The 230,686-nt window shown below is 51.7% G+C and carries 197 protein-coding genes and 1 tRNA gene; 111 read left to right on the top strand and 87 right to left on the bottom strand.

Features of this window, described 5'->3' with window-relative positions; genetic code table 11:
• Positions 1 to 38: 38 nt before the first annotated feature.
• The 5 genes from LX66_RS18050 to LX66_RS18030 all read right to left on the bottom strand — a co-directional run bounded on the left by LX66_RS18050 (position 39) and on the right by LX66_RS18030 (position 6,391).
• On the bottom strand, positions 39 to 797 hold the full coding sequence (locus LX66_RS18050) for a LytR/AlgR family response regulator transcription factor (protein WP_145716157.1): 759 nt from the start codon (positions 795 to 797) through the stop codon (positions 39 to 41).
• Positions 798 to 804: 7 nt separating this feature from the next.
• On the bottom strand, positions 805 to 2,586 hold the full coding sequence (locus LX66_RS18045; RefSeq protein WP_145716155.1) for a histidine kinase: 1,782 nt from the start codon (positions 2,584 to 2,586) through the stop codon (positions 805 to 807).
• A gap of 39 nt (positions 2,587 to 2,625) precedes the next feature.
• On the bottom strand, positions 2,626 to 4,077 hold the full coding sequence (locus tag LX66_RS18040; RefSeq protein ID WP_145716153.1) for a flavin-containing monooxygenase: 1,452 nt from the start codon (positions 4,075 to 4,077) through the stop codon (positions 2,626 to 2,628).
• 32 nt (positions 4,078 to 4,109) lie between these two features.
• Positions 4,110 to 5,264 carry a serine hydrolase domain-containing protein gene (locus LX66_RS18035; RefSeq protein WP_145716152.1) on the bottom strand — a complete coding sequence of 385 codons (1,155 nt, stop codon included), beginning with the start codon at positions 5,262 to 5,264 and terminating at the stop codon, positions 4,110 to 4,112.
• Between the two features lie 179 nt (positions 5,265 to 5,443).
• Positions 5,444 to 6,391: a hypothetical protein gene (locus tag LX66_RS18030; protein WP_145716151.1), complete on the bottom strand. Its 948-nt coding sequence runs from the start codon at positions 6,389 to 6,391 to the stop codon at positions 5,444 to 5,446.
• Between the two features lie 147 nt (positions 6,392 to 6,538).
• Between LX66_RS18030 and LX66_RS18025 the strand changes: the two genes are divergently transcribed.
• Both LX66_RS18025 and ahr read left to right on the top strand, forming a co-directional pair.
• Complete coding sequence (locus LX66_RS18025; RefSeq protein WP_145716150.1) at positions 6,539 to 7,426, top strand: helix-turn-helix domain-containing protein; 888 nt, start codon at positions 6,539 to 6,541, stop codon at positions 7,424 to 7,426.
• Between the two features lie 78 nt (positions 7,427 to 7,504).
• Positions 7,505 to 8,533 carry an NADPH-dependent aldehyde reductase Ahr gene (ahr, locus tag LX66_RS18020; RefSeq protein ID WP_145716149.1) on the top strand — a complete coding sequence of 343 codons (1,029 nt, stop codon included), beginning with the start codon at positions 7,505 to 7,507 and terminating at the stop codon, positions 8,531 to 8,533.
• A 34-nt stretch (positions 8,534 to 8,567) separates the two neighbouring features.
• Here the strand turns inward: ahr and LX66_RS18015 are convergent, their stop codons facing one another.
• From LX66_RS18015 to LX66_RS17975, 9 genes are all read right to left on the bottom strand, one after another.
• Positions 8,568 to 9,560, bottom strand: coding sequence for a type I glyceraldehyde-3-phosphate dehydrogenase (locus tag LX66_RS18015; protein ID WP_145716148.1), 993 nt, complete (start codon positions 9,558 to 9,560; stop codon positions 8,568 to 8,570).
• A gap of 36 nt (positions 9,561 to 9,596) precedes the next feature.
• On the bottom strand, positions 9,597 to 10,529 hold the full coding sequence (locus LX66_RS18010) for an alpha/beta fold hydrolase (protein WP_145716147.1): 933 nt from the start codon (positions 10,527 to 10,529) through the stop codon (positions 9,597 to 9,599).
• A 190-nt stretch (positions 10,530 to 10,719) separates the two neighbouring features.
• The gene (locus LX66_RS18005; protein ID WP_211366364.1) at positions 10,720 to 12,219 is read right to left on the bottom strand and encodes an FAD-binding protein; all 1,500 of its coding nucleotides are present in this window, start codon (positions 12,217 to 12,219) and stop codon (positions 10,720 to 10,722) included.
• Positions 12,216 to 12,539: a Bor/Iss family lipoprotein gene (locus LX66_RS18000; RefSeq protein WP_211366362.1), complete on the bottom strand. Its 324-nt coding sequence runs from the start codon at positions 12,537 to 12,539 to the stop codon at positions 12,216 to 12,218. Before LX66_RS18000 ends, LX66_RS18005 begins: the two co-directional genes overlap by 4 nt.
• A 131-nt stretch (positions 12,540 to 12,670) precedes the next feature.
• Positions 12,671 to 17,509 carry a DNA repair ATPase gene (locus LX66_RS17995; protein ID WP_145716146.1) on the bottom strand — a complete coding sequence of 1,613 codons (4,839 nt, stop codon included), beginning with the start codon at positions 17,507 to 17,509 and terminating at the stop codon, positions 12,671 to 12,673.
• An 8-nt stretch (positions 17,510 to 17,517) separates the two neighbouring features.
• Positions 17,518 to 19,548: a flotillin family protein gene (locus LX66_RS17990; protein ID WP_145716145.1), complete on the bottom strand. Its 2,031-nt coding sequence runs from the start codon at positions 19,546 to 19,548 to the stop codon at positions 17,518 to 17,520.
• A gap of 63 nt (positions 19,549 to 19,611) precedes the next feature.
• Positions 19,612 to 20,298: an OB-fold-containig protein gene (locus LX66_RS17985; protein WP_145716144.1), complete on the bottom strand. Its 687-nt coding sequence runs from the start codon at positions 20,296 to 20,298 to the stop codon at positions 19,612 to 19,614.
• A gap of 6 nt (positions 20,299 to 20,304) precedes the next feature.
• Complete coding sequence (locus tag LX66_RS17980; RefSeq protein ID WP_145716143.1) at positions 20,305 to 21,015, bottom strand: PspA/IM30 family protein; 711 nt, start codon at positions 21,013 to 21,015, stop codon at positions 20,305 to 20,307.
• Positions 21,016 to 21,025: 10 nt separating this feature from the next.
• Positions 21,026 to 21,418 (bottom strand): type III secretion system chaperone family protein, encoded by a 393-nt coding sequence (locus LX66_RS17975; protein WP_145716142.1) that lies wholly within the window; start codon positions 21,416 to 21,418, stop codon positions 21,026 to 21,028.
• A gap of 102 nt (positions 21,419 to 21,520) precedes the next feature.
• Here LX66_RS17975 and LX66_RS17970 point away from each other — a divergent pair, with 102 nt between their 5' ends.
• Entirely contained in the window at positions 21,521 to 22,198 is a 678-nt protein-coding gene (locus tag LX66_RS17970) for a helix-turn-helix domain-containing protein (RefSeq protein WP_145716140.1), read from the top strand.
• On the opposite strand, the gene LX66_RS17965 is transcribed toward LX66_RS17970, so the two are convergent.
• The 11 genes from LX66_RS17965 to LX66_RS17915 form a co-directional block, all read right to left on the bottom strand.
• Positions 22,199 to 22,897, bottom strand: coding sequence for a hypothetical protein (locus tag LX66_RS17965; protein WP_145716138.1), 699 nt, complete (start codon positions 22,895 to 22,897; stop codon positions 22,199 to 22,201). It lies immediately after the preceding gene.
• A 44-nt stretch (positions 22,898 to 22,941) separates the two neighbouring features.
• Positions 22,942 to 23,679 (bottom strand): phytanoyl-CoA dioxygenase family protein, encoded by a 738-nt coding sequence (locus LX66_RS17960; protein WP_145716136.1) that lies wholly within the window; start codon positions 23,677 to 23,679, stop codon positions 22,942 to 22,944.
• Between the two features lie 76 nt (positions 23,680 to 23,755).
• Entirely contained in the window at positions 23,756 to 24,283 is a 528-nt protein-coding gene (locus LX66_RS17955; protein ID WP_145716134.1) for a hypothetical protein, read from the bottom strand.
• Positions 24,284 to 24,319: 36 nt separating this feature from the next.
• On the bottom strand, positions 24,320 to 26,881 hold the full coding sequence (locus tag LX66_RS17950; RefSeq protein ID WP_145716132.1) for an eCIS core domain-containing protein: 2,562 nt from the start codon (positions 26,879 to 26,881) through the stop codon (positions 24,320 to 24,322).
• Between the two features lie 224 nt (positions 26,882 to 27,105).
• Positions 27,106 to 27,567 (bottom strand): DUF6223 family protein, encoded by a 462-nt coding sequence (locus LX66_RS17945; RefSeq protein ID WP_145716130.1) that lies wholly within the window; start codon positions 27,565 to 27,567, stop codon positions 27,106 to 27,108.
• Between the two features lie 75 nt (positions 27,568 to 27,642).
• Positions 27,643 to 28,467: a helix-turn-helix transcriptional regulator gene (locus LX66_RS17940; protein ID WP_145716128.1), complete on the bottom strand. Its 825-nt coding sequence runs from the start codon at positions 28,465 to 28,467 to the stop codon at positions 27,643 to 27,645.
• A 153-nt stretch (positions 28,468 to 28,620) separates the two neighbouring features.
• A complete protein-coding gene (locus tag LX66_RS17935; protein WP_145716126.1) occupies positions 28,621 to 31,233 on the bottom strand; it encodes a TonB-dependent receptor in 2,613 nt (870 codons plus the stop codon).
• Positions 31,234 to 31,266: 33 nt separating this feature from the next.
• The gene (locus tag LX66_RS17930; RefSeq protein WP_407643606.1) at positions 31,267 to 32,823 is read right to left on the bottom strand and encodes a polysaccharide lyase; all 1,557 of its coding nucleotides are present in this window, start codon (positions 32,821 to 32,823) and stop codon (positions 31,267 to 31,269) included.
• Between the two features lie 256 nt (positions 32,824 to 33,079).
• On the bottom strand, positions 33,080 to 33,847 hold the full coding sequence (locus LX66_RS17925; protein WP_145716124.1) for a LytR/AlgR family response regulator transcription factor: 768 nt from the start codon (positions 33,845 to 33,847) through the stop codon (positions 33,080 to 33,082).
• Positions 33,848 to 33,859: 12 nt separating this feature from the next.
• Positions 33,860 to 34,795 (bottom strand): sensor histidine kinase, encoded by a 936-nt coding sequence (locus LX66_RS17920; RefSeq protein ID WP_211366359.1) that lies wholly within the window; start codon positions 34,793 to 34,795, stop codon positions 33,860 to 33,862.
• Positions 34,796 to 34,798: 3 nt separating this feature from the next.
• Positions 34,799 to 35,995 carry a hypothetical protein gene (locus tag LX66_RS17915; RefSeq protein ID WP_145716121.1) on the bottom strand — a complete coding sequence of 399 codons (1,197 nt, stop codon included), beginning with the start codon at positions 35,993 to 35,995 and terminating at the stop codon, positions 34,799 to 34,801.
• 289 nt (positions 35,996 to 36,284) lie between these two features.
• Between LX66_RS17915 and LX66_RS17910 the strand changes: the two genes are divergently transcribed.
• A complete protein-coding gene (locus tag LX66_RS17910; protein WP_145716119.1) occupies positions 36,285 to 37,355 on the top strand; it encodes an AI-2E family transporter in 1,071 nt (356 codons plus the stop codon).
• 88 nt (positions 37,356 to 37,443) lie between these two features.
• Here LX66_RS17910 and LX66_RS17905 read toward each other — a convergent pair whose 3' ends face one another.
• The 3 genes from LX66_RS17905 to LX66_RS17895 form a co-directional block, all read right to left on the bottom strand.
• Positions 37,444 to 38,406 (bottom strand): DUF1259 domain-containing protein, encoded by a 963-nt coding sequence (locus LX66_RS17905; protein WP_145716111.1) that lies wholly within the window; start codon positions 38,404 to 38,406, stop codon positions 37,444 to 37,446.
• 14 nt (positions 38,407 to 38,420) lie between these two features.
• Entirely contained in the window at positions 38,421 to 38,894 is a 474-nt protein-coding gene (locus LX66_RS17900; RefSeq protein WP_145716109.1) for a chromate resistance protein ChrB domain-containing protein, read from the bottom strand.
• Positions 38,895 to 38,982: 88 nt separating this feature from the next.
• Positions 38,983 to 39,822: a chromate resistance protein ChrB domain-containing protein gene (locus LX66_RS17895; protein ID WP_145716107.1), complete on the bottom strand. Its 840-nt coding sequence runs from the start codon at positions 39,820 to 39,822 to the stop codon at positions 38,983 to 38,985.
• A gap of 502 nt (positions 39,823 to 40,324) precedes the next feature.
• Between LX66_RS17895 and LX66_RS28650 the strand changes: the two genes are divergently transcribed.
• The gene (locus tag LX66_RS28650; protein ID WP_407643605.1) at positions 40,325 to 40,417 is read left to right on the top strand and encodes a hypothetical protein; all 93 of its coding nucleotides are present in this window, start codon (positions 40,325 to 40,327) and stop codon (positions 40,415 to 40,417) included.
• A 262-nt stretch (positions 40,418 to 40,679) separates the two neighbouring features.
• Here LX66_RS28650 and LX66_RS17885 read toward each other — a convergent pair whose 3' ends face one another.
• The 3 genes from LX66_RS17885 to LX66_RS17875 are packed head-to-tail and all read right to left on the bottom strand — an operon-like array spanning position 40,680 to position 46,506.
• On the bottom strand, positions 40,680 to 42,095 hold the full coding sequence (locus LX66_RS17885; RefSeq protein WP_145716105.1) for an efflux transporter outer membrane subunit: 1,416 nt from the start codon (positions 42,093 to 42,095) through the stop codon (positions 40,680 to 40,682).
• Between the two features lie 11 nt (positions 42,096 to 42,106).
• Positions 42,107 to 45,316: an efflux RND transporter permease subunit gene (locus LX66_RS17880; protein WP_145716102.1), complete on the bottom strand. Its 3,210-nt coding sequence runs from the start codon at positions 45,314 to 45,316 to the stop codon at positions 42,107 to 42,109.
• Positions 45,317 to 45,321: 5 nt separating this feature from the next.
• Positions 45,322 to 46,506 (bottom strand): efflux RND transporter periplasmic adaptor subunit, encoded by a 1,185-nt coding sequence (locus LX66_RS17875; protein WP_211366357.1) that lies wholly within the window; start codon positions 46,504 to 46,506, stop codon positions 45,322 to 45,324.
• 268 nt (positions 46,507 to 46,774) lie between these two features.
• On the opposite strand from LX66_RS17875, the gene LX66_RS17870 reads away from it, so the two are divergent.
• The 8 genes from LX66_RS17870 (at position 46,775) to LX66_RS17840 (ending at position 51,901) form a co-directional block, all read left to right on the top strand.
• Entirely contained in the window at positions 46,775 to 47,830 is a 1,056-nt protein-coding gene (locus LX66_RS17870; RefSeq protein WP_145716100.1) for a sensor histidine kinase, read from the top strand.
• The gene (locus tag LX66_RS17865) at positions 47,827 to 48,558 is read left to right on the top strand and encodes a LytR/AlgR family response regulator transcription factor (RefSeq protein WP_145716098.1); all 732 of its coding nucleotides are present in this window, start codon (positions 47,827 to 47,829) and stop codon (positions 48,556 to 48,558) included. Before LX66_RS17870 ends, LX66_RS17865 begins: the two co-directional genes overlap by 4 nt.
• Positions 48,559 to 48,693: 135 nt before the next feature.
• Positions 48,694 to 49,134 carry an ATP-binding cassette domain-containing protein gene (locus LX66_RS17860; RefSeq protein WP_317130585.1) on the top strand — a complete coding sequence of 147 codons (441 nt, stop codon included), beginning with the start codon at positions 48,694 to 48,696 and terminating at the stop codon, positions 49,132 to 49,134.
• Positions 49,100 to 49,177 carry a hypothetical protein gene (locus LX66_RS28645; protein ID WP_407643604.1) on the top strand — a complete coding sequence of 26 codons (78 nt, stop codon included), beginning with the start codon at positions 49,100 to 49,102 and terminating at the stop codon, positions 49,175 to 49,177. The genes LX66_RS17860 and LX66_RS28645 overlap by 35 nt, the downstream gene beginning before the upstream one ends.
• A gap of 241 nt (positions 49,178 to 49,418) precedes the next feature.
• Positions 49,419 to 49,811: a hypothetical protein gene (locus tag LX66_RS17855; RefSeq protein ID WP_145716096.1), complete on the top strand. Its 393-nt coding sequence runs from the start codon at positions 49,419 to 49,421 to the stop codon at positions 49,809 to 49,811.
• Positions 49,812 to 49,966: 155 nt separating this feature from the next.
• Positions 49,967 to 51,316, top strand: a complete 1,350-nt coding sequence (locus LX66_RS17850; RefSeq protein ID WP_145716094.1) for an RHS repeat-associated core domain-containing protein — start codon at positions 49,967 to 49,969, stop codon at positions 51,314 to 51,316.
• Positions 51,316 to 51,612 carry a YrhB domain-containing protein gene (locus LX66_RS17845; protein ID WP_145716093.1) on the top strand — a complete coding sequence of 99 codons (297 nt, stop codon included), beginning with the start codon at positions 51,316 to 51,318 and terminating at the stop codon, positions 51,610 to 51,612. Before LX66_RS17850 ends, LX66_RS17845 begins: the two co-directional genes overlap by 1 nt.
• A 1-nt stretch (position 51,613) precedes the next feature.
• The gene (locus LX66_RS17840) at positions 51,614 to 51,901 is read left to right on the top strand and encodes a hypothetical protein (protein WP_145716091.1); all 288 of its coding nucleotides are present in this window, start codon (positions 51,614 to 51,616) and stop codon (positions 51,899 to 51,901) included.
• 579 nt (positions 51,902 to 52,480) lie between these two features.
• Here the strand turns inward: LX66_RS17840 and LX66_RS17835 are convergent.
• From LX66_RS17835 to LX66_RS17825, 3 genes are all read right to left on the bottom strand, one after another.
• The gene (locus LX66_RS17835) at positions 52,481 to 52,879 is read right to left on the bottom strand and encodes a hypothetical protein (protein ID WP_145716089.1); all 399 of its coding nucleotides are present in this window, start codon (positions 52,877 to 52,879) and stop codon (positions 52,481 to 52,483) included.
• A gap of 15 nt (positions 52,880 to 52,894) precedes the next feature.
• The gene (locus LX66_RS17830; protein WP_145716087.1) at positions 52,895 to 53,254 is read right to left on the bottom strand and encodes a hypothetical protein; all 360 of its coding nucleotides are present in this window, start codon (positions 53,252 to 53,254) and stop codon (positions 52,895 to 52,897) included.
• A gap of 329 nt (positions 53,255 to 53,583) precedes the next feature.
• The gene (locus tag LX66_RS17825) at positions 53,584 to 53,940 is read right to left on the bottom strand and encodes a helix-turn-helix domain-containing protein (protein ID WP_145716085.1); all 357 of its coding nucleotides are present in this window, start codon (positions 53,938 to 53,940) and stop codon (positions 53,584 to 53,586) included.
• Between the two features lie 115 nt (positions 53,941 to 54,055).
• On the opposite strand from LX66_RS17825, the gene LX66_RS17820 reads away from it, so the two are divergent.
• The 57 genes from LX66_RS17820 to LX66_RS17545 all read left to right on the top strand — a co-directional run bounded on the left by LX66_RS17820 (position 54,056) and on the right by LX66_RS17545 (position 98,198).
• The gene (locus LX66_RS17820) at positions 54,056 to 54,298 is read left to right on the top strand and encodes a hypothetical protein (protein WP_145716083.1); all 243 of its coding nucleotides are present in this window, start codon (positions 54,056 to 54,058) and stop codon (positions 54,296 to 54,298) included.
• A gap of 5 nt (positions 54,299 to 54,303) precedes the next feature.
• On the top strand, positions 54,304 to 54,510 hold the full coding sequence (locus LX66_RS17815) for a hypothetical protein (protein ID WP_145716081.1): 207 nt from the start codon (positions 54,304 to 54,306) through the stop codon (positions 54,508 to 54,510).
• Between the two features lie 11 nt (positions 54,511 to 54,521).
• Positions 54,522 to 54,875, top strand: a complete 354-nt coding sequence (locus LX66_RS17810) for a hypothetical protein (protein ID WP_145716079.1) — start codon at positions 54,522 to 54,524, stop codon at positions 54,873 to 54,875.
• Positions 54,872 to 55,075 carry a hypothetical protein gene (locus LX66_RS17805; RefSeq protein WP_145716077.1) on the top strand — a complete coding sequence of 68 codons (204 nt, stop codon included), beginning with the start codon at positions 54,872 to 54,874 and terminating at the stop codon, positions 55,073 to 55,075. Before LX66_RS17810 ends, LX66_RS17805 begins: the two co-directional genes overlap by 4 nt.
• Before the next feature lie 10 nt (positions 55,076 to 55,085).
• On the top strand, positions 55,086 to 55,289 hold the full coding sequence (locus LX66_RS17800; protein ID WP_145716075.1) for a hypothetical protein: 204 nt from the start codon (positions 55,086 to 55,088) through the stop codon (positions 55,287 to 55,289).
• Positions 55,290 to 55,299: 10 nt separating this feature from the next.
• Positions 55,300 to 55,449 (top strand): hypothetical protein, encoded by a 150-nt coding sequence (locus LX66_RS28190; protein ID WP_158642670.1) that lies wholly within the window; start codon positions 55,300 to 55,302, stop codon positions 55,447 to 55,449.
• Positions 55,442 to 55,666 (top strand): hypothetical protein, encoded by a 225-nt coding sequence (locus tag LX66_RS17795; protein ID WP_145716073.1) that lies wholly within the window; start codon positions 55,442 to 55,444, stop codon positions 55,664 to 55,666. Before LX66_RS28190 ends, LX66_RS17795 begins: the two co-directional genes overlap by 8 nt.
• A gap of 115 nt (positions 55,667 to 55,781) precedes the next feature.
• Complete coding sequence (locus LX66_RS17790) at positions 55,782 to 55,961, top strand: hypothetical protein (RefSeq protein WP_145716071.1); 180 nt, start codon at positions 55,782 to 55,784, stop codon at positions 55,959 to 55,961.
• Positions 55,962 to 56,042: 81 nt separating this feature from the next.
• Positions 56,043 to 56,894, top strand: a complete 852-nt coding sequence (locus LX66_RS17785; protein ID WP_145716068.1) for a phosphoadenosine phosphosulfate reductase domain-containing protein — start codon at positions 56,043 to 56,045, stop codon at positions 56,892 to 56,894.
• Positions 56,895 to 57,698: 804 nt separating this feature from the next.
• The gene (locus LX66_RS28185) at positions 57,699 to 57,869 is read left to right on the top strand and encodes a hypothetical protein (protein WP_158642669.1); all 171 of its coding nucleotides are present in this window, start codon (positions 57,699 to 57,701) and stop codon (positions 57,867 to 57,869) included.
• 209 nt (positions 57,870 to 58,078) lie between these two features.
• Entirely contained in the window at positions 58,079 to 58,546 is a 468-nt protein-coding gene (locus LX66_RS17780) for a hypothetical protein (protein ID WP_145716066.1), read from the top strand.
• A 41-nt stretch (positions 58,547 to 58,587) separates the two neighbouring features.
• A complete protein-coding gene (locus LX66_RS17775; RefSeq protein ID WP_145716064.1) occupies positions 58,588 to 58,935 on the top strand; it encodes a hypothetical protein in 348 nt (115 codons plus the stop codon).
• A 26-nt stretch (positions 58,936 to 58,961) separates the two neighbouring features.
• Entirely contained in the window at positions 58,962 to 59,573 is a 612-nt protein-coding gene (locus LX66_RS17770; protein WP_145716062.1) for a hypothetical protein, read from the top strand.
• Between the two features lie 38 nt (positions 59,574 to 59,611).
• On the top strand, positions 59,612 to 60,349 hold the full coding sequence (locus tag LX66_RS17765; protein WP_145716061.1) for a hypothetical protein: 738 nt from the start codon (positions 59,612 to 59,614) through the stop codon (positions 60,347 to 60,349).
• A gap of 4 nt (positions 60,350 to 60,353) precedes the next feature.
• Positions 60,354 to 60,776: a hypothetical protein gene (locus LX66_RS17760; RefSeq protein WP_145716058.1), complete on the top strand. Its 423-nt coding sequence runs from the start codon at positions 60,354 to 60,356 to the stop codon at positions 60,774 to 60,776.
• Between the two features lie 2 nt (positions 60,777 to 60,778).
• Positions 60,779 to 62,089 carry an SNF2-related protein gene (locus LX66_RS17755; RefSeq protein ID WP_145716057.1) on the top strand — a complete coding sequence of 437 codons (1,311 nt, stop codon included), beginning with the start codon at positions 60,779 to 60,781 and terminating at the stop codon, positions 62,087 to 62,089.
• Between the two features lie 177 nt (positions 62,090 to 62,266).
• Positions 62,267 to 62,488 carry a hypothetical protein gene (locus LX66_RS17745; RefSeq protein WP_145716053.1) on the top strand — a complete coding sequence of 74 codons (222 nt, stop codon included), beginning with the start codon at positions 62,267 to 62,269 and terminating at the stop codon, positions 62,486 to 62,488.
• A complete protein-coding gene (locus LX66_RS17740; protein WP_145716051.1) occupies positions 62,485 to 64,992 on the top strand; it encodes a bifunctional DNA primase/polymerase in 2,508 nt (835 codons plus the stop codon). Before LX66_RS17745 ends, LX66_RS17740 begins: the two co-directional genes overlap by 4 nt.
• Positions 64,993 to 65,437: 445 nt before the next feature.
• Complete coding sequence (locus LX66_RS17735) at positions 65,438 to 65,671, top strand: DNA cytosine methyltransferase (RefSeq protein ID WP_145716049.1); 234 nt, start codon at positions 65,438 to 65,440, stop codon at positions 65,669 to 65,671.
• Positions 65,671 to 66,807: a DNA-methyltransferase gene (locus tag LX66_RS17730; protein WP_145716047.1), complete on the top strand. Its 1,137-nt coding sequence runs from the start codon at positions 65,671 to 65,673 to the stop codon at positions 66,805 to 66,807. Before LX66_RS17735 ends, LX66_RS17730 begins: the two co-directional genes overlap by 1 nt.
• Positions 66,804 to 67,151 (top strand): hypothetical protein, encoded by a 348-nt coding sequence (locus LX66_RS17725; RefSeq protein ID WP_145716045.1) that lies wholly within the window; start codon positions 66,804 to 66,806, stop codon positions 67,149 to 67,151. The genes LX66_RS17730 and LX66_RS17725 overlap by 4 nt, the downstream gene beginning before the upstream one ends.
• A gap of 2 nt (positions 67,152 to 67,153) precedes the next feature.
• Positions 67,154 to 68,041, top strand: a complete 888-nt coding sequence (locus LX66_RS17720; RefSeq protein ID WP_145716043.1) for a DUF551 domain-containing protein — start codon at positions 67,154 to 67,156, stop codon at positions 68,039 to 68,041.
• Between the two features lie 165 nt (positions 68,042 to 68,206).
• Positions 68,207 to 68,887, top strand: a complete 681-nt coding sequence (locus tag LX66_RS17715; protein WP_145716041.1) for an ASCH domain-containing protein — start codon at positions 68,207 to 68,209, stop codon at positions 68,885 to 68,887.
• The gene (locus LX66_RS17710; protein ID WP_145716039.1) at positions 68,887 to 69,117 is read left to right on the top strand and encodes a hypothetical protein; all 231 of its coding nucleotides are present in this window, start codon (positions 68,887 to 68,889) and stop codon (positions 69,115 to 69,117) included. The genes LX66_RS17715 and LX66_RS17710 overlap by 1 nt, the downstream gene beginning before the upstream one ends.
• Before the next feature lie 86 nt (positions 69,118 to 69,203).
• A complete protein-coding gene (locus LX66_RS17705) occupies positions 69,204 to 69,518 on the top strand; it encodes a hypothetical protein (protein ID WP_145716037.1) in 315 nt (104 codons plus the stop codon).
• A gap of 256 nt (positions 69,519 to 69,774) precedes the next feature.
• Positions 69,775 to 70,242, top strand: a complete 468-nt coding sequence (locus LX66_RS17700; protein WP_145716035.1) for a hypothetical protein — start codon at positions 69,775 to 69,777, stop codon at positions 70,240 to 70,242.
• Positions 70,243 to 70,249: 7 nt separating this feature from the next.
• Positions 70,250 to 70,540, top strand: a complete 291-nt coding sequence (locus LX66_RS17695) for a hypothetical protein (protein ID WP_145716033.1) — start codon at positions 70,250 to 70,252, stop codon at positions 70,538 to 70,540.
• Between the two features lie 48 nt (positions 70,541 to 70,588).
• Positions 70,589 to 71,380 carry a terminase small subunit gene (locus tag LX66_RS17690; protein WP_145716031.1) on the top strand — a complete coding sequence of 264 codons (792 nt, stop codon included), beginning with the start codon at positions 70,589 to 70,591 and terminating at the stop codon, positions 71,378 to 71,380.
• Complete coding sequence (locus tag LX66_RS17685) at positions 71,364 to 72,938, top strand: hypothetical protein (protein ID WP_211366351.1); 1,575 nt, start codon at positions 71,364 to 71,366, stop codon at positions 72,936 to 72,938. Before LX66_RS17690 ends, LX66_RS17685 begins: the two co-directional genes overlap by 17 nt.
• 10 nt (positions 72,939 to 72,948) lie before the next feature.
• The gene (locus LX66_RS28180) at positions 72,949 to 73,551 is read left to right on the top strand and encodes a hypothetical protein (RefSeq protein ID WP_158642668.1); all 603 of its coding nucleotides are present in this window, start codon (positions 72,949 to 72,951) and stop codon (positions 73,549 to 73,551) included.
• On the top strand, positions 73,548 to 74,168 hold the full coding sequence (locus LX66_RS17675; RefSeq protein WP_145716025.1) for an O-methyltransferase: 621 nt from the start codon (positions 73,548 to 73,550) through the stop codon (positions 74,166 to 74,168). The genes LX66_RS28180 and LX66_RS17675 overlap by 4 nt, the downstream gene beginning before the upstream one ends.
• Before the next feature lie 2 nt (positions 74,169 to 74,170).
• Complete coding sequence (locus LX66_RS17670; RefSeq protein WP_145716023.1) at positions 74,171 to 74,836, top strand: hypothetical protein; 666 nt, start codon at positions 74,171 to 74,173, stop codon at positions 74,834 to 74,836.
• Entirely contained in the window at positions 74,833 to 75,864 is a 1,032-nt protein-coding gene (locus LX66_RS17665; RefSeq protein ID WP_145716021.1) for a glycosyltransferase family protein, read from the top strand. The genes LX66_RS17670 and LX66_RS17665 overlap by 4 nt, the downstream gene beginning before the upstream one ends.
• 17 nt (positions 75,865 to 75,881) lie before the next feature.
• Positions 75,882 to 77,294, top strand: a complete 1,413-nt coding sequence (locus tag LX66_RS17660; RefSeq protein ID WP_145716019.1) for a phage portal protein — start codon at positions 75,882 to 75,884, stop codon at positions 77,292 to 77,294.
• A gap of 195 nt (positions 77,295 to 77,489) precedes the next feature.
• Positions 77,490 to 78,536 carry a hypothetical protein gene (locus LX66_RS17655; protein ID WP_145716017.1) on the top strand — a complete coding sequence of 349 codons (1,047 nt, stop codon included), beginning with the start codon at positions 77,490 to 77,492 and terminating at the stop codon, positions 78,534 to 78,536.
• Positions 78,537 to 78,962: 426 nt separating this feature from the next.
• A complete protein-coding gene (locus tag LX66_RS17650) occupies positions 78,963 to 79,658 on the top strand; it encodes a hypothetical protein (protein WP_145716015.1) in 696 nt (231 codons plus the stop codon).
• Between the two features lie 123 nt (positions 79,659 to 79,781).
• Positions 79,782 to 80,246, top strand: coding sequence for a hypothetical protein (locus tag LX66_RS17645; protein ID WP_145716013.1), 465 nt, complete (start codon positions 79,782 to 79,784; stop codon positions 80,244 to 80,246).
• Between the two features lie 70 nt (positions 80,247 to 80,316).
• Positions 80,317 to 81,366, top strand: a complete 1,050-nt coding sequence (locus LX66_RS17640) for a major capsid protein (RefSeq protein ID WP_158642667.1) — start codon at positions 80,317 to 80,319, stop codon at positions 81,364 to 81,366.
• Between the two features lie 12 nt (positions 81,367 to 81,378).
• Positions 81,379 to 81,699: a DUF6706 family protein gene (locus tag LX66_RS17635; protein WP_145716009.1), complete on the top strand. Its 321-nt coding sequence runs from the start codon at positions 81,379 to 81,381 to the stop codon at positions 81,697 to 81,699.
• A gap of 68 nt (positions 81,700 to 81,767) precedes the next feature.
• Positions 81,768 to 82,004, top strand: a complete 237-nt coding sequence (locus LX66_RS17630; RefSeq protein ID WP_145716007.1) for a hypothetical protein — start codon at positions 81,768 to 81,770, stop codon at positions 82,002 to 82,004.
• The gene (locus tag LX66_RS17625; RefSeq protein WP_145716005.1) at positions 81,995 to 82,453 is read left to right on the top strand and encodes a hypothetical protein; all 459 of its coding nucleotides are present in this window, start codon (positions 81,995 to 81,997) and stop codon (positions 82,451 to 82,453) included. The genes LX66_RS17630 and LX66_RS17625 overlap by 10 nt, the downstream gene beginning before the upstream one ends.
• Positions 82,450 to 82,866: a hypothetical protein gene (locus tag LX66_RS17620; protein ID WP_145716003.1), complete on the top strand. Its 417-nt coding sequence runs from the start codon at positions 82,450 to 82,452 to the stop codon at positions 82,864 to 82,866. Before LX66_RS17625 ends, LX66_RS17620 begins: the two co-directional genes overlap by 4 nt.
• Positions 82,867 to 82,897: 31 nt before the next feature.
• A complete protein-coding gene (locus LX66_RS17615) occupies positions 82,898 to 83,407 on the top strand; it encodes a hypothetical protein (protein WP_145716001.1) in 510 nt (169 codons plus the stop codon).
• A 3-nt stretch (positions 83,408 to 83,410) separates the two neighbouring features.
• Positions 83,411 to 83,908 carry a hypothetical protein gene (locus LX66_RS17610; RefSeq protein ID WP_145715999.1) on the top strand — a complete coding sequence of 166 codons (498 nt, stop codon included), beginning with the start codon at positions 83,411 to 83,413 and terminating at the stop codon, positions 83,906 to 83,908.
• On the top strand, positions 83,905 to 84,108 hold the full coding sequence (locus LX66_RS17605; protein WP_145715997.1) for a hypothetical protein: 204 nt from the start codon (positions 83,905 to 83,907) through the stop codon (positions 84,106 to 84,108). The genes LX66_RS17610 and LX66_RS17605 overlap by 4 nt, the downstream gene beginning before the upstream one ends.
• Before the next feature lie 2 nt (positions 84,109 to 84,110).
• Entirely contained in the window at positions 84,111 to 88,124 is a 4,014-nt protein-coding gene (locus tag LX66_RS17600) for a tape measure protein (RefSeq protein ID WP_145715995.1), read from the top strand.
• Positions 88,124 to 88,615 (top strand): hypothetical protein, encoded by a 492-nt coding sequence (locus LX66_RS17595; RefSeq protein ID WP_145715993.1) that lies wholly within the window; start codon positions 88,124 to 88,126, stop codon positions 88,613 to 88,615. Before LX66_RS17600 ends, LX66_RS17595 begins: the two co-directional genes overlap by 1 nt.
• 80 nt (positions 88,616 to 88,695) lie before the next feature.
• Entirely contained in the window at positions 88,696 to 90,150 is a 1,455-nt protein-coding gene (locus LX66_RS17590; RefSeq protein ID WP_145715991.1) for a phage tail protein, read from the top strand.
• 26 nt (positions 90,151 to 90,176) lie between these two features.
• Positions 90,177 to 91,502 (top strand): hypothetical protein, encoded by a 1,326-nt coding sequence (locus tag LX66_RS17585; RefSeq protein WP_145715989.1) that lies wholly within the window; start codon positions 90,177 to 90,179, stop codon positions 91,500 to 91,502.
• A gap of 27 nt (positions 91,503 to 91,529) precedes the next feature.
• Positions 91,530 to 93,695 (top strand): MDR/zinc-dependent alcohol dehydrogenase-like family protein, encoded by a 2,166-nt coding sequence (locus LX66_RS17580; protein WP_145715987.1) that lies wholly within the window; start codon positions 91,530 to 91,532, stop codon positions 93,693 to 93,695.
• A 13-nt stretch (positions 93,696 to 93,708) separates the two neighbouring features.
• Positions 93,709 to 94,167: a phage holin family protein gene (locus LX66_RS17575; RefSeq protein WP_145715985.1), complete on the top strand. Its 459-nt coding sequence runs from the start codon at positions 93,709 to 93,711 to the stop codon at positions 94,165 to 94,167.
• 5 nt (positions 94,168 to 94,172) lie between these two features.
• A complete protein-coding gene (locus LX66_RS17570) occupies positions 94,173 to 94,550 on the top strand; it encodes a hypothetical protein (protein ID WP_145715983.1) in 378 nt (125 codons plus the stop codon).
• Entirely contained in the window at positions 94,550 to 94,987 is a 438-nt protein-coding gene (locus tag LX66_RS17565; RefSeq protein ID WP_145715981.1) for a hypothetical protein, read from the top strand. The genes LX66_RS17570 and LX66_RS17565 overlap by 1 nt, the downstream gene beginning before the upstream one ends.
• A 1-nt stretch (position 94,988) precedes the next feature.
• Complete coding sequence (locus tag LX66_RS17560; protein ID WP_145715979.1) at positions 94,989 to 96,824, top strand: SGNH/GDSL hydrolase family protein; 1,836 nt, start codon at positions 94,989 to 94,991, stop codon at positions 96,822 to 96,824.
• Positions 96,821 to 97,324: a hypothetical protein gene (locus LX66_RS17555; RefSeq protein ID WP_145715977.1), complete on the top strand. Its 504-nt coding sequence runs from the start codon at positions 96,821 to 96,823 to the stop codon at positions 97,322 to 97,324. The genes LX66_RS17560 and LX66_RS17555 overlap by 4 nt, the downstream gene beginning before the upstream one ends.
• Positions 97,321 to 97,770, top strand: coding sequence for an XF1762 family protein (locus tag LX66_RS28640; RefSeq protein ID WP_145715975.1), 450 nt, complete (start codon positions 97,321 to 97,323; stop codon positions 97,768 to 97,770). Before LX66_RS17555 ends, LX66_RS28640 begins: the two co-directional genes overlap by 4 nt.
• Entirely contained in the window at positions 97,758 to 98,198 is a 441-nt protein-coding gene (locus LX66_RS17545; protein WP_145715973.1) for an N-acetylmuramoyl-L-alanine amidase, read from the top strand. The genes LX66_RS28640 and LX66_RS17545 overlap by 13 nt, the downstream gene beginning before the upstream one ends.
• 111 nt (positions 98,199 to 98,309) lie before the next feature.
• On the opposite strand, the gene LX66_RS17540 is transcribed toward LX66_RS17545, so the two are convergent.
• On the bottom strand, positions 98,310 to 98,717 hold the full coding sequence (locus LX66_RS17540; RefSeq protein WP_145715971.1) for a hypothetical protein: 408 nt from the start codon (positions 98,715 to 98,717) through the stop codon (positions 98,310 to 98,312).
• A gap of 656 nt (positions 98,718 to 99,373) precedes the next feature.
• On the opposite strand from LX66_RS17540, the gene LX66_RS17535 reads away from it, so the two are divergent.
• From LX66_RS17535 to LX66_RS17525, 3 genes are read left to right on the top strand one after another with little or no spacing between them, the layout of a single operon-like run.
• On the top strand, positions 99,374 to 99,844 hold the full coding sequence (locus tag LX66_RS17535) for a hypothetical protein (RefSeq protein ID WP_145715969.1): 471 nt from the start codon (positions 99,374 to 99,376) through the stop codon (positions 99,842 to 99,844).
• A 38-nt stretch (positions 99,845 to 99,882) separates the two neighbouring features.
• Entirely contained in the window at positions 99,883 to 100,401 is a 519-nt protein-coding gene (locus LX66_RS17530) for a hypothetical protein (RefSeq protein WP_145715967.1), read from the top strand.
• Complete coding sequence (locus LX66_RS17525) at positions 100,398 to 100,592, top strand: hypothetical protein (protein WP_145715965.1); 195 nt, start codon at positions 100,398 to 100,400, stop codon at positions 100,590 to 100,592. The genes LX66_RS17530 and LX66_RS17525 overlap by 4 nt, the downstream gene beginning before the upstream one ends.
• Positions 100,593 to 100,649: 57 nt before the next feature.
• On the opposite strand, the gene LX66_RS17520 is transcribed toward LX66_RS17525, so the two are convergent.
• Positions 100,650 to 101,393 carry a sensor histidine kinase gene (locus tag LX66_RS17520; RefSeq protein ID WP_145715963.1) on the bottom strand — a complete coding sequence of 248 codons (744 nt, stop codon included), beginning with the start codon at positions 101,391 to 101,393 and terminating at the stop codon, positions 100,650 to 100,652.
• 425 nt (positions 101,394 to 101,818) lie between these two features.
• On the opposite strand from LX66_RS17520, the gene LX66_RS17515 reads away from it, so the two are divergent.
• A complete protein-coding gene (locus tag LX66_RS17515) occupies positions 101,819 to 102,040 on the top strand; it encodes a helix-turn-helix domain-containing protein (RefSeq protein ID WP_145715961.1) in 222 nt (73 codons plus the stop codon).
• Here the strand turns inward: LX66_RS17515 and LX66_RS17510 are convergent.
• Together LX66_RS17510 and LX66_RS17505 are read right to left on the bottom strand one after the other, a co-directional pair.
• Positions 102,037 to 103,395 (bottom strand): site-specific integrase, encoded by a 1,359-nt coding sequence (locus tag LX66_RS17510; RefSeq protein WP_145715959.1) that lies wholly within the window; start codon positions 103,393 to 103,395, stop codon positions 102,037 to 102,039. The two genes, LX66_RS17515 and LX66_RS17510, sit on opposite strands and share 4 nt — an antisense overlap.
• A 107-nt stretch (positions 103,396 to 103,502) precedes the next feature.
• Positions 103,503 to 103,576 (bottom strand) — tRNA-Arg (locus LX66_RS17505).
• A 193-nt stretch (positions 103,577 to 103,769) separates the two neighbouring features.
• Here LX66_RS17505 and LX66_RS17500 point away from each other — a divergent pair.
• Positions 103,770 to 104,243, top strand: coding sequence for a 23S rRNA (pseudouridine(1915)-N(3))-methyltransferase RlmH (locus tag LX66_RS17500; protein WP_145715956.1), 474 nt, complete (start codon positions 103,770 to 103,772; stop codon positions 104,241 to 104,243).
• Between the two features lie 35 nt (positions 104,244 to 104,278).
• Positions 104,279 to 104,890: a rhomboid family intramembrane serine protease gene (locus LX66_RS17495; protein WP_145715954.1), complete on the top strand. Its 612-nt coding sequence runs from the start codon at positions 104,279 to 104,281 to the stop codon at positions 104,888 to 104,890.
• 8 nt (positions 104,891 to 104,898) lie between these two features.
• Here the strand turns inward: LX66_RS17495 and tilS are convergent, their stop codons facing one another.
• Both tilS and LX66_RS17485 read right to left on the bottom strand, forming a co-directional pair.
• Positions 104,899 to 106,245, bottom strand: coding sequence for a tRNA lysidine(34) synthetase TilS (gene tilS / locus LX66_RS17490; protein ID WP_145715952.1), 1,347 nt, complete (start codon positions 106,243 to 106,245; stop codon positions 104,899 to 104,901).
• A gap of 16 nt (positions 106,246 to 106,261) precedes the next feature.
• Entirely contained in the window at positions 106,262 to 106,573 is a 312-nt protein-coding gene (locus tag LX66_RS17485) for a tetratricopeptide repeat protein (protein WP_145715950.1), read from the bottom strand.
• Between the two features lie 74 nt (positions 106,574 to 106,647).
• On the opposite strand from LX66_RS17485, the gene LX66_RS17480 reads away from it, so the two are divergent.
• The 4 genes from LX66_RS17480 to ispE all read left to right on the top strand — a co-directional run bounded on the left by LX66_RS17480 (position 106,648) and on the right by ispE (position 110,149).
• Positions 106,648 to 107,388 (top strand): electron transfer flavoprotein subunit beta/FixA family protein, encoded by a 741-nt coding sequence (locus tag LX66_RS17480; protein ID WP_145715948.1) that lies wholly within the window; start codon positions 106,648 to 106,650, stop codon positions 107,386 to 107,388.
• Between the two features lie 59 nt (positions 107,389 to 107,447).
• The gene (locus LX66_RS17475) at positions 107,448 to 108,413 is read left to right on the top strand and encodes an electron transfer flavoprotein subunit alpha/FixB family protein (protein ID WP_145715946.1); all 966 of its coding nucleotides are present in this window, start codon (positions 107,448 to 107,450) and stop codon (positions 108,411 to 108,413) included.
• A 144-nt stretch (positions 108,414 to 108,557) separates the two neighbouring features.
• On the top strand, positions 108,558 to 109,160 hold the full coding sequence (locus LX66_RS17470) for a bifunctional nuclease family protein (RefSeq protein ID WP_145715944.1): 603 nt from the start codon (positions 108,558 to 108,560) through the stop codon (positions 109,158 to 109,160).
• Between the two features lie 179 nt (positions 109,161 to 109,339).
• Positions 109,340 to 110,149, top strand: coding sequence for a 4-(cytidine 5'-diphospho)-2-C-methyl-D-erythritol kinase (gene ispE / locus LX66_RS17465; protein WP_145715942.1), 810 nt, complete (start codon positions 109,340 to 109,342; stop codon positions 110,147 to 110,149).
• Between the two features lie 3 nt (positions 110,150 to 110,152).
• Here ispE and rplT read toward each other — a convergent pair whose 3' ends face one another.
• Positions 110,153 to 110,497, bottom strand: coding sequence for a 50S ribosomal protein L20 (gene rplT, locus LX66_RS17460; RefSeq protein ID WP_145715940.1), 345 nt, complete (start codon positions 110,495 to 110,497; stop codon positions 110,153 to 110,155).
• An 87-nt stretch (positions 110,498 to 110,584) separates the two neighbouring features.
• Entirely contained in the window at positions 110,585 to 110,782 is a 198-nt protein-coding gene (gene rpmI, locus LX66_RS17455; RefSeq protein ID WP_145715937.1) for a 50S ribosomal protein L35, read from the bottom strand.
• Between the two features lie 464 nt (positions 110,783 to 111,246).
• Between rpmI and LX66_RS17450 the strand changes: the two genes are divergently transcribed.
• The 4 genes from LX66_RS17450 (at position 111,247) to LX66_RS17435 (ending at position 125,262) form a co-directional block, all read left to right on the top strand.
• Positions 111,247 to 119,859 carry a gliding motility-associated C-terminal domain-containing protein gene (locus LX66_RS17450; RefSeq protein ID WP_145715935.1) on the top strand — a complete coding sequence of 2,871 codons (8,613 nt, stop codon included), beginning with the start codon at positions 111,247 to 111,249 and terminating at the stop codon, positions 119,857 to 119,859.
• A gap of 242 nt (positions 119,860 to 120,101) precedes the next feature.
• On the top strand, positions 120,102 to 124,487 hold the full coding sequence (locus tag LX66_RS17445; RefSeq protein ID WP_145715933.1) for a gliding motility-associated C-terminal domain-containing protein: 4,386 nt from the start codon (positions 120,102 to 120,104) through the stop codon (positions 124,485 to 124,487).
• A 165-nt stretch (positions 124,488 to 124,652) separates the two neighbouring features.
• Entirely contained in the window at positions 124,653 to 124,895 is a 243-nt protein-coding gene (locus tag LX66_RS17440; RefSeq protein ID WP_145715931.1) for a hypothetical protein, read from the top strand.
• A 64-nt stretch (positions 124,896 to 124,959) separates the two neighbouring features.
• A complete protein-coding gene (locus LX66_RS17435; RefSeq protein WP_145715929.1) occupies positions 124,960 to 125,262 on the top strand; it encodes a hypothetical protein in 303 nt (100 codons plus the stop codon).
• Between the two features lie 74 nt (positions 125,263 to 125,336).
• Here the strand turns inward: LX66_RS17435 and serA are convergent, their stop codons facing one another.
• Positions 125,337 to 126,572 carry a phosphoglycerate dehydrogenase gene (serA, locus tag LX66_RS17430; RefSeq protein ID WP_145715928.1) on the bottom strand — a complete coding sequence of 412 codons (1,236 nt, stop codon included), beginning with the start codon at positions 126,570 to 126,572 and terminating at the stop codon, positions 125,337 to 125,339.
• Positions 126,573 to 126,785: 213 nt separating this feature from the next.
• On the opposite strand from serA, the gene LX66_RS17425 reads away from it, so the two are divergent.
• On the top strand, positions 126,786 to 128,000 hold the full coding sequence (locus LX66_RS17425) for a serine hydrolase domain-containing protein (protein ID WP_145715926.1): 1,215 nt from the start codon (positions 126,786 to 126,788) through the stop codon (positions 127,998 to 128,000).
• A gap of 15 nt (positions 128,001 to 128,015) precedes the next feature.
• On the opposite strand, the gene LX66_RS17420 is transcribed toward LX66_RS17425, so the two are convergent.
• Together LX66_RS17420 and LX66_RS28535 are read right to left on the bottom strand one after the other, a co-directional pair.
• Positions 128,016 to 128,993: a cation diffusion facilitator family transporter gene (locus LX66_RS17420; RefSeq protein ID WP_145715924.1), complete on the bottom strand. Its 978-nt coding sequence runs from the start codon at positions 128,991 to 128,993 to the stop codon at positions 128,016 to 128,018.
• Positions 128,994 to 129,039: 46 nt separating this feature from the next.
• Positions 129,040 to 129,165: a hypothetical protein gene (locus LX66_RS28535; protein ID WP_262713214.1), complete on the bottom strand. Its 126-nt coding sequence runs from the start codon at positions 129,163 to 129,165 to the stop codon at positions 129,040 to 129,042.
• Positions 129,166 to 129,187: 22 nt separating this feature from the next.
• Between LX66_RS28535 and LX66_RS17415 the strand changes: the two genes are divergently transcribed.
• Together LX66_RS17415 and LX66_RS17410 are read left to right on the top strand one after the other, a co-directional pair.
• Positions 129,188 to 130,108, top strand: coding sequence for a S1C family serine protease (locus LX66_RS17415; RefSeq protein WP_145715922.1), 921 nt, complete (start codon positions 129,188 to 129,190; stop codon positions 130,106 to 130,108).
• A 32-nt stretch (positions 130,109 to 130,140) separates the two neighbouring features.
• Positions 130,141 to 130,341 carry a hypothetical protein gene (locus LX66_RS17410; RefSeq protein ID WP_145715920.1) on the top strand — a complete coding sequence of 67 codons (201 nt, stop codon included), beginning with the start codon at positions 130,141 to 130,143 and terminating at the stop codon, positions 130,339 to 130,341.
• Between the two features lie 8 nt (positions 130,342 to 130,349).
• On the opposite strand, the gene LX66_RS17405 is transcribed toward LX66_RS17410, so the two are convergent.
• From LX66_RS17405 to LX66_RS17345, 13 genes are all read right to left on the bottom strand, one after another.
• Positions 130,350 to 131,387: a fatty acid desaturase gene (locus tag LX66_RS17405; protein ID WP_145715918.1), complete on the bottom strand. Its 1,038-nt coding sequence runs from the start codon at positions 131,385 to 131,387 to the stop codon at positions 130,350 to 130,352.
• A gap of 83 nt (positions 131,388 to 131,470) precedes the next feature.
• Positions 131,471 to 133,135 (bottom strand): hypothetical protein, encoded by a 1,665-nt coding sequence (locus LX66_RS28380; RefSeq protein ID WP_211366348.1) that lies wholly within the window; start codon positions 133,133 to 133,135, stop codon positions 131,471 to 131,473.
• A gap of 96 nt (positions 133,136 to 133,231) precedes the next feature.
• The gene (locus LX66_RS17395; protein ID WP_145715916.1) at positions 133,232 to 133,690 is read right to left on the bottom strand and encodes a hypothetical protein; all 459 of its coding nucleotides are present in this window, start codon (positions 133,688 to 133,690) and stop codon (positions 133,232 to 133,234) included.
• 3 nt (positions 133,691 to 133,693) lie between these two features.
• Positions 133,694 to 142,450: an RHS repeat-associated core domain-containing protein gene (locus tag LX66_RS17390; protein WP_145715914.1), complete on the bottom strand. Its 8,757-nt coding sequence runs from the start codon at positions 142,448 to 142,450 to the stop codon at positions 133,694 to 133,696.
• Positions 142,451 to 142,470: 20 nt separating this feature from the next.
• Positions 142,471 to 143,163, bottom strand: a complete 693-nt coding sequence (locus LX66_RS17385) for a hypothetical protein (protein WP_145715912.1) — start codon at positions 143,161 to 143,163, stop codon at positions 142,471 to 142,473.
• Between the two features lie 2 nt (positions 143,164 to 143,165).
• Positions 143,166 to 149,642, bottom strand: a complete 6,477-nt coding sequence (locus tag LX66_RS17380; RefSeq protein ID WP_145715910.1) for a hypothetical protein — start codon at positions 149,640 to 149,642, stop codon at positions 143,166 to 143,168.
• Between the two features lie 12 nt (positions 149,643 to 149,654).
• On the bottom strand, positions 149,655 to 150,224 hold the full coding sequence (locus tag LX66_RS17375; protein ID WP_145715908.1) for a hypothetical protein: 570 nt from the start codon (positions 150,222 to 150,224) through the stop codon (positions 149,655 to 149,657).
• Between the two features lie 6 nt (positions 150,225 to 150,230).
• The gene (locus LX66_RS17370; RefSeq protein ID WP_145715906.1) at positions 150,231 to 151,325 is read right to left on the bottom strand and encodes a hypothetical protein; all 1,095 of its coding nucleotides are present in this window, start codon (positions 151,323 to 151,325) and stop codon (positions 150,231 to 150,233) included.
• Between the two features lie 3 nt (positions 151,326 to 151,328).
• Positions 151,329 to 153,530: a TonB-dependent receptor gene (locus tag LX66_RS17365; protein ID WP_145715904.1), complete on the bottom strand. Its 2,202-nt coding sequence runs from the start codon at positions 153,528 to 153,530 to the stop codon at positions 151,329 to 151,331.
• A 205-nt stretch (positions 153,531 to 153,735) separates the two neighbouring features.
• Positions 153,736 to 154,185, bottom strand: coding sequence for a hypothetical protein (locus LX66_RS17360; protein ID WP_145715902.1), 450 nt, complete (start codon positions 154,183 to 154,185; stop codon positions 153,736 to 153,738).
• A 342-nt stretch (positions 154,186 to 154,527) separates the two neighbouring features.
• Positions 154,528 to 155,220 carry a translation initiation factor IF-3 gene (gene infC, locus LX66_RS17355; RefSeq protein WP_145715900.1) on the bottom strand — a complete coding sequence of 231 codons (693 nt, stop codon included), beginning with the start codon at positions 155,218 to 155,220 and terminating at the stop codon, positions 154,528 to 154,530.
• A gap of 102 nt (positions 155,221 to 155,322) precedes the next feature.
• Complete coding sequence (gene thrS / locus LX66_RS17350) at positions 155,323 to 157,263, bottom strand: threonine--tRNA ligase (protein ID WP_145715898.1); 1,941 nt, start codon at positions 157,261 to 157,263, stop codon at positions 155,323 to 155,325.
• Positions 157,264 to 157,388: 125 nt separating this feature from the next.
• Positions 157,389 to 159,767, bottom strand: coding sequence for a TonB-dependent receptor (locus tag LX66_RS17345; RefSeq protein WP_244620442.1), 2,379 nt, complete (start codon positions 159,765 to 159,767; stop codon positions 157,389 to 157,391).
• Positions 159,768 to 160,054: 287 nt separating this feature from the next.
• On the opposite strand from LX66_RS17345, the gene LX66_RS17340 reads away from it, so the two are divergent.
• From LX66_RS17340 to LX66_RS17305, 8 genes are all read left to right on the top strand, one after another.
• Positions 160,055 to 162,019 carry an ABC-F family ATP-binding cassette domain-containing protein gene (locus LX66_RS17340; RefSeq protein ID WP_145715896.1) on the top strand — a complete coding sequence of 655 codons (1,965 nt, stop codon included), beginning with the start codon at positions 160,055 to 160,057 and terminating at the stop codon, positions 162,017 to 162,019.
• A 20-nt stretch (positions 162,020 to 162,039) separates the two neighbouring features.
• Positions 162,040 to 162,726, top strand: coding sequence for a response regulator transcription factor (locus LX66_RS17335; RefSeq protein WP_145715895.1), 687 nt, complete (start codon positions 162,040 to 162,042; stop codon positions 162,724 to 162,726).
• A 24-nt stretch (positions 162,727 to 162,750) separates the two neighbouring features.
• Complete coding sequence (locus LX66_RS17330; protein ID WP_145715893.1) at positions 162,751 to 164,115, top strand: HAMP domain-containing sensor histidine kinase; 1,365 nt, start codon at positions 162,751 to 162,753, stop codon at positions 164,113 to 164,115.
• A 121-nt stretch (positions 164,116 to 164,236) separates the two neighbouring features.
• A complete protein-coding gene (locus tag LX66_RS17325; protein ID WP_145715891.1) occupies positions 164,237 to 165,499 on the top strand; it encodes a TolC family protein in 1,263 nt (420 codons plus the stop codon).
• A 47-nt stretch (positions 165,500 to 165,546) separates the two neighbouring features.
• Positions 165,547 to 166,635 carry an efflux RND transporter periplasmic adaptor subunit gene (locus LX66_RS17320; protein WP_145715889.1) on the top strand — a complete coding sequence of 363 codons (1,089 nt, stop codon included), beginning with the start codon at positions 165,547 to 165,549 and terminating at the stop codon, positions 166,633 to 166,635.
• A gap of 112 nt (positions 166,636 to 166,747) precedes the next feature.
• On the top strand, positions 166,748 to 169,843 hold the full coding sequence (locus LX66_RS17315; protein WP_145715887.1) for an efflux RND transporter permease subunit: 3,096 nt from the start codon (positions 166,748 to 166,750) through the stop codon (positions 169,841 to 169,843).
• 274 nt (positions 169,844 to 170,117) lie between these two features.
• Complete coding sequence (locus LX66_RS17310) at positions 170,118 to 171,155, top strand: sensor histidine kinase (RefSeq protein WP_145715885.1); 1,038 nt, start codon at positions 170,118 to 170,120, stop codon at positions 171,153 to 171,155.
• On the top strand, positions 171,152 to 171,865 hold the full coding sequence (locus tag LX66_RS17305; protein WP_145715884.1) for a LytR/AlgR family response regulator transcription factor: 714 nt from the start codon (positions 171,152 to 171,154) through the stop codon (positions 171,863 to 171,865). Before LX66_RS17310 ends, LX66_RS17305 begins: the two co-directional genes overlap by 4 nt.
• 2 nt (positions 171,866 to 171,867) lie before the next feature.
• Here the strand turns inward: LX66_RS17305 and trhO are convergent, their stop codons facing one another.
• From trhO to LX66_RS17270, 7 genes are all read right to left on the bottom strand, one after another.
• Positions 171,868 to 172,899, bottom strand: a complete 1,032-nt coding sequence (trhO, locus tag LX66_RS17300) for an oxygen-dependent tRNA uridine(34) hydroxylase TrhO (protein ID WP_145715882.1) — start codon at positions 172,897 to 172,899, stop codon at positions 171,868 to 171,870.
• 72 nt (positions 172,900 to 172,971) lie between these two features.
• Positions 172,972 to 173,202 carry a hypothetical protein gene (locus LX66_RS17295; protein WP_145715880.1) on the bottom strand — a complete coding sequence of 77 codons (231 nt, stop codon included), beginning with the start codon at positions 173,200 to 173,202 and terminating at the stop codon, positions 172,972 to 172,974.
• Between the two features lie 409 nt (positions 173,203 to 173,611).
• Complete coding sequence (locus LX66_RS17290; protein WP_145715878.1) at positions 173,612 to 176,164, bottom strand: DUF5686 and carboxypeptidase regulatory-like domain-containing protein; 2,553 nt, start codon at positions 176,162 to 176,164, stop codon at positions 173,612 to 173,614.
• Between the two features lie 16 nt (positions 176,165 to 176,180).
• A complete protein-coding gene (locus LX66_RS17285) occupies positions 176,181 to 176,552 on the bottom strand; it encodes a hypothetical protein (RefSeq protein WP_145715876.1) in 372 nt (123 codons plus the stop codon).
• A gap of 38 nt (positions 176,553 to 176,590) precedes the next feature.
• Positions 176,591 to 177,217 carry a hypothetical protein gene (locus LX66_RS17280; RefSeq protein ID WP_145715874.1) on the bottom strand — a complete coding sequence of 209 codons (627 nt, stop codon included), beginning with the start codon at positions 177,215 to 177,217 and terminating at the stop codon, positions 176,591 to 176,593.
• Between the two features lie 27 nt (positions 177,218 to 177,244).
• Positions 177,245 to 178,429: a trans-sulfuration enzyme family protein gene (locus tag LX66_RS17275; RefSeq protein ID WP_145715872.1), complete on the bottom strand. Its 1,185-nt coding sequence runs from the start codon at positions 178,427 to 178,429 to the stop codon at positions 177,245 to 177,247.
• Positions 178,430 to 178,540: 111 nt separating this feature from the next.
• A complete protein-coding gene (locus LX66_RS17270) occupies positions 178,541 to 178,960 on the bottom strand; it encodes an OsmC family protein (protein ID WP_145715870.1) in 420 nt (139 codons plus the stop codon).
• Between the two features lie 162 nt (positions 178,961 to 179,122).
• On the opposite strand from LX66_RS17270, the gene metX reads away from it, so the two are divergent.
• Positions 179,123 to 180,148: a homoserine O-acetyltransferase MetX gene (metX, locus tag LX66_RS17265; RefSeq protein WP_244620441.1), complete on the top strand. Its 1,026-nt coding sequence runs from the start codon at positions 179,123 to 179,125 to the stop codon at positions 180,146 to 180,148.
• Positions 180,149 to 180,212: 64 nt separating this feature from the next.
• Positions 180,213 to 181,049, top strand: coding sequence for an amidohydrolase family protein (locus tag LX66_RS17260; protein WP_145715867.1), 837 nt, complete (start codon positions 180,213 to 180,215; stop codon positions 181,047 to 181,049).
• A gap of 51 nt (positions 181,050 to 181,100) precedes the next feature.
• On the opposite strand, the gene LX66_RS17255 is transcribed toward LX66_RS17260, so the two are convergent.
• Both LX66_RS17255 and LX66_RS17250 read right to left on the bottom strand, forming a co-directional pair.
• Positions 181,101 to 182,114, bottom strand: a complete 1,014-nt coding sequence (locus LX66_RS17255; RefSeq protein WP_145715865.1) for a hypothetical protein — start codon at positions 182,112 to 182,114, stop codon at positions 181,101 to 181,103.
• A complete protein-coding gene (locus LX66_RS17250) occupies positions 182,081 to 182,617 on the bottom strand; it encodes a hypothetical protein (RefSeq protein ID WP_145715863.1) in 537 nt (178 codons plus the stop codon). Before LX66_RS17250 ends, LX66_RS17255 begins: the two co-directional genes overlap by 34 nt.
• A gap of 187 nt (positions 182,618 to 182,804) precedes the next feature.
• Between LX66_RS17250 and LX66_RS17245 the strand changes: the two genes are divergently transcribed.
• Entirely contained in the window at positions 182,805 to 185,564 is a 2,760-nt protein-coding gene (locus tag LX66_RS17245; RefSeq protein ID WP_145715861.1) for a TonB-dependent receptor, read from the top strand.
• 109 nt (positions 185,565 to 185,673) lie between these two features.
• Here LX66_RS17245 and ychF read toward each other — a convergent pair whose 3' ends face one another.
• On the bottom strand, positions 185,674 to 186,777 hold the full coding sequence (ychF, locus tag LX66_RS17240; RefSeq protein WP_145715859.1) for a redox-regulated ATPase YchF: 1,104 nt from the start codon (positions 186,775 to 186,777) through the stop codon (positions 185,674 to 185,676).
• A 209-nt stretch (positions 186,778 to 186,986) separates the two neighbouring features.
• Here ychF and LX66_RS17235 point away from each other — a divergent pair, with 209 nt between their 5' ends.
• On the top strand, positions 186,987 to 188,219 hold the full coding sequence (locus tag LX66_RS17235) for a nucleoside recognition domain-containing protein (protein WP_145715857.1): 1,233 nt from the start codon (positions 186,987 to 186,989) through the stop codon (positions 188,217 to 188,219).
• Here the strand turns inward: LX66_RS17235 and LX66_RS17230 are convergent.
• The gene (locus tag LX66_RS17230) at positions 188,213 to 189,157 is read right to left on the bottom strand and encodes a polysaccharide deacetylase family protein (protein ID WP_145715855.1); all 945 of its coding nucleotides are present in this window, start codon (positions 189,155 to 189,157) and stop codon (positions 188,213 to 188,215) included. The two genes, LX66_RS17235 and LX66_RS17230, sit on opposite strands and share 7 nt — an antisense overlap.
• Before the next feature lie 67 nt (positions 189,158 to 189,224).
• On the opposite strand from LX66_RS17230, the gene LX66_RS17225 reads away from it, so the two are divergent.
• Positions 189,225 to 190,475, top strand: a complete 1,251-nt coding sequence (locus LX66_RS17225) for a YeiH family protein (RefSeq protein WP_145715853.1) — start codon at positions 189,225 to 189,227, stop codon at positions 190,473 to 190,475.
• Positions 190,476 to 190,533: 58 nt separating this feature from the next.
• Here the strand turns inward: LX66_RS17225 and LX66_RS17220 are convergent, their stop codons facing one another.
• From LX66_RS17220 to LX66_RS17210, 3 genes are all read right to left on the bottom strand, one after another.
• Positions 190,534 to 191,940 carry a SusD/RagB family nutrient-binding outer membrane lipoprotein gene (locus LX66_RS17220; RefSeq protein ID WP_145715851.1) on the bottom strand — a complete coding sequence of 469 codons (1,407 nt, stop codon included), beginning with the start codon at positions 191,938 to 191,940 and terminating at the stop codon, positions 190,534 to 190,536.
• A gap of 11 nt (positions 191,941 to 191,951) precedes the next feature.
• Positions 191,952 to 195,053, bottom strand: coding sequence for a SusC/RagA family TonB-linked outer membrane protein (locus tag LX66_RS17215; RefSeq protein ID WP_211366345.1), 3,102 nt, complete (start codon positions 195,051 to 195,053; stop codon positions 191,952 to 191,954).
• 266 nt (positions 195,054 to 195,319) lie between these two features.
• Positions 195,320 to 195,727: a hypothetical protein gene (locus tag LX66_RS17210; protein WP_145715847.1), complete on the bottom strand. Its 408-nt coding sequence runs from the start codon at positions 195,725 to 195,727 to the stop codon at positions 195,320 to 195,322.
• A 176-nt stretch (positions 195,728 to 195,903) separates the two neighbouring features.
• Here LX66_RS17210 and LX66_RS17205 point away from each other — a divergent pair, with 176 nt between their 5' ends.
• Positions 195,904 to 197,931 carry a tetratricopeptide repeat-containing sensor histidine kinase gene (locus tag LX66_RS17205; protein ID WP_145715845.1) on the top strand — a complete coding sequence of 676 codons (2,028 nt, stop codon included), beginning with the start codon at positions 195,904 to 195,906 and terminating at the stop codon, positions 197,929 to 197,931.
• Positions 197,897 to 198,526: a response regulator gene (locus LX66_RS17200; protein WP_145715843.1), complete on the top strand. Its 630-nt coding sequence runs from the start codon at positions 197,897 to 197,899 to the stop codon at positions 198,524 to 198,526. Before LX66_RS17205 ends, LX66_RS17200 begins: the two co-directional genes overlap by 35 nt.
• Before the next feature lie 4 nt (positions 198,527 to 198,530).
• Here LX66_RS17200 and LX66_RS17195 read toward each other — a convergent pair whose 3' ends face one another.
• The 3 genes from LX66_RS17195 to LX66_RS17185 form a co-directional block, all read right to left on the bottom strand.
• Positions 198,531 to 198,830, bottom strand: a complete 300-nt coding sequence (locus LX66_RS17195) for a thiamine-binding protein (RefSeq protein ID WP_145715841.1) — start codon at positions 198,828 to 198,830, stop codon at positions 198,531 to 198,533.
• A gap of 79 nt (positions 198,831 to 198,909) precedes the next feature.
• On the bottom strand, positions 198,910 to 200,442 hold the full coding sequence (locus LX66_RS17190; RefSeq protein ID WP_145715839.1) for a bifunctional GNAT family N-acetyltransferase/carbon-nitrogen hydrolase family protein: 1,533 nt from the start codon (positions 200,440 to 200,442) through the stop codon (positions 198,910 to 198,912).
• 53 nt (positions 200,443 to 200,495) lie between these two features.
• On the bottom strand, positions 200,496 to 201,509 hold the full coding sequence (locus LX66_RS17185; protein ID WP_145715837.1) for a YncE family protein: 1,014 nt from the start codon (positions 201,507 to 201,509) through the stop codon (positions 200,496 to 200,498).
• Between the two features lie 141 nt (positions 201,510 to 201,650).
• Here LX66_RS17185 and LX66_RS17180 point away from each other — a divergent pair, with 141 nt between their 5' ends.
• The gene (locus tag LX66_RS17180) at positions 201,651 to 202,847 is read left to right on the top strand and encodes a glycosyltransferase (RefSeq protein ID WP_145715835.1); all 1,197 of its coding nucleotides are present in this window, start codon (positions 201,651 to 201,653) and stop codon (positions 202,845 to 202,847) included.
• A gap of 17 nt (positions 202,848 to 202,864) precedes the next feature.
• Here LX66_RS17180 and LX66_RS17175 read toward each other — a convergent pair whose 3' ends face one another.
• The 3 genes from LX66_RS17175 to LX66_RS17170 all read right to left on the bottom strand — a co-directional run bounded on the left by LX66_RS17175 (position 202,865) and on the right by LX66_RS17170 (position 209,016).
• Complete coding sequence (locus LX66_RS17175) at positions 202,865 to 203,992, bottom strand: multinuclear nonheme iron-dependent oxidase (RefSeq protein ID WP_244620440.1); 1,128 nt, start codon at positions 203,990 to 203,992, stop codon at positions 202,865 to 202,867.
• Positions 203,993 to 204,027: 35 nt separating this feature from the next.
• Positions 204,028 to 204,204, bottom strand: a complete 177-nt coding sequence (locus LX66_RS28175) for a chryseobasin-related MNIO class RiPP peptide (RefSeq protein WP_158642666.1) — start codon at positions 204,202 to 204,204, stop codon at positions 204,028 to 204,030.
• 183 nt (positions 204,205 to 204,387) lie between these two features.
• The gene (locus LX66_RS17170; RefSeq protein WP_158642665.1) at positions 204,388 to 209,016 is read right to left on the bottom strand and encodes a PKD domain-containing protein; all 4,629 of its coding nucleotides are present in this window, start codon (positions 209,014 to 209,016) and stop codon (positions 204,388 to 204,390) included.
• 577 nt (positions 209,017 to 209,593) lie between these two features.
• Here LX66_RS17170 and LX66_RS17165 point away from each other — a divergent pair.
• Together LX66_RS17165 and LX66_RS17160 are read left to right on the top strand one after the other, a co-directional pair.
• Positions 209,594 to 210,937: a lipopolysaccharide biosynthesis protein gene (locus tag LX66_RS17165; protein ID WP_145715831.1), complete on the top strand. Its 1,344-nt coding sequence runs from the start codon at positions 209,594 to 209,596 to the stop codon at positions 210,935 to 210,937.
• Between the two features lie 201 nt (positions 210,938 to 211,138).
• Positions 211,139 to 211,930 (top strand): FkbM family methyltransferase, encoded by a 792-nt coding sequence (locus LX66_RS17160; protein WP_145715829.1) that lies wholly within the window; start codon positions 211,139 to 211,141, stop codon positions 211,928 to 211,930.
• A gap of 102 nt (positions 211,931 to 212,032) precedes the next feature.
• Here LX66_RS17160 and LX66_RS17155 read toward each other — a convergent pair whose 3' ends face one another.
• The 8 genes from LX66_RS17155 to LX66_RS17120 form a co-directional block, all read right to left on the bottom strand.
• Positions 212,033 to 212,893: a beta-1,6-N-acetylglucosaminyltransferase gene (locus LX66_RS17155; protein ID WP_145715827.1), complete on the bottom strand. Its 861-nt coding sequence runs from the start codon at positions 212,891 to 212,893 to the stop codon at positions 212,033 to 212,035.
• Positions 212,894 to 212,979: 86 nt separating this feature from the next.
• Positions 212,980 to 213,747, bottom strand: coding sequence for a class I SAM-dependent methyltransferase (locus tag LX66_RS17150; protein ID WP_145715825.1), 768 nt, complete (start codon positions 213,745 to 213,747; stop codon positions 212,980 to 212,982).
• On the bottom strand, positions 213,744 to 214,877 hold the full coding sequence (locus LX66_RS17145) for a glycosyltransferase family 4 protein (protein ID WP_145715823.1): 1,134 nt from the start codon (positions 214,875 to 214,877) through the stop codon (positions 213,744 to 213,746). Before LX66_RS17145 ends, LX66_RS17150 begins: the two co-directional genes overlap by 4 nt.
• Before the next feature lie 105 nt (positions 214,878 to 214,982).
• Entirely contained in the window at positions 214,983 to 216,881 is a 1,899-nt protein-coding gene (asnB, locus tag LX66_RS17140) for an asparagine synthase (glutamine-hydrolyzing) (RefSeq protein WP_145715820.1), read from the bottom strand.
• A 101-nt stretch (positions 216,882 to 216,982) separates the two neighbouring features.
• A complete protein-coding gene (locus LX66_RS17135) occupies positions 216,983 to 217,909 on the bottom strand; it encodes a glycosyltransferase family 2 protein (RefSeq protein WP_145715818.1) in 927 nt (308 codons plus the stop codon).
• A complete protein-coding gene (locus tag LX66_RS17130) occupies positions 217,893 to 219,101 on the bottom strand; it encodes a glycosyltransferase (protein WP_211366341.1) in 1,209 nt (402 codons plus the stop codon). Before LX66_RS17130 ends, LX66_RS17135 begins: the two co-directional genes overlap by 17 nt.
• Positions 219,101 to 220,273 (bottom strand): sugar transferase, encoded by a 1,173-nt coding sequence (locus tag LX66_RS28490; protein ID WP_244620439.1) that lies wholly within the window; start codon positions 220,271 to 220,273, stop codon positions 219,101 to 219,103. The genes LX66_RS17130 and LX66_RS28490 overlap by 1 nt, the downstream gene beginning before the upstream one ends.
• Before the next feature lie 41 nt (positions 220,274 to 220,314).
• Positions 220,315 to 220,710 (bottom strand): response regulator, encoded by a 396-nt coding sequence (locus LX66_RS17120; protein ID WP_145715816.1) that lies wholly within the window; start codon positions 220,708 to 220,710, stop codon positions 220,315 to 220,317.
• 631 nt (positions 220,711 to 221,341) lie between these two features.
• Between LX66_RS17120 and LX66_RS17115 the strand changes: the two genes are divergently transcribed.
• From LX66_RS17115 to LX66_RS17090, 6 genes are all read left to right on the top strand, one after another.
• Positions 221,342 to 222,604: a glycosyltransferase family 39 protein gene (locus LX66_RS17115; protein ID WP_145715814.1), complete on the top strand. Its 1,263-nt coding sequence runs from the start codon at positions 221,342 to 221,344 to the stop codon at positions 222,602 to 222,604.
• 522 nt (positions 222,605 to 223,126) lie between these two features.
• The gene (locus tag LX66_RS17110; protein WP_145715812.1) at positions 223,127 to 225,322 is read left to right on the top strand and encodes an exopolysaccharide transport family protein; all 2,196 of its coding nucleotides are present in this window, start codon (positions 223,127 to 223,129) and stop codon (positions 225,320 to 225,322) included.
• Between the two features lie 29 nt (positions 225,323 to 225,351).
• Positions 225,352 to 226,422 carry an acyltransferase family protein gene (locus LX66_RS17105; RefSeq protein ID WP_145715810.1) on the top strand — a complete coding sequence of 357 codons (1,071 nt, stop codon included), beginning with the start codon at positions 225,352 to 225,354 and terminating at the stop codon, positions 226,420 to 226,422.
• A 170-nt stretch (positions 226,423 to 226,592) separates the two neighbouring features.
• Complete coding sequence (locus tag LX66_RS17100) at positions 226,593 to 228,020, top strand: O-antigen ligase family protein (RefSeq protein ID WP_145715808.1); 1,428 nt, start codon at positions 226,593 to 226,595, stop codon at positions 228,018 to 228,020.
• A gap of 102 nt (positions 228,021 to 228,122) precedes the next feature.
• Positions 228,123 to 228,842 carry a TolC family protein gene (locus tag LX66_RS17095; protein WP_158642664.1) on the top strand — a complete coding sequence of 240 codons (720 nt, stop codon included), beginning with the start codon at positions 228,123 to 228,125 and terminating at the stop codon, positions 228,840 to 228,842.
• Positions 228,843 to 228,868: 26 nt separating this feature from the next.
• A complete protein-coding gene (locus LX66_RS17090; protein WP_145715803.1) occupies positions 228,869 to 229,639 on the top strand; it encodes a hypothetical protein in 771 nt (256 codons plus the stop codon).
• A 22-nt stretch (positions 229,640 to 229,661) separates the two neighbouring features.
• Here LX66_RS17090 and LX66_RS17085 read toward each other — a convergent pair whose 3' ends face one another.
• Complete coding sequence (locus LX66_RS17085) at positions 229,662 to 230,567, bottom strand: IS982 family transposase (protein ID WP_145715802.1); 906 nt, start codon at positions 230,565 to 230,567, stop codon at positions 229,662 to 229,664.
• Positions 230,568 to 230,686 lie beyond the last annotated feature (119 nt).

Raw genomic sequence — 230,686 nt, 5'->3', positions numbered from 1 at the left:
AAGGGCGCTTTTGCAAGCTGGTAGTGAGGAGTGGCAAATTACAGGTGCCGGTTACTCATAACACGTACAAACTCATCCTTCTTTTTGGGCGAAATGATCACCGGGAAATCATCGCTCATAACAGCGTAGCCTCCGTCTGTCTTCAGCATTCGCTTTATCTTGTTGAGATTGATGATATGTGAATTGTGCACGCGCATAAAGCTGTGGCCGGCCAGCAGCAGCTCGTATTCCTTGAGGTTTTTGCTCACCATGATATTACGACCGTCCACCAGGCAGAATTTTGAATAGGCGCCTGCCGCCTCGATCCTGATAATTTCCTGCAAGGGGACAAATTCAAGCTCGTTGGCAAGCGATAAGGTAAGCGTGGGGTTATGCTGGTTGTTTTGCAGTTGCTTCAGGTTCTCCATCAATGAAGCCATCAGGTGTTGCTGGGTGGCCTTCTCCCTGCTCACCACTTTTGTCACCGCTTCTTTCAATTCCGTCACATCAATGGGCTTGAGCAAATAATCGGCTGCGCTGAACTTGATGGCCCGGATGGCGTAATGGTCATACGCGGTGGTGAATATGACGGCGGGGCTCAGGTCTTCCACTTGCCGGAGCACATCAAACCCTGTCCCGGTTTGCAGCTCTATATCCAGGAACAGGAGGTCGGGCTGGTGCGCATTGATCTCCATGACTGCATCTTCAACATTCCCGGCCTGGGCCACAATCTCGATATCCGGGCAATGGGCCTGAACAAGGCTGCACAGCAGTTCCCTGCTGCGGGGCTCGTCTTCTACAATAATTGCTTTATGCATAGCGGTTTTAATAGTCCAGTACAACAGGGTTTTGTTTGCGGGAGCTGACCAGTATACGTATCGTAACACGGGTGCCGGCCCGTTTTCCATCAGGCGTTACCAGGTCTTCTACATGCACGGCTATCCTGTCCGATACTTCATCGTTCAGCATATCTATACGCTCCTGCAGCAGCTTGCTGTAAGGAGTGGTATCGTTCTGGCCGCGTTTGTCATACAAGGCTTTGGTTTTTTCCCGGCCGCACCCGTTGTCTGTAATCGTGCAGACCAGGTAAGGACTTTGATATTGAAAAAATATCCTGATCTCCCCCTTGCCCTCACTGTTCAGAATGCCGTGGTACAGCGCATTTTCTACATAGTGGTATAAAATAAGCGGCGGCAGACCGGACAAGCCGGCTGGGAGGTCCGGGGCTGTTTCCAGAACGTAATCAAACCTTCCTGTAAATCTTATTTTCTCCAGCTCCAGGTAAAGCTTCATGAATTGCTCCTCCTGCGCCAGGGTTATTTCCGGGTCGTTGGCCTGCGACAGCAGCTCGCGTATGAAACGGGAAAAACGGGATACGTAGGCGAGCGAAGCCTCCTTATCACCTTTGTTAATGAAGTATTGCAGGTCATTCAGCGAATTGAACACAAAATGCGGGTTCACCTGCGCCTGCAGCACCCGCATGTGCAATTTCCGGTTGATCCGCTCAATATCCCTGTTTTGCTTCCTGATCAGCGTATTCTTTTGTATCAGCAGGTCGCTTAGCCTGGTTTTTATCCGGTAACGGTTATAGACCAGGACAGTAATGACCACCACAACGATAACGGCCAGTATGCTGATATTGCGCAGCATTTTGTCGTGCTCGGCTGCCAGCAGGGTATCCACCAGCCGCTGGGATATGATCTCGCGTTCCTTGGCAAGCAGCTCCAGTTCTGCCGAGCGCTGCTCATCCGGGCTGGTGCCAACGCCTTCCATGATAATTTCACCGGTCTCCGAACCCAGGTATTTTGACAGCAGCTTCGCCACAACGCGCTTGCACTCAAAGCTTTGAAAGTACTGGTTCACCACCGGCTGCCAGTCGCTGTTCTTAGGAAATATGCCCGCCAGGCCTTCCCGCTCCGTAGCAAACAGGTGCTGCCTTTTTACCTTAATGCCCTTTTGCAGGCTCACCACGTATACGGTAAGCGGCACATACCCGAAACCGTTTGGGTTCTCCGAGATCTTTCTCAATATCTCATAATCATCATATTCCCTTGATACCGGCACCTGCCGGCCGCGTATGAGGGCATCGATGTCGGCTTCCATGGCAGTATGCCGCATCGTATAGCCCTGTAAAGAGGAAAGCGTGTCTGCAAAGGCGTCCTTGTTATTATACAATGGCAATGCGTCGTTGGTGACCAGCACGTTCATATCCGGCATATACGGGGGCGTAAAACGTACTTCCGCCTGCCGTTCAGGGGTGATAGAGAAAAACGACCACCCGAACAACCCGCTTGCTTTGGCCTGTTTTACCTGTTCGTATATGTTTTCAAAGCTGCTTGCATTCTTCCAGCTTATGGCCACCTCATACCCGTATTTTTCCTTCAGCCAGCGGGTAAAGGCGTGCATTAATTCATATTCCACTCCCTGCAGCGCCCCGTTCTTATCCTTGAAAATGAAAGGGTCTATATCGTACCAGAGCGCAGTAACTGTTCCCCGTTTATTTTGCTGCACCTGTTCCCAGCTATCTGCCTGCTGTGCTGCAACTTCCAGGGCGCCAATGCTTAAAAGAAGGGTAAAAAGAAAAAAGTATTGCTTGAAACGGACCATCTGGGATTTATCTGCTGACTAAGGTAGTAAAAAAGGTATTTAAAATATTGCCGGCTTCCCGGAAAGCATCTTTTTGTAATCGGCTGGATTGATGGGTTTAAAGAACTCATATATAATATTCCAGGACGCCCTGGTGCGAAGACCCATATCTTTCATGAGCTCATCCAGGTGCTGGAAATTAAAGGGGGCCACGCAAAGCCCGCTGAACTCCGAGGCGATGGGCCGCTCATGGCAACGCCACCGCTCCATGCTTTGTATCTCCCGGTACATTTCTTCCGCCGGCGGGAGGATCAGGTCACCGGTAACGGTGGCCGCCAGCCAGTTTGCCGCTATTTCCGAGGTAAGGGTGGTGAACAGGCTTGAATTAAACCCCACAAAGCCCATTTGCGGCAGGTCAGGATGCAGGATGTTCCTGTAAAGCCGGTAAATGCCTTTCGCATTGGTGAGCAGCTCCTGGTACTGCAGGCTGAGAAAGGGCAGGCGCTGCCGGAAACCCGTTCCAAACACCACCAGGTCGGGACTGATGGTCTGGCCGTTTTTCAACCGGACCTGCTTCCCTTCAAAACACTCGATCTCGGTACAAACGGCCCTGATCTCTTTAGCTGCTACTTTTTTATAGAAGCCCACCGGCTCCACGCCCAGGCTGCAACTGATCTGGTCCTCGATCCGGTGGGAAGGCACCATGCCGCATTCCCGGAGCCGGAATTGTTTTTTCAGCAGCAGCTCCAGCGCCCGCCATTGCATCCATACCAGGGGTTTGCCGACGGTATGTAACAGGAGCTGGAAAACGGTTTTCCTGCGGGCATTAAAAAATGCTTCGGAAAAGCGGGAGAACAGGAGGTATTTCATGTTCACCTTGTTGCCAAAATAGCGCGGTACTTTCCAGTGCGCCTGCCGGTAGATCAATGTGCAGCTTTTACCTACTCCCGCAGCCAGGGTGGCAATATCCGTGGCTGATTTGGCAAAGCCTACCACGGCCACGTCCCTGCCGGCCAGTTGATTGGCATCGGTAACCGCAGAGGAATGCAGCACGATGCCGCCAGCCTCCCTGTACGAGCCCATCCCCGGTATTTCCGGGATATGGGGCTCGTGGAAGGTGCCGGTACAAACAACTACATAGGAAAAGGAAAGGGTCTCGCGGCCATTAAGCTTTACCAGCCAGGCATAACCGTCGAAGTACAGGTTTTCAACATTCACATTAAAACGGATGTGAGGCATGATCCCAAAATGTTGGGCGTAGTTTTCCAGGTATTCCTGTACCTGTGCGCCCGTAGGCCAAAGCGGGTAGCTGGCCGGCATCGGAAAATCAGAGAACGCATATTCATCCCGGGTGGTCTGCGTGGTAACGCCCGCGTAGGAACGCTTTCTGTCCCATACCCCGCCTACCTGGTCCGATTTCTCCAGCACCGTTACCCGGTAGCCTTTCTGTAAAAATGTTTTTGCTGTAACGAGGCCGCTTATCCCGGCCCCTATTATGCCTATATGTTTCATAGTTACGTTGTTTAAAAGCAGGGGTGTTTATATTACTCGGTTACCCAGGCGTTATTGTAAGCTGTCTGGACAATTGTATTGATCGGTCTCGGCACGCCTTTGGGCATGGAATTGATGGAAAGCGCCAGCTCCACTTTATTCGGCAATTTCACGATCATGGTTTGCAGGCTGACGTCCATGCCATTTGCGGGCCTGGTAAGACCGCCACCGTGGGCCAGCGCCGTACCGCCGGTAACCGCGAATATCCTGTTCCAGCCTATGCGGTATTTGCCGGGCCGCTGGGTATCCATGATCGCCCTGGTCGCATCATCGATCACCGCGTCGGAGTGCACCAGGTAGGCCATCATCCTGGCCATTTGCACCGTAGACATAAAGAAGCCGCCGCCACCGCTAAACGGTGTCCAGTCGCCTTCCGTGTACCCGGCCAGCGATTCGGGCGCTTCATTCATGAGCATATTGGTCGTTTTCTTCGGGTCAGGCACACACACCGCGCTGGTGCCTGCAGGATTAAATACCAGGGAGTTCATTCGCTTTACATACTCATCCTGCATCCACTGGTCAAAGGCATCTGCAGAAAGCTCATTTTCCTTTATGCTGAACGTATTTTTGTCCGCCAGTTTGGGGATCATAGCCCGGAACAGGGCCAGGTTGGCATTGGCATAAGTGTCGATTTTCGGGCCGTCCAGCGGACCTCCCACTACGTTTTTCAGGCTGCTCCAACTGGTTCCCCCTTCATAAATACCTGAACTATGCGTCAGCAATTCCCGGAATTTGAGGGTAGTGATGGCGCTGTTCTTGGACCATTTTTCCGGCAGCCAGTCCGCGATCTGGTCCTCGATGGTCAGCCCGTTCTGTGCCAGTAATTTAAGCGCGGCCACGGCCGTAAAGGTTTTGGTGACACTGGCGATGTTTACCTCCGACTCCACCATAGCCGGGAAGGTATTACCGGCCCTGTCAAAGCCGCCGATGCCGTAAACGGCGCTGTCCACCCATCTGCCATCCTGGTTGATAATAAACTGGTACCCCCTGGCCCCGGCCAGTTGTTCCTGGAGACCCTGCTTAAACAGCGCAACCTTAAAAACCTTGTCGTTTGACTTGATAGGCAGATCCTTTTTGCAGGAGCTGATACCTAAGCCGGCGGCTATTACAAGCCCGGCGCACAGCATTGATTTTGTAGGTGTTTTCATGTTTTCAAATCTTTTAGTTGTTAATGATTGGCCAAAAGTAGGTGGCGGAACAGCGTTGTTTTGCCACCACTTTACGGGAGTGGCCTGCCACTTAACGGTTACCGGTTTTGAATTGATCCGGGGTAAATAAAAAAAGGCCGGGATGCTGGTCCCGGCCTATTACATGGTATACATGCTGATCATACATCTGCGGTCAGCCGCGTGGGCCGGACATGCTGCGCAGTAATGAAGGATGCCATTTTGGGGATCAGGTGGCCCAGGCCAACACCGATATTAAAGGCGGCCGTAAAATTCTGCGCTTCTGTTTTCACGTTGCCTTTGGCATCCTGCCCGTCCACATCCTCGTCAAAATGCCCTACCCGGTCGGTAATGCCGGAGATAAAGAGGAAGGGGGCATCGCATAGCAGGCGCACCACGCCATGCGTGGTTTCCACGGAGCCTACCGGCAGCTTGTTACCAGTGCCGGCCAACGCCTGCAGCCCTGCCTGGTCGGAGGTCTGGTAATCGGCGTAATTGGTGATGTTCACCACGCTGACGCCGATATAATCTTTACCGGACATCATTTCAATGTTGGCGGAGGGGTTCAGGTAGGGTTTCAGCAAGCGGGCTTCTATTAATTTAACCGTAGCAGGGTCCACCAGGTTAAAGAAGTCCGCCGGGATGCCGGAGGAAAGCACTTTTTCAAAATGGGCCGGATCATCCCACTGGCTTTCCGGGTTTTCCCCGTTGGGATGGAAATTGTGGATGAAGATGTTGCTGCCCATGACGATGCAGCCGTTGTTGTTGCCGCCGTTCAGCCCCAGCGCGGCGGTGCCGAGCGCTACCACCAGGTCCGGTGCTTCCGGCCGGTAGCGGAGTATCTTGGGCAGGCATTCATGTTTGCCCTGGGAGCTGGAAGCATTCCATTTGCTGTCCATGATGTCCTGTATGCACCAGAGCTCTATGGTCACCTGCTGGAAGGAATCCCATACGGCACGGGGCTGCGCCGTACCGGGCGCAAAGGTCCAGGGATAGTTCAAAAGGGCGGGGTCCGGAAGCGCGGCGGGACGGATCCTGCTGTTCAGCAGGGCGTTTAAAATGGGCTCTACTTCCCAGGATTTGTTGCCGATTAATACGATCCTTTTCATAATGTGAGATTTGAGGGGTGAATGAATAGGAATAAAAAAATGTAAACGGTTTTTGAGGTGGTGTAATAGCCATAGATCAGCGGCAAGATAAATAACAGCCGGGCGGGATGAAAGGTTTAGCCCCGTTGATTTTCTTAGCTTTGGGACATGAAAAGGCCAGAGACGGTTGAAACGTTCTACGACAGGAAGGGGCTGACCCATGAAGAGAGCAGCCTGTTCAACATATTTGCCAATGACGGCCAATGCACGGAGCCGCACATCTACAACCGGCGCGACTTCTACAAGGTATCCCTGCTGGAAGGCAGCAGCCGGCTGAGCTGGCACCACCAGGAAATAGTGATCAACCGGCCTGCGCTGGTGTTCTTCACACCGCTCACCCCTTTTGCCTGGGAGCCGGTCTCGGCGGAGCAGCCCGGTTTTTTCTGCCTGTTTAAAAAGGTGTTCCTGCACAGCGCGGACCGGGATGAAAGCCTGCAAAACTCCCCGCTCTTCAAAACCGGCAGCAACCCGGTATACTTCCTGGATAATGCGCAATTACCCTATATCCGGGACATTTTCAGTAAAATGCTGGCCACAATAGGGTCAGACTATTTGTATAAATATGATCTTTTACGGAACTACCTGCACCTGCTGATCCATGAGGCACTGAAGATGGAGCCGGGCCCCGGCGCCGTGAAGCAGGGTAATGCCGCGGAACGCATCGCCTCGCTTTTCCTGGAGCTGCTCGAAAGACAATTCCCGATCGATACGCCCGACCGCTCCTTAAAGCTGAGAACCGCCGGGGACTATGCCCGGGCGCTCTCCGTTCATGTGAATCACCTGAACCATGCCGTGCGGGAAGTGACCGGGCAGCCGACCTCCGCGCACATCTCCGGCCGGGTACTGGCAGAGGCAAAGGCGCTGCTGAAGCATACGGACTGGCCGGTGGCCACTATTGCCCACAGCCTGGGCTTTGCGTACCCCAATTACTTCTACAACTTCTTTAAAAAGGGAACGGGCCATCCGCCCAGGCGCTTCCGGGGCAGGCCGCTTTGATCTTTATACTTTTTACTTTGATTGTATTACCCCCGGCGATGGCCGGCCGGGTAATTTTGTGTGCTCAACACATTCAAAATGGAAGCGATCAAAACAGGTATTACGGTAAGCGCCCTGGCTGCAAAAGCGCCCAAAGGCAAACTGGAAAAATTCAGCTATACATTGCCGGCCATCGGCAAGGAGGAAGTGGATATTAAGGTAGCCTATTGCGGGGTTTGCCACTCTGACCTGAGCATGCTGCATAACGACTGGGGTATGACGCAATACCCCTTTGTGCCCGGCCATGAAATAGTGGGCGAAGTGATCCGCTGCGGCAGCGACGTAAAGGGCATACAGGTTGGAGACAAGGTAGGCGTAGGCTGGTTCACCGGGTCGTGTATGCACTGCCGCCACTGCATGGAAGGCAACCATCATTTCTGTCCCGATGCGGAGCAAACGATCGTGGGCCGCCATGGGGGCTTTGCGGATGTGGTGCGCAGCCACTGGTCCTGGGCCATCCCCCTGCCCGGCGGTATTGACATGGCCAAAGCCGGTCCGCTGCTCTGCGCCGGCATTACCGTTTTTACGCCCCTGGTCTCCGCGGGTGTCAGGCCCACTGACAAAGTGGGGGTGATCGGCATCGGCGGGCTGGGGCACCTGGCGATTAAATTCTTAAAGCACTGGGGCTGCGAGGTGGTGGCTTTCAGCTCCAACCCTTCGAAGTACGACGAGATCATGCAGATGGGCGCCACCAGGGTCGTGGACTCCACCGATGCAGGGGCCCTGCAGCAACTGCAGGGGACGCTGCATTTCATTTTAAGCACCGTGAATGTATCACTGGACTGGAATACTTACCTGCACTGCCTTGCGCCGAAAGGAGAGCTTCACACGGTGGGCGTAGTGCCGGAGCCGATGAGCATCCCCTCCTTCAGCCTGATCAATGGTGAAAGATCCATTGGGGGCAGTCCCTCCGCAGGCCCTGCACTTACCAGGACCATGCTGGATTTTTGCGTGCGGCATCACATCTATCCCACCGTGGAAGTATTCCCGGTGGAGCAGGCCAACGAGGCGCTGCAACGGCTGGAGGAAGGGAAGGCCCGATACCGGGTCGTACTGCAGCACGTCTGAGCAGGTTCCGGTCGCCGGCCTCCCTCCTGCCCGGTCACATGGCCAGCACCTGGCGGATCATCTGGTTGGTGAAACCCCATTCATTGTCATACCATGCCATCACCTTCACCAGGTTGCCGTCCACCACGCGGGTCATTTCCAGGTCCACCACCGCTGCAAAGGAGCTTTGTATGATGTCTGAAGAAACCACCGGTTCATCAGTAACGGAAAGCACCTCCCGGTACCGCTCCATTGCCGATTCTTCTGCAAGTATGCTGTTGACTTCTTCGGGACTGGTATTCCGGCTGGCCAGGAAGGTAACATCAGAGATGGACCCTACTACCACGGGCGTACGTATAGCCACGCCGTCAAAACGGCCCTCATATTCGGGCAGTGCTTTGGTAGTGGCCCTGGCCGCGCCGGTGGAGGCAGGCGCCAGGTTCATGGCCGCCGCGCGGCCCATTCTTGGCTCCCTTTTGGAAGGCGCATCCACCAGCGTTTGCGATGCCGTATAGGCGTGCACGGTATTCAGGATGGCCTTCTCAATGCCGATCCTCCTGCCCAGTATCTCGATCAGCGGGCTGATGTTGTTGGTGGTGCAGCTTGCGCAGGAAAATATGTTGGTGCGGCCATCTTCCGTGTTCACACCATGCACTACCGTAGGAACATCCTTGCTTTTGCTGGGGCCGGAAATGATCACGGAACGCGCACCGGCCAGGATATGCTTTTCCGCATCCTCCCGGTTCGTGAAAGTCCCGGTGCTCTCGATCACCACATCCACCGCCAGCTCCTTCCAGGGAAGCTGCTCCGGCGATTTCAGGGAGTAATAAGGGACCGGCTTGCCATCGATCACCAATTGGTCCTTTTCCGCTTTCACGGACTTATTATACCGGCCGTATACGGAATCGTATTTTAGAAGATAAGCCGCATTGTCTATTGTCAGCAGATCGTTGACGCCTGCCAGCTCAAGGCCGGGCGTATCCAGGATGACCTTCAGGCTGGCCCTGCCGATCCTGCCGAAACCGTTGATCGCAATTCTTTTTGCCATTGGATAAAAACTTTATGTGTGAAAAAAGGGAGGATGCTACCCGATCCTGTGCTTTGATAAAAAGCGGTCTATCAGTCCCGCAATCAGCGTACCATCTTCTTCCAGCGCAAAATGCCCGGTATCGAGGATATGCAGCTCCGAGTCCTTCAGGTCCCGCTGGTAAGGATAAGCGCCGGATACCGGGAAGATCTCGTCACCTTTTCCCCAGGTGATCAGCGCCGGCGGCTGCCAGGTACGGAAGTACTCCTGCCACTGCGGGTACAGCGGCAGGTTGGTGCGGTATGAATAGAAGAGGTCCAACTGCACCTTGTCATTTCCCGGGCGGTCAAGACCAGCCTGGTCAATGATCCAGTTGTCAGGGGAGATTGCCGCGGCGTTCCTTACACCGGTCAGGTATTGCCATTTGGTGGCTTCGGGCGTCAGCAGGTTCCTCATATTGGCCAGGTTGGCTGCATTGCGCGGGTCTTGCCAGTAGGCCTTTATCGGGTCCCAGAAAGCGGCCAGGCCTTCCTCATAAGCATTGCCGTTCTGTATAGGCAGGGCCTGCACACGGGACGGCTGGCGGGTGGCGATGCGGTAACCGACAGGGGCGCCGTAATCCATTACATAAAGGCTGAATTGCTCCAGCTTCTTTACCTGGATGAACTGCTCTACTATTTCCGCGAGGTGATCAAAGCTGTATTCAAAACTTTCTGCCGGCGGCATGGAGCTGTTCCCGAAACCGGGATAGTCCGGTGCGATCAGGCGATACTTGTGCCCCAAAGCGATCATCAGGTTCCGGAACATATGGGAGGAGGTAGGAAAGCCATGCAGCAGCAGGATCACCGGGGCATCTGCCGGCCCGGCTTCCCGGTAGAACAGGTCCAGGTCACCTATCTTCACCGTCTGGTGGCTAACGCCGTTAATACCGGGGACCGGGTTCTCGACCAATACTGCAGCTCCTTCCGGGGAGGTCATCGTGTTTTTCATACTTGTATTTTTTAAAATGATGAATGATCATGTTAACAGGCTTTTACTATTCTGTACCATTAAGTACAATAATGGTTAAAAAAAAGTCCCCACACAGGGAAGTCTCTTCTTTTGAGTGATGAAACCCGTACAAAGATATATATTGTACTTATTAGTACAAAATAATTTTTTGGACCAGCTTATCCGGGGCTTACAAGCCCCACTGCTGTATGACGGGGTTCGTGAAAACGGCCAGCGCCTGCGGGTCCATCAATTGGCTCCGGGATGCTTTCCACTGCACCACACTGTCGCCGTACATCTTTTTCAAACGGGCCGGCGTAAGCTCATTTACCTTGCCCCAGTGAAACGTGTAAGGAATATTATTCCGGTCCAGCTCTTTCCATACTTCGCTGTAAAATGCATAGGTAGTAGCGGAAAAAGCGGCGTCCAGTTCTATAACGCAGGTGTAGGGAAAGCGGGTAAAGGCCAGCAGGGCGCGGGACTGCTTTACATAGCGGAAAGCAAAGAGCCCGGCAAAAGGCCCTTTTGTCTGGTTAACGGCGAACAGCAGGTCGATGACCGCATTCACCTGCTCTACCGGTACGCCGATAGCGGCGCTTAAAAGTTTACCGTGCAGGGTGGTATTGCTGAATAGCTCTCCCAGGATACCAAACTGTTTTTCGTACGGGGAAAGCGACCCTGCCACCAGCTTATTGACCAGCGTGGGCACCAGGCCGGGCACGGCATCCGTGAGCCGGCCTATAAAACAGGGCGCATCATCGCCGGGGCCAATCCCCTTTGAATTGCGTACTGGGGCTTTATAATTATCCCGGTAAGGCCTTTTATACATGGTGGTCACATAGGCCGGCTTCTTTTTATCGTAGGGATTGATCAGCACCTGGAAATGGTAGGGCAGTTCATTACCGCAGGGAAGCGTTGCCTGCGAGAAGTCCAGCGATCCCATGATCGCGCGCAGTTGCTGATCCAGCGGCCGTTGCTGCATATAGGCTTCCAGCAGGTAAAGCGGCTCTGTTTCGATCATGACGCCGTGTATGATACCAAAGCTGCCAAAGCTTACCAGCGCGGCATTGAACAGGGTGTCGTCCCGTACCAGCTCCGCCTGGATCAGCCCTGTGAAATGTTCCGACACTACGGGGTAGGATGCACGCTCCAGCCATACGTGGCGGTTGCCACCCACAATGAGGTGCAGGCCGGTTACATAATCCTGTACGGCCCCTACATCAAATGCGGAGCCATGTGCGCCGGTGGAGATAGCGCCGGCAATGGTTTGCCCGTTGCTGGCCCCGGAGGTTTTCAGGGAGAGGCCGCGCGACTTTAAAAAGGCCGACAGCTCCCAGATGCCCGTTCCGCACTGGGCCAGGAAAAGCTGTGACTGTACACCGGTATAGGCCGGGCTTACACTGGCAGGAGTAATGGTAAAGACCGTGTTCAGCGCTTTTGTTTCCAGGATAATGCCGGGCGTGGCGGCAATGGGCGTCCATGACCACCCCGCTCCCAGCCCGCGTAAATGGCCGTTCCCGGTCACCGCCTCCCTGATCAGTTCCCGGAAGCCCCGGGTGGCGGCATTATAGCTGTCCACCGCGTTGCCATCGCCATTTCCCAGCTCATAACGGTTCCCGATGTTGTATGTGAATGTTTCGTGCTGGTTCTCCCAGGTGGTGTCATTCGTTTTGAAGATCTTCATGCTCATAGCTCACTGGTTTTAGGACAGGGTTTGCCGCATTTGTATTCCAGTTGTACCGGGCTGTAGATGCCCAGGGTAACGATCGTGATCAGCGCATAGCCGATGTTGTTCCTGACCCGCACTTCGGACATGCCATAGATGCCCAGGGTATCGCAGTTGGGGGTGGGAATATCCTTCTGTTGCGCCAGGCCCCAGAAATAGCTGTGGGCGGTCACTTTTTTAACACCTGTGCCCGACTGGGCATGAGTGGCCACCCGGTAGGTATAGCAACTGCTGAATGCCACCATAAAAGCGGCAAAGACCAGGGCCCGGAATACATGTCTCATAAAGGGAGATTTGGGGATGAAACACAAACATTTCACCGTAAAATACGATATATCTTCCCTAACGGCCTTTCGTCACTGTGTAAGTGGCCGGCTATAGTTCATAAATGGCGGGAACGGGCGGGTGGCCGGCATCAGGCATTCCTGCGGACCATCGCTTTTGCAATCGCTTCCAGGTGCTCATTAAATGAGCTGAGCTGCAGCAGCATTTGCCCGGACGTATCGTTGGCTTCCAGTCCGCCGAATTTGTTATTCTTCCGGAAGATCTCCCTGATCTGTTCCCAGCGCCGCGCCTCTTCTGCCGTCAGGAGGCCGGCGATCTCTTTCAGCTTCAGCAAATTCGCTTCCGCGTCGGAGGTCAGGGTCTGGGACTCTCCTTCGTAGTGCGAGCGGATCAGCGTGCTGACCTCCTCCGCATTCATGAGGGGCACCACCTTCCCGGCCATTTTGTTCATGTTACGGTAAGAGCCCTGCAATTTGAACGGGGGCTCCGTGCGATAGGCGTCTTTCATGGCGGCGCTGGCAATGTATTGCTGGTTCACGCGCATCACGATGTCGCGTATAAGCAGTACATTCTTCAATACCGCTATGGCGTCCTCTATCTCCTGCTGGTTGTAATTGCCTTCCAGCTCGGGTAGCAGGTCTGCGCCCACCTCTATATAATTGACCAGCTTGTAAAGGTCTTCAAAGCTACGGCTGGCGATCCGCTGGAGATAGCTGTTCTCCGCCACGGAGTTTTCGATCATGCTTAGCTTAAAGAGCTGGTCCGACGCGCCCACTACATCCCCCAGGTTGTATACATCCGCGCGGTTGGCCAGCATGTCGGGTATCTTGAACTGCTCGCCGCTTTCAGTATAGGGATTGCCCGCCATCACCACGCAGAACCGCTTTCCGCGCAGGTCATAGGTTTTGCTTTCTCCCTCGAAGATGCCATCCATTTTACGCTGGCCGTCGGCCAGGGAAATGAATTTCTGCAGGAACTCCGGGCTGCAGTGCTGGATATCGTCAATATACAACATCACGTTATCGGCCATTTCAAACGAGAGGTTGATCTTCTTCAGCTCCTCTCGCGCCCCGGAAGTGGTGGCTTCCAGCGGATCGATGGACGTGATGTTGTGGCCAATAGTGGGACCGTTGATCTTTACAAAATGCAGCCCCATCGTTTTGGCCAGGTATTCCATCAGGGTTGTTTTGCCGTAGCCCGGGGGCGACACCAGCAATAGCATACCCATGCGGGCAGTACGCTTATCGTCTCCCGCCGCCCCGATCTGCTTGGCGAGATTGGCGCCGATCAGGGGAAAATATACTTCACTGATAAGCCGGTTGCGCACGAATGAGCTCAACACCCTGGGCTCGAATTCCTTTATTTTCAACTGCTGCCGGTAGGCTGCCACCAGTTGCCCCTTCTCCTGGCTGAAAGCCGCAAATGCCGGCACGATGGCCTGGAAATATACCTGCATCTTCTGCATGAAGCCATGATAACTGAGCGTATACCTCCCTCCTTCCGGTATCACCGCATGGGTGCCTTTCAGGCCCTCCAGTTGGAGGGTGTCCGATGCGGCCCTTTCCCGGTAATGGTGACCGCTGAACAGGAGCAGGCAAACCGCTTCGTCGAGGTACTGATCCTCCCTGCCCGCTTGCTGTGATTGCAGGAAGGCCTTCAGCCAGCTCCGGATGATAAAAAAACGCTCCATAGTGCTGAAGGCGACGTTATTTGCTTCCTGCATAAAAAGCTCGGCCCGTTTCTGCGCCTGCAGGTATTCCCGGAAATCCTTCTTAAGGTGAAGCGCCTGTTCGCTACAGGTAAAATGCCGCGCCCGTGAAAGCTCCAGGTACAGGTAATGCGCTACCTCTTCCGCGCTGACGGCCTCCCAGGCTGCCGCCACCTCCTGGTAACGCGCTACTATTTCCTTCTCCACGAAGGTAGCACGGTCGCTTCCCGGGAAGCTCTGCTGGATAGCGTAGGCCGCCGTAATGAGCTGCTGCAGCCTGGTTTGCGCCGCTTCATCCAGTGTAAACCAGTATAGCTGGGCCGCTACACGTACCGCCGGGGCAAACTGAAGGATGCCGAGCTCCTCCTGCAGTTTCCGCAGTCCCTGGAAAATGAGGATGGCATCGGTATTATGCACGCCTTTCAGGTAGGCGCCTGCGTAGTCGCGCTCCGTACGGTCGTTGATGAATGCCGCATGATCCCAGTGGGCATCATGCAACTGGCTTTCCTTAAACGCCTGGTAGGCCAGGTATTCCGCGCGATAAACGGCGTTATTCTCGGAGATCAGCTCCTGTTCCCAGATGGCGCGGTGCCGGTACAGCGATTCTGCGCTTACCTCCTTGTAAAAGCTGGTGCCGATCAGGTGATAGAACAGCCGGTCGTTGCGGCGAACGATGGTGAGGTCAAGCACCTGCTTGTTGACCACGAATTTATAAGCGCCGAGGGAAATGACATTCTGCCCGTCCGCAAACAGGTCCGCTTTGTCCTTAAGGCTGCGCAACGCTGTTTCCCGGGACACTTTCAGGAGGTTATCAAGGTTCTCGGCCTTGGCTACATCTCCCATCCCCTTCAGCTCCTCTACCAGGTCGCGCACCTTGTCGATCATCAGGTCGGCGGAAAAGAAGGCGTAAATACTTTCCTTATCGGTGAAGGACTGCGCCTTGTTCTCGATATTCTTCAGTACCCGGAGACCGATCTGCTCCAGTGCGGAGGTACGTTTATTGATCTGCGCGATCAGCAGTTCCTTTTTGCCATTGAAAGCCTTGATCACCTCATCCCGCTTGTCTGCTATTTTAAGCACGAATTCTTCAAAATCCGCAAACCTGCTTTCCAACTCTTCGACCTGGACGCTGATCTTCGTAAAATAGTCCTCGCACTTTTCAGGCGAGGTGGAAAGGTCCAGGAAGTTAACAATGCTCTGGTCAAGCAAGGTAAGCTGCGCATAGAACTCCCCGGTAGATTCCTTGGAGCGCAGCGCCGTGGTGGTACGCACCAGGTCTGCCTTTACCTCGTTCAGGGCGGCAAAGATCAGGGATATCTTCTCTACGATCCGGGTGGTTTGGGTCGTATCATCGATCTTGAGGCTGTTGAGAATATCGATCAGCATTTCCAGCCCCCCGGCGATGCCTTTCACCGCTTCCTCCACGGGCTGCGCCTCGATGACTTTCGTCACCCCGGCTACGGCCTGCCGCTGTTCCGCCACCATGGCCTCATAAGGCGCCAGCGCTTCTTCTTTGAGCAGGAATTGGACCGTGTCCCGGGACAGCGAGGTGTTATAGTGCTGCAGGGTTTCCTTCAGCGCGTTCACGGCCCGGGTATCCATATACCGCACATTCAGCAGATCGATCACACCGCCCTGCATGCTACGGGTAGCGGCCAGCAGGGTTACCAACTGATCCAGCGAGGTGATGGAGGCATTCTTTACGTCCACCACCAACTGGTTTACCTGTTTCTCCATTGCTTTTAAGGCGTCCGAGGCGTGCTTGCGCTGCGCCTGCACTTTGGCAAACTCGTCGACGGCGGTATTGGCGGTTTCCCGGATCTGCGACAAAGGCGCGGCGACGTTGAATGTATCCTCCTGCCTGATCCAGAAATAGGCGTCGAGGATATCATTGGTCCTTTTATAAATATCCTCGTAGAGGTTCTCGTAGCTGTCTTCCTTCTGCAAGAGTTGGATCACCTCCCGGCATTCACTCATGGCGCTCACAATATCCTTATTGCCGATCTTGTAGAGCACATTGTTGCTCATGGCAGGATTTTCCTGCAGCATGGCGGTGTAGGGCGTTTGCCAGATCTGCACCTGGTGATGCCTGACCGCTTCCGCCTCCGAGCGGAAATATATCAGCGTCCCATCGTCAAACAGGGCAAAGCCGTTACAGATAATGGGCGTTTCCACCTGCTGAACGATCATGTTGTAGGACATCAGCAGGTAAGTATTGGTTGTTTTCTGGTAGAAAACGTACAGGAAATCCTCCCCGTTGGGCGAAGCAACACCGCGAACAAATTCCAGCTTCGTGATATCCGATTCAAACAGCTTGTGCTCGCCGTTCTGCAGGTAGTAGCCGTTGGGAAATATCAGGCCCTGGTTGTCCGGCAGCAGCACAGCCGCATCCAGCAAAGTAGGAATGGCGATTACCTGCCTGGTACGCACATTGAAAATAAAGGCCCTGAAATCTTCCTGGTACGGCTTGATCCTGATCACGATCAGGTTACCCAGGTCGGCATAGTAATACTCCGCATCGTCCAACTGCTGGTCTTTATTCATTACCGGCTCGGAATAAATGCCTTTGCCAACGTCCGTGTTATTCTCGATCTTGAAAGTAACGTCACCGTTCATCGCTTCGATAAAGACCTTGTCCAGTATCGAAACATGCGGGAACAAACCGAGGCGGCGGTGACTGAGATCAGTCCTGATCCATTCAAAATCATGCTGCGGCGCTTTCCTCACTTCGTGCACACTGCGATCGTCCATGTACACCAACTGGTCCCCCTTTATCAACCATTTAAAGGCCTTCCTGTCGTCCGGGCTTTTCCCGGTCTGGAAGATCATGTAGAGGTAGTTCTCCGTTTTGGTGAAACGCGCAAAAATGGACTCGCGGTAATACTTGTAAAGGTTGGTGAAGTCCGTCACAAAATTCTCGTCCTCAATCAACGTCAATGGTTGCGGTTCAAAATGATCGCCGCTGAATTTATAGATGCTGAAAACATCGCTCAGCCGGATCTCCTCCCTTAGCCCGAAATGAACATTGTAGGCAAAGATGGCCAGATCTCCCAGGGCCATGATCCCGCGGGCCACGCCGCTGTTTTCCGTAGTGATACGCTGGTTGGCAATGAGCTGAAAACCGGAGGAATTGAAGATGTCTTTCCGGGCAGCGTTCAGCCTGGCCAGGCGCTGCTCCAGGTCAAGCCGTTGTTCGTTCAAACGGTTGCGGATGATCTCATAGGTGCCGGAGTCCAGTATATGTTTGTCGGGAGTGTTCATTTCAATGCTTACAGTTTTTTGTTGGCGATGCCCAGGCTGCTGGCCAGCTCGGCCAGGTTCAGCAGGGAGGAGCGGTCGCCCTCGGTGCTATCCTGCTGCATCTTCAGGAGCAGGGATGAGATCGAGAGATTTTTTATGTCGTTGGATGAAATATTATATTTCTCCGCGAAGGCCCGTATACGTTCCATGAGGTCTCCGCCATTGCCGTTGCCGTCGCCGATCAGCGCGGTTTTGATATGCGAGGCGTGCTCGCTTTCATTGATCAGCCGGTCAAAGCCACGCGCGTTGGATACCTGGTTTACGATATGCTGGAAGAACATGGTTTCTCCGCCCACAATATCGATCCTCGCGTTCTTCAGCGCGTCTCCCAGCACCACTGCCTGCGCATCTGCAATATCTCTCTGGATATTGATCTGCGCCAGGGCAATCTCCTTATCCTTGTTCAGCATGAGCTTGAACTCCTCGTGCTCTTTACCTACCGCATCCAGCTTCTTCATGGCTTCCGCTTTTTCCTGGATGCCGGCAGCTTCCGCCAGGGCTTTTTCCTTGGTTACCTCGGCCTCGGTGAGCCCTTCCTTGCGTTTTGCTTCCGCCACTTTCTCTATTACGGTAGCGTCCACGATACCCTGTCTTTCCGCAGCATCCGCTTTCGCTATCATTACTTCCGCTTCTGACAGGCCCAGTGTAGCTTCTTCCCTGGCCTGCGCTTCCGCCAGTATCTTGCGGGCTTCCGCCTGTTTCACCGCCGCTTCTTTTTTGGCCTCCGCGTCAATGATCAGTTGCCGGGCTTTTTCTTCCGCGGCCTTTTTTTCTGCTTCCGCCGCCTTTACGGTGTAGATCAGTTTTTCCTCCGCCTGCTGGCTGGCCTTTGTGATGCCTACGGTTTTCTCCCGCTCTACAGCGCGGAAGGCTTCCAGGTCTTTTACACCCTGTTGCTCTTCCACCACCCCTTTCTCGAGGCGCACGCGATCGCGGATCACATCCTGGATATTCTTGCGCTCCAGCTCCAGGGTTTTCTCCTTCTCAATCTGGGCCAGTGTCACGATCTTTTCACGTTCGGTAACTTCCAGGGCACGGTCCTTCTCTACCCTTTCCGTTTCCACCGCGTCGGTACGCAGTTTATTCTTTTCCGCGATAATGATCTGGCGGAGCTTGTTTTCTTCCTGTATGGCCAGGGATTCGTCTGTTCTGATACGCACCGTCTCTGCTTTCAGGCGCTCTTCCTCCCGGACTTTGACGATCTCGGCGTTTTCGCGGGCCCTGATGTTATCTATTTCCCTTCTCTGTTTTTCCTCTTTCTCGGCCATCTGGCGTTCCAGTTCAAGAATGGCTTCACGTGCTTCCACGTTCTGTTTCTTGATCACTTTCTCCTCTTCCCTTTTGATGAGATTGGCCTTGATATTCTGTTCAGCCGTGAGCTCGGTGATCTTCTTGATGCCCTGGGAATCGAGGATGTTTTGTGCGCTCAGGAATTGCATTTCCGTTTGTTCAAGATAGTCGATCGCGCAGTCATCAAGGATATAACCGTTCAGGTCAGTACCAATAATGTTCAGTATCTCCGTACGGAATTCCCGGCGGGCTTCATACAACTCAATAAAATCAAATTTCTTGCCTACGGTTTTCAGGGCTTCCGAGAACTTGGCTTCAAAGAGGTTTCGCAGGGTATCTACGTCGGAAGCCCTTTCCGTGCCGATTATCTGCGCTACGTTCAGCACATCATCCACATTCTTGTTCACGCGAACGAAGAAGGCCACTTTAATATCTGCCCGGATATTATCCTTACAGATCAATCCCTCATTTTCCAGGCGCTCTATCTGCAGTTTTTTCACGGAGATGTCCATGATCTCCATTTTATGCAGGATGGGGATCACATACATGCCCCTGTTAAATGCTACTTTACCGCCGCCCACACCGGTGCGCACGATAGCTTTGCCCTGCGGTATCTTCTTGTAGAAACTGGCAAAGGCAAACATGATAATAAACAGCAGAAAGGCAATGCCCCCGATCAACAGCAGGCTGATTCCTCCTAAAGTTCCCATGATATTGAATTTGATTTTAAGGTTAAGCTGAATAATTGTTTCATACAGGTATAGCGATGTATATTATACTACGTTGGCGAGATTGATCTCAGGCACTACGATGTAGTATTTTTTATCGGGCGACTCATCCGCGATCATGACTTCCGCGTTGTACGCGATGGCTTCCCCCGTTTTGCTTTGCACGTTGATGCGGATCACATCTCCCTGGATCTTCAATTCGGCGGCGCCGATCGTATCCCCGGAAATAGTGGAGCGCATGCGGGCAACACGGCCCAGCAGGTCATATGCTTCTTCTCCATTGTAGCCCATGGCATTATATACTTTAACTAGGGGTTGGGTAGCGTAACGGGTAATAACAAAGGCCAGCAGGATCACCGGTATAAGGATGAAGACCGACTTCCAGCCCCAACTGGCCAGGCCCAATACTACAGACGAGGTAAGGGTGACGATCCAGGCAATGAGCTTGAAGACAGAATAGACCACCATGAAGGGCACTTTCCCGATGTTCACAAACTCCATGGCTTTCTGCAGGAAGGACCCGTCCGCCGCCCCATCGTTCGCCTCCGCATTGCCGTCCATGTCCGTATCAATGCCATGTATATCCGCATCCAGGTCGGTATCTGCACCGGCATCGCCGAACAGGCCGCCGCCAATAAAGGAAAATATCCAGTATACCGCGGTAATGCCCGTGGCTACGGTCATGATCGCGTTACTGAGCGGGTGAAGGAGCAGGTTAGCTATATTAGCCATAGGTTGTTAAGGATTGTCAGTGATACCCAGTTTTTCTTTAATTGCCTGGAGGTCTTTTTCTATAGAAAATGAATCGTCTTTTAACAGGTCATTTAACTCATCCTTCAGGGAGTTTTTGCCGCGGGCAATGTCCCCGTAGGCCTGCGCCAGCGCTTCCTGGTCCTCCACTTTGGCTTTCATGCGTTCCAGCATGGCTACGGTGCCGTTATTGTCCAGTTGCGACAATTGCTTGTTCACCTGTTCGGTGGCCTTGCTCACTTTGGCGCGTGCTTTCAGGGTCCGGAGCTCTTTTTCCCACTTTTCCATGTTCTCCTTCAGTATCTCCGTGTTCCGGAGCATCTCGCGAGACGATTGCTGCAGGTTCAGGACCTGGGCGCCGAGTTCCTCGGATTCCGTATAGAACTTGCGCCGCAGCGAAAGGGCTTCGCGGGCCAGCTCCTCGGCTTTCACAAGATCTACCTGCCCGGCCTGCGCCTTTTGCATGATCAAGATAGCCTTTTCTGCATAATTCATGGATTCTTTTTGGCATTGCGCCTGCTCATTTTCTGTCCGTATCGCCAGGGCCTTCACCTTAGCATAAGCTTCCGTGGCGGCAGCCAGGTCCTTCTGCAGCTCGCGCAGCCCCTGTTCCGTCATCTTGATCGGGTCTTCCATCTTTTCCACTGCAGCGTGGATCTCCGCCTGCCCTATTCTTAAAAGTCGTTTGAAAATGTTCATGACTTAGTATTTATAATTTTGAAAAATCGATGATCTGCTGTGCGTACTCACTCAGCAGCAGGCCCAGTGAGTTAATGGCGCCTTCAAACTCGATGAAGTCAATATTTCCCAATTGCATCGTATACCGGAACAGCACCTTATTACCGTCTTCACTGATCACGAAAGCGCCGTGAATGGTATCCCTGTTCTTCTGCAGGAGTTTTTTGAACATCTCCGCGTTGTCCGACCGGAATGAGAACAGGTACTGCTCCATGATCAGAATAGGCGGGGCGATACCAATGATAAGATTATTAATGCCATCCGGCTGGTTATCGATCTTGAGGATCCCATTTTGCTCATTCTTATACACAATCCTGCAATTCAGCCGGGCGGCAAAACTTTCTATTGTATCGATGTAGTTCATTGGCGTTAGTTTGGTCATTCTTTAACAAATCTACAGTAAGCAATTGATATTGCAAAATATTTTTGCATTGTTGTTAAAATAATTAACCTTAACTTTGCCGGGATGACAAAAATCGGAGCAAATATTAAGAAAATACGTACAACAAAAGGATTGAGCCAGCAGGCCTTTGCTGACCTGTTCGATCTTACGAGGGGGAATATCTCCTCCTACGAGGACAACCGGGCCGAACCACGGATAGAGACCCTTGTCCGGATTGCCAATTATTTTTGCATCCCCCTGGATAATTTCATCAAGGAGCACCTCACCATTAACGAAATCTTACAATTCAACGGGGATAAATTGCTCAGCGAAGAAAACCGCAATGTCCAGTTTCGCCTCCGGGAGGTCCCTTTCCTGAACGACCAGATGTACATGAAATGCCATTACCAGGAGCTGGCGTTCAATGACTGGAGCGCCTTCCCCAAGCTGGTTTTACCCGATACCAGCAACAATAACCTGGTGGCGCTGACCTTCAACCGGAACATCCCGCACCATGCGGCTACCCCCACTTACCAGATGAACGACGTGCTGGTGTTCGGGGAAGTAACGGAGGAAAACATCCACTTATGCCAGCATAAGACGGGGCTTTACGTAGCGGAAAAAGAGATTATGATCGGCCGGTATGAAATATCAGACAACGGGATCGACCTGGTGCTGAATGCATTTAAAAAGCAGCGGTTTGATTTCAAGCATAATATGATGTTCTGGAAACTGTTTGCGGTGTATGAACATGCTGTTTAGCTACTGTAATTTTTTGTCTCTTAGCTGCCTGTTTTTCTTTCGTTTGTATTTCCGGTACTCTTTTGTATTAACGATCACTTTTAAAACAATCAATGAGCCATTATAAGTCCAGCCATAAAAAGGAATTTCCCGTTGAAACTCCTTCCACTTTGAAGAATAATCGACGATTTCTTCAATAGTACTGGTAAACGCCAAAATTCTCCTGGATTCATCAAATTCATATTGCGCAGAAGGTGTCCAGTAGTTTTTGAAAGCGTATAACTTATGACTTTTTTCCTCAATGATGTAGGTTATGCCATCGAAGCCCTGTTGCCAACTTTTAATAAATTTATCACTTGGAATCTTTTGAACATCCAGCTTTTTGTACAGTTGCTTGATGTCGCTTACCTGTTGGGCTGTCAGGTCGTAAGATTTTATAAAAGACTCGCCGGTTTGAACGCCTTTCCAAAGCTCATTAGCATAAAAAACCATTCTATTAGCTATTGGAGATATCTCCAGGAAATATCTTGAAGAACTAACTCTTAAAAAATCTGTATCTGAATCAGGTTTAATCAGATTTATTTTTTCTATGTTTTTGAGATGATACCCATACCAAAAAGTAGTATCGCTATCTTTAGTTAATTCAATAGCGGACGAAAATTTCTGTCCAAAAAGATTCGATGCGATCAAGAGACAGAATAATTGAATAACAATCTTCATTTTAGTCCTGATATAACATACCCTGCAGTTCCCGGCCGGGCAGATTAATTAAGGTTTACTCGTTCTGCCCATTGAATTTCCGGCGGCAGTTCCCTGTCTGAAAATTCAATATGTATCACCCGTCTTCTCCTTTTATTTTCAGTCCTGCCTGAACTATGCAAGATCAATGGCTTCATTAACATAATCCCGCCTTGTCCCACGCAGCAAGTCGTTTCAGTCTCCTCTGCCCAGTTGATCGTTTCCGGTCTGTAAATTTTCTTTACATGCGATTTCGGAACAACCCTTAGTGCTCCATTGTTTTCGTCTGTGTCGTCAAGATGAATCCTGATTGTCGTAATATTCTCTAAAATGTCGATCGGTGGCTGAACTGCAAATTGATTTTGCTTTGTTGTCCAAGGTCCGAAATTTTCAAGTTCAACTTTTTTGTCAACCGATATCGTCAGGTCCTGATGATATGACACATACCAATTTGAAGTTTCGGGTTTATCGAAATAAATGCTCTTTACCACGAAGAAGCGATCGCCCATAATCTGCCGGATAACAGATCTTAGCTTGTCCGTAAAAATGAGATCAAAAGTCCCCGGCACCTCTTTTAAAAACTGCCGGATTGCAAATACATCATTCGATTTCCTGAAGGTCTCCTTTGTGGTGTCCGCACGATTTATAGCTGTCAAAATATTTTGGACTTCGTTTGTTGAATAGATACTTTCAACAATTGAAAAGCCATTATCAGAAAGTTCGTAGGCCGTCTCACGATATCCCGGGATATAAGGCTGTGCCATAAAGCTTGCATGTAACGCTCAAATATATACAATTATCCTATGAATGTAAGCATTGTCCAACCAGCCCAAACGAATCTTAAAGCGTTACATTAAATAGTAACCGGTGGCCTGTTCGGGACACGGTAAACTCATGGTCCTCAATTACCGGGTCAGTTACAACGATATAATACGGATTACACTCATTGCCCGATTTTTCTTTCTTATTGGTATAAGACAGTGTAGCGCTGGCTACATCGGGGATGTTTATTGTATATTTGAATGCCCCCTCTTTCGTATCGGCCACGCGAAACACAAGTGATCCGTACATGGGTGCGCCCGGCTCTTTTACGATCGCTCCACGCTCTGCAGGAATGTCTGTTGCCTCCGGGATGATGGTTATAGTTGAAGTATCAATGTTTCTTGATAAAAGAATATTCTCCCCGGTTTGTCCGTCTACCAATACCAGCCCTACCAGGGTGGGCGTTCCCTCACTAACTATGCCTTCGCAGGGATTAGACGGCTTTGATTTCTGACATCCTGTTCCAAAACTTACGGCGCCCAGCAGTATCAGTGGCAGGTAATAAAACTTCCTTGTAAGGGAATCAGCTAATTGTCTCGTTTTCATAAGGATTTTTATTAAACTTTCTCTCCTGGCTTTTGACTAAATTACAAGTTCCTTTGTTTCACCCACTTTTTTCTCACATGCATTATAAACGGCCTCCGCTTCCGCAAGTTTTTTTATAAAAATATCAGTGACCCTTTGTATAAACTCAAAGTTCTTCAGGCGTTCCCCGATGGAAATGTTAACAGGCATTTCCAGCATTACCGCCTTCTTTTTTTGATAAAGTTGCCGGGCGCTTTCAACCTGGTCCAATATTTTCCTCAGTTTTTCCTGGTCCGTTTTCTCTTTAAGATCACTGGCCTTGATGTTTTTCTTCCTGAACTCCACCAGCGGCCCGCCAAATCTTATATCTGCGTTATTCTTGAAGAACCTTTCCGCTGCTCCCTTCTGTGTCAGATTCCCATCATTGCTTTTATCTTTGTTTACCTCCTTGTTGTATACATCCTGCAACATGGCCATTGCTTCCCCCACTTCATTATTTACCACTGCCAGGGCGGCTTGTTGCCCTTCCTGGGGGACATCTTTAAGTATTGTCTCAATCTTTGCAGCCCATGCACCTGTTGCTATCGGATCGGGAATCAGGTTCAAAGCAATTAACTCGCCGCTCAGCTTTTGTATCCTGGCAATCTTCTCCCTGATCAATACGGCAAGAGCATCAATCTGTCCCTTCATGCCTAAGGGTGTATTGACAGAGAGGGCCGCATGCTTTCTCTTGTCTTCGGCTTCCGGGAGGTGGGACAATTGTAAGTCGGTAGCAAAGGCAAAACGGCCGGCAATCTTGGATTCCATGTTTTCTGCCGTTAGCTTTTCATCAAATTGTTGTTTAAAGTAGCGGTCTTCCAGTGGTATTGCCTGCTGGCCTGTTACTGCTTTCACGTCGGGATGGGGCTCGTCCAGCCCAAGGGGGCGGCCTGTGATGGCGTACATTTCCATTTCGTTATCGTCCAGCAGTTTGGTAATCTCATCCTGTGCACCATTGGGAAACACCATTCCACTGTCCAGCTCATCATCAAGCGGCTGCGCGTAAGTTCCGGACCAATAATCCCTTTTATAGGGTTGAGCGCTCTTCTGCAATTCAGTGGCACATTTCTCCCAGGTATCCTTGTTGGCGGCCGGCAATACCGCAGCCGGCAATGCCTTTATCGCTTCGTGCAGCTTCGTTTTAGACATAAAGGGAACCAGGTTTTTCGCAACAGATGAAGCCCCGGAAAAGATTTTCAGGAATGACAGCTCATCGGCTAGTACGTAGGACGACAGCAGGGTAAGAAAGCCGGTGATCGCTTTTTGATGCGCGATCCATTCCGGAGGTTTGGGCAGTGTGCGGTCAAATGCTTCCTGTGCAATCTCAATACTACGAAACATCATTCCTGCCATGATTTGCGCAAGCGGGCCGGGAGTCGTTGTCGATTGTATTTTTTTTGTTGCTTCTTCATACACGAGCGGAACATCTTCCGGTAGTACCCCGCTGGTTTCCTGTATATATACGTCATTGGATATGGCGGCGGAGAAAGCGTCCAGTTCACCAGCGAGTAAATGCTCCGGTATGCCGTGAACCCCTAACCACTTATTAAGCGCTGTAACCGGTATTCCTGACATGATATTATGACCGGGCGGGGGCACCGGGGATACGCCATCGCTATGTGCAATACCGAGCGTAGTGTTAAGATGCGCTTTCACGGCAGCGATATCCGCTGCATGTTCATGCTGGCTGGCGGGAGCCAGTTCATTCCTGGGCGGGGTAATATATTCTATGTTCGCCATGCCCCGGCGCTGCCAGTTTTCGCTCACCAATCCCAGCAGGATCAGCTTGTCCACTATACGAAGATGCAGGCTGCTCAGATCATTATGATCGGCAGATATATGGAACCTTCCTTCCGGATCATTTCCATAATCAAGCCCGTACTTCAGGCCCCCGATCAGGAACTGGCCGATTTCGGCGGTGAACCCATTTTCACCATCCGGCGTAAGCATGCCAGGGGCTACTTCATTATGAGGGCCATACACGGGTATCTGTGTTTCTATTTCATAACCGGTGAGGCGTTGGATCACCCCTTGACCAGCCGGCAGCCGTTGGGCGACCGTAGCCCTGGCAGTCATCCCCGGCTGAAAAGCGGCCGCCCGCGCGCCCATATTATCCGCTTCCCGCTCCAGCCCCGGATCATTGTTGGCAGCATTGCCTTTGTACTGGATAGCAGGAGCAACTCTCTGCTGCTTTTGCTGCACCACATGCCATGCTTCATGGGGCAAATGCCGCTCCTGTCCCGGACCAACGTAGATATCCGTTCCCCTGGCATAGGCCAATGCCTTCATTTGGGCCGGGCGGCTATCATTATAATGCACTTTTACATCATCCATTGCCAGGCCGGATAGCTGTTCTACTCCCGTTTTCAAATGATCAGGCAGACCGGTATCGTTGCGTTTGAACTGGAAAGGAGTTGGCAAGTGCCCTCTCTGCGCCGGTTCTCCGGTGTTATCCGGCGACGGGTCCTGCAATTGCAGCGAAGTAATGGCCGGCAAAGCAGTACTGGCGGTATTCTGCGATGCTGCAGCGACAGAAGATGGAGCATTGGAAGCGCCGGTCCTGGATTGATCTGATTGCATGGGCAAAAATGGGCTCTTTGAGGGAACAAAGGTATGTACACTTTAAAGGTAACACTATTTACAGCAATAATCCTGCTATCATAACCGCAAAACGACTGGCTGCAATCAGACCGGGAATCGAAGCCGGTACAACTACCGATTGGGCAGTTCTCTTTAAAGCAGTGCTGATCTTTTGGCCAGGCAATGGTGGCGGGGCCGGAAAGAAGTATTATTCCGCTTCCTTTTTACGCTTTTCCCGCGCGGAGCGCCAGTCCACTTAAAGCCGTGCCGGCCAAGGCCAGTACAAGCGTAACAATGGCCCCCGCTTTTCCACTGCCTGAACCAAAAACAGCCCCGGCAGATACGCTGAGATGCACCACGCTGAGCAAAATGGCGATGCCTCCCAGTAACAAGGCAATGATGGCTTGCCCCTGCTTCCTGCCGCCATGCTCCGCACCGGCAATCGGGGCTGAATTTGCGCGCGCTTTAGCCCGCCATCCCATCCCCAGGCTGATGATCGCTATTATTCCCCCAACGATGGACCACGCACGCCCGGTAGTAATGCCGGTAACAGCCGGTGATGTACCGTCAGGCGCCGCTTGCGAAAACACGCGCCCGGCTGCAAAAAGAAGAGACCCGATAATTAAGCAAGCCGCAAAAATAAATGGAAGATACTTTTTAACGAAGGTCCTGCCCTGTAAGCTCATAAAACTTTTTTTGACAAAGCTACATGCGGCGCATCGGGCAAAATTGGAAAATCGCGACATGTTACCGCCGCCGGATCAGGGATTGAACTCTTCAAAGGCCCGGTAATCAACCGCTTCCTTTTGGTGCCGAAAAAAAGCTTTGGGGTTATATCCTGAAAACAGGCGAAAGTCATGAATAAAGTGAGACTGATCGTAATAACCGCAGTGGTAGGCCATTTCCGTCAGCGACCCGGGCCATTTCGCCAGTCCCTTGATAACCGCGTTGAACCGGGCGATTCGCTGGAACTGTTTGGGGCTATACCCGGCATAGTGTATGAATTTCCTTTCAAACTGCCTGCGCGACAAATAACAGGCATCTGCCAGCGCCGGGATCGACAATGCCGTCGCGGAAAAAAGCACCTGTTTTATCGAGGCAAAAACCGGGTGCTCCGTTTCCCGGCTCTTTGCCAGCCGCTGCAGGATAAAACATGAAATGATCATGGCGCGCTGCCGGTGATCCGTGGCTGCAAACATCTTTTCCTCCAGCTCCGGCCCTTCCCTGCCCAGCAGCATGCCGATGTCCACTGTCTGATCGCTCAGCGCATGGGCTGGCAAGCCAAAAATGGCAGGAATGGCGTAGGGAAAAAGATAGATGCCGAACAGGCAGAAATCACTTGCAGTAGACAGCTTTTTGAAGCCCTGCATCTGCCCGGCTAAACAGGAAAGGGAAGTTGTTTGCCGGTCGGTCCCGGTTCCATATGCTTCAAATTGTCCTTTGCAATAAAATATCCATTCCGGCGCGCTCTCCGCCAGCACGCGGTGGCAGAACGGCGCTTCGGCGCCAGCCGAACCTTCCAGCACCCAAAAGAACTGGATATATTCTGCAAGCCGGGCGGGAGGTGCTATGGTATAGTAGTGCATGATTTCCCGGTATATTTGAAAAAAGTATGGTATCAGCCACTGGTTTATTCCGATACTTCCCAGGCAAAATACAAATATTTCCACAAACGAGCCATTGTCTAAATCCCCCTGCTCAAAGTCTATCCGCCTCCTCGCCCTTGCAGGTAATAAGTCTCACCCACCCCCAAAATCCTGCAGCCTGTAGTTAAATGAAAGCATGAAATACCTGGCCAGCCGGTTGTGCTGCCGGTCTACGATCCTGTTATCAAAAACATCCCGGGAAATGCCGGTGTTTTCATTGAAAAGGTCAAAGCCTGCCAGTCGCAGTGTGCCCTTGTTGCCTTTCAGGAAGCGCCGTTCAACATATACGTTCAACAAGGTTGGATTGGCGTTGCCGGTATTGTACCCGTTATTGATAGTGTGGGAAAGATCATATCCCAGGGTCCAGTTACTGAAAAAATAGTTCCTGCCTCCCAACCGGATAAAAATGCGATGGACCTGCCTGCCTTCAAATGCAGCGGATGAGTAGCTGGTGCGGTTAAACGAGTACGCCGTGTTGAGCTCGGCGTCCACCACATCCTCCAGGTCCAGGCGAAACTTCAGCCCCTGCCGGATATCCAGGTCTTTGCCCACGTTCCTTTCTTCATTGGTAAAAGCAATGTTGTTACTGAAGGCGGCGTTGCCGAAGTAAGTAAGGGTATAGCGGCGATCTGCAAACGGCCTGGAAATGGTATAGAAGCCTTTCACATGATAAAACCCGTCCGTATTCACATAGCTGGTCCTTTCCTTCAGGCTGTCGGCAATGATCACCCTCGTAGTTACAATTTTATTCCGGGTCTGGTTCAGGGCCAGTTTGGCCAACATGGTATAACCGGACGACCAGTCCGACTGTTTGTATTCCAGGTAAAGATCATTGGAAAACTCGGGTTTCAGATCCGGGTTGCCGGTTACCGTATTCTGGAGATCGGAATTATCGGTAAGGGGCTGCAGTTGGGTAAAGCCCGGCGCCCGGCTCCTGCCGTAATACCTGGCCGAGAAAGTTTTCTTCCTGGAAAAACGGTACACCAGCCGTGCAACGGGGATCAGGTTGAACAGATGCCTGGAAGTAACATTATCCCGGCTGAGGTCCTGTCCTTTCAGCAATGAGGGCTGGGCAGACATCCCGATCATGTATTTCAGCTTTTCCTGCTTGAACTGGTAGCTAAGCCCGATACGATGGGTAACGAACTGGTAATTATAATGATTGCTTTGCTGGAGGTTGGGCTTTTGTTCACCGCTGATGGGGTCCACATCGCTGGTGTTGCGGATATTTTCCGTACCGGACCTGTCCCATTCGTATTCCAGCACGGCATAGGAAGCCGCTGACAGCGGCTCTATATACGATGCTTCTATCTCCGTCCGGACCACTTTGTTGCTGGTGGCAGCCAGTTGCAACTGGTCTTCGTTCGTGATATTGCCGGACGAATCGGTGATCGTGTACCGGTTCTTTACATCGCTGTAGGCATCCCCGCCGGAAACGCTGATCTCCGCCTCCAGGCTCAGGTTACGGCCGCGCTTCCGGAACTTATGATTATAGAACAGCTCCGTGCCTATGTCCGATGCGCTAGCGTTGCTGAAAGACTGGTTATGCTTAACAGAGGAGCCGCCCGGCAGGAACGTTTTTGTAAGACCTGTATTATGCGAGGAATTGGCGTTGTAGGCAATATCCGGCTCTATTTTAAGATAATTACTGGAATCCACCTGGTATTCCAGGTTCCAGGAAAACCGGTGCTGATCCTGCCCGGAATGGCTGTTCCTGTTCTCATCCTCTATTTTGGTATAATCCTGGAAGATGCTCTGGCTGTACGTAGACGCTATGATGTCATGCTGCCGGTTGTTATAACGGTAGCTCCCGTACGATTCCAGCGCTGCGCCCCAGTTGTCGCGGTAATTGACCTTTACCGATCTCCTTTCGGAGATGCCGTCCCCGCTTTCCGTATTATTAACGGCGCCATCAAACGCAATTTGCCGCTTCCCCTGCAATATATTGGACCGGAGGCGGCCCAGGTAGCGGCCCGCTGTGCCCAACCCGCCGGTGGCCTTGCCATAATAGCCATGCTCCTTATCCGGCTCCAAATTGATGTTCAGTATTTTTTCGGGAGTGGTGCCCTTAACGCCTGTTACCGCCGCCTTGTCGCCGTAGTCGTCAATAACCTGCAGGTTCTTCACAATATCGGCGGGAAGGTTTTGAATGGCAGCGGCAGCATCATCGCCGAAAAAGTCTTTGCCGTTCAGCTTTACCCTGGTAATGGGCTCCCCCTGTACGGTCATGTTGCCATTCTTGTCCACCTCCATGCCGGGCAGCTTTTTCACGATCTCCTCCACCGCATCGCCTTCCCTTACCTTGAAGGCTTTCGCATCGTATTCAATGGTATCCTCCTTCACTTTTACCGGCACGGTAGCCCTGACCACGATCTCTCCCAGGCGGGTCTGCGCATCTGCCAGGATAATTGTATCCAGCAGTATGCTGGCGGCGCTTTCCGCTACCTGATACTGCCGGATAAAAGTTTTGTACCCGATGAAGCTTGCCTGCAGCCTGAAGCGGGGCGATCTGACCTTGCTGAAAACAAACCCGCCGGCGGTATCCACTGCCAGCGCCAGGCTGTCCGCGTCAGACACCAGCATCACCACCGCGCCAGGCAAGGGATTGCCGGCGCTGTCCCGGATATGTCCTTTCACACTCCTGGTATGTTGGGCATAACCGGCAATGGACAGGAGTAAAAGAAATATTATCCAGGTGATCCGCATAGGTTGCTGTCTTGCGCCGGGCAGCGGTTCCCCCTACTTCCCGGCCGCTATCCCGTTCAGGAATTGCTCAATGTTCGTATAGCCGTCCCCATCCTTATCCAGGCTGGCATCTCCTGCGTCATTCGGGTTCAGGCCATGCTGTTTCTCCCAGGCATCCGGCAGGCCATCGTTGTCGGCGTCTTTATAGGGCGCGCCTTTGTATTCCGGGTACCCGCCCACCTGGCTTACATCTGTAATGATACCCATCTTATAGGAATCAATAGGCAGGCGGCGGTGCTCAAACTGTGTTGCGGGTAATTTTACATCCTTCGGATAGCTGATCTTGCCGGTCCTTACCTGCTCAATAACACGGGCATCCACGGGGTCCCTTTCAGGAAGCGTAGCGCCTGCGTGCTTCAGCACATAGTCAAATGCCTCTTTTGCGGACATAATGGTTACCGGCGCCATTGGGAAAGGCTTTGTCCAGCGCATATAAGCCATGTATTTCGCGGAAACCGGACCCTCGTGGTCATTTTCATCCTCTACCTGAACGCCTCCGGCCCAGTTATCCCTGGTTATTTCGGGGTATCCTTCCATGATATTGCCATGCACATAAGCGCGACCGAATACTTTATACTTCAGCTTACTGCGGCCGGATTCAGGCTTCAATATGCGGTGGCCTACCGGCGAGCTTTTCGAAGTAGCCGGACCGGGCTTGAAATAATTGTTGATCATGTTGTACGTGGCGGTATAATCGCCGCCATCCACGGAACGATGCACCCAGTTGAATACCACGTTGTTTACAAAATTGAAAATGCCGTTCCAGCCGATGGAGGGATTACGGCCGGTATTATCCGCCCAGAGGTTCCGCATGAAGGTAGCGTTCTCGCCGCCCAGCGTGCTGCCAAAGGCGTGGTTCCAGGTATCCAGCCCTTCAGAGAAAATGGAATGCTGGATGGTGAGGTTCACCGTGGGCAGCTTTTCCTCCTTCTTGCCGGTGCTGTCGTTATACATATGCCGATAAAAGCTCATATTCTCGTCCAGTCCCCAGCTCGTGGAAACATGGTCTATGATGATGTTGCCCACAGGATTGCCGCCGATGGCGTCGTCGCGGCGGCCTACAAAGGTTTCGCCACGGCGGAAGCGCATGTACCGTATGATCACATCATGCGTATTGATCCATACGGATTCCCCGGCTATGCACACGCCATTGCCCGGAGCTGATTGTCCCGCAATGGTAATATAGGGAGCGCGTATGATCAGCGGGCTTTTCAGGCGAATGATGCCGGCCACATTGAACACCACCGTACGGGCGCCGCCCTGTTCGCAGGCCCAGCGGAAACTGCCCGGGCCATCATCATCCAGGTTGGTCACCACCAGCACTTTACCCCCGCGGCCGCCAAAGCTGTATTTGCCGCCGCCTTCCGCGCCCGGGAAAGCCGGGATGTCCGCCTGCGGCAGGTCTGTAGGCCGGTGCGCCCAGGGAATATAAGGTTTGCCTTTCCTGGCTTCCGCCTGGATGATCGGCCATGCCTGCTGCCAGGCGGAATCAGAATGGCGTTCTGCCGCTTCCATTAATGCGCGGCTGGCGTGCGCCACCTCTTGTGGCATTTTTGGATATTGCGCGGATGCAGGTTGTAGTCCGCATGCTGTTACCAGCGCAAGTGCCAGGCCGTAGCGCCGGAATGTTGATTTTTTCAGATACGTGAAATTCATCAGCAACTCGTTCTTTTATGATTTGTTTTTACAATAAACCTCTTAGCTGCTTTCAAAAGAAACAGATTTCCGCACAGGAAAAAAACCATTTCCGATGTAAATGGATATTATACGGATGAGGCGGGATTACAGCATACTGAATTAAGCAGGGTCAATGGTCCAGCCAGGCTTTAAAAAGCGGTGTCTTCTGGCTGCTGATCACGATCTCCTCTTCCTGTTCCGGCGACAAGAGCAGTTTGAGCCGGCCCTTAAAATAAGGGTGCACTTCCTTCACGGAATCGATGTGTATGACCAGGTTACGGTTTACATGAAAGAACATCACCGGGTCCAGCATGGTCATCAGCTCGTCCAGCGTATAGTCCAGGGGAAAACGCTGCCCGTCCCTGGTCACCAGCAGGGTGACTTTATTGCGAGAATTGAAATAGGCAATATCGCTGCTTTTAACGGCTTTGATCCGGTTGCCTGTTTTTACCATGAAGCGGGATTTATAGCTATGCCGGCCTGTCCTGATGATCTGAATGATCTCGTTAAAATGAGGGTCGTTGCCAGGAGGCCGCATCTGGGAACGGATGGCCTCCATTTTCCGGAGGCTTTTCTCCAGTTTCTGGTATTGTACCGGTTTTAGCAGGTAATCTATGCTGTGCACCTGGAAGGCGTCCAGCACATACTGATCGTACGCCGTGCAGAAAATGATCGGGCACCGGACGGCTACCTGTTTAAAGATATCAAAGCACAAGCCGTCTGACAAATGAATATCCAGCAATACCAGGTCCGGCTGCCGGTGATCCCCAAACCATTTTACCACCTCCTCCACAGAGGACAGGATCGCCAGGGGCCGGATACGTGCGTCATATTGCCTTAAGAGCCCGACCAGCCTTTCCGCAGCAGGTTCTTCATCTTCAATGATCAATACTTCCATTGGCAGTAAGTTTTATTCATCTATCTCCAATAGCGGTAAATCTACTTTAAAAAAATGGCGGTCGCAACTGACATTGACCTGCAGGGCAGACAAATGCTGGTAACGCTTCCGGATGTTCTCCAGGCCGCTTTCCGACCTTACCACGGCCCCCTTTTGTAAGGGCTGGTAAGCGTTTTCCACAGTGATCCATTGCTTCCCCTGCAGGTAAACCCGGATGCGCAATGGCTGGTCCCTGGAAATGGTGTTGTGCTTCACGGCATTCTCCATCAGCATTTGCAGGGATAATGGCGGGATACAGCAGGCACGCGCCGTATCGGGAACACCGGGAATATCGATCACCAACCCCTCTCCAAAACGCTTCTTCAACAGGTGGCAGTACGCTTTTATGAACTCCAGCTCCGTATGCAGCGGCACCAGCTCCTCTTTTTTGTGTTGCAGCACATAGCGGTACACATCGGCAAACTTGTCCAGGAAGTTCTGCGCTTCGTCCCGGTCTTTGTCGATCAGGCTGGCCAGCACATTAAGGTTGTTGAACAGGAAGTGCGGGTCCAACTGCATCCGCAGTGAGCTGAGCTGCGCCTGCAGGCTGTCCTCCTTCAATTGATTGGCCTGTACCTGCGCTTTTTTCCATTGCATCATGAAATAGATGCCAAAGTTGACAGATAACAGGGGGATGGTAAAAAGCAGGCCATATACGTTCAGCACCATCACCTGTGTAAGGTCCGGCGGCGTACTGTTGGTGGTGATCTTAAAAAGATAATAGGTAAGGTTGATACAGCACAGGGAGTACAGGGCGCTTACCACCAACTGGATAAAAAATCGCCTGGTGGTATGCTTCATCCATGGAATACTCCTGTCCAGCAGGAAATAAATATACTTGTTCCCAAACCACAACAACAGGATCACCGTAATGATCCAGGCCATTGCCACTATATAAAAGCTATTCATGATCTATCTGAAGGAAATTTCCTTTACCTGGTTCCATGGAATATACTGGTACTTCTTATTGGGTAACCATATGATCACCCCCCAGTTCTTGTCGCTTACATCGTTGGCCCAGCCCAACAGCAAAGTGCTATTGTTCCTTAGCCTGACTTTGGAATAACGCTGCCTGTAGGGCGCAATGCTGCTAATATAGTAAAAGGGGATCTGATAAAATAGCCCGTCTTTATTTCCATCCAGCATTTCCACGTTCCACTCCTCATCCAGGTCAAACATGCAGGTGCCTTTGTAGGTCCGGCTATCCGTGGTATGCACGGTTGCATATAAGCGGGACGGCTCCGGATAGCTATCATAATCCAGCCCTGTTGAAGGCTGCGCCTGCAGCGTGAGGGAACGGAACGCTTTCCATTCTACCAGCACTCTCCCGTACAGGGGATGCATGACGATGATGCCCTTGTTTGCGCTGCTGACATCATCCGATGCGCCCAGCAGCATACTTTCACCGGAACGAAGCTGCACCAGGGACTGGTCGCCCTGTCTTTCTATACGGGCAATATGCGCAAAGGCATAGCTTACGGGTGCATTGTCCGGGGTTTTCCCGCTCAATTTGTGTGCGTTCAGGTACTTATACCGGTTCCACTGTATAAACCCGGTGATGGGGCCATTGGAGGTATGCACGGTGCCGTAAAGCGGCGCCCATCGCCCTAACCGGGAGTTTTTGGGCGTATTCCTGAAGTTCACCCTGCTGATCTCGTCCCATTTAATGGTCTTTGAATCACCTCCCACGTAAACAACAATACTTTTTCCCAGCTCGGCCGCTTCATCTTTGTAGGGTACTGCCCTGACCTTACTCCCGTTCTTGAAATAGATCTGCGCTTTATCTGACCCGGTGACATGAATAAAATCAATATCCCCGAACCGGCACAGGATCTCCTTCTTCCGCCGCGGGTACCTGTCCTCCCACAAGCTCATGAATTTCCAGTCAATTTCCCGCCCGCCCTCTTCGTTACTCAGTCTTTTGATCTGGGACCCATCCAGGTACTTAAATACGTTCTTATTGGTGCTTTTCGCAACTGACAGCACGTCGCTCCAGAGCCGCTGTCCCCCGCTCCATTTTATAGGCCCGGTATACGTCTGCTTATTTTTCAGCACCACCTCCCCGTAAACATATCCCTGGTACTGGGCCTTTGCCGGCTTCAATACCATACCCAAAAAGGAACCAAGGATAAATATCAAGCGAGCATAAACTCCCATCATAAAAATTATCGAATAGATAAATATGCTGATAAAATACAATAATTCACTTCGCGCACCAAGCTTAGCCTGCTGAACCGGGATTTAAGCAGGCTGAAGCCAGCAATCGTGTTGCCGGAGTGATAAAACTTTCCCGGCACGCCTATCCTGTACCAAATACATTTTATTATATTTGTTTTTTAAATACCTGCCGATAAGCTTTCAACCCTGTGATTGTTTACCTTAGACAATAATACGCCTTATGCGATACGCTGATTCCCCTTCATCGCGCAGTATCCTGGAAACTGCCCTTGTATTGCTGTTGTTGCTGGCATTATTACTGGCATTGTATGATGTGCTGAAGATCTTCTTTGGCGTATTCACCTTTGCGCTGATCTTCTATGTATCTATGGAGCAACCTTATAAATGGCTGGCCCGCCTGCTGAAACGGAAGCGGAAACTGGCCGCTACGATCTATGCCGTGATACTGATCCTGATAGTGGCGCTGCCGTTCATTTACGCCATTGCGGCCCTGGGCAGGCATGTAAAGGATATATTGCACCTGGTAGACGACGTAAGGGTACATGGCCTGCCAGACCTGCCGGACACCGTTACAGGCATGCCTTATGTTGGAGATACTGCCTTCAGCTTCTGGCAACACCTGCAGGAAAACCCCAGGGAAACACTGATTGGCTATGAGCACCAGGTAAAAACAATCCTGTATCATATCCTCACCGGTGGAGCAGGCATCGCAGGCGCTGCTGTGCAGATAATACTTGGTATCATTACATCAGCATTCCTGCTGGCGGGCGGCGACAAGATATTACAGATGTTCAGGTCCACGTTGCAGCACTTATTGGGAAAAAGAGATGGTTTGAGCCTGCTATATGCCACCGCCCATGCCATCAAAGGGGTTTCCATCGGGGTAATGGGAACGGCGTTCATAGCCACTCTCATCTCCTGGATAGGCTTTGCTATTGCCGGACTGCATTTTAAAGTATTATTGGCAGCCCTGGTGTTCTTCCTGGTACTGATACAGGTAGGTCCGCTTATCGTATGGGCGCCACTGGTAATATGGGCAGCCGTGCAGGGACACACGGGCACTGCCATATTCCTGGGCATTTATGGTGCGGCAGTGCTGGCAGTTGATGCAGTATTAAAACCCATACTGATAGCAAAGAGTGGCGGCAGGCTGCCATTCCTGGTATTGTTCATAGGCGTGGTAGGTGGAATGGCCGCCTGGGGATTTACCGGCATGTTCAAGGGAGCGATCATTATGGCTGTTTTTTATACCGTATTCACTTCCTGGCTGGAAAGAAAGCACCTGTCGTAATGGGGCAGATGGTAGCGAAAGCCGCATGGAATTTGCTCCTTAAGCTATAAGGTGGAGCTATATGTTTTAACATGGCTTTTTTCAATGTTTATTGTACCGCGCTGCGGCCGGTCTGGTTCAGCGCTGCTTTTAACCCTGCCGCCAACTGTTCAACAGGTCCGGTGCCCCAATAGTGCAGGAAAAAGACACGAGGCTGTTCATGTACCATATGATTATGGACCGCCACAACCTCTATCCCGTTTTCCACCAACGCCCGGATGACCGGCGCCACCTCATTTTCCAGCATCGTAAAGTCCCCCGCTACTGCTGCTTTTTCTGCAGTTCCCTGCCAGGCCGCCCAGGTATTGAAACCGGCAAAGCTGCTTACAGGAATACCATGTTCCTGCAACGGTACATCCGGCCGGCCAATGGTATACTTATACACCCCTTTGCTCAACTCTCCCTTGTGCCCTAAAAGGGAATCCAGCAGGGGAATTGGCAGGGTATTGATAACGCTGTCCGCCTTGCTTTCCTTTGGATTATGCCCGCGTACTTCCTTCACCTTTCCGAAAATCGCCTTCACATTGCCCGCCAACTGTTCAACCGAGCCCTTACCATCGATATGCATATACATAATATTAGGGTGGTTACGCACAAAATGATTATGGATAGCCGTAATGGTAAAGCCTTGGCGGATCACTTCCTGCTGCACCGGGGCGAGATCCGTTTCTGTAAGAACAATATCACCCATTACCATCGCACTGTCCCTGCAGGGTGTGAAACAAACCCAACTTCCAAGGCCCATTGCCGGAATGATCTTAAATCCGTCAACGATCACATGCAGGTCGTTTTGGGGGACGGTGATCTTGTATTCACCGTTCTTCTCAATGCCTTTCATCCCGGTTACCCGCTCAATAGCGGCAATGTCCAGCTTACTGCTGCCCGGCGGACAAACAATCGTGTTGGAATCATTCTTTGCTCCCGTCCGGGAATCTGTGGCCGGCCCGGTGGAAGGCTGGCAGCCATGCAGGATAACGCCTGCGAATACGGATAAAATGGTGGTGGTCTTCATTACGTTAATATAGTTTACTTAGGTTTTCTATACGTCAGCAGATCGGGGTCCCAGCTATGCCGCTCATCCCGGGCAAACCTCGCCCAGCTATACAGGGCATCGTATATTTTCATCCCGATCTCCAGTTGGGCGTGATCGTCCGGATAATTATGGGAAAGCCCGGCTGAAATGGCCCATAGCCCCGCCGCCTGTGGCGCCAGGTCAAAGCGGCCGGTATCCGCGCCCCGTACGATAATGGCAATTATTTGTAGCGCGGGGTCCGACAGTTCGTGCTTACGAATCACGTAGTCAAAGGTACATGCTTCGCCGTAATGGGAATATTCAGCCCCCGGAATATCATAAGGGATGGCCTCCTGCACGCGTGCCTGTTCAAATACCTCCTCTTTAGGCACGTACAGGAACACGGCTTCCGCGTCCACGAACCGTTTTATCAGCCAGGGGCAGGCAATGCGGTCAATTTTAGGTCGTTCTCTTGTAATCCATTTCATAATAACAGGAGATTGATCAACCAGGTGCAATGCTACCTATTAATGAGCGCCTGGAATAGAACAGGAATTACCCTTTTTTGTACAGGACTTACTTTTTCAACAGGTTTTTGCGGTATGTTGATGGATTTTGACCTGTGTACTTTCTGAAAATCCGCGTAAAATGGCTTTGATCGGAAAACCCGGTAAGGTAGCTGATCTCGGTTAAGGAGTAGGCAGGGTCTTCCATTAACTGGATAGCCCGGTCAATACGTTGTTTCCGGATATATTCCCCAAAAGAAAGATTATTGAAGTGTTTTGAAAACTCCCGGGAAAGGTAGGACGGATTAATATCGAGATCTTTAGACAATTCTTTCAGGCTAAGACTGGAATCAATATGGTCCTGTATCATTTCCTTCAATTCCTGCGCCCAGGCGGGCATATGGCTTCCTTCACGTTGCTTTGGTTTGAAAAACCGGTTGAACATTTCCAGCAGCAAATGCTCATAGGGTTGCTGGGTATGCTTCTCATGCTGCAGGTGCCGGGCCCAACTATAAAGAGCGTCATAGATCAGCATTCCCTTGTCAAGCAGCTCGTGATCGTCATTATAGTTGTAGGCCAAACCCGCCGATATTGCCCATAAGCCGGATGCCTGCGGCGCCATGTCATGGCGATCCGTATCCGCCCCCCGTACAATCGGGGCCATGGCCAATACGGCAGGGTCCGTGATACGGTATTTTTTCACCAGGTAGTCAAACGTACATTCATCTGCGTAGTGAGTGTGCTCCACTCCCGGAATGTCAAATGGAATAGCATCCAGGGAGGCTGCCTGGGACAGCACATCGCTGAAAGGTACGTAGATGATCTCCGCATCGGGATCAATAAAACGTTTTATCAGCCAGGGAGAGGCAATACGGTCAATCTTTGGGTGCTCCCGGGTTATCCATTTCATAAGGAAACAATATAGCACAAAATACTCTTTTTTCCCGGGTTTCCTGTGCTTGCAGCGAGCATCGTTGTTCAATCTAAGGACTTTCTGAATAACCTTTTCAGAAGGGCCTGACATTTTCAACGATAATCCACTTAACAATACGCTTTGGGGAGGAAAATGATCTTCTGTGAATTCCCGATTTTCAAAGGAGCAATCTTCAATTCATGATTATACAAAGAGGGGCGCCGTAAGTTTCTATACGCTTACTTCTTATGTTCTCATTCATGTTTATCTTCCAAGGCTATTGTGTAGCGAGTACTTTTCAGTTCACGAATTGCCTCCTGCAAATGATGAATTTGACTACCCCCCATTTTACAAGAAATTCCCTATTCTAAAAGAAACCGCTTTGGAGCCGGATACTATTGGTTTTACCTATCTGGCCTATATAAAGCGTTTATTAAAGGAGCATTGAGCATAGACAAAAAGCTAACCACCTATATAGCGCCATACCTTCTCTACAGTACTGAAGCGGTCGGGAGCCAGTACGGAATTTATTCAGGAGGCTTTAGGGCATACCGATGTTAAAACTACCTGGACAGCTTTGAAAAGGAAGTAAAGGGTAGTGTTTAGATAACTGTGTAAAGGTTAGGATGATAGGATTGGTAGCTCAGCAGTAAATGTTAGCTGAGCTACCATCCGATAGATCTTAACTTTAAATAATCAGTTATCTTATGGACAAGCTACAGCAGGCCATTCAAGAGGAACTGGCCAATCGTCTAAAGAGCGGTAGAATCAAATCCGGTAAAGATCTCTCCAATCTGTTCACAGAAATGTACCGGATGGAAGTCCTGAGCGTAGTCGAAGGGCACATTTGCTCATTACTTCCATCCTCCGCCCAATGCTTTATACAACGATACCACCGCCTTTAACTGCTGTAACTTATCGCTCACACTGTTCAGTTCGGCACTCAACAGGTTCTGCTCGGCCGTTAACACGTCGGTATAGTTGGTGCTGCTGCTGTATTTCAGCAACTCTTTGGTAAAATCGGTAGCCTTTTGCAGTGATGCGATCTGCGCGCCACGCATTTCCTGTTTTTCCTTCGCCATATCATACGCATACAAGGCATTGCTCACCTCCTGCCCTGCCGTTAACAGCGTATTCTGAAAACTATAATACGCTTCCTGTTGCGTAGCCTGTGCTTTCGTTAACCGTTGTTTGTTCAGCCCCTGATTAAAGATGGGTTGCGTTAAACCACCTATCAGGCTACCATAAAACGTGCCATCAAAAAAGCCTTTCAACGTATTGGCCGTAGCCCAGCCTGCAGAACCTGAAATGGAAAGCGTAGGATAAAAATACGTGCGCGCTACATTGGTTAATTCAAAGGCGTTGCGGAACGCATACTCCGCTTCCTGTACATCCGGCCGATTGGCCAGTAACTGCGCCGGCAAACCGGTTTGTAAAGAGCTGTCGATCTGTTGCTGATCGAACGTAGTACGCGCAATGCTATCTGCCGGTAAGGCCAGCAAGGCGCTGAGGGTATTTTCCAACTCGCGACGCGACTGCTTCAGATCCGGCAATTGCAATTCGGCCGAATGCAACGTCGCTTCGCTGTTCACCACATCGGCGCCGGTAACCACCGCACTTGCCTTCAGTGTTTTTACAATATCCACATCTTTACGGCGGTTGGCAATAGTAGCTTCTACTATCTGTATCTGTTTATCATAGGCCAGCAACTGGTAATAATCGGTAGCGATGCTGGCGATCAGTTGTGTTTGTACTGCCCGGCGATAAGCTTCGCTTTTCATAAAAGCAGCTACATAGGCCCGTTTGTTGCTGCGCAGTTTACCCCATACATCGATTTCCCAACTGGTGCTGCCGGTAAGGGCGTAAATATTATTGGTGGGGATACTGGTAACATTTACACCGTTCGATTTTACCTGCGCAGCCGACGGCTTGCTATGCGTTACCTCGGCAGTGGCCGATAAGGTAGGCAAAAAAGCCAGCTTGCTCTGCTGCACATCCGCCGCTGCACTCTGCATACGGGCTACGGCTGTTTTGAGATCGTAGTTATTGCTTAACCCCGTTTCTATCAGGCGTTGCAGCGCCGGATCGGTAAACAACTGCCGCCAGGGTATGTCGGCAATAGTAGCGGTATCGGTGCTATTGGTCCCACGGTATAACTTATTATTGGCTTGGACATCGGCAGGCCGCTCATATTTGCGGGTAATGCCGCACGAATACACCAACAGTAACAGCGACCCTGCCAGCAAACTATTCTTTATAGATAATAACATAATTTCTTTGTTTATGATTGTTGTTGCTCCTTGTTATTGTTCTCTTCCTCTTCTTCTTCATCGTCTTTATCGTGGTCTTTTGGCGGACCGCTCACCTTTTCCTGCAAACCCTGGAAGATCATAAACAGCACCGGTATCACAAACACACCCAGCAAGGTACCTACCAGCATACCGCCTATAGAGCCTACGCCGATCGACTTATTACCATTAGCGCCTGCCCCGGTGGAGAATATCAGCGGCAACAACCCGAACACAAAGGCAAAGGAGGTCATTAAGATAGGTCGTAACCGCGCTTCGGCCCCTTCCAGTGCCGCCTGGTAGATCGATAATCCATGCCGGCGGCGTTGCAACGCAAACTCTACGATCAGGATCGCATTCTTGGCCAGCAAACCGATCAGCATCACCAGCGTGATCTGTACATAGATGTTGTTATCCAATCCAAACAAATTCACGAACATAAACACCCCACTCAAACCTACAGGTAATGATAGTATCACCGCCAATGGCAATATGTAACTTTCGTACTGCGCACTCAATAAAAAGTATACAAACACCAAACACAGTAAGAAAATGTAGGCCGACTGCGAACCACTGTTCTCTTCTTCGCGGCTGATGCCCGAAAATTCGTAACCATAACCAGCCGGCAATGTTTTAGCCGCTACGTCTTTAATAGCCTGCAATGCCTCGCCGGTACTGTGCCCTGCATCGGGTGCGCCGCTCACCGAAATAGAACTGAACAGGTTAAACCGCGAGATACTTTCCGGGCCATACACACGCTTCATACTAATGAACTCGGTAACAGGCGCCATGTTCTTGCCATCGCTGGTGCGTACATATATTTTATTCAATCCTTCTACATTGGCACGATAACTGGTATCTGCCTGCACCAATACGCGGTATTGTTTACCATACTGGTTAAAGTTGCTGGCGTAGGAAGCGCCATAATAGATCTGCATAGTGCTTAACAGCGAACTAACGCTGATACCCGCCTCCTTACACTTGGCAATGTTTATGTCCATCTGGTATTGCGGAAAGTTGGGATTGAATGCCGTTGCTGCATATTGTATTTCGGAACGTTTATTCAGCTCGGCCAAAAAGCTCTGCGCCACCTTGTAAAACTCAGCAGTAGTATGTCCGCCTTTGTCCTGCAACTGAAACTCAAAACCACCACTAGCGCCAAAACCGGTAATGGTGGGCAGCGACATATATATAATGTTGGCGTCTTTAATACCAGCCATTTTCTGACGCATTGTTTTGATCACATCTTCATTGCTAACGCCTTTGCGATCGCTCCAGTTCTTCAACTCAAGGATCTCCATGGCGTAGGCGCTACCACTGCCGGCCAGGAAGTTTTGCCCCGCCATACGCAGCGCATTGTTCACTTGGGGTATGGTACGCACAATGCTGTCTACTTTATCAGCAACAGCAGTAGTACGTTCCAGCGAAGAAGCGGGCGGCAGGCTGATGTTTACGAAAATGGTGCCCATGTCTTCGTTGGGCACAAAACTCGAAGGCGTTTTCTTGAGCATGTAATAAAAGGTTCCGCCAAATAGGGCTATGGCAATTATTACAATCCACCTTTTGCCTCCCAGGAAGTGGATCGACTTTTTATATTTACCCAACAGGTTATCATAACTCGCATTGAATGCTACTCCAAAACGATAACGGAAGCCTTTCTTTTTATGCTCGGGTAGATCGGAGGTGTGATGAGGTGGTTTTAAGAACAAGGCAGCGAGGGCAGGACACAACGTTAACGCATTCACCGCCGAGATCATAATAGCGATGGCCAGTGTTATACCAAACTGTTGATAGAACACACCAGTTGAACCACTGATAAAAGTTACCGGTACAAACACCGCCGCCATTACCAGCGTAATAGATACGATGGCGGTAGAGATCTCCGACATCGCATCGATGGCCGCCTTTCGCGGCGAGGTATATCCTTCCTCCAGCTTGGCGTGCACGGCTTCCACCACCACAATGGCATCATCCACCACTATACCGATCGCCAGTACCAACGCAAACAGCGTAAGCAAGTTGATACTGTATCCAAATAAATACAGGAAGAAGAAGGTACCCGAAATAGCCACCGGCACAGACACCCCATGAATAATGGTGCTGCGGAAGTCCTGCAAAAAGATAAAGATCACCAGGAACACCAGCAGGAAACATTCTATCAGCGTATGGATCACTTTTTCAATAGAAGCATCCAGGAATTTATTTATGTTAACCAGGTTGGTATTGTGCAAACCTGAAGGATACGTGGTGGCCGCATCGTTCAGCACTTTTATCGCTTCCTCGATCACTTTTTGTGCATTGGCGCCTGCTACCTGGCTTACCGAAATATTTACCGTGGGTTTACCATTTACCACTGATACTGAGCTATAGTTTTGCGCCCCCAGTTCAATACGGGCCACATCTTTCAGCCGCAGCAACTGCCCCTTACCGGCAGATTTGATAATGATGTTTCCAAACTGTTCAGCCGATTGTAAACGGCCTGCGTACTTAATTACATATTGAAAGCTCTGATCGCCGTTCTCACCAAATTTACCCGGTGCGGCATCAACGTTCTGTTCGCTCAGCGCATCGGTAATATCCTGCGGTATCAGTCCGTATATCGCCATCACATCGGGCTTCAGCCATATACGCATGGAATATTGACGCGAGCCGAAAGCGGAAGCATCGCCCACCCCGTTGATACGTTTTAAACGGGGTAATATGTTTATCTCGGCATAGTTCTGTAAAAAGTTCTGATCGTAGGCTGGGTTATCGCTATAAATGGCAGTGATCAGCAGGTTACTGCTTTGTCGTTTCTTTACGGTTACACCCGCCTGCGTTACCTCCTGCGGTAACAAACTACTGGCGGTAGATACGCGGTTCTGTACGTTCACCGCCGCCATATCGGGATCGGTACCCACTTTAAAATATACACTAATAGTACCAGTACCTTCATTGGTAGCGCTGGAGGTCATATAGGTCATGCCTTCCACACCATTGATCTGTTCTTCCAACGGAACGATCACGCTTTTTAATACCACATCGGCATTGGCGCCGGTATACGAGGCCGACACCTGTACGGTGGGCGGCGTAATATCGGGATACTGCGCCACCGGCAGGGATATCATACCCAAAATACCCAGCAACACAATGATCACCGAAATAACGGTGCTGAGCACGGGCCGGTCGATAAATACTTTAAAGAACGTTGACTTTTTTTTCATCACAATTACTTTACAAGGGCGGAGTAAATAGTTTGAGGGTTCGCCATAGCAGGCTTAATGGCCATACTGTCTTTCAAACTGGTCAATCCATCCAGCACGATCTTATCACCATTGGCCAGTCCATCGGTTACGATAAAGAACTTTCCATCGTCGGTAGGCGTGGTAATAATAGCTTTACTCAACACCTTGTTATCGTTACCTACGGTATACACCAGGCGTTTGTCCTGCAGCTCGTAAGTAGCACTTTGGGGGATCAGTAAGGCGTCATTAATACTTCGGGGAATGCGAACGATGGCGCTTCCACCGCTTTTCAACAACGCATCGGGGTTGGGGAATGTAGCCCTAAAGTTAGAAGAACCTGTTTCAGTGGTCAGTAACCCGCTGGCGGTTTCTACCTTACCAGTTTGGTTATACAGCGTACCGTCTGCCAGCACCAACTGTACAGCAGGCAGGTTGCGCAGTTTATCCTGAACGGTAGCGCCTTTGAACGTGCGGTTAAACTCCAGCAACTGTTTTTCGTTGAACGCAAAGTAGGCATAGATGCCTTTGTCTGCCGACAAGGTAGTGAGCGGGTCGGTAGAGGTACTGCTTACCAGGCTCCCTTTTTTATAAGGTATGGTGCCAATGATACCGTTGGAAGGGCTGGTAATAATGGTATACCCCAGGTTTGCCCGGGCATTGGCCAGGGTGGCCTGCGCCTGCGCTAATGCTGCTTTTTTCGATTGCAGCGTATACTCAGCCGCGTCGAGCTCATATTTACTGATAATCTCTTTTTCAACCAGTGGCTTTGTTTTGTTCACGGTCAGCTCGGCCGACTTTATATCAGCTTGCGCCGTATTCACACCGGCTTCTGCACTGCGCAATTCCTGCTCATATTGCGGATTGCTGATGCGAAACAGTTTTTGTCCGCGCTTTACCCGGGCGCCTTCATCCACATATTGTTCTTCCAGGTAGCCTTCGATCTTGGGTCTTATTTCCACCACTTCCTCGCCCTGCAGGGTGGCGGGATAATCGGTATGCACGCTTACCGGCTGTGCAGTTATCTGTAACACGCTGTATTGCTGTGGTTCTTTACTGCCAGCCATGCCCATCGGCGGCTGTTGTCCTGCTTGTTTATTCTTACAGTTGCTGCCGGCAATGACGATCGCTAAAGCCATGCAGGTAAAAATCGATGCGCTATGTTCGTTCATAATGAAATCTTTAAATTGTCTTTACTTTACAGATGTAAAGAAAACTACATTCCAGGGGGTATTATATGTTGATCGACCGGCACCGCGGCTGAATCGATAAACCTGCCTACATCCCTTATTTATATAGTAGCTACTTACAGTAAACAGATGCCCTGCGATTAATCGACTAAAAGACCGCTTTAAGGGACTGACAGCCAGTTTTGAAGGAGTGGCGCCCCAGGCACATCCAAATAAACCGTAACTTGCTTTCATAAATTACACGTATAAAATGCTCTCAGCAGGCTTTTTTAAACCATACCTCACCATAGGGTTGCATACGCTCAGTTGGATCTTGCTGGGCTCGCTGCTGTTGTATTATGTCCCCTATAGCTGGCATGTACCCATCCCTACCTTTTTTTGGGTATGGCAATCGGTGGTACTGTTCATGATGATATGCATATTCTACATCAATGCTTTAATAATAGTTCCCCGCACCATTATTAAATCAAAAGCAGGTTCGTTTGTGGTCTGGAGCCTGGTGATCATGCTCATCACCCAGGTAGTGTCATACATCTACAACACAGACACCAATATGCATGAAAGAATGTCGGCCCTGTTTGGCGACAAAAGGGATCATGACAAATACTTCGACTTCTTTGTTTTTATGATGACGCTGCTCGTAATGGGCATCAGCATCAGTTGGGCCATGCTGCGGTACTGGCAACAGGCCGCTCAACACAAACAACAGTTGGAGCAGGACAAAGCCGTGGCAGAGCTGGCTATGTTGAAAATACAGATCAACCCACACTTCTTTTTCAATTCGCTCAACAGCATTTACTCACTTACCTATATTGATGTAGAAGATTCGCGCAAAGCCTTGCACACGCTCAGCCGCATGATGCGCTACCTGCTGTACGGCAATGGCGATGAAAATACCACCCTGCTGGAAGAAGTAGACTTTTTAAAGAACTATATATCTTTGATGCGGCTACGGTCTACCGACAAAGTAACCATCGTTACCGACATCTCCGATAAACTGATCGATTATCCTATAGCACCGATGTTGTTATTGCCCTTTATCGAAAACGCTTTTAAACATGGCGTGGATGCGACGGTCAAAAGCGAGATCATCATCAGGCTACACCAAAAGGGTACTCAATTACAACTACAGGTCACCAACAGCGTATTTGAAAAGAAAACCAATGAACCGGGTGAGGGTGGCATAGGATTGACCAATACCGAACGCCGGTTACAATTATTATATCCTCAGCGGCATCAATTACAAGCAGGACTTAACAGTGACGGGAGATACGAAGTTAACCTCAAAATTGACCTGGCGCCATGACAATACTTAAATGTATAGTAGTAGACGACGAGCCGCTGGCCTTAAAGCTGGTGGAGACACTGATAAAACAAACGCCCTTTTTGCAACTCGAAGGCAGTTGCGGCAGTGCGGTAGAGGCCATGCAATTGATCAGGAAAAAACCGGCCGACCTGCTTTTTCTCGACATCAACATGCCCAACTTCAGCGGTCTGGAACTGGCCCGCTGGATGCAGCAACAGCCACAACCATTGCCTAAGGTCATTTTTACTACAGCCTACAATCACTACGCCATTGAAGGATACAAAGTAAACGCGGTCGACTATTTACTAAAGCCATTTAATTACGAAGAGTTTTTGCGCGCAGCTACCAAAGCATTGCACCTGGTAGAATCGGCAACGCCGGCAACTACCACTGCTGCTGCCGAAGAAGATGCCATTTTTATAAAGGTAGAATACCAATGGGTGCGGGTAAATTACAAAGACATTTTGTATATAGAAGGCGTAAAGGATTATGTACGCTTGCACCTGGGGCCGCCCCACCAACCTGTGCTGTCACTCACCTCTTTAAAAACACTCGAAGAAAGACTACCGGCGACTAAATTCATGCGGGTTCACCGCTCGTTCATTGTATCGCTCGACAAGATCAGCGCAGTCGGTAAGAACTCCCTGTTCATCGACAAAATGGAGATCACCATTGGAGAACAGTACCGGAATACCTTTAAGGCGTTTATTGATAAGTGGATTAGTTAAAATACAACCTGTCGGGTTGCGCTTTCGACGCAAACGAACCCGACAGGTTGTATGAAATAGAGAATGGAGAATGGACAACGGGAAACAAGATAATGGTAATAAAAAGGCCCGCCAGGTTATGCACCCAACAGGCCTATCTTAAAACAAGCTATAGACCACATCAGTTTTTCAGTGGAGGAAAATGATATTTTCGCTTTCCTGGGTCCCAATGGTGCAGGAAAATCTACATGCATTAAAATAATGACAACGATAACAAGTCCGTCAGGCGGCCAGGTGAAGATTAATGGTTTTGATGTGACCAAAGAGAAAAAGCAGGTACGTGAATCGATAGGGATCATTTTTCAGGACTCTACCTTAGATGAGGACCTTACGGCTTACGAAAACCTTTACTATCACGCTGTATTGTATAAGGTTCCGCCTGCCGAAAGGAAGCAGAAGATCGAAAAACTGCTGGATTCTATAGGACTTCTTAGCCGCAAAAATGAATTTGTGCGGAACTTTTCAGGGGGAGATGCGCAGAAGAGTAGAAATAGCACGGGGTATTCTACACGACCCAAAGGTTTTGTTTTTAGATGAGCCTACCCTTGGGCTTGATGTACAGACGCGCGGTACTGGATGACATTACCCGGCAATTGAAGTAGTTCACCTGTCATGGTGCAGCTTTTGATGCTATACAGCTTAGGGAGGATGGATATAACCAGTTTGCTGCTGGTACACTTGCCCCGTTTTCTTTTTACCGGAATTACTGTTATGAAAGCCTTTACTATATAGAACAGGCGGAACTCCTGTACCGGCTGCATGGTAAAGCAGCCCTGGAAGACACCGCCCATAACAACCGCGTTATATTTAGCGCCCCGGCGGTGAAATCAGCAGAAACCACCCTGCAAAAGCTGATGGCTATCGAAGGGCTCATGAAAGGGATATGCCTGCGGTTGCGGGTATTTGACAGCAGATCGCCCCGGCGCTTGTGGAAATACCGCAATGACAGCAGCCGTACCCGGCGGGAGCTAGCCAGGGCCATGATCAGGAAGGCAGACAGTACGGAATACTATAATACTGACCCGATGGCGGGAGCCTACAGGATAGTGTTACGGCGGCAGTCTCCCGACAGGTTGTTTGTTTATGACCAGGAGGGAGCATTGATGGACAGCGTGCCCTTGAAGCCGGGTAAATATGCCACTTTATTACAGGAAAAGGAGGATGTGTTCTTATTGTACCGGGCTGGCTGGAGCTACAATGGCAGCAGGCTGTAGATAACCGACAGCAATATATAAGCTGGCTGCACAAGCTGGATTCCAGTTTATATAGGCCGGCATCCTGGGCGGCGAGCCAGCGGCAAATACGGAATGACCTGGTAAACTTACAGGAGCAGCAAAATGCCGTCAGCGATAAGATCAGCAGCCTGATAGTGCCCGCGGAAAAACATACAGAGCAGTTAATAGCTAATGCCTATGGGGAGGAAACCTCGGAAATATCTTATTTGCCGGGACTGGGTTTTGCCTACAGCGTTTCCTTTATGCGCGGGAAGAAAGTGTATGAGCTCACCGACCATCGGGGCAATGTGATGGCGGTGGTAAGTGACAAGAAGAAAAGCGTAGATGAAAATACGGATGGTGTTGTAGATTATTATAATGCAGATGTGGTCAGTGCAAACGACTACTATCCGTTCGGGATGTTACAGCCGGGCCGGCATTATAGTGCTGGCGATAAGTATAGATATGGTTATAATGGGAAGGAGAATGATAATGAGATAAAGGGGGAAGGAAATCAGCAGGATTATGGGATGAGGATTTATGATCCAAGATTGGGTAGATTCTTGTCTGTAGACCCTTTGAGTGCTGAATACCCCTGGAATAGTACCTATGCAGAAAATGATGTTATTAGAAGCATCGATGTAGAGGGAGCTGAAAAGCATGTTAGGACGTTCTCCTATACAGTATCGAATGGGGAAACTGTAGCGAAAGTCATATCGGATGATTACAAACAAGCAAAAGGCACTTCGAATACTCTGTCATTTTTTGGCATAAAGCCTGAAACAACAAAGGAAAGTATAGCGAAGTTAATGGTTGCAGCCCACAAATTGCCCACAGGCGGAACATTTTCATTTTTCGAGTTTGACCCAGAAGTGGGAAAAGGGGACTATGCGAGATATGATTATTCAGACATCGGTGGCAAACAACAATCGCAATATTTCTCGGCTGGGGAGATATCATATAGATATAATGAACTTGGGGTAGCTCAGGAAAAATTCAACAGGGGACTTAAGGTTGCTGGTGCAACAGCGAACCTAGTTGGCTCTGGATTACTTCTAAAGGTTGAGCTAAAAGGGCTATCAGCGGAAGTGAAAGTAGGTGGATCTAGAGATATTAATCCCTTAAGAGGTGCCGATAATTGTGCTGGATGTACAATTGCGGGAGATGCATCGCTAAAAGGGAATCCTGCTTCAGCATTGAATCATGGAGTCACTTCTGTACGAGGCTTCTTTAATTGGTTTGGTGGTACAGAAGGAATAACAGCCCATACCTCCACAAAATCAATTATGAATGTGATGAGCAAATTGGAGGATGGGGCAACAGGAGTTATATTTGGTGATAGAGGACCAGGCAAAATAGGTCACTTTTTTAATGTCACGAAGCAAAACGGCGTAGTGCAGTTTGTTGATTTTCGGAAAGGGATAGGTGAGAGAATATTAAATCCCGAAACTTTGATGAAAGATGAGAGTTTTAAACAGTTATTATTTAAAAACACAGCACAGTAATGAGTATGATTACGTTAGATGATGCAATAAATATCGCAAGGGAATATTTACATTCTGTTAGGGTAACACCCCCATTGGAATTAGAACTGTTGTTAGACGATGTAATCGAATTTGAATACGGATGGGTCTTTTTTTATCAATCTAAAGAATATTTGAAGACCGGTGATATTTTGGACGCCCTCGGGGGGAATGCACCTATTATTGTTAATAAATTTGATGGTAGTTTACATATAACAGGCACTGCCCACCCTGTAGAAAAGTATATTTCTGATTATGTGAAAGATTTGAAGAAGTAAGATGAGAGGCTTAGACGGCAATACCCAGCAAACCTATATTAAAATCTTCAAGGCTTTTTGTCAAGATCAGGATAGTAGCAAAAACAAGGAGAATATAGAAAATGCCATCATGGAGATGAAAAAAGCCGGGGCTTCCCCTATAGATTGTACATCAGCAATTGTTATGGGGCTAAAGCTACCGTTATCCGAAGCTGACGCTTTGGTTATAAATTCGCCTGCTTGGCGGAAAGAGAGAGAGGGAATTAATAAATTCAGGGACGAAATGGACAGTTTTTTTGATAATAAATAGGCATAACTTAGTAAGGTAGAGTTAATCATGGCAGAAATGTGGATAACAGTTATTGGAAAAGGCTGGACCACCCTCTCCCAGGTTCGTGATTTTTGCATAGGTATTCAAATAGCCTCTCTTTAGTTTGTCAAAGGGCCTATTTATTTATTACATCTTAATTTTTCTTAACTTCCGTTATTAACCCAATACTCCTGAAAAATACTATCTTCATAAGAGATCAATCAGTAAGCCTAAAGATAAAAAAGATTGATCGTTTTTGCTGGAAAAGAACTACTATAAATAATTGAAAATAAACAATTTATAACCTTTTTAAATCGGATCATCCCCCACTCTCCACAAATAAAAAAGCCTCAACTTTCGTTGAAGCTCTTTTTGTGACTCCGTCAGGATTCAAACCTGAAACCTTCTGATCCGTAGAATGCTACCCCTACCCTGCCGGTTATAATCTAAATTGCTTGTAAGAACCTTATAAATATTTTTTTCTTTCATTTTAACTTTTGCCCACTGTTTTGTTCCGGGCGCTGTTCCGGGGAACAAAACAGCGGAAAATAAAAGTGATAAAGCATTTCACTGATCATATCATTTGCTTGAAGAGTATACATCACTCTCAGTGATCTTAGTCAGCTCTCTTTCTAAATATTTCTTGCAGATCTTTCTCAATGCGTCGGCAGTAGGGTTATCAAAGCCATTGGTAATCCTGGCACTCCCCCACATTTCTTTTGTGGATGCAACTACGCTACCTGTTTTTGAATTAATAATCAGGATATTCCCTTTTGCCCTGCCCATTGATTTACCTACAATATTTGGTCTAATAATGTAATCAGCACTGTCAGCTCTAAATGTGACTTTAAAATTCCTTTCCAGTAGTTTATTGATTACAACTTGCTCAGCACCGTTGTTAGACTTTTCAACATAGAACTTCTGAGCAAACGCAGCTCCAGGGAGTAGTATAAGGGCAAGTAATATAATTTTTTTCATAAGTGAATTTATTACCTAAAGTGATGAAATGATCTTCAGTAAGTTCTTGTTTGCAATTTTCTTAATCACTGCACTTCCAGGAGAGGTATTCCACGAGGAACCCAATGAGCCATATTCTTTAGACTTTGCCACAATTTGCCCGGACTTGTCGGTGATAACTATATAGCCTTTTGCGGATGAAAGAGCTTGGTAGGTAATCATTGACCGAATTATATAGTCTGCACTATCTTCCTTAAATACTATTTGGTGCTTTGTTTCCAGCAGCCTGTCTATCAATGGTTGCTCAATACGGTCTTCACTCAGCGGCACGTAATATTTCTGAGCCCAACAGGATGCCGGCAGCGCAAGCAGGATAAATAGGAGTACTTTTTTCATAAAGCTTATTTGGGTGGTTAATATTTACATCCAGTTAACTTTTGCTAACACTTTTGTTCCATTTTAGCACTGATACCATATACAATGCGTAGTAATTTTTTAATATTGCTATCCCCTGTTTATGGGGGAATATTTATTCACCCTCTAATCTGACCATGATGAAAACGTAATTATCAACCTGAAACCGAACACCTAAATCCCTTAGCCCCACCAGCGCCATCATTGTGCTCTCCAGCAACTTTTTTAACCTAAATCACTCATTGTCATGTCCAATAAAAAGAGTACGAAAACCCGCACCGGAAAGCGGTCCAAAAAAAATAATGTTAACCCTATCGTTCCAGATCAGACCAAGCTATCATGGTATCGCGCTCCATTTCCTCCATCGCCTTATCAACAGGAATACCCAAGCGCTCCGCCTCCTGCTTCGCCATCCGCTGCCAAAGAACTTTAAGCATAGCCCTCTCCCTGTTTGATGGATCGCCAGGACGAGAGGGCTTTTCTATTTTATTCAGCTCGCTATAAAATTCCTTTTCCAGTATATCATACAAACTGTCAGTGCTATTTTTCTTCGCCTGAGATAGGTACTCCCTACTATAATTAATCCTCTTCGCAATTCCTGCTTGCGTCAAGCCTGTAGCTTCTTTTATTCTTTTGATTAATAAATCAATGTCTTTTTTAGATTCCATTTAATGCGTAGGGTTTTTGTTGCATGTGATCTAAATTTTAAGATTTCTCACTTTTATTTTTGTTATTGTAAGAAATCTCACATAATATTGCAGTAACAAACCAGTTAACGCAATCATGAATGTAAATATAAAGAAACCTTACAAAAAACGAACCATTAAGGCTCCATTAACAATTGAGGAGCAGGAAAAGCTTTCACAAGTAATAGTAGGGTGGGGAAAACTGGCCGCTGCAGTGGATTCGATAGGAAAAACCGAGAATACTATTAAACGGGCTGCGAAAGGTTTTGACGTCACCCCTGACACTGCAGAACGTATCCGCTCCTTTCTCGCCACCCTTTCCCAACCTGCTGAAAAGTAATTGCCATGGACCAGGCGCTATCCATAGAACGCATTGAAGTGATAGAGCAGACACTGCTACTGGCACTGAAGGACCTACAAACAATAAAGATCGATATGCAGTCGGAGCGTGTCCACGCTGAACCGGCTCCTGATGCGAAGGTGGCAGCAGTGCGGGCGCAGGTGCGGCTGGACTACAATCTGAAATACGGGCCGAAAAGCGATCACCAGTAAACCTTACCACTGTGAAATATACAGAACACGATATTGAAACGGAGATCACCCACTACAACGATGCAGGGTTGATGATCATGTACGGAGACGTGCCTGCTGACATTGGCCACGTCCTCTTCCTGAACCGGGATGAGCTGGTAAGAGCCCTGTATGACCTCGGCTATGCTACTGACTATGATGTGGAGCTGATCCGTATCCCGATGCCCGCCCTCTCTGATGATGAAGGGATTTACAACTGGGTTACCCTGGACGATTTCATCCACAATAACAGCGATTCACACGGCACCCTGGACTGGCGTATAGCTACTGACCTGGTGCTCAACTATAAAAACAATACCTCTCAAACACAAACCTCTTTAATATGAAAACAAATACTTCAGAATGGGCCGCGAGAGATTACGTAGATCATCTTCGTAAAGCCATAGAAAGCGGTGAAAAGCTTCAGATTATTAGCGCATTTGATCTTATACAAGCATCTGATGTTGATTTTGGACAGACAGAATCTTCTATTGCTGAAGACTACGATGACCTGGTTGAGAAAGGCAATTCAATAATCTATAGATAATTCATTTGATATGAGAAAACAATGGGGAGTTAAGGTGATAAACGCTCTTGAATGGGGAATTCAAGAATGGACGGATGACTGCCAGCTAGATGGACCTTATGATACATATTCAAGTGCAAAGAAGGCCCTTATTGCTACATTACGCAGCAACAGGGATGAATATAATGACGCAATAAAAAAGGCCTCAAAAATGAAAAAATCTGATTCACAATAAACCACATACCATGGATACGCAAATCATTCACACGATCATTACCGCCGGCACTACCTACATGATAGCCGGCACGGCGCTGGCCCTGTTCGGCCTGTATAAAATGGGCTTCCACAAGATGGTAACTGATTTCTTCACAGGTAAATCAGCGAACAATGGCTAAAAAGAAACTACAAGCCCTCCTGACCGAAAAGGCGGAGAAGTACTATAACAAGCTGGCCTACGACCTGGAACCCAAGCGTAACAGCGGTCACGGGGCTTCACAATCAGATGTAGTGAATTATGTGCTGGAAACGCTGGCAGATATAGAAGCAGTTGTTGGTGATCCTGTCATCTGGTTGCAAGAACAAAAGGAATCAAAATCAAACGATCAGCCATGACCTACGCATCCTGGCTCTTCACTTCGCAAGGTCTGCCGGAAGGCACCAAGCAATTCATTGCGGCCCTGCTCCTCGGTGCGGTAGCTACAATGGTCACCCCTAAAAAAACTGAATCATGGTACTCTTCTTTATCCTTTATGGCTGCATTGGCATATGCTTCCTGGCTATTCTGCTCATATTCCATAAGGCCTTTATTGCAGAAGATCCGCTTGAAAATGAAAAGTACGAGCAGTACAGGCGCCAGCTTGAAGAGGAAATAAAGGAAGAGCAAGAGTACTACAGGAACGGAATCTAGGCTACAGTTGGTTTTCATAGGATATGGTTAAAGTTCAAACCCCGGCGCTGATCTCAATGCTGGGATTAAAAAAACAAAACAATGAGCATAGAATTAATCAACATAGCAATCAACAAGGGCGCAAAGATATACGCCAGTGTGTCCGGAGGTAAAGACGGACAGGCAATGGTGAGGTCTTTGGTGAATTGGGGGTATGATATAGCTGGATTGATTCACGCTGATCTTGGCCGGGTTGAATGGCCGCATAGTATTGGCATGTGTGAGCGGTTGGCGCAGGAGTTCGGTATACCGCTGCATGTAGTGCGCCGGCATGATGGGCTGGATATGCTCGCCTATTGGCAGCGCAGGATGCACCAGCTTAAGGGGACCGGCAAACCTTTCTGGAGCAGTTCTTCAAACCGGTACTGTACATCTGATTTAAAGCGTGCCTCTATTAACAAGTTCTTTACGGGATGTGGTGACTTCATTATATCTGCTGAGGGGATACGCGCTGGGGAAAGTACCGCCAGGTCAGAAAAGGCCCCGCTGTCCCTACGCACAGGGAAGCATAGCACCTATTACGACGGAATGACTGTTGAAGAGGCGATACACGCTTTTAAACCTGGTAAGAAGCTGGCCCTTAATTGGTATCCTGTTTTCAATTTTCAATTGGATGATGTATGGGCCACCTATGGTGTGGATGACATCTGGTTAGAGATAGCGCGGGATGAGTATGAGGAAACAGGTAATATACCTGATTGGTGGCCCTTCCACCCCGCATATGCCTTGGGTAATGATCGCGTGAGCTGTATGTTATGCGTGTTGGGGTGCATTGGTGATCTGCGTAACGGCGCGCGGCACAACCCGGCTCTGTTGCAGGAAATGATAGCGATGGAAGAGGAAGGGCGAGCCACTTTTAAAAATAAGTGGTCACTTAAGGAATTAGTTCTTTGAATCAAAATATTGTGCCGGCAGGAGATAAAATATAGCCGAGATGCAGAGTAGGCAACTGTTGGCACACCTCATTAGAAGCACCTCCCGGAGATCGCGGCTCGGATCAAAGTTCTTTCAGACAGAGTTAAGGAGTTGAGGTGCTTTTTAAAGATTGGGGTTTTCATATAGGATAGATTTAAGTAACGCCGGCGACTTCGCGTCGCTGGCTTCCCAAAGTCTGGGTTGTTTTAAAAAGCTGATTGAAGATATACGTGAAAGATTGTTTTGGTGTATGGTTTCCCGGTTCGGTAAGCGTAGGGCCTCAAAGGCCCACCGGGAACGGATAGAACTACCAGGGAGAAGGGCCCTACATCTTCTTGGGTGGTACGCAGGAGAAGTCAAGCGACAGCGTACTGAAAAAGCACACTACCAGAAGCTGACAGGAAGCCGGTAGCCAGTGAGGCATGCAGTAGCGGCTCATAACCCAACCGCTGCACCGGAGCGATCCGGGACCGGCTCAACGTTTTGGTGATTAAGTAAAAACGGTAAAGCCCATAAGATGAAGCCTTGCAAGGGTGGGCAATCTGAATTTACGCTGCCGGTGGCGTCACCGGCACATGGGAGCAGCAATTGAGGTTTTTTCTAAATTTTTTCCTCAATGGGCTTACGGGGTTCAAATCCCCAGCTTCCACCACGCCTGCCCTGGGCATCACAATGGGGGCTATTGCCGGAAAGAAACCGGAAGAATAAGGATAGAATTTTGACAGCGGGTAACGCCTCTCCCCGTGATGCAGAGGTGATCATTAACTAACAATTATTCAGAACATGGACGAAAAAATGATCGATCACAAAGTGACTGCTGAGGACCTGAAGAACAATCCCGAGCTGGCCGAACAGGGCGTTGAAGAGGGGGAGGTAATTGGTATACCAGCGGAAAACACTGAAGCGCCTGCAGATGGCGCCGCCCTGACGGGAGAAGCAGAACAGGCAGATTAATCAATCTCAACGGACAGACAGGACCGGGCCTGTCGTTTACCTGGTGTACAGGCCCGGTTATTTTACACAGTATGAAAAAATATCAACATAAAACACATAACGGCATAGGCTTCTTGATTAGAACAATTGTGCTTGCTGGACTGGCCTATGGGTTATGGATCGTAGCGAATTATTTAATCACCACATAATTAACATCAAAACACATTAATATGTCTAATGAATCATTAATCGGTAGATCAAACTATGACCTGCGGTACATCCTGCGGTTCTGCTCTGATGCAGACCTGCGCAACCGTGCCGGGGAGCAGCTGAAGGGCCAGGAGCCCAGCAACGAGGACCTATGCGAAATAATAGAGAAGACCGATCTGGTGGATGAAGCCGCCGAGATGCTGCGGGAGCGACTGGGCGCGAAAATGGTGGATGAAGGCGCCCTCGTAAAAGATGTGGCAAAAGCTGTTCTTGCTCGGCCTTCTGATTTTGACATGGGTCATTGGCACTGCGGAACAACCCATTGCTGGGCCGGGTGGGGTTGCCTTATCTCTCCTATAGCGAAAGAAATTGAGAAAGAGCATGGCACCCGGGTTGCTGGCTGTGCCACTATGCCCCACTATGCCAAAAACTTCTACCTATCAAACGACGAAGCATTGGGTATCCTGCGCGAAATCGCTGCCCAATAAAAAAGCCCGCGGAGAACCGCAGGCAGGTAAAAACAAATACCATGATTACTGAAATATTCAAATCTCTTGCAGATCATTTTAAACTACCGTCAGTAGTAAAGGAAGGCGCCATCCGATGCGCAGATTGGCGGTATCATGATATGACATGGTTTGAGTTTGATCTATACCTGGAGGGACAACACGATGATTACTGTTATTCCAAGCAATTCTATGGGCCGGAATTTGAAGCACACTGCAGGGAAACCAATGATATACCTAGACATTCATTTTACGAATGGTGGAATAATCTGGGGTGGTTAGATAAACAGGTGGAAATAGAAACATTTTGTGAAAAGCGCATGTTGGGCCCTGAGATAGAAGAACATTATCAATCATGGCTTAAAAAATAATTGTTCATAATTAAATACAAACAACAATGGGATTAACAAAAAATGAGCGCAAAACATTCTTGTCTATTAATGGCAGCGGGAAGATTGCTCAATCACTGAAAGAATCTACGCCAGGATGCGTAACACGCACATTAGAGAACGGGAGGACCGTTCACCAAATGGAGTATGATCATTTGGAGGGTAAGATAACCAATATGTATATCCACGAACATCAGGAATACGGCAAGTACCTGAACGTAGTAGTAGATGACGAATATGTTTTGCAGTTGAAGTTCAGCACCCGGTATTTCTATTCCTTCTTTTTCGCTCTGCCGAACATAGACTTATCAAAAGCTGTAAAACTTACTCCATGGAGAAAAGAGGTAGAAGGTAAAGTGAAAGCGGCATTATACCTGAAGCAGGGAGGCGATAAGTCCATAGAATGGTACTTCACTAGAGATAACCCGCACGGTATGCCGGACATGGAGAAACTGAAGGTAAAAGGGAAAGAAATATGGGATGATACCAAAAGGCTGGAATTCATTGAAAAGTACTTGACCGAACAAGTATTCCCAAAAATGGAAACATCCGTAACCGTGGGCGCAGAAGACGCCGAAGGTGCTGACGGATCAGATGATGGCGAAGATCTTCCATTTTAATCACTGGGGCACGCGTGGCCTGCCCCAAATTTAAATCCATGGCAAATACAGTAATACACAGAGAAGATATACGGCAGGTCATGCTTATGGACAGCCGGTTTTATACGCTTGACGGCAAAAAGTTCTATCCATCCGTTACCACTATTATATCAGATGGCTGTCCTAAGCCGGCACAGCTTGTTTCCTGGTGGAAGCAACTAGGATTGTATGCCGATCGAGTAGCCCAAGAAGCTGCCAATAAAGGGAAAATCATTCATAACGCAATAAGCGACCTCATTATTGGCAAGGAGCTTAAGGCCAATACTTTCAGGTTTGATGAGTGGGAGCACATATGCCGGTTTGCTGAATTTTGCCATAGTCATAACCCGCGCTTTATTCATACGGAACTTCAGCAGATAAACCCCGAGCTGGGCATTGCCGGCACACTGGATATGCTCTGCTATATTAACGATGAACTTTGGCTGATTGATGTAAAAACCGGATCGGGTGTATATGAAACCCACTACGTCCAGTTGGGGGCCTACAAAAAAATGTGGGATAGTGACCATCCTGAACGACCAGTTGACCGTATCGGTGTCCTACACACAGATGCTACCACGCGCGGAGCAGATAAGAAAGGGAAATCAATGCAGGGTAAAAAATGGAAGGTCTGTGAGCCGGAAATGAGCGCAGAAAATCTGTGGGATTATTTCTGCGATATAAAGCGGCTGTGGGACCGCCTTAACCCTGAATATGAGGCCCGTATTATCTCTCTCCCTGACACACTTAAACTATAACATAATGAAATCAGTTGAATCAATCTTGCCAAAAGTAGAAAAGCGCTACTTGCGTTACGACTTTTCCGCAGTCGAAGTTCATGATATGTCTCTGGAATTGGCTGCAAAAAATCAAGAGTTTGTGAATGTAGAAAATGAGAAGAAAGCAGCCACAAGCCAATATTCTTCTCGCCTGTCCTCAATTAAAACCAGCATTGGTAGTTTATCCGACAAAGTAGCAAACGGGTACGAGATCAGAGAAGTTACATGCGATGTAGTTTATCACAGGCCGAAACAGGGCATGAAAACACTCACACGAAAAGATACTGGCGCACAGATCGAAGAAAAGATGACTGATCAGGACTGGAATCTTTGGAACCAATATGATGAAAAGGAAAGCAAAATAGAAGAAGTGCCAGCTGAAGATGAAGAAGAAAAACCATTCTGACAATGCTGAGAGACTATCAATTAAAAATAGCGGAGCAAGCGCGGGGCATATTAAATAAATATGGCCTGGTTTACTTGAGCATGGAGGTGCGGACTGGGAAGTCTCTCACTTCCATGCACGCAGCATATCTTATGCAGGTTAAAAATGTGCTCTTTGTCACTAAAAAGAAGGCAATAAGCAGCGTGGTAAGTGATTATGATAAGTTAGCGCCATCATTCATGATTGACATTATCAACTTTGAATCTCTACACCACATCCGCAAACAATATGACCTCATTATTATTGACGAGGCGCACACCTGTGGTGGCTTCCCAACAATGCCGGAACGAACTAAACAGCTAAAGGATATCTGCGAAGGAAAGCCGGTTATTTTCCTTTCCGGCACTCCCACGCCTGAATCATATAGCCAGCTATATCATCAGTTATCCATCAGTTCGCACTCTCCGTGGGTGGAGTACAAATCTTTCTATTCTTGGGTAAAAGGTGGTTATGTGATGCCACAGACCAAATACATGTATAACCGGGAATTTAAAGACTACAGCAATGCAGACGAAGCCCGGATCAAAAGCGAAACGGCCCATTTATTTATCAGCTTTTCTCAACAGGATGCCGGCTTTGAACAACTTGTTCAGGAAGAGGTGATCATTGTAAAAATGCAACCTAGTACTTACTGGCTGGCAAACAAGATCATAAAGAACAAGGTATATATTGGAAAAAATGGAGAACAGGTGATTGCGGATACCGCCGTTAAGGTGCAGCAGAAATGCCACCAAATTTACAGCGGTACGGTTATCTGCGAAGATAAGACAGCAATCTGTTTTGATGATACTAAAGCCAGGGTAATAAAAGAACGCTTTGCAGGACAAAAGATCGCCATTTTCTACAAGTTCAATGCAGAGGGTACCATGCTAAAGGTGGCATTTGCCAGCAGGTGGACTGAAGACCCGGAAGAATTCAACCGCAGGGGTGATCTGACCTTTATTTCTCAGATCGTATCGGGCCGGGAAGGAGTGAATCTCTCGACAGCAGATGCCCTGGTGATGTTTAATATCGATTTTAGCGCCCTTTCCTATTGGCAGTCACGGGCCAGGCTGCAAACCAAAGACAGGGTAAAGGAGGCGCCTGTATACTGGCTATTTTCAGAGGGCGGTATTGAAGAAAAAATTTACCAGGTGGTACAGCAGAAAAAGGATTACACCCTATCATATTTCAAAAAAGACTTTGGCTATGCGGGAATCAAAAGTTCAGACAAAGATAATATCATGGCTGAAAAAGAACGGTTGGTTTGTTCTGAAGATAATCCAGCTAAGTGACAACGGCTACCCGGATGTATATGCCTACAAGGAGGGACGTACAGTCTGGTTCGAATGCAAAAAGACAGGGGTACAAAAAGGCGAGGCTCTGCAGGAAGTAAGGATTGATTACCTGCGAAAAATAGGGATGGAGGCCTACGTGGTTGACAGCTTGGAGGATGTGAAAAAATACATAGCATGCAAATAGAAAAGTTTTACAAGGCACAAGCAATTAGAAAGGACATAACGGAGCTAGAAACCGTTGCCTCCGGGCTTGATGGCGACAACACTGATCTAAAGGCGCTGGACAAGTTACCGGCAACAGTACGGCAGATGTTGAATAAAAAGGCCGCTGAAGTTGTTAAACGGGAGCTTAATAAGATAATTCGAGAAAAGGAAAAGGAATTTAACGATCTATGAGCAAGCTACTAAAATCAGCCAAGGAATATATTAAACTGGGTATTAGCGTTATTGCCACTGATGCCAACAAGCGGAGTGTACAACCATGGAAGCCGTATCAACAACGCATAGCACCTGAAGAAGAACTATCTCACATGCTGTGTAGCCATAAGACGAAAGGAATGGCTATCGTTTGTGGCGCCGTAAGTGGCAACCTGGAAGTTATTGATGTAGACAGCAAATACGATGTTACGGGCTCACTGTTTGAAGATTTCATGCAGGTCATAATTGATAATGATCAAAAACTAGCTGAATCCCTGGTAATCGTAAAAACGAAATCCGGCGGATATCATCTGATGTATAGATGCCCAACCATTACCGGTAACAAAAAATTGGCCCAGCGGCATGCAACCGAAGAAGAGAAAAAGGCCAATCCGCATGAAAAATATCTTGTGCTGATTGAAACACGGGGGGAGGGCGGATATGTAATTGCTGCTCCTACAGATGGATACACTTATATACAGAATAAACCTTATAATATTCCGACCATCACTGAACGGCAGCGGGAGATACTCATGGAATGCGCCCGCTCTTTTAACCAGGTCGTTGAAGAGGTAAGCCATCACCGGCACTATGTAGAACAAAAAACGTTCAATAAAAGCCCATTCCAGGACTTTAATGAGCGTGGTGATATCATTGGCCTATTGGAACGTCATGGGTGGCGTATAGTGGGCGAAAAGGGGCCAAAAACAATATTTCTGCGCCCAGGTAATACCACAAGTAAAAGTAGTGGAGATTATAACCGGGATATGGGACTCTTTATGGTCTTTACCACGTCCAGCGAGTTTGAGTCCATGAAGGGTTACCGGCCGGCCGCTGTATATGCCATGTTGGAATGTGGAGGGGACTATAAGGAAGCAGCACGGCGATTACTCGCGGATGGTTTTGGAGAACCATATAAGCGTATCGGCCGGGAAATAAAAAAGTACCTGCGTAAAAAAAAAGATGAAGGGGTATCGGGTGAAAAACTAGTTAGCAAACTTGCAGGTGATTTTGATATGAGCGCGGACGATGCTAAGTCGGTTATCGAGCAACATGAACAGGAAGAACTACATCAGGATATGGAATTCTGGAGCTGGGATAGTGAAAAAGAAAAGCTGGGCATTGTCTATACCCGGTTCGCCCGGTTCCTGGAGGAGAACGGATTTGGCCTATACTTCTATGACCGATGCGGTCCAATATTCAAACTCGTCCATAACGACAACAACAGGCTGGAAGAAGTAAGCAGTGAAAAGGTGAAGAAGTTCACCCAGGACTATATCATGAACTATGACCTGGAGGGAACAGAATTTACCAAGGAACAGCTGTTGGAGATCATATATAGAAATAATAACATTTTTTCAGATGGTCTATTTGAGTTCCTCCACCCGGTGGAGATTGACTTTCTTCGTGACACAAAAGACACGGCCTATTTTCCCTTTAAAAACGGATTGGTGGAGATCAAAGCTGATACTATCAGGTTACGGAGTTATGGAGAGATCAGAAAGGTTATCTGGAAAGAGGATATTATCGACTTCCGTGTGGATGTAGACCTGTCGGATGACTACGAATGCGAGTTCAGTGATTTTGTCGGCAAAATATGCGCGGGTAATAAAGACCGGATATTATACATGTGCTCCATTATTGGGTATATGCTGCACAAGTTCAAACACCCGGCAAGGCCCTATATGCCAATTTTTGGGGAAGAAACGGACGATGACAGCAAAGGTGGAGGTACGGGCAAAGGTATCTTTACCAAGGCATTCAACTATATGCTATCAGTAGAAACTATTGATGGTAAGACATTCAAAGCCGACAAGAGCTTTGCCATGCAACGCATCAAGCTCTCCACCAAGCTTATCATCTTTCAGGACCTGCAGAAAGGATTTGATATAGAAAAGCTTTACAGTATGATCACAGAAGGGATCACGGTAGAGAAGAAGAACAAAGATGAACTATATATTCGTTACGATGATAGCCCGAAGATGGCAGCGACCACCAACTATACGGTTGATGACAGTGCGCAACACGCCCGCCGGCGAATCAAGGTGGTAGAATTTGCTCCCCATTTTTCGACGCAGCATACCCCCTTGGACGAGTACGGACACCTGTTATTCGACGATTGGGATCAAGACGAATGGAACCGGTTCTACAACTTCATGTTCTGGTGCGTTCGTTACTACTTGTATAACGGAGTGAATGAACAACAGCAAGGTGACCAGTACCGGCAGAAGAAAATAAAGGTACAGTTCGGCGAGGAATTTCTCTCCTGGTTCCAAGATTATGCCGCCAATGGGTGTGCTGAATGGAAAGAAGGGGGCACTCTTTATACTGACTTCCTGGGAGTTAATGATATGGAGCGCCGGGATTACAGCCAAAAACGATTCAAAAAGGCATTGGCAATCGCATCTGACAACTTCGGGAAAAGCTTGGAAGTTAGAAAAAACAGCCAAAATAATGGGAAAGTGGAATACCGACTGGTTTGACCATACCGGAATACCGCTTTTTTCGGCTTTTCTATTAACCACCCCCTCTAATTTTTTTTCATTTTACTATGGGGGGGTACAATTTCAATGTAAAAACCTGGTATATACGGTACAACGCAATACAGTATTGAAAAGAACCCGGTATACAAACCCGGTACAACCCGGTACAACCCGGTACAAAAACAAATGAGAGATGAAAAAGTGTAATAAGTGTTTAAAAGAAAAAAAACTAGAAAGATTTCCTAAGGACAGAAGAACACCGGACGGTCACGGGTACACCTGTAGTGTTTGTGTGAATAATGCTGCTAAGGAACGTGCCAGAGAAAGGGCTAAAGAACGCAATATGTGGGGGCCAATATAAGGAACATGCATTGGGATGGCGGGTGATACGGTTCACCTGCAGGAATTATAATACAGTAATCAGAGAATTGGAAAAGCTTATAGGATGAGGAAGATATATTTCATAGACCTTTTCTGTGGCGCTGGCGGTGTTACCTCTGGCATACACCGCGCCCGGTACAATGGTCAGCAATTCGTCCAGGTGATCGCCTGCGTCAATCACGATCCACTGGCCATCGCCAGCCACGAAGAGAACCATCCGGAAGTACTCCAGGCACGCATGCTGATAGAGGCCAGTTATGGGGCAATATTTGAACAAAAAGAATCAGAGATTGCATAATGGAACTGAACATCATACATAACGAAGACTGCCGTACCGGCTTGCAGCGCTACCCTGATAGCTTCTTTAACTGCTGTGTGACCAGTCCACCTTATTGGGGTTTGCGGGATTACGGAGTGGATGGCCAGCTGGGATTGGAGGGAACGCCGGAGGAATATGTTGCCGGTATGGTGGGCGTCTTCCGGGAGGTAAAGCGAGTGTTGCGGGATGATGGAACCCTGTGGGTGAATATCGGGGACAGCTATGCACACAATGGGGCTGCGTACCATAGTGAGAAAAGTACTCTTATTGGGCGGAAGCAGGGTGAAGAGATGGGTAAGGCAAAGAGGTTTGTCAAATCCGGAACCGGCCTGAAGCCAAAAGACCTGGTAGGCATTCCCTGGATGCTTGCCTTTGCCCTCCGGGCCGATGGGTGGTACCTGCGGGACTGCATCATATGGCATAAGCCGAACCCTATGCCGGAATCCGTGACTGACCGCACTACAAAAAGCCACGAGTATGTTTTCCTGTTTGCTAAATCTGGGAAAAAAACTATTTGGACCGCTCGGGATACAGGGGAATGGTCCAATACACCGGATCTTTCTCAGTTTATTGACACAAATGACGGTGAAAGAACTCCCAGGTGGAGGGGATTCCACTATTACTACAACGCAGCTGCGATCCGGGAGCCGCCGGCGGCATCTACACTGCAGCGTTGGTCCCAGGATATCGATAAGCAGGAAGGATCAGCGCGGGTACCGGGCAAAACCAATGGTGCCATGAAGGCTGTGGGTGGTCCCAGGAAAGATAAGCAGCGTGGTCACTCTCGCCGGCATGCCGGATTCAATGAGCGGTGGGATTTGATGACAACAGCCGAGCAGCAGGCCTATGGTGCGAACAAGCGTTCCGTCTGGACGATATCTACAAAACCATTCCATGAGGCTCACTTTGCCACCTTCCCGGAAGAACTGCCACGTATCTGCATATTAGCAGGATGCCCGGAGGGGGGGGCGGTTCTGGACCCTTTCATGGGCGCAGGCACCACCGGTATGGTTGCCAGGAAGCTGCAGCGTAGCTATGTGGGATTTGAATTGAACCCGGAATATGTCGCCATTGCAGAGCGGCGGCTGCGGAAAAATTTAGGAATGTTTTTATGACACCATACATGCAATATCGCCAGCAGTTGAAGAACGGTCAGATAAAGCCTGAGAAGAAGCCGCCGAGAAAGATTCGGACGGTAAGTGTCAAACGGGCTGCCATCAACCGGGAATATGCCAAAGAATCACGGCCTTTCTGGAAAGGGAAGGCCTGCCAGATCAGGTCACCTGTATGCACCGGAACATCTCAGGGTGTGCACCACCGTAAAGGTAAATCCACGAAGGAAGACCTGATGGATAAGCGCTATTGGATGGCTGCTTGTAATCACTGCAATTCATATGTTGAGGTGAATGACGCATGGGCCCGGAAAATGGGGTATAAAATTTCAAGGTTAAAAAAATAATTATGTTATCACTACAAGATCAATGTTGCACCAAAGAACAAGCCTTACGCCTGGTCGCCCTGGGCGTAAAGCCGGTTGCCACCTTCTACCACATGTCGGCGAAGGATGGGCCACACGGAGAGTATGTACAATATGGCTGGCATAGTGATGCCCTGGCGCCAGCGTACAACGTGGCGGAGCTGGGGGATATGCTGCCGGAATTTGTTGGAGAGCACAGGCTGCTTACATGGAGAGCAATTAATAAAACGTGTAACGGTATAGAGGTGGAAGCTTATGCAATCCAATACCGACTCATTACGGGTGATTCAATGGGCGCTTTCCATCAGGCTATTTTTGCCCGCACTGAAGCTCAAGCCCGCGCCGCCATGCTTATCTACCTGCTGGAGAACGACCTGATGGAGCTCCCCGCCCACTGGCGTCAGGACCCGAATGATCCCTGCGCGGATGGCCGTTGCCAACGGGGCTACTCCCCCGGCCTGCAGGAGATCAAGCCGCTGCCGGAGCCTACCCGGGAGGAATGCGCAACGCCTGCATTCGAGGCCGCTTGGCAGGTTATGAAGGACTGGACCATCCAGGCCCCCGGGTATTACAAGGGTAGCATGGAGGCCCATGGCGGTCATGTGAAGTTGATAGTGGATGCGATTGCGAAACAAAAATGGATCTCGGTAACAGAGCGATGGCCCGAGCCGTTACAGCGTGTCAATTTCGTGGTGAACCTGCCAGGCATATATGAACATGGGAAGGTCTATGGCGGCACATATGTTGGGGATTCAGGCCATGAAAAGCCATATAAACATAATGGCTTTGCTGTCCCGGGTACAGTATACCCAGCTTCACATTGGTTGCCATCTCCTGAACCACCGCAAGTCCCTACAGGCGATAATGAATGAAGGAATAGGCGATGAAGATAACACTCTACCTGGAGCGGTCCGGTAAGATAATTAGGAAAGAAGAGTGCGATTACGCGGTCAAACACCAGGTAGCAGCCGCGTGGTGCCGGATGTACGCCGGTAAAAAGGTGACGGTATTTTATAAACTCGAATCAAAACTCAACTATGAAACAACGACCGATGTTAATGGGGACCCCCATGGTAATCTCAACCAAGAAGGATATAAAGACGCAGACGCGCCGGCTAAGAGGGTTGGAATATGTCAACCAACTCCCTGATGTATGGCAACCCTACAGTGACCCTGGCATCATGGGTAATGGTAAATACGGGCAGCTATTTCAACATAAAGGAAGCGGTAATATTGTTATGTGCGCTTGCCCCTACGGTCATCCAGGGGATGTTCTTTGGGTGCGGGAGAGTTGGAGTACATGTTATAATGCTGCCACAATCGAATTTGATTATAAATATAAAGCTGATCACGGTCTGTACATCGATGATGTTAGGCCGGTTAAATGGAAGCCGTCTATCCATATGCCTCGTAAAGCAGCCCGCATCTTCCTTCGGATAACAGATATACGGGTGGAGCGACTGCAAGATATCACGGACAAGGACGCACGGGCGGAAGGTGTAGAATTTCAAGGTTTCGACCAGACGATTGGGAGCAAGAACTATTTGGACGGTTCCTGGTTCGTATCATGGGGCACCCTGCCGGAGTTTATTCCAATTAATCAGCTTGCTAGGCGGTCATTCGAAACGTTATGGCAATCCATCAACGGGACGGATAGCTGGGCTGCTAATCCATGGGTGTGGGTGATTTCATTTAAAAGGATTGAATCACCGGATTGATGCGTTGCCACTTCCATACAGATGAACATGGAGTAAAGCATCTCATCCCTGGCTGCTGGGGAGTTGTTACGCACTATCATCTGCCGGATAAAGAGGCCCTGGAATGGTGCGAGTGCCCAAAGCCCCAACGCAAGAGTGATAAGGAAGTGATCCGGGAGCTGCGGGAAGAGAACAAAAGATTGAAGGAACGATTAAATGAACTGGGCAGGGCAGCAACTAAAACCGAATAAAGAGGAATGATACAGGAAAAATCCCCTGCAAAAACCGGAAAAAACCGAATCACATATTATTCAACTTTGATTCAAAACATTGAAATATGACCTACGAAGAAAATGTAAGGCTAAAAGCCGAAGAGTTGGTAAAGATCAGGTATCCGCAGACATACGAGTTTGCAAAGAAGTGGTCCAATCCGCCCGAAGGAGATTTCTGGGCTCGCAAGTACTACAAAAAGCAGCTTGAATATATGACGGAGCAAATGTTGCCGTTGGCAGCCAAAGCTCTGGAATGGGCCGCGGAAATAGCCCATGCGGTGAACGGGCCGCAGTTCAGTAAAGACGTTATTGACAGCATGCTGGTGGTGCTGGGGGTGATCCCTGATCCGGGGCCCTCAAAAACGCAAAGCGAAGAATGAAAAAGTGGACAACATACATATACGCAGTGTCCCCGCTCACAGGCCTGCTGACCAAATACTGCGGGCCGAAGATTACCGCACCTACCCGCGAGCTTGCGCAAGAGTGGTGTGAGCTAAACGGAATGGGGTACTGCACGGTCGTTCAGGATGAAGTGGCATATGAAGTCAGCCATGAAGTAGACAACAATTAAACCCGCCGCCCGGCGGCTCCCCCGGGCATATCTCAATTATGAAACCACAGCTATTGATTATAAGCATGCTGCTTGCGAATGCCACCATGGCACAGCAGCCAATACCTGCCTTCTCCCTGACAGCCGGCACCGACTTTAACGGGGTGATGACGGCCCTGGGCTTGGAAGGAGGTATCTACACTGCCAACCGCCGCCACTCTTTCATGTTGACTTTCGGCTTTGATCGCCTGACCAACAACGACCTGATAAAGTACGGGCGCTCTGAGTTTGTTCATCCGGAAGTAAGCATGAGTGAAGATTCTTACCCGGTGGGCTTAAAATATGCGGTGAAGGTAGCCGACGGGGGGCCTGTCTCCCTGAGCGCAGTGGTGCATCCGTGGTATTCTATCAACATTGACCGGGTATCCGGGTTCTACGGTGCCAGGGTAGTATTCTGGAAGCGCGACATTGTAGCGGCGGAAGTTCTACACGACCCATTCGCCGGCAGGATGATGCTGCGGTTTGTTTTTACCACAACTTTCAAAAAAGGATAGAAGATAAATGAAAAGGAAAAGAAAGAATTACGTCGGCTTCCAGGTAGTAAAGCGTAGTCCAAACGGTAGACCGGTGCACACCTACAACAGCATCAACGAAGCAAGGATAGCGGAAAATATACGATACTATAGATTGCTTGCAGCTATTGACAATCGAAAGATAATAAACGGCCATCTGTTTACTTTTAAAAGCAAAAGCCGTCCCGAACGTCAGAAGCCCAAGAAGCGTGAAGATTGGGAGGGTGAAGATGGCTTGTTCAATATAAAAGGATGGGCAGCTCTGGCAATACCGGTATGACCACGGAACAACATAGCTGGCTAATTTTGTTGAAAAGTTAACCCGAAAATGGCGTTGAAGGCAGAACATATAGTATTCATTCAACATTACAAGGAAACACAGGACCATATTGCATCATACATAAAAGCGGTGCCCGGAACGGACAGGAAAAAAGCGGCTACTTGTGGGAAAAGGTGGTTGAATAAATCGGATATAGCTGCTGAATTGAATAAAGTTGCGACAGTTTCCACAGCAAAACCTGTTGAAGCGGATGATCTTTCCACGCAGCTAGAGAAAGCCGCTGCCGCACTTCCCATCAAACAACGCACCTTCTGCGAGGAATACCTGATCGACCTTAACGGCACCCAAGCCGCGATACGTTCAAGATATAGTAAAAAATCAGCAAGTGAAACAGCTAGCGAACTTCTTGTAAAATCTAAGATAAAGGCTTACATCGATCTCCTTATGAAAGTCCGGGCACAACGGACAGAAATCACACCTGACAGGGTACTGCAAGAGCTGGCGGCCATCGCCTTTGCCAATATCAACGACTTTGTGAAGGTTGTGGAAAAAGAAGAGGTGGGCGGTTCCAAGACAGATCTGGGCGATCAGGAGGAAGAAAAGCGCACCCACCGAGTGGTGGAGGTGTTCCCTACCGATACGATAGATAAGGCAAAAATACCAGCCCTTTCCAGCATTAAACAGGGCCGGAGTGGCATTGAAGTGAAGATGTTCGACAAAGAGAAAGCCCTGGAGCTATTAGGGCGGCACTTAGGCATGTGGAACGACAAGCTGCAGCTTGGGGCAGATGACGAGTTGAAAGCACTTTATAAAACGGTTATGAATGGCGGCGGTAAGTGAGGAATTGAAACAGCGGGTGGCGGAAGTGCTTCGCCAGGGCCGGGCCGACTGGTGCTACTTCGCCCGGGTGGTGTTGGGGGTTTCCCTGGACCCGGAGCAAGAAGCCATATTGCGTTCCGTGCAGTTCAATAAGATGACCTCTGTGGCTTCCGGCACGGCCCGCGGGAAGGATTATATTATGGCTGTGGCGGCACTGTGCTTCCTATATAACACACCGGTATTCATCAATGGAGACCTGGTGGAGAATACCAAAGTGGCCCTGACGGCTCCCACGGATCGACAGATCAAGAACATCATGATGCCAGAGATCTCCCGGCTTTACCGGCGGATGGTGGCCAATGGTTTCGGCTTCATGGCCGGCCGGCTGTCGGCATATGATATCAAGACTGATCATGAAGAGTGGTTTTTGACCGGATTTAAGGCCGATGAGCACAACCACGAGGCTTGGTCGGGCTTCCATGCCGTTCATACTTTTTTCGGCGTCACAGAGGCATCTGGGATACATGAGAACATATACAGCGCCATCGAGGGGAACCTACAGGGGGACAGCCGCATAGTGCTTGTTTTTAACCGTAATACCAACACTGGTTATGCAGCCCGGTCTCAGAAGTCAGCCAGGTGGGCCAAGTTCCGCCTGAATAGCCTCAATGCGCCTAATGTCCTGCAGAAGCAGATAGTGATCCCGGGGCAGGTGGATTACGGATGGGTGGCGGATAAAGTGGAAACCTGGTGTCAACGGATAGATGAACGTGACTTCAACGAGGGCGAAGGGGACTTTCGGTGGGAAGGGGAATGTTTCCGGCCAAATGATCTGTTCCGTATTAAAGTACTTGCCCTGGCACCTAAAGAGACATCAGATACCCTTATCCCATCTCAGTGGGTGGATCTGGCGATGGAGAGATGGAAGCAGCACCGGACGGAAGGTTTCCCAATATCCAATGTACTGCGCTTGGGAGTGGACGTTGCCGGTATGGGCCGGGATAGTTCCTGTTTTTGCCCCAGGTACGGGGATTACGTGGGCGAAATGCAGATGGTACACTCTGCCGGTAAGGCCAACCATATGGAGGTAGCCGGAATGACGGTGAACCGCATAAACCAACATAACGACCTGTTCTCCGGCAAAAAGGCCAAAGCTTACATAGATACCATTGGAGAGGGTGCCGGGGTGTATTCCCGACTGGTAGAGCTGGGAATACCTGGTGTGTTTTCTTGCAAGTACTCTGAAGCCGCTGAAGACTCCGCCGGCAATGCACTCACTGACCTGACAGGCCAATATACCTTCGCCAATATGCGGGCTTACCTGGCTTGGGCTGTCCGGGACTGGTTGGACCCATCCAAAAAATCAAAAGCCATGCTGCCGCCTGATGACGGCTTGAAAGAAGAACTGGAGGGCGTTAAATGGAAGTTCCAAAGCAACGGCAGAATAATAATTGAGCCAAAAGAAGATATGAAAGAACGGCTTAAGCGGTCTCCTGATAAGCTGGACGCACTGGCCAATACTTTTTACCCGGATGCGCAAGAAGAGGTCACACAGGACCTTACCGGCGTGTTCTTTTAAAACATCTTAAATGAAGCTAAACATCGTAACGCCGGTAACCCGGCCGCAAAATCTTTCCGCAATCAGGGAAAGCATCAGGCAGCAGCTTGGTAAGGGCATTGACATCGAATGGTGGCTAATCTTTGATGCGTCATGCCCTATGCCTCCCATATCAGGGATGTTGCCGCATATCGAAAACCATGCTCAAGCTACTATTTCTGGCATGGCTGGTCACTGTCACCGTAACACTTTCCTCATGCAACAGGAGCTGCGGGCAAGGCTGGAAAGACTGTCCGTGCTGAATGAGTGGATTTACTGTATCGATGATGACAACATCCTACACCCCGACCTGGTGCCCTGGTTAATGGCTAACCAGCAGGTTGTAGAGGACGCATCGATGCTGATTTTTGACCAGCAGCTGAAGGACGGCACCCATCGCCTTTCTGCGGATAGGCCCAGGGTCAATAATATCGATACGGCACAGTTCATGTGGCGCGGCACCATATCAACCGGCATCCGGTTCCGTGAAGATGCCTACAATGCGGACGGGTTTTTCGCTGAAGAAATAAACAAGCGCACCCTGTGTACCACTATTGTTAACCTGCCTTTGTGCTATTATAACTACCTCAGATGAGAAACATACTTGAACAATGCCCGGTGCCCATCCTCCAAGAGCCTTGGGAATTCGCAAAACTGCTGGACATATACAAGGCCCACGCGCCCCGGAAAGTGCTTGAAATCGGCTCATTTTACGGCGGAACGATATGGTTTTGGTTAGAATATCAGGCGGCAACAACTGTCGATGGGCGCAACTTTTATGAACTGCCTACAGTGCATGGTAGCCTTCGTTGCTTAACCAGCATAGATTATCCTATAGGGCCATCAGACGGACGTTATGAAGAAATGATCCGCTGCCGTGCATTGTGGGCAGAATGGACAAAGGATATTGAGTTCCATGATATCCAAGGTGACTCACACAATCCGGTGACAATACAGCGTGCCCGCTCCGTATACCCACACAATGACGTGGATTTCCTCTTCATAGATGGTGATCACTCCTACGCTGGTGTAAAGGCGGACTACGAGAACTACACACCGCTGGTACGGACTGGTGGCCTGATCGTCCTGCATGATGTGTACGGACTGCCCGAAGTAAAACAGTTCTGGAAGGAGCTGAAAAAGACCGAACGAACCCAGACGATCATAGGCCAGCCTGGAGGTTGGGGTATTGGCATTGTCTACAAACAATAGATATGAGTAAGTACTTTATAGGAACATACACCAACTGGTGCAAGGAATATTGTGATCATCAGTTCTTTGAACGCCTGGGGCAGCTGCGGGATGATTCCCCTGTTGTCGTAGTGGACAACACCGATCCCAGTAAGCACAATTATGCATCATATCTTTCTGAATTAATGTTCAAGTTATGCCCTAATCAGGTTGTTCACCGTGTTCACTGGTACCAAGCAAAAGAAGATCACCAATTCCATTACAACGTTGAGGCAAGCGCTTCATTGATACGGGAGCGGTTCTTGTCATCTGATCTCCCTTACCTACTGTTGGTTGAATCTGACGTTATCCCACCTGTTGACCTACTAACCCAACTGGATACCACTATCGCAAAATTGCCATCAGACTGGGGTATTTTGGGCTGCCTATATTACGATGGTTTTCATGACTATTCCAAAACGGGCATCCATGAAACAAATCATGCCCTTTCTGGATGTACTGTATATAGGCGAGAAGTGATTGAGCGTTACCCCTTCCGCGTGAGCGCCGAAAACTGGGCAGCTTTCCCTGATGCCTGGATATGCCATGATGTAAATTCTGACGCTATATACCGGATATTCAATGACCACGACATAAGATGTGAACATCTGCATTATCAGGGGGTTTCACGACAATCAAAACCATTATGATCAAAGCACAAGCGCTGTATAAAGAGATATCCGGCTGTGATTACCACCGCATCTGCCTGCCGTTTGAATATGAACACGGATATGTTGACGATGCAGCAATGGAAGCGGCAGGCCCCACTGTTCACGACCGGCTAAAGGTGGCGGAACTGGTTGTATGGAACCGGGACTTCCCGGCCGGGATCGCTGAGGGGGATCGATTAAAACGGCAACACGGTTTCAAAGTGGTTGTAGATCTGGATGATTACTGGGAACTGTACCCGCATCACTTCCTGAGCGCCTATTACCGGCAACATGATGTGCCTGGAGTGATCATTCACAACCTGCGGCTGGCTGATGCTGTTACGGTGACCACGGCCCGGCTGGCAGACAAGGTGAAGCAGTACAACCGCAATGTGCATGTGATCCCTAATGCGCTGCCTTTCGGGCAGGGCCAATTCCAGGGTGCCATGGCGGGAACGGACATCTTCCGATTCATATATGCCGGCCAGAAGTCCCACCTGCATGACCTAGGCCTACTTAGGGGTCCTCTGCGGCGCCTGGCAGGGGAACGGCATGCCGGTATGGGGGTAACCCTGGCCGGTTACTCTACAAAAGATACTGCCGGCATATGGACATCAATGGAGCAAATTATGTCAGCAGGGGGCACAATGTCCAATTACCAGCGTATTGAGCAGCGGCCGTTGCATTCCTACATGGACGTGTACAATGAGGCCAGCGCCGTGCTAATCCCGTTAGAGGCCAATATATTCAACGCCTGTAAGTCTAATCTGAAACTGTTGGAAGCTGCCTGTAAGAAGCTACCGGCAATCTGCCAGCGGGTACCGCCTTATTCCGACTGTAGGGACGCCCCGGTGTTATGGGTGGATAAACAGTCAGATTGGTATAAGCACATGCGCTACCTGGCAGCCAACCGCGGGGCAGCGGAAGAAATGGGACAGGCCCTGCATGAATGGGCCATAAAAAACTACTCAATATGGCCGTGGAATAAGATAAGATTCGATCTTTACACTCATATTGTAAATAGTTAACCCATCATTGTTAGCCCATGGAAGTAGTCGAACTGGAAGCGCTGGTCGGAAATTATGCCCAGCTCGTTGATACAGTAAAAAAACAGAAACCTGCCGGGGCCGTTGCCCAGGAGGACATTAAAAAGCAATTGGACCCAAAGCAGCATGCTGTTACTGACCAGACAAAGCGGCTCAACAAAACCAAGCAGACAAAAGATGCCGCCGGCAACCCGGTTACAGGAACGGTGGAAGTATCCCGCATCCCCATTCCCCTGCAAAAGAAGATCGTAAAGCTGGCTGCTGCCTTCCTGACCGCCAATCCCATTAAGTTGAGCTCGCAGCCTGTGGATCAGACACAGATAGACCTCATGAAGGTGCTGGATAAGACCTGGGATGCGAATAAATTATTCTACAAGACCATGACCTTGGCACAGCTCATGATGGGGGAAACCGAATGCGCGGAGTTGTGGTATACACAGCAACTACAGCCCAACGAAAACTATTGGATGGGGACCGCCAATGAAGGCAAGGCCAGTTTCAAGCTCCGCATGCGGATACTGGCCAACTCCCTGGGCGATACGCTTTATCCTGTTTTTGATGCCGCCGGCGATATGATCGCATTCGGCCGCGGATACTTTGTAACAGTTGGTGACAAGCAGGTGGAGCACTTCGACCTGTATACCCCCACACAGATATATAAGGGTGAAAAAGCCGGCGATGCATGGGTAACAACGCCAGAGCCGAACGTTGTTGGCAAAATACCTATTATCTATTACAAACAGCCGCTGCCGGAATGGTATGACGTGCAGGAGATGATAGAACGCCTGGAAACAGTGATATCCAATAACGCGGATACGAACGATTACTTCGGCAGCCCCATTGTTTTTGTGGAGGGTGAGGTGGCAGGCTTTGCAGACAAAGGTGAATCCGGAAAAGTTCTGGTAGGTAAATCCGGGGGTAAGGCCTACTACCTCACCTGGGATAACGCCCCAGAGGCAATCAAGCTGGAGATCGATACTTTGAAGTACTTCATCCACTCCATGACGGACACGCCGGACATATCCTTTGAGACCATGAAGGGGCTGGGTACCTATTCCGGCATCGCCCTGAAGATGCTCTTCCTGGGCGCGCACCTAAAGGCCGCTGAAAAAGAGGGCATATTCGGGGAGGGCATACAGCGGCGTATCAACTACCTGCTGGCGGCCTTGGGAAAGATCAATATAACATTTGATCCGGTAGCCAATATGACCGTTACCCCAATATTCGAGTACTACCTGCCGAAGAACGAACAGGAGATAATAGATCTGCTGATAGATGCAGCAGGGCCAGGGACATCCATTATGAGCCAAAAGACGGCCATCAGACAGAACCCCCTTGTGGAAGACCCTGAAGCAGAAATGACCCTGATGGAGGAAGAAGGGAAGCTAGGTAGCGATATTCAAACCGCATGATGGTAGTTGACAATAAATATGAGATTGGTGACCGGGTATATCTGGTAAGTGACCCAGACCAGCAACTGCGCATTATTACCTCGTTCGCAGTGTACAAGGGTGGTGAAATATTGTATACAGTGGCGTGCGGTGAAAAGGAATCTCGGCATTATGACTTTGAGATGTCCAAGGATAAGGACCTTAACATAACCACGAATGGATGAACAGCAGCAATACAATCGCAAACTGATCAGCCTTCTTAACAAGAAGGAAAGGCAGGTACGGCAGCTATACTATGATGCCATCGTGGAACTGGCAGGTCTGGCAGCCACACTCCCGTACAAACAGACGATATTCAACCTATCACTTTACCCGCTGCTGCGGCGCCGGGTAGATTATCTTTTGCGGGACATGGCGAAGAAAATGGAAGTGGTTATCGTGAATGGAATAGACCAGGCGTGGCAGCTATCAGATGACAAAAACCGCGTATTCCTGGATAAGCGCCTGAAGGGTTACAAGCTATCCAACAAGGCCCGGAAAACCTACTATGATACCAATGCGCAGGCTAAAACAACGTTCAAATCCAGGCAGGAAAACGGGCTTAACCTTTCAGAGCGTGTATGGAATGCTGTAGAGCCGTTCAAGCGAGAACTGGAGCTGGGCCTGTCAGCCGGCATCGCCCGGGGGGAGAGCGCTGCCACCATGGCCACTCGCATGAAGCGCAACCTCAAAGAGCCGGACCGGATATTCCGCTCGGTGGTGGATAAGGATGGCCGGATCAGGCTGTCCAAGGCGGCCCGAAACTACCACCCAGGGCAGGGCGTGTACCGGTCCAGCTACAAGAACGCGCTACGCCTTACCAGGACAGAAAACAACATGGCCTACCGCACGGCGGATTATGAACGCTGGGATAGCCAGCCATTTGTTGTGGGCATAGAAATACGCCTGTCAAACGCACACCCGAAATATGATATCTGTGATCCCCTGGCCGGCAAGTATCCCAAGGGCTTCAAATGGACCGGATGGCACCCACAGTGCATCTGCTATCAGACCCCCATATTGATCACCCGGGAGGAAATGGATAAACACCAAGATGAAATATTGGGCCTGGCAAAATGGGACGGTAAAAGCGTAAACCAGGTGAACGATGCGCCGGCTGCGTTCTACAAGTACCTGGATAATAACGATGAGAAAATCAACCGCTTGTCCAATGCCCCGTATTGGGTAAAAGACAATCCTTCCTTCACAACGGCGCTGAAATAACATAGGCCACTATATTTGCAACCAAATGAACCAACGGCATAAAACAATCCAAGAATGCTTTGACGAGGTGAATAAAGCTGCATACGAGTTCAGAATGCAGGTACTGCAATCTTACCCCTTTCTAAAGCCACTTCCATCACCATGGGACAGGAATGGTTCTATACGATTTTGGTGGGCATTGGGATATCTGATATTGTTTAATGCGCTAATCGAAGGCACGGCGCTGCTGATAGGTTTTATAAGATAGCCGGGCATGCCCCGATTTTATTCCATAAATTTTCCCCAAAAAAAGTTGTGGAATAACATAGAAACATAATTTTGTAATCATAATAGCCCAAAACCATTGTTTGTTAACCCACTTTTTTGCTCACTCAATGGGGTTTGGCTATCATAACAATGCATTGTTAACCCAAACCATTCTTTCGCATGAAGGAAAAGATTCTGGCACAACTGCGGGTAAAGTTCCCAGGGGTGCCCAAAGAGTTGCTGGGACGTATAGCCGACAAAATGGCCACAAAAGTAACAGCAGAAGACCAAATACAGGGCGCCATCGGCGAACTGGACAATCTCCCGCTTTCAATTACAGATTACGCTGCATTCCTTCAACAGGAAGGCGATCGGCGCGTCACAGATGCGAAAAAGACATGGGAACAATCCCAGTCTAAACAGGATGAAGACGACGATGAGGGCGATGATCCTGCATCTGCAAAGCCCGACCCAAAGCCGGGTAAGAAGGAGAAAAAGGGTGGCAATGATGATATTGCCAAACTGACCGCAGCCGTACAGGCTCTTACCGAGAAGGTTAATTCCAACGAACAGAAGCACACGCAGAAAACGCTTACAGAGCAACTGCATGCCAAGCTGGGCGAAAAGAAGATACCTGTAGTGTTCGCAAAGGGCCGCAGTGTAGAGAAAGCAGAGGACCTGGAAACAGTACTCGCGGAGATCGAATCAGACCACAATACATACAAGCAGGAACTGGTTAACCAGGGCTTTGCTGTAGGCACCGCGCCTGCCGGTGGTAATGGCGGAAATGTGGACAAAACAAAGGTAGAGGCGGATATCGGCGCATGGGCGACGAAACATAGCCCCACCTCATCTTCTAACGAGAAAAAACCTTAAAAAATGGGTTTGCAGATAAAAAAAGAGGTTGTCAGCTCCGGCGTACCGGTGTTCCAGACCGTGATTGAAACCGCTCAAGGTGGCTTCACTCTGGATAACACGGGCATCACTTCTGGCGCTACAATGCCTGCGGGCACTCCGATGGATTATGACGAGAGCACCCGCAAGGCCAAACCGCTGAAGACCGCTGAGGTGTATGAGAACGCCGGCGGTTCAGCAACACAGTACAAGGTAAAGAAGGGTTCCCTGTTGGCAGTTGGCGACTATGTAGCCAGTGCTGAAGGGGGCGCCGCCTATGCCATTACCGCTATTGACGCTACCGGTGCGGACTACGATGTCCTGACTGTGGGAACTACCATTGGCGCCGCGACCGCTGGCGCCGCATTGTTCCAGTCTAGCGCAACCGGAGCATCTGCTGCGGCCCTGGCCGTAACCCCAAAGGGGCTGCTGTACCAGGATACGATGGTGGAAACCGGCGCAGATGTTGGCATCGTCCTGCGTGGCACCTTGTACGCACGGCGGGCACCAGCCGCCCCGGCAGAAGCCAAAACGGCCATGCCGCTGATCATCTATTCACAATCATTCTAAACCAGGGAGGGAATAAGAAATGGCAAAGTTAAAATCAATATTCGGTACATATGCTGACAACATGCAGCTTATGATCGACCGTAGCCAGGATCGTTTCGCTCAGACCTGGTTTCAAAGGTATTTCGCCTGGGCTCCCCCCCAGATGAGCCTTACCTACACTTCAGTTATCGGCGCTTCCCGTATTGAGGCCGCAGCTTCTGTAGTGAATAGGGATTCACAGACCCCGTTGCGGGCCCGTGGTCAACTGTCCAAGCTCTCCGGCCAGATACCTGCCATCAAAGAGATGTTCAAGATGACGGAAGAGGATTACCGGGACTACCTGGTAATGCAGCAGATGCCGGTATCTGACACTGTGCGCAGGGATCAGATGCTGGACTTCATCTTCAATGATGTGCTGAAAGTAGGCAACGCCGCCATGAAGCGCCTGGACTACCTGACGCTAGAAGGGCTGTCAACGGGTAAGATTACCCTGACTACTCTGAACAACCCGGATGGTCTTGTGCTGGATACCGCGCTGGATCTGTTGATGCCGTCAACGAACCAGAAACAGGCTGCTGTAAGCTGGGATAGCCCGTCTACCGCTACGCCGATCACCGACTTCCAGACGGTGAAAAAGGCTGCAACGGATCTGGGCCGGTCTGTAGTGAAAGTTCTCATGTCAAACGCCCTGTTCTTGAAGTTTATCAAGACACAGGAAGTGATTGATACCATGAAGGGTTATTACTATGGCCCCAAGCCTGGCGGTAGCTTCAGTCCGGTTGCTATCACTACATTGGATAGCATCAACACATTCCTGCAAGCGGCTGGCCTGCCGATCATTGAGATCGTTGATGAGGTAGTTGGCATCGAGAAAGATGGCATCATCACTCCTACCCGGCCCTTCAACGAGAATAACGCGGTGTTCGTTCCTGCCGGCCAGTTGGGCACCATCAAGAACGCACTTGCGATTGAGGAAGCCAAGCCGGTGGCCGGCGTAAGCTATGCCACCTACCAGCGGGCACTGATCTCCAAATGGAGCCAAAACGAGCCGTTCGGGGAATGGACCAAGTCCGAGCTGAATGCCTTCCCAAGCTTCGATTCAATGGACGGTATCTTCCTACTGGAAGCAGTGTACGCTTAATGCTCTTTGAACATGACGAATCAGGAATACCTCACCGCCATTCTGGGGAAGTTCGGAGTAACCGATCAAGAGATCGTAATCATTATGTTAGAACAGAACATTGATCCCAACGGTACTGTAACCGGCAGCAGTGATATACGATCTCTGAAAGTAGCTGTTTACAACCAGTTGCCACAAATGCTGGCTGGCATGCAGGACGTTTCAGAGGGAGGCTACTCAATAAAATGGAACCTCGATGGCATAAAGATGTGGTATTCCTGGTTGGCGGATGAACTCGGGTTGCCTGATAAACTGAACACGCAACCGACTGTAACAGGTGCCAAGCCATGGTAGTTCAATATCCGCATACAATCACCGCAAAAATCGTTACTGACTCAGTTCAGGACGAAAACGGTAATTGGGTGCCGGGATCGGTAGAGGACAGAGTGATACAGGGCCGGGCGGAGGTTGGCGGCAGGATGGTGCAACTAACAGACGGTAACCAGTTCGTGTATAGCTGGGTGGTGTACATGCCAAAAGGGACAGCACCGGTGGCGCCTGGAACAGCGATAACTGTAACATGGAACGGGGAGACGATAGCGACGGGTAACGTCCTGTTGTTCTCCCAGGGCCAATTAAACAGCAGGATATGGTTATAAAGGTCAAGCCCAAGTATACCGCTGAGCAAATCCGGCAAGTGCTGGCGGACAGAGTAGCCAAACTGGATAAGGCCATCATTTCCAACTTCCGGTACATCGGTGAAAAGTTCGTTAAGAATGCCCGTGAGAACGGAAATTACACAGACAGGACCGGCAACCTGCGCAGTTCCATAGGGTATGTCATTCTGAAGAATGGAGCCCAGGTCAAAGAGAACTTCCGTTCGGTATCTGGCGGTAAGGATGGATTGAACCAAGCCAAGCAGTCTGCCAAAGATGCAGCAAAGGCATTCCCTAAAGGATATGTACTGATCGTTGTAGCTGGTATGGACTATGCCGCGGCTGTGGAATCAAGGGGATATGATGTTATATCCTCTTCCAGCACTCAGGCGAAGGAAGACCTAAGAGTGGCTATTGAGGGCCTGAAAAAACGAATAGACAACGTAAGATGATCACAACGTTTCACGAGGAAGATATTGTATACCAGCGGCTGAACACCAGCGCTCTTAAGACTGCCATAACCGGCATCATTAAGAAGGGAAAGCGGCCGTTGAACAGTACCAAGGAAGATGTGGTGATCAATACGCTACCTATCAGCGCCCTGCAGCTACAGGAAGGGATTGTGAATGTAAACATATACGTACCAAATCTGGTAATCACTGTAGGCGGAGTGCAGGACTTCACACAGCCGGACAGCGCCAGACTGAAAGAGCTGACCACCACGGCCATTGACCTGTTGACAGACCAATGGCCGGAGTCTGGGGACATAAATTACACTGTTCAGCAGCAGACATTGTTCGAAGACGAAGAAAGCAAAAGTCATTATGTGAATATCCGGTTGCAATTCTATGCAATCAACGTATAAAACTTTTTGTTAACCTTTTAATTGTTAACCCATGGCAGCAAAAGCCGAAATAGGCCTGAAACAATTCCTGATGGGAGATATCGCCGGTGATGGCGGTATGGGCACCAGCCTTACAGAACTGGGCCCCACCGTAACGGATACGGCCATCTTATCAGACGAGGCTCCGACGACCACCGACTTCAATGTCGAAGAATACGACTACCCCTTTTACAGCGAAATAACGCCAGGTAAAAGCACTGTTGCGCTCAGCGTGTACGACGTAGAGCCTGCTTCCCTTGTGCGTGTACTTGGTGGCACCGCATCCATCGATGCAAGCGGTAATAATGTGTGGGAAGCTCCCCGCACGGCGCCCATCATCGAGCAATCTGTACGCCTGATCACAAAAAAAGGCGGCACCGTAGATATCCCGCATGCCCGGATCAGCGCTATCAAGCAGTTCAACTTCCGTAAGACGGCATTGTTCCAGGTGGAGCTCACAATAACTATCCTGTTGCCGGACAAAGACGGCGTCGCGCCGATCAAATACACGAAACCGGCGTAAGGTATGACAGATGAAAAGAACATATTGTCGGCCGCGGCCGATACTATCCTGGAAAAATCGGTAAGTGTTGAGATTGATGTGTTGCATCCAAAGTGGTGGGAGAAGATCGGAATGAAAGTAGGGCTGTTGCCTGCCAAACGTTCATTTCAGATCAGACCCGCCACTTTGGGCAATATGATCCGCATATCAAAGTTGCTCTTGCAGATTGACGGGGATGTGTATAAGAAAGATGCTTCCGCACTGGAGAGCAACTACCGGGCATACGAGCAATACGGTGATGTCCTGGCTGAAGTAGTGGCCGCGGCGATTACAAATAGCCCTTCCGGCCCCGGGCGCAACCTTGTCCGGTTCATACGGGATAACCTCACAGCTTCCGAACTGCTTACCATTTCCGGGGTAGTGATCCGGCAGCTTGACCTGCTAAATTTTATGAGTACTATCATCTCAATAAGAGGGGTGAGCCTACTGAATCCAGGGGGGACAATAGCCTCTGGGGATTGATCGGCGGGATAGTGAAGTATTTCCGGTTTTCCTGGAACGAGGTCTTGTGGGGTATGAGCTGGAGCAACGTCCTCATGTTGTCCGCCACTACACCTTCATTTGATAATGACAAGGAAAATGGGAAGGAAAAAGGCGGCACCTGGCCCATAAAGATAGATGAGGAAAAAGTAGAAGAATTTTTCAATTTTAAACCAAGATAGTAATGGCTTTGAACGTAAACGGCGGCCCTCTTGAATTTGACGCCATCATAGACGGCAGCCAGTTCCAGGCCATGATACTATCCATGGAGAAAAACCTGCGGCGCCTTACCCAATCTGCCAACCAAGAATCTGAAGCCATTGAAAGGGTCGCAAGAAAGGCAGCAACCGCCATAAGCGGATACCTCAGCTTGTCCGCAGCAAAGAATTTCATCCAGCAAATAGTGAGAGTGAGAGGCGAGTTCCAGCAGTTGGAAGTCGCTTTCTCCACAATGCTGCGCAGCAAGGACCGGGCAGATAAACTACTGGCCCAGGTTGCAGAACTGGCCGCAAAGACCCCGTTCGGCCTGCAAGATGCCGCACAGGGCACCAAGCAACTGCTGGCCTATGGTTTCCAGGCGGAGGAAATAATAGGCACCTTACGGACGCTGGGTAATATCGCCGCTGGTGTGAGTGCCCCGCTGAATGACATTGTTTACTTATATGGCACGCTACGGACCCAGGGGCGCGCCTACAACATAGATATCCGGCAATTCACCAGCCGCGGTATCCCGATTATTCAGGAACTAGCTAAGCAGTTCGGCGTAACTGCCGATAAGGTGAACGACCTGGTTGCTGCCGGCAAGGTAGGTTTCCCTGAAATACAGAAAGCATTTCAATCCATGACCGGAGAAGGGGGCATGTTCTTCAACCTGATGGAAGAACAGTCAAAAACCCTCACCGGGCAGATCAGCAACCTGGAAGATGCCTTCACTCTAATGCTGAATGACTTTGGCAAGAGTACCCAGGGTATTGCCAGCACCACAATAGAAACGCTCACCACCATTGTTGAGCACTACCAGGATGTGATCAACATCATCGAGATATTGATCACTGCTTACGGCGCCTACAAGGCTGCTATTATCATTGTAAACACCCTGGAGCGTATTCGGGCTGTGCAGTTGGCCCTCCAGACTGCCGGTGTAAGTTCCCTGACGGTTGCCGAGTACCTGCACTACCAGGCCCTGGTGATCACGGAGAAGGCACAAAAGCTGCTGAACGCCACCATGCTGTCCAACCCTTATGTGGCGATTGCTACGGTATTGGCCGGCCTGACAGCGGCTCTGATCATATACGGCCGCACCGGCGTTGATGTCGCATCCAAAGAGCAGTTACTGGCGGATGCCAATAAAAAGGTAACGGATTCCATTGACGACCAGCGGGCGAAAATGCGGCCCTACCTGGACATATTGAAAGATGCCAACACTACTGAGGGGGAACGGCTGGCAGCCTATAAGAAGCTGGCTGAAATTGACCCTAAAATAGTTTCCGGTATAGACGCAAAGGCAGTATCACAAGAACGGCTCACAGAGAACGTAAACGCTTACATCGAAGCTCTGCGCACTAAAATGAAACTGGAAGCCAGTGAGGCTGCTGTAACGGCTTCACTGAAGAGGGAACAGGAACTGCGTGACAGAATAGCTGAAATCCGGAAGCAAATACGGGAGGAAGAGAAAAACCTATCTGATTCGGGGTTGTTCTCCCGCAGCGACCGCGCTAGGTCCGCTATAAAATCTTATCAGTTCCTGATAGACGAAAACACAAAGAAGCTGCGGGAGCAGGAGAAAATAACCAATGAGCTCGGCGCCGCTCAGGTAAAGGCAGAAACCACCACTGCTGATGCAGTGAAGCTGACCAACGCTCAATTGATCGCGCAGGCAAAAAGCCTGGACGAGCTGAAATCTATCAGGGAGGACATTGAAGAGGCCTATAAGGGGTCAGAGGTGGACAAGGAGCGCGCACAGCTCGCAAAAGACCTCCTGGCGGCCGATAAGCGGGCAAAAGAGCTGGACCCATACGGAAACTATAAGAAATCAGCGAAAGAGGCCCAAAAGGAAACCAACAAACTGAAAACGCTGTTGGACCAAGTACTGGCATTGGAGGCGAAGGCCACGGGTGTAACCGAAGGAAAAGAAGATGGATCTGTTGCCAAGATTCAGAATGACATAGATAAGCTGATCAAACAGGCCCGGGCATTGAATGCTGGTGAAGGATTGATATTACGGATTCAGCGGGCCGGTCAGATCATCTTGGATGATGCCACCGCTAAGGCCGCCGCTAAGGATATAGAGAATAAACTGAACTCTGAGCTGTCAAAGGTTAATATAAAACTCACCACTGTACAGCCGGATTCCCAAGCAGAACTGGAGCTACGCAAACAGGCCATTGCCCAACAACTGGAACTTGATATCAACGCCACAAAACAGCAGTACGCGAACGATGTTTCCAGCCAGCAGGCCCTGCAGGACAAAATAGCAGAAATAAAAGCCAAAGCACGGAAGGAAGCACTGGACCTGGATAAGGAATATGCCCGCAGGTCGGTAGATGAACAACTGAACTTTATAAAGTCTCAAACAGACACTAAGAATATCCAGGATCAACGTATTGTTGATGACCCGCTGGCCACCACCAACCAGCGATATGAGGCGCAGGAGCGTATCTTAAAGCGTAATAAGAAGGCGTTGCAAGATATGCTGAATGTACTGGAAAAGTTCGCTGCAACCGGGTTGGGAGACACCAAAGAACTGAATGAACAAATAGACCAGTTGCGGAAAGAGATTGCTGGAGTGAATGGAGAGTTGAATAGAACTGAAGATGCTCATCTTGTGCAGCTATTGCAAGAATTACCCAAAACATTATATGAAGCAAGTAATGCATTTAGGAGTCTTGCATCTGACCTAGCCGGAGTAAATGATAGCTTGGCTGACACACTGGAAACAATGGCTGACCTGTTAACGCAGGTAGGTCAACTGGCCCAGGTTGGAAGTATTGTAGGGAAAGTGTCTACGGGAAAATTTGATGCAGGTCAAGGCGGCAATGCGGCTTCTTCTATCGGAGGATTGGCTGGCGCGGGTGCTGCAATTGGTGCGGTATTTGGCGGCGTAGGAGCTGTCGTAGGCGCGGCCGTGGGTGCCGTAGTAGGAGCTGTAGCCGCGGTCCTGAAGGGTGGCAAGAAAGTCCGGGAATCCCTGCAGAAAACATACGAAGCTATATACGCCTTCCAGGTAGCCCAGGAGCTGGGGGAATACCGGATAAACGAGTTACTGCGCGAACGTAACCTGATCAAAGCCCAGGAAGTAGAACTAACCTTGCAGGCGCTGAAAGCCCAGCAGGAAGCCCTTGCAGTAAACCAGCAGCAGAACCAGGCAGATCAGGAGCGCGTGTTGGCTGCCTTGCAGGGCGAGAGCTTCATTACTGGCCAAACCGTGGAGAAGTACGGGGGCTTCCTGGGCCTCTGGAAAAAGAGCCACGCCGTTAATCAATACCAGTCCTTGCTGGGTATGACCTTCGAGCAGATTGAAGCTCTGTATTCAAAGGGCCAACTGGACGGCCGGGCCAAAGCGCTGTTTGAAGAACTGCAAAAGCTACAGGAGGAAGGACAGAATATACAGGCCCAACTGGATTCCCTGGAGCAGCAGGCCCGGGAAATATTCACTGGTACTACCGCCGAAAGCATTACCGATTCAATTGTGCAGGGTTTCACCAACGGAGAACTGGCCGCTCAAGACTTCGCCGACAACTTCGAGGACCTCATGCGGAATGCGGCCCTGAATGCACTTAAATACCAGTACCTGGAAGCCCCCCTGCAGGAATTTTACAAGCAATTCGCCGATGCAGCGCAATCGGACAATCAACTGACATCAGGCGAGATCGCGGACCTGCAGGACAGGTACAACCAGATCATAGAACAGGCGGCCCAACAGTTTGAACAGCTACAGGATATTACTGATCTGAACCTGTCAGCAGGCAGTAACGAACAAAACACGCTGCAGGGGGCAATCAAGGGCATTACCGAGCAGCAGGCGGACCTATTGGCGGGGCAGTTCGGCGGCCTGCGTATGACAGCTATACAGCAGCTACAGATAGCCACGCAGAACCTCAGCGTATTGAACCAGATAAAACTGGATACGGCCAACCTGTCCAGCATAGACGCCCGGCTGCGGAAAATTGAAACTGTAGGAATAAAAATTATCAAATAATGGCATACCCTACCGGACAATATTACATGGATGGCGCTGATCTCTGGCTGGTGTACGGGATTACCATCAGTGCTGGCAGTGATGACCTCCTGAAGCCACCGGCCAGGAAGGACAGCATCAGCCATGATTGGGAGGATGAAAACGGTATTGACATAGACCTGTCCCGGGTGTACCTGCAATCCCGGGAGGTCACCCTGCAATGTAACCTGCTGGCTGATTCGGAAGTGGACTTTTGGAATAAGTACAATTCCTTCTTTGCTATGCTGATAAAGCCGGACCTGCGCCGGCTGGAGGTGTCAGAGCTGTCAAAGTCGTTCTATGTATACTACAAAGAGTTCCCAAGCTTCACCAGGTACACCAGGATCAAGAAAGGGCCTAATGCGGGGAAGATAGCAGCGCAGTTCCAGGTAACACTGGTGGAAGCGGAACCACAGATAGATTCCAGCAATGTATATGTAATTGACGAAATGAACCGGTTTATTATCACATGATCAGCATTGACATAAAACGCGGTAGTGATGTGCTCATTAGCATCAAGCCTGATAGCAGCAGCAATCAGACAAAAGGTATTATGGGTGATAACATAATAACCCTGCAGTTTGACCTGAGCAAGCTGGTCCCCTTCCAGATTGGGGACTGGTGTACAGTGTATGGAGAAAACTACTTTATCAATAAGCTGCCAGTTGTTAAAAAGAATTCCAGCCGTTTTTATGAGTACACTTTGACCATGCAGTCGGAATATTTCGACCTGGCCAAAGTGCAGTTTATGTTCTACGACGCCAACAACGAGCTGGCCGAAGGGGTGTTTTCCCTAATGGGCAATCCGGATACCTTCATAGATCTGCTGATAAAGAACGCCAACCGGGTGGGTGCAGGCTGGACCAAGGGCGCCGTTATCGGTGGCCCCTACCAGAACATGACGTTCAATTCAGAAAGCTGCCTTTCGGTGCTGGGCAGGATTGCCGAGCAGTTTGGCACAGAATATTTCATCCAAGGGAAGAAAATACACCTGGACAAGCGGCAGGTGGACAGAGGTATTACCCTGCAGGTGGGTAAAAGGAAGGGCCTGTACCAGATTGACCGGCAGACCTTCAGCGACAGCGCAGTGATAACGCGGCTGTATGCATTCGGCTCTGATAAGAACCTGCCGCCGGATTACCGGGGGTATGCTACCCGCTTGCGGATGACTGACGGCCTGTTGTATCTGGAGAAGAACACTGTCCAGTATGGGATCATTGAGCAAACCCAGATATTCGATGACATCTATCCGCATCGGACTGGTAAGGTTACATCAGTGAACGCGGGAGATCCGTTCATCTTTACCGACACCAGCATGGACTTTGATGTGAATGGGCAGCTGCTGCCCGGAGTGAGTGCAAAGGTAACATTCAACACTGGGCAGCTCTCCGGGTACACATTCGACATCGCCAGCTATAACAACTCAACAAAGACCTTCAGGATAAACAAAAACAAGGATGAAAAATCGCTCGATGTACCATCAACCCTACTCCGGCCAGCAATCGGTGACGAATATGTGCTGGTGGATATCATTATGCCGGAAACGTATATTACGAAAGCAGAGGCGGACCTGAAGACGGCGGCCCAGAACCTGCTGAATGTAGTGAGTGAGCCCCAGGAAGAGCTGTCCGTGACCGTGGACCCGGCATACTTCCGTAAAAAGGGGTACACTATTGATATCGGGGACCTGATCTGGATAACGGACGGCAGCTTGGGGATCAATAAGCGGATTCGGGTAACCAATACCGTCCGGTCGTTTGAAGACGAGTATAACTACCAGCTGACATTGGCGGATGCGGTGGCCAGCAGTCCCCCCCAGGACTGGTATAACGGCATCGGGAGCAATTCAAGGGATATTGCAGCGATAAACGAGCGAATGAATAACAGGAGCAGCGAAAACAACTTTGTTGGCAATGTGATCATGGCGGACATTCCCGGGGTAAACGACACTGCGGGTATGTTCCCGCTATATGTAGACGGGAGCGGCAAGGTTTATAAGAAAATATAATTTGTTAACCCACTTTTTGTTAACCCATGGCAATAGTACAAGGAACGATAGTAGATACAGGGCAGTCAGTGGATATTGAATTGCCTACGGCCAGAGTACCAGAGTTACCGGCATTTACAGACATAGCGGATGATGACGAGATCGCCGGCTGGGATCAGTCTGACAATAAGACCAAGCACATGACGGTCAGCCAGCTCAGGGCGAAGATCAACGGAGATGCCATTCCGGAGACACCGGTTCTTTCCGGAGCTGACATGGAAATCCACATCCCTCCTGAATTGGTAGGTCAAAACAGGATTGATATCCCCGCTCTGGCAGGATACACATACTCCCTTACCCGGAGGGGCCCCGGCCGGCTGGCTACAGATGAATTCAATGTACTATCTACAGGCGGTTTTGAGCTGGCAAAAGAAGGGGATCAGTTCTATGAAGGGGACCTGTTTTTTGCTCATATCTACGAATTGGAAGGCGGGAACCAAGAGTTCCCTAATCCTGGTTCCGGAGTATCACTGATCACCGGCATCAAGACGGTAACGCTGAACACTACCCTGGTGGCAGATGACCTCAATAAGTTGATCAACATCGCCGGTGCGACTACCAAGATCACGCTTACCCTTCCGGACGTAACGGCTATCCCGGAGAATACGATCATCCCTATTGAAACGATGGTCAATAACAGCTATCAGTCAACTATTACCACCCAGGGCGGCCAGAACATCTATTTCCGTAACAGTGGGCAGACAAAGGTATATATGGGACGAGGTGAGGTGCTTTGGGTAATGAGCAGTACCGACGGATGGTATGTAATCAATGCCTATGGCAACTTCCTGGATGTCGGGCATGTTGTGATGGGCTACTCGAACACTTTGAATACCATAATAGCGCAGGGACAGCTCGTCAATAAAGATTCATTCCCACGGCTGTGGGAATACGCCCAAACTACGGGTGCCAGCCTAATTTCAGACGATCAGTGGAATAGCGACCCTATGGCATATAAGGGCTGCTTTTCCACCGGAGAAAGCAACGGGCTGACTTTCCGCTTGCCTGATCTTAGGGGTGTTCACCCCCGCTTCAATGATGCTGGGCGTGGTCTTGATCTGGATGGGCGAACCTTCAACAATAACGGTGGATATCAGGCAGATGCCATGAAAAAGCACAAGCATATTGAAGGCACCCATGCTGAACCGGGAACAAACTTTCAAACATATGGGCAGTTTGGGACGGCAAAGAACGGATGGAGAGTTGATTCCAGCAATGCCCAATGGGTTCAAAACTACACCAGTGAGGAAGGTGATTCAGACAATGAAACCCGTGTGAAGAATATAATTTTCACGGCTTTATTAAAAACATAGAATAACAAAGGAACTTAATTTTATAAGATGAAAAAATTGTTTGTTACCCTGTCGCTAATATGCGCTTTCCTGCCTACATGGGCACAATTCACTTACCACAATGCGGTGCCGCAATGGTATGACCTTTTAAGAGTGGATAAGCTACTCTGGATTAACACCTCAGATACTACCGGCTACCCCGCTGTTATGTACAAAGGTGCGGTAGTATTCCGGCAGCAGCCTGGTGACACAGCCCATTACTTCAGCAACGGCTTGCGATGGCTAAAGATCGGCAGCGGCGCTACTGACCTTTCCGGGTACTACACCAAAACAGAAAGCGACGCCCGCTACCCCCTCCTTTCCGGGTCATATAGCAACCCGTCCTGGATCACAGGCCTGGCATGGAGCAAGATCACGGGACGGCCCACGACATTGGCAGGGTATGGTATCACGGATGCGGTGCCGCTTTCGCAGAAGGGCACCGCTAACGGAGTTGCCACACTGGATGCGTCCAGCAAGGTCCCGTTATCCCAGATACCTGAAAGCCTGCTGGGTGCTGTGAACTACCAGGGAACATATAACGCTTCAACCAACACCCCAGCACTCCCGACAGCGGCCAGTGGCAACAAAGGCTGGTATTATGTTGTCAGTGTGGGCGGCACGCAGCAGAGCCTTAATCTGCAACCTGGGGATTGGGTAATAAGCAACGGATCATCCTGGGGGAAAGTGGATAACAATAATGCTGTTACCAGCGTGTTCGGCCGCACCGGGGCAGTGACAGCGCAGAGCGGGGACTATACTACATCGCAGGTAACGGAGGGGAGCAATCTATATTTTACGAATGCGCGGGCGCGGGGGGCGCTTAGCGCTGGTACAGGTATATCGTATAACAACACTACTGGCGTAATCACCAACAGCGCACCGGACCAGGTAGTGGGATTAACGGCCGGAACTGGGATCAGTGTAACCGGTACATATCCGAATTTCACCGTTACTAATACAGGAGTAACTAACACCCCAAACCTTCAGCAAGTAACAGACATAGGAGCCATCACAACCAATACCATAAGGGCTGCTGCATTCCAATCTACTATAGACCCTGGTAGTGCCGGGTATTCCTTAATGAATGCGGGAGCCACACTTAGGTGGATAGTGAGGGGGATCAATGCCGAAGGCGGAAGTAATTCAGGCTATGATATCTCTTTCAATCGGCGCAATGACGCTGGGGCATCAATAGGTGATGCTCTTACTCTCATTAGAAGCAACGGTAATGCTATCTTTGGGGCTGGCGTTTCTATCGGTTCAACAAGCCCTGACCTATCCAATTCAAGATTTTACTTGAATGCTGACGCGGGACAGATAATCAGGAACCCTGGTGGCCCCTCATTATCTGGGGGCGGTCGTTTACGCCTGATGCAATCCGGATTACCGGATCAGGCAGACTATCCATTAGGTCGCATATTATTCGATGGGGACGGTAATACTAGTGGTGTTGGGTTCATAAACCCAAAACCCGGTGCGCAGATTGCAGCGCAAGCAGATGCCGCTTGGACAGATTTAAGCTCATATCCAACCCGGCTTAGCTTCTATACAAACACAGGAACAACAACCACAAGCGAAACAATGCGGCTATCGTCAATTGGCTGGCTGGCAGTGGGGAGTGAAATCTCATCCAACTATGGCATTGCTGCACCTTTTGTCGTCTCATATGATGATGCGCAATTCGATGTATCCCCGACAAGCAGTTTCGTTACATTCAACACCAGGAATAGCACCAGTGGGAATACGGTGCCAATGATACTGAATGCAAGCGTATTCAGACTGAATGCTGGCAATGGCACAGGAGGCGTCGGGATCAATAAAGATGCCGGCGCAAACATCGCCCTTGACGTGAGCGGTCGCACTAATTCCGGGGGTGTATCATTGGGGGTTCGTACAATTACGGCCAGCACAACAACTACCGTTAATGACTACACCATCATCAGCCAGGCCACCACGGGAAACCCTACCATCACCCTTACAGGCGGGAGCGGCACCATCTATGTGCTCGTAGAAGAGGCGGCCAATCCAACGAGCAACGGCATGAACTGGACCCCGGCAATCACTTATAAGGGAGCAACATACAGTAACGCCAACAATGCGGCATTAAGCGCGTATAGCCGGTTCATGGTGCAGAATGTTGGAGGCACCTGGTATTTAATTGGAGCAGATTAAAACGCAAATAGTCATGAAAGAACGACTCACAACAGAATTGCTCGCCGCCGCAGGAGGCTTGGCATTCTTCAAAGTAATATTCCTGCCGGACGCCAACCTCCTGGCGTGGGTGTTTATCTCCATGCTCCTGGACCTGATTACCGGCGTAGTCAAGGCCGTGGTGCTGAAGCAGGCCCGCACCAGCTCCGGGTATAGGAAAACAGTGATCAAATTCACGCAGTATGCCGGCGCCATTGCGGTGGGGATCATCCTGGCCAACACGATGCAGAAGGACAGTGCCATCGTAGGCTACGTCAACAGTGCGTTGCTGATATTGCTGATCTACATCGAGGCAACGAGCATATTTGAGAACCTGTACGCCATCGACAATAGTAGCCCGTTTTCCAGGTACTTTATTGCGCCCATCCTGAAGCTGCTGACACTGGCGATTAAAAAATCACCGCTGAACCAGGCAGCCGGCAAAGAAAAATAACGACCATGGCAACACTGAGCAACGTAATAGCAGCGGATTTGACCATCAAAGTACAGCGGATGGCCAGCTATCCACCTTTCGGTTTCGAGTTCTACGAAACTGAAACAACGGCCATCGACCTCACCACCCTGGTAGATGTCAGGATGGACATTGTAAACGGCGTGGGGGTAAAGGTCAAGCAGATGAGCATAGGCGCCGGCTTTGAAATAGCCAACAATCCAACTACCGGCGCCCCTACTGTGCTGAAGATGGATAAAGCATATGCTGCTGATAACCTGGCCGCGGGCGCGTACCGGTATGACATGCTGGTAGTGGCCAGTGAAACGGAAGCCGGTATACCGGTGAGGGGCTCTTTTATCGTAGAACCAAACATAACAGAGTAATGGAAATCGTAAAGATCATAGTAGGAACGTTCGGAGGTGGTGGCAGTGTTCAGGTCATTGATAACCTGACATCTTCCAGCACCACGGCCGCATTGTCGGCCAATCAGGGACGCGTGCTGAATGAAACGAAGGTGGATGCAGCCGGTGCTGCCGCGGCCGCGCCTGTTCAATCAGTGAATGGCCGTGGTGGCCTCGTAACATTGACAAAAGCAGATGTAGGGCTGGGCGCCGTGGACAATACCAGTGACGCGGATAAGCCGATCAGTACCGCTACTGCGGCAGCTCTAGCGGAAAAGGCAAACACGGCTGATCTGGCTCCCGTGGCAACATCGGGCCAATATGCTGATCTGCAGGGTACCCCGCAGATCGTGGTTGCGGAAACAATGCCCTCGGATATTTCAGGATACCCTGATGGGACAATCTTCATAATTGGGTAAGATGGCAAAGAGGTTACACATAAAGCACGGGGCTACCGTCTATGATGCTATGTTGCATGAGCTGTACCTAAAGGAGACAGGCGCCTACCTTTTTCGTGAGGGCGATATTGTTAAAGCGAACGGAGCAACATATCCTATCCTACGGGATACAGGGCCGCTATTGTTTGGGCGAAGCACCGGCAGCAGTATGCAGTTAACGTGGGGGTATAATGACACCCTGAAGAATAACCCGGTTATAGTGATAATCGGCAGCAGCCATGCGGTCAGCCTAAACCTGTCCCCACCTGACACCATGCAGTATAAGCTGCAGCAGTTGATTAATGATAACTGGGGTGGCGCTACTATTCACAACCTGGGCGTTCCCGGGGAATACACAGATCACTGGCTGCCTACGGAGCTTGGGGGGCTGCCTGATCGTAACATTGATGCCGCCAACTCCTACAACCCGGACATTATAATCCTGGTGGGGCCTACCAATGACGCGCAATATAATACCCCGGAGCAGGCCACGGCCAACCTGCAGACAATAGCTGCTGCTGCCAAAGGGAAATTCTTCGTTCATTCTCCGATCCGGCGCGGGGATTATGATGCCAACCTACTGGCCCGGTTAGCGGCAGAGAATGTCCTATGGACTGCGGCATTCCCTTATGTTCTGTTTCGGTTATGGGACATACTGGAAGATCCGTTCGGTCCCGATTTCCAGAGTGACCACATTCACCTGAGCCCGCAGGGTACGACAAAGCAGGCAGACGCCATGTTTGCGGTCCTGGACCGGGAACTACGCGCAAATACAGCCTATCTACGGTTTGACCTTGACCGGTCGGATGATGGCGCCGGGGGGTGGGGGCTGTTTGATCAGGTAGTTGATCAGCAGGTAATCCGTAAAACATTCGCCAAACAACCAGGATATTACCGAATGCGGGCGGCACTGAAGGATGGTAGCTATACAGCTTACAGCAACATTGTGCAGATAATGAACGCAGTCCCTACTGCGAATGCCGGGCCAGATCAAAACCTGCCGGCAGGCAACACGTCCGTGGTGCTCAACGGCTCCGGCAGCGATACTGACGGCACAATTGTCAGCTACCTGTGGACCGTTATTTCAGGCGCCGGCCTCACTCTGCAGGACGCCAATACACCTACGGTGACGGTTAACGGCTTGGCGGACGGCCAATCCTATACATTACGGCTAACGGTTACGGACAACTGGGGGGCATCCGGTAGCGATGATGTGAACATAACGGTGGGGGCCGTTTCCGCCGCTGTTTCTCAATTCAATTTTTGTGCTTCGCCGGCAGATATACCTGGTTGGGAAACGATAGCCGGCCAGCCCCACTTGGCCGTTTTGTCGGGCAGCCACAACGGCATTACGGTTGACACGGTTGCTACCAACCTGTGGGGTAACCTGGGAGGAACAACCGCCAGTGACGTAAACGGGGAAGATACCCCTAACCCGGTGTTTGCTTTCAATGCTGAGGTCACCCGGTCATTCTTCTTTACCTACAGCAATACCTACACGCCGGGGAATGAAAACGTCCGTATCAGTGGGTTTAATCCCGGTGAGGTGGTCCCGCTGATTGAGATATTGGGCAGCCGGGATGCTGCCGGCGTTTCCTTCGCCACGCGGCTATGCGACTATACCCTGGTTGACGCAAACGGTTCGTACCTGGTACATGACTTCGATGTAAAAGGGAACACCGCCAACCTGGTAACCTACCAGGACATGCAGGCAGATGCCAACGGGGTGCTACTCCTGGCGGTATATCGGCGCCTGCCCATAGATGGGAATCATGAAGTGGGATATTTAAATGCAATGAGAATAACACGAAATATATGAAACAGATAGTAGCTTTTTTATTACTGGCGGCCTTGTCCGGCTGCATGACGGCGGGCCGCGTTACTGGATGGCTGAATGATCACCCGGCGGCCAGCGCACGGTATTGTGCGGACGAATATCCCGTGAAGACCATCACTACCGTGACGGAGCGAGTAGAACATGACACCATCACGGTGCCCGGTGGGCAGGTGGTAATCCATGATACTATTCCGTGCCCGGATGGCACCAGCGTGCCGGTACAATATGAGCAGCCGTGCCCACCAGTGAAGGTAGTAACGCAGACCGTGTACCGGGATAGTGTGGTGAAGGTGGAGAACACCGCCCATGTGCGTGCCCTGCAAGCCGATAGCGCATACTTTGTCCGGAAGGCGAACGAAGCCACGGTCAGGGGCGATAAGTGGCAGAAATGGGCTTATTACGCGCTTGCAGGGGTGGTGCTTCTGGCTGGCTGGACGTTCCGCAATCCAATTTTAGGATTGGTTAAAAAGTTGATAGCATGAGCGGACTGAAGATAGTGCCTGTCACTTTTCGTGAGGCATGCGCCTACATCGTTCAGCATCACCGTCACCATTCGGTGCCACAGGGCCATAAATTCTCAATAGCTGCAAAAAAAGGCGATTCCATTGCAGGGGTTGCAGTGGTTGGGCGTCCTGTTAGTAGATACCTTGATGATGGCCTAACGGCTGAAGTGACGAGGCTGTGTAGTGATGGGACCAAGAATGTATGTAGCATGCTGTACGCTGCATGTTGGCGGGCAGCACGAGCGATGGGATATACGAAACTTATCACATATACGCTGGATACAGAGCCGGGAACCTCTCTTTCGGCTGCTGGCTGGAAGTGTGCCGGGCCTGCGGGCGGCGGTTCTTGGAACGTCCCCAGCAGGCCACGACAAGATAAGGCCCCGATACAGAGCAAGATAAAATATTACATATGCGAACCATAAAATATATCGTAATACACTGCACAGCCACGCAGCCCAATGCCACCGTGGAAGCCATTCAACGGTATTGGCGAACGCCCAAGCCCAACGGGATGAACTGGAAGAATCCAGGCTATCATTACATCATCCGGGCCAACGGAGATATTGAAGTATTGGCCGATGAAAGCCAGGCTACCAATGGCGTGGCCGGTCATAACCAGAATAGCATACACGTAAGCTACATCGGCGGCGTGGACAAGCAGGGTTATCCCCTGGACACGCGCACGCCGGAGCAGCGGGTAGTAATGAAAGCTATGGTGAAGATCCTGAAGGCCAGGTACCCGGGCGCCATCGTCCAGGGACACCGGGACTTTTTAACACCAGGTACGGCAGGCTGGAAGGACTGCCCCAGCTTTGATGTACGTACTTGGTTAAAGCAAGAAGGGATATAGCGCCAACATTTACATCCTATTAACCCGGCAGCAGGGTATAAGGCATTATTTTTGCCATGCTCACATAAAACTTGGTTGGTTTTAGCCGCCCTTCACAGGGCGGTTTTTTATTTATCTGACATCATGTTTAGCAACCATGTTTGCAATGATTTTATCCAGTTCTCCCTCATAAAGGTTGCTCTTTACGCTTTTGTCGTATACAGACATGAGGTAAACAACCCCATCTATTACCTTTACCTTAACGATCACTCGCGCCCCGTCGCGTTCGCCGGAGTTCTTATCGCTGATCCTCATCCTGATTTTATAACAATCCTTGCCGAGCGGATCATTGCCGGAAAAAGGGTCTGATTTCAGCTTTGCTAAAAGGGTGTGGAAATCGTCGCCAATGTGTGGGTATTTCTTCTTTAATTCACAGGCTTCAGAGATAAATTGTTCGGTGGTGAAAACCTTAAAAGTCCTTAAGGAAGTCTTCGAGTGATTTTGCTGTTTTCCTCCCGGCGTGGATTTCTTCGATTTCATGAAGAGTGCGCATTATTTTTTTTGCGTGTTTCTTAGCTCTAAATCTAACAATGCACCGCTCAATCCAGCCGCCACGACGTGTAGGGGGAGGGGTATTTGCCTCTGCCCTGCGTGTATAGGAGGGTTTTAGTGTAATTGCGTGTGCCATATCAAGGTTGTTTAATCGGGTGCTTAATAGCGTAAATGTATGTATAGCAATTGGTTATCAGGGATTTAATCTTTAGTTCATCATTGAAGCTTCATAATATATAGCAAATATATAACCATATATAGGAAATAGGGACGCATTCAGTCATAGATTTTATCTATATCTGATATAACTATTTGATTTTCATTTCATATTACATTATTTCGTTATGGGAAAAATCCGAATTATTGCGTAAATACCCTGCGCAGCAGCTTTCCACCTTTGCAATGCCTGGCGGCAGCCAGCACGTATAAAGGTGCTGGTTAAGAACCACCCTGCAGAGGTGGTTTTTTATTGAATAAACTTTCCCTGGTTTCCTGTTTGGGAAATTCGGGAAACTTTCACAACTTTCTGAAAGATTGATTTATTTTGTTGTTTTGATTAAAATAATTTGTTTTAATCAAAAATGTTTGTATCTTTACACCATCAAAGCAGGAGCGCCACCTGGGTAATCACTGGCAAAAACATCATGACTAAGCAATCCGCACTCCAACAACTTGAAGCCGCCAAAACCAAAGGTTACACTAACCTCTATTACACTGATGTTGAAGGCTGGGGAACAGCCATTGCGCGCGGCAATTACGCCACATCTTCAGATCAGGCAATGTTGCTGCTTGCCGCAGATAACAATTATGCGCAAGACTGTAATGATGATGATGAGATAATAGCCCGGGTTAGCGCGGCTCCTTGGGCTTTCTGGACCCCGATTGATGAAGCGATAGGATATGTGAAGGAAAGTGAGTTGCCAGAAGATAAGACCTATGTTGTAGAGACTATAGGCGGCTGTTATCTTGATAATGAATTCAATGAAACAGCTACATTGAAATGGGCGGCAGCCTTCGATACCTACGATGATGCTGAAGAATTCCTCGCCTTATACCAGATGGATGCAAAGGGTAAGGTGCTGGGCAAGGTAATTGAGGTAGGGCAAATCTATTAATTCAGCCGCCGCCCCGTAAGGCGGCATACTTTTTTAGCATGAAGCATATTGCACATAGCGCCCACTGGCATTACCTGACCGGAGAACAGATCGTTGCAGCTTTCGACGAGGCGTTTCCCAATGTTACCATCCAGCCTAACCTTGACATTGTGATGCAGTTGAAGGACATGGAGGTGGGCACGCTGGAACTATTGGAGAACCGAACGGGAAGCAGCGTTTACCGCATCCGGGAAACCGGGGTAGTATACCAGCTATTCCAGCCGAATGGCGACCTGTTCGAGTATGACGACTACGACAGCTACCTGGAGGAAGACCCGGTAGACGAGCTGATCGAGGCATATGCCAGCCGGGAGCCGGCGCATGTGCTGGAAAGAAAGGGTAAGGACATCTGGGTGGAGCGGAAGAAGCCGCCCCGATTCCGGGCAAGGTATACACCAGATAACCCACTGAACCACCTATCCGACCTGGAATGGCTGGACGGTGAACCAGACTTCATGCAGCAGGCACGATTGCTGCGAAAAGCAGCCGCTTTTTTAGTGAAAAAGTTAAAGAAATGAAAACGAAAGATAAAAGAGGGGGCGCCGGCCGCGGCCAGGGGAATAAACCCGGAGTAAAACGGGTGGCGGAGCGCCGCATCCAACAGCCGCTTACCATCCTGCCCAGCGTACTAGAACCGTTTAAAGCGAAATACGGCCGGGGGTGGAGCCGGCGAGTGGAGGAACTGATCAGGCAGGACCTCCAGGAATAAAAAGGGCCACCCAAAAGTGAGCGGCCCGTTACATCCCATTGTTTGTTTATCATAAAGTTAAGTAACCTTTAGGCTGGGTGCATTGAAGGTAAAGGTAGATCCCTTGCCCTCTATGCTGTGAACCTTCAGGACGCCCCCCAATCCCTTCATGTTCATGGTGACAATTGCCAGCCCTAGCCCGCAACCAGGCATCTTTTTGTTAAGCCGCACAAAGGGGGCGAAGATGTCCTCCATCTTGCCGTCCGGGATGCCTGGTCCGGTATCTGCCACATCAATATGCAGTAGTCCGCTTTCCAGGTAGCCCTTAATTGTTACCCTTCCTTCCTGGGTGAACTTGATCGCATTCGTAATTAGGTTAGAAAGGATTCGTGTTAATCTGAGCCGGTCAGTGGTAACAGTGACAGGCGCCCGGGAGCTGATTACCACCTCATACTGCAGGCCCTTCCCTTCCGCCAGTGGCTTATAAAGACCGGCAGTATTCATCAGCCACTTTTCAACGTCGATGACTTCCAGTTTCAGTTCATCGGTACCGCCCCGGGCAATATCCCATATATTGTTGTAGAGGCCGTTCAAGGCCAGAATACCGTTCTTCACGGTATCCAGGGCGTCCAGCAGATCCTCAGTGTCACGAAGGCCTTTAAGACCTTCCAGCACCACAGACATGCTGCTGAGCGGCATGTTCATGTCGTGGGCCCAACACTGAATGAATGTTTCTTTCTGGGCCAGGTCTGCTTTTAATGTGTCAATTTCAGCTTCCAGTTGGCGGAGCCGGGGGCGCGAGGTAAGGAGATTCTGTAGCATTGTCCAGGGTTTTGATTTTGGGTTTAATTTTTAACCTGGCCCAAAAAAGAGGCGCAGGTCTCAACTTGCCGCGCCGGGGAGCCCGTTGGAAGGCTTGGGACACGAGCAAAGAAGAGCCCACGCCATGAGGTCGTGAGCTTTCTTCTCCTCTTCGTGGTCCCATGAAATTTCCAACTTTCCCGGACACGAATCGAAAGAAGCAGCGCCAATAAGATTGGGGGCTGCAAAGATATAAATATCCACCGTTCTATAAAAACCCCGGCCCGAAACGACCGGGGTGAAAAAAATCCCTTAGCACCAACCAGGCAGTACCATAATCGGTATGAATGAAGGTAGGAAAATTTACCCTATATAACAACTTCTTTAAAAGTACTTCCTTATAATATTTCTTATAAAAGTTATTGTTTATACGTTTGCTCTTTCAGATGAAGCAAGAGGAACGTATATTAAAAGATTTTGGCAAGCGACTTAAAGCGATGCGGGAAGCCAAGGGCTGGACACAGCTCGACCTGGCTTTTCCGCTGAAGAGTAGTGTCAGCCACGTAAGCAAGCTGGAGAATGGGCATTCGGAACCAGGGTTATTGATGCTGCACCGACTGGCTGCCATATTGGAATGCACTGTCCCAGACCTGGTAAAAGATGCCTAAGCAATCTTCCCGCTCTTAGTTCGAAGCACCACCGCCTTCCTCTTCCTGTGCGTCTTCATCTTCAACTGGCGGATGATAGCGGACCGCCGATCCCGGTTAACATCGTATACCTTTTCCACCATTGCCGTGCTGGTATGGCTGTTTTTCTTAGCAGCCTGGCGCTGGGCTTTAGCGATGGCAGCATCTACGGCCTTATCAATATAAGAGGTAGTGCGCCGGTGTTTCAAGCTATACAGATCTGCCGTGATCCCCAGCCGCTCTTTTATATGATTTTTCCAGCGCCGTGTGACCTGGGCCGGCAGAATTGGCTTATCGCGCAGCATAGGCTTCATTGCCTCACAGAATAAGAATAATGATTGTTTATAGTTTCCTGTTTCTTTCCTGATCTCCTGCACCTCCTCTATGATTTCTTCCCATAGTGGCATCACCTCCAGGTCGATATCTTTCCATACCTCTTTGTAAGTCCGATCTTTTTTCACCAGCGCTTTAAACCGATGGTTCTTCAAGTCTACATGCGTATCCTGCACACCCAATATTTCCGGGCGTCGGCAGCCGCTCTCCTGGAAAATCTGAATAAATCGCCAGTAATAGTAATCGTAGGCTTTTAATGCTGCGTTTACCCGTGCGAATTGGTCATCATTAAGTACCTCCCGGATCTTCCTGGTAACCTTCTTTTTCTTTATGCCATGCAAGGGATGTACTTTATATGCATCATACTCTTCTATTGCCGTGAACAAAGAGCTCAGGTAACGCCTGTGGTGATTGAAGTTACTGGCAGTCCACGTATCCCCTTTCTTTCGGCCGATCTCATCAAGTATCAACCGCATATCAGCTTTCTCAATCTGTCCGAGAGGTTTCTGATCAAGGCCTATTCTCGCCGCAGCACCCCAGGTATAAGTGAGTACGGACTTAAAATCATCCAATGTGTCGGGATCTACCTGCAAGCTTTCGTATGCAAAATCCAACGCATCAATCAACGGAGTATCTGGTGTAATGGGGCGCTCACCTTTCTTTTTATTAACCGCTGCAGGCGGCTGCATGTATTTCCCGCTGATCGGGTTGAAATGCTTCAGGTCTACCTTTTCTTTCTCCAGGGCCAGCAGTTCCTCAGTGGCCCCCTGCCGGGAGATCAAGTCCATGTACTTATTCATCCTGCGGCGCTTGATTAGCTTTCCGTTTGGGTGCTGGTCCCTGTGGGCAGGATCAAAGAACCGGTACCATACATACCACTCTACGTTCTTTCCTTTCTTTGTAATAGGTGCTTTTTGGGTATTCCAATTGGGGGGATAGACGGCAATTTCAGTGCGGTGGCAGCCATTAAGCAGCTGCGTGTAGGACTTTTCTTTCCTTTTCATACTGCAGGATTTTGTTCCGGTTTTTGTTCCGGGTTGATAAAAATCCTACAAACAATTAGATCGATATGACCGCTGGAAACCCTTATTAGATCGGGTTTCCAGCTTTGTGACTCCGTCAGGATTCAAACCTGAAACCTTCTGATCCGTAGTCAGATGCTCTATTCAGTTGAGCTACGGAGCCATTCCCTTTTTCACTTCCCGGTGTGTACCGTTTGTTTGAATTGGGATTGCAAAAGTAGGCGTTTTTTTGAAACAAACAAACAGTTGGCAGGAAATTTCTGCAATTTTCTGATTTACATTTACTTTACACCCGCTACTGCAAACTTACTTTCGGGCGGCAACCGCTACCGGGAAAGAAAATAACGAACCGAAGCATGAAGATACAACTCTGGAGCATAGGCAAAGAGAACGATCCCTACATCCGGGAAGGCATCGCTGTTTTTCAGAAACGCCTGCAACATTACGTGGATTTTGAGCTGCGGCTTATCCCTACCCTGAAACAAGCGGCCAGCCTTTCCATTCCCGAGCTGAAAAAACAGGAAGCCCGCATGTTGCTGGAGCTGCTGCAGCCACAGGATTACCTGGTAGCCCTGGATGAGCACGGCAAAATGATGACCACGCTGGAATTCGCCGGCTTCCTGCAGCAGCGGACCAATGCCGGCACGCGGCAGCTCATACTCCTGATCGGCGGGGCATTTGGCCTCGATGCCAGCATCCTGCAACGGGCCCAGTACAAGCTCTCCCTTTCCCCCCTCACCTTTCCGCACCAGTTGGTCAGGCTGATCATGACGGAACAGCTATACCGGGCATATTCTGTGCTGCATAACGAGAAATATCATCATCAATAGTTACATTTACACTTTTAACCGGACAGAACGTTTTTATGCTGACATTGAGCCTGGTGATCATTATTATCACGTGTATTATTTCCATTACGGCCTTCAGAAGGCCCGGAGAAATTGATAAGCTGAGCATGTGGCCTTACATGGTGAAGGAACACAAGCAATACTACCGCTTTATTACGGCCGGACTGGTGCATGCGGACTACATGCACCTGGGTTTTAATATGCTGACCATGTTCTTCTTTGGTAAGTATATTGAAATGATCTTCCAGCAACTGTTTGGCGGCAAGATCTACTTCCTGCTGTTCTATGTGCTGGCCCTGATCGTATCGGATATTCCCTCCTACATCCGGCACCGCAACAACTATGGCTACCGTTCCATTGGCGCATCCGGTGCAGTGTCTGCCGTGGTGTTTGCCTTTATACTCTTCCAGCCCTGGGCCAAGATCGTGGTGTTTGTAATACCCATGCCGGCCATCTTGTATGGCGTGCTGTTCCTGGGATATTCCGTGTACATGTCGCGGCGTGGCGGGGATGGCATCAACCATGATGCGCATTTCTGGGGCGCTGTTTTCGGCGTGGTGTTCCCCTTGATCATCCGGCCGGAGCTGGCCCGGTATTTTGTGGAGCAGATTACTACTTTGGGCAGGTAACCAGGTAATTAATAATTAGCTGTCCATTCCAGACACAGCACCTCCTGCGTCCCTTCCGTGATCTTGAAGCGGTCGTCTATCCGCATACCCACAACCCAAACGACCCGTTTGGCGGATTCCAGTACCCATACATTGTCCTTTTGTGGCAGGGAAAGCTTCTGGTCAATGAAAAAACGGCTCAGCTTCTTCTTTTTGGCCATGCCCAGCGGATAGAAATAATCGCCCTGTTTCCACCGGCGCAGCAGCAACGGGTAGCGGATATGTTTGCTGTCCAGGCAGGCCACATTCACCGCAGCGGGAATGCTGCCTAGCGCGGCCCTGTCCTGTATGCGCAGCTTTAAATGCCCACCGGCGGCATGCACATGGGATTGCTCCTTTTCAATAACGATCACCGCGGCCTCCTGCTGCGCCAGTGGCGTGATCAGCAGCCATTGCCGGTTACGGATAATACGGTGCGTGGCCGTGGCTACATACCGGCCGCTCTCGCTTTGCAGCAGCTCCAGCACCTGGCTTACCTGCGCGGGGGAACAGCCAAATTCGCGGAACAGTTCGTAGGCGATAGTATGCAGCGGGGCAGTTTGCTGCAGCTTCAGCACGGGCACCATAAAAGTATTGCCCTGCTGCACCAGCAGCTTTTTCTTATGCCGCGTCACTGCTTCCTGGTACAACAGCTCGGCTTCTCTTACACGTTCAATAGTGCCGGCCATATGGGGCACCGCAGCGGGGTAAGCTTCCAGGATAGGCGGCAGTACCCGGTGCCGGAAGAAGTTACGTGTATACTTGTCAGTTATATTGGAGCTGTCCTCCACGAAAGAAAGGCCCTGCTCATTGATATAGGCCAGCAGCTCCTCCTTTTGCGCAAACAGCAGCGGGCGGATGATCTTCCCCTGCACCGGCAGGATACCGTGCAGGCCGGCCAGCCCGGTGCCTTTGCAGAAATTCATCAGCACTGTTTCCACGTTATCCTGCATGTGATGCGCCGTAGCGATCCATGCATACCCTTCCGCCGCACGGGTATCTTCCAGCCATTGATAGCGCAGCTCCCTGGCAGCTACCTGCAGGGATACACGATGCTGTTCCATATAGGCGGCAGTATCAAAACGGGTGGTATAAAGGGGCGCCTTATACGTTTCCGCCAGTTGTCTTACAAACTGCTCGTCGCGTTCCGATTCCGTGCCTCTCAACTGGAAATTACAATGTGCAATGGCAAACGGGACGCCCGCTTTATGGAAGAGGTGCGTCATGGCCACTGAATCTGCGCCGCCGCTTACCGCCAGCAGTAGCGGTTGCCCGGCGGCGAATAATCTTTCCCGCGTAATATATTCCCTGAGCCCTGTCAGTAGGTCTTTATGCATATAGATATTTACCCGCTTAATACATCAGATCTTCATACGCCGCCTGCAGTTCATTGTAGGCGTGCATGTCTTTGGCCTCCCGGGCCATGGTCATTCCCTTTTCATAGATACTGCCGGCCAGCGCCTGCTCTCCCGCTCTTTCCAGCAGCTTGCCCAGGTGATAGTAGGAGCCTACGTAGCCAGGCTCATGCGCCAGCACCTCCTCAAACAACCGGCGCGCAGTGGCGTCGTCATGCAGTTTTATATACTCCAGCGCCAGCGCATGCTTCAGAAAACTGTCGTCAGGACTGCTTTCCAGGAAGCCCTTCAGTTTTGATATCCTGTCCATTGGTGGTTTTATTAGTTAGCCAATAATCCGTTATATTTGCTGATACCGCTTTTCCAAACCAAACAGTTTAGGTTATGAAGATTCTAGTATGTATCAGCAAAACTCCTGACACCACTGCAAAAATAGCTTTCACAGACAACAACACGAAATTCAGTGAGGCCGGCGTACAGTTCATTATTAACCCCTACGATGAATGGTATGCGCTGGTGCGTGCCCTGGAGCTGAAAGAAAGCCTGGGCGCTACGGTGCACCTGGTAACAGTGGGCGGGGCAGATACCGAGCCGGTGATCCGCAAAGCCCTGGCCCTGGGCGGCGATGAAGCCTTCCGTATCAATGCGGATAGCCAGGACAGTTATTACATCGCATCGCAGATCGCTGCACATGCCAGGCAGCAGGGTTATGACCTGGTCTTTACCGGCAAGGAGACCATCGACTACAACGGTTCTGCCATTGGCGGTATGGTAGCGGAACTGCTGGAGCTGCCCTTTGTATCCATTGCTGCAAAGTTTGAGCTGAACGGCACTACCGCCACGATCAACCGCGAAATAGAAGGCGGGGAAGAAATTGTGCAGGTGGAACTGCCGGTAGTGGTGTCCTGCCAGAAAGGGATGGCGGAGGCCCGCATTCCCAATATGCGCGGTATCATGGCTGCCCGCACCAAGCCCCTCACCGTAGTAGAGCCGGTAGCGGTAGAGCCCCTCACCAGCATCGTCAGCTTTGAGCTACCCCCCGCAAAAGCCGGCGTAAAGATGATCAGCCCCGACAATGTGGAAGAGCTGGTAAAGCTGCTGCATGAAGAAGCAAAAGTAATCTGATGCGGCGCTGATACGCACCCCTACGCACCTATTTCACGTAACACTTAAAAAAACAGGAAATGTCCGTTTTAATATTCGCAGATCAATTCCAGGGAAAAATAAAGAAAGCTGCTTTTGAGGCCGTACAATACGGGGCCAAAGTAGCACAGCAGGCCGGCACTACCGCCACGGCTATCGTATTGGGAGAAGCAGATAATGCAGAGTTGGCCGCATTAGGCAATTACGGCGCGCAAAAGGTGCTGCAGGTAGCAGACGCCAGGCTGAATGAAATAGACAGCAGCGTGGGCGCCAAAGTGATAGTGGCCGCTGCTGAGGCGGAAAATGCCCAGGTGATCATCCTCTCCCATAATTTCGACGGGCGCGCCATTGCCCCCAGGGTAGCGGCCCGCCTGCAGGCCGGGCTTGTAACCGGGGCCATCTCCCTGCCCGATACCGCCAACGGCTTTACGGTTAAGAAAACCGTATTCTCCGGCAAAGCTTTTGCTAATGTAAATATAACATCCGCCAGGAAGGTGATCACCGTAATGCCGAACACCTTTCCGCTGGAAAAAACAGATGCCACCGCCACCGTGGAGGCTTTCCAGGCGCCGGTAAGCGATGCGGACTTCAAAGTGAAAGCGACCAGTGTGGAAACGGTCAGCGGGGAAATTCCGCTCACGGAGGCCGAAACCATCGTAAGCGGCGGCCGCGGGCTGAAAGGCCCGGAGAACTGGGGACTGGTAGAGGACCTGGCCAAGGCCCTGGGCGCAGCTACCGCTTGTTCCAGGCCGGTGGCGGATTCCGGCTGGCGTCCGCATCACGAGCACGTGGGGCAGACGGGGCTTACCGTACGTCCCAACCTGTACATTGCCATCGGTATTTCCGGTGCTATACAGCACCTGGCGGGGGTAAACGGCAGCAAGGTGATCGTGGTGATCAACAAGGACCCGGAAGCGCCCTTCTTTAAGGCGGCCGACTACGGCATTGTGGGAGACGCCTTTGAAGTAGTGCCCAGGCTCACGGAAGCCGTAAAAAAGCTGCAATAGCAACTACCTGGCAGTCTGTAAGGGGCAGCCGGAACTGCCAAATGTTCCTTACAGACTGCCAACTTGTTTTTTAGATAGGGAATATTTTTCTAACTTCACGGTCTTACAAAATTATCAGCCGACAACGCGAGACAGATAACAGATATGAGAAAAATAGAACTGGAAATAGTTGCTTTATCGCACAGCATTACGCAAACACATTCTTACGCCGTGGTACTGGGAGAAGTGAACGGATTGCGCCGCCTTCCCATTGTGATAGGTGGCTTTGAAGCGCAAGCCATTGCCGTGGCGCTGGAAAAGATGCAACCCAGCCGCCCTCTTACGCACGACCTGATGAAAAACTTCATGAACGCCTTTAGCATAGAGCTTTCCGAAGTGGTCATCAGCAATCTCCAGGAGGGCATTTTCTATTCAAAGCTCATCTGCAACAACAACGACGAAACGATCGAGATCGACTCCCGTACCTCCGATGCACTGGCATTGGCCGTACGTTTTGGCTGCCCCATTTATACCTACGAAAATATCCTGAACAGCGCCGGCATACTGCTGGACGACCCCACCGGCAAGAAAGGCACCAAGCCTGCCACCCCTACCATCTCCGAGCATGAGAAAGGCGCCGAGGACGACCTCAAAGCGATGAGCCTGGAAGAGTTGAACACCCTGTTGCAGGAAGTGCTGGAACAGGAGGATTATATCCGCGCCATTGCCATCCGCGACGAGATCAACAGCAGAAAAACAGATAAATAAAATCCAAAGGAGGAAATTCCAAATTCCAAATACCAAATTCCAAAAGGGGAATATACCCCTTACACTATTGGCGAATTGTAATTTACGTAAATGCTTATCACTCCGTTTGGAATTTGGTATTTGGATTTTGGAATTTGGAATTTGGGATTTCCTTCTTTGAGATTTGGACTTTTTAAGGTATGGTTACTTTTCCTAATTGTAAAATAAACCTGGGCCTCCACATCCTGCGCCGCCGGCCGGATGGATTCCATGACCTGGAAACCGTATTCTATCCCCTGCCGGTAACGGATGCGCTGGAAGTACTGCCGGCCGCCGAAATGCAATTTCAAAGCAGCGGCATAGCGGTACCGGGCAATGCAGCGGATAACCTATGCCTGCAAGCCTGGCATTTGCTGAAAAAAGACTTCCCGGACCTACCCCCCGTTAATATTCACCTGCACAAGCATATTCCCATCGGCGCCGGCCTGGGTGGCGGCTCCGCCGATGCCGCTTTCATGCTGCAACTGCTGAATAAGAAATTCCAACTGGCGCTGTCCATGGAGCAACTCATCGTTTATGCCGCGCAACTGGGCAGCGATTGTGCTTTCTTTGTCCGCAACCAGCCCTGCTACGCCACGGGCCGCGGCGAGGTGCTGGAACCGCTGGCGCTGGACCTGGGTGGGTACTCGTTCCTGCTGGTGTACCCCGGTATCCATGTAAACACGGGCTGGGCTTTTGGCCGGATCAGGCCGGGACAGCCTGCGCAGGCGCTGCGGCAGAGCATACTGCAGCCGGTACAGGCATGGAAGGAGCTTATTTATAATGATTTTGAAGCGCCGGTGTTCAGCGCCCACCCGGTATTGCGGGAAATAAAGGAAACTTTGTACGGGGCCGGGGCTATCTATGCTACAATGAGCGGCAGCGGGTCTGCCATGGTGGGTATCTTCCCTAAAAATCAAATAGCCGGCATCTCGTGGGACGCCGGCTACCGGGTATTTAAAGTTCGCTGATGCTTATTTAACGGAAGCTACAAGGCTCTTGAAAGTAGCGGGTTCATTCATGGCCAGGTCTGCCAGCACTTTACGGTTCAGGTCCACTTTCTTTTCAGACAGTTTGTGAATGAATTCAGAATAGGTCAGCCCTTCAGCGCGAACAGCAGCGTTGATACGCGCGATCCACAACTGGCGGTAATTCCTTTTCTTCAGTTTACGGCCTACATAGCTATAGGTAAGGCCTTTCTCCAATACGTTTTTAGCTACGGTGTATACATTCTTTCTTTTACCGTAGAAGCCCTTGGCCTGCTTTAATATCTTCTTCCTCCGGGCCCTGGAAGCTACTGCATTTACTGAACGAGGCATATGATGCTTTTTTTGATCAGATTAATAATTAATATATCATTGCGTATGTTTCGTTCCCAGGTTGTTACCGGAAACTAATCGCCAATTTTACCGGAGACAGAGCATTCTCTTCACCAGGTTCAGGTTAGCATCGCTAACCAGCGTACTGCCTCTCAGGCTGCGTTTTCTCTTAGTGGCCTTCTTGGTCAGCAGGTGGCTTTTATAAGCCTTGTACCTTTTGATCTGTCCGCTCCCGGTCACCTTAAACGTTTTCTTAGCACGGGAATGAGTCTTTACTTTGGGCATCTTACGTCAAATTTGGTCTGCAAAGGTAGGGAAATATTTCAAACTACCCACACTCAATACCAACTATTTATTCACGATGTTATTCCTATTGCCCGATGTGGATAACTTTTTCACACTTTTTTATGCTATTTGGGGCTTCGGTAAACAATTGACTATCAAATCTGCCTTCTGACTTTTTGCGGTCCCCCCTCCTCCCCTGGGTGCCTTTTTGACATGGACACATTTTTTATTTTCTATATTATTCATAATTTTAATTCCAAAATATCGTCATATTTTATCCATATCATATATTATTAAACCGATGAACACCGAGCCTATGAAACTAGTTTACTTATCTCAAAATGCCAGCCCGCAGGAGCTTGCAGCACTTTTTCCGCTTGTAGATCATTGTAGTTCTATTGTGCCCCGGTATGCTTAACAACAGCCGGACTATTACTTTTTTCACTCAACTGATTACAAGCAACATGAAAAAGATACTAGCCCTCCTATTTGTATGTTTAGGCTTTGCCCGGGGAACCGCCCTGGGGCAGCACATGAACGCGCCAGCTAGGGTGTGTTCTTCCACAGACCCTACTAACCAGCGCTACGCTACGGTAAGTATCAGCGGTTATAATGGAACCAGGACTACCTGGACCATTGAGAGACCTGCCGGTACCCTCGCAGTACAGGGCACAGATTTTAATATATTATATGGCGACTACAATACCCCCTCTACAGGAGCAGGTGTCTCCGACGATAACCGCTCCATGACGATTGAGTTCCTCAGGGCGGGGACCTACACCGTCAGAGCGGTGGTAAGGAACGGAGGCCCTACCAGCACACCTACAGCTAATATTACCAGGACGATTGTGGTAGAGAACTGTCCAATGGACATCTGTAGAGGCCAGAATACCAATATGGCCGGTTTTATGGAGGATTTTGGATCCACTACTACCCGTATAGAATTGGATCCTTCAAGGGGAGAAATTGAGTATGATCCACAACTCACTAATCCTCTCAATGATAACTACTACAGCATTTCCAATCAAATGCAATTGCGCCCGGAATGGGAAGCGTCCCTGGACCATACCGGAAACACAAATGGCGCTATGCTCGTGGCTAACTCCGCGATACAGCCTATGCTGTTTTACAGCAGAAGGGTAAACGGACTGTGTACCGGCGCCACTTACAATTTCAGCGCCTGGTTCCGCAACGCCAATGGTCAGCAGGTGTTGGAGAACAGTTGCCAGGGTGGCTATATTTATGCCGGCGTTACCTTTGAAATATTAAATGCCGCTAACAACGCATTGTTAGCTTCCTTCAATACCAATGATGTATCCATGCCGTTGCAGGCCAATCCGCCTAACCGCGGCTGGCAGTTGTACGGCGGCAGCTTTAAAACACCTCCCGGCGTAAGCGATGTGATCGTGCAGATCCGGAACAATAATCCGGGCGGTTGCGGTAACGATATTGCCATAGATGATATCTCCTTTGCCTACTGTGCGCCTTATATCTATTCCTTCTTTGATGGACAGATGGACCAGTTGGGCGGCGAATACACCATGTGCGCCGGCGCAGCTACCAATCTTACATCCGCTTATACTCCTTCAGACTATTTCAATGATCCCAGGTACTTCTGGCAATATAGTGATGATGGCGTAAACTGGACCACCATTGCCGGTGACGGTGATGGCTTGACCGGTTATAACACCAGCGTGCTGCACTTCGCCGAAGATGCCCTGTTACTGATCGGGCATCCGACCGTTATCACTGAACGTTATTTCAGGCTGATGATCTACGAGGGCGGCAACGACTACACGACCTGCGCCCAGCCCTCCGTCCCGATAAAAGTGATCCTCCTGCCCAATCCCAGGATCACGGTGGCAGGGGCGCAAATATGTATCGGTTCCAGCGCCACGCTGACCGCCTGCTGTGGCTACGACACCTATACCTGGGATGATCCGGCAGCCACTGAGGCTGAAAGCCTGACCGTATCACCTACTACTACCACTACATATACGGTAACCGGCCGTAAGGACTATGGCTCCGGCCGTACCTGTTACCGTACAGCGGAAGCCCCGGTAATAGTAGACGACATGCCGGTGCTCAACCTGAACCTGACCGGTCCCAACCCGATCTGTATAGGCCAGTCGGTGGACCTGAGCATCGATGCGGCCAATGCCATATACGACATCGTATGGGAACCCACCGGTGATATTACAACAGATATCACTGATACACCTGGCAGCGTAGGCACCCATGAATACAAGGTGACCGTTACCAACGGCGCCTGCGAGGCCAAAGACAGCATTGATATCGTGGTGCAGGATCAACCGGATGTAACGCTCGGCGCCATCCCTGCTTCCTGTAACAACACCGGCAGCTTCACCATTCCCTTCAGCAACCCGGTGAATAACCCGCAGCGTTACGATATCGTAGCGGCAGGCGCCAACCCAATGCCCGGCTTTACTGCCATTAGTAACCAAACACTGAGCGGTACTTCCATTACCGTGCCTTACCCGGTTGGCACAGCGCCCGGCACCTATACCTTTAACCTGGTGCTGAGAAATCCGGCCCTGAGCTGCGAAAGGACCAAATCCTTCTCCGTAACCATTGCTGCGCCATCCACACCGCCTACCGGTATTGCGGCCAGCACTACGCAGATCTGCGTAAACGGGCCCGTTACGCTCACCGTGCAGGGCGGTAACCTGGCGACCGGCGCCCAGTGGGTTTGGTACGCCGGCGGCTGCGGCAGTGGTACGCCCTTGGGCACCGGTAATACCATTACCGTAAATATCAGCGCCACCACCACTTTCTATGTGCGTGCTGTAAATGCCAGCAGCCCCTGCCCTGCCACTACCTGTGCATCCACTACCGTAAATGTATACCCGATGCCGGGCAACGTAGACGCAGGCCCTGACCAAAACCACTGTGAGGACTCCGTATTTAACATGGTGGCCAACCAGCCCAGCGCCAATACAGCCAAAGCAGTATGGAGCATCATCAGCTCTTCCGTACCCGCTTCACAGATCATTATAGAAGATGTGACCCGGGAAGACACCAGGATCATTGTACCTAAAGGCGCTACCGTTACCCTTAACTGGGGTACGCCGGACGGAGTATGCCCTGGCAAGGATGACCAGATAACACTGACCAACTATATTAACCCGGCCAGCCTGGCCAATGCCGGGCCGGACCAGAAGCGTTGTAACGTGACCAGCTTTACGCTGAATGCTACAACGATATCAAGCGTGCCCACAGCCAGCGGTACCTGGAGTGTGGTATACACCTCCGGCGCCACACCGACCATCAGCAGTTTAACCAATCCTGCAGCTACCGTAACAGTAGCCGCAGGCGACTCTGTGGTGCTGCGCTGGACCGTTACCAACGGGATATGTCCCGCTGCCAGCGACGATGTAACACTGGTAAGCTATCGTCAACCTACCACCGCAGCCGCCGGTCCCGACCAGCGCCTGTGTAACGTAACATCCTTTACCCTGGCGGGCAATACGCCCACTGTAGGCACCGGCAGGTGGACCGTGGTATATGGCCCCAACGCCAATATTACCAACCCCGCCAGCCCCACTTCTACTGTTACCGTAAATGCGGGCGACTCCATCGTGCTGCGCTGGACCATTTCCAACGGCACCTGTACCGCCAGCAGCGACAACGTAACATTGGTGAGCTATCGCCAGCCCACCACCGCAGCCGCCGGTCCCGACCAGCGCCTGTGTAATGTAACATCCTTTACCCTGGCGGGCAATACGCCCACCGCGGGTACCGGCAGGTGGACCATCGTATATGGCCCCAATGCCAATATTACCAATCCTGCCAGCCCCACTTCTACCGTAACAGCGAATGTGGGCGACTCCATCGTGCTGCGCTGGACCATCTCCAATGGCGTATGTACGCCCAGCAGTGATGAAGTAACACTGGTAAGCTACCGCCAGCCTACCACCGCGGCTGCCGGCCCCGACCAGCGCCTGTGTAACGTGACATCATTTACGCTGGCAGCCAACACGCCCTCAGTAGGCACCGGCAGGTGGACCGTAATATATGGTCCTAATGCCAGCATTGCCAACCCGGCCAGCCCCACTTCTACCGTAACGGTGAACGCGGGCGACTCCGTAGTGCTGCGCTGGACCGTCTCCAACGGCGCCTGTACGCCTTCTACGGATGATGTGACCCTGGTAAGCTATCGACAACCCACCACGGCGGCGGCCGGGCCGGACCAGCGCCTGTGTAATGTAACATCGTTTACACTGGCCGCTAATGCACCCGCTGTAGGCACCGGCAGGTGGACCATTATATACGGCCCGAACGCCACTATCACCAATCCTGCCAGCCGCACTTCTACCGTTACAGTCAATGCAGGCGATTCCATCGTGCTGCGCTGGACCATCACCAACGGTGTTTGCGCTGCCAGCAGCGATGATGTGACCCTGGTAAGCTACCGCCAGCCCACCACCGCTGCGGCAGGGCCCGATCAGAAACTGTGTAACGTCACCTCCTTCACGCTGGCCGGAAACACGCCTGCTGTAGGCACCGGCAGGTGGACCATAGTATATGGCGCTGCCAGCATCACGAATCCGAACAGTCCCACTTCTACCGTAACAGTAGCCGTAGGCGACTCCGTAATACTACGCTGGTCCGTTACCAATGGTAACTGCCCGGCCAGCACAGACGACGTCACCCTGGTAAGCTATGCCCAGCCTACCACCGCTGCGGCAGGACCTGACCAGCGCGGGTGCAATGTAACGTCCTTCACCCTGGCCGGCAACACGCCCACCGTGGGCACCGGCAGGTGGACGGTAGTTTATGGCCCGAATGCCAATATCGCCAACCCGGCCAGCCCGACCTCTACCGTAACGTTAAACGCAGGCGACTCCGTAGTACTGCGCTGGACCATCACCAATGGCACCTGCGCTGCCAGCAGCGATAATGTAACGCTGGTGAGCTACCGCCAGGCCGCAGCAGCCGCTGCCGGTCCTGACCAGAAACTGTGTAATGTCACTTCCTTTACTCTCAACGCCAACGCGCCGTCTGTAGCTACCGCTACCGGCACCTGGACAAGGGTATTTGGCAATCCCGCCATCAGTAATATAAATGATCCGAACGCCACTGTAACTGTGGCAGTAGGTGACTCCGTGGTGCTGCGCTGGACCATTACCAATGGTACCTGTGCCGCTACTTCCGATAATATCACCCTGGTAAGCTATGCCCAGCCCACTACCGCTGCGGCAGGGCCTGACCAGCGCCTGTGTAACGTAACGTCCTTTACCCTGGCCGGCAACACGCCCACCGTGGGCGCCGGCAGGTGGACGGTAGTATATGGCCCGAACGCCAATATCGCCAACCCGGCCAGCCCTACCTCTACCGTAACGGTCAATGCAGGCGACTCCGTAGTACTGCGCTGGACCATTACCAATGGCACCTGCGCCGCCAGCACCGACGATGTAACGCTGGTAAGCTACCGCCTGCCCTCTACGGCTGCAGCCGGGCCGGACCGGGAACAGTGTAACAACGCCACCTTCACCCTGGCCGCCACGGCGCCCGCTGTAGGCACCGGCAGGTGGACAGTGGTAGCTGGCTCCGCTACGATTGCCAACCCGGCCAGCCCGACATCCACCGTACAGGTACCTGCCGGCGCAAGCGCTACCCTGCGCTGGACCGTTACCAACGGCCCCTGTGCCGCCAGCACCGACGATGTGGTACTGTCCAACCTGAACGTAGTAGCAGGCAATACCATCAGCGCCGACCAGACCATCTGTGCAAATGAAACCGCTGCGCCTATCGGTGGTGGCACCATCACCGGCGGCAACGGCACCTATACTTATCAATGGCAGCGCAGCACTACCAGCGGCACTACCGGGTTTACCAACATCCCGGGCGCTACTGCTGCTACCTATGCACCGGGCACCGTCAGCCAGGACAGCATCTGGTTCAGGAGGGTGGTTACTTCCGGCCCCTGCGCCAGCAGCATCAGCAATGCGGTGAAGATCTACGTGATCACCAGGCCGCCTGTGGTAGTGTTCGTTCCGGCTCCGATGACGGTGAACTGCAGGCTGGGTATGGATTACACCACCCTGTTCGGCACACCGCAGTTCAGCCATACACCTTATATCAACGAGCCGCTCACGATTACATTCTCAGACGCATCCACCATCAGCGGCTGTACCAGGACCTTTACCCGTACCTGGACCGCTACGGACCGTTGCGGACTGACCACCACCGCATCCCAGACCATTACGGTAGTGGATACGGAAGCGCCTGTATTCACTTCCACAAGGCCTGCCGACATCACGGTGAACTGCGACGCCATCCCGGCGGCGGTGAACCTGAACGCCTATGACAGTTGCTCCGGCGCCATCGTGGTAACACCGGTGGAAACCCGCCAGGATATACCAGGCGCTTGTGCCAGCAACTACCGCATCATACGCACCTGGACCGCTACAGACGGCTGTAACAACAGCGCTACGCTGACACAAACCATCACCGTACAGGATACCACCCGCCCGGTGTTCTCCGTAACACCGCCCAGGGATACCACCGTAAATTGCGATGCCGTACCGGCAGCGCCCACCCTGACGGCCACAGACAACTGTACGCCGGGCACCATCACGGTAACCGCTACGGATACCCGTCAGAATATACCGGGCGCCTGTGCCAGCAATTACCTGATCATCCGTACCTGGATGGCCCGGGATGAATGCGGCAACACCGCCACTGTTCAACAGACCATTACCGTACAGGATACCGCCCGCCCGGTGTTCTCGATACCGCAACCTGCAGATGTGACCGTGGAATGTGATGGCGTACCTGCATGGCCTGCAGTAACGGCTACGGATAACTGCAGCAGCAACGTGCAGGTAGTGACCAGCGAGCAGCGGACGGACCTGCAGCCCAACTGCGGCAACAATTACCGCCTGATACGCACCTGGACCGCCACGGACAATTGCGGCAACACGGCCAGCATGCAGCAGGTTATCACCGTACAGGATACAACAGGACCGGTGTTCACCGTACTGCCGCCGGCAGATACCACTGTGAACTGCGACCAGCTACCGCCGCCGGCCAATAACGTGGCGGCAACGGACAACTGCGCCGGCAACGTGACCATCAGCCGCGGCCAGGTACGCGAAACCATTCCCGGCGCCTGCAGCAGCAACTACCGCCTGATACGCACCTGGACCGCCACAGATGCATGTGGCAACACCTCCGTGGTGCGCCAGATCATCACCGTACAGGATACCACCGGGCCGGTACTGGCGCCCGCACCTGCAGACCTGGTACTGAACTGTGGCGACGCCATCCCGGCAGCTCCCCAGCTCACCGCTACCGACAACTGCGATCCCGGCTTCCCGAGAAGGGTAACGGCCGTAGAAGACCCCTATACCAGGGACGTATGCGCCGGCTACACCATCATCAGGAGGTGGCGCATCACCGACAACTGTGGCAACCAGTCTGCCGAAATGGTACAGCGCATTACCGTGAACCCATGCCCGAAACCGGAGCTGGACCCTGTATTGCCGGTGAACTGTTCCGACAACCCGGTATTCACTTTACAATTACAGAATAATGTCAGCAACCCGATCTATACCCTGGTAGGCGTAACACCCGCCAATGCCGTACAGGTGCCGCTGTCCCAGGCAAGCAATATGTTTAACCTGAACGGCGCTACGCAGGCCAGCTTCATCGTGCAGGACGGCGTAACCGGCTGTGTGTCCGATACCGTAACATACGATCTCCAGTACAGCACCAGGCCCATGGTGAACCTGGGCAGGGATACCACCATCTGTGGTGGCAACAACCTGATACTGGATGCCGGCGCTGCCAACTTCAACTACACCATCCGCTGGTCTACCGGTGAAACCACCCAGCGCATCAATGTGTCCACTGCCGGCACTTACTGGGTAACAGTTACCAATGGCGTTTGCGTAACCACCGATACCATCCGGGTAGACGTGATACCCATGCCGCTGGTGAACCTGCCGGATGCCAGCATATGCCGCGGCCAGAGCGTGAAACTGGATGCCTTTGTTGATGACGCCACCTACCTCTGGAGCACCGGCGCCACCACTTCCAGCATACTGGTAAGCACGCAGGAAGAATTCTGGGTAAGGGTGACCAAGAGCGGCTGTATCACCATCGACACGGTGAACGTAACCGTAAATCCGCCGCCGGATATCAGCCTGAACCGCGATACAGCGATCTGTCCTGACCAGTCCATCATGCTCACCGTGAACGTGCTTAATGGCGGGGATATCCGCTGGGCCACCGGCGCTACCTCCCCTTCTATCGTGGTGAATGAGCCGGGCCTGTACTGGGTAACCGTAACCAGGGATAACTGTATGGTAAGAGATACCGTGAATGTACGCCTGCAGCCCGGCATCAACGTGGAGCTGGGACCCAACAGGGAGATCTGCCCGGGAGGCCGTATTACGATAGACGGCACCACCCAGGACGCCATCTCCTACCTCTGGGACGACGGCGATCCCAACCCGGTGAAACAGGTGGACGCTACCGGCAAGTACCGGCTGGCTGTAATGGACCGCTTCTGCCAGCGCGTATACATGGATAGTGTGAAAGTATGGGTGACCTCCACCCCGTACATAGAGCTGGGCAATGACACCATGATGTGTATCGGCGAAACGCTGCGCCTCCGTGCAGATGGCTCCAATGTTACCAGCGTGCTGTGGTCCGACGGTTCTACCGGTCCGTTCCTGGATGTGACCCGCGCCGGCACCTATACCGTGACCGTGTTCAACGATTGCGGCAGCTATACCGACCAGATAACAGTAGATTATACGCAATGTGATCCGAAACCGACCTTCCCGAACGCCTTCTCGCCCAATGGCGACGGCCGGAACGACTCCTTCAGGCCGGTGGTAAAAGGACCGATGTATGAATATGAGCTGCGCATCTTCAACCGCTGGGGTGAGCTGATCTACCTGGGCCGCGACAGCAAGAAAGGCTGGGACGGCAGGTACCACGGCGAACCGGTAGGCGTAGGCACCTATGTATGGTGGCTCACTTACAAGAAAATGCCGGGCGGCAACCCGAACGTGATCAAGGGTGAAGTAACCGTTATCAAGTAACCAGTAATCACTTTTATAAAAAGAGGGATTCCACTCATGCGAATCCCTCTTTTTTAAAACAACACATAGATATTTTTAATTATTTAATATTTTAGTAAAATGACAAATTGCTACATGCTTTATTTCTAGTGTACCGGGCTGTAAATGTGGAACTTATACCTATGCCAACAATTTAACTAATAGAGGTACGCCAACTACGCTCTGCTCGGAATAATATTGTTTTTTAGTAATACTTCAGACCAGTGATAAGACTATCAGCCTTCCTATGCCTGATCATGGCTTTTGTGAGTAGTGGGACCGTGCTCGGGCAAGCAGTGATCAATGCGCCCCAAACCGTTTGCACTACTGCAGACGATAATGAACGTTACGCCACACTGAATGCTTACGTGAATGGACAAACGATAACCGACACCAGGTGGCTTGTGAATATCGGTACCCCCGGTACAGATTATAACGTCCTATATGGAGCCGTAAATACCTACCAGGCTGCTAATCAATCCATCGTTATTGAATTTATGGTGCCCGGCGTCTATAAGGTGCAGGCCGACATGGTGGATGCTGGTGGCGCTCATTATTTGATCGATGCTGACATTACCGTAACAGACTGCGCCATGCCCGTATGCAAGGGCGCCACCACTACCGACCTGGCCGGCTTTACGGAGGATTTTGGCACCACCACCATACCCATGGCGCTGGACATCGCAAGAGGCACCACCCAGTATACCGCCAATACCACCACAGCCCTACAGCCCGAACAATATTACGTGCACAGTACCACCAACAATGTGCTGCACCCGGACTGGATCGCCACGAACGACCATACCAGGAACACCAACGGCGCCATGCTGATCGCCAATTGCGACGCCCAGCAGAACATCCTCTACCGCAAGGCGGTCAACGGCCTTTGTAAAGGCGCCGTATACCGCCTGGGCGCCTGGTTCAAAAATATTGATAACCCGAACTTTTTCGAGAACGGCTGCGCCGGTTACCAGAACCCCGGCGTTATTTTTGAAGTGCTGGATCAAACCGGCACTACCGTACTGGCCTCCTTTAACACCAACGATATTTCCATCCCCCTGCAAACCACGGTAAATAACTACGGCTGGCAGGAGTATGCTTTCAGTTTTAAAACACTGCCCGCCAACACCGATGTGATCGTGCAGATCAGGAATGCCGGTTCCGGTGGCTGCGGCAACAATATTGCCATAGACGATATTTCATTTGCCTACTGTACGCCTTATATCTACTCTTTCTTTGACGGGCAGATGGACCCGCTGGGCACCGTATATACCATGTGCGCCGGCTCCCCTACCAATCTTACATCGGACTATACGCCGAAAAATTATTTCCAGAACCCGGTATATATCTGGCAGTACAGCCATGACAGCACCACCTGGACCACCATCGACGGCGATGGCGATGGCGTGAGCGGCACCACCACCGACGCCCTGCATTTCGTGGAAGGCGCGCTGCTGCTGGAAGGGAATCCCACCACTGTAGACAGTATCTACTTTCGCTTACAGATATACGAAGACCTGAATACGGAAAGCTGCGCCGCGCCCTCCGTACCCATCAAGGTGCTCCTGCTGCCTAACCCGAAAGTGGAAGTAGCGGACAACGAGATCTGTATAGGCGATACGGCTATCCTGGTCGCCACCGGCGGCTTCGATGAATATGTATGGGACCTGCCGCTGGATACTACCGCGGAACAGGTAGAGGTATGGCCTACCTCCTCCATTGTGTACACTGTTACCGGTTATAAATCCTACGGCGCGGGCCGCGTTTGCTCCCGTACGGGCGATGCCGTGGTGATAGTGGACGACAAGCCGGTGCTGGATACCATCACCGGGCCGGAGAACATTTGCCTGGGCGATGCCATAACGCTGGAAATAGACAATTCACTGGCGCTCTACGAGATACTCTGGACGCCCACCAATGATATCACCACGCAAATAACGCATACGCCTCCCGCGCCGGGTATAAACACTTACTCGGCCACGGTGACCAACGGCATGTGCGTGGTGACCGCCACAAAAGATATAACGGTGATGGATATCCCGGTTGCAAACGCCGGCGCGGATACCATCCGCCAGTGCAATGACGGGAATTTTACCATGAACGCAATGCCGGGAGCGGACGAAGCGGGAGAATGGAGCATTGCCGGTCCTGCCAACGGCGCCGTTATCACTTCAATTGCCGATCCTATGACTCCTATAACTGGCCTGGGCGGTGGGCAATCTGTCACATTGGTATGGTCGGTGCACAAAACATCGAACCCAGCCTGCGTTAGCACCGACACTGTCGTGCTGATGAATGTGGCAGTGCCCATTTCCAGCCTGGCCGGACCGGACCAGACCCAGTGCGGTACCACGGACGTATTTACCATGGCCGCCAACACCCCGCCGGCAGGCGCCATAGGCGCCTGGGACCTGCTGCAGGGCACGGCCGCCATTGACAACGCCAACGCGGAGAACACGACCGTGACCGTCACCGGCATCCAGGATGTGATGCTGACCTGGACCATCTCCAATGCCGCCTGTACCGGCAAACCGGATACCGTGATCCTGAGCAAGAAGAATGAACCGGGTATTGTGCTGGACGTAGTGCCCAGCTCCTGTAACAGCACGGCGGCTATTTCCCTGCCCTTTACTTCCGTAAGCGACAACCCGACAAAATATGACATAGCGCCGGCAGCCGCCAATGCCATGCCTGGCTTTACGGCCTTAATGGACCAGGCCCTGGGCAGTTCTCCCATTACGGTGCCCTACCCTGCCGGCATGGCGCCCGGTACCTATGATTTTATATTGACGATTAAGAACGATGGTCCCGGTTGCCGCGCAGACATCGCTTTCTCCGCAACCGTGGAAGCGGCTTCCGTAATGCCGGATTCCGTAGTAGCAGACAGGCCGGAACTTTGCGCCGGCGATAACGTGAACCTGACCGCCTATGGCGGCGCCCTGGCAGCAGGGGCCAACTGGGTATGGTATGCCGGCAGTTGCGGCGGTACCCCGCTGGGTACCGGCCCTGCCCTTACGGTGGCTGTAAACCAGACCACCACTTACTACCTGCGTGCAGAAAGCGCCGGCGCCTGCGCCAATTCGGATTGTGACTCCGTAGTGGTGACCGTGGTGGACCAGCCGCCTACCGTCGTTTTTGTGCCCGACCCGCTGACCGTGGAATGCAGGCAGGGACAGGATTATACCGCCCTGTTCGGCATGCCGCAGTTCAGCCATGCACCATACAGGAACATGCCCCTGAGCATATCCTATACAGACCAGACCGCGGTGAACGGCTGCGATCAGACCATTACCCGTACCTGGACCGCCGTGGACCAGTGCGGCTTTACCGTTACCGCAGCGCAAACCATTACCGTACAGGATAGAACGGCCCCGGTGTTCATCACGCCCAAGCCGGCAGATACTACGGTAAACTGCGACGGTATTCCGCCTGCCATTGACCTGGATGCGATCGACTCCTGCTATGGCGCTATGACCATTGCACCGGTGGAAACCCGGCAGACCATTGTCGGCGCCTGCGCCAGCAATTACCGCCTGATCCGCACCTGGACGGCTACGGACCCCTGCGGCAACAGCAACAGCGTGGTACAGACCATTACGGTACAGGAGCTGACGCCGCCGGCATTCACCTCCACGGCGCCCGCCGATACCATCGTGCAGTGCGGGGCCATCCCCCCTGCCGTTACGCTCACCGCTACGGAATTCTGCACCGGTAATACCATTACCGCTACGGCTGCAGACCAGGTGCGGGACATTGGCGGCGGCAACTGCCACTACGAGGTGCTGCGCACCTGGACCGCCACGGACGATTGCGGCAACACCAGCACCCTTACACAAACCATTACCGTACAGGATACCACCCGCCCGGTATTTACCATACCGCCGCCGGCGGATGCGCAGGTAACCTGCGATGCCGTGCCGGAACCGGCCGCAAACGTAACCGCTACCGATAACTGCGGCAGCGTGAGCATCAGCCGTACACAAACACAGGAACCGGTAGACATCCCGGGCGCCTGCGGCAGCTTCCGCCTCACCCGTACCTGGACCGCCACCGACCAATGCGGCAACGTGGCCACCGCCCGGCAGGTGATTACCGTATACTGCGACGGCCTGCCCGAGGTAGCGCTGGGCAACGACACCATCCTGTGCAACGGGGAAACCCTGCGCCTGCGTGCAGACGGCTACGGCATCAGCAACACCCTGTGGTCCAACGGCTCTACCGAGCCTACCTTCAGCGTAAGCCAGGCCGGCACCTATTCCGTGACCGTGTCCAACAACTGCGGCAGCGCGGAAGACGACATTACGGTGACCTACACGCCCTGCGATCCGAAACCTACCTTTGCCAATGCCTTCTCCCCCAACGGCGACGGCCGGCATGACCGTTTCCGCCCGGTGCTGAGCCGCGGCGCAATGTACGGCTACGAACTGCGCATTTATAACCGCTGGGGACAACTGGTATATGCCGACAGCGATCCCAGGAAAGGCTGGGACGGCACGCTGCACGGCGGCCCGCAGGCCAATGTGGGCACTTATATCTGGTGGGTGACCTACAAGAACGAAGCAGACGGTGCGCCGATAGTGCTGAACGGTATCGTGAACGTGCTACGGTAACCGAATAAGAAAAAGCATCATATAATTATTTATTGATATAGCGGGACACTGAGTGTCCCGTTTTTTATGCCCTTACTGCCGCCCCTGTTTAAACCTTTTTGCTGCCAGCGGGTTAATAATAGCGATGAGCATGCAACCATTTCTTATCCATTAAACTGTTGTACTATGAAAAACATCGAACAATTCCTGTCATTATCTCCTCATGAACTGCGCTCCACTACCGGAGGGGCGCTGTTTGATTTTTTTGCTGCCAGCCCAACAGGCGGCAGTTCCGTTGATTATACCGCGTACGCCACCGCCGTAGGAGCCGGTTATGCCGCCATGTCCACCGGTATGGCGAATTTCCTGACCTCCAACGGCGCAGGCACGGCCGCCTTCCTGAGCAATTTCCGGTACCCGGACAGGTGATGTTTCCCCCGGTGCTTCCGCAACATTCCATCATCATTTCTTTTCACTGTAAAACATCGTTAACATGAAAAATCCCGATCAACAATTAATTCCATTAACAGAAAATGAACTGGCCGCCACCAACGGCGGCTTTGACCTCCTGGGCCTGAACGGGCTGGGCACCGGCCTTGGGGCAGGACTGGCCATGCTGGGCGGAGGACTGGGAACAGGGCTCGCAGGACTGGGCAATGGCCTCGGCGCAGGGCTCACCAACCTCGGCAACGGGTTGATGCTCATTGGCGGAGGCTTCGGTCACGGCCTGGCCAATATCGGCAATGGTATCCGGAACCTGCTGAGCGGTATCACGGGATCCGGCAATATCGTATAGCACATGCTGCTACCATAAAAAAAGCAGCGACGCCCCGGCTAGCCAGGCATCGCTGCTTTTTCATTTGCACTTTATTAATAAAGTAACCTTGTCTTGATCGTGTGCTTTACTTCCTTCAGGGCCGCAAAAGCCTCCTGCGACAATTGCGTATCCACATCCAGCACCACGTAGCCGATCTGCTCATTGGTGGTCAGGTACTGCCCCAGTATATTGATCTTCTTTTGAGATAAAGCCGTATTGATCTCGGAAAGCACGCCCGGCACGTTCTGGTGGATGTGCAGGATGCGGTGCGTATTTTCAATGGGCGGCACGCTCATGGCCGGCACCGTATGAGAGCCGAAGCTGGCGCCCTTTTCCAGGTAGTTCAGCATTTTGCTGCTCACGTCCAGGCCGATATTGTGCTGCGCCTCCTCCGTGCTGCCGCCGATGTGCGGGGTCAGGATCACGTTGGGCAGGTTTTGCAGCGGGGTGCTGAAAGCCGCGCCGTTCTTTTCCGGCTCTACCGGGAACACGTCTATTGCCGCGCCGGACACCCGGCCGCTTTCCAGGGCTTCCTTCAGCGCATCCAGGTCCACTACCTCACCACGGGAGTAATTGATAAAGATGGATCCCTTTTTGGCATGCTGCAGGGTTTCCCGGTTGATCATGTTTTTCGTTATCGCCGTAGACGGCACGTGCAGGGAAATGATGTCTGCCGCGGAGAACAGCTCTGCCAGGCTTTTCTGCTGTACCGCGTTGCCCAGCGGCAACTTGGTCTCCACATCGTAATACATCACGTTCATCCCCATGGCCTCCGCCAGTACGCTCACCTGGCTGCCGATATTGCCATAGCCCACGATGCCCAGGGTCTTTCCCCTTAGTTCGTAGCTGCCTTTGGCCTCCTTCATCCAGGTACCCTCATGGGCGGCCTTGTTCTTGTCTGGTATGCGGCGGATGAGCATAACGGACAAGCCAATGACCAGCTCCGCCACGGAACGGGTGTTGGAGTACGGTGCGTTGAATACGGCCACACCGTGCTCTTTGGCGCTTTTCAGGTCCACCTGGTTGGTGCCGATACAAAAGCACCCGATCGCCTGCAGCTTTTTGGCGGCGTCCAGCACTTTCGCGGTGATCTGGGTTTTGGACCGGATTCCCAGCAGGTGCACATCCTTTATCTCGCTGATCAGTTGCTCTTCGCTCAGCGCCCCCGTCAGGCGGCGGGTATTTGCATAGCCCGCGTGCTTGAACTCCGCTACTGCGGCGTCACTGATGTTCTCCAGCAACAGGATATTGATCTTTTCCTTAGGATAACTTGTCAACTTCTGCTCCATATATTAGAATGTTATTATGCATAGTTCGCGCTTGCACAATTGGCTCAATAATTGTGGCTACGGAGGAAAACAGGGCACAAACCTAACAGATGTCCGGCAATAATCAAACAGGGGCGCCGGCAAATTTGATATTCTCAAAAAATATGCGGTAGTTTGTTGCGTTTTTAGAAAAATATATAGTAGTTAGCGGTGCAAGCCTAACATTTAGTGTTGATGAAGCGTTTTAAAGTACTTTTTTACATTTTGACCATATCCGGCATTGCCGTAGCTGCCATCTCCGGTTGCCAGAGCAACGCCGCACGCGAGAAAAGATCCCTCGGGAACAAAAAGGAAGACTCCATTTATGCACTGGAAGAAAGTGAAAGGCGGAAGGAAGCCGTCCTGAATGCTCCCCGCACCAAACAGCAGCAGGCCGAGCTGGCGGACTTCTTTTCCCACCGGCTGCTGAGAACAGGTTTTAACGGGGCCATGATCGTAGCCAAAAAGGGCGTGGTGATATTTGAGCAGTACCATGGCATAGAGGATTACCGCAGTAAAATGCTGATCAGTGAAAATTCTTCCTTTCAACTGGCGTCCGTATCCAAAACTTTTACCGCCATGGGCATTCTCTGGCTCATGGAGCGCGGGCAGCTCCGGCTGGAAGATACCCTGCAGATGTATTACCCGGACTTCCCTTACATGGGCATTACCATCAGGACCCTGCTCAACCACCGCAGCGGGCTGCCCAATTACCTCTATTTCTGCGACAGCCTCTGGGAAGACAAGGAACGCTTCCTGACCAACAACGAGGTGATCCGGCTGATGATACAGCACAAGCCGCCGGTAGAGCACCAGCCTGACCGGCATTTTCAATACTGCAATACCAACTATATCATACTCGGCGCCCTGATCGAGAAGATCAGCGGGCGCAAATATGCCGACTTTATGCGGCAAACCTTTTTTGAGCCGCTGGGCATGCACAACACCTTTGTGTTTGACCCCAGCAGCACGCCCCGCCCCCACCAGACCACCAGCCACAAGTACAACGGCCGCCCCGAACCAGACACCTATTTTGACGGCGTAGTGGGCGACAAGGGCATCTACAGCTCCGCGCAGGACATGCTGAAATGGGACCAGGCGCTGTATTCCGGCGAACTTTTTAAACCGGAGACACTGGCAGCCGCTTATTCCGGCTACAGCTATGAAAAACCGGGCGTCCGCAACTACGGCCTGGGCTGGCGGCTGATGGAATACCCGGACAGCAGCCAGAAGATCGTATACCATAACGGTTGGTGGCATGGCAACAACACGGTGTTCTATCGCTTTATCCAGGACACATCCACCCTTATTATTCTTGGCAACCGCTACGACCGCGGTATTTACCAGGCCATCCGGCCGGTACGCGCTATCCTGGGGCATGGAGAGGGCGAAGAAGAGTACGAGGATTAACAAGGATCAGCACATTCATCCGTGCTTCCGGTTCGGCAGCACATTTTCCCGTTTCCAGGTGATCTTGCCCGTAAAGGCTTCACTGCGCACCGGGCATTGCGCCAGTTGGCAATAATGGCAGCAGGCTGGGATGCAGGGGTCCGGGTGGATGAAGAACTCCACCTCGCTATTGGGAAATTCCCGGTTCACCAGCATTTCTATGGCTTTCAGCTCATCATGGGCCTGGCTCAGCTCCAGGTAGTACGGCAGCGTAACGTGGCAGTCAATATGATAGTTATTGCCATACTGCTGTACCCGCATGTTATGTACATCGATCCAGGTATCCCGGCGATGCGCCCGCAGTATCTGTATCACCCGGTCTACCACCTGCATGTCCGTTTCGTCCATCAACCCGGAAACAGAGCGTCGCAGCAGTTGATAGCCTTTCCGCAGGATCAGTCCGCCCATGATGACGGACACCGCCGGGTCCAGCCAGGTCCAGCCGGTAAAGTGAATGGCCGCCAGCGCCACGATCAGCCCCAGGCTGCTGTACACGTCCGTCATGATATGCTGCCCGTTGCCGGAAATAGTGATGGACGAGAGGCGGCGCCCAACCCGCACCAGGTACAGCCCCAGGAACAGGTTGACCAGCGTGGTGGCGCTGATGAGCCAGATACCCTGTGTAACCTCCCGCAACTGGGACTCGCCCCAAAAGTACTGCGCCGCTTTTACCCATATCAGGCAGCCGGCTATAAAGATCATAGCCCCTTCAAAGCCGATGGAAAAGAATTCCACCTTGCCGTGCCCGTAGGGATGGTTCTCGTCCCGGGGCTTGCCGGCCAGGAAAATGCTGTAGCTGGCAAAAGCGCCCGCCACCACGTTGATGATGGATTCCAGCGCATCCGACAGGATAGCCACGGAGTGCGTGAGGAAGTAAGCCGTGAATTTGGCGGCCGTGAGCAGGAAGCTCACCAACAGGGAAAGCAGAATAATGCGAAACTCTTTTCTTAGCAATGGTTCTGGCGTTGATATCGTTCGAAAGTGAAACGGTAAAGGTAGGCTATCTGGAGAATTTTCCGATAATGAACCACAGGAAGCTCAGCACTGCGCTGATGAGCAGCATGGTAGTAATGGGCCTGTCTTTTTGTCGCCTTTCATCCCTGGCCTGTTTTATGTGTTGCGACATTCACTTAAAACAAGGAGGTGACATGGATGCTTATTCTGAGATCATCCATCATGCGGTGGAAGCCGCCGGCAGGTCAGTCGTAAAGATAGAGCGGCTGGATGCCCACAGGAAAATAACCGGTACCGGTTCCGGGTTCTTCTTCTCTTCCGATGGATTTCTGTTTACCAATGCCCACGTAGTGCACAAGGGCCAGTATTTTAACGTGATGCTGCACGACGGCAGCACCTACCCGGCCGCCCTGGTGGGCGAGGATGTGGATGCGGACATCGCCATCCTGAAGGCCTCCGCCTTTGATTTCCAGGTGGCCCGGCTGGGCGATGCCCATGAGCTGCAGATCGGTCAACTGGTGATTGCCATCGGCAACCCGCTGGGCTTCCAGCACACGGTAACCGCCGGCGTGGTGAGCGCCCTGGGCCGCTCCCTGCGCAATGAGCATGGCCAACTGATCAACGACCTGGTACAGACAGACACGGCGTTGAACCCCGGTAATTCCGGCGGGCCGCTGATCAATTTCAAAGGCGAGGTGGTAGGCGTGAACACGGCCACCATCCAGGGCGCACAGGGCCTGTGCTTTGCCATCAGCATCAACTCCGCCCGGATGATAGCCGCGGAGCTGATGCAATATGGCAAGGTCCGGAAAGGCTACCTGGGCGTGCTGCTACAGCAGATCACCCTGGTGCCCAAACTGCGCACCGCCCTGCAGTTAAAGAACAGGACCGCGCTCTTCGTAACCGGTGTGGAGGAGCGCAGCCCGGCCGCCAAAGCCGGCCTGCAGGACGGGGACATCATCATTTCCTTTAATGACACCCCGCTGGAAACCGCTGACGCGCTGTTCCGGCAGCTCAGCCGGGAAAAGATCGGGCAGTTCCAGTTCATGAAAGTGATCCGGCAAAACCGGGTGCTGGAATTAAGGGTAACGCCCACGGAAAAGCAGGCCGCCTGAGCGGCTTCCCTCCTGCCCTGCATGGCGCGGTGATGCATCATTGTTTTGAGCTGCTGGCCGATCCGCAGGAAACGGTGGCCGTACGTGCATGTTCTATGACGGTGCTGGCCAACCTGGCAAAGGATTATCCTGATATCCGGAACGAGATCCGGCTGCTGGTGGAAGACCAACTGCAGCATAGCCCTTCCCCCGGGTTCATCTCCCGGGCCAGGAAAGTATTGAAAGCATTATGAAGGCTGAATTATCTTACCTGTTCGGAAGCATTGATGTTTGCCTGTACCTGCTCTTTCGTCATTTCTGCATCCGGCCTGGATTCATCAGTAAGCTGCACCTTGCCGCGGTTGCTCCGCACGATCCTGGAGAACAGGGATATCTCCTTGTCAAACAGGAAGCGGAAGAACAGTTTGGTCCAGGAAGTGTGATAGTAAAGCGTATCGTAAAATGAGGAAGCGCCTTTTCTTATTTCCGGCAGCCGGTTCCAGGGAATGGAAGGGAAATCATGGTGCTCGTTATGATATCCCACATTGAAAGCTACGTTATTCAATACCCCGTAGTAGCTGTAGGTTTCCTGCTCGCCATGGGTCAGGTAGTGCTCCTGTATCCAGCGGGCGCCCAGGGGGTGCAGTCCTACGGAGAAAAAGAAGCTCAGCACCAGGAAGCCGATGGCTTTAGGTCCCCAAACCAGCGAAATGGCCGTTACGAACGCGATCTGCACCAGCCAGTTCAGCGCGATCCAGCCGTCAAAAGGCTTGATCTCTTTCAGGCGCGAGATACGGAATATCTGGAAGATGGGAAAGAACAGCAACCAGATGGCCTTCCCGATGAAATAGTTATTGATCAGCCGGGCCTCCCAGCGGTTGGGCAGATCGGCGTCCAGCTCATGCACTCCCTGGAAGGAATGGTGCTTGATATGGTAGCGCTCAAAGGATACGGAGCTGGGCACTACCTGCGGGATGTTGGCGAAGATGCCTGCCAGCCGGTTGGCCGCCGGCTTCTTAAATATAAGCTTGTGCGCGCACTCATGGATCATCACGAACAGGGCGTGATCCGCGAAAGCGCCCAGCAGGTAGGCCGCGCCTGCCACTATCCACCAGGACTGGTCTGCCACCAGCCAGGCCAGCACTATCTGGAACGCTACCAATCCTACAATGGCCATAAAAGTCCAGGGATTTTTCCCGATCAGGTTCCTGATACTGGGATGTTTTTTAAGGATCTCCTTTGTTCTAATACGGTGTGGTTCGCTGTAGGTTGAATAGACGAAATCGCTTCTTTTTGTCATGCCGGCAAGATAGGAAGAAAAATTTCAATTTTACAATTTAGGATTTCTTATTATTTGTTAAAGTTGGCGGGCTGGCGGGATGATTACAAGGCGGTTAGAATATACCAGGCATTGCCATCACTCTGCACCTGTATACTTTTGTTATAGGTGCTGATAGCGTAGCTGGATGTGCCATCTATTGTGTCCGCACCAGAGGTTGCTACCGTAACACTGCTGGAATTACTGCTAACCTTTTTTATAAAATAAATGCGGCCGGTGTTGGAAGCAGCGGCGGGCAGGGTAACAGTGATAGCGGAAGTGTTGTTTGCCAGGATCGTGTATTGGGAATCATCCAGGGTGGTGCTGGAGGAGACGCTGGTGATGCTCATAGTGCCAGAGCTGGCAGCGGACATGGTGGAGGCGGGTGTTTGCCAGGTGGCGTAACCGTTGGCGTCAGAAGTGAGAACCTTGCCTGCGCCTTCGTTGCCATCTACAATTCGCATAGCTGCCGTGTAGCCGTTATTAGGAGCTTTGTATACATCCAGGGGAACAGTAGGGTTGGTATTATACCAGGCTCCGGTCTGATAGCCAATTTTGGCGGCATCTATTTGAGCACGGCCTGTTTCTGTACCATAACTTTGTATAACGAATTGGTAAATACCTGGATAAAGGTCTGAGACAGCGAATCGTATCGCAGTTTCATTTACTTGCATTTCATTATACCCCCAGGTAACACGAACGCCGTTGTTTTGCGTAGGGCGTTCATAAGTTCCTATGCCATATTCCTTACCTTGATATTGCCCTGATGCAAAAAAACCTGTTCCGGTATTGAATTCAATTGCGTGACTATCTCCATTCACATATCTGTCACTGGTTAAGGTGCCATCAGCTGTATAAAAATCGGAACCTAAGTATTTTAATTTAAGCATACCATTGGCATCTGTTGTAAGTACGCTGTCTTCTGTTTCATTGTTCTTATACTTATCAATAAACAGGAATCCATTTTTATATTTCATGGTTGGTGTGGAAATGGGATATCCAGGTGCTGCAACTTGAAAAGTAATTGATGAATCAGCCTTTTGCATATCAATTCTCGCTTCAGGGATCAGGTTGCTCCCAGTTTGCAAGGACGCAATACCTGGTAGTAATTGTAGCGAGCTATATTCAGGAGCACCAGCACTTTGGGCTAATTGATATTGATAAGATGATTCAATATTGTAGTTTCCAATACCCGTGAGAGTTAATGTATAATTATTCCCTGTTAAAGTCCTGTTACTGGTAAGCGAACCATCACTATTATAAATATTAACACTGGTTTCTCCAGCATATTTAAGTTTTAAATTCCCATTCACATCCGTCGTTAACACACTATCCTCCGCCGCATTATTCTTATACTTGCCCAGCGTAAACGTGCTGTCCACTCTACCCCGGCCTTTGATCCAGTAATCCGCCAATTGTGCCGTACTGAACTGGTTCCGGATAAACTGGTCGCCTAGAGAGGAGTTGCCTAAGTTCAGCGTATCCTGGTCGCCGATAGCGATTATTCCAAGCCCCAGGTCTATAAAGCGCATGCGGCGGAATTCGGTACGCCCACGGCCCTTGTTGTACAAATAACCAGGCACCATCTGGGTATGGTTTTCAAGAATGAATTCCGCGGTATCGCAATCGTTATAGATACGCACACTGTCCGCACGTATCTGGTAAATGTTCTGGCTATACGAAAGTAAGGTAATGGTCAGTAAGCCAATGGTTAAAAGTAAGGATTTCATAGTATAGAGATGTTAAGTGTTCGTCAAAATGCTTACGTATGTTTATGAATTAATTTTATAAAACAATCGAGATAAATAGTAAAATTCAAAATACAACTAAGGCAACCCATACCCTCCCCAATTACTAATTCTCTCTAATTCTCCAGTTAAAAGATAGTACACAACAAGCACCTTACTATTGATAATTATTTTGAAATAGTCTTCATCCGACACTAAATCAAACCTGTATTCTTGATTTAGCTCTTGGCAGAGAAGCAAAAACTCAGGCAAACTTGTATGGCGAGAAATAGAACTGATTTCACTAGAAATACTGCTATCGAGTTTATAACTTGAATTATCCTTCATAAAAAAAATGTCAATCCCATCTAAATTTCCATTATTAATTGAAATTCTTACATTCTTGTAATGAAGGAACTTCCTGGTTGAAGATTTATAAATTTCTTCCGCGGTAGGGTTACCTAAATTTGCTACTACAGCAGCTTCCGTATCCCCTAAGTATAAATCTTTCACCAACCTTGCTCCTGTCAAGAAATTAACAATATTAATATCCACCATATTTTACCATTTACTAATTGATTTAATAATATAATTTAACTCATGCGCTTTATTTATTGCTGCTTGTGCATCTCCTGTCAATTTGAATGAATTTTTAAGATATTCTCTAGATGCTAACAATCGCACTAATAGCTTATTTCTGAAATCGGTATTAGACATAGCTTGCTCAAAAACTTTTACAGCCTTAGCTACCTGAAGTTTAGTAAATGCTTTATCGCCAACTAACTCCAACCCTATTCTTCCATTATTTAAAGTTTTTAATCCCAATTCTAATCCCCCTTCAAAATGGAAATGGAACCCTTTAACCAGCATATCGGTATGATTTACTCCAAATCTTATTAACTTTTTCCAATTTTCTACAGCTTTTGCACCCTGTTGTACAACGTAGTATGATTTCTTTGTTCCACTTAATACCATTCCGGCCTTGCTCAGACCACCACCCCCTATCGGAGCATCGAAAACTTTAGAACTTAATGAAAACTTCGCGATGAACTCTGACTCGGGCAAATTGTAGTCATCATCTGAAGTTCCTCCAGAAGCTAGTGATTCAAGAATTGAGCCTCCTGGACGCGCTTCTCTGAAAATGCTATATAACCGAAATTCGTCATTCTCATTCCCATGTATGGTAACAGTAGTATTTTCATCAACATCTATAGTTTGTATGTAGTCACCATCTCGTTTGTTTTTCTCCAATAAACTTGCAAAGTCTTCAGCTCTTGTTGTATGTTCATTATGTGTTAATAACCTCCATGCCCTCGTAAACCAATTAGGGGGTGGATTTTGTTTCGGATCATCCTCATTATATTGCACGGCAGAGAGTCCATATGGATCTATAAAATAGATTGGATTGTTACCAAACCCGTTATAAGGAGTACTTTCAGGAAACTTTGCCATTAAAGGATCTAAACTTAACCACCTCCCAATTCTCACATCATACATCCTTTCCCCAAAATCCAAACTATTCCCCTCTCCCTTCACCTCATTATCATTCTCCTTCCCGTTAAACCCATACCTATACTCCTGCTCATTTCCCAAACCATACCTCCGCCCCGGCTCCCGCATACCAAACGGGTAATAATCCTGCTGGCCCAGCACTTCCACTGCAAAGTAATCCACCTTTTGGGTGTCTGCGCTCACCCCCGTCTTCTTATCGCTGATAGTGGCCATCACGTTCCCCAGGTGGTTGCTCAGTTCATAAACGCGGGCGCCTCTCAGCAGGCTATCCTGTTCCCAGGCCGGTGTACCGGAGAGGTCTGTTGCTGCAGGCTGCAGCATGCCCAGGCGGCGGCTGCCATACAAATGCTGCTCCTTCCATACCAAAGCGTTGCCACTGGTATTATACAACCCCAGCACATTCCCCTGGGCATCCCGAAGATAAAAACTTTTACGGCCGTTCACATTCTTCCAGATGCGGTTGCCGGTAGCATCGTAGCCGTAGCGGATATCGGCGGTATCTTTCTTGATCTCCCGGATCTTGCCGTACACCGTCCAGCGGATGGTATCAATCCCTTCCGCCTCATCATGTACCAGGTTGCCGATCCGGTCGTAGCGGTAGTTATCGTCCGGCTGATCGTCAATATCCTCCGTGTAGTTGCTTGCATCTACGGCATCCTTTACATGGCGCAGGCGGTTGGTGCCGGGTTGATAGGCATAGCTAAGGTTATCCATCGCCAGTTGGCGAGCGCCCTGGGTGGTGCCATTGCGCAGGTAGGTAAGGATATTGCCATTGGCATCATAGCTGATGCTTTCCCTGTAGTCGTCCAGCACATTCCAGTTGCTGGTCACGTCGTGCTGACGTAGCTGCACCAGCCGGTTCAGTTGATCGTAGGCATAGCCATAACCCTTTACGGCGCCATTATCCAGTTTACTCAGCGCCAGCGAACTGTTGCTGATATTACCATTGTACAACCCGTTACCTATTCCCAATGTGGATGGGTAGGCATATCCATTGTCAAATCCCTGGGCGGCGCTGCCGCCAATGGGCGCATAATCATTGTTGTGATAGCCGAGCGTAAAGGCCATTACGTCCCGTCCGAAGTTTTCGTACAAACTGCCGGCTTTGCCATCTGCAGCCATATCCTTGTCCACATCCAGGGCAGCGGCATTGATGCCTTTCAGCCAACCCTGCAGTGTATAAGCGTAATCCACGCCCTGCACCTGGTACTGCCCCAACTCCATACGGGCCAGCGGGCCATGCAGGTAGTAGCGGTAGGCCGCATCCTTCTGCCATACCAGGCCATCCCGGCTGCTGGAGGCATTGATCACGCGATTATCTGCGTCGTACAGGTAGCGGTAATAAAACTGGTCCTTTTTCCCGGGCTGGTAACTTACCTTGTTCACTTTCCCGCTTACCAGGTCATAATCGTAGTCCATGCGTTTTAAGCCCTGTCCTTCTGCAATAGCATCCAGTTCCTTTATCTGCTGCCAGAGCGTTTTTACATTTCCCAGGATGTCGTAGGTATAGTGTGTGGCCGCTTCATACTGGCCATCGCCATCCTCATCCAGCGTAATGCTGGCTACCCGCTTGCGCAGGTTGGTCTGTACAATATCCAGGTCGGGTAGCGGCTCGTCATACTGCGTGCGTGTTACCTGGGCATCACTGCCGGAGGCCAGCCATTGCTGCACAGCGGTATTGTCCAGCATATTCACACCGGCAATGGAAGCGCCTGCTTTCTCCCCTACTTCCGTAATGCGGCCCAGGGAATCATATTTCGTATAGCTGTACCTGTCAGCAGCACCGCCGTTCACCGGCTCCCGCTGCTCCTTGTTCTGGGATGCCGTGAGGCGGCCCAGCCGGTCGTACCAGAAACGGGAAGTATCGCCGTCCGGGGTGTATTGCTGCACCACGCCGTTCAGGGAATTATACTGGTAGGTGGTAGCCAGGGTATGCAGCGGGTATACCGGGTCATGATGCCGTATCCAGCTAAATGCGGAGGGATTCACCGTAGCAAACTGCATCTGCTGCATGCGGTCTGTCAGCAGGCTGGTATCACGGCCTTCATTCATGGGCAGCCAGATCAGCAGGCCGCCTTCATTGGCCGGCAGGCGGCAGGTATTGTCCCGGTTTTGCACGATCTCCGCATAGCGCAAGGGCCGGTTGTAAAAACGGAACTGCTTCATATAACCGTTAAAATAATGCCAGCTATGGTCCAGCAGGGCGGCGCCCAGCCGGAATTCAGGTGTGCCTTCCGGCTCGGGCGCGCCACCCAGGGTATCTACCTGTGTAGTGTATTGCAGGGGAATGGCACGTCCATTAATATATACCAGGAAGGGTTGTTCCGATCCGCCATTGCCATTGATCACCATATGCGCCCATCGGCCGGAAGGCAATACAGCGCTAAGCGGAATGCTGCTTTTTCCCGACTGGGTGCGGAACAGTGTGTCCGGATACCAGGCCGGCTGACTGCCGATGCGGAACCGCAGGCTGTCATCATGCAGGTAGCAACTGATGCCCTGCTCGCCGGTAAAGGCCGGGATTGTACGGGTGCTGTCTATATACTTTTCCGGTGCGGTCACCTTTATTTCTTCAGAGAACAAGGGCTGGTCCGCCATATTGTCCGCTATCCATATCCACTGCTCCATGCTCCAGGAAGCGCCCAGGCGGCCGCCCAGCAACTGGTCCATCGGGATATAGCCACCACCGTTAAAACTCAGTGTGTCTACAATGTCATAGCACTCGGGTTTGTTATAAGGCCGGTCCTGCTGAACCCGGCCAATGGCTGCATCATTGAGCAACTGTACGCCCGCCGGCGGTATGGTTTTCACCAGGTTGCCCGCCTGGTCATAATAATACAGGGTATAGTGATATTCATACAGATCGCCGCTCATACGCAGGCGGGGTTGCACACTGAGGCAGCGGGACAGGTATATTTCCTGGTATTCATTCCGGATGGAGTCCAGGTACTGCTGATAGAGCAGCCCGGCATTCACCATGGCCAGGTTTAGCTGACTCTTGAAGCAGGCCATGGAATCAATAGGCACCGGTATCACCAGGGGATGGTTGCACAGACGGTACACCTCCCAGTCGATCAACGGCGCTGCAGCACCAAAATTATAATCCAGCCCGCAGTTCACACTATCGCTGAAGGTAATGGAAGTACCAGTGGGCGTAATATCGATCAGCACCCCCCTGGGGAACTGCAAGGTATGCTCAAAATAATTTTTCAGAGTAGCATAGGACTCCCTGTAACCGATAGCGGGCAGCCCCATGGGCGCGCACCATTGCTGCCGCTTCATTTCAAAATAGTAAGCTACCAGGCGGGCATTCACTCCTTCCGGGTAGGCTTCACGGAAAGTGCGGATATAACCGTCCATGCTGCAGCAGTCGGCCACGGAAGGCGGACAGCCGTATATGCTGTCACCGGGCGCCAGGGGCGTACCGCATACCAGCGGCAGGCTGTCCTGCGGCACCACGATGGCAATGCCACAGCGGGCCGCTGCATCTTCATAAGCCGCATAGCTCAGGTTACGGTTCAGCTCAATATTCAGCCAGGTGGCCAGGTGCTGTTTAAAGCGGTCCGCCACCCCGGTATTGCCGTTGGGATTCGAATAGTAGTCAGGCTTGAACTGCTGGAAATGCTGGTAAGCAAGGCTAAAGTCCGCACAGGCCACTGCATCTGCATTATCCTCATTGGCAATGCTGGCACAGTTCTCCAGGAAGGCCAGGTACTCCGGGTACGTTAAAGTAAAATGCAGGGTTTGGTTCAGGTAGTTGGTGACCAACGTTTCATACAAGCCGGTGCCGTCGGCTACCGCCGGGTGCTCCGATTTAAAAATATCGATCAGGTGGCTGATGCTGTCACAGGAAACACAGGTCTTGCAACTCAGGGCATCCGGCAATACTACCGGCATGGAGGATGCGGGGATGCATTCCCCGGCATCACATTTTTTCAGCAGGGTGTTCAGGTCGCCCTGGGACAGGTAGAAACCGGGGCCGAACTTCTTTTGCAGGAAAGACAGGAAACCGCCCGCGCCACCGCGCTCCTCGTACTCCGCTTTTAGAGCCAGCAGTTTGTCGCAGGTGCAGGAGTCGGCAGAAGTGGTCTCCGTATAGCTGTCCGTTGTATAGGGCAGCGGCGTATGGATCAGTAGGGCCGTGCAGGAATCGTTGACGGCCCCAGCTCCCAGCACCCGGATGATCACGGCCTCAAAGCTGCTGTCCGTATTTGTGACGCTGGGAGCGATGGTGCTGGCGCCAAAAGGATGGTTTACATCGCACCCGCTTCTGCAAACGGCAATCAGGCCTTCCCGCAGCTCATGATATTTCGTAGAGTCGGTACCGTTTACCAGGTTATGGCAGTATTGCAGCGCCACCATCCAGTCATCAGCCTGGGCTTCACAGTTGCTCTGGCACTGGGCTGCTACACGGGCATTGATTTCCGCATCCAGGCTGTCGCGCAGGTGCTGCATGTCCTGGCTGGTATACTGCGCCAGCAGAGAGTCGGTGGACATTTCTTCTATGAACAGACGGTATTTGGCGGCGTACAGGGCTTTGCGCTCGTCGCTGTCGTCAAAGTAACCCGGGCATGCCTGGGTAATGGCGGCCGCCTGCTGGTACACGGTGCAATCCGGGTCGGTAGCGGGATCACAGTTGCTGTTGGCATAACCGATATAACAGTTCCTGCAATCGCGTATCTCCGGGTCGCTGTGCGCCAGGCGGACCTGTTCCATCTGCTTTGCTTTTTGTTGCAGGTAAAAGGTGCGGTACAACTGCCATTCCAGGTCCTGATCCAGGCCGGCATTACAATCTGCCGGTCCCAGGCAGTCCGCATAATTTTGTATTGTGCTGGCGCTGTCCGGCGCGCAGTAGATCAAAAAGCGTATTACCTGCAATATGTTAGCATCCCCTGCCTCGGGGCTGGTCTGCAGGGTGCCGCTGAAATGTTCCAGCACATCTTTCATGGCATCATACCGGCTGGCGCCCGCTCCGCCAGTAGTAAAGAAAGGATCCTGGTTCAGCAGGGCCAGCGGGTCCTGCGGGTCCCACCAACCATTGCCCATAGCGGTGAGAGCATCATCCACCTCGTCCCGAACGGTTTCGTCAAACTGCCTGCTGCTGCTGGTCAGCTCACACCAGCGGTAAAAACAGTATTCCGGGTGGAACTTCACCAGCGCATCTGCCCAGGAAGGACGGAAGTACCGGATGAATTCCTTTATGCTCAGCTCCTGCGGCGCTACCAGCTCGCCGGCGTCATTCTGCACCTGCGCAGGGTTGCCGTTCTCGTCCTTATAATCGGTTACTTCACTGTAATGCGTCAGCACATTTACCGGCAACTCCAGCAATACGTCCATCGCAGCCGGGTCCTCCACTGCGCTGTCACTGTAACGGGCATACTGCCCGCCAGGCATCACGTCCGTCAGCAGCAAGCCGTATTTGTCTGCGCAGGGATTGATCCCGGATACACATTTCTGCGTACAGGATACATACAGGGAATCATAGAGATCAGCGGCAAACAGGGTATCTCCATTGTTCGGGTACAGGTCCTGCTCTTTCAGCAGGTCCATATACTGCCGAAGGAATACATTTTTTGTACCCAGCGCCTGCTCACAGGCGGCGCAATCCGTAAAGCAGCCGGTGAAATCCGTTTGCGCTACCTGCTGCCGCTTGAAATCATCCAGGGACATGATGCAGGTATTCTGCCGCAGGTAAGTGGAGTCATAATATTCAGCAGCCGTTTTGCTGGCCCTCAACTGGTAGCTGACCTGGTACTCTCCAATAGGCAGATCTACGTCAAAGGCGCCGCTCACCTGGAGCGCCAGGGTGCTGCAGAGGGTATCAATACCATCCAGCACCGCCGGCTTTACTTCTTCATGCAGGCTGATGCCGCATTCATCCTTGATCGTGATCAGCAGGTCGTAATAGCAATCACTGCAAATATCGCCGAACTGGGTTTCGCAGGCAGCCGTTATCACCGCCTGGGGATCAAATGAATATTCAAAATGGTAGGTGCCGGTCAAAGGTATCAGCAGGGTATTATTGCTGGTCACTGTAAAGGCTGCAGGGTTCACGGCCGTATTTTCGGGCAGGGCCAGCTCTTTGGTGATAGGCGTGATGCTGCCGGCAGTGCCAGGCAGCTCATATACATTATCCGGCTTTTTCCCGGCCAGGGCAGTGGCTACGGTGCGCCCATGCGCATCCAGATAGCTTACGCTGATCTGCCCGTTGGGATCCACTACCATGTTCTTCAGGTAATGGGAGGCATTGCCGGCTTCGGAGCCAAACAGGCGGTCCAGCTCAAGGGCATCCGGCCGGCCATAAAAGTAACGGGTCTCATGACCGTTCCCCGGCTGAAAATCCACGCCTGCCCCACCCTGCCGGCTGATACGGCCGGTGTTGTCGGTAGTATAGGCCGTGGCAGAAAACGGGTAGCCTGCGGCATCCGGGATGTATTTGTTAAAAAAATAGTTATTGTGCGGGTTATTGGGGCTGTAATAACGCCCTGCGCCGGCGGTATCTGTCAACTGTTGTGGCGCCATTACGCAAGCGGCAGTATCATTGGTCAGGTCCTTGTAAGTATAGGGCTGCCCGGCCAGGTTACGGTTCAGCGACGGGAAATAGTGCAGCGAGCTGTCGGGCTCCGGGCTGGGCAGTATGTTCAGCGCGGGCCGCCCCATCACATCATAGATGGTTTCCTGCACCACAGAGCGGTTATCGCTGTTGTTCAAAGTTACCATCTGCCGGTTCCGCAGGGAGCCGTCATAATAAGTAATCACTTCCTTGCGCTTGCCCTCTTCGGCAAAAGTAGCCGTATACTGGTAGTTCAGCAAAGGCGCATGGTCTGCATCCAGGTGCACAATGCTGCTCACAACGGTATTGCCGGGGGAATAAGCTTTGTAGGTCCAGTCGCCTTCCTCCCGTTCCTGTGTAAAGGCATTGATACGCGCCCCTCTTACCCGGTAAAACAGGAAGCCGGAGATATAAGGCAGGTTGAGCGCATACTCCCGGCCGGTCGTGGTAATACGGGTATTATTATTGAGGAACAGGGCTTCCATATCTGCCTGCGGCATATTCAGCTCCCTGTTGCCGAGTTGTTCGGGGGTATGCGCGGTGCGGATGCCGGCGGCTACCGAGCTGGAATCATCATAAAACGTCCATTCCAGGTCGTAGAACTCTGCACCTGGATAATCATAGTCCACCAGCCAGTTGATCTTCAGTTGCCGGCCCCCGTTCACAAAAGCGTAACGGGTCACATCCCCGTTAGCAGTGCTGAAAAGAAATTTTCGGTCTATAAATATCTCGTTCTTTATCCTGAACACGGCCGGCAGGCTGTCCTGCCCACCCAGTTCCGGGCTGGCAATGCTATTCACCTTCACCAGCACATTGTAGCCGCCTTCAAACTTATACATGGCCACACCTTTGTAAGCGCCGCCTGCAGTGGTATCAAAATTTACGGTCAGCACTTTACCGGATAACTGGTGACTGCCACGCTGCTCATCTTCGTAGCTGATATCCAGGTTCACGGTGCAGCTAAACGGCCGGCCATAATAATACAGCCCTGTATCCTGCCGCAATTCAAAAGTGATGATGTTCTTTACTGACAGATCTGTTTCCCGTTTTTGCCAGGTCTCTTCATCTGCATACACGGGGTCAATGGTACGGCATGAATCCCCTGCCTTTATACTACCGGTAATGGTTTGCACGTATGGTTCCTGTTCCTGTGCCATTACGCTTTGCCGGAGGGCCAGCAGGGCGCATATGCACAGCAGCAGGCGCAGGTGCTTCACCAGGTTAACATTATATTTCAGGGATATAGGGTACATAGGTCCGGTATTAAAATATCTTATAGTTGATTGATCAATGTATATTGTTGCCAGGATGGCTGCAGAACGGCCTGCTTTCCGTTCATACGCACAAAGCGGCCTTCGTTGAACCAGGTGGCCTCCGGCGTGGACAAGCGGTAATCGCTATAGGCAATATCCACGATCACAGCTTCCTCCGCATTTACGGTTTCATCCATCGCTTTCATCCATACCCGTTTTATTAAAAAGGTCTGCGGATCGTACTGGATATTGCATTGCTGCATAGCCGGATCCGGCAGGCCGGTCAGTTCCAGCCAGGTATCATTACCCCGCAGCACCTGCCTGGCCTTTACCCCCCATTCTTTCATATCCTGCAGCAGTTTTCCCATATCCATCAGCGTAGTGGTCATATCTCCCTGCTGCGCAGCAGTATCTGCCGGCGCTACCACCATTATCTTTTCATCATGGTCTATGGTAAGTTGGCAATGGCTATTCTTCACTATTTCCACCGGGCCTATCTGCGCGTAAAAACGCCGGCCATTTACCCTGCAAACTGCCTGCAGCTCGTCCAGCACCTTTACGGGCTGCTGCGCGGTATACATCTTAAGGCGGGTTTGAAAGGCCATGGTACGCTGCCGGGCATACGTTTCACACAAATGCTGCAACTGTTCCCAGCTACGGTCCTGCGCAAACAGGCCGGTCACATGCAATAAACACAATAACAATACGCGCATACTTACTGTTTTTTATAGATACTGCGATTTTCCTTCAATGTCATGATGCCTCTTTCTGTTTCCTTCTTTACGCGGATCAGCGTGCCTTCATCGTCATACTCGTAAAAGGTGGCATAGTTGTTCTCATCCAGTTCGGCCATCAGGAACATATTGGAGGGATTGTACACAAAGGATTTCAGGTGGCTGTTATAGGGATGGATCCGCACATCATCAAAATACGCCTCCCCGCCCTTTGGATCCAGGGTGAGGGTGAAGATGCCGGCATCTGCCGGTGCGGTAAATACCAGTTCCACCTTGCGCCATCCTTCTACCAATGGGCCGGCGCCCTGCGATACAGCTACCGGCTCCACGCTGGTATTGGCGCCTACCTGCAGTATGCCGGATGTAGTGCTGTTAACAGCCGTACTTTTGATCCATACGCTGGCTATGTAACGTGTGCCTGGCGTGGGATAGAAACCATGGCAGGTGTTTTCCGCCATCGCTATAAAATGCCCGGCGCTGTCAAAGCGGAAGAAGGAGACGGGCGTAAACGGCGCAGGTATTGCTCTGGTAACGGTCACTGGCTGGCTTACTTTCAGGCTGTACTTCCCGGAGTGCGCCGCCGTGTCATTCGGCGGAATACCGTACCATACCTGTTTCCTGAAATCAAAATGGCCTTCAATGCTGCAACTGTCCGGCCACACGCCGCATTTTTTAATAAAGGCATAGTCTTCAAAACCGTCGAAGCCAATTTCATGCTGCTGTGCGTTGGAAGCCACCGCCACCGGCACCGCATCCAGGTAGCCGAACAGGGCCGAGCCGTAACGTTCCAGCGCATCTTTGTTCTCTACCTCCTGGCCCCGGGCATCGTACTGCGTGACCTCGCTGGCAATGATCCAGCGCGGATCTGCAGGTGTGCCACTAATAGCAAATTTCATGGTAGCGGCATCGTAGGTCCAGAACGGCGTAAAGGCCGCATAAGCACCGGAACGGCGGATATCGGTAGCACCTTTAGCCATATTGTTGGGCTGTACTTCCTGCACACGTGGTACATGATATACAAACTGCTGCCAGGGCCGCCAGTTGCCCAGCATACCGGCTGTGTAAGGATTGACCACGCTGCCCAGCGGCGAGGGACAGAATGGAATTACCTGGCAGCCCAGTGGATCCTGAGAAATGTCCACAAAGCGATGGGCTATCAACTCTATCTTTTCCGGCACATAGTTATTGTAGCCGTAAGCGCCGTCACAGCCACAGGTACTGTCCGTACGATAGTCCGTATTGCCTTCAAAATAAGCGGCATCACTCGGACTGTTGGGCCAGTCGTACCCGTTAAGGCCATCGTTGAAATACGGGTGCACATTCTTTAAGATCAGCAGGTAAGGTCCAATGGTAATGGTATCCCCTGTATTGAAATAGAAATACTTCTGCCCGCATTTCATCCGGTACCGGGGCGTATTCACGTAGAATTTCAGGCTGCCGGACAGCGATGATTTAAAGAAAGGCTCTGTAAATAGCTGCTCCAGTCCCGTGCTGGCGCCCGGCGGGCCAAAGCTGCGGTGCAGGTCAATGATGCTCTTCAGCGTAACATTGCTCTGCCTGCCCGCAAAGAGATAGGACTCATTCAGGTACATCCGTTCCGATGCGCTTACATACTGCTGGTTAAAAGGCAGTTGAGGATTGGCGACCGCATATAACAGGCCCGACAGGTATCGCAGGGGGCATTTCAGTTCCTCCTGCGGCACATCCGTTACATCCGGCGAGATGCTACGCAGCGCCACCGGCCATTCCTCCTTGTAGGTATTGGCTTTGGCATCTATCAACTGCGTAAATGCGCTGATATCTATTTTACCTCCCTTGATGGGATTGCGCAAGGCGGCAAGCGTGCCAATGGGCATGGACTGCATGTTGCGGCGGCCGGAGCGCATTACCTTCACGGTGGCATCCGTATAGGCAACGAAACCACCATGCTTGTCCACCAGGCGAAATGCACCGTCGCCGCCTTTCATGACCCAGGCCTGCTGGCTGCCGTTCACGGCTATCAGTTCATCGCCCGGTAGCAGCACTTCCGGCGGCACGCTGGTAAGGATACGGCCGGTGGTATCCGAGCTAAAGCCTTTAATGGTAACGCTGACGTTCCTATAGGCGGGGCCCATGCCATCATAGGCCCAGTGCGCCGGGTAATTGAAGTTATATACCGGGTCGTCATACTCATTCTGGGTACGGGTCAGCAGCACCTCGCCGGTTTCTGCGTCCCAGGCAATATTTTCTGTGCTGATGGCGGAGCCTTCCTGGGTCCTGAGTACTTTATAGAGGATACCGGCCCGCTGTACCAGCTTAACGGTACTGGTGGAACGAAATTCACGGTATTCCTCGTTATAGCCGCCGCCCGGGTAGAAGTAACATCCGGGGAAGAGGAATAGCGGGAACGCACCAAAGGCGAGCTTCAGGCTGGCGCCCACGTTCTGCGTATACTGTTCCCGCATGTCGGTAAACAACTCTACGTCCTCGCCTACCCGGCCGTCCTGCAAGGTGCCGTCCGCTCCCAGCAACAGTACATTGTTCTGCAGGCGCTGCGTACCGGCCAACGGGTTCTCTGTTTTATAAAAATACCGGGTGCTGCTGATGGGCGTAACGCCGCCTCTCTTGTATACCTCCTCCAGGCGCGGTTTGCCATGCATATCATTCACCACAATGCTGTAGCCCTGGGATACGGCTACGGCAGCCTTTATCTTTACCTTGAGGAATTTCAGCAGCGGGTGCGGCTTAAAGGGCTTGCGCTCCATGGGCAGATTATCCACCAGCACCGGGAAATCCTTTGCGGTATAAAATTCGCTGACGGTAAAACCGGTGCGGTTACGACTGTCGTCCGCTCCTACGTTATAAACGGTCACCCTGCTGTATCCTACCCCTGGTGCAGGGAAAAACGACTCTCCCAATGGCGCTTCCATATAGGAATACATGCTCAGTCCCAGCGGAGCGCCCTTCACGGTATACGGGAAAGGCTGCCGGAAGGGGTTCTCGTCGTTCCCGATCATAGGCTCATAAGCGGCCACCCCGCTGGAGATCGTCCACTCCTGCCCATGGTAGAACGCCGTAGTGGTATACACATAGTCCTGGCCGTAGGAAGCATCTGCGCCATTATTGCCGGACATGGCTTGCCAGTTGTCGGTCATGCGAATGGACCGCACGCGGTTGCCGCCTCCTAACTTGGCCAGGCCTGGACTGCACAACCGCACCCAGGAGCGTGACAGGTCAATGGAGTTGCCAAATGATTTACGTTTGGCTTTAGTATTGAAATTCTCCGTCAGCTCACCCAGGCGCTGTACCGCACCCAGGAGGGATTTGATGGCAGCCTGGAAACCGGAGGGCTCATTCACGGTTTCAAACCCAGGGTAGGCGTAGATAGGCACGTTGGTGCGAAGGAACTGCCAGGATGCTATAGCCGCGGGATGCACCCCCTCTGTGTGCTGCAGCTCAATGGCAGCCGTTTCCCCGTCCACCATCCGGATGTTGCGGACAGTACCGTAACCGGGCACGTATTCATAATGCCCGGCATTATCCAGGTTTACATACAACCTGAAATACAGGCTGGTCATCCCCTCAAAGTAGCGGTCCTTCATTTCCTGCAGGGAGCTGACCGCCTGCGGCAGCTTTACCAGCAGTTCTTTGGCATTAATCAACCCGCTGGCCTGCCCGGACGCATCAATACCTTTTACAAAGCACATCTGCTGCGCACGTTTGTTCTGTACATAGGCATAGTCGTCCGACTCGTAACCCACCTGTATGACACCGCCGCTGGGCAGCGTGATCTTTTCCAACTGCCAGAGGGCCGCAAACTTGTCCGCCTGCTCCTTATCCTGCATGGCATAAGGGAACACATCGTTCTGCAAACCGCCCTCATTGGCCGTGTTATCTTTATACATTCCCCAACGATCTGCCTGCTTATAGCCATAGCTCACGAGGTTGCCGTCCACCGTCTGCCGGTACGAGAACTGGTAAGGTGTCAGGAAACCTTTTTTGTTCCTGCCAAAGGTGAAGTATACCTTTTTTAAAGTGAGCTTGCCTTTTGCGTTGTTAATATTCTCCCCGTTGCGCATTACGGCGGCCCCGGAGTTGTTGGGCACATTGGCGCAGGAAGAATAGTCGTATTCAAAATGCACGGTCTTGACGGGTACTGCCTGGCTGCCGTTCTGTTGCAGGTCAGACTTGGAATAAAGCTCTATGCGATCCAGGAACTGCTGGTGCACAGTATCCTTTCCACCTCTTTCGCTTACCACGCCCAGCGCATCTTCCCGGTTGCCCATCACGAACAGCGCGATCATTGTTTTAGATTCAATGGAATGCGTATACCATATCTCTTTCCTGCCATACACATAGCTGGCCTTGTCGTCGCGCGGATCACTCAGCATGCTCTCATTGAAGTTGGCTTTATCTTTATCAAAGGGCGTGCGCCAGCCAAAATCCGCTTCCAGTTTAGTATAGTTGAACTTCACGGCCATGCCGGCATCGTCATCACTGATGCCATCGCCGGTCCGGTCCACGTAATCGTTAGATACAATGCCGGTCAGCAGGTAGGCATGCGCGTAGGGCGGCATTACGTCCTTGCTGAAATAGTTGTCCCGGCCTTTGGCATTGCCGGTGCTGGCATCCTGACTGCTGTAAGCGGCCAGCCCGGAAGCACGGTCGCCCTGCGAAGGGTCTATGCTAAAGCTTACTTCCTCCTGGTACCTGTTATAGGCCGGTATGCCGTATATGAAACGTTTCCCGTTATCATCCGTGATGGTCACTTCCGAAATGTGGTGCGGTTTGGCATAGGCATTCACGCGGTCCGTCTGCTGTATCAATTGATCATCGCAGTGCAGCACCAACTGGTTCTTCGGATAGTTGCGTATCTTTTTTTCCAGCCCATAGGAGCTGGCCTCGCCGGCAGTGAGATAGCTGAACACATGGTTCCGGCTTTCCCTTTTATTCCTCCGGATAGGTTGTGTTACGTCCTTCCCGGGACCTTTCTCCTTAAACCGGCTCAACGCCCGGGTACGATCGCCGGAAAGACTGATGCCGATGCCTACTACGCTATCCCCGCGTATGCTGGCGCTATAGTCTGCATCTGCCTTTACTTTCTCTCCCACCCTTTTGAAATAGGCGGGCTCAAATACCGGTTCATTGTCACCCTGTTCCTGGAAATCTCCCTTCCCTACATACTCATTGTCCGCTTCCCATTTATTGGTACGGGTGATCAGGGACTGTCCGTTCAGGTCCAAGCCTGCCTGGAAATAGGCACCGGCGCCGACTTCCACACCCAGAGAGGCATCTATATTCCGGTCCACGCTTTTAGGATCGAAGAATATGCCTGAGCCGTTCCGGAACACGCGGTACTGGCTGCTGCCCTGCTGGTTGGTCACATTGAACTGGTCGTAGGTGGGTACGGGTATGGGCAGGTAAGGCACTGCTTCATTATAAGGATTATCCTTTTCGCGGTTAAAGTCCATTAGCGCATTGATGTCCCTTCGCCCATGCTCCGCATGGAGGAAGCCGTAGGCTTTGCGGGAGGAATATTTGCTGGCTACGCTCTGCCGGACATGATACCCGGTAAAGCCGACTTTGGCATGCACACCCCAGAACACACCGCCCAGGCTGCCACTGAGTGTATAGGACTGGTTATTGAAAGCAGCCATACTCGTAGGTGTATACGTTTCTGCAGCAAAAGAAAAGGAAGTTTCATTGGATACCATGTTTGACCGGTCAAACTTCCGGGAGGAGTTCTCCCTGGCCCGGTAATCCACGCTGGCGCCCAGGGTGAGCCCTTTAATGCCAGCCCTGGAATTGTAAGAAGAGCCGATGGATAGGCCCGGCATCAGGTCCATATTGCCCTGTGACTGCACCTGCACGGAGAAGTTCACATTGGCGCTTACACTGGCACCTTCCTGGGAATTGCCATTCACGCCCAATGTCAGCGAGCCGGCGCCGTTATTCGTCAGGCCTATAGTAGCATTTACCCCTACATCTGCGCCCCAGCCCCTGTATGAATTCCTGAACACGCCCACATTCAATGATACCGGCGCTTTTCCCGACCCAAAGATCTCAGGGCTTGCCACCAGCCTTAGACCGGTAGTGATATTATCCTTCATATTGAATTCCTTCTCCACTTTATCCCCGTCAAAATCGTCCGGCAATCCCCGCAACTGCCGGTTGATCACACCCGGCGTCAGCGACCAGCCCAGGCCTACCCAACTGGCCTCGTCGTCCATGCCGCTGCCGGAATGATAAGCCAGGTTCAAGGGGTAGCCGCCCACATCCAGCAACGGAATATTGTAGGTAAAATCTCCGGAGAAAAGATCCACCATATCCGTGGTGCCTACCGGCTCAAAACCTTTCATTTCCGGCTGGGAGGGGCCTGAGGTCAGGGCATGCACAGCGGCGGGCATCAGCAACTGTAGCCCCAGCAATTGCAGGAAGAATAAGGCAATAATTTTTTTGTATCGTAAAATGCGGTTCATCAAGTATTTATTTTAGAGATGGGGGATTTTTTTCAGGTCCCTGGCCCTGAAGCGGAACACGACAGGAGGTATTCCCAATATCTTATCCGCATATACAAACCGGAAATCCTGCGCAGTGATACCGGGGCCGGTTACTGCACCCTCAAACACCACCATAAACTCCGTCCGGTGTTTACTACCGCTGGCTATTCGCTGGTAAATGACACAGGGAATGGTATCCCCTTTGCCCGTTACCAGCATAAAGTCGTTCATCATGTTGAAATCCAGGTACGCCAGCGTATCCGCCTTCGGCTCAAAATCGTTCCCCTGCAGCACGAACCTGAAGTACGCGAAGCCTTCATACTTGCTGCGGTCTTCCTTTAGCACCGCGGCAGATGGAACGCGGCCATGCGCGGCCAACACCTGCAGGTCGGGAGGCAGGTACTGAATACGGATATCGTACTGCGGCAGGTGCATTTCCTGCACAAGCCCATGTGAAGGGTTTTCTACATAGGCTACCAGTTGCTCCGGGGAATGCCCGCAGCCGAAGCACAGTATCAGCAGTACCAGCATCGCTGGTCGGATGAAACAGGATCGCATCATTCCAAATTATTTTTCCTGGTAAACAAACCGCAGGGTCAGCTCCTGGTTGGCAACGTTTTTTACTTTCAGCAAATACTGGCTCCCGTCCTCAAAAGCACCCATTCGCGACAAGGGCAGGTTTACCTTATTAAGACCGTGCTGCATATTGATACGCGGCAACTTCCTGATAACTTTTCCCGGATCAGCCAGGTCAACGATCTCATAGTCCAGCTTGCCAGCTTTATAATCATTATGGAAAGAAAAGCGCAGTACGCCGCCGGCAATGTAAAAATTACGGTCGCTGCCGGGCTTCAGCTCCCGGTAGCTGCTCTCCGGGTTGCCGGGAATACTGTCCTCGCAATGTATCGTGAACGTCCATATCTCCGACTGCGTGATCAGCGTTCGGCCGCTATGCGCGGTCACCTGCCAGGCATACACCTGTTCCTGCTGCAGATCGGGCGACTGCACGGGATAAATAAGGTTGAACTGGCGCAGGCCTGCCTGGTTGATCACCGGGGTATTATTGGCCAGCGCTTCTGCCGGGTCCTGTTTTTCTTTTACAGGCACCACTACGATGCGGTAGCGCATATCTGCCTGCAGGGGCATAGGCGGTTGCCAACTGAAATTAGGCCGGCGATTGCAGATCTCCGAACCGTCATAAGGGTCTACCAACAACAGCGGCGTTGTGGGCTGCAGCATATGCTGGAAGCAATTCTCATATATTTCCGGTGTGCCACCCGGCTTGTAGCCGGCCAGCGTCAGCTCAAAACAATATTCATACTCTCCTTCCGGGAATCGGCCTGTCTGGTTCAGCAGCGCGGCGGCGGGGCTTTCGCCAAAACGCAGGGTACTGTTGGCAAATATGCCCTTGTTCAGGTTGGTTACACCGGGATATACGGTTACCTGCGGCACCAATATGGATACTACGCTGGCCCCGCTCCCGTCGTTTACCGCAATACGCAATTCACCTTTCAGCCCGGCGCTGCCACTGTTTATTACCTGCACAAAGCTCAGGCCGTCCAGCGTTTGCCCGTTCAGCGCCGGTTGGTAGCTAATGGTCACCTGCGCATGCAATGTACCTGACAGGATCAGTATCAGTAGGGAAACAAATATTCTTTTCATCGGTCAAAAATTATATTTCAGGCTCCAGTCGGCCCGTATCAGGTCATTATAATAAGCGGCACTTTGTTCAATATTGGTCCGCACATCTATGAAAAAGCTCAGGTCCAGGTTACGTATAACCATAGCGGTAAGTGTCTGCCGGGCGCCCAATTGTTTATACCAGCCGGTGGCGCTTGTATAATTGAGGGCCGAGCTGGCACTCCATTTTTTTCCCAGTTGCCAGGTAAATCCTGCGTCCGTATTATAGGAGGAGTTGAGATAGGCCAACCCATCCGGGTTGCGGGCATAGTTATACGTATTGTTCCAGTAAAGCAGATGCCCAGTAATGGCTATGCTCTGCAGGGAGGTGAACGTCAGCGTTTTAACACCCGTATACTGCGTGGCCAGCAGGTAACGGCTGCTGCTATAGGCTATATTGAACATATTGCGATAAAAGGCCTGTCCTACCCGTCTTTGCAGGTTCAGCTTCACGGTAACCCGGTCACTGGCATTCTGCAACAGGCGGGTACCGGGCATTACCTGGACACCGCGCACCGGCTGGTATTTCAGGCTTAGCTGCTGTCCGCCAGGCAGTTTCAGGCGCGCATCTGCCAGGTAGGAAAAATGCTGCCATTTGCGATCCGTGAGATTGCCGTATACGTATTCCCGTAAGTCACCACGCAACTGCAGCACCAGCTTTCTCTTCCACCAGGACTTACGAACACTGAGCATGCCCTGCCGGGTGCCTCTTGCCAGGAACGGGCTGCCGGGATTATAATAGCCGGCCGCTACATAGGTAACGTCTGCCCCTATGTTCAGCCCGGCTTTATCGAAATTACCTCTGTATTTCAGCATGAGGGCGATGCTTTGCCCCAGATTGTCATTACTGAAAAGCCGGCCCAGGGCAGACTTTCTGCCGGTAGTATCGCTGCCATACGCTGCCTGGTCATATACGGTGGCAGACCGGGATACTTCCAACTGCAGGCTGGAGCTTTCGTCTATATTAAAACGGTTGCTCAGGCCCAGCACCAACGTAGACCGGGAAGGCATATCGAAAGTGCGGCCCTCCGTTAACGCTCCGGACTGCTTAAATGAAAACAGCGACAAATGGGTATGATTGCCGTCCAGCGCCCCCCGGCCAACCCGGATGCCGCTGGCGGTGTGATCATTTTGTGTAAGCGGGGAGAACACAGCACGGTCGTACAGGGCATTCAAATCCCGTTCCTTCCCTACCAGCAGGAACAGGTACTTGTTATCCTTCAATACTTCCATACTGACGCCGCTGTGCAGGTAGCTGTTCAAGGACAAAGGGCTTAAGGACACGGTCTGTTGTCCCAGGTTCAGCTTTTGCACGTTCATGAAAAACTTTTCCAGGCCGCTTTGTGGCAGATGTTTTGCTGCCAGCTCTTTTACGGACTCAGGGTCGTCCATCATTTTTTCGTACCGGCGTAAGCGCTCTGCCTGTTCCTGTACCAGTTGCTTGTTAAGGCCGGAAAGGTCATATTGCTTCCTCAGTTCCTGGTAACGCTTGTAAAAGTCCACCAGTTTATAATAGGCAGCGATCTCCTTTTGGAGTTTGGAGGCTTCCTGCCGCTCCTTCAGCGAGCCCCCCCGCTTTTCCAGCAGTTGTTTCAACCGGGCCTCCTTCTCCTTTATGATCTGGCTGTAATCCGCGCTGAGTATGGACCTGAACTGCCCGCTCACATCCTGCTGCACGTAGTCCTGCACCGTATCCAGGCCTTCCATGGCTTCGCCATACTGGATAGTATACGCCTGTTTCATGGAATCCATGGCAGCTTTCACAGCGTTGTTCGTCCTGTTTTTAGCTTCCTCCAGTAGCTGGTCTTTAGGAACAAGATCGTCTACGCCCAGGCGTTCCTTTAACTGCCTGCGGTAATTGTCCAGCAGCCCCTCCCTGTCAAACCGTACCTGCCAGGTATTATTATAGGCGTGCGCAGGGTAAAAGTAGTCCTGGCGCAAATACTGCAGGGCAAGTGGCAGCCGGGCCACCCGTATGCCAGCATTCAGCTTCAGGCCATTCAGGTAATAATAGCCCCCACCGAAGTAGTTTTCAGCTACCTGTCCCTCATTTTCCATACTAACCTTTTTACCGGAGAGTATTGCTTTAAGACCTGCCTGCTTTTTGTCCTGGGCCTGGTTAACGGTACTGTAAAGTAAGAAGCATACCTGCACAAGGCGCATCAGCACGCTACCACTGCATTTCATAGGAACGGGTTATCATACAAAGTTGTGTTATAGGGTATAGACGTATATTATAATTTCAAATGTATAAATTAATTTTAATTAAAAAAAGTTTTAATCCAATAAATATTCGATGCCCTCAGCAACGACCCACAAAAAAAACCGCCCGGTTCTTCCCCGGACGGCCTTTCAACTTCAAGTTATGAGACATTACACCGAATAGTTCTTCCTAATGCTTACCGGCAAAAATAGACCAGTGATCTTCGAAAGGAATATAGATGAAATCCTTGCCGGTACGGGCTTCCTTCCATTTATCGCACAGGTCGTGGTAATAATAGAACTTGCTGTAGTTGTTATATTTCGCGTTTACCTTGTAGATGTACAGGTTATACTGACCGTTGGTGCTGCAGGTGCCCTTTTCCACGTTAACGGAGCTGATGGCCAGCTCCCGCATGGCGGCGGCCACCACGGGATTGCATACACTGTTGTTTTTAACGGAGGGCGCCGTATTGCAATCCACTACAATATAGCTGTTGTACTCCTCCGGGTTCAACTGCGGGATCACCAGGGAGTCAATCAGGCGGTTCAGTCTTTTCAGTTGTGCTTCTTTTTCATAAAAGCTGTTCCTCAGGTATTCCTCTTCCGTTACCCCTTTACAGGAAAACAGGAACGATGCCATAACGCATACGGATAGCAACGAAGCAACTTTTTTCAGATTTGGCTGCATACTGCAAGATTTAATAGTTAGTAATGCACGGAACGCGGTTCAGGGTATTTTTAACAAGTACTGGTGATTGTCCCGGAGATCACTGATTTTGGTTCATAGGCTCTTGCTGTAGTTCATAGGTGGCATGTCCGGTCAAATGCAGACCTGGTAAAAATGTGACAGGGCAAATATACAAATATATTTTAATAATATATTAAAATAATTTATTTGTATAAAATTTATATGAGCATAAAAAAACCGTCCTGATCATCTCAGGACGGTCTGTATACCACTAACAGTAATCTTATTCGGAAACTATGCCTTGCGCTCCGGCTGCTTGTTTTCCACCGGGCGGGGTGCAGGCTGCTCGCGGTTTTCCCGCGGCTCACGGGGCTCTCTCGGCTCCTTATCCTTATCCTTTCCACCGCCTTCCTTCTTCTTGGCGGCTTTGGGAGCGAAAAAGGCGATCATACGCTTGCCTTCCATGGAGGGCATCCCCTCCAGCATGCCTACTTCAGACAGGCGGTCGGCAAACTTCAGCAGTATCAGTTCTCCCCGCTCCTTGAACATGATGGCGCGGCCTTTGAACTGTACATAGGTCTTTACCTTATTGCCCTCTTTGAGGAACTTTTCCGCATGCTTGGCTTTGAAGTCGAAGTCATGATCGTCCGTATTCGGCGTAAAGCGGATCTCTTTCACCTCGCTTTTATGCGCCTTGGCCTTCATCTCCTTCTCCTTCTTCTTCTTATCGTACAGGAATTTATTATAGTCAATGATGCGACATACTGGTGGAGTGGCACTTGGGGATATTTCTACCAGATCCAGGCCCTGCTGCTCAGCCATATGCAAGGCTTCATCTGTCCGGTAAACGCCTGCCTCAACATTATCTCCCACTAATCTGACTTCCGGCACACGTATCATTCTGTTGGTACGATGTTCTTGCTGTTGTTCCCTCCGAAAGTTCGGGTTTCTCCCGCGGTTAAAATTTGGTCTGGGTGTTTGTTGCATTAAAAAAATAAAAAATTAATTAATAAAAATCCTTCCCTGAAGTTATTCTTTTTTGCGATCAATTCACATAAATACGCAGCAATAAATATACCCGGAATGAATTTATTCAAAAGGTTTCCTGTTGACAACTTCATCATTTACAAGACCGATAAACTGATCCAGGGTCATGGTACCCAGGTCTCCTTTGGCCTGCCGCCTTACCGCCACTTTTTCATCTGCGGCTTCCTTCTCGCCCAGCACCAGCATATAAGGCACTTTTGCCAGCTCAGCCTCCCGTATCTTCTTCCCTATCTTCTCGTTACGGTCGTCTATTTCAGCGCGAATTTCAGCATTTTTTAACAATTCCGCTATTTTTTCTGCATATATTAAGCTTTTATCGCTGATAGGCAGCACCTTCACCTGGGTAGGCGTAAGCCAGAGGGGGAATTTACCGGCGCAGTGCTCTATCAGCACGGCTATGAACCGCTCCAGGGAGCCAAAAGGCGCCCGGTGTATCATTACGGGGCGGTGCTTCTGGTTGTCGGCCCCGATGTATTCCAGGTCAAAACGCTCCGGCAGGTTGTAGTCCACCTGGATGGTGCCCAACTGCCATTTGCGGCCCAGGGCGTCCTTCACCATAAAATCCAGCTTGGGGCCGTAAAAAGCCGCCTCCCCGTACTCTACCACGGTGTTCAGTCCTTTTTCCTGGGCGGACTCGATAATGGCCTGCTCCGCCAGGTTCCAGTTCTCATCGGAGCCAATGTACTTGCTCCGGTCCTCCTGGTCGCGCAGGGAGATCTGCGCCGTATACTCCGTAAAGCTCAGGCTACGGAACACGTACAGCACCAGGTCTATCACTTTGATGAACTCCTCTTTCACCTGGTCGGGACGGCAGAACAGGTGCGCATCGTCCTGGGTAAAACCGCGCACGCGGGTCAGGCCGTGCAGCTCGCCGTGCTGCTCATAGCGGTACACCGTGCCAAATTCGGCAAAGCGCACCGGCAGGTCCTTGTAGGATTTGGGCGAGGCCTTATAGATCTCGCAGTGGTGGGGGCAGTTCATGGGCTTCAGCATAAACTCCTCGCCTTCCTCCGGCGTATGGATGGGCTGAAAGCTGTCCTTCCCGTATTTCTCATAGTGCCCGGAAGTAATGTACAGGTTCTTGTTGCCGATATGCGGTGTTACCACCGGCTGGTAGCCGCTTTCCACCTGGGCTTTCTGCAGGAACTGCTGCAGACGTTCCCGCAGCATGGCGCCTTTGGGCAGCCACAGGGGCAGGCCCAGCCCTACCCTTTCGGAAAAGGTGAACAGCTCCAGCTCCCGGCCCAGCTTGCGGTGGTCGCGCTTTTTCGCCTCCTCTACCAGGGTCAGGTATTCGTCCAGCTCCTTCTGGTTAGGGAAAGTAATGCCGTAGATGCGGGTCAGCATCTTGTTCTTTTCATTACCCCGCCAGTAGGCGCCGGCAATGTTGGTCAGCTTGATGGCCTTGATAAAGCCCGTATTGGGTATATGCGGGCCCCGGCACAGGTCCGTAAAGCCGCCCTGGGTATAAAAAGTAATGGTACCGTCCTGCAGATCGTTGATCAGCTCCAGCTTATATTGATCGCCTTTTTCAGTGAAGTACTGCAGGGCATCCGCCTTGCTCACTTCCTTGCGCTGGTAGGTATTTTGTTGTTTGGCCAGCTCCGCCATCTTTGCTTCCAGCTTTTTCAGGTCCTCATCGGAGATGGCCTGGCCGCCCAGGTCCACGTCGTAATAGAAGCCGTTCTCTATAGCGGGGCCTATGCCAAACTTTACGCCCGGGTACAGGGCTTCCAGCGCCTCCGCCATCAGGTGGGCGGAAGAGTGCCACATGGTAGCCTTACCGTCCGCATCCGTCCAGGTGAGCAGTTGCAGCGTTGCGTCTCCGGTAATAGGACGGGTGGCGTCTGTCACCTGCCCGTTCACCTTTGCTGCCAATACTTTACGCGCCAGCCCTTCGCTGATAGACTTGGCAATATCCAATGCTGTTATTCCTGGTTCATACTGGCGGACTGCGCCATCGGGAAAAGTAATGTTGATCATATGATTCTATAGCTCTTAGCAGTTGGCCACGTAGCCGCCTGGCTTTAAATAAAATAGCTTGCGAAGATACAAAATTTCAACTGTTATTAGTTTGCAGCAGGGAATAGTGAAGGGTTCACCTTTCACTAAAACTTAAAGTTCCAGGTCACCGACGGTATGATCGGGAACAGCGATACCTGCCGGGCGCGGAGGTTAAGGGTATTGCCCAGTAAGTTCCCCGTCTGGTCAAAGTACAGGAAGTACGGGTTCATACGGCTGTAGGCGTTATAGATGGAAAAGGCCCAGGAGCTTTTGAACCGGCGCTCCGGGTGGCGGTTGGGCGTATACACGGCGGAGAGGTCCAGCCGGTGGTAAGGCGCCATGCGGTACCCGTTAATGTCCCCGTAATCGGATACCAGGTTGCCCTCCACCATATAGAACTTTTCCGGCAGCGTGGTAGTATTGCCGGAGCCGAATACAAACACCCCGGAGAGGTGCCATTTCCGGGTCAGCTCATAGTTGGCCACCAGCACCAGGTCATGCCGGCGGTCGTACTTGGCGGGGAATTTTTTTCCCTCGTTCAGGTCGGGAAACTTCCGCCAGGTCCAGGCCAGCGTATATCCCAGCCAGCCGGTAAAGCGGCCTTTGGTCTTGTGCACGAACAGCTCCGCGCCGTAAGCCCATCCCTTGCCAAACACAAAGTCTTCCTCGGGGTCGGTTAAGGAAGGCGTGTAGCCCTGCCGGTACTCTATCTGGTTTTGCATGTCCTTGTAGTACGTTTCCAGGGAGGTTTCCCAGGTATTGTCGTCAAAGTTGCGGTAGTAGCCCAGGGTATACTGCCAGGATACCTGCGGCTTTACCTTGTAGGTGCTGGGCACCCAGAGGTCCGTAGGCAGGGTGGTACCCGCATTGGTCACCAGGTGAATGAACTGGTAATTGCGGGTGGCGGATGCTTTCAGGGAGTTCTGTCCATTCCAGGCGTAGCGCAGGATAGCACGGGGCTCAAAACCGCCGTAGGACCGTACCTCCTCCCATTTATCATACACGGTGCTGTCTGTTTTCACGCCGCTGGCATTCTTCACATAACGGGTATAGGGCCCTATCTGCATAAAGGCGCTGTAGCGCACCCCGGCGTTCAGCTTCAGTTGGGGCGTGATCTCCCAGTCGTCCATGAAGTACACGGCGGCCTCGTGCGCATATTTCCGGAAAGCATTGTCCGGGTTGAAGTAGGTGCTGTCCTGCCGGCCGGATGCGGAATAGGGCGTAAAGCGGTGATAAATGTAATTCCCGCCGAACTTGATATGATGGCGCTGGCTGGCAAAATAATCGAAGTCCAGCTTGCCGTTCCCGTCGCTGATACCGGATGACAGGTGGATGTCGAAATTGTTCTGCACGCCGGAAAAGCTGAAGCGGTAGTCGTTATAGATCAGGGAGGTATTGGCAAACAGCTTTTTGCTGAATACGTGGTTCCAGCGGAAGGTAGCCGTGGTATTGCCCCAGGGAATATTGGCGTCGAATGTGCGGGTGCCGCTTTCGAAATCGAACACATCACGCCCGAAGTAGCCGCTCAGGTAAATACGGTCCTTATCGGAAAAAATATAGTTGGCCTTTACGTTCAGGTCGTAGAAGTAATAGCCGGACCTGCCATAGTTGCTGTTCTCATCCAGGAAGGGCTTCACCAGCAGGTCTACATAAGTGCGGCGACCGGAAATGATAAAGGAGGATTTGTTCTTTTTCAGCGGCCCCTGTACGGAAAAGCGGGAGGCTATCAGGCCGATGCCGCCCTCTGCCTGGAACGCCTGGTTATTGCCTTCCTTCATGTTCACGTCCACCACGGAGGAAAGGCGCCCCCCGTAGTTGGCGGGCATGCCGCCCTTGATCAGGGTGGTGTTGCGGATAGCGTCGGCATTGAAAATGGAGAAAAAGCCGAACAGGTGGCCCGTGTTGTACACCGGCGCTTCGTCCAGCAGGATCAGGTTCTGGTCCGGGCCGCCGCCGCGCACGTACAGGCCGGCATTGCCCTCCCCTGCCGCCTGTATGCCCGGCATCAGTTGCAGGGTCTTCAGCACGTCCACCTCCCCCAGGAAGGACGGCAGTTTTTTGGCGTCCGCGGTGGATATTTCCACCCGGCCCATTTCCGTGCTTTCCACGTTCCGGTTCTTCCGTTGCCCGGTCACCACCACTTCCTGCGCCTGGTAGGCGCGCGGGGCCATCAGCATGTTCAACTGCAGGTCATCCTCCAGCCGGATGCTGCGCTCCTGCTCCACGTAGCCCAGGAAAGAGCAAACGATGGTATACTCCCCGGCCGGGAGGGTCAGTGCATAGTAGCCGTAGGCATTGGCCTGCACGCCATGCAGGCTGCCCTTTACCTGTATGGTAGCGCCGGTAAGAGACTCCCCGTTGGTAGTGTCCCGCACGTATCCGCTGATCGTAAATCGTTGCTGCGCCCGGGCCGGCAACAGCAGGCACATGCAAAACATGGACAGCATGGCATACCTGAGCAAATGAAGATATGGAATAGACATATTCATGATAAAACCCCACGGTTCTTTACTGGATGCGGCGGCCGCCTCCCGGTTTTTCAAAATGCTCTTCTGACAACAATAAATACTTGTACCCTGTAATGATCGTTCGCGGACTGCACGGTTTGCTGACAGGTTCTCATAGGTATATATTACTGATTTTTCAACGCACAAATTCTCACGGGCAAAGATAATATAATGTGTTGATGTGCGTATCCCCACATCTGCACTTTAGCACATTAATAATTACCTTTGCGTGTTTTAATTAACAATTATATATAATTGCCGCTATGCTGATTGCGCTACAGGACATTACTTTTGAATTCGGAGCCAGAACCATTGTAGAAGACGCTTCCTGGCATATCGTGCCGGGCGACCGCGTGGGACTGATCGGGCTGAACGGCACCGGGAAGTCCACCCTATTAAGGATCATCAACGGGGAATATTCCGTATCCAAAGGCAGCGTGAACAAGATCCGGAACCTGAGCATCGGCTTCTTTAACCAGGACCTGCTGAGCTTTGAAACAGACGACTCCATCCTGTCCGTGGGCATGACCGCCTTTGCGGAAGCGCTGGAGCTGGAAAAGGACATAGAGCGCATTACGAAAGAGCTGGAACATAACCAGACCGAGGCCCTGCTGCACGAGTTCAGCGACAAGCTGCATGCTTTTGAGGCGCTGGACGGTTACAACATGCGCCACCGTACCGCGCAGGTGCTGGAAGGCCTGGGATTCAGCACGGCAGACCTGGAACGCCCCTACAACGAATTTTCCGGCGGCTGGCGCATGCGCGTGCTGCTGGCCAAACTGATATTGCAGCAGCCTGATGTGCTGATGCTGGACGAACCGACCAACCACCTGGACCTACCCTCCATTGAGTGGCTGGAAAAATACCTGCAGGGCTACGCCGGCGCCGTGATCATCGTATCCCACGACCGCTATTTCCTGGACCGGATGGTGAACAAGATCGTGGAGCTGTACCAGCAGCAACTGCACCACTATACCGGCAACTACGAGGATTACGAGCAGGAAAAGGAGCTGCGCCGTGAAATGCAGCAACGGGCCTACGAAAACCAGCAGGAGTACATCCGCCAGCAGGAACGGTTCATTGAACGGTTCAAGGCCAAAGCCACCAAGGCCGCCCAGGCCCAGAGCGCCATGAAGCGGCTGGAAAAGCTGGACCGCGTAGAGCAGGTGGATGGCGGCCCCTCCCGCATCCGCATTAACTTTAACGTAGACAAGGTGCCCGGTAAGATCCTCTGCACCCTGCAGGACGTTTCCAAAAAATTTGGCGATATCACCGTACTGGAGCATACCGGCGCGGAAATAGACCGCGGCGACAAAATAGCCCTGATAGGCGCCAACGGTAAGGGCAAGTCCACCCTGCTGCGCATTATTGCCGGCACGGAGCCCATGGAAGGCAACCGCATACCCGGGCATAACGTGGTAACCTCCTTTTACGCCCAGCACCAACTGGAGGCCCTGCATATGGACTACGAGATACTGGAAGAGCTGAAGTCCGCCGGCAGCGGCCGCACCGAGCTGGAGCTACGCTCCCTCCTGGGCTGTTTCCTCTTTACCGGCGACGACGTGTTCAAGAAGATCCGCATCCTGTCCGGTGGAGAAAAAGCACGGGTGGCCCTGGCCAAGACCATCATCAGCCAGGCCAATTTCCTGCTGCTGGATGAACCCACCAACCACCTGGATATGAACTCCGTACAGATGCTGATTGATGCGTTAGGAAAATATGAAGGCAGCTACGTGCTGGTATCCCACGACCGCTATTTTGTGAGCCAGACGGCCAACAAGATATGGGAGATCGTGAACGGGGAGATCAAGGAGTTCAAAGGCACCTATGCCGAGTGGGAGGAATGGAAAAAAAGGCAGGCGGCTGCCGCCCAACCACCCAAACCGGCCAAAGGCGAGAAAGGTAAAAATAAAGGCGGCAATAATGCCGGCAGCCAGGATAGCGCCCCGGCAACTGCCAGCGCTCCCGCCAAAGGCGCCCCCATCAACAAGGAAGCGCAAAAAGAGCAGCAGAAGCTGCAGCGGCAGTTCCAGCAACTGGAAGACACCCTGGCCAGGCTGAATGAAAAGAAGGCCGCCCTGGAGGCCACGCTGGGCAACCCGGACCTGTACGGCGACAAGGACAAGTTCCGGCAGACCGAGGCGGACTACCAGCAGGTGCTGCAGGAACATGCCCGAACCAACCAGCAGTACGAAGAGCTGTTCGAGAAATTAATTAACAATGAATAATTAATTATTAATTCCAAGGAATGCAGAAGATCCTGGTGGTAGAAGATGAAGTTAAAGTAGCCAACGCTGTTAAAAAGGGGCTGGAAGAGAACGGCTTTGAAACAGACGTGGCCTACGACGGGCGCATGGGCAAAAGCCTGGCGTCCGGCAACCACTACGACCTGGTGATACTGGACCTGAACCTCCCCTACAACAACGGCTACGAGATATGCGAAGTGATACGGCGCAGGAACAACCGGGTGCCTATTATCATCCTCACCGCCCTGGGCGACATGGACGATAAAATGCAGGCCTTTGAGCTGGGCGCGGACGACTACCTGGTAAAACCCTTTGACTTCCGCGAGCTGCTGGCCCGCATCCGCGTGTTCCTGAAGCGCGCTGGCGCCGATGTGCAGCAAAGCAGCCTGTATAAAATAACGATCGCCGACCTGGAAATAGACCGGGAAAAGAAAGAGGTGACCCGGGGCGGCAAAAAAATTCCGCTTACCGCCAAGGAATACCAGCTCCTGGAATTCCTGGCGCTGCACAAAGGCAAGGTCATTTCCAAGCTCACCATCGCGGAAAAGGTGTGGGACATTGATTTTGATACCGGCACCAACGTGATAGAGGTGTATATGAACTTCCTGCGCAAGAAGATAGACAAGGATTTCGGGCAGAAATTACTGCATACTAAAACAGGCATGGGGTATTACCTGGGAGAGGAATGATGTAAGATGTAGGAAGTAAGAGATATGAAGATAAAGTATAAAATAGCGCTCTACTACACCCTGTCAGCCACCGTGTTGCTGGTTTCCTTTGCCACCCTCGCCTACTATTTCTCCGCCAAATCCCGTAAGGCGGAATACATGGAACGCCTGGAGTACCGGGCCCGCTCCATTGCCAACGTGATCATTGAAGATGACCGCGTGCGGATAGACCTGCTGCGCAAGCTGGACAAGACCACCTTCCAGGACCTGTACCAGGAAACCATACTGGTATATGACCCCAATTATGACCTGCTGTATTCCAACCTGAAGGACACGGCTATACGTACCCACCGCAGCCTGCTGGACTATATTAAACAGAACGGCATTTACAGCGCTGAAAAGGACAGTGACGAGGTGATGGGCGTTTATTACACGGAAGGCAGCATGTCCGTGATCGTGATCGTATCCTCGCTGGACAAATACGGTTACCAGAACCTGCAGAACCTCCGGCGCATCCTGCTCCTGGAGCTGCTGGTGGCCGCCGTTGCGCTGGTGGTGATCGGGTATTTCTTTTCCCGCAAGATGGTGGCCCCCATTGACCAACTGGTGCGGCAGGTGAATACCATCAACGCGAACAACCTGCAGGATACAACGGTGGACATCCGCGGGCGCGACGAGATCGCGCAACTGGGCAGCAATTTCAATACCATGCTGCAGCGGCTCAGCAACTCGTTTGACCTGCAGAAGAGCTTTGTGAGCAACGCCTCCCACGAGCTGCGCACCCCCCTGGCCTCCATTATCAGCCAGTTACAGGTAACCCTTTCCAAGGAAAGAAGCCGGGACGACTATGCCGCGGTGCTCAGTTCCGTACTGGAAGACGCCGAAAACCTGTCGGACCTCACCAACGGGCTGCTGCAACTGGCGCAGTCTGAGCTGAACGAACAACGCTTCTCCCTCTACGAAGTGCGCATAGATGAGTTGCTGCTTGAAATGGGGAACCTTATTAAATTGAAACAGAGCGGGAAAGTAGAGATACAGTTTGAAGAACTGCCCGAGCAGGACACCGAGCTTACCTGTATGGGAAACGAAGTGCTGCTGAAAATACTGTTCCTCAACCTGGTGGACAACGCCTGTAAATTTTCCGCGGACAATACCGCCCGGGTGTTGATCGGTTTCCACTCCCATTACATCCAGGTACAGGTAAAGGACAATGGCATGGGCATTCCGCCCGCCGAGCAGGAAAAGATATTTGAGCCCTTCTACCGGGGGCAGCACGCACAGCAGACACGCGGCCACGGCCTGGGCCTTTCCATCTGCAAAAAGATCGTGCAACTGCACAAAGGCCATATCTCCCTCAGCTCCACCCCGGGCAAAGGCACGGTGTTCACCGTATTGCTACCGCACTTATAGTGTCCCCACTTTTTATTTTTATCCTTTTTATTTTTTAAGCCCTTTTTAAGCCGCCTTAAAGGCCCCTTTAATCCCCCTTGCTGAGCTTTGCACCTGTAAATAGGTTTATAACGCAGCTTATATGCACAAAAAGCTCAGGATATCAATCATCACCCTGTTCATCACATACAGCAGCCTGGCGCAAACCCTGCAGCCCATCACCCTGCAGGCCGCAGAAGATACCTTCCTGGGTAAGAATTACCAGCTACTGGCGCAACGCTACCGCGTGGATGCGGATAAAGCCCTGGTGCAACAGGCGCGCCTGTGGAGCAATCCATCTTTCAACGCCACCTGGGGATTTGGCACCACCAGCAAGGTGCAGCCTTTTTACGGGGGCAACGGCGGGCAAACCGCCTACGAAGTGGACCAACTGATCACGCTGGCGGGTAAACGCAATAAACAGGTGCAGTTGGCCCGGCTGAATGCCGCCGCCAGCCAGTCCGCCTTCTATGAGCTGATGCGCACCCTGCGCCTGCAGCTCCGGGGCAGCTATTACCAACTGTATTTCCTGCAGGAAACGGAAAAGGTGCTGCTGGAACAGCTATCCAACCTGCAGAAAATAGTAGACGCATATACGGAAGCCGATAAAAAAGGGAGCGTGGCGCACGCGGATGTAGTGCGCCTGCGCGCCCTGCTGGTAGGCATCAGCAATGATTATGCAGACCTGAAGCAGCAGGAGCTGGCCGCCCAGCTCAACCTGCAGCAGCTCCTGGGCAGCAACCGGCAGTTTGCTCCCCGTGTGGATACCGAAGAGCTGGTGCGCTATAACATGGCCGGGTATACGCCGGCTGCGCTTACCGACACCGCCCTGGCCAACCGGCCGGACCTCCGCATGGCGCAGCAGCAACTGCAGCAGGCCCAGGTGAACTACAGCCTGCAAAAGGCGATGGCCGTGCCGGACCTGCACGTGGGCGCCGCCTATGACAAGAACGGCAGCTATGCGCCCAACTTCATAGGGCTGACCATGGGCATAGACCTTCCCTTCTGGAACCGCAACCAGGGCAACATCCGCGCAGCCGGCAACGAGGTAAAGGCACAGGAGCAAAGCCTGGCCCAGGGCAATAATATAGTGGTCACGGAGGTGCAGCAGTCGCTGGAAAAGATCCGCCTGGCGGACCAGCAGTACCGGGCGCTGGACTTCCGCAGCTTCAGCGAGGAATATGACCGGCTGATAGCCGAAGTGGCGCTCAATTTCCGTAAGGGGAACATTTCCCTGCTGCAGTTCATCGACTATTTCAACAGCTACAGCGACAACGTAAAGCACATCAACAAGCTGCTGCTGGACCGCATTACAGCGTATGAGGAGCTGAACTATGTTACGGGAACAGAACTGTTCCTGAAGTAGGATGTAGGAAGTAAGAAGTAGGAAATAAGATGGTTAAATAAAAACACATGAATCGCATTTCAACCCTTGCCCTGCTGGCAGTCAGCATCATACTCTACAGCGGCTGTAAGCATATACAGGCCGAGGACACAGAAAAGGAAACCTTTGTGCTCAGCGACACCATGCTGCAGAGCATTCACATAGACACCGCCAGCATCCGGCCGGTGCAGAACGAGCTGCGCCTGTCCGGCAAGGTAGCCCCGGATGTGGGCAAGGTGCTGAAAGTATATCCCCTCGTGAGCGGGTATGTAAAGGACATAAAAGTGCAACTGGGCGATTTCGTACAGAAGGGACAGATACTGGCCGTGATACAGAGCGGGGAGATAGCCGACTATGACAAGCAGATGGCCGAGGCACGTACCAACCTGGCCGTAGCGGAAAAAGGGCTGCAGGTAGCCAAAGACCTCTTCAGCAGCCAGTTGAGCACCGAAAAGGATGTGGTGGATGCGCAGGGACAGGTGGACAAGGCCCGGGCCGAAGTGAACCGCCTGAACGATCTCTTCAAGATATACCGCCGCGGCAGCGGTTCCACCTACCTGGTTACCGCCCCTATCTCCGGCTATATCATCGAAAAGAATATCAACAACAACATGGAGATCCGCAGCGACAACAGCCAGAACATCTTCACCGTATCCGAGCTGAACGACGTATGGGTGCTGGCCAACGTATTTGAAACGGACATTGCCCGCGTAAAGGAAGGTTACGATGCGGACATTGTGACCATCAGCTACCCGGATACCGTGTTCCACGGCAAGGTGGACAAGATCTACAATTTCCTGGACCCGGCCACCAAGACCATGCAGATCCGCATCCGGCTGGATAACAAGGACATGCAACTGAAACCGGAGATGTTCGCCACCGTGACCCTGCATTACAACGAAGGCAACCAGATGCTGGCCGTGCCCGCCTCCTCGCTGATATTTGACCGCAGCAAAAGCTATGTGCTGGTATTCCGGGACAAGTACAACATACAGGTACGGGAAGTGGAGCCCTACCGGACTTCCGGCAGCCTCGCCTATTTAAGCAAGGGGCTGCGGCCCGGGGAACGGGTGATCTCCCGGAACCAGCTACTGATCTATAATGCACTCAACGATTAAAATAATGAATAATTAATAATTAATAATCGTTACATGCCTGTTTCATTGTAACACTGGTGTTACAGGTATTATTAATTATTCATTATTAATTATTAATTGACAACTGTCCGGCATGAACAGACTCATTAAAAATATTGTTGGCTTTTCGCTCAGGAATAAACTGTTCGTATTTATTGCAACCGCCACCCTGGTCATTTCAGGCATTGTAGCATTTGTGCACACGCCCATAGAAGCCTTCCCGGACGTCACCAATACGCAGATCGTGATCGTGACCAAGTGGAACGGCCGCAGCGCGCAGGAAGTGGAGCGTTTTGTAACGCTGCCCGTGGAGGTGGCCATGAACGCGGTACAGAAAAAGACCAGCGTGCGCTCTATCACCATGTTCGGCCTCTCCGTGGTAAAGATCATCTTTGAAGATGACGTGGAGGACTTCTTCGCCCGGCAACAGGTGAACAACATGCTGCAAAGCATTTCCCTGCCCGAAGGCGCGGACCCGGAAATACAGCCGCCCTACGGCCCTACCGGGGAGATATTCCGCTACTACCTGAAAAGCGACCACCGCAGCTCCCGCGACCTGCTCACCTACCAGAACTGGGTGATAGACCGGCAACTGCGCAGCGTGCCCGGTGTGGCGGACATCGTGGCCTTTGGCGGGCAGGACAAGATATACGAGATCACCGCCGACCCTGTTCGTTTAGCCAAGTACGATATTACCCCCCTGGAGCTGTACCAGGCGGTAACCAAAAGCAATATCAACGTAGGCGGCGATGTGATCGAAAAGAATGGGCAGGCCTACGTGGTACGGGGTATCGGCCTGCTGAACAGCATCGCCGACATCGAGAACATTATTCTCGACAACATCAACGGCACGCCCCTACTGGTAAAGAACGTAGCCACCGTGCAGGAATCCTCCCTGCCCCGCGTGGGACAGGTGGGGCTGGACAAAGCGGACGACCTGGTGGAAGGCATCGTAGTCATGCGCAAGGGCGAGAACCCCACCGAAGTGCTGGCCCGGCTGAAGGACAAGATCAAAGAGCTGAATGAAACGATATTGCCGGCGGACATCAGGATGGAAACCTTTTACGACCGGGATACGCTGATGGAGTTCTGCACGCACACCGTACTGCACAACCTGGCGGAAGGCATCCTGTTTGTGACGGTGATCGTGTTCATCTTCATGGCCGACTGGCGCACCACGCTCACGGTATCCATCATTATCCCGCTGTCGCTGCTGTTTGCCTTTTTATGCCTGCGCCTGAAAGGTATGACGGCCAACCTGATCAGCATGGGCGCCATTGACTTCGGGATCATTATAGACGGGGCCGTGGTGATGGTGGAAGGCATTTTCGTGATGCTGGACCACAAGGCCAAACACTTTGGCATGGAGCGTTTCAACAAGCTGGCCAAGATGGGCTGGATCAAGCAAACGGGCGGGGAGCTGGCCAAAGCCATCTTCTTCTCCAAGCTGATCATCATCATATCGCTGATACCCATCTTTTCATTCCAGAAAGTGGAGGGCAAGATGTTCTCCCCGCTGGCCTGGACGCTGGGCTTTGCCCTGCTGGGCGCCCTGCTGTTCACCCTTACGCTGGTGCCGGTGCTCAGCTCCCTCCTGCTGAACAAAAATGTGCGGGAAAAGCACAACCCCGTGGTACAGTTCTTTGACCGGATCGTGATGCGGGGCTTTAACTGGACCTACGGGCACAAGCGGCTCAGCATGGGACTGGCCCTGGGCTTTATGGCGCTCACCTTTTTCTCCGCCCGCTGGCTGGGCACGGAGTTCCTGCCGCAACTGAACGAAGGCTCCCTCTGGGTGACCACCGAGCTGCCCATGAGCATGTCGCTCACGGAAAGCGTGAAAATGGCGCACGCCATCCGCCAGGACCTGGGGGGCTTCCCGGAAGTAAAGCGCGTACTGTCGCAGGTAGGGCGCTCCAACGACGGCACCGACCCTAACGGCTTCTACTTCGTGCAATACCAGGTAGACCTGGCGCCCAAACAGGAATGGAAGCGGGGGATATCGCAGGATGAGCTGATCAGCCAGATGGAGCAAAGGCTGAAGAAATACCCCGGCATAGTCCTGAACTTTTCCCAGCCTATCAGCGACAATGTATCGGAAGCCGTGGCCGGCTTCAAGGCCGCCAACGGCGTAAAAATATACGGCGATGACCTGGAAAAGCTGGAAAGCCTCTCCGCACAGGTAGTGGCCCAGTTAAAAAAAGTGCCCGGCATCCGCGACCTCGGCGTGATCCGCAACATCGGACAACCGGAAATGACCATTAACCTGCACGACAACAAGATGGCCCTGTATGGCGTGAACACGGCAGACGCACAGGCCGTGATCGAAATGGCCATTGGCGGGAAAACCGCCACCCAGCTATACGAAGGCGAGAAGAAATTTGACATCCGTATCCGCTACGCTGCCAATTACCGCAAAACGGAAGAGGACCTGCAGAACCTGATGGTGCCTACCCAGGGCGGCAACAAGGTACCGCTGAAAGAGCTGGCCACCATTACCACTATTACCGGCCCGGCTTTCATTTACCGGGACGGTAATAAGCGGTTCATCGGCATCAAGTTCTCTGTGCGCGATCGTGACCTGGGCAGCACCATTGCAGAGGCCCAGGCCAAAGTAAAGGCGGCCATCCGCCTGCCCAAAGGCTACAGCGTAGGCTGGACCGGCGAGTTTGAGAACCAGGTACGCGCCACCGGCCGCCTGGCGCAGGTGATACCGGTAAGCCTGGTGGCTATTTTCATAATCCTGTTCATTATGCTGGGCAGCGTTAAGGATGCCGGCCTGATACTGCTGAACGTGCCCTTTGCGCTGATAGGCGGCATACTGGCCATACACACCACGGGCATCAATTTCGGTATCTCCGCCGGCGTAGGCTTTATAGCGCTCTTCGGCATCTGCATACAGAACGGCGTGATCCTGATATCGGTGTTCCACAAAAACCTGCAGCAACGCATGCCGCTGAACGAGGCCATCCGCCTGGGCGTGGAGTCGCGGGTGCGCCCCGTGGTAATGACGGCGCTGATGGCCGCCATCGGCCTCATACCGGCCGCCGTATCGCATGGTGTAGGCTCAGAAACACAGAAGCCGCTGGCCATCGTGGTGATAGGCGGCTTAATAACCGCTACGGTGCTGACGCTGCTGGTATTCCCCATTATATTCTATGGGGCGTACAAGAAAGTTGGCAGTCATTAATTAGCAGGCGGCAGTCGGTTCAATCAGTCGCCCAATGCCTGCAAACTGCCAACTTACAATTGGAAACTGGTTTTAGTTCGCATATAGGTTGATAGAATGGGGCTGAAACGACAGTACCGGTAGCTTTGATGCTTCCTGAACTGGTTTCATGCTCAATTACTCCGCCCCGCCGCAGAAGAAACAACGCGGGGCGGATTTTTTTCCTTTCGTCCCGCAAAACCCGCCTTATGCGTAAACATGCGCCGCAAACCGCCAACAAATGCTAAATTAGGGTATGAACATCCTGCCGGCACTGACACGGTATAAGCTGCACCATGTATTGTTCTGGATGATCTTCTTCACGGTATGGGTGCTGCTGCGCATAGACGATTACCCCGCCTTGCAGGCTACCATGCTGGCCGGCCTGCTGAAGGTAGTAACGCTGGCGGGCGCCGTGTACTTTACCAGCTATGTGCTGATCCCCCGCTTCCTGTACCGGCAGCAGTATGTGATCTTCTTTACCGCTTTTGCCGGGCTGATAGGCGGCACGGGCTGGCTGGTGATACAGTTGCTGAACGGGGTGCTGCAGCCTTATGCCGGCCGTATTGCGCAATGGCCCAATGCCAGCCTCAACAGCCAGTTATACGACGTGTACATTCCCCTTTTCTTTATGGTAGGCGCCATTACCGGCGTGCAGTTCTATATAGACCGGCTGCAGACGCAGCACCGCCTGCAAAGCGCCCTGCGGGCCAGCGCAGAGCAGGAGCTGCAATACCTGAAAGCGCAGATCAACCCGCATGCCTTGTTCAATTCCCTGAATGCCGTGTATTTCCTGATAGACAAGGAGAACAAGGCCGCCCGGGACATGCTCCGGCAATTCGCGGACCTGCTGCGCTACCAGTTGTACGACTGTAACACGGACGCCATTCCCATAGAAAAGGAGGCGCAGTATGTGGCCAATTATGTGGCTATCCAGCAAATGCGGCTGAATGATAACTGCGAGGTATCCTTTTACTGCGACCCGGCCATGCAGCATTTCAGCATAGCGCCCCTGCTGCTGATCCCTTTCGTGGAAAATGCGTTCAAGCACGTATCCGCTCATGTGCAGGCGCCCAACAAGGTGACCGTACACCTGCGCCGGCAGGGGCCTTTCCTGCAACTGGAAACCTACAATACGCGGGAAAGGCCGGTGAATGGCAACGGCACGCATCACGGCATCGGGCTGGCCAATGTAAAACGCCGCCTGGAGCTGCTGTACCCGGAAAAGCATTCCCTGCAGATAGCTGAAACGGAGCAGGCATTTCACGTAACCTTAGATATCCGTATTGCATGACCTTACGCTGTATGATCATAGACGACGAGCCGCTGGCCCGCAAGGGGCTGCAGGAATACTGCGCGGACGTGGATTTCCTGGAGCTGGCCGCCGTATGCGACAGCCCGGTAAAGGCCATTGCGCTGCTGCAGGCGCAACCCGTGCACCTGCTGTTCCTGGATATACAGATGCCCCGCATCAATGGCCTGCAACTCCTGCGCTCCCTGCCGCAGCCGCCCCTGGCCATCCTCACCACGGCATACCCGGAGTACGCCCTGCAGGGTTTTGAGCTGGATGTAATAGATTACCTGCTGAAACCCATCGCCTTTGAGCGCTTCCTGAAAGCGGCGCTGAAGGCCCGCTCCTATTTCGAGCTGCTGCAGCGCCCGGCTGCAGCAAACGCGGAAGGCTATTTCTTCATTAAATGCGACAGCGGGCTGGAACGCATCTGCTTTGACGACCTGCTGTATGCTGCCGCGCTGCAGAATTATGTAGTGCTGCATACGGCGCAGCGCAAGTACATTACCTACCTCACATTCAAGGCAGTGGAGGACTACCTGCCGGCGCAGCAGTTCCTGCGCGTGCATAAATCCTACATTGTAGCGCTCTCCAAAATAGACCGGATCACCGGGAATGATATTATGATCGGCTCACAGCACATTCCTGTGAGCCGGCACCTGAAAGATGCAGTGATGGAAAGGATATTGAAGGATAAGTACCTGAAGCGGTAGGCCTATTCATTCAACCTGGGCCGCAACCGTTGCTTTGACTTGTTGAAGATCATCTGCCCTTTATCAATGCCTTTGCGCAGCTTTTCACGCTCGGCGGCGGGCAGGTGCAGCACGGACTGGCAGGCCTCGCTGCAGCAGCCTTCATATTGGGCGGCGCAGGCTTCGCACTGGATGAACAGCAGGTGGCAGCCGTCATTTTTACAGTTGGTATGGGTATCGCAGGGCTGCCCGCACTGGTGGCAGTGGCTGATAATATCATTGCTGATACGCTCGCCCAGGCGTTCGTCAAATACGAAATTCTTTCCTTTGAACTTGTTGGGCAGGCCCTGCTCGCGGGCTTTATTGGTGTATTCAATGATACCGCCTTCCAGGTGGTACACATTATTAAAACCGTTGTGCAGCAGGTAGGCGGAGGCTTTTTCGCAACGGATACCGCCGGTGCAATACATCACGATATTTTTATCCTTCTGGTCCTTCAGCATGTCTACCGCCATGGGCAGTTGCTCACGGAAGGTATCCGAAGGCACTTCTATGGCCCGTTCAAAATGTCCCACCTCGTATTCGTAATGGTTGCGCATATCCACGATAATGGTATCGGGATCGGCGGCCAGCTCATTAAAGGCTTTGGCATCCAGGTACTTGCCTTTGCGCACCATATCAAAAGCGGGGTCGGTAATACCGTCGGCCACTATTTTCTCACGTACCTTGATGCGCAATACCCAGAAGGATTTGCCGTGATCTTCCACGGCAACGTTCAGCCTTATGCCGTCCAGGAAGGGAATGGAATACAGGTAGCTGCGGAAAGCCTCGATATGATGCTCCGGCACGCTTACCTGGGCATTGATGCCTTCGTGCGCCACGTAAATGCGCCCGAACACCTGTAACTGGTCAAGGGCCGTATAAAGCTGGTCGCGGAAAGCCTTCGGATCGTCGATCCGGGCGTACTGGTAGAAGGAGATAGTGATTCTCTTGAATGTTTCTGCAGCCAGCCTGCGTTTCAGCTCGTCTGCAGATACCCTGTTGTGCAATGTCATGTTCCGTTTGAAATTTTAAGGACATACCTCGGATGAACAAAATTTCAGCGGAGCAAAGGTAGGAAAAGTTGCTCAATCAGGGTGGATATACGCCTCATTTTCACCGGACCATTCCCGCAGCAGTTGCAGCAAGAGGTATGCTACCGCGCTGATAATGAGGATGTAACCGATAAAACCGAAGGTCATTGCCGTTTGGGCATGTTGCCAGTGGCTGATCTGCGCCACATAAGCGAGGACGGCCAGTAAAATACCCAGGATAAGGGTGATCATGGCGATCCATCTCATTCTTTTGCCTGGTTTCATAAGGGGGTGTTTTTGGGTTAATCAATATTTGCATTCCCGGGGCGCATGGTCTCTGCACACGGCTACAAAATTAACACAATCATGTTAGGAAAACAAGCCACCCCACCCACCCCTTTCCGGGGACATTATCCTCCGTAAAATGACAGTTATGCAGTAAACAGCGGATCGCCGCCGGTTTCCTAAGTGACTGATATTGATGGCCTTAAAAATCGGCCCCTGCTTTGGCATTCTTTTTGAAATACCAGGTACGACAAGCGAAAATGGTGTAACCCAAAAATGTAAGATTATGACAACAATTATTCTTTCCGCCTTTTACTTCATCCTCGCTTTTTTGGTGTACCGTGTGCTGGCTTATTTTTATGATGACAGCAAGGAATACAGCAAAGGCAGGAAAATCAGGTAAGCGGGATCATCTCCTGCGGAAGATCGCGCCGCCCAGTAATCCGCCAAAACCGGCGCGCACACCTATACGAGTAGCATCCTGGCTTTGATAGCCGGCTATCACATCTACCCTTACCAGCTTAAAGATGTTCTCCAGGCCGGCAAACACTTCTACATAATTGTTATCGCTGTTGACATAGAAGGCATTGGTGCCTGCTACCAGGTTCCATTTCAGCCGGTTCAGCAAGGGTATCTTGTTGGTCAGCAGCCCGTTGAAATGATGCTCCAGGTTCAGCGTAGTGTAAAAGGAAGCAATGGTGCTGTATTTGTAATAAGGCGCCAACTGGAAGCTGTTGAGGTATTTGATATTGTAGAAGGTCTGGTTGCCGTTAAAATGCTGGTAATCCGGCAGTCCCACGGAATTGCTGTTCAGGAAGCCGCCGGCAGCCAGCCGGTAACGCAATTCCCCGAACAACTTGAAATTCATGTTGTCAGACACCTGCGCCTTCCATTTATCAAAATCCACGTCGCTGCCTGCCCATCCCTGTATGCCTTTGCTGTAAGCAATGTCAAAGCGCGGGTATTTGGACCCGATGGCGATCTTCCGGTCCGGCAACTGTATGAAGCGCTGGCCGGGCTGGAAGCTGAAGCTCAGGTTCATGACCAGGGCCTGGTGCGGGGTAAAGGGCACGTCTGCCAACTCGTAGGGATGGTTGGGCAGGAACTGCTTGCTGCTGTTCTTAAATATGACAAAATCGGAGGTGTTCTGCACCGGTATACGATCCTCGTAGGTGAAACCGATGCCCGCCCAGGCGCCGCTTTCAAACTGCCGCCTGAACGCCAGGTTGGCAAAGCGGCTTTCATACAGCTTCATATAGTTTTCCTTGAGCAGCAGCGTATATACCGCGTTGGTCAGGGGATCTATCGGTTCCTGCTTGTTGAACTGGTAGATGCGCTTGCCGCCGGAAAGCAGCCAGGTGTTATCGCCCGGGCGCTTGTGCAGGCGCGCCTGCTGCCGCCACGTGATCTCCGCCCAGGCATTGAGGTGCGTATTGCTGAAGCCATAACGCAGGAAGGGCGCTATGTGCAGCTCCTGGTCATGCGGCAGGTCCAGCTCCAGGCGGGGCTCCACACTAAGCACCAGCCCTTCCACGGTATTGTATTCCAACTGGGTCAGCAGCGGGCGCATGGCCAGGTGGTGATGCACCAACTGGGTATCCCTGCGGAAATAGTAATTATGCTTTACGCCGCCCCAGAAGAAATGGGTGAGCTTCACCGGCGGCCGGTGCTTGCGGAGGGAATCGATATGGCGGCCGGACAGCAGGCTGTCGCGGCGCGCCTGCGCCGTGCTGTCCTTTTCATGAAAGTCTTTCAGCTCTTCCTTTTCCAATGGCACCGGCCGGATGCTGTCCCAGTAGTGGATGCTCTTTTTGTTAAAGGCCGTGTCATATTTCATGATAATGTTATCGAAATATTTGGGCGGGAAGGCGGGGTGCAGGTTGTAGTTGGAATATACGTTCACGAAACTGCCCACCAGGTCAAACCCGAACTGCTTCATGGAAAGGCTGATCACCTGATCCTTGGTGCGCCATACCGCGCTGTCTACCGGCACATGTATCTGCCTGATCTGCAGGGTGTCCATGATCTCCAACTGGTAATCCCTGGTAAGCAGCAGGTTGGTGCTGTGAATGCGCCAGTCGCCATCCGTGATAAAGATATGCCCGGAGAACAGCGGTTCAAACCTGCGGCGGGGGATCACCTGTATCTTGTTCACCGCCCGGCCGTCTTCATAGAACACGCCTTCCAGCCGGTATTTGTAATACTGCAGCGCATTGTCTGCAATAGGGGAAATATAGCCCCGCGGGCTGAACTGCGTGATCACGGCGGACACATTGTTGTCGTAAAAGTTGATATAGGCCGGGAAGCTGAACCCGAAACCGCCCCCGCTTTGCCGGGAGGAGATCACGTCCAGCTTAATCTTGTCGGGCCGGCGGGCGGATATTTTGGTCAGGGATTCTGACAGGAACACGATGCCCCTGCCGGTGGAGTCCACGCCCATTTCCTGCTTGTCTACCTTCTGGCCAAAGAACCTGTCGGGCACATTGCGCAGCTTGAACATGCCTTTGATATAGGCGTTGCAGGTAAATTCCTGTACCTGCTGCTGGTATACCGGTCTTTTTTTAATGGCTTCGCGGATGATGGCGTAGGCCGGGTCTTCCCCGCCGCCTTTTACCACCACCTCCTGTATCTGCAACTGCAGGGGCTGCAGTTGGAAGTCCAGCGTCAGCACGGCCGCACCGGCAACGGTAACGGGCTTCTCCTCCTTACGGTAACCCATATACTGGCATACGATGGTATAGGCGCCGTCCGGCAGTTCCAGGGAGTACTGGCCGGCCGCATTGGTGGTAGTGCCCTGGGTGGTGCCTTTAATGAGCAGGGTGGCAAAAGGCAGGGCCTCTCCCCTTTCATTGGCCACCCGGCCGCGGATAATGCCGGCCCGGGAATAATTGCTGAAAAATAGCAGGATGATGATGCAGAACGCGGAACGCTGAAGGCGGAACGCTGATTGCCGTATGTTCATAGCTGAATCGAATGCGTTAAGCGTTAAGCGTTGAGCCTTTAGCGTTCAGCGTTTTACGCAGCAGGCTGCCGGTAAGGCTGCCCATGCCCGCCACCAGGGCGCCGATAACGGAGCTGATAATGCCCATCAGCACAGGGCTGTGCATTTTCAGGAAGATCTCGCTCACCCGGTTGGCCAGGATATGATCATTGCGGACATCCTGGAAAAAAGCGACGGCCATCCAGAGTATAAATATGGCAATGAACCCGCAGGCAAAGGCCTTACCGGAAGACAGGGGAATTAGCAGGGCTACCAGGAAAGCCACCAGCGCTACGGACCACCAGGCCATGAACAGGCCGGCCATGTAACCAAGGGCGATAATAAGGAGTAGAGAGGCCAGGAATTTCATAGCTGGAAATTACGGAAAGTAGGGTAAAGTAGGAAACATTAGCGGGTGTAGGGAAATTTTCTAATGAATGCTTTCAACAGGCGCTTCTCCAGGTATTGATTGTGTTTCTCAGTGTCAAATATGCCGGCCACGTCCAGTTCCTTCTCGAAGTTCCAGATATGATCCCCTGTTTTACCGTCGTATAGCTCAATGATCATTCTTTTCGTTTTACTGGCTGCAAATATCAGGGTGCTGGTAGTGTAAGTACGGCTTACACGGAGCTCGGCGAGCTCGCCCGTTAAAACAGCGTCCACTTTTAACAAACGGCAGAGGGACTGCGCATCCAGGTTGTTCACGTTCCGGAAGTCTACCCTGGCGGCTTTCAGCAGGGAATCCGTTAATTGCCAGTCCTGCACGTCTACCAGCAGTTTTTCTTCATCCTGCGTCATGGCGTTATACAGCGCTTCCTGCAACTGCAGACCTTCCGCGGCTTCGCGCTCCTGCAGCGCCTGCACTGCATCTTTACTTTGGGGTTTGAAATAGGCGGTTCTTGTTTTAAAAGGCAGGACGGCAATAATCCTGTGATCGTACGTCGCCTGTGCCGCGGTTTCCTGGGCCTTTGCCTGGTAATTGGTTACCAGCAACAGGAGCACAACAATGTAACACCAACAATGTGCTTTATTCATGGTATAAGGGGCTTATTTATTTCTTTATCAAATTTTAGACGCTTCCAGCGCCTGCTCAATATCCTGCAAAATATCCTGCACATTCTCCAGCCCTACGGAAATACGTATAAACCCGGGCGTTATCCCGGACAGCAGGCGGTCTTCCTCCGACATCTTGGCGTGGGTAGTGCTGGCCGGGTGCGAAGCGATGCTGCGGGTATCCCCCAGGTTGGCCGTGAGGGTCAGCATCTTAAGCGCGTCCAGGAAGCGCTTGCCCTGCTCCAGGCCGCCTTTCAGCTCGAAGCAGAAAATGCCGCCGCCGCCGGTCATCTGTTGCTGTGCAATAGCGTACTGCGGGTGGCTTTCCAGGAAGGGGTACCGCACCCAGTTGAGCTGCCCGTGATGCTCCAGGGCGGTAGCCAGGGCCAGGGCGCTGGCGGAGTGACGCTCCATGCGCACGTGCAGGGTTTCCAGGCTCTTGCTGAGCACCCAGGCGTTGAATGGCGACATAGCCGGGCCGGTGCTGCGGCAAAAAGCATAGATCTCTTTGATCAGCTCCGGCTGGCCCACCACTACCCCGCCCAGTACGCGGCCCTGCCCATCCATCCATTTGGTGGCGGAATGGGTCACCAGGTGCGCGCCTGAGAGGAAAGGCTTTTGCAGCACGGGGGTGGCAAAGCAGTTATCTACATTCAGGATGATGTTGTGCTTGTTGGCGATACCGGCCAGCCATTCCACGTCAATGATCTCCAGGCCGGGGTTGGCCGGCGTTTCCACAAAGATCATGCGGGTATTGGGTTTGATCATCCCCTCCAGCTCTGCCGGGTTGTTAATGTCGAAATAATCGCAGCTAATGCCCCACCTGGGCAGGAATTTATCAATGACCGTATGCGTAGAGCCAAAGATGGTGCGGGCCGACAGCAGGTGGTCGCCGGCTTTGAGCAGGGCCATAAAGCTGCCAAACACCGCGCTCATGCCCGATGCGGTGGCATAACCGGCCGGCGCCTGTTCCAGCGCGCAGACCTTTTTTACAAACTCGTCCACGTTCGGGTTGCTGAAACGGCTGTAAATGTTGAAGTCCGTTTCATCGGCAAAGGTGGCCCGCATTTCCTCCACGTTGTCGAAGCAAAAGCTGGAGGTGAGGAATAGCGGGGTGGAATGTTCCATTTGCCAGGTCCGCTCTGTCTGTATCCTGATGGCGTCCGTATCGGGCTGGTGTCTTTGCTCGTTCATCTTAAAAGGCTTAAAGCAGAAAGCATAAAGCAAAAAGCCGCCTGGCGGGGATAAAGGATTCGAATCAATCGCTTTATGCTTTAGGCTTTTAGCTTTATGCTTTTTTGCCGGTTATTGATTTACTTTCGTTTCCCAGGTAAGCAGGGTGCCTGACCTACGCAGGGTTTCCGCTACAGAGCAGTATTTGTTCATGGACAGCTCTACGGCGCGGGCCGCTTTATCCGGGTCTATATTGCCCGTGAGGTGAAAGATCACATGCGCTTTTTCCCAGAGTTTGGGCTCTTTGTCCTTTTCCCGGTCTGCCTCGATCTCGATGCGGAAATCGGTGATCTCCTGCCTTTGCTTTTTAAGGATCATCACTACGTCAATGGCCGAGCAGCCGCCCAGGCCCATGACAAGCATCTGCATGGGGCGCACCCCGTTGTTCCTGCCGCCGTTCTCTTCGGAGGAGTCCATCAGTACTTTGTGCCCGGTTTCGTCTGCCGCCTCCATGTTGAAACCATCGTCTATCCGCTTGAGTGTAATCTTCATACTTCCATTTAATTTATGTCAAAAATAGTTCAAAATAAGCAGAACGCAGAACGCTTAAAGCAGAAAGCGATTGCCCCGGATGCTTTACCCGCTCCAATCGGCTTTAAGCTTTCTGCTTTAAGCTTTCTGCTTTTTTATGTAGTTTCGCGCAAATTTTTGGGGTTGAGCGCAAAGGTATTACATATAAAGGAAGCTTTCACACTGGAATCGGGCGCGGTGCTGCCCGAGCTGCGCATTGCCTACCATACTTACGGTACGCTGAACAGCGATGGCAGTAACGTGGTATGGATCTGCCATGCCCTGACGGCCAACTCCGACGTGGCCGACTGGTGGGCCGGCCTGGTAGGCGAAGGGCGGGTGGTGGACCCGGCGAAACACTTTATTGTTTGCGCCAATATCCTGGGCTCCTGTTACGGCAGCTCCGGCCCCCTGTCTGTAAACCCCGCGACCGGCGCCCCCTATTACCATACCTTTCCACAGGTAACGGTACGCGATATTGTACAGGCGCACATCCTGCTGCGGCGGCACCTGGGCATTGCCCGGATTCACCTGCTGGCAGGCGGCTCCATGGGCGGCTACCAGGTACTGGAATGGGCGTTGGCGGAACCGGATGCCATTGACCGGCTGTTCCTGCTGTGTACCGGCGCAGCGGAAAGCGCCTGGGGCATTGCCATTCATACGGCCCAGCGCCTGGCCATAGAGGCGGACTGCAGTTGGCAGCAACCCAGCCCGCAAGCCGGGCAGCGCGGCCTGAAAGCCGCCCGCGCCATCGGCATGCTGACCTACCGCAACTACCAGACCTTTGTGCGCACGCAATCCGATCCCGACAAGGACAAAACGGACGGTTTCCGCGCTTCTTCCTATATCAACTACCAGGGCGACAAGCTGGTGAACCGCTTTAACGCCCAGAGCTACTGGCTGCTGACCAAGACCATGGACAGCCATAACATTGCCCGGAGCAGGCCCGCCGATATGCCAACCCTGCTGGCACAGCTCCCCCAGCCCACCCTGCTGATGGGCATTACCAGCGATATCCTATGCCCGCCGGAAGAACAGCTCTTCCTGGAACGGCATATGCCCCGCGCTACCTACTATGAAATAGACTCCTCTTACGGACATGACGGTTTCCTGATAGAATTTGAGCAGATCGGGCGGATATTGGCGGAGTGGCTGGGTAGGCCGCAGTAAGACATTTAGGACATAAGGAATAAGTTGAGTATCTTGATCATAGGTTTACCTCAACAAAGCTGGTATGAAAAGTATTGGATTCCTTTTGTTTCAAATCCTGATTTATCAATTTTCTTTTGCGCAGCAGCAGGTATTCGATAATCATGTCCACCTATGGAATGGTGATCAATCAATACAGACTTATTTGGCTCAATTGGATAGCACCGGGCAAACCGTCACCCGGTTTAGCGGCATCCTGATAGCCAGGCAAGGTGAACCTTTGAAGACCCGGGCAAAAAATGATGAGCTTATTGCGCTATCAAAGCAATATCCTCAGCTCTTGCCGATATGTTCGGTGCATCCCTTAGATGGTGATGCCGCCACGGAAGAAATAAGGAGATTAAGTGGTTTAGGCGTAAAGGTCATTAAGCTACATCCCCATACACAAAAATTTGAGGTCACAGATGATAAGGTTATCAACCTTTGTAAGGTGGCGGGGCAATTGGGCCTTGTTATATTAATGGATAATGCCAATATCAAACCGGGAGACAGCGAAAACTTATTTGACCTGGCTATAAAATGCGCTGACACCAAATTCATTTTTGCCCACATGGGGGCCTTTAATTTCCGCTTTTGGAATATCATCAAGGTAGCGCGCACGGCAAAAGGTTTCTACAAGGATAATATATATTTCGACATATCCGCTACAATTGTCCTGTTAGCCGATTCACCCGTCGAAGATGAATTCATTTGGACCATTCGTAATGCAGGGGTCCATACGGTTTTACTAGGCTCCGATTTTCCTCAGTATAGCCTCAGGCAGGCCGTAGATGCACTGGACAGATTGGACCTAAAACAGGAGGAAAAGGATAAAATCCGTTATGAGAATGCTCAAAGGCTGTTGTTGGGAGATTCAGAATAGAACGGTAGCACCCTCATTTAAACCCGACATTTACCTTTTAATGGGCTATTCCTATTGACACTTCTTCAGGAGCCATTCATTTTGTTCTTTTAATTTAGATATCTCCTCCTGTTGCTTAAACATATACAACATCATCTCCTCCATCTTCTTCAACAATAGCTTATTCATTTCCGCCACATCTATCCCTTCCTTCTCCACTTCTTCCGCAGCAGGCATATCCGGCAAATGTTTGTGCTCCTTCACATAAGCAGCTACCTCGGAGAGCGGTGGCAGATGATATTCATCTGAGAAAACATAATCGGGCCAGCCACCATATGTTTTTACTTTTATCTTGGTAAAGATGGCATCGCCGTTTACCGCCAGTTTATATCCCCTGGTATCCGTGGTGCCAATACCCACATTGCCATTGGTAGCGCTTCGCGCACCAGCCAATATCACGTCACCATTGGATTTAAACAGTAGTGGCGCATAGTATCCGGCACCATTCTTTTTGACTGCGTAGAATTCAAGTGTGGGGCCTGTAAGATCCGCGCTGAAATAACCATCTTTCCGCAAGGAGGCTTCCCAGAAGATTGGTTTATCGGCTGCGATGGAAGCTGTATTTTTTACGCTGAATTTAAGGTCCAGATAAGCGGCATTGTCTCCATCACTGACCATATTAACAACACCCCTGGTACTACCCATATCAATAGTCACTTTATCAGATGTGGGCACAGCACCTATACCTATGTTTCCGTTAGCCGTTAAATTTCCTTTTAAGTTCAGATTGCCATACCCGTCCAGGAACATAAGCTGATCGGTATCTGTTGAATAGTCGATACCACCGTTATCATGTGCCAGCCAACGGAAGCGGAAGTTGTGAGATTTAACACCGGTCAGCCCATAATTAATAGAGCCATTGCTTTGATAAATAAAGCCTGAGCGGAAATTGGAAGTATATAAAGCGGAAGTAATAGTATTGGTGTAATTATTCGGAAAATTGATCGTACTATAGGTTCCCACCTGCGCTTTTACCTGGAAAGCGCCAATCGTCAGGATAATAAAACAATATACCTGTCTAAACATATACTAAAGTTTATTTTTTGATTATTTGCTTTAACTCGGTGATCTTTTCCTGTTGATCTATCCGGTACAAAGTCAGCTCCTCTACCTTCTGCAATAACGGTCTGTTCATTTAACCCAGATTCAGGCCCTCCTTCTTTACACCCGCTTCGGAAAGAATGACCTAAAGAATCAATAGAGCGGGTAAAGATGTTCTTCGCGGCTACAGAGTCGATCTTTGCCAGCCTGGCCTGCATCTTCCTTTCCTGCCGGGCCAGTTTGTTCAGGGCTTTCTCCGAGCGTCTGCTCACCTGCTTTTCAAAGCGGCGGGACTTGCTGCTTACCTGGGAAAAATATTTATCCGGCAGTTGTGATAAACGGGAAAGGGTGCTATCCCGGGCCTGGGCACAAACAGCATTCGCCAAACAAAACACTAAAAAAATTACACGGTACAGGTAACGCATACAGGGACGGGTCAAAAAACGTTTAGGGTGGAAAAATACAGCTCTTTTTTTGCTTTCAAACAAAATTTTTGTGTTAATTTCCTGATTAGCAAATGATTCCTGGAAGCCGGGAGGAAGACCTTTTAGCCCCGTTATAGCCCGTATGCGGACGTGTATAATAGATAATTGTTAATTCATAATTGTTCGGTATATTTAGTTGTATTAAAACTGTTAAACGCCCCGGCTCAACCAAAACAAAATTCTACAACGTATGAAGAACTATTTCCTTAGAACCTGTTTGTGTTCCGCCCTCTTATTGCTTAGCCTATGGTCAGTAGCGCAGGCACAACAACAAACCACCATCACCGGCACTGTTACCAGCAGTGAGAACGGCGAGAAAATGGCCGGTGTAACCGTCAGCGTTAAAGGCGCCACGTCCGGCACCATTTCGGATGCAGACGGTAATTTCCGGCTCAACACGACCAGGAGCCTCCCGCTTACCCTGGTATTTTCCTATGTAGGATTCAGCAGCCAGGAAGTAGTAGTCAGCAGCAGTGTGCAACCCATTAATGTACAGCTAACCTCCACGGAACTGCTGGGGCAGGAAGTAGTGGTAGCAGCCAGCCGTGTGGCGCAAAGTATCATGGAATCGCCCGTGTCTATTGAGAAATTGAGCACCGCTGCCATTAAGGAGGTACCCACTCCCAGCTTCTACGATGCCCTGCCTAACCTGAAAGGCGTAGAGTCCAGCGTGCAAAGCCTCACCTTCAGGTCGGTTACCACCAGGGGATTTGGTACAAATGGCAATACCCGCTTTAACCAGTATATGGATGGCATGGATATGCAGGCACCCGGACTCAACTTTTCCGTGGGCAACATCGTAGGTTTAACAGAGCTGGATATAGAAAGCGTGGAGCTCCTGCCAGGCGCGTCCTCCGCTTTATACGGTGCGGGTGGTATGAATGGTACCCTGATCATGACAAGTAAAAGCCCTTTTGAACACCAGGGCCTTAGTATCCGCTTGCAGGGCGGTATCAACCATGTAGATACCCGTCAGCAATCCAATATAGGTTTTGTTCCGGATGTAGCGGCGCGCTATGCCAAAGCTTTTGGAAAATTCGCTTTCAAGCTGAATATTGCTTACTTGCAGGCAGATGACTGGCAGGCGCAGGACTCCAGTAATTTTGACCGGCTGAACCTTGTAACAAAGCCGGGCTTTTCCCATACAGCAGATCCTAATTATGATGGTATAAACGTTTATGGAGACGAGATCAATACCACCTATGGCGCCACAGCGGGGTTGCTGAACGGTGTAACCGTTTCCCGCACCGGCTATGCCGAGCCATCCCTGGTAGACTATCGTACCAAAAGCCTGAAAACGGGCGCAGCCTTCCATTACCGGTTCACAGACGACCTGGAACTGGTGCTGCAGGGCAACTGGGGCACTGGTACAAGCGTCTACACCGGTTCTGACCGTTATTCACTTCGGAATTTCAATTTAGGCCAATACAAGCTGGAATTCAGGGGAAAACGTTTCTTTGTAAGAGGTTACACCACGCAGGAACGTTCCGGGGAAGCCTATAACGCTACTGCTTTAGGCACCATCCTGAATGAAAGCTACAACCCCAGCGTAGTAACCGATGCAAACGGTAATGTAATTGGGGGTTGGTTTGCAGAATATGCCACCGTCTACAACCAGGCACGGGCAGGCGTATTTCCCGGCGCCCCGGGGGCAAAAACTGATGAACAGGCACATGCCATTGCCCGGGCATATGCAGACAGGAACCGCCTGCAGCCGGGAACCGATGCCTTTAACCAGGCTAAAGACGTCATTACCGAACGGTACATAGGTTTTGGCCCCGGGAGGAACGGGGCGAAATTCAATGATAAGACCAATCTTTATCATTACGAAGGTATGTATGATTTCAGCGACCATATAAAGGTGCTGGAAGTACAGGCCGGCGCATCTTATCGCCGCTATGCCCTGAACTCAGATGGTACTATTTTCGATGATGCGGAGCGGGATATTAAGATAGATGAATTTGGGGGATTCCTGCAAGTGGGCCGGAAACTGGTGCATGACCGCATCAAATTAACCGGTTCTATCCGTTACGACAAGAATGAAAATTTTGACGGGCGCTTTACACCGCGTATTTCCGGCGTATTTACAGTAGCGCCACAGCATAATATACGCCTGTCATACCAGACCGGTTTCCGCAACCCTACCAACCAGGATCAGTATATTGACCTTCCTATACGCGCGAATACCCGCCTGATTGGCGGCCTGCCGGAGTTGCTGACCAAATACGACCTGTATAATAACAAAGGGTATACACAGGCCAGCGTACAACGGTATGCAGCTACAGGAGATCCTTCTCAACTGGAGCTACATACCTTCAGCAAGTTCAAGCCGGAAAGCGTAAGCTCCTATGAAATAGGCTACCGGGGGCTTATCAGGAACAGGCTGTTAATAGACGGTTATGTTTACTACAGCAACTACACCAATTTTCTCTCCTACATTGCACTGATACAGCCCACCGAGCCGCTGGCCCAGGACCCCACGCTTAGCAGGGCCAATATTTTTGCAACCTATATTAATAACCCTGAAAAGGTGAAAACATGGGGATGGGCATTAGGACTGGATTACCAGGTAAGTACCTGGACAGTAAGTGGCAATGTATCATTCAATGACATCAATAACGAGGAGGACCAGGTATTTACCAATTTCAATACACCCAGATACCGTTTTAGCCTGGGCTTAGGCAACAGGAATGTATATAAGAATCTCGGGTTCAATATTACCTACCGCTGGCAGGATACGTTCATCTGGACCTCTTCCTTTGCAAGAGGCAGTGTCCCATCCTTCGGCACGCTGGACGGGCAGATAAATTACTCAATACCGGCTGCCCACGCTACCATTAAGCTGGGTGGCTCTAATATCCTGAATAAATATTACCGGACTTCTTTTGGTAATCCCCAGATCGGGGCATTATACTACCTGGGCGTTACATTTGAAGGACTGTTAAAATAACCAATCCCCCTTACTAACCACTTAAATTGACGAAGTCCCGGCTTGCGCCGGGACTTCTATTTGTTGTAACCCCCAACCGAGTTGGGTATTCTTGAAAGCCGGTAAAGGCTTACACATTAAACCTGAAATGCATCACATCCCCGTCGCTCACCACGTATTCCTTGCCTTCTATCCGCAGGCGGCCGTTGTCGCGGGCAGCCGTTTCGGAGCCGTACTTCACATAATCCTCATAAGCGATCACCTCCGCCTTGATAAAGCCCTTCTCAAAATCGGTATGTATCACGCTGGCGGCCTGCGGCGCTTTCCAGCCCTGGTGAATGGTCCAGGCACGCACTTCCTGTACCCCTGCCGTAAAATAAGTGATCAGGTTCAGCAGTTTGTAGGCTGAGCGGATCAGGCGGTTCAAACCGGGCTCTTCCAGCTTGTACTCCTCCAGGAATAACTGTTTGTCCTCCGGGTCTTCCATTTCGGATATCTGGGCCTCGATGGAGTTGTTCATCACGATCACCTCCGCGTTTTCGGCCTTTACGGCTTCCTGCAGGGCCTGTGAAAATTTATTGCCGGTATGCAGGGAAGCTTCGTCCACGTTGGCCACGTACAGCACCGGCTTTTCCGTCAGCAGGAAAAGGTCGGCAATGGCGGTACGGTCCTCCTTGCCCAGTCCCAGCTCCCGTATATTACGACCCTGTTCCAGGCATTCCTGGCACTGCTTCAGGATGTCGTATTCTCTTTTGGCTTTGGCGTCGCCGCCGGTTTTAGCGATCTTCTCCACCCGGGCGATCTTCTTTTCCACCGTTTCCAGGTCCTTCAGTTGCAACTCGGTGTCAATGATGCCTTTATCGCTCACCGGGTTAATAGGCCCTTCTTCCCGTAAGATGTTGTCGTCTTCAAAGCAGCGGATCACGTGCACGATGGCGTCTACCTCGCGGATGTTGGCCAGGAACTTGTTGCCCAGCCCCTCTCCTTTGCTGGCGCCTTTTACCAGCCCGGCAATGTCCACAAACTCGATGGTGGTGGGCACTACCCGGTTCGGTTTTACCAGCTCTTCCAGCTTCTGCAGGCGGGCATCCGGCACGTCCACCAGGCCCACATTGGGCTCAATGGTGCAAAAGCGGTAATTACTGGCCTGCGCTTTGGCGCTGTTACTAACTGCGTTAAATAATGTTGATTTTCCTACATTGGGCAATCCGACAATTCCTGCTTGCAACGCCATTTTAAAAAATTTGCCCGCAAAGATAGGGAAAATAAAAATTCCAAGGCCGGGGGGCCAAAATTCCAAATCCCAAATTCCAAAATGTGGGCAGACCACCAATGATACTATACAGTTATGGATAATCAGGAGACTGCCGCCGGTTTGGGATTTGGAATTTGGGATTTGGAACTTTACATTTAGATTTTGGATTTGGAACTTAAACCTCAACTATGGCATTAAACTACGTCTGGCTTGCTTTTTTCCTGATCGCGTTCCTGGTGGCGCTGTTCCGTTTGATATTCCTGCACGATACCGCGGTATTCGCCCATGTAATGACCGGCATGTTTGACAGCGCCAAAACCGGTGCGGAGATCTCCCTGGGACTGATCGGTATTATGACGTTCTGGATGGGCATCATGCGCGTGGGGGAAAAAGCGGGCATGATCAGCGTGTTTGCACGGATCGTGAACCCCTTCTTTTCCCGGTTGTTCCCGGGCGTGCCCCGCCGCCACCCGGCCATGGGCTCTATTGTAATGAATTTTTCCGCCAATATGCTGGGACTGGATAATGCGGCCACGCCTGTGGGGCTGAAAGCCATGAAGGAGCTGCAGGAGGTGAATGAAACCCCGGATACGGCCAGCAACGCGCAGATCATGTTCCTGGTGCTGAACACCGCCGGCATGACGCTGATCCCCACTTCCGTGATCGCCCTGCGCCTGGCCGGCGGCGCCGCCAACCCGGCGGATATTTTCATTCCTACCGTGATCGGCACCTTCATCTCCTTTATCAGCGGGGTGATCACCGTAGCGCTGTATCAGCGCATCAACCTGCTGAATGTGCCCTCCTTGGTATTCTTTGGCGGCTTTGCCCTGCTGATGCTGGGGCTGTACACCTGGCTGCACAACATGCCGCCGGCTGACGTAGCCCTGTATACGGGGCTGCTGGGCGGCCTGATCATATTTTCCATTATCGTTTCCTTCCTGGTGCTGGGCTTTATCAGGCGCATCAATGTATATGATGTTTTTATTGACGGCGCCAAGGACGGATTCAAGACCGTGATCATGATCATCCCCTACCTGGTGGCCATCCTGGTAGCCATCAGCGCGTTCCGCAGCACCGGCTGCATGGATTACCTGGTGAATGGCATCGGCAGCTTTTTTGCCTGGATGGGACTGAATACGGATTTCGTGCCGGCATTACCGGTAGGGCTCATGAAAACGCTGAGCGGCGGGGCTGCCCGCGGGCTGATGGTGGATGTAATGCAGCATTATGGCGCAGACTCCTTTGCCGGAAGGCTGGCCTGCATTATGCAGGGCTCCACGGAAACCACGTTCTATATACTGGCCGTGTACTTTGGCTCCGTGAATATCCGCAATACCCGTTATGCCCTTACCTGCGGGCTGATCGCGGACTTTATCGGCGTAGTGGCGGCCATTGTGCTGGGATACCTGTTCTTTCACTGAGCGGCCTCGTACACCGCTTTCCAGGTTACCAGGCGGATATTTTCCTTTTGTAACAGCTCCTTAAACCCCTTGCTGGTCACATAGTTAAAGTCATTTTGCCGCCAGGCGGCGCCAAAATCGGGATGATCTATGGTAACTGCCTGCATTTCTGCATCATCATAGGCCAGGTGCACCACCAGCTCATTCAAACCGGCAGGCAGTTGCCGCAATGCCTGGTCATAGTACACATGCCATTTATCTGCCGGCGCCTGCTGGTAGGCGGTGATGAACTGGTTCACCACCACGTTGTTCACGGTATCAATATAAGGCAGCAACTGCGGGGCCATCATGCGGATCATCTTCGCGGGTATTAATACCGGCAGATTGAATTCCCTGCCGATCTCCTGGTATATTTTCGCCAGCTCCGGCGATCCCAGCAAACTGCCCATATGGTTATCAAGATGGGTTATGTTGATGCCGGCGTCCAGTGCCTTCCTGATCTGCGCCCGTATTTCCCGGGCCACTTCCTCCGGTTTGGCATGCTGCTGAAATTCCCGGACTGAAGCATAGAAGTACCCGTCCTTATCCAGCAGGCTGGGTATTTCCCCAGCGGGAGATACCCCGTCCCACTTATAGTATTTCCATTCAGCCGTCAGCGTAATATGAATGCCCCAGTCCAGCTCCGGATGCGCTTTTGCGTAGGCCGCTATTTCCGGGAACCAGGGGCAGGGCACCATGATGGAGGCCGAATTGATGGCCTTTTGCTCGAAAGCGGCAATCGCCGCTGCGTTGGTGGAGTGAGATACGCCCAGGTCATCGGCATGCACGATCAGCAACCGCGCATCGCGGGGATAACCCAGCTTTTCCGGCAAGGATCCCTGGTTTTGCGCAATAACAATAAAGGGAAATAATAGCAGGAAGAGGGTAGCGTGGCATAGCCAATAACGGGAATTTTTCATAACATCAGTTTTAGGGGACCATATAAAAATAGGGATTTTCATATATTGTAGCAATTGATAGTATGTTATGATGAAACCACTACATGAAGACTGGATCGCTGTGATCATTGCATTCCTGACCATTGCGCTGGTATGCGCCGGCCTGCACCCTGCCCTGCCTAAATTCGCCTCCTGGAACAATAGCGCCGCCCTATGGGCGCAGCTCAGCCGTGCAGAGCTGCTGCTGCAGGCGGGCGTCCTGTTCTTATGGGTGCTGGGCAGCCTGCTGCTGGCCCGTGCGCTGGCAAAGGACCTGCAGCCGGTAAAGCTGGCCCTGAGCCTGCTGGGTATCGTAGTGATCTCCCTGCTGGCGCAACTGATCACCAGCAACCGGCTGGTAAAGGACCTGGGCATAGAGGTAGTGCTGTTCAGCCTTTTGCTGGGCCTGTTCATCAGCAATGTACTGGGCGTGCCCGCCTGGCTGAAGCCGGCCATACAAACAGAACTGTTCATTAAAATAGGACTGGTGCTGCTGGGCGCCAATGTGTTGTTCGGAGATGTGATCAGCGCCGGCGGGCTGGGGCTGCTGCAATCCGTGATCGTGGTATTTGCAGTATGGTATTTCACCTTCTGGCTGTGCAAACGCTTCGGGCTGGATGATGAATTCCGCATGATGATCTCCAGCGCGGTATCCATCTGCGGCGTATCTGCGGCCATTGCCACATCGGGCGCAATAGAGGGCGATAACCGCAAGCTGTCGCATGTGATCTCCCTGGTGCTGATCATTGCCATTCCCATGATGCTGTTCATGCCCTATATCGCCGCCTGGGCGGGCATGACGCCTGCCGTAGCCGGGGCCTGGCTGGGCGGCACCATCGATACTTCCGGGGCCGTGGTGGCCGCCGGCACCCTAATGGGCGAGGAAGCGCTGAAATACGCCACCCTGGTGAAGTTCTCGCAGAATGTGTTACTGGGCCTGGCCGCCTTCTTCATTTCCTTATACTGGACCCTGAGCAAAAAAGAGGTGAGCGCGGAGCAAAAGCCGGGGCTAAAGACCATCTGGGAGCGGTTCCCGAAATTTGTGCTGGGCTTTGTGCTGGCCTCCCTCCTGTTCTCCTTCGTACTGCCGCCCGCGGTAGTCAGCACCGCCAAAGGCAGCCTGAAGGAGCTGCAAACCTACTGGTTTGCGCTGGCCTTTACCTGCATCGGGCTGGAAACAAAATTTACCGACATCTTCACTATGGAAAACGGCCGGCCCGCCATTGCTTTTATCATCGCGCAACTGTTCAATATCTTCTTTACGCTGGCCGTGGCCTACCTGGTGTTCGGCGGGTTGTAAAAACCGTGAAAGGTGAACGGTTGACCATTCACCTTTCACTTTTCATTTCTTTTCTTGTCTACTCATCCCACCATAAACGGTCGGCCAGTGAACCCACCGGGGGTATGTTGCTGCCATTGCGGCTTACTTCCGTATTGGGATAAGCCACGCGCCGGATGAATTCCGGTATTACCGCGTTTTCCGGCATATCAAAGTCCGTATACTGGTAATTAAAACGCCGGGCATCCACCCATGCTTCCGGGTTCAGGAACATGGCTACGTACTTTTCCTTCATGATCAGGTCCAGGGTAAGGTTGTTGGCGCCCACCGCTACTGCCGGGTTGCTCATGTAACTGTCCCGGTCAGTAGTGCTTACGCCCACTTTATCCATATGCGCCTGGATGCCATCCATATAAGCAGCATAGGCGGCAGGCTTGTCGCCTGCCCGGAAAGCGGCTTCCGCCGCCATAAACCGGCATTCCGCATAAGTGATCAGCAGCAAGGGCGCGCCGCCCCTGGAGTAGAAGCCGTTCAGGGAGAGGTAGCATTCCTCGTCATCGGTGCCTGTGCCAACCCTTCCGGCACCGTTAATGGTACCGCGGTAATCCCCGAATTTGGTGGTATCCGTAATCAGCGGCAGGCGCGGGTCAAATACCCCGAATGTATGGTCGTTCAGCGCATCCACAAAATGCGCGCTGAGCCAGCCATCCAAAAGCAACACGGTATTATTGTAAGCCGCCTGGTTCCAGGGGCTGCGGGCCTGGAACTGGGTAAGCTGCGCATCATCGCTGTTGTTGGCAAATGCATTGGTGAGCGCTGTCAGCACGGCTGCAGGATCATAGTCCGCCGTTTTAGTCACGCGGTTCAGCAAACGGGCTTTCAGCGCATAGCCCATTTTTATCCAGGCATCCGCATTGCCGTGATAGATCAGGTCTTTAGTCCCGTCCAGCACAATCGGCGGATCAGCTTGTTCCAGTGAAGCAATGCCCTCGTTCACCAGGGCCAGGCTGGAGGCATACACATCCGCATCCGCGTCGAACTCCGGCTGTACAAAGTCGCCGGTCAGCGCCTGCTTGTAGGGCACGGAGCCCCATACGCTGTTGGTCAGGCTCAGGTTCATGGCTATCATGATCCGGCCGGCGCCGGCGTGCTGGTAGGCTCCCAGGGAGTCTGCCACCTGTACCAGGTCGTACAGGTCCGCCATGGTATTGTAGATGCTTTCCCAGGTAGTGCTGTAATCCACCTGGTCATAAGTATCGTTGCCACCACCGACATTTGGCGAGGCCAGGTACTGCACAAAATAGGATGTAAAATTGCCCACGCGGTACACGTTATAACCGGTGTTATAGGTGGTGCTCGCCAACAATCCATTCATCGGCGCAATGGCCGACTGGTTGGGATTGTCATTTACATCCAGGTATTTTTTACACCCTGCAAATACAGCCAGCAGGCTGCAACAGGTGAACATTATTACTAGTTTCTTCATAGTTCCGCGCTTTAAAAGGTAACATTGATACTGGCCAGGAAGCTCCGGACAGCCGGGTAAGTAAAGCCGGCAAAGGCGTCGGCCGCATTGCTGCCTGCATTAAAGGAGCTGGACTCCGGGTCAAAGCCGGTGTAATCCGTATGCAGCCAGAGATTATTACCGGTAAGGGTAATATTCACGCCGCTGATGAACTTCGTTCTTTCCAGCAGTTTGGACGGTAACTGGTAGGAGAGGCTCACATTACGCAAACGTACCCACGAAGCGTCTTCGATAAATTCTTCTGTTACGCCCCGGTATACATTGCGGTAATAGCCAACACCGTAATTCCTGCCGTCCGGGCCTACACCCTGCCCCAGGTATACCGGTATGTCATTGGGCTTGCCGTCGGAGAAAACGCCGTCAAACACCTTGGTCTGGTCCCTGTTCTCTGTCATTTTGGAAGCGCCAAAGGCGGCCATGAAGTTGGCGAACTGGTTGTACTTCTGCACTCCCTGCCTTACATCTACCAGGAAGGAAAAACCAAAGCCTTTGTAGGAAAACGAGTTGGTAATGGCGCCTATCCAATCCGGCTGCGCATTGCCCAGGTATTTCTGGGTAGAGTTGATCACCGGGAAGCCGGCCAGCGAACCGGAGCCCTGGATCACGATGGGCCTGCTCTTGTCTACGGTCAGGTCGGGTTCCTGGTCATTGCCATAGTAGCGGGCATAGCTGGTGCCAAAGATGGCGCCTACCGGGTAGCCCACAATATACTTCATGGTAGCGGTAGAGCCGGCGTACCCGAACTGGGAGCCTACGAATATCTCATCCACATCATCGCGCAGCGCCAGCACCTTGTTACGGTTGGTGGAAAAGTTCACCCTTACATCCCAGTTGAAGTTCCTTCCTTTTACAGGTGTACCGTTCAGGGAAATTTCCACGCCCCGGTTGCGGATAGCGCCGGCATTGGTATAGAATACATCATAGCCGGAACTGGATGGAATGGGCACGCTCATCAGCAGGTCCGTACTTTTGGAGGTATACCAGGTAAAGTCAATGCCTAAACGGTTTTGGAAAAACCGCAGCTCTGCCCCGGCCTCAAAGGTGCTGGTAAACTCCGGTTTCAGGTCAGGATCTGTTTTGATATCTGCCCGGGTCCAGCCAATAATGCTGTTGTCAATCGGGCCGTCAGGCAATGTTTCGTAGCCCGAGGCCAGCCTGTAAGGGGTAGCGTCCTTCCCGATCCTGGCCCAGGAAGCCCGGATCTTACCGTAGGTAAGAATATTGTCCGGTATCTTCAAATGATCCGTGAACACGTAGCCGGCGCTCACGGAAGGATAGAAAAATGAATTGCGGTCCTCGTACAGCGTAGAGGTAAAATCCTCCCTGGCCGTAAGGGTCAGGTACAGGTAATCATCCCAGCTCAGTGTCCAGTCTGCAAATACGCCTATGATCCTATAATCTTCCTTGTACTGGGAACTTACCACTCTTTTGGCGTTCTGCAGGATCAGCAGGTCCGGTATGTCCAGCGTATCGCCTTGCGTAGATACGCGTTTCAGTGAGTACTGGTACAGGTCATGCCCCACTTTCAGGTCGGATGACAGCCGGGGGCTGATCTTATTTTTAAAATTGGCGATAAAGGTGCTGTTGATGATACGTTTATTTAACTGGTACTCATATACGAAACCGGATTCGTTGTCGCCCAACGGTACCTCCCCTACTACTCCTTTGGGGCCGGGCGCCGTATGGGTCCGGGCATCGCCATAAAAATCCGTCCCTGCCCGGTACATCAGGTCCAGCCACTTAAAGGGCGAATAGGTGAAATTGGCGCTGGCGATCACACGGTTCACATCATCCCCGAAACGGTTGGTGGCCAGGGTGTACATGGGATTGTCATTATCCGGGCCATAGGTGTTTTGCGTACCGTCCGGCTTGATATAATCCTTCACATCCCATCGGGGCGACCAGTAAATCAGTTGCTCGCCGTAACGGTCCGCATTCACGCGGTTGCCGCCGGATTTGATATAGTTCAGGGAAGCGCCGGCTTTGAACTTGTCGCTGAAGCGCAGCTCACCGTTCACCTTGGCGGAATAGTTGTTATAATCACTGAAAGGGATCACGCCGTCCTGGTTCAGCGTGGAGAAGGAGGCGGCGAAGACGCCTTTTTCCGTACCGCCGCTCATGTTCAGCGTATTGCGGAACTGGGTGCCGGTGCGGTAGGCGCGCTCATAATTATTAAACAACTGCGCGGGATGCGTGGGGTCCAGTTGCCGGGCCTCTTCCACGGTAGGCCCCCAGGAGGGCCAGAAGCTGGTAGGATCGTAGTCCCCGAGGTATCCCTGGGAGAAACGGGTCTGCACATCCGGCGTTTTGTTCACGCGATCAAAGCCGTAGGTAGAGGTCAGGCTTACCCGCAGGCGGCCGGCCCTGCCGGATTTGGTGGTGATCACCACGGCGCCGTTGGCCGCGCGCAAACCGTAGAGTGCGGTAGCCGCACCGCCCCGCAGGATGGAGATGCTTTCTATATCATCCGGGTTAATGTCTGCCGCGCGGTTGCTCATCCCGCGGGTGTCCGCGCCGCCGGTCGTGTAAGTGTCATTGTCAATAGGGATACCATCCACAATAAAGATGGGCTGGTTGGATTTGGTAGGGTCCAGCGAGTTGATACCGCGGATAATGATACGGGCGCCCTGTCCCGGGGCGCCGCCACCGCTGGATATCTGCACGCCGGCTACTTTGCCCTGGAGGGCGTTCACCACGTTGGTCTGGCGGGATACGGCCAGCTCCTCGCCGCCGATATCCTGCACGGCATAGCCCAGCGCGCGCTTTTCCCTTTTAATGCCCAGGGCGGTCACCACTACCTGCTCCAGGTTGCGCGTGTCCGGCTGCAGCGCCACCTGCAGGCGGGTTTGCCCGTTCAGCGGCACCTCCTGCCGGAGATACCCTACAAAACTGAAGACCAAGGTAACACCAGGGTTGGGAACTGAAAAGCTGAAAGTCCCGTCTACGTTAGAAGTTGTGCCGGCTGTACCCCCTTTTACCTGGATGGTGACCCCCGGCAGGGCATTACCACCATCGGCGGCTGTGACTGTGCCACGTACAAGCAACGTTTGTGCCCGCAGTACAATAGGTAGCATACAGCAACACAGCATGAAAACCCAATAAAATCTTTTCATGAAGTGCGGTTTAGATATTTGGTTGAATAAAAACTGATTGAGATAAATATACAACCTAAAATGTAAAATCGGGAGGCTTTTTTCAGATAGGAAGCAGGAAGCAGGATGTAAGAGGTAAGAAGGAGGAGGTAAGAAGGGGGAGGAAAGAAGAAAGAAGAGAGAAGCAGGAAGCAGGAGATAGCAGCAAACGGCTGGTATCTTATTTCCTACCTCCTACTTCCTGCTTCCTATTTGCAATACATTCTGATAGTATAACTCTTGTAGGTCTTACCAGCGCCGTAATCCGCGCTTTGTGTAACGGAAGCCGTAGCACCGGCAGCCAGCTTGGTGATCAGCAATGGCTGTTCTTCGGTATAAACGGTATTGTCCGTAGTGGTCACTTTCAGCTCTACGTAGATGGACTTGGCGCCGGTTGAAATATCATAATCTTCCGAACCGGTATTTTTGGCGTCAAAGGTGATCTGTACATTGTCCACGCCTGTCAGGTCATTCACTTCCGTTTCGGTAAGCGTAATTTTATCCGCCAGGCATTTTCCTTCGTTGGGGGTCACTTTGTCATCATCCCCGCAACTGATAAGGGCAAACGTCAGGATGAAAGCCGGGGCCAGCATTTTCAGTTTCGTAATTGTGTTCATGTTTCTTTTTCCGTTTAAGGTTGAATGTTGTGTATCCGGGATACCGGGTTGCGGGTACAAAGTTCACCTGAACCGGCATTGTATTCAATCCCCGTCCTTCTGTATTTTCCGTATACCGGTAAACAGGTATTTTTTATTTCCCGGGAATATCCCATCTTTATACCATTTTGTTTAAAATGACCCGCTACCTTTATCTATTGTGCCTGATCCTGGGCAGCGCCCTGCCGGGCATGGCACAGTTGGCTCCCAATGAGCCCGCATATGCAGACAGCCTGGTGAATGTTTTGCAGCAAAGCCCCTCCGACAGTACCCGCGCCTGGGCGGCTTACCTCCTGTCCGACTACTGGTCGCCCAAGGACTCCGCAAAAGCCCGGCAGTACCTGGAGCAGGGCCGGCAACTGGCCGGCAGCCTTCCCATGCTAAGCGCTATGTACCACTTTTACGAAGGCCGGCTGTATTTTGACCGGGACCAAAAGCGTGCAGCCGTAGCCTTTATGCAGGCCGAAAAAGAACTGGCCGGCATCAAGGTAAAGGAGGCTTACCAGTACCGCTCCGCCGCCTGGTACAATTACGGCATCATGAAACGGAATGAAAAGGGCGACGCCTTTATTATAGATATCCTGCTGAACAAGGCCATTCCCCTGGCCGAACAATCGGGCAACCAGGAAAAGCTGGCCCACTACTACTCCCAACTGGCCACCCTCTTCATGTACAACAGCCAGTTTGAGAAAGCGGCGGTTTACAATAAAAAGGCCATTGCCCTGCTGGAGGAAACGGACCCGCAGTCCCAGGTGCTTTTGCTGTGCTACCTCTCCGCCACCAGCAATTACGTGTATATGTTGAAGAATGACAGCTCGAAAATGATGCTGGACAAGGCGCGGGCAATGCTGAAAAACACCCCGGGGAGCGTGTACTACCCGAACTTTTATTATAACGAAGCGCTGTACTACACCAGCAAAACCCTGTTTGACAAAGCACTGGTAAGCCTGGAAAAAGGGATCGCGGGCGCCCGCCAAATGAACCAGACCACGCTGTTGCAGATGCTGGTTTTCCGGAAGTATAACGTGTTGCTGGAGCTGAAGGACTATGCGCAGGCCCGGCGGTTCCTGCTACAACTGCAGCAGGAAGGCGGCCCGCTGATGGCGGATGCCAACAGCCGGCGGACCATCTACCAGCAACTGGCCCAGGTCAACGCAGAACTGGGGCTGATGAAGGAAGCCTACAACTGGACCCTGTCCTACAACCAGATCAACGACAGCCTTAACCAGGCCCAGACCACGATCAAGATCAACGAGCTGGAGGCAAAATTCCGGGATGCGAAAAAGGAGCAAAAGATCAAACAACTGGAGGCGCAGCACAACCTGGCGCTGCTTTCCGCCAGGAACAGCCGGCTCATTGCCTGGCTGCTGGGCACCCTCTGCCTGCTGCTGCTCATCATTACCGCCTTCGCTGTTTTCTATTACCGGAACTCCCGTAAACTGGCTGCCCAGAAAGAGATCAATCACCAGCAGCAGCTAAAGGAGATCCGGCAGGAACAACAACTGGCCACCATCCGGGCGATGATGGAGGGAGAAGAAAAGGAGCGCGAAAGAGTGGCCCGCGACCTCCACGACGGGCTGGGCGGGCTCCTGTCCGGCATCAAAATGGACCTTTCCGGGATCAGCGACCGGGCGGCGGCAGACAACAATGCCCGGGCGCAATTACAGGCGGCTACCCTGCAACTGGACGGCTCCATTGATGAACTGCGCCGCATTGCGCGCAACCTCATGCCGGCCGCCCTGCTGCGGTTCGGGCTGGAAGCCGCCCTGCGGGATTTCTGCGAAGGACTGGAAAAGGAAGGCACCCGCATTGTGCTGCAATGCTACGGCCTGGATAAGGAGGCCATTTCCCCGGCCAACCAGGTAATGATATACCGGATGGTGCAGGAGCTGGTGACCAACGCCCTGAAGCATGCCGGCGCTACCGAAATACTGGTGGACTGCATCCGGCAGGACGAACAGGTGAGCATTACAGTAGAGGATAACGGCTCCGGCTTTGACCCCGCCACGGTGAGCGGGAAAAGCAGCGGCTTAAGCAACATTCAGGCCCGCGTCAATTACCTGGATGGCAAGCTGGACATTCATGTTGAGAAAGATTACGGTACTACCATCACCATACAATTTGAAGATCATGCAGCCGCAACCGGTATCACTGCTGATAGTTGACGATCATCCCGTAGTAGTGGCGGGCATACAGTCCCTCCTGCAGGAAGCGCCGGGGATACGGGTAGCCGGCTGCTGCACGGACGGCCAGGCGGCGCGGGCCTTCCTGGAAAGGGAGCATGCGGACATCCTGCTGCTGGACATCCAGCTACCCGATATCAACGGGCTGGAGCTATGCCTGGAGCTACGCACCCGCTATCCGCACCTGCGCATCCTGGCGCTCAGCAACTACAACGAAAAAAGCATGATCAGCAAAATGCTGGAGCATGGCGCTTCCGGCTACCTGCTCAAGAACGCCTCCACGCAGGAACTGCAGGAGGCCATTGCCGCGGCCATGCAGGACCGCCTCTTCTTCAGCAGCGATGTGGCAAAGAAAATGCTGGAAGCGCCCGGCAAAGCACCGGTCCCCTATCTTACACGGCGGGAAAAGGAAATACTGCGGCTGATCATGGACGGGCATACCAGCAACGCTATTGCCGATATCCTCTGCATCAGCCAGTTGACGGTGGAGACCCACCGCCGTAATATTATCCGCAAATTTGACGCGCCCAGCATGGGAGTGGTTATCAAACTAGCAATGGAACATGGATTGACGTAGGATGTCATTCCGCGTCATACTTCCCTATTTTCTCTTCCATGGTCACGTCCTCATCTTTCCGTATCTGCATCTTGATATATACCAGCAGTTGGGAAGCCCCTGCCTTAAAGCACACTTCCTGCGCCTGGCGCGCTACTTCCATCAACTGGTCATAAGAGCCTTCCATTACGGTCTCGAAGGGGCATACCCGGTAAGGCACGCCGCTGGCCTTTATCACGGCAATCGCTTCATCTACTACCGCGTATACTTTTTCGCTGGCTACCTGCGGGATGATCTGCAGGGCTAAGTTTATCTTGTGTTGCATAAGTATGAGTTTTGAAGTAAGCATTATGAAGTAGGAAGTAGTAAGTAAGATACGTTGGATGCCTCCTGTTTCATACTTCTTACTTCTTACTTCTTACATCCTTCCATACCACATCATACAAATCCTTACGCATATCCTTCTTGGTCTGCACGCTGCCAAAAGCATGCAGCTCCTTCAGCAGCACCAGGTCCACATCCGCCACTACGATCATCTCCGTATTGGGCGTGGCGTCTGCCTTGATGCCGGTTACGGGGAAGGCAAAATCCGACGGGGTGAACACGGCGCTCTGCGCATACTGCAGGTCCATGTTATTCACCTTGGGCAGGTTGCCTACGCAACCGGCAATGGCTACATAGCATTCCAGCTCCACCGCCCGCGCCTGCGCGCAGAAGCGCACGCGGTTATAGGCGTGCTGCGTATCCGTCAGGAAGGGCACAAACAGTATCTGCATGCCCTGCTCAGACAGGATGCGGCTGGGCTCCGGGAACTCCACGTCATAACAGATCTGGATGCCTATTTTGCCGCAGTCCGTATCAAACACTTTCAGGTCGTGCCCGCCCTTTACGCCCCAGGCAAATACTTCGCTGGGCGTGGGATGTATCTTGATATAGTGGTCGTATGTGCCGTCCCGCCTGCAAAGGTAACAGATGTTATACAGTTGTTCATCCATCACAATAGGCATGCTGCCGCCGATGATGTTCACATTATAAGCCACGGCGTGTTTGATAAACTCATCACGGATGCGTTCGGTATACTGGGCCACCCCGCGGATGGCGCCGGCCGGGTCCAACTGGTTGAATTCCGCCATCAGCGGGGCATTGAACAGTTCGGGGAACACCACGAAATCGGAACCGTAATCGCTCACGGCATCAATGAAATATTCCACCTGCTCCAGGAAGCCATCCAGGTTGCGGTAATCGCGCATCTGCCACTGCACCAGCCCGATGCGCACGGTGGATTTATTGTAGCGGACGGTATCCGCATCCTTTTCGTAGTAAATATTATACCATTGCAGCAGCGTGGCAAAGCCTTTGGAGGCTTCGTCATGCGGCAGGTAATTGCGCAATATCTTCTTTACCAGGAAATCGTTGGAGAACTGGAAGGTCAGCGTGGGATCATAGATCTCCTTGTCCTGCACTTTTTCGATATACTCACGCGGCGACATATCCTTCGCGTATTTCTCATAGTTGGGAATACGCCCCCCGGCAACGATACCCCGCAGGTTCAGCCGCTCGCAGAGGCTTTTGCGCGCATCGTACAGGCGGCGGGCCAGGCGCTTGCCCCGGTAATCGGGATGCACAAACACCTCTATGCCGTAAAGCGTGTCTCCCTTGGGATCATGCGTGCTGAATGTATAGTAACCGGTGATCTGCTCATAGGTATGCTCATCCCCGAACTTTTCATAATCCACGATAATGGATAATGCACAGCCCACTACTTTCCCGTTCACGGTAACGGCTATCTGCCCTTCGGGGAACAGGTCTATCAGCCGGCGGATGGTGGGCTCCCGCCAGTAGCTGCCTGCCATATCGGAATAAGCAGATACCATGGATTCCTTCAGATCAAAATAATCTTCTGCCGTGAGCAGCCTGATGTCTATTGTTTCCGTCATGACCCTGTTTTATACTCAATATACCCAAAAGCCGGCAAATCCCCTGGACGTGTCTATTCACCTATCCAGCCCATACCGTCAGGACCCTTAAAACCCGTTAGCCTGCGGACCACTTCCTTTTTTTCTATATCCACTTCAGCCACATTGTCTTCATTGGTTACGCCAACCAGTACATGCTTTCCATCGGGCTCAATAAAAATGGCCTCGGTCCCCGCGCCCAGCTTCAGCGTATTTGTAACCTGCTGTGTTGCCGCATCTATGAAGAACAACATGCCCTGTCTTCCATCCGTGCCCAAGGCATATTTACCGTCCAGGGTGAATTTCAACCGGGCTGCCCTCAGCTTGCCGGTAGCAATACTATCCGCCTTGATCTTGCTGTTAAGATCCACTATCGCTACTTCGCCGTCACATCCTATGAATGCCTTTGTTTCATCCGGGCTCAGCGCAATGCCTTCCGGGGCGCGCCCCACCTTTACAAAAGTTTCCTTCCATGCGCCGGCAGAAAGGGGGTCCGTTCCCTTTCGTTCAAAAACGGAAACGGTACCGGCTCCCCTGTTTACCGAAACCAGGAATTTACCGTCTTTTGTTGCCGCCAGCATATGGGTTTGATCCTGTCCAGTTCCATTCAGCCAAACCAGTTTCCTTTTTTCGGGGTCATAAGCGCCGATGGCCCGCGCACCTTCTGCGGTGAAATAAAACAAGCCATGGCTGTAAATAACGCCATGTGGGTTCCACAACGGCCCGAGGTCTATCCGTTCCAGCTCCTCCTGCGCCACCACATCTATCAGTGATAAAGTATTGCTCGGCTCTTTATAACTACCTGTGTTAGTGATGAGTGCATACTTCCCGTCGTTGGAAACAGCCGCCTCATGTGGCTCGTTACCCACAGGAATAGTTTTGATGATCCTGCCAGAAGCAAGATTGACCAAAGCGATGCTACCCGGGAGGTTGCCATTGGTTTTAATTTTGTTAATTACCAGTAAATCGGCCTGCTGGGAAAAAACGGGTGCTGCCGCAATGCTTAAAAGCAGGGCTACCAATGCCATAGAGATCCTACCAACTTTCATTTTTCAATACTTTAGAGATGATGTATGCATAACATTGGAACGAATCTCGGGAAATTATATAGTATTTGCAAAGCGCTACTTTTACATTTCATATTTAGCTTTTTAGATTTTACATTTACCCTTCAAATTATTCCGATCCTTATGCCCCTTATCGAGAACAGGGATATTGTTATTGTAGGCTTACAGCAATGGTATACTCCTATCGGCAGCAATTGCAAGAACATCGCGCTGCAGTTTGCGCAGCACAACCGGGTGTTATATGTCAATTCCCCGCTGGACAGGCGCACCATCCTGCAGCAGCGCCAGGACCCTGAAGTGCAGTACCACCTGCAGGTGGTAAAGAGGCAGGCGGCCGGGATTGTACCGATAGCCGAAAATTTCTGGAACCTGTACCCGGACCGCGTGCTGGAATCCATCAACTGGATACCTTTTACCCCCCTGTTCTCCCTGCTGAACCGGGTCAATAACCGGCGCTTTGCCCGCAGCATACAGGCCGCCATCAACCAGTTGGGATTCAGGAACGTGATCATTTTCAATGATAATGACATTTTCCGCGGCTTTTACCTGAAGGAGCTGCTGCGGCCGGACAAATACGTATACTATAGCCGCGACTACCTGGTGGCGATGGACTACTGGAAACGGCACGGCGCGGAGCTGGAGCCAAAGCATATTGCCAAAGCGGATGTAGCGGTGGCCAACTCCCTGTACCTCACGGAAATGCTGCAACGCTATAACCCGAACGGCCACTACGTGGGACAGGGCTGCGATCTTAGCCTCTTCGACCCTGCACAGCAGCAGGAGCGGCCCGGGGACCTGCCGCCCGCCGGCGCGCCGGTTATCGGGTATATTGGCGCCCTGACCGCCATGCGCCTGGACCCGGAGATACTGCTACAGATCAGCCGGGCGCGGCCGGAATGGCGGATTGTGCTGGTAGGGCCGGAAGACGAGGTGTTTCAGCAGTCTGCGCTGCACCGGCAGCCCAATGTGCATTTCCTGGGGCGCAAATCCCTGCCGGAGCTGCCGGCCTACCTGCAGCACTTTGATGTGTGCATCAACCCGCAGTTGCTGAACGAGATCACCATTGGCAACTATCCCCTGAAAATTGATGAATACTTGGCTATGGGCAGGCCGACGGTGGCGACCGATACCAAAACCATGCGCCTGTTCAGCAACCATGTGTACCTGGCGGCCTCGCCGGCGGAATATGTACCGCTGATTGAAAAGGCCCTGCAGGAGGATACGCCGGCCCTGCAGGATGCACGGATCGCCTTTGCGCGCTCCCATACCTGGGAGAACTCCGTAGCGGCTATCTATAAAGCCATCGCGGAAACACGGTAAAGCATAACGTACCGGGCTTATTTCCTTTTCCACTTCCGGGCAATCTTCATCGCCGTCTCTATCATGTAAGGCGCCCAGCGCTCTATTTCCCAGCCGGAATGCGCCAGGGAAGAGCTGTTCAGCCGCCGGATAGCCGCTGCGTAAGAGGGAGCGGTTTCCAGGATGCCGGACAGCTCCAGTTGCTGCCGGTACAGCATTTCGTCCTCCAGCACCGGGCCCGGCGGGGAAAAGGATGTGGGGAGAAAGGATTGAAAAGAAGGACCAGCCGCCGCGGGGCTTTTTTCCCGGATGATGATTTCCATGACCCCGAAATCATTATAAAAACATTGCCTGCTTTCCTCCGTGGCCAGGCCATTGCCCAATTGCTCCAGCACCACGTATTTCAGGTGCGGGCATCGCGTAATGACGGCCTCCAGCAGCCGGAACACTTCCTGCGGCACGGCATCGTCGTGCGTGTCCCTTCTTACGCTTCTGCCGGGATCGGCCCGGGAGCTGTCCCAACTGCCGCCGGAGATGTGTATTTCCCGCACCCGGTCCAGGGGGTACAGGGCCAGGATATCCTCCAACGCGAGGTCAAAATTGTGAAGCTGGCAGTAGAGGTTGTGCAGGTCCAGGATGATGAAGCCGTTTACCGGTACAAGGAGCTGCTCCAGGAACTCGCCATGCCGTTTTACCTCCTCCAGGGAGTAGGAAAAGGCCAGGTTCTCCAGGCCCACGGGGCATTGACAGGCCTCGTAGATCCTTTTCAAACGGTCCCTGCCAATGGCGAGGGTGGCCGGCGTATAGGGAATGTTCAGCGGCGCGCCGTGGTGAAAATCCTTACCGGTCATGAACCCGAAATGCTCCGTGATGTGATCAAAGCGGAATGCCGTGCAGGTTTGCTGCAGGTGCCGCAGCCAGTCCTCCTGCTCCTGCCGCCATTTCGCGGAAAAAAGGGAAAAGAACACGCCATGGCCGATCAGCCGCTGCTCATTGCTGAAGGCGGTGAGCAGCTCCTGGAACCAGGGCGGCACCTGCTTCACTTTGAACAAAGCGTCAAAGGACCATTCTATGGCCGCTATCCTGGATTCCTCCATCAGCGGCAGGCAGGCGGCCAGTATGTTGTTGTCCAGGTTGCAGGCCACTGCTGGTAATATCTCCGGCACTTGCGGGGAATTAAAGAAATGTTGGAAATACGGGATCAGCCCATACCGCAGGCAGGACAGCCATCAGGTACCTGGGGCGTTTTGTCGGTTCCGTCCTTGGATTCATGTTTTACCTGCGGCTCGGGCGTATTGTCCTTTTCGCAGGAGGTGGCGGTAGTTTGCACGGCAATACCGATGAGGATGGCGCTCAGTAGAGATTTAGACAGTTTCATCTTCGTTGAGTTTTGTAAGGGATACGTAATAAATAGTTGATCTGTTCAGTGGCTACAGCGACGATTGTTTCATGACATCCTGCTATTAAAACGTTGTACCGGCCCAAAAGTTACACCGGCCTGAAAGCAGGAGGCCCGTGTTCCCCCGAACACAGGCCCCTGCCCAAAAGGTATATCGGTCCTTTAGTTCCCTGCCTTCAGGAACTTGCCGGTCCAGCGGAACTGGTTCTTTTCATCCCTGATCTCTACCATGTAGTAGCCGGCAGGCAGGCTGTGTATATCCAGGTCTTTCTGCAGCAACTGCGCGGTCAGCGGATGCGTGAACAGGGCCCTGGACTTGCCGTTCATATCATACACACTAAAGTACAGCTTCGTGCCCTGCCCCATGTACCTGACCACCATCCGGATAAAATCAATGGCAGGGTTCGGGAACATAGACACAGAGTCTTTATCCGGCGTGCTCTTGTCGGCCAGCACATCCACCTTGAGCGTGGCGCTGCTGCTGGCCTGCATGTCGTCCGTTACGGTCAGCTCAAATACATACTGCCCGGGCTTCAGGTTGCTGACGCGGGTTTCCACCCAGTCCGTATGCCAGATATAAGCCTGGCTGGGGCCTGACACCTGTTTCCAGGCATAGGAGGCAATGCTGCCATCCGGATCATGGGAGTCCCTGCCGTGGATATAGGTAAAGTCCGTGGGATACTGCACCACCTGGTTGGCGCCGGCATCGGCTACCGGTGACTGGTTGGCCGCATGGTTCACGGTAACGAGCACACGATCCCTTGCCGTGGCATTTTTATCGTCGGTCACTTTCAGCTCAAACGTGTAGAAGCCCTGCACCAGGCCGGTAATGCTGGTGCTGCTGCTGCCCGGGCTGGCGATAGTGGCGGAAGACGGGCCGCTTACCTGCGTCCAGGCGTAGGCGGTGATGCTGCCATCCGGGTCACTGGAAGCGCTGCCATCCAGCAACGCGCTGCTGACCGGCAGCGTAATGCTGATGTCCGCACCGGCATTGGCCAGCGGCGGATCATTCACCGGGGCGGCAGCAACGGTAACGGTCACCCGGTCTGAAGCGGTCGCGCCGGCATCATCTGTTACGGTGAGCTGGAACACGTAGGTGCCCTGCACCAGGCCGGTAATGCTGGTAGCCGCAGCGGCAGGGCTGCCGATGACGCCACCGGCAGGACCGCTGATCTTCTTCCAGGCGTAGGCGGCAATATTGCCGTCCGCATCGGACGATGCGCCGCCATCCAACTGCACATTATTTACGGGTAGGATAACATTGATATCGGCGCCGGCATTGGCAACCGGCGGCTGGTTGGCAGCGGGCTGTATCACCACCACCGTTACCCGGTCGGTATCGGAAGCGCTGCCATCGTCGGTTACCACCAACTCGAACACGTAGGTGCCCGCTGTGAGGCCCGTCACGCCGGTGGTGGCGGCTGCAGGGCTGCTAATAGCGCCGGCTGCCGGTCCGCTTACCTTGGTCCAGGCGTATTTGGTAATGGCGCCATCCGGGTCCGATGAAGCGCTGCCGTCCAACTGTACGCTATTGACCGGCAGGGTAATGCTCTTATTGGCGCCCGCATTGGCTACCGGCGGCTTATTGGCCGGTAATACGGTGACGGTTACACGGTCGGTGGCGGCAGCATTATCATTATCCGTGATGGTCAGCTCAAATACGTAGGTACCTGCAGACAAACCGGTCACATTGGTTTCCTCGCTGTTCGGGCTGATAATGGTACCAGCCGGACCGCTTACTTTGGTCCAGGCGTAGCCCGTAATGCTGCCGTCCGGGTCTGTGGAAGCGCTGCCGTCCAGGTGTGCGGTAGCCAAAGGCAGGGTAATGCTGAAGTCAGCGCCGGCGTCTGCTACCGGCAGTTCGTTCTGAGGTCCGGCCTTCACCGTTACGGTTACACGGTCAGTGGCGGCGGCGCCTTTATCGTCGGTTACGGCCAGCTCAAACACATATGTGCCCGCCACCAGGCCGGTTACATTCGTTTTGGCGGCCGCCGGTGTGGCCAGGGTCTCCCCGGCCGGGCCGCTTACTTTTTTCCAGGCGTATTTGGCAATGCTCCCATCCGTATCCCTGGAGGCGCTGCCATCCAACTGTACGCTGCTGGCGGGCAGGGTGATGGTCTTGTCCGTTCCGGCGTTAGCAACAGGCGGATTGTTGGTAGTGCCGCCGCTGCCCGTTACCGTAATGGTCACCTGGTCCTTGCCGGTGTCCCCGGCATTATCCGTTACGGTCAGCTCAAACACATAGGTACCCGCCACCAGGCCGGTCAGGTTGGTGTTGCTGGCGGTCGCATCTGCAATAACACCTGCACCGGGACCGCTGAGCTGCGTCCAAAGGTAGTCGGTGATCACGCCATCCGGGTCCAGCGAATTGCTGCCGTACAATTGCGTGGAATTGGCGGGCAGGGTAAGCGTTACATCGCTGCCGGCCACCGCGTTGGGCGCCTTGTTGCCACCCAGCGGCAGCACAGTGATCATCACCTGGTCTTTAGTGGTGACGCCACTGTTATCGGTTACGGCCAGCTCAAATACATAGGTGCCTTCCACCAGCCCGGTCAGCACGGATTGGGCAGCGCCGGGTGTTAGAATAATGCCCAGTGCAGGGCCGCTCACCTTTCTCCAGGCATACTTGCTGATGGAGCCATCAGGGTCTTTGGAGGCGCTGCCGTCCAACTGCACCACGATGCTCAGCGGCAGGCTCAGTACTTTATCCGCGCCGGCATTGGCAACCGGCGCTATGTTGGTATTGCCGTTGTATTCGTAGGCCCCTACGTCATACTTCGTGTTCTGCGGCCGGGCCTTATCGTCCAGGTCCAGGGCCAGGGCCAGGTCTTTCATGTCCCTGCCGGCATTAACGGCCCTGGATTTGTTGGTCAGGTGCACATTGCCGCCGGCGGCATCTTCAAAGAAGGCCAGGTCTGCCGTTTTAAAGGAAAGGTTATTGGCCGTATCGAATTTGATGGGATTGGAACCGCGGATATAAAACCCGCTTTGCGGGTAGTCCCACTGGTTGCCGGGAGCAACCACCAGGTTGTTGTATACCTTGTGTCCCACCGTGGTAAGGTCTGCGTAGATCTTCATGCCGTTTATGCCCGTATTGTACACCGTATTGTTGTAGATGTACCCGGTGGCCGGCTGGAACAGGAACTTGTCGGTTACGTTGATCCCTTCATAGTGAATATTGGACACCACGTTATTATACACGTAGTTGATGCCGCTGCCGAATATCTGTATGCCACAGTTATAACCCTTGTCTATCCGGTTATTATAGATGCGGAGCGTGCTGCCGCCGCCGCACAGGATACCGTAGCCATGCGCATCATTTTTAGCCATGGCATAGTTCACCACGCGGTTATGATGCACCAGGTTGGCGCCTATGTCGGCAATGGATATCTGGATGCCGTCGCTGCCCATGTTCTCCAGGTCATTGTCATACACTTCGAGGTTCTCAATGTGGTGCGACTTCATATCCTGGCAGGTGCCATTGTCCCAGAGGTAATGGGTGTTGCCGATGTAGAAGCCTTCCCAGGCGGAGTTGCGGCACAGCAGGTGGTGTATCTTCACATTGCGCATTACGAAGGCGCCTTCCAGCCACTCGGGATGCCCGCACTGCTGCAGTGTTTTAGCCTGCAGGAACATACCGGCATCATGCACATAGGCGTGGTGCACGTCAAAATCGCTGCTGCCGTTGCCGAAGAAAAAGCCGAACAGCTTCTGCCCGTTCCGGTTGGTCCCGTTCACATCAAAGCCGTATTCTATACTGGGATCGCCGGTACCTTCCACCTTAAAATATTTAGAGTTGCTGAACACAAAGGAAGCAGCGGTGGTGGTGCTGTTTACCCCCGTGCGTACCAGGCCGCCGCAGTTCATGATAATAATGGGCTTGGCGGCGGTGCCCAGCAGGTTGCCGAAATGTATGTAGTCATAGTCCCCTGCTGCCAGACACAGGGTATCGCCCGCCTGTACGTTCAGGCTTTTCATGGCGTCCGGGTAATATACCTGGCGCCCGCTGGACGGCGGTACGGTAATGCGCTTGTTGCCGGTTGCCGGCGGCGGTGTAGTAGGCGGCGGCGTGGTGCCGGTTCCCCTGGTATACTGCAACATCCACTCGTACACGTTCATCCCGTTCTCCCTGAAATTGGGATCATAGCTTTTACTCCAGGCGTCGTGGGATGTAGAATTAAAGATCGTGAGCTTTGCCGGCGGGTTGGGCGTGGGAGTATAGGCGTTGATGTACTTCACCCAGCCCTGGGAGTTCGATACCGGTACGGTAGGGTCGCCGTCGTTATGCAGGGCCCACACCGGCGTATTATTGGCGGCAATGTTATTGGCCAGCGCCTGGGTGGGAGCATAAGCGCCGCACACCACTACGGAAGCAGCGTACTGTTTGGCCTTGGAAGGCACTTCCGAAATAGCGCCCCAGGCAACGCCGCCGCCCATGCTCAGCCCTGTTACGTACAGGCGGCTGGCATCTACCCGCAATTGCTGCTGCAGGTAGGCCACCAGGCGGTGTATATCCCCTGCGCCGGGCCATACCTTGAACTGCGGGGTGATAACGATAAAGGAAAACTGCTGCCCGTTTACGGTAAAAGAGGCAGGAAATGTTCCCTGTTCTATAAGTTTGGGAGGACCATTCCGCAGGACCTTTGTTTGCAGGGAAGTAGCGCCAGCGCCTGCCAGCTCGCCTACGCCATGCACAAATATGAGCAAGGGATAGGATTTGGACGGGTTGGCGGCATAATCCTGCGGAAGATGCTGGTAATAACCTGTAAGGTTGGTAAAGCTGTCGGGCAACGTTTTAGGAACGTTTTGTCCGACCGAATGCAGGCAGAGGGATAAGAAGGACAGTAGCAATAGTAAACGTGCACACATTGGCACTCCAGGCTTAGTGTAAAGTTTTTCCACTACATAGAGGTTTTTCATAATAAATTATGGTGTCAGGTTATCAATGAGATTTCGTTAAAGTCTTCAGTGCATGAAAGTCCCATGAACATGCAGTGACAAATTTTAAGTGAATAACATCGACAAGTTGTAATACTGGATTCCCCCCGGGGCTATATATTAAATACTATTCTAATGCTTCAGCAATATTACCTTACAAAGAAAGTATTTTTTATTTATCAAATAAGAAAAAAATTGTATATGTATTAGTTATTATAATAAATTATATTTTTTATTTATCTGTACCTTATTGTGTATCTATAATTAACCGGGGGTGGAAGTTGCCGTATATTTTTTTCTTCACAAAAAAATGTATCTTGCACCCGTATTATTTTCTCGCTGTGTAGCCCTAACGCACCGCTTTTTATACCGATATCCTACTAAAAAGACCACGTTTACTTAAAGATTGTTTTAGCATTAACGATTGTACATGGCTTTTGGATTAATGGCCGCCATCCGTAACAGGCACTTTCATTCATTACTGGGCAATGTGGTGATGGCTTTCTTCAACGTGTTGTCTTTTTCCCTGCTGGTACGCCTGCTGCCCCTGAACGCTTTCGGGGAATGGGTACTGTTCATCGGCACCTACAATATCCTGGACCAGGTACGCACCGCGCTGCTGCAAACGGGCCTGATCAAGTTCTACACCGGGGTGGAAGCCCATACCGGGCGCCAGGTAACGGGCGCCGCCTGGTATATTTCCCTGGTGCTTACCCTGGGCTATGTACTGCTTTCCTTCCTGGTATATTTTACGGCCTATCCCTGGTTCAACGACACCTGGCATTTCTTTATCCGCTGGCTGGGCATACTCACCCTCTTTTCCCTGCCTATGAACTTTGCCACCTGGATATTGCAGGCGGAGCACCGGTTTGAGAAGATCGTGCTGGTACGGCTGGTGCAGAACGGTTCTTTCCTGCTGCTGCTGGGCGGGCTTTACCTGCTGGCGGAAGTAACCCTGCCCAACGTGCTGTACGCCTACTGTACCGCGATGGCGCTGGCCAGCATTTACTGCCTGCTGCGCAAATGGACCAGGGTGCGCACGCTGTTTTTCCGCACCAGGGAGCAGGCGCTGGAGCTGTTCCGCTTTGGCCGCCATATTGTAGGCAGCATGGTATCCTCCTCCCTGCTCAACTACTCGGATACCTTGATCATCCGCACCCTGCTCAGCCCTGCTGCCGTGGCGCTTTACAGTATTCCCCAGAAGTTCATGGAAGTGATAGAGATCATCCTGCGCAGCTTCGTGGCCACCGCGCAGCCCACCCTTTCCGGGGCCGCTAACCGGCACGACTATACGGCAGTGGCGCGGGCCTTCGCCAAATATACCGGCACCGTTACCCTGCTGATACTGCCCTGTATCATCGGGCTGCTGCTGTTTACGCAACCGCTGATCATTATCCTGGCAGACCGCGACTACCTGGGCGCTACCGACATCGTGCGCATTATCCTGCTTTCGGCCATCCTCTGGCCTATCGACCGGTTCATAGGCGTTACGCTGGATATGATCAACCTGCCCAACATCAACTTTTACAAGAACTTCCTGAAGCTGGTGCTGAACGTGGCCTGCGACATTCTGTTCATCTGGATCTATACGGACATCCGCTCCATTGCAGTGGCCTCCCTGCTGAACGTACTGTTTGCCGTTGCCTTCGGCTATTACTTCGTAAAGCGGCGGCTGGATGTGAGGCTGCGGGACATATGGGACCTGGGCTGGCAGGAATGCAAACGACTGCTGGGCAAGCTGAGCGGCAAACAGGCGCTGGCGGATCAACCATAACAAAACCTACCGCCATATTATTTCCTGTTCTCTGAAAAATACCGTAAATTCGTAAACGGCCTGGGGACAATATCGCCAACTATAATTGCATCAACTAACAACGAACTAATCTGATCTGACAACTTTGCCGGGAATAATGTAAGCAGTCCTCCGACCGGTCTTCTGTATGCTTTTATTGGTCGTTTAAATTTTTCTGGTTTTATGGCGTATACCCCATCTCTCTTCCGCGTGAGCAAGTACGGAAAATACCTTTCCTATTACATGGAATTTATGAAACGCGGCGATTTCCAATCCGTTTCCGCTGCGGTTAAGTACGTACTTTTTAAGCAGTTGCCCCGGCGGCAACGCGTGGTCACCACCCGCATGGGCACTTTCCGTTTCCGGGAAGGCACTACCGATTTCCAGTTTGCCAACTTCAGCTATGAGAATGAGATCAAAAAGTACCTGGCGCAGATCGTGCCTGATATCGGGCTGTTTATCGACATCGGGGCCTGTATAGGGGAATACGCCATCTGGCTGAGCCGGCAGGGCATACGTTCTATTGCCATAGAACCGGTAAACCATACCGCCATTCGGGAAAATATCGCGCTGAACAATATCAACCCCGCCTATATTAAAGTGCTGAACTGCGCTGTAGGCAATACCAACAAAAAAGTATCCTTTCATGTACTGGAAGGCGTTACCAGCTCCAGCTACATCAACGAGTCCGAAGCCGGCGATATCGACTGCAGGAAGCTGGACGACCTGGTAGACCTCCGGGACATTGACCCTGAAAAAACAACCGTGATCAAGCTGGATGTGGAAGGTATGGAGCTGGAAGTACTGGAAGGGGCCGAACAACTGATCCGGCAGGTAAAAAACCTGCAGATCGTTTATGAATACTGCTCCTGCGGCGATCCCGCCATCCGCGCCCTGCTGGACAGGTACGCCACCTTCAGCTACCGGGATTTGGACGGGGTGAATACATTGGCAGTGAAGAAGTATGAGGTATGAAGTAGGAGGTATGAGGTATGAGGTATGAGGTAGGATGTACCTCACTTCTTACATACCACGTCCTACCTCAAACCTCCTACTTCATACATCATACATCTTACCTCATACCTCATACTTCTCCCACTTGTATTGATCGATCTTGTCCATTACTTCTACTTTTCCCATATCAAACTTCCGGGCAAAGAGCTTGCCGGACTGCAACAGCGTCTGCAGGTCTTCCGGGCCAAATGTTTTGGGATGCTCCAGGCCTTCGGCCCAGTCAATGTAATGCAGGTTATCCATCGTGACCTGCTCGCGGTAATGACTGTTCATCAGGATCGTCTGCAGCAGGAACTCATCGGAGCCCCAGGTAAACCGGAAGTACCTCCGCAGGGCGGGATGCTGCCGTTCAAATTGCAGGCAATAGGCCACGCAGTCCGGCGTCAGCGTCCACCACGCAGATCCGCAATACAGCTTGTAGCCCAGCGGCGGCCGGCGTTTAGGCATTACCGCGGTAAGCAGGTTACCGAATTTATACTTGCCGGGAAAATTATATTCCACGAAGTGATAGTGGTTCATTTTGCTCATCATGGGCGCCAGCGCAGCGTCTGAGATCACGTTCAGGAACTGCCTGCCACTATTCTCCCGCGCGCACAGGTAGTCGTAAATAAAGGCCGCCGGTTTCAGCAGGTAGTCCTGCGCGCTCAGGAGCGTCACGTAGGCATAGTCTTCCCCGCTGTCCAGCACGGCCTGCATCCCGTTAAGCGTAGCCTGCAATATGCTCCAGCCTGCCCAGGTCACCTTTACCCTTTGCTGCACCGTATATACCTGCGGCAGCGCCAGCGCCTGCTGCCAGGCCGCCAGGTCGCATTTTGCATCCACATGCACATAACAGTCTATGCCCGGATGCGCCAGCCGCTGTAAAAGCCGGTGCAACTGCACAGGATGCTTATGCGCCAGTATGATAAAAGCGATCTTCTTCATTATAATTAATAATTAAAAATGAATAATTAATAATTACTCGTTACACAGGCGCCTTATCGTAACACATTTGCTACGATTATTAATTATTAATTATTAATTTTTCTCCAAACAGTATTAAACCCTCCTGTAAAGCCCAGCGGCAGCAGCTCCGCTACCTTGCAGTCCAAAGCCTGCAGAAAGCGGATGCGTTTGGTGAACAGGGAAAAGGGGAACACGTCCTCCACGAAATTGGTCCTGGCAAACTGCACGATCCTGAAATCATGCTCCGCAGCCAGCGTTTGCAGATCCCTACGGGTAAAGAACTGCACATGGTCCAGGTTATCCGCCTGCGACTGCACCGTGGTGCCTTTAAAGCCCAGCGCTTTTTTAATGCGGGTAATGAAAGCCCACAGCCGGGGATTGTTGCGCGCCTTTAACATGGGTTTGGTCACACATACTTCGCGGGGGCCTTTGCCGTTGGGTACCGTTACGATCAGTACGCCCTCCGGTTTCAGAGAAGCGTAAATGGTGTGCAGCAGCATGCCCGGCTGGTGAAGGTGCTCCAGCACTTCACTACAGATCACGGCATCGTACTGTTGTCCCTGCGCGGTCAGCGCTTCAGCGCTGATAGCCTCAAAACGTACATTGGGCAGCCGGTTTTTAGACCGGGCCACGTCAATGGTCTTCTGACTGATATCAATACCCAGCACATCATAGCCAAACTGGCCGAGGTGGCGGCTGATCACGCCGTTGCCACAGCCCACGTCCAGCACGCGGCCGCCGGCAGGAATGCCTTGCTGCAGGCAGGCGGCAATAAAATTCAGGCGTTTAATGTCCGCAATTCTTTCGTATTCGTAGGTGATCGCTTGTGTCATATTAAATGAGCTAATAGCTTACTATAAATGTCTTCAATCTTCCGGGTCATGCCCGCCACATTGTAAGTGGAGCGGATGGTTTCCACGGCCTTTTGCTGCAGGCGTTCCCGCAGTGGCCTGTCCGCCGCCAGCCGCAGGATAGCGGCCGTTAATGCAGCAGGATCGGCAGGCGGCACCAGCAGGCCATTTTCCCCGTGGGCCACGGCCTCCCTTGTGCCATCCACATCGCTGGCTATGACGGCCTTGCCCATGGCCATGGCTTCCAGCACGCCTATCGGGAACCCTTCCCAGAGGGAGGGCAGGCAGTAGATGTCCATGGCGCGCAGCACGGCCGGCACGTCCTGCCGGAAATCCTGGAACACCACGCGGTCGCTGATGCCCAGCGCCTGTGCGGCATCCCTGGCTGGCTGCTGCAACTCTCCCCCACCCACCATCAACAGGGTGATATCCTTCGCCTGCTGCGCGGCGGCGGCAAAGGCCCGGATCATATTCAACGGATCTTTCTGCAGGGTCATGCGCGCTATGTAACCCACTACCAGGTGATGTGCGGGTATGCCAAAGGCGGCCTTTACATCAGGGTAATCAGCAGCAGGGTCAAACTTCTGCAGGTTCACGCCGTTCTTCACCACTTCGGCACGGAAACGGCCAAACGCCTGCAGGCCGGTCCGGCGGTTGGATTCGGATACGCAGATATTCACCTGCGCCCTTTGGGTAATAAAGCGCTCGGCTGCTATGCGCGCCCGCTTCATTACCGGGTGCAGCCCTTCATGGAAGGACCACCCGTGAATGGTGTACACCAGCGGCAGGCGCAGCGAGCGTGCGGCCCACAGCACATTGGTGTTGGCACGGGTGCCATGCACATGCACAATGTCTACCTGCTGCTGCTGCATAAAGCGCTTTACCTGTTTCCACACGCGGATGTCAAACGCCTTTTCGCTGGCTATCACGTGAGTGGGAACCTGTTGCTGCTGCAGGGCGGCTATCATAGGGCCGTCTGTAAACGCCAGCACCACCGGTTCAAACCGGTTGCGGTCCAGGTGCGCCACCAGGTCCAGCACATGGCTTTCCCCCCCGCCTATTTTTCCCTGGCGGATGGCCTGTAGCACTGTTATTTTTTTTCGAGGCTTCATTTTAATTAATAATTAATAATGAATAATTAATAATATCCGTAGCACATGTGTTTCGTAAAAGGGCCAGCCTGACGATTATTAATTATTAATTCTTCATTATTAATTCTATAATTTTTCCATCCAGCGGTTGTACCACAACTGGAACACCAGTATATTCCACAGTTTCTGGTGGCTTACCTTGCCATCCAGCAGGTACCTGTTCATGAGCTGCTGTACGTGGGGGGCGTTGAACAGCCCTGTTTTGTTCAGCCGCCCGGGGGCCAGGTAGTACTGCATCTGCTCCCGCAGCTCGTCACGGAACCATTCCTGCAGCGGCGCGATGAAAGGCCGTTTGGGCCGGTCCATGAGGGAAGGCGGAATATATTTATGCACAATTGTTTTCAGGATGTATTTGTTCACGTTATCCTTCACCTTCAGCGATGCAGGCACCTGCGCCAGGAATTCCACCAGGCGATGGTCCAGCATGGGCTCCCGGCCTTCTATGCTCACGCTCATGGTAGCGCGGTCCACTTTCACCAGGTTATTGTCTACCAGGAATGTCTTGTAATCAATGGCCAGCAGCTTGTTCAGCGGATCGTTCACCTCGTTCAGCTCCCCGTTCAGGTCAAAATTGGTGCGGTACTTGTCCGGCGTTACCTGCAGGTAGTGGTTCACCTCACTTTCCGTTAAATACTGGCTGATGTATTTCAGCGCATACTGCGGCTGCCCGGAAGCCCAGATAAGCTTCATTTTTTCGTAACGCGACGCAAAATTGTACTGCTTGTTGAAATACGGGATCAGCTCGGGGTTCAGCATGGCCATGGTATGGCTCAGCAGGCCCTGCAGCCTTTTGGAGAAACGTGTATAGCGCAGGGACTGGTTGAACTTGTTATAGCCGGCAAACAGCTCGTCGCCGCCATCGGCGGAGAGAGCCACCTTTACCTGCCGGCTGGCCAGCTTGCTCACCAGGGTGGTAGGCACCGTGGAGTTATCTGCAAAAGGCTCATCATAAATTTCCGGCAATTGCTGCAGCACCTCCAGCGCATCGGAAGGACCCACGATCCACTCGGTATGATCGGTGCCCAGGTGACGGGCGATCTTTTTCGCTTCAGCGGATTCGTCCCACTGTTTTTCCTTATACCCGATGGTGAAGGTCTTGATCCGGCTGCCGGAGCCTGCCTGCAGGATAGCGGCCACGCTGGCGCTGTCATACCCGCCGCTCAGGAACACGCCCACGGGCACATCGGCCACCATGCGGTAGTTGTAGGCGCTTTTCATCAGCATTTCCGTATGCTGTATCACTTCATGCTGCGAAAGGTTGGTGAGGGGCTGGTGGTAAGCGTCCAGCACATTCCAGTACGCCAGTTCCTGCAGCTCCTGCCGGTTCAGGTGCACCGTCAGCAAATGCCCCGGCTTCAGCTTGCGGGTTTGCCGGTAAATGGTGTAAGGCGCCGGTATGTAGCTGTATTGCAGGAACAGCGACAGGCTGTTCACATCTATCTCTTTCCGGAACTGCGGGTGCTCGCACAGCGCTTTCAGCTCGGAACCGAACAGCAGCGTTTGCCCGTCCCAGTAGTAGTACAGGGGCTTCACCCCTGCCCTGTCGCGGCAAAGCACCACCTGGTCCTGCCGGGCGTCGTAGATCACAAAGGCAAACATGCCGATACAGCGGTCCAGCACCTGCTCTTTCCATGCATCATAGCCCTTCAGCAGCACTTCCGTATCGGAGCCTGACTGGAAGGTATAGCCCAGCTTTTCCAGGTCTTTCTTTATTTCCTTGAAATTGTAGATCTCCCCGTTGAAAATAATGGTATACTGCCCGAAGTGCATAGGCTGGTGCCCTCCGCTGGACAGGTCCAGGATAGACAGGCGCCGTTGCCCCAGCCCCACGGTAGCGGTGGGGTGCTCATGCACCTCATAACCGGCATCATTGGGGCCGCGGTGCTGCATCACATCTGTCATGTGCTGCAGGATGTCTTTTCCTGATTTTTTGGAAAAATCGATAAACCCGGCAATTCCACACATATCTGTTACTTTAAAAGTTTCGTTATTCAGTGTTAGAAGTAAGAGGTATGATGTAAGAAGTAAGATGTTGGAAGCACTTCATATTTCATACCTCATACCTCCTATCTCGTACCTCCTACATCATACTTCCTGCTTCGTACATTCCAGAGAACGCCCCTCCAGAACGCCCCCAGTTGCGCGGCTTCGCGCCTGAACAGGTACTGCAGCGTGTTCTTGGGTACGGTAAGACAGGTGAAATACAGCATAAACACCAGGCGGGCCGGCCACTGCACGTTCCTGCGCATGAACAGTATCCGGTTCCGGGTGATGTAATATGTTTTCAGCGGGCTGTTCTTGCCCGTTGTCATGGATTCTTTATGATAGATCAGCGACTTGTACTGGTAGTAGATCTTATACCCCTGGCGGCGGAACTGCTCGCACCAGTCAAACTCCTCGTAATACAGGAAGTACAGCTCCGGCATCAGGCCCACCTTTTCCAGGGCGGCGCGGCTGATCATCATGGCGCCGCCATGCGCGTAATGCGTGGCGCTCACCGCATCGTACTGGCCCTGGTCCTTTTCCCGGCAGCCGATCATACTATTGCGGCCGGTGAACATATCCACTGCATGATAGCCGGCATATTCAATGGTGCCCGGCTGGAAAAAATAATGGAACTTAGGACTTACCACGCCGGCATCCGGGTACTGGTGGAATATTTCCAGCAGCCCTTCTACCAGGCCTTCGGTAAACTCGGTATCGTTGTTCACCAGGAACAGGTACTGGCCGGCAGCCGCCTGTATGCCCAGGTTGTTGCCGCCGGCAAAGCCGCGGTTCTCTTCGCTGCGGATCACTTTTACACCCGGGTATTTCGCCCTGATCTCCTGCGTGGGATCTTCTGCGGAAGCATTGTCCACCACGATCACCTCCAGGTGCGGGTAGCTGATCTTTTCCAGGGAAGCCAGCAGCTCGCAGGTAACACCGGTATTATTATAGTTAACGGTGATAACGGATACCAGGGGATGATATGTTGAATTATTTGCTGGCAACATCTAACAAAGGATTGTCTATCGTGGTTTGGGTATGCCTGGTATGAATGAAACGGTTGTTGGCGCCCTTCAGGCGGAACAGCAGCGCCACCATAATAAAGGCAGCCCGCGGAAGCCCCAGCAGCGCCGTCAGCAGGTAACGGCTGAAGAACCGGCGGGGAATAGGCAGCAGCAGGCTGATGGCGTTACATACCCACAGGGCTGCCCACCATACGGCGGGCAGCAGCAGGTACGTGTGTAAAACAATATAGAGCACTGTAATGACCGTAACAGCTACCAGCAGCAACAGGCGGGGCAGCAACAGGTTCTGGCACACGGCCAGGTTAAAATAATCCACGTTGCCCCTGAACAGTTGCTGCCAGCCTTTTTTCCAGTACTGGCGCAGGTACACCAACTGGCTGGAGAGCCAGCGCCGGCGCTGGTGCTCAAAGGTGGCGGCATGCTCCACCTTTTCATCGAACACATGCGCATCCTCCAGGTAGTAAATGGCATGTCCCCTGGATACCACCAGCAATTGCAGCACTTTATCAAAACCGCCGGTGGCGTCAATGTCCTGCATAATGCTTTTGATCAGGGGGAAATGAAAGGCCATGCCGCTACCGATCACAGAGGATGAAAGACCGAGGGCATTGGCGCCCTTGCGGTACAGGTGGTTGGCGATGATCTCGTTGGCGGTGTCCAGCACGGCAAAGGGCGTATTGAGATTCTTGGCCACCCGCTGCGCCTGGATAGCGTATTCCCCCTCCTGGAAAGCGTGGTTCACTTTCCCGAGAAAGTCCGGCGCCAGCATATTGTCCGCATCGCAGATCAGCGCCAGGTCGTACGTATCTTCCAGTTGTGCAAAGGCCGCATTCAAGGATTTTGCTTTTGTGCTTTTATCAAACGATACCGGTATTACGGTAACGCCTGTATGCCGCAACTGCTCCAGAGTGGATGGTTGCAGGGAGTCTGCAATCACGATCACTTCGTAGCGGTCTGCGGGATAATTGAGCCGCGTATAACTTTGGGCCGTAGCCAGGATCACTTCATCTTCCTTATAGGCAGGGACCAGGATGGCCACTTTGGCATAAGGGCCCTGTTCCCTGTGAGGTGTACTTTTGCTACCCTGCATGCGTCCGGCGATGGACAGTGTCAGGTTGTATAGTATGCATCCGGCTAAGTAGGAAAGTAAAATTACTTCGATAACTGCTATCATTATACGTTATCTTTTTGTACGAGCGCAAACGGCGTGTTCACCATCAGCCACATATCGTAGGCGAAGGAGTTCCGGTGCGCATAATTAATATCCAGGCTGATCCGTTCTTCCACAGACATATCTTTTTTACCACGCTTGCTGATCTGCCACAGCCCGGTGATACCGGCGGGAGCCAGGAAACGTTCGGCCCAGGCGTCGGTGGTAAGGGAAGCGGCTTCATACAGGGGCAGCGGGCGGTTGCCTACCAGCGACATATCCCCTTTCAGCACGTTGAACAGTTGGGGCAGCTCGTCCAGGCTGGTATTGCGCAAAAAGCTGCCCAGGCGGGTAATACGGGGGTCGTTGGACATCTTGTAGAACACCGGTCCCTGGCCGTTGCTGTCATACTGGTTCAGGTGCTTCAGGTCCTGTAGCTGCTTGTCGGCATTGGCTACCATGGTCCTGAACTTATAGAAGCGGAACATGCGGTAGTTCTTGCCGGCGCGCGGCGAAGTGTAAAAAACCGGGCCTTTGCCTTCCAGCTTTATCAGCAGGGCCACCACGAGAAACACGGGCAGCAGCAGCAGCAGCAGGGAGGCGGACACCAGTACGTCGAAAACGCGCTTGGCAATGCGGTTCAGCCGCGTGCTGTGATAGGTGACCGGGGGCGCGGCAGGCTGCTGCACGGCCGGCTTGGGCACAAACAGGTGCATGCGCTTGAACTTGCTCACGAAATTCACCTTAGGCTCCAGGTTGTTCTCCAGGCAATCGCGGGTAATGATCTCGTCAATAAAAACATACTTCTTTACAAAAGATCGCAGGGGTTCCGACAATTGATCCGTGTACAGGAAAAACGGGATAGACCGCAGCACCTGGTGCTCTGCCAGGTAGGCTTCCCAACTGGCCAGGTCGGTCTCATAACCGCTGTTAAACCGGTAGATGATCACGGCAGGGATCTTACGGTACACATTCAGCAACTGGTCTACAGCCTGCTGCGCATCCTCCACATGCTCCGCTACGAGGTACTTGAAGCGGGAAGCTTCGCCGGGCACATCCACGTAAGCCTGGCCGATAAACAACGCGATCCTCTCATCAGCAATATGCCGGATGACAGCGCCTGGTTGCTTACCTGCAGTATTGCTCCTGACAATCGTGGCAGTAGTCGAAAAACTAGGTGTAATCGTTGTCTCCATATTTTATATTATTGCGATTATAGGTACAAAGGGAATCATGCCTACGACAGGGATGCCGTCAGTTGTCCGTTCAGGATATGCGCTACCTTTTCCAGCAGCACAATGGGGTCGAACGGTTTATGCATCACTGCCTGCACATTACTATACCGGGCCATCATAGCGGCAGGCTCCGCGTTGGTCACTTCGCCGGAAAGCACCAGCACCGGTATCTCCTTGTACAGGTAACTGCCGGAAAGGTGCTCCAGCAACTCCCAGCCGTCAATATTGGGCATCTGCAGATCCGTAACAATCAGGTCTGCGTTGTGGCCGGCGGATAACCAGGCCATTGCATCCAGGCCGTCTGCTACAGTCGTCACGATATAATGTCTGCTCAATATGGCTTCCAATAAAATTCTTATTGGCTTACTGTCATCTATTATTAATACTTTCTTTTTCATTCGTTAATGTTTGTCTTTTAAGGGCCTCATGGAACCTCGCATTAACGTGTACTTTAAAAAATACGTCACGCTCGGTTTCATCCGTCAATGTTTATCTTTTATAAGGCGGATGGAACCTCGCATTTCGCATGTCCCTAAACAATCAAAGCTTATAATGCTCGGTTTCATTGACTACCTTCTTTTTTCAATTAACTTGATCTTTTTAAAACTAACACCTCATCACCGCACACGGCTATGACATAGGTATAGAAGGCTTTAGATTGGATAAGGTCAAAGTGAACTGAAAATGTTTGGTAGTTTTTCAGGGGATATGATGACCGATAGAAGGATTAACTATAACAAATGTAAGGTATCCTCAATAAATCGTTAGGTTTTTCTTATAACAGCATTTTACTGCCGGTTCTGAAGCATTAGTTTCAACTTGAGAGAGAAAGCTGCAACCAGGCTGCGAACGGATGTAAAATTATAATACTTTATGAATCGGGGAGTTAATAATTCGTAAACGGTCGGTTTTTCCGGGTGAATGCCGGAAAAATGATGGTAAACGAACATTAAATGTTGCCCCAGCTAAAAAGTTTGGAATAATAAAAGCGGATGCTGTATTTTTGACGCCGACTTACGGTTCCCCTTCATGAAAAAGTATCCCTCTCCTGCCAACTTATTATTATACCTCGGTTCAGGCGGCTACCTGTTCCTGCTGATCATCACCTGGCTTCATCAACAACCGCCTTTATACGACGAACCGCTGTTCATACCCAATGTGTACCTGTTTGAGCAGTACGGGCTTTCCCGGGAATTCCTCGTGAACATTGACCAGCAGGCGCCGGGGCCGCTCTACCAGTTCATTCACTACCCGCTGCGGCACATTACGCACCTGGAAACGCCCGGCATCCGGCTGGTGAATACCGTGTTACTGGGACTCATGATACTGTTGCTCACCGCTATCATTACACATATTAATAATACAGGCAAAAAACAATCGTTTGTACTGGCCCTGAACATGATGGCCATCCCCATGGTATGGAATGTTTCCGGCATGGCCCTGACGGAAGTACCGCCCATGTTCTTTGCCACCCTGTCCGTCCTGTTCCTGTTATACGCCCTGCAAAAACAGGAGCATTCCCTGGTGCAATCGATATTACTGACCCTGCTTGCCGGGGCGGCCGCCGGACTGGCCATACTGGGCCGCTCTCCTTTCCTGGTACTGGTGCCTGCCGCAGGGGCGCTGCTGCTGTATCACTTCCGCCACCCGCGGCGATGGATGATCGTGGTTATTTATGCCGCGGTAGCCCTGGCCATGTGCCTGCCGGTATTTTATATCTGGAAAGGGCTCACCCCTCCGCAGCAGGCCTTTACCGGTGCGGGCGGTTTGAGCTTTGAGCATGGCATGCTGGCCTTTGCCTATGGTGCGCTCATTACTTTGCTTATTGCCCCGCGGTGGTTCTATTTTAATAAGAAGATACCGGTGTACCTGCTGGCTGCCTATGTGCTGTTCCTGGTACTGAACATTACGCTGGTACGGTTCGAGTTCGGTCCCCTGAGCGTAACGATGGAAAAGATACTCCCTGCACCGCTGATGCGGCTCTACCCCTTTGTAATATCGCCGGCGCTGGCAGTGATAGCGGTCTATTTTATTATCTGCTCCCTGCTGCGGGCCTGGGAGCGCAGAACGGAGCCTTTTTACCTGTACCTGTTCGGGTGCGCCATGCTGATGCTGGCTACCAGCCTGAAAGTAACACACCTGTTCAGCTCCCGGTACGTAGCCCAGGCAGCCCCTTTCTTTGTATTGCTGCTGCTGCCGTTTGACCGGTTCAGCTACGGCAAGTGTGTAAGACTGGTGATAGGAATGGTGATCGGGCTGCTCTCCCTGGAAACGTATTTTCTTTTTCAATAGAATGTAAAATATTAAATGATAAATGTAAAATGTAAAAGTTGGCAGCAGTGCATCATTAAGCCGGTAAAGCTGCGTTAGCACACCTCCTCCAACCTTTACATTTATCATTTAAGATTTTACATTTTACATTCTAAAAACCCCCGTTCACTAGCTAAAATCCTCACTTCACCCAAAAAAATTAGGTAGTTTATAATCTGCGATTTAATTTAGCGCTCGAAACCGGATACGCCATATGGTACTTTGTCCATAACAGTAATGTTATACTGTATTCCCAAAATGGCGCTGGTGTTGCAAATCTAATCTTTCTACCACCTTATCCTAAAGCAAAAACCACCGTGCAGTAGGTCGGATGTATACCGCTACGCAGCATTCTAAGTTTACCATTCCTTTGAATTTCTGGTTGCATGGCCTCCATGCGGGCATGCCGCGTATGTAATAGTCAAGTTCTATGATTTGCCGATAAGAGTCCGGTTTGCACCGGATTTTTTAAGGTGACATAGTTGAGAAAAAATAATAATTGATATGGATGTCATATATTTTATAAAAGCGCTGCTAAAAAAGAAGTGGTGGATCATCATCAGCACCATTGTGGCCCTGGTGCTTTCCTTTGTATTCACTATGGACCGGGCAAAGCTGTACCGGTCCAGCGCACAGATGTCCACCGGCTTTACGGTGAATGACGATATTACTTTACGCGATGAGAACGTAAACCTTTTTGAGGCGGACGTAAAGTTCAATAACGTGGTGGAGACCTTCAACTCCCCCGCCGTTATCGGCCTGCTGGGCTACGACCTGATGCTGCATGACCTCACCTCCCCCAAACCTTTTACCGTGCTCACCGAAAAAGAGCGCAGCACCCCGCAGTACGCCAACTTTAACCGCGACCAGGCATTAAGGCTGCTGCAAAGCAAGCTGGACTCCCTGCAAACGCTTACCTCCTACCAGCCGGATGAGCGCCGGCTGCTGGAATATATGGCGCTGTTCAAGTATGATTACGAATCCATCCGCAAGCGCCTGTCCGTAGGCCGTCTGCAACGCACGGACTATATTGATATCTCCTTTGCTTCGGAAAATCCCGAGCTGTCCGCCTACGCGGTGAACACCCTTTACCGGCAGTTTATACGCTACTACCGCAGCCTGCGCAGTGAACGCTCTGTAGAGAACATCGGCACCTTTGAAGAGCTGGTGGCGCAGAAAAAAGTGGAACTGGACCAGAAGGTGGAAGCGTTGCGCAATTACAAAGCCTCCGAAGGCCTGCTGAACGTGGAAGTAGCCAGCGGCAATGAGTTGGGCCTTATCAGCCAGTTGGAAAAAGGCCTGCTGGATGAAAGGAGCAACCTCAATGTGCTTACCTCCTCCCTCCAAAGCGTGGAATCCCAACTGAACATGCAAAACCAGGGCAGAACGGTATACGATAATAATAACAACGAGATCGTGGCGCTGCGCAAGCAGATCAACCAGATGAACGACGAGTACCTCCGCACCGGCAGCAACGACGCCCAACTGGCGGACCGCATCAAGTACCAGCGCCAGCGACTGCAAAAACTGATGTCCGACGCCCCGGTCAGCAGCGAGTCTTCAAGAGCGATGAGCCGCGACGAGCTGCTGCAGAAAAAGGCCGGGCTGGAATCCGAGATGAGGGCTGCCCGCCTGAACATTGCCAACCTCGAAAACAAGATCCGCTCCCTGCGCGGCTCCCTGGGCACCTACGCCAACAAAGAAGCCAATGTGATCGGCCTGCAGCAGGAAGTAGACCTGGCCCAGGAAGAATACACCAGGCTGAAGGAAAAGCTGAATACCGCGCTGGACAGCCGTACCGCGCCGCCCGATAATTTCAGGCAAACGCTGAAAGGACAACCGGCCTTCAAACCGGAATCCTCCAAGCGGCTGAAACTGATGGCGCTGGCCGGTGTGTCCGTGTTCCTACTCAGCACCCTGGGCGTGCTGTTCATGGAATTCTTTGACAGCTCCATCAAGTCCCCTTCCCTCTTCGAGAAGAACGTGGACCTGAAGCTGATCAGCACCATCAACCATGCCGACCTGCACCGCTTCAGCATACCGGAAGTGCTGCAACACAATGTTAAGGACGATGAAGCGACCCGTAAACGGCAGAACACCTTCCGTGAACTGCTGCGTAAGCTGCGGTACGAGGTAGAGAGCAGCCATAAATCCATTTTCCTGTTTACCAGCACCGAGCCCCAGCAGGGCAAGACCACCCTGGTGCAGGCGCTGGCCTACAGCCTGAGCCTGAACAGCAAGCGGGTGCTGATCATTGACACCAACTTCTGTAACAACGACCTTACCGTGCAACTGGAAGCCAAGCCTACGTTGGAAACCTTTTCCATGGAACCGGAGGAAGTGAGCATTGAAAAGGTAAGGGAGATCGTGACCACCTACTCTGTAGCCGGCATAGAAGTGATCGGCTGCAAGGGCGGCGACTACACACCGTCTGAGATACTGCCCAGGAATCACCTGCTGCATTACCTGCCCCAACTGAAAAATTACTATGATTTTATACTGCTGGAGGGCGCGCCCATAAACGACTATACGGACAGCAAGGAACTGGTGCATTATGTGGAAGGCGTGATAGCCGTGTTCTCCTCCAGGATATCATTAAAACAGAATGACAAGGAATCCATACAGTTCCTGCAAAGCCTGAACGGGAAGATGCAGGGCGCTGTGCTGAACAATGTGCGCGAGGATTTCCTTGAATTGTAGCACCATTCACAAATAAAAACGCTGTCAGGATGCGCATACCCGAAAAGCTGAACTACATTTTCTCATTCAGGCCGGAGGCGGCCGGGCGCTACGCCTGGGTAGACTACGCCAAGGGTATTGCGATCATATTTGTAGTATACCGTCATGTATTATATGGATTACTGTATAGCGGCGTGCCCGCCAACCCGTTGATGATGGATGCCAATGAGATATTGTACGGGTTCCGTATGCCGCTGTTCTTTTTCCTGTCCGGGCTGTTCTTTGGCACCAGCCTGCAAAAGCGGGGGGGCCGGAGCTTCCTGGTGTCCAAGGTAAACACGCTGCTTTACCCGTATATGCTGTGGTGTTTCATACAGCTTACGCTGCAGATCATTTTTTCGGACTATACCAACTTCAAGCGCGGGGTAGGCAATTATATTGACATCCTGATCCATCCGCGCGGCATGCTGCAGCAATGGTACCTGTTTGCGCTGTTCAACGTATCCGCGCTGTACCTGTTCAATCATGCGGTGCTGAAGCTGAAAGCGCCGGTGCAGATCCTGCTGGGACTGGCCTTCCTGGCCATGATCCCGCTGGCAGGCACCATCAGCACCATTTCAGATGTGATGCTATTCTACATCTTCTTTTGCCTGGGGCATGTAAGCGCCCCCTGGTTTTTCCGGGAAAGCACCCAGCAGCAACTGGCTTCCGGCTACAAGGCGCTGCTGCTGCTGCCTGTATTTATAGTGGCGCAATATTACTGTATGCGCTACCCGGAGATGAACATCTACCTCTATTCCGGGCTGGCCATGCTGGGCGCGCTGCTGGTGATCATGCTGTCTTTCCTGCTGGCCAAATACCGGCTGCTGGGCTTTTTGCAGACGCTGGGAAATTATTCCCTGTACATCTACCTGCTGCACCTGGGCATCGTTTTCCTGCTGCGCCAGTTGCTGCTGCGCTCCGGGCTGGGCATCAGCATGCCGGTAATGACGCTGCTGCTGGTAACAGCAGGTATCATGTTTTCGATCATCCTGTACAGGATCTGTTTGCTGCTGCACCTGGAATTCCTGTTCAAGGGACCTTTTAAAACACGGCGCGGCACGCTGCAGCCAATACAATAAAAAAAAATCCAAATTCCAAATTCCAAAAAGGATATACGCAATGCCAAAGAAGGAAAATAAAATCATCAGCGAGCAACTGCATAAAACACTGATCATACTGTTTGCCGGTATGACCATTGCCATGCTGCTGGTAAAAACATTCTTCCTGTAAACAGTACTGCTGACAACGTATGCAACTGACAAAGCGAAATATCAAACAGGCTTTCCTGGTACTGCTGTGGATACTGCTGGTGCCCGTGATCACCTACCTGGCCTCCACGGATGTGAAGGCGGGCATGGGCCTGAGCATCGTCTTTGTCGGGGGGGCCATTGCCCTGGTATGCATTGTGAATTACCGCCTGGGATATTACCTGTACATTGGCATCACGTTTATATTGCCCATGCTGGAAAGGATGTCCGGCACGGAGCTAAGCAAGGGCGTTGCCATGGACGGGTTGCTGCTGGCTACCCTGCTGGGCTGCATTTTTAAACGGGGCGACAAAAGCATCGGCAAGGTAAAGTTTGCCAGTGACCCCATCCTGATCTGCATGTACCTGTACCTGCTGATGCTGCTGGCAGAGATCTTCAATCCCTCCAGCTATTCGGTGCTTGGCTGGTACGTATTCATGCGGGTGGCCCTGCGCGCGTACATCCTGCTGTATATTGGCCTGAACGTGTTCAACAGCATGAAAGACGTGCACACGTTTTTCAAATTCTGGCTGGCGCTGGGCACAGCAGCCGCCTTCTATTGCTGCATACAGAAATGGTTCGGATTGTTGCCTTACGAGCAATCCTTTATGGCCCGGTACCCGGAGAAGTTCGGCACCACCATGATCCTGTCCGGTATCCGGCTCTTCTCCTTTATGTCCGATGCCGCCGTGCTGGGCATTATCCTGGCGTGCAACATCATCATCATGCTGGTGCTGCTGACCGCCAGCATGCGCACCATCAATCTCCCCAGGAAAGTGGCGCTGCTGGTGTCCGTGCTGCTGCATGTGCTGGCCCTGGGCTATACCGGCACCCGTACAGGATACGTTATGCTGCCCCTGGGCCTGATGATCTTTTTCCTGGCCAACCTGCACAAGCGCAATACCATCCTGGCAGCCATGGCCTTCTGCTTCTTTAGCCTCGCCATCCTCTACGGCCCGTTCTACGGCAATCCCACCATCGTGCGGGTAAGAACCGCCTTTATCGGCAAGCAGGACGAATCTGTGAACGTGCGGGACAGGAACCGTCACCGCATTCAACCATACATGCATACGCACCCTTTCGGGGGTGGTGTAAACACCACCGGGGGCAACGGGGAAACCTACCAGCCCGGGCATCCGCTGGCGGGCTTCCAGTCGGACAACGGCTACCTGCGGCAGGTGCTGGAGATAGGATGGCTGGGCCTGATCCTGGTGGCCGGCATCTTCTTCTTCCTGGTGCAGACCGCGGTGATCAATTTTTTCAAAGCCACCACGGAGCTGGACAAGCTGCTGATGATTGGGCTGGCCTCGGCCAGCTTTGCCGCGGCCGTGTCGCAATACGCCCAGGATACCTTTACCCTGGTGGAAACGGCCATCATGCTGTTCGCCTTTATTGGCGTTGCAATTAAAGTGAGATATATCAATGTTTAATTCAATCTATAATAAATGAAACCGAGCACACCTGATCTTTCCCCTAAGGGGCATGTAAATGCGAGGTTCCATGAGGCCTTTAAAAAATATAAATCTGAACGAATGAAAAAAGCCTACATGATCCTGCTGACCGCGTGTATAAGCCTGGCGGCACATGCGCAGCAGCGACCCGATACCGCTGTATTATTAAGACTGCCGGCCGACCCGTCCAACGTGGCCCGGTTCAAACAGAAACTGGTGGAACTGGCATTGCAGAATCCTGACGTGCGGCAGTACGATGACCGCAAGGAAATAGCCAAATACGAGACGCGTATTGCCAAGGCACAGTGGCTGAACCACCTGACAGCCGCCGGTAACCTCAACGAGTTTACCATCAAGAACAGCAGCGCCAACGCCAACACCAACTTCTACCCCCGTTACAATTTCGGGGTGATGCTGCCGCTGGGGCACCTTATTTCCATTCCCAACGAAGTAAAAAGGGCCAAGGCATCCGGCAAGCTGGCGCAAAAACAACAGGAGTCCGAAGCCCTGGTCATCAAGGCACGGGTGCTGCAGGCGTACGAAGACTATGCCGCCAACAAGCAGTTGATGGAGCTGCACCTGCCCATACTGGAAGATGCGCTGCTGCACTACAACCAGGCAGAAGAAAAATTCCGTGCAGGCGATAACTCCGTGCCGCTGGATGTGTACAAGGAAGCCTATCGCCAATACAATGCCGAAATGGTGCAGAAGGTGCAACTGGAAAGGAACCTGCGGCAGTCCAAACTGGTCCTGGAAGGGATCGTGGGCATGACGCTGGAGGATGTGATGCGCTTACTATAACTGTAAAATGACCAAGCATGCTCTTAATGAGTCTACTACTGCTGGGCAGCATGTACGTACACAACGGTACGGACAATCCCTATGCGCCCATGCAGCCGATACAGGTGCGGATCAATGAGTGGCAGGAAAGGCAGGCGCTGATCTACACACCTGAAAAACCGGTCCCCGGTAAAAAATATCCCCTGCTGATCTGCTTCCACGGCAAGAGCATTGCGGGAACGGACCTGTCCAGGATATTCCGGCAGGGTGTGGCCAGGCAATTGCGCGAAGGAAAAAAAATAGCGGCGGTAAACCCGAAAGACAAGCACCTGTATGAGTTTATTGTGCTGACGCCGCTCTCCCTGAGCTGGTCCTGGCCGCCCCAGGATATGGAAGGGATGCTGGATGATATCATGAGGCGTTACCCGGTAGACCCTGCCCGTATTTACCTGACCGGCTACAGCGCCGGCGGCTGGGCGGTGGAATCCGCCAAAACACACAGCGCCAGGCTGACGAAGCGTATAGCCGCCTGTGTGACCATGTCTCCGCCGATCACCGACAATCCCTACCTGAAACGGTACAAACTGGTAGCGGATGCGGGCATCCATACCTGGTATTTTGCCGGCGAGCAGGAAGCCTATTTCCTGCATAACGTCCATACGTTCATCGACAGCACGGATCACTACCGCAAGGGTCTTACCCGTATCACGGAGTTCAAGGGCGGGCATTGCTGCTGGCAGAGCTTTTATAACCCGGACTACCGGGAGAACGGCATGAGCATTTACGAATGGATGTTGCAGTACACTACTAAGAATTAATAGTTAATAACGTGTTGTGCTATTAAAAACATAAAGTGTGTTTGATCTTTGAAATTTTGAGACCATTTTTAAAATTGATAAACTGGAGTAAGGAGGTTGCCGATAGCTTGGAAGTCAACCTGGCAGCTAATCCTGTAAATGATTTAGCGTAGTTTCTTCGCAAATGGAATTGATCACATAACTGTGCAAATACCGTTTCTACCATCTGTCGTTTCGACCGGTTCTTCTTGGGATACTTTCTGTAGTTATGCTGATTGACTCGAAAAGGAACGTTTAACTTAACCTGGTAATGATCAAACAAATCCATTTGAACCGTTTTAGAGATATAGGCACGATCACCTAACATTACTTTCTGTTCAGGTAAAGCATCCAGATCCTTCAGGAAGTTGATATCATGGATATTGGCTTTGGTGATACCGGCCTGCTGAATAACACCGTTATCATAGATGATCAGATGTAATTTGTAGCCAATATACCAACTTCTGTTTATGGCACTGTAAGCTTTAGCCGGTGCGGTTTCAAAATCCTGTTTAAAGGATCGGAAGGACTTTTCCCTTACCATCTTTATTACAGGAACCGGGATACTGTCCACGATCATTGTCTGACTCAGATGTTCCAAATGCTGTCCTACATGGCCTTGTACACGTTCGATAACCGCTGTCAGACGTCTGCGACGACGGTTAAAACGGCTTCGATCAATCAGGTGGGGAAACTGGTCAGCATAATCGGTCTTCAACTTACTCCAGAGTAAATTTTCGGAATCAATGCCCAGGGCTTCCATACAACAAGAAAGTGCAACGATCTGTAAATCGTTCATCTTGGGTGCAACTGGATAGAATTGAAAATTGTTCCGACTATTTACTTCTTTTTCAAAGAGCTCTTTGCAAATGCTGTAGAATTTCCTGAAATTCGTGCGGATGTTGTGCATCTATCGTTCTGGTTTGTGTGGTTACTTACCAGGACGATTGCACAACATTTTTTATTTCATTGAGCTACATATATTTATTGTTAAAATACAACTTGCCTTTTTAATAGCACAACACGTTA

The organism is Chitinophaga japonensis (assembly GCF_007830125.1).
Classification (GTDB): domain Bacteria; phylum Bacteroidota; class Bacteroidia; order Chitinophagales; family Chitinophagaceae; genus Chitinophaga; species Chitinophaga japonensis.
Note: the sequence above shows the minus strand (reverse complement) of the source record. Positions and strands in the feature narration are given on the sequence as shown.

What these genes read in the sequence shown, in the direction of transcription:
- LX66_RS18050 (WP_145716157.1), bottom strand. Translation starts at nt 797, where the DNA reads ATGCATAAAGCAATTATTGTAGAAGACGAGCCCCGCAGCAGGGAACTG.
- LX66_RS18045 (WP_145716155.1), bottom strand. Translation starts at nt 2,586, where the DNA reads ATGGTCCGTTTCAAGCAATACTTTTTTCTTTTTACCCTTCTTTTAAGC.
- LX66_RS18040 (WP_145716153.1), bottom strand. Translation starts at nt 4,077, where the DNA reads ATGAAACATATAGGCATAATAGGGGCCGGGATAAGCGGCCTCGTTACA.
- LX66_RS18035 (WP_145716152.1), bottom strand. Translation starts at nt 5,264, where the DNA reads ATGAAAACACCTACAAAATCAATGCTGTGCGCCGGGCTTGTAATAGCC.
- LX66_RS18030 (WP_145716151.1), bottom strand. Translation starts at nt 6,391, where the DNA reads ATGAAAAGGATCGTATTAATCGGCAACAAATCCTGGGAAGTAGAGCCC.
- LX66_RS18025 (WP_145716150.1), top strand. Translation starts at nt 6,539, where the DNA reads ATGAAAAGGCCAGAGACGGTTGAAACGTTCTACGACAGGAAGGGGCTG.
- ahr (WP_145716149.1), top strand. Translation starts at nt 7,505, where the DNA reads ATGGAAGCGATCAAAACAGGTATTACGGTAAGCGCCCTGGCTGCAAAA.
- LX66_RS18015 (WP_145716148.1), bottom strand. Translation starts at nt 9,560, where the DNA reads ATGGCAAAAAGAATTGCGATCAACGGTTTCGGCAGGATCGGCAGGGCC.
- LX66_RS18010 (WP_145716147.1), bottom strand. Translation starts at nt 10,529, where the DNA reads ATGAAAAACACGATGACCTCCCCGGAAGGAGCTGCAGTATTGGTCGAG.
- LX66_RS18005 (WP_211366364.1), bottom strand. Translation starts at nt 12,219, where the DNA reads ATGAGCATGAAGATCTTCAAAACGAATGACACCACCTGGGAGAACCAG.
- LX66_RS18000 (WP_211366362.1), bottom strand. Translation starts at nt 12,539, where the DNA reads ATGAGACATGTATTCCGGGCCCTGGTCTTTGCCGCTTTTATGGTGGCA.
- LX66_RS17995 (WP_145716146.1), bottom strand. Translation starts at nt 17,509, where the DNA reads ATGAACACTCCCGACAAACATATACTGGACTCCGGCACCTATGAGATC.
- LX66_RS17990 (WP_145716145.1), bottom strand. Translation starts at nt 19,548, where the DNA reads ATGGGAACTTTAGGAGGAATCAGCCTGCTGTTGATCGGGGGCATTGCC.
- LX66_RS17985 (WP_145716144.1), bottom strand. Translation starts at nt 20,298, where the DNA reads ATGGCTAATATAGCTAACCTGCTCCTTCACCCGCTCAGTAACGCGATC.
- LX66_RS17980 (WP_145716143.1), bottom strand. Translation starts at nt 21,015, where the DNA reads ATGAACATTTTCAAACGACTTTTAAGAATAGGGCAGGCGGAGATCCAC.
- LX66_RS17975 (WP_145716142.1), bottom strand. Translation starts at nt 21,418, where the DNA reads ATGAACTACATCGATACAATAGAAAGTTTTGCCGCCCGGCTGAATTGC.
- LX66_RS17970 (WP_145716140.1), top strand. Translation starts at nt 21,521, where the DNA reads ATGACAAAAATCGGAGCAAATATTAAGAAAATACGTACAACAAAAGGA.
- LX66_RS17965 (WP_145716138.1), bottom strand. Translation starts at nt 22,897, where the DNA reads ATGAAGATTGTTATTCAATTATTCTGTCTCTTGATCGCATCGAATCTT.
- LX66_RS17960 (WP_145716136.1), bottom strand. Translation starts at nt 23,679, where the DNA reads ATGGCACAGCCTTATATCCCGGGATATCGTGAGACGGCCTACGAACTT.
- LX66_RS17955 (WP_145716134.1), bottom strand. Translation starts at nt 24,283, where the DNA reads ATGAAAACGAGACAATTAGCTGATTCCCTTACAAGGAAGTTTTATTAC.
- LX66_RS17950 (WP_145716132.1), bottom strand. Translation starts at nt 26,881, where the DNA reads ATGCAATCAGATCAATCCAGGACCGGCGCTTCCAATGCTCCATCTTCT.
- LX66_RS17945 (WP_145716130.1), bottom strand. Translation starts at nt 27,567, where the DNA reads ATGAGCTTACAGGGCAGGACCTTCGTTAAAAAGTATCTTCCATTTATT.
- LX66_RS17940 (WP_145716128.1), bottom strand. Translation starts at nt 28,467, where the DNA reads ATGCACTACTATACCATAGCACCTCCCGCCCGGCTTGCAGAATATATC.
- LX66_RS17935 (WP_145716126.1), bottom strand. Translation starts at nt 31,233, where the DNA reads ATGCGGATCACCTGGATAATATTTCTTTTACTCCTGTCCATTGCCGGT.
- LX66_RS17930 (WP_407643606.1), bottom strand. Translation starts at nt 32,823, where the DNA reads ATGCCACAAGAGGTGGCGCACGCCAGCCGCGCATTAATGGAAGCGGCA.
- LX66_RS17925 (WP_145716124.1), bottom strand. Translation starts at nt 33,847, where the DNA reads ATGGAAGTATTGATCATTGAAGATGAAGAACCTGCTGCGGAAAGGCTG.
- LX66_RS17920 (WP_211366359.1), bottom strand. Translation starts at nt 34,795, where the DNA reads ATGAATAGCTTTTATATAGTGGCAATGGCCTGGATCATTACGGTGATC.
- LX66_RS17915 (WP_145716121.1), bottom strand. Translation starts at nt 35,995, where the DNA reads ATGGTATTGAAGCCGGCAAAGGCCCAGTACCAGGGATATGTTTACGGG.
- LX66_RS17910 (WP_145716119.1), top strand. Translation starts at nt 36,285, where the DNA reads ATGCGATACGCTGATTCCCCTTCATCGCGCAGTATCCTGGAAACTGCC.
- LX66_RS17905 (WP_145716111.1), bottom strand. Translation starts at nt 38,406, where the DNA reads ATGAAGACCACCACCATTTTATCCGTATTCGCAGGCGTTATCCTGCAT.
- LX66_RS17900 (WP_145716109.1), bottom strand. Translation starts at nt 38,894, where the DNA reads ATGAAATGGATTACAAGAGAACGACCTAAAATTGACCGCATTGCCTGC.
- LX66_RS17895 (WP_145716107.1), bottom strand. Translation starts at nt 39,822, where the DNA reads ATGAAATGGATAACCCGGGAGCACCCAAAGATTGACCGTATTGCCTCT.
- LX66_RS17885 (WP_145716105.1), bottom strand. Translation starts at nt 42,095, where the DNA reads ATGTTATTATCTATAAAGAATAGTTTGCTGGCAGGGTCGCTGTTACTG.
- LX66_RS17880 (WP_145716102.1), bottom strand. Translation starts at nt 45,316, where the DNA reads ATGAAAAAAAAGTCAACGTTCTTTAAAGTATTTATCGACCGGCCCGTG.
- LX66_RS17875 (WP_211366357.1), bottom strand. Translation starts at nt 46,506, where the DNA reads ATGAACGAACATAGCGCATCGATTTTTACCTGCATGGCTTTAGCGATC.
- LX66_RS17870 (WP_145716100.1), top strand. Translation starts at nt 46,775, where the DNA reads ATGCTCTCAGCAGGCTTTTTTAAACCATACCTCACCATAGGGTTGCAT.
- LX66_RS17865 (WP_145716098.1), top strand. Translation starts at nt 47,827, where the DNA reads ATGACAATACTTAAATGTATAGTAGTAGACGACGAGCCGCTGGCCTTA.
- LX66_RS17845 (WP_145716093.1), top strand. Translation starts at nt 51,316, where the DNA reads ATGAGTATGATTACGTTAGATGATGCAATAAATATCGCAAGGGAATAT.
- LX66_RS17840 (WP_145716091.1), top strand. Translation starts at nt 51,614, where the DNA reads ATGAGAGGCTTAGACGGCAATACCCAGCAAACCTATATTAAAATCTTC.
- LX66_RS17835 (WP_145716089.1), bottom strand. Translation starts at nt 52,879, where the DNA reads ATGAAAAAAATTATATTACTTGCCCTTATACTACTCCCTGGAGCTGCG.
- LX66_RS17830 (WP_145716087.1), bottom strand. Translation starts at nt 53,254, where the DNA reads ATGAAAAAAGTACTCCTATTTATCCTGCTTGCGCTGCCGGCATCCTGT.
- LX66_RS17825 (WP_145716085.1), bottom strand. Translation starts at nt 53,940, where the DNA reads ATGGAATCTAAAAAAGACATTGATTTATTAATCAAAAGAATAAAAGAA.
- LX66_RS17820 (WP_145716083.1), top strand. Translation starts at nt 54,056, where the DNA reads ATGAATGTAAATATAAAGAAACCTTACAAAAAACGAACCATTAAGGCT.
- LX66_RS17815 (WP_145716081.1), top strand. Translation starts at nt 54,304, where the DNA reads ATGGACCAGGCGCTATCCATAGAACGCATTGAAGTGATAGAGCAGACA.
- LX66_RS17805 (WP_145716077.1), top strand. Translation starts at nt 54,872, where the DNA reads ATGAAAACAAATACTTCAGAATGGGCCGCGAGAGATTACGTAGATCAT.
- LX66_RS17800 (WP_145716075.1), top strand. Translation starts at nt 55,086, where the DNA reads ATGAGAAAACAATGGGGAGTTAAGGTGATAAACGCTCTTGAATGGGGA.
- LX66_RS28190 (WP_158642670.1), top strand. Translation starts at nt 55,300, where the DNA reads ATGGATACGCAAATCATTCACACGATCATTACCGCCGGCACTACCTAC.
- LX66_RS17795 (WP_145716073.1), top strand. Translation starts at nt 55,442, where the DNA reads ATGGCTAAAAAGAAACTACAAGCCCTCCTGACCGAAAAGGCGGAGAAG.
- LX66_RS17790 (WP_145716071.1), top strand. Translation starts at nt 55,782, where the DNA reads ATGGTACTCTTCTTTATCCTTTATGGCTGCATTGGCATATGCTTCCTG.
- LX66_RS17785 (WP_145716068.1), top strand. Translation starts at nt 56,043, where the DNA reads ATGAGCATAGAATTAATCAACATAGCAATCAACAAGGGCGCAAAGATA.
- LX66_RS28185 (WP_158642669.1), top strand. Translation starts at nt 57,699, where the DNA reads ATGGACGAAAAAATGATCGATCACAAAGTGACTGCTGAGGACCTGAAG.
- LX66_RS17780 (WP_145716066.1), top strand. Translation starts at nt 58,079, where the DNA reads ATGTCTAATGAATCATTAATCGGTAGATCAAACTATGACCTGCGGTAC.
- LX66_RS17775 (WP_145716064.1), top strand. Translation starts at nt 58,588, where the DNA reads ATGATTACTGAAATATTCAAATCTCTTGCAGATCATTTTAAACTACCG.
- LX66_RS17770 (WP_145716062.1), top strand. Translation starts at nt 58,962, where the DNA reads ATGGGATTAACAAAAAATGAGCGCAAAACATTCTTGTCTATTAATGGC.
- LX66_RS17765 (WP_145716061.1), top strand. Translation starts at nt 59,612, where the DNA reads ATGGCAAATACAGTAATACACAGAGAAGATATACGGCAGGTCATGCTT.
- LX66_RS17760 (WP_145716058.1), top strand. Translation starts at nt 60,354, where the DNA reads ATGAAATCAGTTGAATCAATCTTGCCAAAAGTAGAAAAGCGCTACTTG.
- LX66_RS17755 (WP_145716057.1), top strand. Translation starts at nt 60,779, where the DNA reads ATGCTGAGAGACTATCAATTAAAAATAGCGGAGCAAGCGCGGGGCATA.
- LX66_RS17745 (WP_145716053.1), top strand. Translation starts at nt 62,267, where the DNA reads ATGCAAATAGAAAAGTTTTACAAGGCACAAGCAATTAGAAAGGACATA.
- LX66_RS17740 (WP_145716051.1), top strand. Translation starts at nt 62,485, where the DNA reads ATGAGCAAGCTACTAAAATCAGCCAAGGAATATATTAAACTGGGTATT.
- LX66_RS17735 (WP_145716049.1), top strand. Translation starts at nt 65,438, where the DNA reads ATGAGGAAGATATATTTCATAGACCTTTTCTGTGGCGCTGGCGGTGTT.
- LX66_RS17730 (WP_145716047.1), top strand. Translation starts at nt 65,671, where the DNA reads ATGGAACTGAACATCATACATAACGAAGACTGCCGTACCGGCTTGCAG.
- LX66_RS17725 (WP_145716045.1), top strand. Translation starts at nt 66,804, where the DNA reads ATGACACCATACATGCAATATCGCCAGCAGTTGAAGAACGGTCAGATA.
- LX66_RS17720 (WP_145716043.1), top strand. Translation starts at nt 67,154, where the DNA reads ATGTTATCACTACAAGATCAATGTTGCACCAAAGAACAAGCCTTACGC.
- LX66_RS17715 (WP_145716041.1), top strand. Translation starts at nt 68,207, where the DNA reads ATGAAACAACGACCGATGTTAATGGGGACCCCCATGGTAATCTCAACC.
- LX66_RS17710 (WP_145716039.1), top strand. Translation starts at nt 68,887, where the DNA reads ATGCGTTGCCACTTCCATACAGATGAACATGGAGTAAAGCATCTCATC.
- LX66_RS17705 (WP_145716037.1), top strand. Translation starts at nt 69,204, where the DNA reads ATGACCTACGAAGAAAATGTAAGGCTAAAAGCCGAAGAGTTGGTAAAG.
- LX66_RS17700 (WP_145716035.1), top strand. Translation starts at nt 69,775, where the DNA reads ATGCTGCTTGCGAATGCCACCATGGCACAGCAGCCAATACCTGCCTTC.
- LX66_RS17695 (WP_145716033.1), top strand. Translation starts at nt 70,250, where the DNA reads ATGAAAAGGAAAAGAAAGAATTACGTCGGCTTCCAGGTAGTAAAGCGT.
- LX66_RS17690 (WP_145716031.1), top strand. Translation starts at nt 70,589, where the DNA reads ATGGCGTTGAAGGCAGAACATATAGTATTCATTCAACATTACAAGGAA.
- LX66_RS17685 (WP_211366351.1), top strand. Translation starts at nt 71,364, where the DNA reads ATGGCGGCGGTAAGTGAGGAATTGAAACAGCGGGTGGCGGAAGTGCTT.
- LX66_RS28180 (WP_158642668.1), top strand. Translation starts at nt 72,949, where the DNA reads ATGAAGCTAAACATCGTAACGCCGGTAACCCGGCCGCAAAATCTTTCC.
- LX66_RS17675 (WP_145716025.1), top strand. Translation starts at nt 73,548, where the DNA reads ATGAGAAACATACTTGAACAATGCCCGGTGCCCATCCTCCAAGAGCCT.
- LX66_RS17670 (WP_145716023.1), top strand. Translation starts at nt 74,171, where the DNA reads ATGAGTAAGTACTTTATAGGAACATACACCAACTGGTGCAAGGAATAT.
- LX66_RS17665 (WP_145716021.1), top strand. Translation starts at nt 74,833, where the DNA reads ATGATCAAAGCACAAGCGCTGTATAAAGAGATATCCGGCTGTGATTAC.
- LX66_RS17660 (WP_145716019.1), top strand. Translation starts at nt 75,882, where the DNA reads ATGGAAGTAGTCGAACTGGAAGCGCTGGTCGGAAATTATGCCCAGCTC.
- LX66_RS17655 (WP_145716017.1), top strand. Translation starts at nt 77,490, where the DNA reads ATGGATGAACAGCAGCAATACAATCGCAAACTGATCAGCCTTCTTAAC.
- LX66_RS17650 (WP_145716015.1), top strand. Translation starts at nt 78,963, where the DNA reads ATGAAGGAAAAGATTCTGGCACAACTGCGGGTAAAGTTCCCAGGGGTG.
- LX66_RS17645 (WP_145716013.1), top strand. Translation starts at nt 79,782, where the DNA reads ATGCCTGCGGGCACTCCGATGGATTATGACGAGAGCACCCGCAAGGCC.
- LX66_RS17640 (WP_158642667.1), top strand. Translation starts at nt 80,317, where the DNA reads ATGATCGACCGTAGCCAGGATCGTTTCGCTCAGACCTGGTTTCAAAGG.
- LX66_RS17635 (WP_145716009.1), top strand. Translation starts at nt 81,379, where the DNA reads ATGACGAATCAGGAATACCTCACCGCCATTCTGGGGAAGTTCGGAGTA.
- LX66_RS17625 (WP_145716005.1), top strand. Translation starts at nt 81,995, where the DNA reads ATGGTTATAAAGGTCAAGCCCAAGTATACCGCTGAGCAAATCCGGCAA.
- LX66_RS17620 (WP_145716003.1), top strand. Translation starts at nt 82,450, where the DNA reads ATGATCACAACGTTTCACGAGGAAGATATTGTATACCAGCGGCTGAAC.
- LX66_RS17615 (WP_145716001.1), top strand. Translation starts at nt 82,898, where the DNA reads ATGGCAGCAAAAGCCGAAATAGGCCTGAAACAATTCCTGATGGGAGAT.
- LX66_RS17610 (WP_145715999.1), top strand. Translation starts at nt 83,411, where the DNA reads ATGACAGATGAAAAGAACATATTGTCGGCCGCGGCCGATACTATCCTG.
- LX66_RS17600 (WP_145715995.1), top strand. Translation starts at nt 84,111, where the DNA reads ATGGCTTTGAACGTAAACGGCGGCCCTCTTGAATTTGACGCCATCATA.
- LX66_RS17595 (WP_145715993.1), top strand. Translation starts at nt 88,124, where the DNA reads ATGGCATACCCTACCGGACAATATTACATGGATGGCGCTGATCTCTGG.
- LX66_RS17590 (WP_145715991.1), top strand. Translation starts at nt 88,696, where the DNA reads ATGGGTGATAACATAATAACCCTGCAGTTTGACCTGAGCAAGCTGGTC.
- LX66_RS17585 (WP_145715989.1), top strand. Translation starts at nt 90,177, where the DNA reads ATGGCAATAGTACAAGGAACGATAGTAGATACAGGGCAGTCAGTGGAT.
- LX66_RS17580 (WP_145715987.1), top strand. Translation starts at nt 91,530, where the DNA reads ATGAAAAAATTGTTTGTTACCCTGTCGCTAATATGCGCTTTCCTGCCT.
- LX66_RS17575 (WP_145715985.1), top strand. Translation starts at nt 93,709, where the DNA reads ATGAAAGAACGACTCACAACAGAATTGCTCGCCGCCGCAGGAGGCTTG.
- LX66_RS17570 (WP_145715983.1), top strand. Translation starts at nt 94,173, where the DNA reads ATGGCAACACTGAGCAACGTAATAGCAGCGGATTTGACCATCAAAGTA.
- LX66_RS17565 (WP_145715981.1), top strand. Translation starts at nt 94,550, where the DNA reads ATGGAAATCGTAAAGATCATAGTAGGAACGTTCGGAGGTGGTGGCAGT.
- LX66_RS17560 (WP_145715979.1), top strand. Translation starts at nt 94,989, where the DNA reads ATGGCAAAGAGGTTACACATAAAGCACGGGGCTACCGTCTATGATGCT.
- LX66_RS17555 (WP_145715977.1), top strand. Translation starts at nt 96,821, where the DNA reads ATGAAACAGATAGTAGCTTTTTTATTACTGGCGGCCTTGTCCGGCTGC.
- LX66_RS28640 (WP_145715975.1), top strand. Translation starts at nt 97,321, where the DNA reads ATGAGCGGACTGAAGATAGTGCCTGTCACTTTTCGTGAGGCATGCGCC.
- LX66_RS17545 (WP_145715973.1), top strand. Translation starts at nt 97,758, where the DNA reads ATGCGAACCATAAAATATATCGTAATACACTGCACAGCCACGCAGCCC.
- LX66_RS17540 (WP_145715971.1), bottom strand. Translation starts at nt 98,717, where the DNA reads ATGAAATCGAAGAAATCCACGCCGGGAGGAAAACAGCAAAATCACTCG.
- LX66_RS17535 (WP_145715969.1), top strand. Translation starts at nt 99,374, where the DNA reads ATGACTAAGCAATCCGCACTCCAACAACTTGAAGCCGCCAAAACCAAA.
- LX66_RS17530 (WP_145715967.1), top strand. Translation starts at nt 99,883, where the DNA reads ATGAAGCATATTGCACATAGCGCCCACTGGCATTACCTGACCGGAGAA.
- LX66_RS17525 (WP_145715965.1), top strand. Translation starts at nt 100,398, where the DNA reads ATGAAAACGAAAGATAAAAGAGGGGGCGCCGGCCGCGGCCAGGGGAAT.
- LX66_RS17520 (WP_145715963.1), bottom strand. Translation starts at nt 101,393, where the DNA reads ATGCTACAGAATCTCCTTACCTCGCGCCCCCGGCTCCGCCAACTGGAA.
- LX66_RS17515 (WP_145715961.1), top strand. Translation starts at nt 101,819, where the DNA reads ATGAAGCAAGAGGAACGTATATTAAAAGATTTTGGCAAGCGACTTAAA.
- LX66_RS17510 (WP_145715959.1), bottom strand. Translation starts at nt 103,395, where the DNA reads ATGAAAAGGAAAGAAAAGTCCTACACGCAGCTGCTTAATGGCTGCCAC.
- LX66_RS17500 (WP_145715956.1), top strand. Translation starts at nt 103,770, where the DNA reads ATGAAGATACAACTCTGGAGCATAGGCAAAGAGAACGATCCCTACATC.
- LX66_RS17495 (WP_145715954.1), top strand. Translation starts at nt 104,279, where the DNA reads ATGCTGACATTGAGCCTGGTGATCATTATTATCACGTGTATTATTTCC.
- tilS (WP_145715952.1), bottom strand. Translation starts at nt 106,245, where the DNA reads ATGCATAAAGACCTACTGACAGGGCTCAGGGAATATATTACGCGGGAA.
- LX66_RS17485 (WP_145715950.1), bottom strand. Translation starts at nt 106,573, where the DNA reads ATGGACAGGATATCAAAACTGAAGGGCTTCCTGGAAAGCAGTCCTGAC.
- LX66_RS17480 (WP_145715948.1), top strand. Translation starts at nt 106,648, where the DNA reads ATGAAGATTCTAGTATGTATCAGCAAAACTCCTGACACCACTGCAAAA.
- LX66_RS17475 (WP_145715946.1), top strand. Translation starts at nt 107,448, where the DNA reads ATGTCCGTTTTAATATTCGCAGATCAATTCCAGGGAAAAATAAAGAAA.
- LX66_RS17470 (WP_145715944.1), top strand. Translation starts at nt 108,558, where the DNA reads ATGAGAAAAATAGAACTGGAAATAGTTGCTTTATCGCACAGCATTACG.
- ispE (WP_145715942.1), top strand. Translation starts at nt 109,340, where the DNA reads ATGGTTACTTTTCCTAATTGTAAAATAAACCTGGGCCTCCACATCCTG.
- rplT (WP_145715940.1), bottom strand. Translation starts at nt 110,497, where the DNA reads ATGCCTCGTTCAGTAAATGCAGTAGCTTCCAGGGCCCGGAGGAAGAAG.
- rpmI (WP_145715937.1), bottom strand. Translation starts at nt 110,782, where the DNA reads ATGCCCAAAGTAAAGACTCATTCCCGTGCTAAGAAAACGTTTAAGGTG.
- LX66_RS17450 (WP_145715935.1), top strand. Translation starts at nt 111,247, where the DNA reads ATGAAAAAGATACTAGCCCTCCTATTTGTATGTTTAGGCTTTGCCCGG.
- LX66_RS17440 (WP_145715931.1), top strand. Translation starts at nt 124,653, where the DNA reads ATGAAAAACATCGAACAATTCCTGTCATTATCTCCTCATGAACTGCGC.
- LX66_RS17435 (WP_145715929.1), top strand. Translation starts at nt 124,960, where the DNA reads ATGAAAAATCCCGATCAACAATTAATTCCATTAACAGAAAATGAACTG.
- serA (WP_145715928.1), bottom strand. Translation starts at nt 126,572, where the DNA reads ATGGAGCAGAAGTTGACAAGTTATCCTAAGGAAAAGATCAATATCCTG.
- LX66_RS17425 (WP_145715926.1), top strand. Translation starts at nt 126,786, where the DNA reads ATGAAGCGTTTTAAAGTACTTTTTTACATTTTGACCATATCCGGCATT.
- LX66_RS28535 (WP_262713214.1), bottom strand. Translation starts at nt 129,165, where the DNA reads ATGTCGCAACACATAAAACAGGCCAGGGATGAAAGGCGACAAAAAGAC.
- LX66_RS17415 (WP_145715922.1), top strand. Translation starts at nt 129,188, where the DNA reads ATGGATGCTTATTCTGAGATCATCCATCATGCGGTGGAAGCCGCCGGC.
- LX66_RS17410 (WP_145715920.1), top strand. Translation starts at nt 130,141, where the DNA reads ATGCATCATTGTTTTGAGCTGCTGGCCGATCCGCAGGAAACGGTGGCC.
- LX66_RS17405 (WP_145715918.1), bottom strand. Translation starts at nt 131,387, where the DNA reads ATGACAAAAAGAAGCGATTTCGTCTATTCAACCTACAGCGAACCACAC.
- LX66_RS28380 (WP_211366348.1), bottom strand. Translation starts at nt 133,135, where the DNA reads ATGAAATCCTTACTTTTAACCATTGGCTTACTGACCATTACCTTACTT.
- LX66_RS17395 (WP_145715916.1), bottom strand. Translation starts at nt 133,690, where the DNA reads ATGGTGGATATTAATATTGTTAATTTCTTGACAGGAGCAAGGTTGGTG.
- LX66_RS17390 (WP_145715914.1), bottom strand. Translation starts at nt 142,450, where the DNA reads ATGTACCCTATATCCCTGAAATATAATGTTAACCTGGTGAAGCACCTG.
- LX66_RS17385 (WP_145715912.1), bottom strand. Translation starts at nt 143,163, where the DNA reads ATGCGCGTATTGTTATTGTGTTTATTGCATGTGACCGGCCTGTTTGCG.
- LX66_RS17380 (WP_145715910.1), bottom strand. Translation starts at nt 149,642, where the DNA reads ATGAACCGCATTTTACGATACAAAAAAATTATTGCCTTATTCTTCCTG.
- LX66_RS17375 (WP_145715908.1), bottom strand. Translation starts at nt 150,224, where the DNA reads ATGATGCGATCCTGTTTCATCCGACCAGCGATGCTGGTACTGCTGATA.
- LX66_RS17370 (WP_145715906.1), bottom strand. Translation starts at nt 151,325, where the DNA reads ATGAAAAGAATATTTGTTTCCCTACTGATACTGATCCTGTCAGGTACA.
- LX66_RS17365 (WP_145715904.1), bottom strand. Translation starts at nt 153,530, where the DNA reads ATGAAATGCAGTGGTAGCGTGCTGATGCGCCTTGTGCAGGTATGCTTC.
- LX66_RS17360 (WP_145715902.1), bottom strand. Translation starts at nt 154,185, where the DNA reads ATGGCATCGTTCCTGTTTTCCTGTAAAGGGGTAACGGAAGAGGAATAC.
- infC (WP_145715900.1), bottom strand. Translation starts at nt 155,220, where the DNA reads ATGCAACAAACACCCAGACCAAATTTTAACCGCGGGAGAAACCCGAAC.
- thrS (WP_145715898.1), bottom strand. Translation starts at nt 157,263, where the DNA reads ATGATCAACATTACTTTTCCCGATGGCGCAGTCCGCCAGTATGAACCA.
- LX66_RS17345 (WP_244620442.1), bottom strand. Translation starts at nt 159,767, where the DNA reads ATGTCTATTCCATATCTTCATTTGCTCAGGTATGCCATGCTGTCCATG.
- LX66_RS17340 (WP_145715896.1), top strand. Translation starts at nt 160,055, where the DNA reads ATGCTGATTGCGCTACAGGACATTACTTTTGAATTCGGAGCCAGAACC.
- LX66_RS17335 (WP_145715895.1), top strand. Translation starts at nt 162,040, where the DNA reads ATGCAGAAGATCCTGGTGGTAGAAGATGAAGTTAAAGTAGCCAACGCT.
- LX66_RS17330 (WP_145715893.1), top strand. Translation starts at nt 162,751, where the DNA reads ATGAAGATAAAGTATAAAATAGCGCTCTACTACACCCTGTCAGCCACC.
- LX66_RS17325 (WP_145715891.1), top strand. Translation starts at nt 164,237, where the DNA reads ATGCACAAAAAGCTCAGGATATCAATCATCACCCTGTTCATCACATAC.
- LX66_RS17320 (WP_145715889.1), top strand. Translation starts at nt 165,547, where the DNA reads ATGAATCGCATTTCAACCCTTGCCCTGCTGGCAGTCAGCATCATACTC.
- LX66_RS17315 (WP_145715887.1), top strand. Translation starts at nt 166,748, where the DNA reads ATGAACAGACTCATTAAAAATATTGTTGGCTTTTCGCTCAGGAATAAA.
- LX66_RS17310 (WP_145715885.1), top strand. Translation starts at nt 170,118, where the DNA reads ATGAACATCCTGCCGGCACTGACACGGTATAAGCTGCACCATGTATTG.
- LX66_RS17305 (WP_145715884.1), top strand. Translation starts at nt 171,152, where the DNA reads ATGACCTTACGCTGTATGATCATAGACGACGAGCCGCTGGCCCGCAAG.
- trhO (WP_145715882.1), bottom strand. Translation starts at nt 172,899, where the DNA reads ATGACATTGCACAACAGGGTATCTGCAGACGAGCTGAAACGCAGGCTG.
- LX66_RS17295 (WP_145715880.1), bottom strand. Translation starts at nt 173,202, where the DNA reads ATGAAACCAGGCAAAAGAATGAGATGGATCGCCATGATCACCCTTATC.
- LX66_RS17290 (WP_145715878.1), bottom strand. Translation starts at nt 176,164, where the DNA reads ATGAACATACGGCAATCAGCGTTCCGCCTTCAGCGTTCCGCGTTCTGC.
- LX66_RS17285 (WP_145715876.1), bottom strand. Translation starts at nt 176,552, where the DNA reads ATGAAATTCCTGGCCTCTCTACTCCTTATTATCGCCCTTGGTTACATG.
- LX66_RS17280 (WP_145715874.1), bottom strand. Translation starts at nt 177,217, where the DNA reads ATGAATAAAGCACATTGTTGGTGTTACATTGTTGTGCTCCTGTTGCTG.
- LX66_RS17275 (WP_145715872.1), bottom strand. Translation starts at nt 178,429, where the DNA reads ATGAACGAGCAAAGACACCAGCCCGATACGGACGCCATCAGGATACAG.
- LX66_RS17270 (WP_145715870.1), bottom strand. Translation starts at nt 178,960, where the DNA reads ATGAAGATTACACTCAAGCGGATAGACGATGGTTTCAACATGGAGGCG.
- LX66_RS17260 (WP_145715867.1), top strand. Translation starts at nt 180,213, where the DNA reads ATGAAAAGTATTGGATTCCTTTTGTTTCAAATCCTGATTTATCAATTT.
- LX66_RS17255 (WP_145715865.1), bottom strand. Translation starts at nt 182,114, where the DNA reads ATGTTTAGACAGGTATATTGTTTTATTATCCTGACGATTGGCGCTTTC.
- LX66_RS17245 (WP_145715861.1), top strand. Translation starts at nt 182,805, where the DNA reads ATGAAGAACTATTTCCTTAGAACCTGTTTGTGTTCCGCCCTCTTATTG.
- ychF (WP_145715859.1), bottom strand. Translation starts at nt 186,777, where the DNA reads ATGGCGTTGCAAGCAGGAATTGTCGGATTGCCCAATGTAGGAAAATCA.
- LX66_RS17235 (WP_145715857.1), top strand. Translation starts at nt 186,987, where the DNA reads ATGGCATTAAACTACGTCTGGCTTGCTTTTTTCCTGATCGCGTTCCTG.
- LX66_RS17230 (WP_145715855.1), bottom strand. Translation starts at nt 189,157, where the DNA reads ATGAAAAATTCCCGTTATTGGCTATGCCACGCTACCCTCTTCCTGCTA.
- LX66_RS17225 (WP_145715853.1), top strand. Translation starts at nt 189,225, where the DNA reads ATGATGAAACCACTACATGAAGACTGGATCGCTGTGATCATTGCATTC.
- LX66_RS17220 (WP_145715851.1), bottom strand. Translation starts at nt 191,940, where the DNA reads ATGAAGAAACTAGTAATAATGTTCACCTGTTGCAGCCTGCTGGCTGTA.
- LX66_RS17215 (WP_211366345.1), bottom strand. Translation starts at nt 195,053, where the DNA reads ATGCTACCTATTGTACTGCGGGCACAAACGTTGCTTGTACGTGGCACA.
- LX66_RS17210 (WP_145715847.1), bottom strand. Translation starts at nt 195,727, where the DNA reads ATGAACACAATTACGAAACTGAAAATGCTGGCCCCGGCTTTCATCCTG.
- LX66_RS17205 (WP_145715845.1), top strand. Translation starts at nt 195,904, where the DNA reads ATGACCCGCTACCTTTATCTATTGTGCCTGATCCTGGGCAGCGCCCTG.
- LX66_RS17200 (WP_145715843.1), top strand. Translation starts at nt 197,897, where the DNA reads ATGCAGCCGCAACCGGTATCACTGCTGATAGTTGACGATCATCCCGTA.
- LX66_RS17195 (WP_145715841.1), bottom strand. Translation starts at nt 198,830, where the DNA reads ATGCAACACAAGATAAACTTAGCCCTGCAGATCATCCCGCAGGTAGCC.
- LX66_RS17190 (WP_145715839.1), bottom strand. Translation starts at nt 200,442, where the DNA reads ATGACGGAAACAATAGACATCAGGCTGCTCACGGCAGAAGATTATTTT.
- LX66_RS17185 (WP_145715837.1), bottom strand. Translation starts at nt 201,509, where the DNA reads ATGAAAGTTGGTAGGATCTCTATGGCATTGGTAGCCCTGCTTTTAAGC.
- LX66_RS17180 (WP_145715835.1), top strand. Translation starts at nt 201,651, where the DNA reads ATGCCCCTTATCGAGAACAGGGATATTGTTATTGTAGGCTTACAGCAA.
- LX66_RS28175 (WP_158642666.1), bottom strand. Translation starts at nt 204,204, where the DNA reads ATGAAACTGTCTAAATCTCTACTGAGCGCCATCCTCATCGGTATTGCC.
- LX66_RS17165 (WP_145715831.1), top strand. Translation starts at nt 209,594, where the DNA reads ATGGCTTTTGGATTAATGGCCGCCATCCGTAACAGGCACTTTCATTCA.
- LX66_RS17160 (WP_145715829.1), top strand. Translation starts at nt 211,139, where the DNA reads ATGGCGTATACCCCATCTCTCTTCCGCGTGAGCAAGTACGGAAAATAC.
- LX66_RS17155 (WP_145715827.1), bottom strand. Translation starts at nt 212,893, where the DNA reads ATGAAGAAGATCGCTTTTATCATACTGGCGCATAAGCATCCTGTGCAG.
- LX66_RS17150 (WP_145715825.1), bottom strand. Translation starts at nt 213,747, where the DNA reads ATGACACAAGCGATCACCTACGAATACGAAAGAATTGCGGACATTAAA.
- LX66_RS17145 (WP_145715823.1), bottom strand. Translation starts at nt 214,877, where the DNA reads ATGAAGCCTCGAAAAAAAATAACAGTGCTACAGGCCATCCGCCAGGGA.
- asnB (WP_145715820.1), bottom strand. Translation starts at nt 216,881, where the DNA reads ATGTGTGGAATTGCCGGGTTTATCGATTTTTCCAAAAAATCAGGAAAA.
- LX66_RS17135 (WP_145715818.1), bottom strand. Translation starts at nt 217,909, where the DNA reads ATGTTGCCAGCAAATAATTCAACATATCATCCCCTGGTATCCGTTATC.
- LX66_RS17130 (WP_211366341.1), bottom strand. Translation starts at nt 219,101, where the DNA reads ATGATAGCAGTTATCGAAGTAATTTTACTTTCCTACTTAGCCGGATGC.
- LX66_RS28490 (WP_244620439.1), bottom strand. Translation starts at nt 220,273, where the DNA reads ATGGAGACAACGATTACACCTAGTTTTTCGACTACTGCCACGATTGTC.
- LX66_RS17120 (WP_145715816.1), bottom strand. Translation starts at nt 220,710, where the DNA reads ATGAAAAAGAAAGTATTAATAATAGATGACAGTAAGCCAATAAGAATT.
- LX66_RS17115 (WP_145715814.1), top strand. Translation starts at nt 221,342, where the DNA reads ATGAAAAAGTATCCCTCTCCTGCCAACTTATTATTATACCTCGGTTCA.
- LX66_RS17110 (WP_145715812.1), top strand. Translation starts at nt 223,127, where the DNA reads ATGGATGTCATATATTTTATAAAAGCGCTGCTAAAAAAGAAGTGGTGG.
- LX66_RS17105 (WP_145715810.1), top strand. Translation starts at nt 225,352, where the DNA reads ATGCGCATACCCGAAAAGCTGAACTACATTTTCTCATTCAGGCCGGAG.
- LX66_RS17100 (WP_145715808.1), top strand. Translation starts at nt 226,593, where the DNA reads ATGCAACTGACAAAGCGAAATATCAAACAGGCTTTCCTGGTACTGCTG.
- LX66_RS17095 (WP_158642664.1), top strand. Translation starts at nt 228,123, where the DNA reads ATGAAAAAAGCCTACATGATCCTGCTGACCGCGTGTATAAGCCTGGCG.
- LX66_RS17090 (WP_145715803.1), top strand. Translation starts at nt 228,869, where the DNA reads ATGAGTCTACTACTGCTGGGCAGCATGTACGTACACAACGGTACGGAC.
- LX66_RS17085 (WP_145715802.1), bottom strand. Translation starts at nt 230,567, where the DNA reads ATGCACAACATCCGCACGAATTTCAGGAAATTCTACAGCATTTGCAAA.